Source organism: Bacteroides faecis MAJ27 (assembly GCF_900106755.1).
Classification (GTDB): Bacteria; Bacteroidota; Bacteroidia; order Bacteroidales; family Bacteroidaceae; genus Bacteroides; species Bacteroides faecis.
Window position 1 is genome coordinate 1 of sequence record NZ_FNNN01000012.1, and the last position, 176,906, is coordinate 176,906.

Consider the following 176,906-nt stretch of genomic DNA (forward strand, 5'->3'; position numbering starts at 1 on the left):
CAGTTTAGAGGAGTCAGAGATAAGGCATTTTTTTTATACAGACTTACTAAGTTATATGCATAAAATGAAAATCCCTCAGGTTTTTACATTGATCCAGAGACTTGATTAAAAAATCTGCAGAATACAATGCAAGCCCCAAAGCGGCTTTTGGAATTGATGAACTAACAGGAGAAGTAGGTGAGGTTAGCTTATTTTAGTATCGCCAAATTCCACACATTTTCTACACATTTGACTTTTGGGTGGGAAATGAACGATTTTTTATAGCCTTTCGACTTTTTATAGAAAAAAAGAACTGATTATAACTTTTTTATAATCAGTTCTCAAAGTGATTCCGAAGCGATTCGATTTTTGAAATCTCATAAATAATTGTATAACTTAAAATATTTGATAATCAGTGATTTTATTAAAATATGTGTTGCATGACATTTTATTTCGTTGTACAATTTTGCAAATATGTTGTGCAATATTAGTATATTTGCACAACCAATAATTGATGAGATATGACTACTGTAAAAGCATTTATTCGAACTGGGCGGAAAGATAAAGAGGTTAATGTTAGATTTCGTTTATCTGACGGAAGAGATGTTCAGTTATTCCATAAATCCGAATTTATGGTGCTTCCTACACTTTGGGATGCTAAGAACGAGCAGTATAAAGCCAAAAGCTTGGTGAAACTGGAGGAAAGAACATTATTCAATGCGTCTATAAACGAAAGGAAGAAGCTGATTTTATCTCTGTATGGTGGAGATAAGTCTTTGACAAGTGATAAGCTTGAGAAGTTAATAGATGAACATCTCCATCCTGAAAAATATGATGTAGCAGATCAAAAAGAATCATTATGCGAGATGTTCCAACGTTATGTAAATGGTTGGTTAGATACTGGCGTTATAGGTCTAGGCAGAAAGAAACACTATGATGTAGTAATACGGGAACTAAACCGGTTTTTCATTATTAATGGTATTGATGGAGAACCGGTAGAAGTATTTAATAAAGATATGATCCTCAAATTTCGTGAGTTCCTGCGTATTGAACATACTTTGGTTGATAAATATCCCGGTCTGTATATTGATATGAACAATAGAAACAGACCTTCAAAGGAAAGAAGTCAAAATACCATAGCCGAGAAGCTTTTATTAATTCAGGCTTTTATGGTTGAATTAGAACGAAATGATATTATCCCTGTTTCACCCTTCCGAAAAATAGGAAAGGAAAAGGAGGCTATTATGAAGCAACAATATGATGAACCGATATTTCTTACAAAAACGGAATTTAATACCATTTTAGTAAAGGACTGTCCAGATTCATTGCAGCGAGTGAAAGATCTATTTATTGTGCAATGTTGCTTTGGTTGTCGTGTCGGAGATTTTAGACGTTTCACTTTTGATAACATCGGAATTGAAGAAGGAATACCCTACATTCATTATTTACCTCAAAAAACACATAGGGATGGGCTTATACGAACCGAAATAAGAACACCTATAATTCGGATAGCTTATGACATCATAATGAAGTACAAAGGGGAACTTTCAAAAAATGCATTATTACCGTTTTATCCGGATGGAAATGGAGAGACAGGGTATAATTATCAAATAAAGAAATTGTTGGAATATTATGGGATAGAGCGTAAAATTGCAATATTTAATACATCATTGAGTACAAACGAGTATAAGCCAATTTATGAAATAGCAAGCAGCAAATTAGCTCGAAAAACTCATGTGGATTTGATGAATAAAGTACAAATTGATAAATATGCTGCCGGCCTTCATGCGAAAAATAGTAGTGCAGTAAACCGATACACCAATATGGGGTTAAAAGAGCGTTTTATTCTAATGTGTGCAGCTTTTGGATGTGAGGGTTATAACGTTTAATGAGATTTAAATAATAGACATGAAAACTTATAAAATGATGTAAAAATGGAAGTACTAACAGTGTTTTTCGAGGCTATTGATAATATATTGATAGGATATACTAAAAGGGGAAAATGTGAATTACCGGAATTTCTTGATAAAATTCTCAAAAGAGAAGATATTAGTTCTATTTTAAGCAAGGTGCGTGATAGCAAAGAAATTTCACAGGAAGCAATTCAAGAAGCAATAAATAACTTTACGGATTTAATTAGCCCTGATGAAATACCTGAAGGACTGATGAAGCTTTGGGAAGAAGAGCAGACCCCTTTAGGGCACATGGTTCCTGATGTATCATTAGATGTAGAGTTTCAATGCGTAGAATTACTTCGTAATAAATTATTTTCTTTAGCTGCTAATGATCGTATTCTTTATGCTAGTATGTTTGCAAAAGAATTTGATTCAAAATTATTCAATACAATCGACAACCTAGCAATGATTGATGAAAAAGGATATGATATAACATTTGCAGAAAATAGTGTAATCTCATTTATGAATGTTATGATAGAAACTTTTGCCGATTTCAATATTGATATTGTGGATTATTTGCAAAAAAAGAGTGATTGCGATCCTGATTTTTTTAAATATAAGAATTTTAGAGACAAACGCTTTGTTAAAACAAATGGCAAGGTAGGAGAATCGCTACATGAGCCATCTAATTATCAATATAACATTGATAAATTAACACAAATATATGGTTTCTGTAATGGGGACGCCTTTAAAATAGGTTTTGATGAGTTTATAAAGGCTGTTTCTACGGCAGATTTTTCTAATATATATAATGAAAAGGAAACGAAAAAAGCAAAGACCTCATTCGTTATTAGTATAATTAAAGATTATGTAACCCCTGAAGAGTGGTATAAAAAGGCAGCAAATAGCATAAATTTGACACCCTCAAAATGTAGTGGGGCAAATGTAAAATCTTGGGCAGATGATATTATATTTGCTATTCGGTGACTTAGACCACAATCGAACCACAACAGAATTAATGTTAAAGTATGTAACCCGTTGATATTTAGTAATATTGGCGGGATTTTTTTAGTAAATTCTTTAAATTACCTCACCTTTACCACAACGCCACAACACTAACTTTGCTTTCGTCAAACAACCAATAGCAGTAGCTACCTATTGGGGAAAGACGAATTGAAAGAGCAATAGTTATGAGTATTCAAGAAATTATTCAAAGCGGAGCCAATGTATCTATAACAGTTGGCGCAAATGATTTAGTACAATTTGCGAATCATCTGATTCGTTCTACTAAAGAAGAGCTAGAAACTTCTATTTCAGCAAAGCAAAAAGAGACTTATTTGACACCTGATGAAGTGAAATCATTACTTCATGTAGACCGTTCAACTTTATGGAGATGGGCGAAAACAGGGTATTTAATACCGGCAGAAGTTGGTGGAAAGAGATTCTACAAAAAGTCTGAAATTGATGCAATTCTCAATAAATAAGAAAGGGCATGACTATGGAAGAAAAGAAAAAGGCAGCCTCCACGACTGCCAATCTCCGATGTAGATCCGGCAACAAAGATAGCAAATCATCCCCAATAATCCAACAAGTAAGAGCTATTTTCTTGTCTGGCCGGAAAGTAACAGCTAAAGATATTAACGCTGAAACAAATTCAAATGATGCCAGACGTGTAATCTCTACCCTTCGAAATAATGAAGGCTGGAATATTAAAGACGTTCGTCTTGACGATAATAGGAAACTATATTGGTTAGAGTCGGATAAACGGCAAATGTTCATTGATTAGGAGGATGCGTATGGAAAGTGAAAAACAAAGAGACACGTTTATTTTCTATCGCAGTTTCAAAGAGAGCATGAGCGATTTATCGGACGCTGATAAGTTGATTATGTATGAAGCGATAACAGATTACAGTCTCGACATGAAAGAGCCTGAGTTAACCGGATTTCCCAAAGCCTTATTTTCGTTAATACGTCCTTTTCTTGACGCTAATATACAACGCTGGGAAAATGGTTGTAAAGGTGGTGCTCCCAAAGGGAATAAAAACAACCGCTTTTCAAAAAGTACAACCGAAGTACAACCAAAGTACAACCAAAGTACAACCGAAGTACAAGCTAATAAGGATAAGAATGTAAATAAGGATAAGAATAAGGATATTAATAAAGAAAATACTATCGTATCAAAGAAAGACGAGCTTTCTTTATCATCTCCATCCGAAGAATTTATAAAGTTCAATCAATGGCTAGATGATCACTGCCCTTTCGTATTGAAGGTAAAAACACAAATGACAGAGCCAGAATATCAAAAGCTTCTTGCCAAATACACCAAGAAAGAAATTAGCGATGTTCTTGAAAGCCTGAACAACTGGAAAGACTTTCCAAAGAAACGGACTAATGTATATCGTAGCACATTAGACGAATTGAAGAAGAAATTCGGAGAACGATAATTTTAAACTGTTACAATCATGGCAAAGACAGAGAAAATTTTGATAGACAATATATGCCCGCTGCATGATTTGGAATGTGAGAAGGCAGTGCTAGGCACATTAACTACTCCTGTATTATCCAACGGGGAGATCCCGGAGAATCTGACGGAAGATTGTTTCTATGACGAATTTAACCGCAACATATTCCGGGCTATTCTTGCAATTATATCCCGTGGAGATCATCCCGAACCAATCGCAATAAAAGGGTGTCTTGATAAAATGGGAATATCTTTCAATGTGGCCGAATTATTAAAACGCCTGGATGGTATGACGCTTGATTTCAATCAATACGTAAACCGCTTGTTTGATTTGAGTGTACACCGCAAATTCAGGGAAATAGGTTTGTATCTACTGAAACATTCCGCATCGGAAGAGGAAGATATTGAACAGGTGCAGACAAAAGCCGTCGAATCTTTATCCGGTATGTTCCGGCAATCTTCGGACAACATATACACGTTAAAGGATGGTTTGACGGGAGTACACCAACAAGTGAACCGTAATCTTTCCGGCCAGACAGCATTAACCGGAACGCCTACCGGATTCGATCAGTTTGATAGAAGGTCAGGAGGATTGCAAAAATCCGATTTGATAATCATTGCGGCAGAGCAAAGTATGGGTAAAACGTCACTGTTAATGTCTATTTTGCGGTTTGCGGCACTTTCAGGCACAAAGAGCATAATCTATTCAATGGAAATGAGAAAAGAGCAAATTGCGTCCCGTTTGGCTTCTATCGAAAGCGGAGTTCCGGCAAATCAAATCATGTACTCTCAATTAACAAGCTCCCAGTTAGAAAGCTTTGATAAAGGATTGGCTAGACTACTTCATCTTCCAATATATTTCGACGACAACAGTACCAGCAATATAGACAGCATAATAAACTCTATCCGGTACATGAAACGGAGATATGATATAGACGGTGCAGCTGTTGACTACTTACAAATCCTCAATGTAAACATGAAGGGAGCCAACAAGGAGCAACAGATGGGAGATGTGGCACGGCGACTGAAGAATCTTGCTAAAGAGCTTGACATTTGGATTATCGCATTATCACAACTCAATAGAGACAAAGATAATCCAGTTCCCTCTATAGCCCGGTTGAGAGATAGCGGGCAGATAGCAGAAGCCGCAGATGTGGTTATGTTGATTTATCGTCCAGAGGTGAAAGGCAAACCATACCCGGGAGAGTTTTCCAATGTAGAAACGAAAGGGACAGCAATGATAGATGTTGCTAAAGGACGAAACATTGGGATAATGAAGTTCATATGCAAGTTCGATGCTCCGACCACTCACTTTTACGACTTACAGGATATACCTATTTCGGCAAATGTTGAACCTGATCCCTTCTAGCTATGGAAATAGAAACAATCTACGGGCAAGTGATAGCGAAAGCAAACAACTATCAAGCCGTGCCGGGCAAAGACGGTCAGAAACGAATTATCAAAAATGACCGGATCAGGGAGTATGAGAAATCCTTCTGCCTACAATGCAAGAGATATCGAGGAAAACGCATTTCCGGTCGTTTCAAGCTATTTATTCGTGTTTGGCATGGAAGTATTCGCTTCGATCTGGATAATGCCTTAAAGACGATCCTTGATTGCTTGCAAACGGTTGAGGCAATTACAAACGACAGCCTATGTTTCGAGATTCATGCGGAGAAACGGATAGATCACCGGAATCCGAGAGTAGAGTTTGGTCTGGAAGAGATAAACGAGCAAAAAAATATATTCAGCCCAAATAAAGCGATTTAAGCCATTTTCTTTTGTGGGATGATAAGATATTCATCTTTGCGGAGAAAGTCGTTATTACAAAAGCATTATACCGAATAAAGGCAATTATGAAGAAGATTATAGAACAGAATGAAAGATACGATATAATTCAAATGAATTTTCGTAGTCTACCTATCACTTTCCGATGCTGGAAAGACGATAGCAGAATCATAGAGGCCAGAGTTGATGAAAACTTTGCCAAGGCCAACGGTTATCAATCTGTCGAAGATATGGCGGAAAAGACAATAGGCAAAGCCAAGTTTAAAGAAATGTTTGGCGGTGTACCTGACTGGATCAGAGTAAATCCAAACGGAGATTTCACATTTGTAGGGATTAATAGAGTATTGCTCAACTAAATAAATCATTAACAATTAAAATTTTATAAGTTATGAAACAGAAAGAATTTTATGGAAAAGGAGAAAAACATGTTTATGTAAGAAAAGGTGATAAAGGTGAAATCCTTGTGACCAAAACAAAGGACGAAGAACTCATAACGGAAGAGAACACCATACACCTTGATGCGGAAGAAGCCCGTAAACTTGGGATTCAGTTACTAAAGCTGGGAACCGAACCACTTGAAGGTGAATATGAATTGAAAACCGACATGGAAACTATTTCTGTCTGCCAAAGGATTAATCCAGACGATACACCGTGCAATACCGCTTGCATTGTGATTAACGAAAACGAGGATGCTAGGGAATTTTGGGAGAACAACGGACTGGAACCGAATTTCGACATAGAAGGAGAATCCCTTGAAAAACTGATTGCGTTATTGGCAAAGATTGTATAACTAATACCGGGTAGGTCTGCTTCGGATGATCTACCCGGCATAAATCAAAATGAAATGGAACAAATAGACGAAAAAAAGAATGCCGAGGAATTATTAGAAATTATTAATGAAGGGACAAAGAAGATTCTTGACCTGGCAGGGATTGCTTCACATCTTGGTGAGGATGTAGCTAACCATATGAAAGACAGATTGGAGGAAAAGAAAGATGAAAAAAGAGGAAACTAAAAGAATTTGTATCGGTGTCGGTAGTAATACTTTCCGATCGGACTTTGAAAAAATGCTTAGCAAATTACAAGGTGTCGTTACTCGTCAAAAAATAGAAGAGTTTGGCATCGAGCTAAACACTGAAATATTACAGGATTTGATTGCTGGTGGCGAAAATACAGGGAAAACGGTACTGGAGCGACTTAATAAAGATTTGTTGGATGATGCCAGTCTGCCGATTATACGCAGACAGAAGGAGCAGATGTACAACCAGCTATTACAAGAGTTCGAACAGTTGAAAGTTGACATACATAAGTCTGTGAAAAATTTCCCTTATATTCTTCCGGAAATGTATTTTATCGGTGACGATGGTTGGATTCATGCTCAGGAAGAAGCGTTTGCTCTATGTGATGAACAAGGAAAGATTTACATTGATAAACCGGAACAGATAGAAGTTTACCAACAGGCAATGAAAACCATTGATGAAATAAACAAGCTTCAGGAGATGGCAACTAAGTATGCTTGCAATGCTTTAGGATACAGGGCTGTAATAGGCTTTGAAAAAGACACGGCCCGTCTCTATCCCGGAACTTTGATCGAATGTCACTCCAATGGCATTTTTACGAGAATGTATGGAAATGAAAAACAATAAAATTAAAAAGCTATGAATGAAATTAAGAAAGAAGGACTGAAGAGAGTTCTCAAACGCCACGAAGATAATGTTGATAATATACAGGCTATCGTAAGCCGCATGACTGAAACAGGATTTACTATTTCAACCAAAGAGCTTGATGACTTGGCCGGTGTATGTGCTTTGCTCACTAAACAAGCGGAAGAGATGGCGAAAAAAGATGCTTCCCGAATAAAAATTGCCTTTAAACGTGAAGAGGATTATAAAGAGACTTTAGAACGTTTGCAAACTTGTATATCCGAGAACGCACATGAACTAAGAAAAGCTCTTTTGTACCATACAGCAAAGCCGTTAGATGTGGATGCCTACGAGATGTTGGGCAATAATGTAGTATTTTCCCGGAAATGGGCAGAACGGAAAGCACAGGAGTTTATGATCTCTCCTACAATAGCCCGTACCCATGCAACAAAACTTATCAACGATGTTAAGGAGGCCATTAATAATTTGAACGCTTTTGTTGCCGATAACCCCTGCTTTGGGAAAGGTATTACGACTTCACATGACTCCCGAAGATGTTTGTGCTGGTTGGACGATGAAGGAGAGTTGCATGAGGACAAAGAAGCATACGAATTTATTTAAAGAATTATCATTATGACTACAGAAGAAAGACAAAATTTTGACGCTTTCCAAAGAAAGTTACAGGAAAGCCCAGCGAACCGATTAGGCTTCTTTGCGAGTGTGGAAGGAATAGAAAAGCCTCAACCGGCAAATAATCCGTTTGACAAATGGAAACGGGATGCAGAGTATGAGAATCAGGCGATCTGCAAACATCTTGGTATTGAATACCACAAAGAGGATTTTACAGTATCAGACAAGGAACTGGCCCGTAACTGGGCACAGGGATTGCCAGACGCATAATATTAGATAATTCCGGGCAGGGATACTCTATTGATGCTCTGCCCGGTTTACTAAAGAAAATCAAGATGAAAACGGTGTATTCTCTAACTATTTAGGTTGAATTTAGAAAAATGGCAGCAATTATAGATTACATACCAAGAGTTACGTTATCAAACTTCAAAGAGTTAATAAAACGACAAGCTGAGACAGATAAAACACTGTTTAGCCGTTTCACTCTTAAAAACATACAGTATACCGTTATGATGTCCATAGAAGAGCAGGAACTTATCTTCTTTTGGGAATATCAAGGAACAAGGAACCAAAAAACGATCAAGCTCCATACTGAACCAAGCAATCTTGGAAACGGGTCCGTGCGGTACTTTCTTTGTCCTTATACCAGTCATAAATGCCGCAAACTCTTTTTGGATGGTAAGACAATCGCAAGTCGGTATGCTTTTAGCCATATTTACAGTATTCAGAAAGAGAGCAGATCCGGCCGCTTTTTCTATGGATTCGGACGATTGGAATACCCAGTACGAAGATACGGGAAACAGTTCTATAGAGGAAAAACAACCCCTTATGGACATAAAGTTTGGACATATCATAAGAAACTGGAAAAATACAACCGACAGTTAGATGAATATATCTTGCCTGCATCAAGAGGACGAAAACCATTAGTTATCAAATAATGAATTATGAAAGACAATATCTTAAGCCTGCCTAATGATGTATTAGGCGACATTTTCAGAGAGATTTATTCGGAATATGAAAAGAGTATTCGAAGTATGTTCACCGCTCCGGTCTGTGATCTAGAGATTACCGCTCAACAGGTTGCAAAAGCCTTTGATAAAAGAGGGCTGATAGAATATGCACCACAATTTTACATCTTCGCAACAGGAGTGTTTATAGGCATTAAAAACCGGAAGAATCCCTATCAAGAGATTAATGAGTGGGTAGCTGCCTATCGGATGGCTAAAGAGATGAATGTGAACGTCTCTGACATAGATCCAAGAAAAGCATTTGAGTATTATCTATCAAAAAATAAGAAGTTATGAAAGAAATAATAATTATTAACGGATGTAGTTTCAATCTTAAAGCTATAAAAGTCAAAAACTTTGTTTTAGCTGGAGAGTGTTTAGGGGATTTTACTAATAAAGAAGATGTCAATGAAATGCTAGCAGAAAAAGATAAGAAAACTTTGTGTGATGCGATTTCTCTTCTTTTTGTTGGTGATTGCTCCTTGAGCGATGCCTTATGTGAAGGTACTAAAGATGACGCTATAGAAGCTTTAAAGCAGATAGCATTGTATTATCAATCATTGTTTAAACATGCTAGCCTCATAGCTAAGAATGTATCACTAATGGCAGCAAAACCTAAGATATGAAAGTTACTGTTGATTTATCCGGTTTGGATTCTTTCATCCAAGAAGTCGAAGATGAAATTAACCAAGGTTTGATAGATGCGGCTCATAAGGCTATTGATACCCAAAAAGTAAAAAATGAGAGTAGCAAAAAGACTTATGAGAACCACACTTGGAACTTGCGTAATGCTCCAGGTGCTGCTGTTGTTCGCAATGGGGAAATCATTGATTTGTATGTCCCGGCAGATGGGGAACATTCTGAAGCGAAAGCTAAAACAGAGGACCTTCTAATTTGTGGGAAACGTCCTAGAAATGGAATAGTTGCTGCTGACGGAATGGAATATGCAAGTTTCGTGTCAAGCAAAGGTTTTGATGTTATGGACACAGCTTGTCATGTCTTAGAGAGAGAAGTAAAAGAAAATGTAACTACTAATATTAAAGTAAAATGGCAGGATTGAGGATTAATTTAGATGCTGATCTTACAAGATTCACTCAACTTGTAAAGCAAATACAGAAGGTAAGAGCGGAATTAGGAAAATTGTCTACCGCTTCACCTAGTTATGATAAGTTGTACAAAGAGTTTAAAAGAATAAAAGGCGAGTTGGACGAAATGAAAAAGAAATTCGCTGAAATTCAAACGGCTTTAGCACAAGTAGATATAGCCAGTGGTATAGTAAAACAGTCCGAAACAATCAGACATGAGACAGACGAAACTTCTAAACACTTTGAAGATTACGCGGACTCCTTAAACGCTGTAAAAAAACAAGTAACCGCATTACAAAAGGAATACTATGCACTGGAAGAATCGGAAAGAAATTCATCTGTCGGACAAGCTAAACTAAAACAGTGGGCGGCTTTAAATGCACAGTTGAAGGTTACAGCTGATTCAATGCGTGATGTTGCCAAAGTGGAAGAAAACGCCATTAAAGTTTATAAGTCAGCTGAAGGCTCACTGGTGCAATTAAGAAAGCAGCTAAGTATGTTGAACTTCCAGTATGACAATCTTTCTCGAGATTTACGTAATGGTGCAACTGGAAAGGAGCTATTGATACAAATTCAAGCCGTAACTAATGAGCTAAGTTTAGCGGAACAAGCATCTGGGCGTTTTCAAAGGAGTGTAGGACATTATGCCACTGCATACGACGGACTAAGAACACAAGTTAATATGCTCGCTCGTGAATTACCTAGTTTGGCAGTTTCTATGAACACTTTCTTTTTAGCTATCAGTAACAATCTTCCAATGCTTATTGATGAAATTCAAAGAAGTAGAGCTGAATTAGCTAAACTTAGAGCTGAAGGAAAGGAAGGTACTCCTGTTTGGAAACAACTTACCAAATCTCTATTAAGCTGGAATACTGCTTTAGTCGTTGGGCTAACACTTTTGTCTAATTATGGAAGCGAAATAGGTGAATGGGTAAAAAAGTTGTTTGATAGTAAAGAGAAACTTGATATCCTTAAAGAAGCGTTGAAAAATTATAATGAAGCCACATTAAAAGGGAAGAAGAATGCCCAAGATCAACTCGTCGAATTAAAGTTTTTGTACAAAGCTGCAATAGATGCGGCAGATGGTACAGATACTCGAACTAAAGCTATAAAGAAATTACAAAGTCTATATCCAGATTACTTCGAAGGTATGAATAAAGAAGCGTTTTTAGCAGGTGAAGCAAAAACAGCTTATGATAACTTAACTCAATCTATTTTAGATTATGCCCAGGCGCAAGCTATCAAAAACAAAGTTTCAGAAAACTTTGAGAAAATAATAGATATTGATGCCAAAATAGCAGAAGCTCAAGCGGAATATAATAGATTAGCTATAGAATCAAACAATAGCCTTAATTTTATATCATCAGGACTAGATGCGAAAAAAGCACAAGAACAACTCAAAATTTATAACGAGGCTAAAGAAGAACGAGAAAAGCTTATAGAGTCAAATAAGAAGTTAGAAGAAAGTTTCAATGCAGGTGCATTTCTTTTTACCCCCAATAATCAAAATAATACAGGAAGTAACTATAAAGACTCATACCAACAACAGAAGGCAGTTTTAAAAGCTCAAAATAATATTCAGGATTCCATATTAAAAAGCCAATTAGAAGCTCAAAAGATGACAATCAATATAATGGAAGAAGGTAACGCTAAAGAGCTTGCTCAAATTAATGCCAATTATGATGCAAAGATAGCAGAAATCCAAAAACGTGAAAGGGAGCTTCTGCAAACCTTACAAGACGCAGAATATGAAGCATGGAAAGCGGCAAATCCTGATTACAAGAAAAAAGGATTGCAATTTGTTCCTACCATTGTAGACATTCCCAGTGAACATAGAAATAATTTTGACGCTGAATATTCTTCAGCATATCAAAAGCAGCAAAACGAAATAAACAAACTGTTACAATCAACCCTCAACAAGTATCAGGATTACAATAAGCAGCGTGAGCAGTTGGTTAAGTCTTTCAATAAAGAAATGAAGTTTCTGAACTCACAACGTACCGAACAAAATTCGGAAGATATAGACCGGGCAATAGAAGTTGCAAAGAAACAACTCAAAGAAGGATTGAAAGGAATACGGGATGAAATGGAAAAAGAGTTTGCCGGACAGGAGAATACCTTTTTAAAGATGTTATACGGTGACATTTCTTTGATGGGATTTTCTGATCTATCCAATTTGATTTCCCAAGCCCGCCAGTTGAATGACTATCTTTCTGGAAAAGGTGACAAAGAGGAAATAACATTTATTTCTAAAGAACAACTAGAAGCGATTGAAAAAAGTCCGGCAGACTTAGAAAAGTTGAGAAAAGCACTGGATAAGTTGCTAGGTACAGGTAAAAAAGAAAATAAATGGGAAGAGATATTTGAAACCTTCAAAAAAGGCTTTGCTTCTCTTAAAAGTGCAAAAGATTTCAAAGAAATATCTGGCGCCATAGGTACAATAAGTAATGCCGCTTCATCGGCAGCTGGAGAAGTTGCAAACTTATTTGAAGCGATGGGTAAGACTTCAGCAGCAGATGCCATAAGTGGTGTAGAAAGCGCAATGAATACAATATCCAATATTGGGCAAGGTTTTGCTAAAGGTGGAATTGTAGGCGGTATTGCGTCCGCAGTAGGAGAAGCAGCTAATCTTATAGGAAAGGCTTTTGCGGCTAATTCTCGACATAAAAAAGCTCTTGAGGCTATTATGAACGAAACGATAGATCAGCAAAGAGAATATAACCTTCTTTTGTTGGAGCAAAATCTTTTGTATGAGAAAGCATCTACAATCTTTGGAGTTGATATTTATTCTAAGGCCAAGAGCGCAGTTATTAACATGAAGGACAGCGTAAAAAGCCTTAATAAAGAACTTACAGGCGGAGAATATGGGAACTGGCTCACAAGCATAACAAGAGAGCTTTTAAAAGGAGCTAATTTGTATGAAGGTTCCACCCTAGCTTTAAAGGACCAATATGCAGGGCTTGCCAACATAGAAATCAAAACCGGACACAAAAAAACAGGATTATTTGGATGGGGAAAGGGAAAGGATATTTATTCCTCTGTCCTTGATGTATATCCCCAATTAATAAAAGCTAATGGAGAGTTTGATAAAAGTTTAGCAGAAACAATTATCAATACCCGCACTATGTCAGATGAAAGTAAAGCAGCATTGCAATACATGATTGATTTAGCACAACAAGCAGAAGATGCTTACGATGAGCTTAATGATTATATGACTGATATATTCGGTGATTTGGGTAATTCTATGAGCGATGCATTAGTAGATGCTTTTTCAAATGGAACTGATGCAGCAAAAGCTTTTACTGACTCTGTTTCTAGTATGCTTGAGACACTAGCAAAACAAATGGTTTATTCTGTCACATTAGCTCCCATTATGGAAAAGGCACAATCAAAAATGCTAGATGTAATGAAGGATACCGGGCTTTCTGATGAAGAACGTTTCACTCAATGGACAAATATTTTGAATAACTTAGTTGATGATGCTATAGGTCAGCAGGACTTGGCCAATAGGTTATTAAGCGAATATCAAGATATAGCAGAAAGCAAAGGTTTTGACATATTATCGAATACTTCCACCTCATCCCAAGAATCTTCCAAGAAAGGCTTTGGCACCGAAATGACACATGAGGATGCCGGAGAGTTGAGCGGTCGTTTCACAGCTCTTCAGATCGCCGGAGAGGAGATTAAGAATCAGAGCGTAGAACAGACGAGATTGCTAGACTCTATAAATTCAATATTACTTAATATAGAACCTTCACAGGATTCTTTCAGTATTACCGATCCATCATTAAGCAGAGAAGCATTAAATAGTAGTTTTGCAGCCGATATAGCAATGAAGGCAGAATCTAACGCCCAGTTGCAGGCGGCTATAGTTAATCTAACTGGAGAAGTTCAGGCAATTAAAAACAATGTTGGTGAGATGTTGACTAATAGCGTAGAAGACAGGCTAAACCAACAAACTATCGCTGAAAATTCCAGTAATCTCAACAAGAATCTTCCCAAGATTACCCAGGCATTAGACGGCATAAAACAAAATACGAGTGGTTTGTCACATCGTTAATTTCATTCCATGCTATTATAAAAAATCCCCGGTCGCTTGTGATAAGTAGCCGGGGATTAATATTAGTTATTTCCGGAAAGAATTTTGTCTACTTTATCGAAAGAATCGTATTCCTCGAAATTTAAAGAAAATCCTGTAGGAATCATTCTTTTACTAAAAAAACGAACGATATTTGGATAATTGGATTCCCATATTTCTTTTCTATCTTCTTTTAAAGCTACATTATATTTTTGAGAAATGTTATTGTATAATTCACTTATAGATATAAAGAAAGCCTGTTTGTAACATTTAAAAGCGTTTTCTTTTTCTCCGTCTAGACATAATAGTTGAGCTTCATCTATCAATTCATCCTCTTTAGATGGGGAGTGTTTTAAGCTGATTTTTTTCACATCATTAGTCATTTCCCATAACTTGAAGAACAAAATAATTTGTAATACACCAAATACGATGATTGCAATAGATGCGAATAGTGTGATATTTTCCATAATTCAGTGTGTTTTATGTTATACAATGCGCAAACGTACAAAAAGAAGAAACAAAACACAAGTCTTGCAGATGTTTTCTAATTTTGCGGAGGAAAAAATAAAAAGAGCGTCACCCGAACCACCAGATAAACGCCCTTCCCTAATTCATAGCAGTACAAATATACTATTTACTTTTAAATAATCGTACTATGTTTTCAGAAATCAACGAAAAAATAACGGCAAATACAGGGATGAAAGGCAAGAAACAGATAGACATAATCAAGACGAACAAGCCCTTTTCGATCCGTGTCCTTTATATTAGGTACGGAGTTTATGATATTGTATTCACTTACCAAGAAACAACCGTTTTTCAACCGATTTCAGACGAACAGTATAGGGAGTATAGGAAATTGTGTTATTTGCGCCCTATCAGGGCTAAGAACTATCTTCTTGGCCTTGTAAACTTTGAAGGTACACTATATAACAGGGGAGACTTTCAATTTATAGGTAAAGATAATCCACCAACAAAAGAAATAATAGTACTTTGGCAGGAGATAGAAAAGAGCTTATTTAGTCGAGATAATCAACATATATAGAACGGTGTTGATTGATAATATGGTTTGAGCACATATTTTAAATACCCTAATTTCGGGGATTGCATGTTGAATAATCAAATAATTTTCGGCAAATATGAAGGCAAAACGGTCATGCTATCGGTGATATTGGAAGGCTCAAACAAAGGTACTAAAATCGCACTTTTAAAGGTAATTGTGAGTTACGTTTTAAATACGGTTTGACCCCGTATTTAAAACTAATCCCAAAAGTTTTTGCGAGAGTAGCCGGATTTTCGGACCACTTCCTTAAGTGACACAGAAAAGAGAGCAACACATCAAGCATTGCTCCCTTACCTCATCACATCATCAAAAAAAATTGGTTATTCAGGCTCATAACCTTCGTAATAGTAAGATTGTGTAATGCCTTTAAATATCACCTCTCTATCATCTACTTGGTTGGTTAGTCCCTGATGTAGCAAAGTTCGCAGTTCTAGGTCATTAATTGGACTTCTTTCCATTGCTTGTAAATAGAGAACCTTATCCACATTCTGCCAATCAATCACCATGCCAAGACGTTTCTTTAGAATCATATCAAGCCAAATACGCATAGTACGACCGTTTCCTTCCATGAATGGATGAGCAATGTTCATCTCGACGTATTTGGCTATGATCTCATCGAATGTTGTTTCCGGCATCTTTTCTATGACCGGTAACATTACGTCCAGATACATGCAATTGGCGAAGCGGAAGTTTCCTTTTGATATATTGAGGGTGCGGACCTTTCCAGCAAAGTCATACAATCCCTCAAACAGATAGCGGTGTATGTCGCACAATCCTTTTACGGTTCCTACCTCGATACGGTCTATATCGCCAGTTTCAAACAAAGCATGAGCTTTTACAAGGCTCAACTTATCTATTTCATTTGTATTCATATTCAATCTACCTTGATATTATAAAACAATTTCTCCGCTTTCTATTCTATCCAGTAACCGGGACAAATCCGGCACACTATTGATATTGTAATTGGTATCTCTTATGCGGATCACTCCAATAATACCATCGGAAGATGAAGGTGCAAACAGTTCTGTAATATCAACTCCTAAAGCATTGGCAATCTTTTCCAGTGTTTCGAGAGAAGGTGTAGATTTACCATTAACAATATTACTCATATTTGGCTGGGTTATCCCTATCATTCCTGCAAGTGATACAACGGTCACTTTTTTTTCCTTTAATACATCTTTAATTCTTAGTTCCATATTATATCGTTTTAGATTATAGTACAAACATACTACATTATATCGAACAAAAATATAAACAAAGGTTAAATATACTCTTATACATGATATTTTCATGCTATTTATTTTGGTATTATATTTTAATACGATATATTTGCACCGTATTAATAACGCTAAACGATATAAAGATATGGCACGTTACGATTTAAGCAAGATAATGAAGAGAGCTTGGGCACTATTTGCGAACGCCCGTGCAAAGTACCCGACATTTGCCGATGCACTCCGTAAGTCTTGGAGCATGGCAAAATTTGAGGTTAGAGTAGCGGAAGCACGCCAAGCAATCGAAGCGGAAGAAAAAGCCCGTGAAGCGAAGGAACGTGAAGAGAACGAGCAAGGCGCTATTAGTTCGGTTCTCCTTCAGGCACAAATCGAAGCCGGCCGGATCAGAAGAGAAGCGGAAGCTAAAGCGGAACGCATGAAAGGCGAAATAGCAGCACGCAAAGAGGGTATCTCTTACAATGAGTATCAAAACCGTATTAGTCGTGCAATGGGCTACGGGTGTGGTTCCTATTGTGGTGACTGATTTATTCATATACTTGATTTGTTTTCATGGAAGTACTGGTTCGTGAGAATAGGTGCTTCTCTTTCACTGAATTATTAACCGGATGGGATCGTAAAACGCTACCCCATCATAAAATATACACTATGACAGAAACAAAGGTTTACAAACTCCATGACAGTATTCATGTTGAGGCTTTTACAACGTCTTTAGGGATAGAAGGAATAAAGCATAATGTATTCGAATACGAAGAGTACACAGCAATAGAAGTGACCGGCACGCCATTAGAGATAATAAGAGCCTCCACGATATACCAACAGGCTATAGCCTTTAAACTATAACGAGATGGAGATATTAATAGTATTTGGATGCTTATACACAGGCTATAGGATATTCAGGAATAAGGACGAACACTTCTTTGATATTTAATCAATCATGAACGCTACACTGATTATTTGTATCATCCTTCTTGCTTTTTGCATCTGGGATGAAATGTTTAACGATAACAACAAGAATCAATCAATATAATATAACTTTAATAACAATGGAAACATTTAATTTACAAGAGTTTATCACGGAGAGAAATATAGAATTACAAGAGTTCATCAAAGAACAAATGAGAGTGCACCAGCTTGGTAATTTATCAATAGACCAAAGAGAATTAATGATAGACACTCCCGCAATAAGTACAACACAAATGATTGATGCTTACTATTCCACGATTCAGCGTGTAACAGCCCGGCTGATTGAGTTAGAGGGCAAGAACGAGGCATGGAATAAACATAGAGACATTATCATGAAGAAAGTAGCAAAGAAAGAAAAGAAAGCCCGAAAGCAGGAAAGATATAGCCGGAAACTCATACAGGAATACAATAGAAAATATAACGCTAATATACACTGATATTATGTACGCATCATTAGAAGACGAAATAAGAGCGGCAATAGCCGTCATGAAAAGACAGAATGAAGAAGCACGTAAAATCAATGCGGAAATGAGGAAGCGTAACTCGAATATGATAGGTGATATACTTGACTCAGTGGAAAATATGGCTAGATACAGCCGTACGATGTCACAATCTCGAATGAGGCTAATAAGATGCACAGGGAAATCCAAACGCTCGAGTTTCGACCTAAGAACACTTAATCAACATTTGATGAATTCCCAATAGATAAGTCAGGGGATTTCGGTCCGACACTGGAGTTGACGCCAATCAACAGGCGCCCCGGCAATAATACGGTTGTCGGGGTTGCATTTCTTGCAAATTATTGAAGAATATTCAAAGATTAGCATTATAGTTGCCTTTAGCAAGTCGGCTTAAATGCCGCCATTTCCGGCAAAATACCCTAAGATTACCCTAATGTGAATTGTTAAATAGCGGTAAGGTTTTGGTAAGGGTAAAATGTATTTTTTTTGATAATACACATGATCTATAACTCCCAATAACGGTTATTTGGAACTGATACACTACAAAGATTACGCACGTATAATAATAGATGTATAGGTATGATAAATATTTGAGTTGTGCAAATGTTGTGCAAGTAACATAAAGCAAAAACCGCAAAAGTTTCATAATCAACTACTTGCGGTTTTGCTTTGTGATTCCGAAGCGATTCGAACGCTTGACCCACGCCTTAGAAGGGCGTTGCTCTATCCAGCTGAGCTACGGAACCATCCTTATTTGCGGATGCAAAGGTAGTGCTTTTTACGAAAACTCAAAAGCTTTTCGAAACTTTTTTATTCATATTTTTCTTTATCACTATAAATCAGCAATTTATAAAAGCACCTCTATAGGAGCGGATGATAAGGTATTAGCAAAAAAAAATATGCTATTAGCATAATCTTTTTTGCTAATAGCATATATCTTACTTATCTTTGCACCACGTAAAATGTAAAATCAGAAATTATGTTGAGTCGCATTATTGTATTGGTCATTGCCGGAGTTGCTGTAGTCTATATCGTTCGTTTTATAGATAACTTTTTATCTCAGCACAGAAGAAAATATTGAATAAGATAATTCAAATCGGGAGAAGTCTGTCTAAAACTTCTCCTTACGTTCAAAGTCACCCTCTTCGGTATAATATTTCCATGTACCTTTAGGCTGATTATTCGAATATTTTCCGCGAAGCTTCAACTTACCATTTTCATGATATTCGCGGTAACGTCCATGACGTTTCCCTTCCTTCACTTCCGCTTCACTCTTCAACGCTCCTTCCGGATAAAATTCCCGTAACACGTTTCCTTCAAACTTTTCGACATAGAAACGTTTCAATTCACTCAACTGTTCTTTCTCCGTCACAGCATCTTCATTCATTTCCTCGTCTTCTTCATCGCTGGCTACGACTGTCACTTCTTCCGGCTTGTAAGGACGATAATCCATCACGTACTGTAAAGAAGCCAATTGGTTATCTCCAACCACTTGCATAGTCCAGTAAGGGAACGAATACAAAACATCCTTATTCGATTGTATTTCATTCCATGTAGCAGGATTCATCATAGACTTTAACTGAGAATAGAATTTATGCATATCCGTATATAAAAAGATAGTAGAGCTCGACTTCATATATGAGTAAGCATCTTTAAATCCCGGAGTATCCTCCAGCAAATTCTTTTGCTCATAGTCTTCTACAAAAGAAAGCAAGGAGGCAGCTTTATTACTGAAAACGACATAATCATCCACATAAGTATAGTACGGCTTCTCAAACTTATCAAAGAGCTTTCCAAAAAACAACCGGAAGAAACCTTTCATTTCAACATAGTTGATCTCGAAATCTTTATAAGTGACAGATTTAATCTTAACCGGAGTCCGGCGCTTGATCTTCTTTTCAATGAACTCCATATTTTTGCGGGCATCCTTAATGCTCTTAGCCCTGATAGCTAAAATCAGTTCAGGGTCATGCCCTAACAAGCCCGGTTCGGATTGGGTAATGGCAAACTCTCCGGACATCCAGCTCAAGAAGTTCTCCTCCAATGATATGCCAAACAGACTTTCAATCTTTTTACGGGAACTCTGATAAGAATCATAGAGCTGTTTATCATGAACAGAAAGAGCATTTTCCAGTTCCTTCACAAAGGTAAGCGGATTATCGAAACCTATGTTCGTATAAAGAGCAGTCCGTCCCGACAGGATTTCATGCGCTTTCATTTTATGTTTTCCGGAATTCAACAAAGCAGTGATATAAGGATCAACAGAATCTTTCTTAAATGTATAACCTTTCACTTCCATACGATCCTTATCCATATTAAGATAAAGACCGGCAAAGTTCATAGAGTTGCTGAACAGATCGACATATTCGTTTCTGGTTCCCAGATAAATAGACATAAACTGAGGAATACGGGCATAGTTGATAAAAACCCTGACAAGTCCTTTGCCGGAAACCTTCTTCTCGGCCTCAATAAAAGAATGATCCAAGCCAATTTTAGGTTTGTTGCGCGAATCGATAGCAGATTCCACCAATCCGGAAGTATAAGAACCCACCAGATGATTATCTACAAAAGCCGTATAAAAGACATCGCGCGTATCCGGATCACGCATTTCGAGAATGTTAACTCCATTATGCATCCGGTTAGTTACCGTAAAGCCACTCATTACCAGGACTGTTTCCACCTGATCCTTCAATAAATCCATTTTGGAAGCCTTTTGCATATCCAGAACCAGCAGAAAATCCCAGTCCGTAGCACGAATCTTATGAAGTGAAATAAGCATGTCCCGTTCGCCAACAAGCGACAACAACACCTTATTGCTTCTGACAACCGAATCCAGTTTTTCTACACTTTTCGTTACTTCTTCAAAAGACTTCGCTTTCTTCAGACACTGCCATGTCTCACTTCCGCTAAATTTTCCCCAATCTTCAATCGGAGCTGATGATTGAATGATAAATGCAGCATCCTCCGGTACCAGATAGATTTGCTGGATATTCCGGTCGGGCGAAACAAATAAATAGACTATAGAATAAACCATGTATACAGCCAAGACTAATCCTGCCACCAATATGGTTCTTTTTACAATTTTCCCCCTATTTTTTCTTTTCCCATTCTTCCCAGGTTCAGCATATTGCTCTTGTTCCCCGTTATTCATTCCATCCATTATTTATTTGTTATTGAGTTGATTGGACAAAACTACTAAAAAAAGATGAAAGATGAAATTCGTCAGTTACAATTTAAACAGCTTCCTCCATTTACATAAGCAATAAAGCAAAACCGCCCCTAAAAATAATAGTGCTCCTTTCGTCTTCCAATGACCGGATTTGGAAGAAACGACATTTTCAAAATTCCGGTTGTTAAAACTGGAATTTTGAATCATGAATTATAAGCCCATCGGTATCTTCAACAGATACCAGACAATAAACAGCAATGTCCACGCTCCCAGAATGCATAACGAATATCTCCAAGTATATTTCAGCAATGATCCATAAGTGATCTGTTTGTCATATTGCCGCATATACGTCAACACCAGAGGCATATAAAATAAGAATGGAGTAATGGCATTCGTCGAACTGTCTCCGATACGGAAAGCACACTGCGTAACGTCCGGCGAAATCCCCATCTGCGCAAACATCGGAATGAAGATAAAAGACATAAATGCCCACTTGGAAGTAGCGGATACCATAATCAGGTTGATAAACGCCGTAAACAGGATAAATAAAATAAGTGCGGACAAAGGAGCCGGTTCAAAAGAAGAAAGCAGGTCAGCTCCCATAATCGCAAGGCATTTGTCCAGATGAGAATACTCGAAACAGGCAAACATCTGGGCAGCAAAGAAAGCAATAACAAAATATACGCCCAGCAGTTTTATCGGCTGGGTAAGTCCTTCGATCACGTCATTGTCACTACGATAACGACCGGAACTGAATCCGTAAGCCATCCCTGTAAAACCTGCGCCCAAAGACAACAGAAACAGGATACCGGCAATGAAGGGTGAGTGCATCAAACCTCCGTTCACACCACGCAGAATACCATAAGAAGAGAAAGTAAGCCACAAAATAAGAGCTACGTATATCCCTGCTACTGTGACAGCCACCATCACTGCACGGCGTTCTTTACGTGACAAAGGGCGATAGGCTTCCACCTTTACACTGCCTTCATATTTTCCTAAAGTTGGGAGAAGCCATTTCTGAGTCACCCAATAAACAATTCCCGTAATAACTACCGTCGAAGCACTCATAAAAAAGTAGTTGCACAATGGCTCCGTGTTTCCCTGATATCCCATCAGTGTAAGCGCGGCTTCCTGAGTAGTATGTGCCAGCAACGGGTCCATCGTACTCAATACGATATTGGCGCTGTATCCGCATGCTACGGAAACATAAGCCGTCACAATCCCCGCTATCGGATGAAGACCTACCCATTGAAACAGCATAGCGGCAATGGGAAGCAGAATAATATATCCACCGTCACCAATGACATTCGACAACAATCCGAGAACGATCACCCACAAGATGACCTTTCTTTTTTCCTTACGATTGCCCACTCCCAGACGGATGCACGCATCAATAAACCCGGAATGCTGCGCCACGCCCAGTCCGAACATGGCAATTATCACCATGCCCAACGGAGCAAAGCCGGTAAAGTTCTTGATAGCATTCCGCAACCACCAGCGGATTCCCTCAGGACTCAGCAGGCTTTGTACCCGAATATCCTCTCCTGATTGCGGCAGTGTTACTTTCAGTCCGTAGATATCACATATCCACGAAAGAAAGACCACCGCCATTGTCAGCAGCAGGAACATCGTAGCGGGATGCGGCATTCGCCATTTACTCTTCATCAGCTTCCAGATTATCCAGATCGATAATACGCAACTCCAATGCACGGACAGCCAGACGAGTCGCATTCACCCCTACCCGTTCTCCATTCGGGAAAAGGCGACCGATCAGGTCATTCTGTCGTTTTTCCAATGATTTCACACCGAATGGCATTCCTTTCAGACTGGCAATCATATCTTTGGTATAGCCTAAGGCCAGATGGCGAAGAAAACGCTCGTCATATTCATCAATATCATAGTTGATTACCGCTTCCTGACGTTTGGCGTCATTTGCCACCGACTTTTTGAAACGGTCTACAATCTTCTCCAGAATCGGATAATTGAATACCAGTTTCTTGCCATCCATTACAGCCTGTACATCTGTCTTGGTCAGTAATTCCCCTGTTTTCAGAATAATGCCGTCGGCTCCTGCATTCAGCACATCCACCCACAATTTCTCATTCAGTATTTCCCCTGTAAAGATCAATACACGAACCCCCTTGTAACGTTTGAAAATGTTCCGGCAGATATCAACGCCAATCGTTGTAGAACCTCCCAGTCCTAAATCCAGCAAAACCAGATCGGGAAGCTGTGCTTCCATCAGCGGCCAGAACTCACTTTCTGTCATAGCCGTGCCGATCACTTCTGCGTTGGGTATTTCATGACGAAAAATCTCTTCTGTGCCTTTCAATTCCAGTTTTACGTCCTCTACAATAATAACTTTAAACTTCTGTTCTTCCATTTTTATTTATCTAATAACTTTTATGTGTTTTCTCTTATCTACGCGGGATGGTGAAGTAAACCGTAAATCCTCCTCCTTCTGCCGGTTCGGCATTGATACGGCATCCTCTGCGCCCCGCAAATTCGTCATGGTCACGGATTATCTGTTTGCATATCAGATATTCCGTTCCCCGCAACTCCCCTTTCTCACCGGAAGTCATACGAGCCAGATTCGGATAGAACAACTGATTCAGTTCCGTCACACTCTTCTCGCGTCTTGTATCCGTAAACAAAAAACGGACATACTCATTATCCTTACGGGCCTGCAGACGTATCACTCCTTCTTCATGAACCGCTAATGCTTCATCAATCAGGTTCTCAAACAGGAAACGCAGCTGATTCACATCACCGATTACCTTGGCTTCCATCGGTTCCATGATCAGTTCTATTTTTTCCATCCGGTTTTTCATCACCTTTCTGAAATATTTTCCGGCAGCATCAAACAGTTCCTGTACCGGAATCGTAGTCCGTCGGAAAGTTACTTCCTCCAGCTGTCGGGCAGCACACGAACTCAATATCGTGAATATCCCTTTATAGTATTCTATCAGTTCCGTAATTGTCTCTACAGCTTCCCGTTCTTCTTTTTCCAAAAGGTTCTGTGTATTCAGCCGGCCAATAATCTGTTTTATCTTGTTCGGATAATAAATCGTCTCATGTTTTATAGTCGAAAGGCAATTGTCGAGCACCATATTCTGTACATGGAGCATGCTGTCTTCCCACGAAGCGCGGCGTGTTTCCTCGTGTGCCGATTCGATATCCCGATATTTAGTAGCCAGCTTCACCACTGCATTGAACACCACAATCGACACATAACGCGCCACCAGTTCAAAAAGAAGATGGTCCGTTTCCTGCTGTGTCCCTTCCCTGCGTTCCAGATAGAGTACGCCCACACACTGATGCTCACCACCGGCTTCCACCATCAGCGGAATCGCCTGGAGATTCTGTGCGGAGAGATATTCCCCCCTATCAAAACATTGCTGTACCATCTCCGGCATTTCCTGTCCGGGACAGGAAGCATATTCCAGCCGATGCGTAGTTTCGTTATAAACTGCAATTCCCATCAGGCTGATTGTCAGCAACTCATTTACTGATCCAAAAGCCTCATTCACAATGCGCTGAGGAATCTCTTTAAGTGTATTCTCCTCCCGTTGAAGGGCTTCCTCATTCTCCTGAGTCTGGGGTCTGACCAGAGAAGCTGCAAATACCTTCTGATTAATTTCAAGCACCTGTTCCAGATTCAAACGATTCTGGAGCATCTTCCTCATATACAAGAGATAATAGCCTATCAGGGAAACGACCAGCAAGACGAAACAAAGAATAATTCCCACCGTTTTATTGGTGTTCGACCGCTCCAGCTGCCTGCAATATCCCTCCAAAGTCTGGTCTTCACCCTGCACTTTATATAAATCCGTAAAGGCCGAGTTATTATAACTATATGCATCAATCTGCTTCAAAGCCAGAAAAGCTACTGCCGCTTCATTCCTGATATCGAGAATCACATGATAATCCGAGTCAAAAAGCTCATTCCACCAGAAAAGTTCGGCAGGTATCCCTTTACCGACCAGTTTCATGTACCGGTGCGGTTGTGTGGTACGCGCATATTTCTTATAATGCTCATTCAGCATCATCATTGCCGAATCGATATATTGCAAAGCGATCTCATAATTCTCATCCACATTCGCAAAATAAGCTGCATTGGCATAATCCGATGCCGCATCGAGCAAATCCTCATAAGTGGAATCAGTAGTAATAGCGATGGAATCACTATCCTGCAATATCGACGGAAGAGGGTCGTGCAAACAAGAAGTCATTCCCACCGGGAGCAACAGGCAAAGCAACACGCCAATCACCTTACGTATCCCTGAAGGCAAGCGGAAATAGAAACGGCTTCCCTTTCCCGGCTCACTTTCTATATCGAACACACATACCCGGAACAATTCATTCGTCTTCTTATATTTCTCAATGATTCCTTTACAATTCATCAAGCCGAAACCGCTTCCCTTGTTCTCTTTCAGTTCTTCCGGATCTGTCGCATCTTTCATGCCGATAGCACGCGAATCATATACCTTTTCACCAATGATATGCGCTATATCTTCCGCAGAAATCCCCCTGCCGTTGTCTTCCACAGATATTTCCACATACGCATCGGCAGCATGTGCATATACTTTCACCGTCCCTCCTTCGGGAGTATATTTACGGGCGTTTTCAGCCAGTGTGTTAATCATAAACAAGGTCAGCGCACGGTCAGCCTTCACCATAAGCGTAGTCGGTTCAATCTCCAGCTTCTGCTTTTTCATCTCGAAGGCACGCCGTCCCTTTCCCAACAAATCAAATAATTCATTCAGGCTGAATGTCTCGATATTCAGACTAAGCGTTCCTTGCTTCATCTTGATCCAGAGCGCCAGGATATCATTATATTCGTTAATGGTGGTCACCAGTTCATCAATGTACTGGTACTTCTCTTTCTTTATCTTGTCATCATCAATATATCCTTTTTCCGTCAGCTTATGCACTTCGTTCAGTATTCGGTCAATATAAGGATTGATCCCGTTCACAATTGCCATACAGGCTTTTTTTATCAGATTCTGACGTTTGTTTCCTGCAATATGCTGCTCGTAAATATAGCGTTGTTTCTCCAGCTGAATCCGCTCGTCGCTCAATGCAGCCACCATTTGTTCATTCTCGGCAGCCCACACGATATAAGGTTCCAATACGTGTACCAATGCTTTCTCGTCCCGGTTCAGCCGGTGGGAAGAAGGTACCAATGTCGCTTTTCCTTCTTCCGGTATTTCCAGTGTCAGTCGTCCTTTCCCGAACAACTGGTCGATGCCCTGCTGAATCAAAGGTACATTCATCGGTATGGAAGAAGTAATATCCCGGCAAAGAGATAAAATCCGTTGCAGGCGCTCCACATCCACCCGGTTCCTGATTTTGGAACGTTTGTTGAAAAACCACCAGAGGATAATCACCAGCACCAGTCCGACGATAACCAGAGAAAGAACCACAGTCATCTGTCGCGAACCCGCTTCCAAAGACTGATAACGGCTTTCCAGTTCCTTGTCCTGACGGGTATAATTCAGAATATCCAGATAGATATTCCGGTTATAATCAGAAGCATGCTTCATCCCCAGCCCGGCATATGAAACGCTTAACTGCTCCCTTATCCGTGAAATCCATTCGGGAACGGTTTTCACTTTCTCCTGAGCAATCCACGGAACTCCGGTATAAGTGGTATCTCCTTCGGCAAACGTATATAATTTATCCAGTGTGTCCACTTCATTATGATAATAGAGCATGTGATGGTGGTTTACGCAGTCCAATGCTCTTGATAAAGTATCCAGTGCTTCCTGATAGCATCCGTGCGCATTCAGGTATTTGCCGATGGACACATAAGCTCCGGCAATCTGGTACAAGTCGTTATATTCCCGAAACTTCTCCAGTGCCAGTTGAGCCAGACGCAAAGGAAACAGCGAATCCACCGGAAAATCGAACTGATCCAAAGCATGCACCCGTCTTGTCTTGAAAAACTCGAAGTTGGCCGGGGATGCCATCAGATTGGCAAGTCCCTGCATTCCATTTCCTTCGAAATACGGATGCTTACTCTTTACGGCAGTCCGCCAAGTCAGATAGAGTTCGTCAAATTCACGGAGCTTCCGTTCTTCCGGAGTATTCGTTTCAACTAAAGAAGCCGATCCTTTGAGATAATGATAATAGAGAAGTTGATTGGTATCCCCCAATGCCTCGTCTTCCTGAATATTATCGATAGAAGTTATCGCTTCCTGCCGCTGCTGAAGATAATAATAGTAAATGGAGGAAACGAGGAAAAATTCGGTAAATGCATAATCCAGCCGGAGTGCTTCGTGGCGGTCGGCAAACAAATCGCTCTCCTCGCGGATACGTTTCATCCGGCGAAGGGCACTGTTACGGTAATCATAAAACTCCTTGTTGAGTGCTGTACGCTGGCAGATCTTCATCAGTCCGATATCGGCAATCAGCAGTTCCAGTTCATTTTTAGTCAGTTTGTACACCTCTTTATGATACGCCTCGGCACGGTCGAAATCCATATTCATGAAGGCACAGAAACCCAGATTGTTGGACGCCTCGGCTTTTCCCGACTTGTAAAGGTTTACCTGCCGATATGCTTTGTAGGCATATTTATAGGAAGAATCCAGATTACGGTAACGATAAGCATACGCTTTTCCATTCAGCGAGTCGATAAGCCTCACTTCTTTTGTGGGTACCATATCGGTGCACGAAAAAAGAGAGGAAAGCAACAATATTCCTATTATATATAATGGAGAATGGAAAATGGAGAATGGAGAATAAAAAGACAGGCGATAACTATCTTTCATTCTTCGTCCTTCATTCTCTGTTTTTCGTCCATAATTCTTCATTCTTCATTCTCTGTTCTTCGTTCTTACTTGCAAATCTACAAATATTTCCGATAAGTTGGAGAGAAAATTATTTTTTCTACAATAAGTCCTTCTAAATAATAAGAGAAATTCCTACCTTTGCAGGCAAATTAACAAATAGGTAACATCTATTACAAAATGAGCGAAAAAGCACCCTTTATGGTATTCTCGGGAACTAACTCGAGATATCTTGCAGAGAAAATCTGCGCAAGTCTCAATTGTCCTCTGGGAAACATGAATATCACCCACTTTGCAGATGGTGAATTTGCTGTTTCTTACGAAGAATCAATTCGTGGCGCACATGTATTCCTTGTGCAGTCTACTTTCCCTAACTCAGACAACTTAATGGAACTTCTCCTGATGATCGATGCTGCAAAACGTGCATCTGCAAAGAGCGTTGTTGCCGTTATCCCTTATTTCGGATGGGCACGTCAGGACAGAAAAGACAAACCCCGCGTTTCTATCGGAGCAAAATTGGTAGCCGATCTGCTTTCAGTAGCAGGTATCGACCGACTGATTACCATGGATTTGCACGCAGACCAGATTCAGGGATTCTTCAATATCCCCGTAGACCACCTGTATGCATCAGCCGTATTCCTCCCTTATATCCAGTCACTGAAGCTGGAAGACCTGGTGATTGCTACACCGGATGTGGGTGGTTCAAAACGTGCCAGCACTTTCTCCAAATATCTCGGTGTGCCTCTGGTACTCTGCAACAAGTCACGTGAAAAAGCCAACGAAGTCGCTTCCATGCAAATCATCGGTGACGTGAAAGACAAAAATGTAGTATTGATCGATGATATCGTAGATACAGCAGGAACAATCACCAAAGCTGCCAATATCATGATGGAAGCCGGAGCTAAATCCGTACGTGCTATTGCCAGCCACTGTGTAATGTCTGACCCAGCTTCTTTCCGTGTGCAGGAATCCGGACTGACTGAAATGGTATTTACAGACAGCATCCCATACGCTAAGAAATGCGCGAAAGTGAAACAGCTGAGCATCGCTGATATGTTTGCTGAAACAATCAAGCGAGTTATGAATAACGAATCAATCAGTTCACAATACATCATTTAAATGAAGAATGATGAATAAAGAATGAAAATAAGAAAGCCGGCTAAATTTGAACTTAGCCGGCTTTCTTATTATATTATATCAAACACTAAGAATTGAACTAAAAATGAGTGTGAGTGTGCAACCAATTCTTCATTCCTCATTTTTAAAGAACTCTTCCCATCTTATAGGTTCCTTTTTTGATTACCTTCCCATCCTTATCGGTTTCAACAAAAGGACCATCTTTTTTTCCTTGTTTGAAGAAACCTTCGAAACGGTTACCGTCTTTATCGATCTGTACGCCTTGTCCTTCTTCCAGACCATCTACGAAACCACCTTTATATTGCATACCGGCAACAGTTTTCAGAGAGCCTTGACCGTGAGGGCGATTATCCTTCCAGTCGCCTTCGTACACATCTCCGTTGCTCCATTTGTAAGTACCTTTGCCTTCACGTTTGTTGTTTTTCCAGTCGCCTTCGTACACAGCACCGTTAGCCCACGTAAATGTACCTTTTCCGTCCTGCATGCCGTCCTTGAAATTACCTACATATTTATCACCGTTGGCATGGTAATAAACTCCAGCTCCGGTACGTTCACCTAAAAGATAAGAACCTTCGTAACGATCTCCTGTGTGGAAATAATAAGTACCCTTTCCGTGCTGGATATCATCTGCCCAGTCACCATCGTACTTATCTCCGTTGGTATATTCGAATACGCCTTTTCCATGACGCACATCATCTTTCCAGTCACCGTCATATTTGCAGCCGTCGTCCCAGTTCATGGTGCCTTTGCCGTTCTTCTTGTCATTCTTCCAGTGACCGCTGTATTTAGCACCGTTCGCCCATGTATAAGTACCTTCGCCTTCACGCTTGTCATTCGCCCAGTTGCCTACGTACAAGTCGCCATTATGATAATACATCGTTCCGGCACCATGCTGGTAGTCCTGAAACCACATACCGTCATAACGGTTATTATTCATAAAATAATAGATTCCTTTTCCATGTTGCTGGTCTTGAAACCACTGACCTTCATACTTCTCTCCATCCGGAAAAGAATAGATCCCGTAGCCTTCACGCTTTCCTTTTACATATTCCCCTTCGTAAACATCCCCATTCTTAAAAACCGTTTTCCCTTTTCCGTTCGGCTTGCGTCCTTTCATTTCTCCGGTGTAGACAGCACCATCTTTAAAGGTATAGTTCCCGATTTTTATTTCTGTAGAGAATGTATCTTTCAGCTTCCCGAAGAACCCGCCTTTACTGGTATTGTTATCTTGTGCCATCACTCCTCCCTGTGCAAGAAGAGCCAAAAAAAGTGTAGTATATAGATATTTCCTCATTGGTTTTACTCGTTACTCATTAAAATTACAATTTGGACAAAGATACAACTTCTATCCCAAAAAGTGCCATATCGGAAAGCAAATTATGACAACTTTTTACCAGCAATGACCTCTTTTAATGTCTCTTTGCACAAATAACGTTGTGCCAATTCCTGTATTTCCTGAGGCGTCACCTCATTCACAGCCTGCAGGGAACGGGAGAAATAGAGATCATCCAGCCCGGAAGTAGCAATGAAAATCCATGCATCCGATAGCGAGAAAGCCGATTCATAGCTGCGGCACATTTCTCCCAGCATATAGTTGCGCACCATGGTCAGTTCTTCCATCGGAACAAGTTCCTGATGCAGCTTGTCTATTTCGTGATATACTTCCTGTATCAGTGGTTCAACATATTCGTTATCCGTTTCTGTCGAAATGCCCAGCAAACCACTATCCGGATAAAACATAATTCCGGCAGAAATACCATAAGTATATCCTTTTTCCTCACGGATGTTGGACATCAGACGACTGCCAAAGTATCCTCCGAACAACGTCATCAGTACCCGTAACTTCAGAAAATCGGGATTCTGGCGGGTAATGGTAGTACACCCTAATTTCACCGCACTCTGCAATGCGTCTTCACGCTCTATGAAAATGCGTTTTTCGGCAACGGCGTTAAAAGAGAATTCCAGCTTTATCGCTTTCTGCTGATATTGACCAAAAGGAGTTCCGAAAGTATCGGTCACCCGCCGGATGGTATCTTCCGTCACCTTGCCTGACAGGAAAATAGAACAATTGCCCGAATGATAATGCCGGTCGTAGAAACTACGGAGAACCTCCGGCGTAATGGCATGGTAGTCTTCTTCCACAACGATTTGTCCACACGGGTGCTGTGCTCCGTAAAGAGTCTGCAACAGACCACGATGTGCCAGGAAATCGACTTTAGAAGTATTGACCAGGTATTGCTGGATATTCGTATCCAGAATGGTATGCAGTTCTTTCTCCGGAAACAGGGGTTCTTTCACCATCGATTCCACGACTTCCAGTGTTTTCGCCAGATACTTGTTCAGTGAGTAGACCGTGATATAAGCATACTCCGACGAACTGGACAATTCGAGCCATGAACCATAATAATCCAGTTTCTCCGCGATGATGGCTGCCGTATATTTCCGCGTACCCTCACGCAGCATCCGGTTCGTAAACAGTGCCTGCAACTTCTGTGACTGCTGCCAACGTCCTCCGGCAAAAAGAATATCAATACGGACTACCTCCTGTTCACCGGCATTGACTATAGCCAATGGGATACCATTCGGCAAAGTGGTCCGGACGGGAGGAAGTATATGGAATTTTTTCAGGGCTTGTATTTCAGGTTGTATTGTACGATCCATAAATCAGCTTCTGTTCTTCAAAAATTCTTCCGCATGTTTCAGATCTTGCGGTGTGTCGATTCCTATCGTTTCCACTTCACTGATACCTACCTTTATTTTATATCCATTCTCCAGCCAGCGCAACTGTTCCAATGATTCGGCCAGCTCCAGTGAGGATTGAGGGAGAGCGGTGATTTCCCTCAATACTTCGGTGCGATAGGCATACAGACCGATATGTTTGTAGTAGGTATGTCCTTTCAGCCAGTCTTCCCGGTCGGCATTACGCTGATACGGAATAATGGAACGGCTGAAATAAAGTGCATTCCAGTTCTTGTTGACCACCACTTTCGGCGAATTTACATTCTCCAGTACAGCAAACGGTTCGTCGGCTGTAAAAGGTTTTACTAACGTAGCAATCTGTGTAGTAGAGTCTTCAAAACAAGCCTTTACAGCATTCAGCTGGGAAGGCTGGATAAAAGGTTCGTCTCCCTGTATGTTGACTATCACATCAAAATCGCCACCAATCTTAGTACATGCTTCATAACAACGGTCTGTCCCGCTTTTATGATCGACGGAAGTCATCACCACTTTTCCTCCGAATGCTTTCACGGCAGCTTCAATGCGTTCGTCGTCGGTAGCTACATAGGCATCATCCAATACACCGGTCACTTGTTCGTACACACGTTGTATCACCGTCTTTCCTCCCAGCATAGCCAACGGTTTCGCAGGGAAACGGGTAGATGCATAACGGGCAGGTATAATTCCCAGAAATTTCATATCTGATTGTATTTTAATTCTTCTAATCCTTTCACGATATACTCTCTTTTCAAATCTTCCGGTCTTAAAATCCGGTCATCGTAAGAAAGCAAATCAATATCCAAGCTGACCTTTTCTTCCTTTTTATCTTCGGGACGGCGACCTGCGGACTGCTCAATAGCTTTCAGTTCTTTGCGCACCCTTTCTTCCTCTGCATCCGAAAAGAACATCGCCACCTGATTGGAGAATAATGCCGGACTTCTGAAGAATAAAGGACGTGTTTCCTGTTCGGAGGTAAAGCGGATGGTTGGAAACAAATCCACCAGTCTCCTGCGAGCCAGAAGAAGATTCTCTTTCCGGTTATAGTTACTTCCGATACAAATGACACACTTATGCACAACGGAAAATTTAATTAAACAAATCGTCCAGTCCTGTTTCTTCAAAGACCTCTCCGTCCGGTGTTTCCGAACCGGCACAAGGATCAAATCCTTCGGGAAGTTTGAACGTTTCCGTCTGGCTGTATCCTAAAGACGGATCGCCATAGACTTTCTTCATATAAGTTGCCCAGATAGGCAGCGCAGCGGCAGCTCCCTGTCCATAGGTCATTGTGCCGAAGTGAATATCACGTTCGTCACCTCCTACCCAGCAGCCGGACACCAATGAAGGAGTAAAGCCCATGAACCAGCTATCTGAGTTGTCATTGGTTGTACCGGTCTTACCACCCATATCAGCCGTAATTCCATAGCGACGTACACGTCCACCGGTACCTTCGTTGATAACGGCACGAAGCATTACCAACATCTTATATGCACTCGAAACACTGATCACTTCTTCCATCTGCGGTGCAAATGTAGAGAGCACATTACCGTCACTGTCTTCGATGCGGGTAACGAACAGCGGAGCTACACGAATACCTTTGTTGGCAAAGGCTGTATAAGCACTGACCATTTCTCCGACAGAGATTTCGCAAGGTCCCAGACAAAGTGAAACAACGGGGTCGATCGCTTTGTTACGTACACCAAAACTATGAATCAGTCTCGCCAGGTTATAAGGATTCAGTTTGCCCATCAGATAAGCCGAAATCCAGTTGTCCGAATTAGCCAATCCCCATTTCAGGGTTACCATTTCACCATAGCGTTTATTGTTGGCATTACGGGGAGTCCATGCCTCTCCTGTTTCGGTAATCAGTGTTTGTTCCACATGGCGTACCTGATCACAAGGTGAGAATCCGTTCTCCATTGCCAGCGTATACAGATATGGTTTGATAGTAGAACCTACCTGACGGCGTCCCACCATTGCCATATCATACTGGAAATACGTATAATTCGGTCCGCCTACATACGCCTTCACATATCCGTTCATCGGGTCCATCGACATGAATCCTGTACGCAAGAAGTGTTTGTAATAGCGAATAGAGTCCATCGGAGTCATAATCGTATCCTTTTCGCCCGCCCAAGTGAACACAGACATTTCCTGAGGAGTATCAAATGCTTTGCGAATCTCCTGTTCAGAAGCTCCTCCCGACTTCATAACGTTATACCGTTCAGTCTGTTTCATCGCTCTGGTCAGCAGTTCTTCCACCCGTGCCTGCGGCAAAGATCTTGCATACGGTGCATTCTTGCTTCCTTGTTTCTCCTTAAAAAACAGAGGTTGCAGGAAATCACCCAGATGCTCTTTTATCGCTTCTTCAGCATATTGCTGCATGTGCGAATTGATGGTTGTATAGATTTTCAGACCATCCGTGTAGATATTATAATTCGAACCGTCTTTCTTTTTATTTTTGGCACACCAGCCGTACAGAGGATTTGTTTCCCATGAGAGGGAGTCTTCATAATACTTCTGCATCTGCCAGCCGCGATAATCGCTCTTAACCGGTTTCTTGGCAATCATCACACCACGGAGATATTCGCGGAAATAAGTTGCCAGCCCCTCTTTGTGGTCGACACGGGTATATGCCAGTTTAAGCGGAAGTGCCTGCAGAGAATCACACTCCGCATCCGAAATGTAACCGGCTTTTTCCATTTGACGGAGTACGACATTACGACGTCCCAACGCATTTTCACGGATTTTCGGATTTCGGGATACAGGATTATAGCGGGACGGATTCTGACACATTCCCACAAGCATCGCCGCCTGTTCTATCTTCAAATCTTTGGGTTCGCATCCGAAATAAGTAGATGCAGCCGTTTTTATACCGACAGCATTATTCAGGAAGTCGAACTTATTGAGATACATCGTCAGAATTTCTTCTTTCGTATAGTAGCGTTCCAGTTTCACGGCAATCACCCATTCGATAGGCTTTTGCAGCAAACGCTGGATGGTATTGCTTGCCACTTTTTCCGTAAACAACTGTTTTGCCAGCTGTTGTGAGATCGTACTACCCCCACCCGCGCTTTTCTGCAACAACAAACCACGCTTGACGATAGCACGGAAAAGTGCCTTCGCATCAATACCGGAATGCTCGGCAAAGCGAACATCTTCCGTTGCAATCAGCGCATGGATAATATTCGGAGAAAGATCGGCATAGCTGCTGTACACACGATTGTTTTTTTCCATCGAGAATGTGCCCAGCACTTTCCCGTCTTCCGAGAAGACTTCCGTTGCAAATTTATAGTTGGGATTTTCCAGCTCTTCCACAGGAGGCATATAGCCTATCCAGCCCTTAGAAATAGAAACAAAGATAACCACAATAGCTACCAAAACAACTGCCAATAATATCCAAAGAGCTTTTATTATTTTTCGAACCATGTTTTTTCAGCTTAAAAAAAGATGCTTATAATTAAATTGCAAAGGTAGATAAAATATAGCATACAGCAAACGAGTTTTTGATTTATTTGATATTTTAAAACCAATCGAAAAACTAAGCAAAAGAGAAAAAAAGAAAAACGAGAAAAGGAGAAAAAGAAATCCTGCATAAAAGAAAAAGACGAAAAGATCAGCCACGGATTTTTATGACTTGACCTCCCTTAAAAACTAAACTATTCAGAAAGCAAAGCGGCGGCATTTTTTTCTCTTCTTTCTAAATAATTCTATTTCTTTAGAATAGAATTATATACTCTTCTCTACTGGTTTTGATTGGGTTTTTGCGCCCTATCCATGGGCGTTTCAGAGCTTAGTTTTTTTTATTAAGCCATTTTTTTCACCGGATTTTCGTCAGCTGGAAGGCGGGAGAAATGAAGAATGACGAATGAAAAAATGCACAAAAAAGTACCCGGATAAATATAACTGAGTTTAGCTCGGAGCTTAGCTTCACTCAGCTCGGGGCTTAGTTTAATTTATCCCGGTGCTTAACTTGATTCGCCTCGGTGCTTAACTTGATTCGTCTCGGTGCTTAACTTGATTCGCCCCGGGGCTCCGGTTCATTTATCCCCAAGCTGAAAAACGCAGACTATAAATTCCCGGCAATTCCCCTTAATTTACTAGAAATATTGTCGTCCAAATAGTTTGTATTCTACATTTTCTTCGTACCTTTACACTCCGGTAAAACAAGTTCTATCCACATAAAAGATAACAAAATGGAAAACAGAAGTTTAGTAACCATTGCCGAACATTCTAAAGAAAAAATCCTCTACATGCTCGAAATGGCGAAGCAGTTTGAAATGAACCCCAACCGCCGGTTATTGCAAGGTAAGGTAGTAGCAACCCTGTTCTTTGAACCTTCCACCCGCACCCGTTTGAGTTTCGAAACAGCAGCCAATCGCCTCGGCGCACGCGTTATCGGATTTACTGATCCGAAAGCAACCAGCTCCTCCAAAGGAGAAACACTCAAAGACACGATCATGATGGTAAGCAGCTATGCAGATATCATCGTTATGCGACACTATCTCGAAGGAGCTGCCCGTTATGCCAGCGAAGTAGCACCGGTACCCATCGTCAATGCGGGAGACGGAGCCAATCAGCACCCGTCACAAACGATGCTCGACCTCTACTCCATCTACAAAACGCAGGGAACACTGGAAAACCTGAATATCTTTCTGGTGGGAGACCTGAAATACGGTCGTACTGTCCACTCGCTGCTCATGGCGATGCGCCACTTCAACCCTACTTTCCATTTCATCGCTCCCGATGAACTGAAAATGCCGGAAGAGTATAAACTTTACTGCAAAGAACATCAGATTAAATACATCGAGCACACGGAATTTACCGAAGAAATCATCGCCGATGCCGACATTCTGTACATGACCCGTGTACAACGTGAGCGCTTCACCGACCTGATGGAATACGAACGAGTGAAAAATGTATATATCCTACGCAACAAGATGCTGGAAAACACCCGTCCGAACCTCCGCATCCTGCACCCGCTGCCCCGTGTCAACGAGATTGCTTACGATGTGGACAACAATCCGAAAGCATACTATTTCCAACAGGCACAAAACGGACTGTATGCCCGTGAAGCCATCCTTTGCGACGTGTTAGGTATCACATTAGAAGACGTTAAAAACGATATTTTATTATGAACGAAAATAAACAAGCATTGCAAGTAGCTGCCTTGAAAAACGGGACAGTGATTGACCATATCCCATCAGAAAAACTCTTTACTGTCGTACAACTCCTGGGTGTGGAGCAAATGAAGTGCAACATCACCATCGGCTTCAACCTCGACAGCAAAAAGCTAGGAAAAAAAGGCATCATCAAAATTGCCGACAAATTCTTCTGCGACGAAGAAATCAACCGTATATCGGTAGTAGCACCTTACGTCAAGCTGAACATCATCCGCGACTACGAGGTTGTCGAGAAGAAAGAAGTCAGAATGCCGGACGAACTGTACGGCATCGTAAAATGCGCCAATCCGAAATGTATCACGAACAACGAGCCTATGCCTACGTTATTTCATGTGATAGACAAGGATAACTGCATCGTGAAGTGCCATTATTGCGAAAAAGAACAGAAACGTGAGGAAATTTCTTTAATGGATAATGGAAAATGAAAAATGGATAATGAAGGAAATGTAGCACTAAAAGAAGCCAAGAAGTGAAACAAGACTGGAAACCGGGAACAATGATCTATCCGCTGCCTGCCGTATTGGTGAGTTGCGGAAAAGAAGAAAGTGAATACAACATTATCACAGTAGCATGGACGGGTACGATTTGCACTAACCCGCCCATGTGCTATATATCCGTACGACCGGAACGACATTCCTATGACATCATCAAGAAGAATATGGAGTTCGTTATCAATCTGACAACTAAAGATATGGCATTCCCCACCGACTGGTGCGGAGTACGTTCGGGACGGAATTACCGTAAATTTGAAGAGATGAAACTCACTCCGGGACGCTGTACCGTAGTCAGTGCACCACTGATCGAAGAGTCTCCCCTCTGCATCGAATGTCGTGTCAAGGAAATAGTTTCGCTCGGTTCACATGATATGTTCATTGCCGATGTGGTAAATGTCCGCGCAGACGACCGGAACCTGAATCCCGAAACCGGAAAGTTCGAACTGGCAGAAGCAAACCCGTTAGTATATGTGCACGGAGGATATTATGACCTGGGAGAAAAAATAGGGAAATTCGGCTGGAGTGTAGAAAAGAAGAATAAATAGAACCATGAATATACTGCGTAAACTCATTCTTTTCGGTTGGATGGCGATAGCATGCACAGCTTTCGGCAAGGATCGTAACGCAGATAAAGTGGAACGACCAAACACCAAGAAAGTAAACTTCGGCATCAAAGCCGGATTTAATTCTTCCATGTTCATGGTGTCCGAGCTGAAAATCAAAGACGTAACCATCGACGAAGTACAAAACAATTATAAGATCGGCTACTTCGGCGCACTCTTCATGCGCATCAATATGAAGAAGCATTTCATTCAGCCGGAAGTATCCTATAACGTCAGCAAAGGTGAGATTGTATTCGATAAGCTCGGCTCGCAACATCCTGCCGTCGAGCCCGACTATGCCTCCGTACAATCCGTTCTTCACAGCATTGATTTCCCAGTTCTCTACGGATATAATGTAGTGAAGAAAGGTCCTTACGGGATGTCAATCTTTGCCGGTCCCAAGCTCCGGTATCTATGGGGAAAACGGAATGAAATCACTTTCACAAACTTCGACCAGAAAGGGATTCATGAGAAGTTGTATCCGCTCAATGTGAGCGCCGTGATCGGTGTCGGTGTCAATATTTCCCGTATCTTTTTTGACTTCCGCTACGAGCAAGGGATAAGAAACATCTCCAAGTCGATTGTTTATGATAACATCAACTCCGACGGCAGCACAGGAGTCAGCCATATCATCTTCCGCCGTCGCGACAGTGCATTAAGCTTCTCGTTCGGATTTATCCTTTAACGGGCGGACACTACCGGAGCGGCCAATAAACTTTTGATAGCCGGCAACCGGCAAAAACAGGCATCCCCTATTCATTCTGTACGATAAATTATCCATTATCTATTAATTTCCTCCATTTACTAACATTTTTCTTATAGTTCCTTCGTTCTTTATTTATTTTCACTAACTTTGTGCGCTTAAAATAGGTATCTCGAATTAGAAATTTAATCTTACTTATAAAAAGAATGAAAAGAGACGACTTAATTTTCGATATCATCGAAAAAGAGCACCAACGTCAGCTGAAAGGTATCGAGCTGATTGCATCTGAAAACTTTGTAAGTGACCAGGTAATGCAGGCAATGGGTTCTTGCCTGACTAACAAGTACGCAGAAGGTTATCCGGGCAAACGTTACTACGGAGGTTGCGAAGTAGTTGACCAGAGCGAACAAATCGCTATCGACCGTCTGAAAGAGATCTTCGGCGCCGAATGGGCAAACGTACAACCGCATTCAGGAGCACAAGCCAATGCAGCAGTATTTCTGGCTGTATTGAATCCGGGCGACAAATTCATGGGATTAAACCTCGCACACGGCGGACACCTTTCTCACGGTTCATTAGTAAACACTTCCGGTATCATCTACACTCCTTGCGAATACAATCTGAATCAGGAAACCGGCCGCGTAGACTACGACCAGATGGAAGAAGTTGCTTTACGCGAAAAACCAAAAATGATTATCGGCGGCGGTTCTGCTTATTCCCGCGAATGGGACTACAAACGTATGCGTGAAATCGCAGACAAAGTAGGCGCTATCCTGATGATCGACATGGCTCACCCTGCGGGTCTGATCGCTGCCGGACTGTTGGAAAACCCGGTTAAATATGCACATATCGTCACTTCTACTACACATAAAACACTTCGCGGACCTCGTGGCGGTGTTATCCTGATGGGCAAAGACTTCCCTAATCCATGGGGAAAGAAAACTCCGAAGGGTGAGATCAAAATGATGTCTCAGTTACTGGATTCAGCTGTATTCCCCGGTATACAGGGCGGACCATTGGAACACGTAATCGCTGCCAAAGCTGTAGCTTTCGGCGAAATCCTGCAACCGGAATACAAAGAATATGCAAAACAGGTACAAAAGAATGCTGCCGTACTGGCACAGGCTTTGATAGACCGTGGTTTTACAATCGTTTCCGGTGGTACGGACAATCACTCCATGTTGGTTGACCTGCGCAGCAAATACCCTGACCTGACAGGTAAAGTGGCAGAAAAAGCATTAGTTTCTGCTGATATTACCGTTAATAAGAACATGGTTCCGTTTGACAGCCGTTCTGCTTTCCAGACTTCCGGTATCCGTCTGGGTACTCCTGCTATCACTACTCGTGGTGCAAAAGAGGACCTGATGATCGAAATTGCCGAAATGATCGAAACAGTTCTGTCTAACGTGGAAAACGAAGAGGTTATCGCACAAGTACGTGCACGTGTCAACGAGACAATGAAGAAATATCCTCTTTTTGCTGATTAAGATTTTTTTTGTTGAAGGGTGTCGGTGATGTGAATCAGTAACATCTTTAATTGATAAATAATAATTGAGAATTAAAACCTGCTTTTCGAAAAGAAAAGCAGGTTTTGTTTTTTATTTATTAACAGTGCCGGGCAAACTATCTGCCCGAAAATACGTTTTCTTACTACAAAAAGAGAAATTGAAATACGCACTATACCTTCAGACAGCGGCGACTTCAATCGTACAGTGTATCAGACAAGGTCAATATACCGGTACACTGGACTCTATATACAATCATCCCCGTCTTCCCAAAACATCAGAAGTGGAAAGACGGGGATTTATTTTCGATAACCCTATGCAGGCAGCAGCTTAGCTCAGACCTTCAATTTCTCCATCTACAATGTCGATATGCAACGCCTGTGGTTCTTTTGGCAGTCCCGGCATACGGAGAATTTCTCCTGCAATCGCCACAATCATTTCAGCACCGTTATTGATCACTATATCTTTAATATGGAACTCGAAATTATTTACGGCACCATAAATCTTCGGATCGGCTGAGAAGGAATACTGAGTCTTGGCGATACAAACCGGATAATGAGTGATGCCCATCTTCTCAATCAACTTGATACGGTTACGGGCAATGCTACTGTACGTAATGACGCTTGCCCCGTAAAGATTGGTAGCCACTTTCTCAATCTTCTGTTGGACGGTGTCTTCCTCTTTATACGTATAGCGCAAAGGTTCGGACGGGTTGTTCTCTATCGTATCGACTACGAGGCGTGCCATATCTACTGCTCCTTCACCACCTTCGCTGAACGCATTATTGATGGCGTAGCCTACTCCCAGCTGTTCGCAGTGTTCGCGCAGCATTTCCATTTCCTCGTCCGTGTCGGTAGCAAACTTATTGAAAGCTACCACCACCGTCTGACCGAAGGAACGAAGATTGCGAATGTGTTTATCCAGATTGCGCAAACCCTCTTTCAATCCTTCCATATTCGGTTCTTTGATACGGTCGAGGCTGACACCGCCGTGCATCTTCAAACCTTGTGCCGTAGCAACAATCACTGTCAGTTTGGGCTGGAGTCCGCTCTTGCGGCATTTGATATTATAGAACTTTTCAGCGCCAAGGTCTGCACCGAATCCGGCTTCTGTAATCACATAGTCACCGAATGACATTGCCAGCTTGGTGGCAAGAATGGAGTTACAGCCATGAGCGATATTGGCAAACGGTCCGCCGTGTACGAAAGCGGCAGTACCTTCGGTAGTCTGCACCAGATTCGGGTGGATGGCGTCTTTCAGCAATACCGTGATGGCTCCCGCTACTCCGAGGTCTTTCACTGTAAACGGCTGGTCATCGTATGTAAAGCCCAGAAGAATATTCTCTATGCGGCGACGTAAATCTTCCACGTCCCTGGAAAGACAGAGAATCGCCATAATCTCCGAAGCCGGAGTAATATCGAAACCTGACTCCTGTGTGATACCGTTCGACTTCGGTCCGAGTCCGACTACGATGCTGCGCAATGAACGGTCGTTCACGTCGAGCACCCGACGCCAGAGGATTTCTTTCAGTCCGAAACCTTTCGCCTGATTCTGATAAAGATAATTATCAAGCAAAGCGGAAATCATGTTATGCGCGGAAGTAATCGCATGGAAGTCTCCCGTAAAGTGGAGGTTGATCTTCTCCATCGGAAGCACCTGTGCATATCCTCCGCCCGCTGCTCCTCCCTTCATACCGAAGCAAGGACCGAGAGACGGTTCGCGCAAAGCGACAATCGCCTTCTTTCCGATTTTATTCAGTCCCAGAGCGAGACCGATAGATACGGTAGTTTTGCCGATACCCGCCTTTGTCGCTGTGATGGCAGTTACCAGAACGAGGTTACTTTTCTTCACTTTCTCCTCATCGATCAGTTGTTCGGGAATCTTCGCGATATAACGACCGTAATTTTCGACTTCTTCACGGGGAATTCCGATACCTTCGGCAACCTGCTTAATCTTCTTCAACTCGACACTGCGAGCTATTTCTATGTCTGATTTCATACAGAATATGATTAGTTTTATTTGAAGTGACAAAAGTATAACAAAAAAGCGAAACTGAGAAATTTAAAGCTTTCTCTGATTTCTCTCATTACTTCTGCACGGTTTTCAATTACTCAATTCCTAAAACCGTGTAATCGCATAATCCTACCTAAAATATTTATAAACTATGACGATAACAAACATACTCTTCTAAACTCTTTCCGTACAAGAACTGTTGTTATTGACATAACCTAAACAAGAACAACATATATGGAATGGATTATTAACCAATTAAGGGATCACCCTGAACTCGCCATTTTTCTTACCTTATTCGCCGGCTTCTGGCTGGGCAGATTCAAAATAGGAAAATTTTCATTAGGTACAGTGACGAGCGTCCTTCTGGTCGGAGTGCTGGTGGGACAGTTGAACATTAGTGTAGACGGCCCGATGAAAGCTGTCTTTTTTCTACTGTTTTTATTCGCTGTGGGCTACAAAGTAGGTCCGCAATTCTTTCGCGGATTGAAGAAAGACGGATTGCCACAAGTAGGATTTGCCGTCCTGATGTGTATAGTCAGCCTCATCGCCCCGTGGATACTTGCCAAAATCATGGGCTACCACGTAGGCGAAGCTGCCGGATTGCTGGCAGGCTCACAGACCATCTCCGCAGTTATCGGTGTAGCAAGTGACACGATCAATCAGTTAAGTATCAGCGATGCACAGAAAGCGACATTTATCAATGCCATTCCTGTAGCATACGCTGTGACTTATATTTTCGGCACGGCAGGCTCCGCATGGATTCTCGCTTCACTCGGTCCTAAAATGCTGGGCGGACTGGACAAAGTGAAAGCTGACTGCAAAGAGCTGGAAGCCAAAATGGGTACTTCGGAAGCTGATGAACCGGGATTTTATACTGCTCTCCGCCCCGTCGTATTCCGTGCTTATAAAATTGAGAACAAATGGTTTGGCAAAGGAAAGACTGTCAGCGAACTGGAAAAGTATCTGATAGAAAACGATAAGCGACTGTTTGTAGAACGGGTGCGGCAAAAAGGCGTCATAGAAGAGGTTACTCCGGAGATGCTTCTACAGCCGGGCGATGAAGTGGTACTGAGCGGTCGCCGTGAATACGCCATCGGCGAAGAAGACTGGATCGGTCCGGAAGTGATCGATGCCCAACTGCTCGACTTTCCGGCAGAGACGCTTCCCGTCATGGTTACTCACCGTACGTTCGCCGGAGAAAAAGTCTCTACCGTCCGCGCACAGAAATTCATGCATGGAGTCAGTATCCGCAGCATCAAGCGGGCAGGAATCAACATTCCGGTACTTGCGCAGACAGTGATCGACTCCGGTGATATCCTTGAACTGACCGGAACAAAGTTCGAAGTGGAAACGGCTGCCAAGCAAATGGGTTACATTGACCGCCCTACCAACCAGACAGATATGATCTTTGTCGGCCTGGGTATCCTTATCGGTGGTCTGGTCGGTGCACTGGCCATACATTTGGGAGGTATCCCGATCAGCCTTTCCACCAGTGGAGGTGCCTTGATCGCAGGACTCGTATTTGGTTGGCTGCGCAGCAAACGTCCCACCTTTGGCGGTATTCCCGAACCTTCGTTGTGGGTATTGAATAATGTAGGATTAAACATGTTCATCGCCGTTGTCGGCATCGCCGCAGGACCTAGTTTTGTGACGGGTTTCAAGGAAGTAGGATTCAGCCTGTTTATCGTCGGTGCACTCGCAACTGCCATTCCTCTTCTCAGCGGTTTGCTGATGGGAAGATATCTGTTTAAGTTCCACCCTGCCCTCACACTGGGATGTACAGCCGGAGCACGTACGACTACTGCCGCCCTGGGAGCTATTCAGGATGCACTGGGAAGTGACACTCCCGCCCTGGGATACACCGTGACGTATGCCGTCGGAAATACCCTGCTGATCATCTGGGGAGTAGCTATCGTATTACTCATGTAGATATTAGTATAATGAATGTATCGTAAATCAAAATTAAGTATCAGAAAACAATAAGAACCATGATGGAAAAGAAAACAACTGGCACAGCTATCACCAAGAACTTTGCCAAAAAGATGGAAACGATCAGCCCTTTCGAACTTAAAAACAAGCTCATCGAAATGGCCGACGAAAGTATTAAGAAAATAGCCCATACCATGCTGAATGCAGGGCGGGGCAACCCGAACTGGATTGCCACCGAACCACGTGAAGCCTTCTTCCTGCTGGGAAAATTCGGACTTTGCGAATGTCGCCGTGTCCTGTCGCTGGAAGAAGGAATAGCAGGCATCCCGCAGAAAGATGGAATAGCTGCCCGCTTCGAAGCCTTTCTCAAAGAAAACGAGAAGGAACCCGGAGCCAAGCTGCTGAAAGGGACCTATAATTATATGTTGATGGAACATGCCGCCGACCCGGATACACTGGTTCATGAATGGGCTGAATCGGTCATCGGCGACCAGTATCCCGTCCCCGACCGTATCCTTCACTTCACCGAGCTAATCGTACAGGACTATCTGGCGCAGGAAATGTGCGACCGTCGTCCGCCCAAAGGTACATTCGACCTCTTCGCTACCGAAGGGGGAACGGCTGCCATGTGCTACGTATTCGATTCATTGCAAGAAAACTTCCTGCTGAATCAGGGAGATTCCATCGCTCTGATGATTCCGGTCTTCACGCCTTACATCGAAATTCCCGAACTACGCCGTTATCAGTTCGACGTTACCGAAATATCCGCTGACCAAATGACACCGGACGGACTGCATACCTGGCAATATAAAGATGAAGACATTGACAAGCTGAAGAATCCGCAGATAAAAGCGTTGTTTATCACCAATCCGAGCAATCCGCCCAGTTACGCGCTTAATCCGGAAACAGTGGCACGCATCATCCATATTGTAAAGAATGATAATCCGAACCTGATGATTATCACAGATGATGTGTACGGAACGTTTATTCCTCATTTCCGTTCGTTGATGGCAGAATTGCCACACAATACACTTTGCGTCTATTCCTTCTCCAAATATTTCGGAGCTACAGGATGGAGAAATGCAGTCATTGCTTTACACGAAGACAACATCTACGACAAAATGATTGCCCGCCTGTCGGAGGAGCAAAAAGCAATCTTGAACAAACGCTACTCAAGCCTCGATTTGCACCCGGAGAAGATGAAGTTTATCGACCGCATGGTGGCCGACAGCCGCCAGATTGCATTAAACCATACCGCAGGACTTTCCCTGCCCCAACAAATGCAGATGAGCTTGTTTTCTGCCTTCGCCCTTCTTGACAAAGAAGACCGCTATAAGGCTAAAATGCAGGAAATCATTCACCGCCGCCTGCATGCGCTTTGGGACAATACCGGTTTCACACTGGTAGAGGACCCGCTACGTGCCGGATATTATTCGGAGATCGATATGCTGGTATGGGCGAAGAAATTTTATGGTGATGACTTCGTTGCTTACCTGCAAAAGACATACAATCCGCTGGATGTCGTTTTCCGGCTCGCCAACGAAACTTCATTGGTATTGCTGAACGGAGGCGGTTTTGCCGGACCGAAATGGAGTGTCCGTGTATCACTTGCCAATCTGAATGAGGCTGATTATGTGAAGATAGGAAAAAGCATCAAACGGGTACTGGAAGAGTATGCCAAAGTGTGGAAAGCGTCCATAGGATAAAGCGGCCCGAACATTGATTACAGGGATATCCGAAAGGTGGTTGCAACCAATTTACTGACCGCCGATAATCGGGTATCCCTTCTGATCAAATAATCAAGTACTGCCACAAGACAAGGCATCATTTGAACCGGGAAGTATCCACCTCTTCCCTCTTCTTCTCCTTATATCCTCCGAATTTATAGTTGAAGGAGATACCGAATGCACGGGTCGTTTTCATATAGTGGTTCTTCACATTCTGTAATCCGTAGCGGACATTTGTCGAAATAGTGGAAGTATTGAATATGTCGTCGCACTTCACAGTCAGCTGTGCCTTTCCTTTTGCAAAAGTATAGCGGAGGGCTACATCCAGATTTCCGGAACGGGGAAGGTCGAAAATGCCTTGTATAGCCCTGTTCTGATAAAATCCGCTGAGGGTTAACTTTAAATCCGGTTTGGTGGAGAGAGTGAAGGTATTGTTCATTGTCAGCACAAATGTATATAATTTGCGGTCAAACGGGATATCCCAAAAATCACTGTCTTTCTGACGATAGCGGAAACCAATCGCCGTCACACGTGAATCCAGCCATTTCTTCACTTTAAAGGGGACTACCATCACTAGTCCTGCCTGCTCCGAGAAATCGAAATTGAAGCATTTATAAATCTCGACCAGACGTTCCGGAGATTGGTAAAGAGTTTGCATCTCCTTGTTTTTCGTGCGGCTGTAATAAGCGGATAATACATATTTGCCCTTTAGGATATAGCTGAGGGTCGTCTCATAATTCGTTGCAGGTTTGAGGAAGGGATTTCCCTGAATTTCGGAGTAGGCACCCATATAGGAAGTGGAGTTCTGCATACTCCAGTATTCCGGGTATTCTTTGTCACTGCTCAATGAGAATTGCAGGATATGTCCCGAAGCAGGCAGATACGTCAGGTTGGCAACCGGGTAAAGGTTCCATTCATTCCACATATCCGTGTGATACTGCTCTGCTGCCAACGAAACATCTGCCGAAAGTTTTTCTCCGAAACTCTTGCTGAGTCCGGCATAGAAGTTCACCGTCTGTTCGCGGCGTCGGGATTTCATATTATTGTCCGGTAACGGTGCTTCCGTTTCGGGATCGTAATACATCTGATAACTGTTATCCAATGCCGTCGTATAGGTGACGCCGTAGTTCAGTCCCCAGTCTTTGCCCAATGTATGTTCCTGCCCGGCATAAAATCGCCATTGGTTGATCCGTTGGTTATCTCTGCTCAAAAAGTTCATCGTTTCCTCTCCCAGCGTACTGTGGAGCAACTGACTTCCGGGAGAATGATAATAGGTAAATTCCGCACCGGCTTTCAGTCCGAAAGGAGTCTGATAATCGAGCTTTGCATTATGAAGCTGTCCTTCCGAACGTGAATCGGTCACAGAATTTTGTGCACCGGTAACGGTGGCATAAGGCTTGACATCTGTGAAAGCTGTTGTATAAACCAAACTCAGCAAATGCTTGTCGGCAAATGCATAGTCCATGCCGAGACGCACCTGATGATTGTTGTGACGGGAAGTTGTGATGTCATACATATCCATCTGGTGTACCGAACCGTCGGCGAGCGTGTGAAGCGCTTCTTTATCCGTCTCCCGCCGTTCGCGGCTGTAAGAGTAAGAGTAGAGAAGATCAGCAGAGAATTTGCGTCCGGAGTACAGGAGGCTTCCACGCTCTGCCAAAGATTCGTAATGCAACTGGCTATAAGAGGTATATAGTTCACCTTGAAGGGAAGGTTCCTTTCCTGTGCCCGAAGTCAGTACCAGGTTAATCATCGGTCCGCGTACCTGATAGCGGGCCGGAGCCGAGTACATCACTTCCGCCTTTTCAATCCGGCTGACCGGCATTGATTTCAGCAGGTCATTCAATTGTTCCACAGACAGGGTACTTACCTTTCCGTTGATGACCACTGTTACCGGTTGTCCTCCCAATGTCATTCCATCGTTCATAGCGACAACGCCCGGAAGGTTCTTTACCGCATCGTAAGCATTGTCCACCGGGAGGTTGCTCACCAGTCGCGGAACATCGTACACCAGTTTCCCCTGTTCCGCTTTCACTACCGGACGCTCTCCGGTAATCATCACTTCGGGAAGTTCCCTGAACAGACTGTCTATATATGCTACGTTTTTTACGCTGTCGGCAGGTTCTCGTACCGGCTGTACCTGCTGCGCAGAAGCATACATCCAATATAGGAAAAGTAACAAAAGCAGTAAGTAAGTTCGTTTCATATCGCATTTATTTTTGAGTATGCTGCAAAATACGGGAGAAAAAGTGAAACTTTACGTTATCACCGGCTTATCTAGTGTTATTTAGTCTTATCAAAGAGAAGAAAAATAACAGTTTCATACTATCTTTGTCCGTATGAAACTACCGTTGAAACATATCATTATCCTTGTCATCTGCTCGCTGACAGGCATCTTTGTTTACCAAACCTATTGGTTGACGGGACTTTACCGTACAATGAAACAGGAAATGAACAACCATATCAAGGATGCAATGCGTACGAGCGACTTCAATGAAATCGTGCTTCGTGTCAACGAATTGCAAAAAGACAATGTAGAACACGGATCGGTCACCGTTTCCGCCGGATACAGTGACGACGGAAAAGCGCTGGTAACAAGCCAGACCATCTCTTATACGGACAGTACCTACAAAGACACCCTGCACACGCGAACGGAAACGGCAGTAGATACATTGGCGGTTAACAATACTGACCCCGAAGCCAGAGCCATCGCCTCCAGCGAAAGCGGACTCGATGTATTATTAAAGAAAGAAGACTCGATGAAAGAACTTTTACTCAGCGTCCAACAGGGTATGCATTCGGGTGTGGATACCTATATCGACATCAACCTGCAAAAATATGACAGCCTCCTTACCGATGTATTGAAAGCACACAACATAGACGTTCCTCATCACACCTTATATATATACACCGGAACCGCAATGGATTCATCAAAAATATATATAGATACGCTGGGTATCGCAGGAGACAGCAGTTATATCCCCAGCCCGAAAGCTATCCGCTACGACTACGAATTCAACAGACATCACAGCCAACGCTATCAACTGATAATGGAACCGATCACTTCTCTGGTATGGAAGCAAATGACCGGAATTCTGGTCACTTCATTTGTTATCTTCCTCATCCTGGGATTCTCCTTTTGGTTTCTCATCCGGACACTGCTGAGACAAAAGACACTGGAGGAGATGAAGAGCAACTTTACCAATAACATCACGCATGAATTAAAAACTCCGATCGCCGTAGCTTATGCCGCCAATGATGCGCTGCTGAATTTCAACCAAGCGGAGGAGAAGAGTAAGCGTGACCAGTACCTACGCATCAGTCAGGAGCAGTTGCAACGTTTGAGCGGGCTCGTTGAACAGATTCTTTCCATGAGCATGGAAAGTCGCAAGACATTCAGACTGCATCCCGAAGAGATTCATCTGAAAGAACTGATTACTTCTTTAATAGAGCAGCACCAACTTAAAGCTGATAAAACCGTACACGTAACTCTGGAAATAAATCCCGAATCACTGACCCTTGTTGCAGACCGCACCCACTTCAACAACATCATCAGCAATCTGATTGACAATGCAGTGAAGTACTCCAAAGAGTCTGCCGAAATAACAATCTGCTGCCGCCAGACAGAACAAACGGTATGCATCACTGTTACCGACCGGGGAATAGGCATTCCACCCGATAAACAGAAACATATATTCGACAAATTCTATCGGGTTCCGACAGGCAATCTTCATAATGTGAAAGGATACGGTTTAGGACTTTTCTATGTCAAAAGTATGGTCGAAAAGCATGGAGGTACCATCTCCGTGAAAAGTGAACCGGGCAAAGGAACTACATTTACCATTATCTTATAAAAAAGTGCATTTACTTTATAATAAGTCAACATCATGAGTAAAAACGAAATTACAGTACTATTGGTAGAGGACGAAGTGACACTCGCTATGATCATCAAAGATACACTGGAAGAAAGCGGCTTTACAATTCATACGGCAGGAGACGGAGAAGAAGGATTACATCTTTTCTTTGAACTACGCCCGGATGTATTGGTCGCCGACGTGATGATGCCGAAAATGGATGGATTCGAAATGGTGCGCCGTATCCGGCAAACAGACAAACAAACACCCGTTTTGTTTCTGACTGCCCGTTCGGCCATCAATGATGTGGTAGAAGGTTTTGAACTTGGAGCCAACGACTATTTGAAAAAGCCTTTTGGCATGCAAGAGCTCATTATCCGCATCAAGGCGCTAATGGGGAAAGCGTTCAGCTTCACAGAGCAAAAGCCCTCCAGTCGCTTTGAGATAGGCAGCTACTTGTTCGATCCCGTTGCACAAACTCTATTGCGTGCCGGAGAGAGGCAGGAACTCTCCCACCGGGAATCTGAAATATTAAAACGTCTTTGCGAAAACCGGAATCAGGTAGTCAACACGCAAGATGTACTGCTTGACCTCTGGGGAGATGACAGCTTTTTCAATTCCCGAAGTCTGCATGTGTTCATTACTAAACTACGGCATAAATTATCACAGGATGAGCAAATCCGGATCGTTAATGTGCGGGGAATCGGCTATAAATTAATAGCTACTTGAATCAAAAAAACATGGTGTCACTATACCAGTGATATAGTGTCACTATCCTGCCGGGATACTTACACCATCCTGTCAGGATAGTGACACCATGTTTAAAATGGATTTTTCTCTAAGAAAACATAACGGAAGCAAGCAGTCATACTAATATTTTCTATCTTTGTCATCAATCAACCTTTACGAAGATGAAAAAACTGATTCTATTTCTTTCGCTGGTATTATCGGTCGGTTTTGCATCCGCACAGTCGGAAGTTCCTTCCGATAGTATTCGTCGTACCCCTTCAAGCAATATGAAGGAATTTGGCGGCTTCCTGCTGGACATGGGATTAATGAATGTGGCACCTCCCAAACTTCCGAAACTCAATCTGGACATACCGGATGTAAGTAAAGATTACAATCAGATATTCCGTCTGAATACAGACGCAACCTATACCCAGGGATTCACTGACGCATTTTCTTCTCCTTTCTCCGGTTTCGGATATGGGTATGGATGGGGGTTGTCGTCTTCACCGCAATTCATGCAAATGGGAACCTTCAAACTGAAAAATGGATGGAAAATCAATACATACGGAGACTATGATAAAGACGGATGGAAAGTACCCAACCGCAGTGCTATGCCTTGGGAAAAAAATAACTTCCGGGGAGCATTCGAACTGAAATCTTCAAATGGTAATTTCGGTATCCGGATTGAAGTTCAGCAAGGAAGGAATGGGCTCTATTAATCACCCTATAATAATGAAATATTATAATAGCAAATAATACTTTTACAAGTAATTTCAATTTAGCTATTAGCATAATCTGATTAGCTATTAGCTTATCAGATTATGCTAATAGCTAATCAAATTATCTTCGTCAGGCACTTCCGACTATCAATAACAAATGCAGTTACTACTTCTTTTTTGTTCATTTTGATTCAAAGGCCCTGTCCGCTGCACACATTGCATCCGCTATACGGTCACACCATGAATCGAACTCCGGATCAGGAGTCTGCGTTTCAGGATGCGAAAGCATGTATTGAACTGCCTGCCTTAAACCGTCTGCCATTGAGGTAGTACAGATAAAATCCGGAACAAGACGTTTTATTTTCGAATTATCGAAGACTACAGTAGCTGCTTTGTCTCCCAACAGTTCGCCTCTAAAATCATAGTTTTCTCCATGCCGTGCAAGGAAATCGGAAGCCACATGCAAGGCGTTCAACGGTTTTTCCAGTGCATCGGCAATGGTTTGATAAATCTGGTTCCAAGTCATACTCTCATCAGTAGTTATATGGAAGGCATTTCCGATTGCATGAGGATTTGCCATAAGTCCAACGTATCCTTTGGCAAAATCTCTGGAATGAGTCAATGTCCACAATGAACTGCCATCGCCGGGAATAATCACAGGTTTCCCGTCAAGAATCCGTTTCAGAATCTGCCAGTTGCCGTTATTTCCATGCAGGCTTACAGGAGGTTTCGTTCCATTATAAGTATGACTGGGACGAACAATCGTAACCGGAAAACCGGTTGTCCGGTATGCTGCCATCAACACTTCTTCGGCTGCGATCTTATGCCGTGAATACTGCCAGTAAGGATTCACCAGAGGAGTGCTTTCTGTAATACGGTAATCAGCCAACGGCTTTTGATAGGCGGATGCACTACTGATAAAAATATATTGCTTCGTCTTATCCCGGAACAGACGAATGTCACGTTCTACATCTTCTGCCGTATAAGCAATGAACTGGGCAACCACATCATAACTTTCATCTGTGACAGCCTTCGCTACGGCTTCCTCATCATGAATGTCGGCAATGATACTACGCATGCCTTCGGGCAGTTTCCTTGAACCTCGGTTGAGCAGTGTAATCTCCCACCCTCTCTGTTGTGCCAACTCTACTACATCGGCACTGATGGTACCGGTCCCTCCAATGAATAATGCTTTCATAAAACAAGTCTTTTAAAATTCGCAGGAACAAATATATCAATTCTGTTATTTACATCCTTGCTATTATTCCGTTTTTTTGTTTCTGATACGCTAATCTTGATAGTAAATGTAAGTTTGCATCCGGTCGGCTGCCAACGTTGTATACAAATTACTGAATCTTATACCCAAATTACAGTTTTACAAATCCGGAATGAAAAAGATACATTTAAAAGCTTTATCTTTGTGACAGATCAAAACTGCAAGCCGTATGGAAGAAATTACAAAAATGGAAAGTATTGACCAGTATGACCAACTGTTCGGACTAGAGACTTTACACCCGTTAGTGAATGTAATCGACTTTTCGAAAGCGACAAAGACGGTAGAATACTACCGTATGAATATCGGATTCTACTCTCTGTTTCTGAAAGAAGCAAAATGTGGCGATCTCAGATACGGACGGAAATATTATGATTATCAAGAAGGAACCGTCGTCTGCATGGCTCCGGGGCAGGTAGTCGGGATAGACAATCGTAAACAAACCCCGCCCCGTACCAAATCTATCGGTCTTTTATTTCATCCCGATTTAATTCGGGGAACTTCTTTAGGACAGAACATCAAACACTACAGCTTCTTCTCTTATGAAGTGAATGAAGCATTGCATCTCTCCGAACAGGAAAAGGAAATTGTGACCGACTGTATTCACAAAATACAAATCGAGCTGGAACATGCTATCGATAAACATAGCAAACAGCTCATTGTCCGCAATATAGAGCTATTGCTCGACTATTGCATGCGCTTCTACGAACGGCAATTCATCACACGCAACCAAGCCAATAAAGACATCATCGTTAAGTTTGAACAGTTATTGGACGAGTATTTTCAAAATCAAGTTGCACTTACCGAAGGGCTTCCTTCTGTCAAATACTTTGCGGATAAAGTCTGCCTTTCCCCCAATTATTTCGGTGACCTGATCAAGAAAGAAACAGGAAAAACAGCACAGGAATACATCCAGTACCGAATCATAGAACTTGCCAAAGAACGGATATTGGAAGGTAACCAGACGGTCAGCCAGATTGCCTATGAACTGGGATTCCAGTATCCGCAACATTTCAGCCGGTTGTTCAAGAAGAATGTCGGATGCACACCAAACGAATATAAGCAACAGAGCTAAAACAGCTCCATAAATCAGGATATTATTTACGTCATGGGAGATAAAGTACTTAAATTAGGAAGTGTGCATCAATGCAATTGTTGCTTGGGAGGTAAGACACTGCACCCTCTGGTCAGTGTCATCGACCTCTCAAAAGCCGACCTATCATCCCATACAGATTTTAAATTCGGATTTTATACGATTCTGTTGGGTGAATGCAAATGTGAAGCATGCAGATACGGACATCAGTACTACGACTTCTCAGACGGAACACTTATCTGCCTGACTCCCGGAGAATCAATCAGCATGAAAGATAGTAACAACACGCGTCCTTCCAAGGGATGGATACTGGCGTTTCATCCCGACCTGATCTGTGGCACTGCCCTCGGAGCGAATATCCGTGACTATACTTTCTTCTCTTATCGCCCCGAAGAAGCACTGCATATTTCATTACGTGAGAAGCAGGTTATACTGGAGCTTCTGGATAAAATAAACCAGGAACTGCAACGCTGTATCGATTGCTATAGCCAGAAAATTATTTCTAAATATATCGAACTATTGCTCGATTATTGCGAACGCTTCTACGAACGCCAGTTTATCACCCGCAATGAAGCAAACAAACAGATTATCGGACGGTTCAATCGTCTTTTAGATCATCATTTCCATACGATACAAAGTCAATCCGCCGACCTTCCTACCATTGAAGATTGTGCCGGAAGCCTCCATTTATCTCCTGCATATTTTAATGATTTGCTGGAATATGAAACAGGAAAATCATTTAAAGAATATCTCCAGTTCAAACGTTTCGAAACAGCTAAAGACTGGCTGATAAATACTGATAAGCCGCTTAACCAGATAGCGCAGGAACTCGGCTTCCGAAATGCTCAGTATTTTAGCCGCCTGTTTAAGAAGATGACCGGCTGCCCACCGAATGATTTCAGAATGCCTAACTGATTTATATGCTCTTCTTCCAGATGACTCTAGAACAGAAGAGAACCTTTAATAAAAATATATTTGAGACTTCAAATTCTTAATCAATGTTATAAAACATACGAATTATCTTGGATCATTTGCTAATATCACAGAAGTACGTATCTTTGCACTGTGTTTTTCATAGTATTAGATTTAAGGTTAACAAAGGTTGGAGCAAGGCGTTGCTCCTTTTTTTATGTCTATATGCGAACTATTGGACTTACAGATATAGAGAATTACATTATTTTTCGGTAAATTTGCAGAAACACTTATTAAAAAGATACATCCGGATTACATTTTGATTATATAAATCAAAAAGTATTCTTTTTACGTTATATATCAAGAAGTAATTTTAATTCTGACAAAACAATGAAAACAGAGCGGAAATATTATCATTTGATAAAATCAGTTATCGTCATACTGTTCCTTTCTTTTGGCATGACTTCATGCGAGAAGGAAGATCCTGTTATAGTTCCCACAGAACAGACAGTATTCATGTATCTCCCGTGGTCTACTAACCTTACATCCAATTTTTATCAGAATATCAGCGACTTGGAAAGTGTAGTCGGAAAAAATATACTGAAGAATGAACGGGTGATTGTCTTCATGTGTACTACAGCAACGAAAGCCACTCTTTTCGAACTCACCTATGAAAATGGTAAAAGCGCACGTAAAACTCTAAAGGAATATACAGACCCTGCATATACAACGGCAGAAGGTATCACATCCATCCTCAATGACGTTCAACGCTATTCTCCTACCAAACGTTACGCAATGGTTATCGGCTGCCACGGTATGGGATGGATACCCGTATCAAACTCCAAATCGCGTAGCGGTCTCCGTACCAAGATGCACTGGGAGTACGAAAATGTACCAATGACACGTTATTTCGGAGGACTGGAACCTCAATATCAGACTGATATAACAACACTTGCCAAAGGTATTTCCAATGCAGGACTTAAAATGGAATATATATTATTCGATGACTGCTATATGTCGAGTGTAGAAGTAGCCTATGATCTCAAAGATGTGACTGATTATCTGATAGGGTCTACAAGTGAAGTGATGGCGTACGGCATGCCATACGCCGAAATTGGTCAATATCTGATAGGAAAAGTAGATTATGAGGGTATCTGTGACGGTTTCTACTCCTTTTATTCCAATTATAGCGAAATGCCATGCGGAACAATTGCTGTCACTGATTGCTCCGAACTTGATAATCTGGCAGCTATTATGAAAGAGATTAATCATCAATATACGTTTGATTCTTCATTAACCAGTTCCTTACAAAGATTAGACGGATATAATCCGGTCATCTTCTTTGATTATGGTGACTATGTTTCAAAATTATGCCCCGATAAAACTTTGGTAGCACAATTCAACGAACAGCTCAATCGCACAGTGCCATTCAAAAGAAATACAGAATATTTCTATTCTATGAGCAGAGGTAAAGTGAAAATAAATACATTTTCCGGCATTACAATCTCCGATCCGAGTACTAACAGGCTTGCTTCAGGAAAAAAAGAAACAGCATGGTATGCAGCTACCCATTAATATCTCATATCTCTAATAAGAGTATATTACTTTTGCTTAAAGTTACCGAGATGTATTTCTCATAACATAAAGATATATTTCTTATAGTATAAAAGAGTAAGCCCGAAAATCTCTTAATAAAAATAGAATCGAGATTTCAAATTCTTAATCAATGTTATAAAACATACGAATTTTCTTGGATAATTTGCTAATATCACAGAAGTACGTATCTTTGCATCGTGTTTTTCATAGTATTAGATTTAAGGTTAACAAAGGTTGGAGCAAGGCGTTGCTCCTTTTTTTTATGTCCGTACTTCATCTTCTACCTAAGATCAATGTTATATACTTGAAATTATTTTCTACTTTTGTGAGAATAAATACAGAAAACCATACTTTTAAACCCAAACGTATTCAGATGACTGAAACGAACGATAACATAAAAAATAATCCATGAAGAATATACTGATCATCGGTGCAAACGGATTCACCGGACGCCAGATACTGAATGACTTATCAAATAAGGAACAATATAACGTAACAGGATGCTCCCTGCATCCGGACATCCTTCCAAATGGTGACGGTAAATATCATTTCGTCACAACAGACATACGGGATGAAGCAGCTATCAAGCATCTCTTTAAAGAAGCACAACCCGATGCAGTCATCAATTGCTCTGCCTTATCCGTCCCCGATTATTGTGAAACACATCATGAAGAGGCTTATCTTACAAACGTTACAGCAGTAGAGCAATTGGCATATCTCTGCGAAATATACAAAAGCCGATTCATCCACTTATCTACAGATTTTGTTTTTGACGGAAAGATAGATGAAAATTCCGGGCAACTTTATACAGAAGAGAGCCTCCCCGCTCCGGTCAACTATTACGGTTTCACCAAATGGAAAGGAGAGAATAGGATTGCCGAAATCTGCAGTAACTACGCCATTGTTCGTGTAGAGATTGTCTACGGGAAAGCACTGCCGGGACAACATGGAAATATTGTACAGCTCGTGATGAATCGTTTGAATGCAGGGCAAGAGATCCGTGTGGTGTCCGACCAATGGCGCACCCCTACCTATGTCGGTGACGTATCGGACGGGGTGCAACGTCTGATAGAGAACACTGCCAATGGTATTTTTCATATCTGTGGCGATGAATGTATGACCATTGCGGAAATTGCTTTCCATGTAGCGGACTGCATGAAACTGGACCGCTCACTTATCCATCCTATTACAACCAAAGATATGAAAGAAGCAACTCCCCGCCCCCGCTTTAGTGGGATGAGCATTGCAAAAGCCCGTACAATACTTGGCTACCGGCCACGTATGCTAAAAGAGATTCTCATGGAATGGGATAATTAACCGATACACAACCTTTCCCTTTTTAATTATTGCATATTTATTTTGAAAATATGCAATAACTTCTTATCTTTGCACCCAAATTAAGAAGTATAATAATGAATCAAACATTACAATTACATAACGCCACTATATTCCATGCGGAAATTCCCAATTTCTGCACGTCTTGTTGCGTGCATGTACATTGGTTCAGCGGATTCATCTAAATTCCCCTTCCCCATTTTTACTCAAACGGCCTACTGATTTATTCATTATTCACAGGCAGTACTTTCATCTGATTTTCAATAAGATGTGTATCTTTTTGGGGATTATCCATGCTATTTGTTAATTGTTTAACCTAACCAAATAAAATATATTACAATATGTTCTCTATTATATCTACCATGTTTTTGGGAATCGGCATCGGCTACGGATTGCGTAACTGGACTATTTTGCAAAAGACAGAAAAGACCATTTCTCTTACCATATTCCTGTTACTCTTTATCCTTGGAGTGTCCATCGGTTCCAATAGTCTGATTGTGAACAATCTCGGTAAGTTTGGATGGCAAGCAATCATTCTTGCCGTATCCGGCGTATTAGGGAGCTTGCTTGCTGCCCGACTTGTATTACAACTATTTTTCAAGAAAGGAGGTAAACAATGAAAGGAAGTCTCATCGTTATTGTTTTTTTCTGTGTAGGCTGCATCATGGGAGTTTTTAATAAATTCCAATTTGATACGCACACCGTTTCCATGTACATACTATACGCATTGATGCTGCAAGTAGGAATCAGTATCGGTTCTAACAAAAATCTGAAAGCGATCATCTCACATTTACACCCGAAAATGCTGTTGATCCCACTAGGAACCATCACCGGTACCTTACTGTTTTCTGCCTTAGCAAGTATTTTGCTAAGCCAATGGAGTGTATTCGACTGTATGGCAGTGGGAAGCGGATTCGCATACTATTCACTGTCTTCCATCCTGATTACCCAGTTTAAAGAACCGACCATCGGAATACAGCTGGCTACAGAGCTAGGCACAATTGCCCTGCTCACCAATATCTTCCGTGAAATGATGGCACTTCTGGGCACACCGCTCATCAAGAAGTATTTCGGGAAGCTAGCTCCTATTTCAGCAGCCGGTGTCAATTCAATGGATGTATTATTACCTTCTATCAGCAGATATTCAGGAAAAGAAATGATTCCTATTGCTATTTTACATGGTATTCTGATCGATATCAGTGTGCCTGTATTCGTCTCTTTCTTCTGTAACCTATAACCTGTAACTCACTATACAGGCATCCCCCTCTCTTACTCCTGTCAATTTCAAAACCGGAAATAAGAAAGGGGGATATCTCTTTAAATGATTTTATTAATGTCCCGCAGCCGCCAACACAAAGCGAATATCAGCATAAGAGACTTCATCTCCCAATGCGGCTTTAATAGCTACCACGCCCATAAATTCATGTGTTTCCAGATAATTCCGAACCTTCTTTATCTTATCAGCCGACACTACCTGCTCTAACTTTATTTTATTCTCACGGAGATAATGCTCCAAATGAGTAGCAATCGTCCCGGTCACCAGATCACGGGCTTTGGCTATCTCTTCGATCGTCATCCCCTGACAGAACATTTCGTAGCTCACCAGCTTTGTATCTTTCTTCTTCTCCTTTTGTCTCTCCTTTTTCTCCTGATGTTGCGCTGCCAACTTCTGCTCCCGTGCATTCTCTTCATTCGAAACAGAAGAAAATATCTCCGGTCGTTCCAGGTTATTCTCTTTCATGTATTTACGTACGATACCCAGAATTTCAAGCCCGTACTTCTCCACCCCTTTCGCTCCGAAATAAGGAATCGCTTCCAAAGCTCCCGGTGTATCAGGCAATAGATTTACAATACCCATCAGTGCCTTTTGCTGCATGATCACATAAGCCGGCATACTCACTTCACGTGTCTTTGCCGTCCTCCATTCCGACAGAGCACGATACAGTTCCGGATGCAAAATATCCGTCGGAACCTCCACTTTTACCTTTCCGGAATTGCCTCGGGTACGCTCCTTGCGCTCTCTTTTCTCCTTCGGAGCTTTGGCAGAAGAACCGGAAGAAGCAGTATCTCCTTCAAGACTCAACATCACTTTTGCTTTCCGTTTCAGATAGCCCGTGACAGTAAAAGCCTCTGTCTGCATCGCCTCCAAGAGAGACTCCTTAATCCATAAAGCATCATCCAATGCCTGCAAACGCTCATTTAGTTGCTTCCGCAATTCTTTATTGTCAAGAGGCATGCTCGTCTTATCATACAACTCACGGACAGGCTCTAACTCTTTACGGAAGTAGGCAGCTCCCGAGCAAATCCGCTGCTGCAATTCCTGATTTGTCGCATAATCCTCCCCTTCATTGATCAGACGCGTATACTGATTGCGGAAACGCTGGGAAACCTCCACTACTCTTTCCTTCACGTGAGAAGCCAATGCTTTATATTCGGCAAGCTGCTTCGGATAAAGTTTATAAAGGTCCTCATCCATTAAACGGAGCAATCGCTTGTATGCCTGATCCAATGAATAAAAGTTAAACAAATCACTCAGCAAATCATAAAAATATGCTTTCTGCATATCATTCAGTTGCTTGCTTCCCGGTTTATTCTGTTCCACATTCTTCGTAAAATCATCTACAATACGGTCACTGATTATCGCTTCTCTGCGCAAAGGAGTTTCCAGTACCATTCCTTCCAAGGTCTTGCAACGGCTCAACGCTACATACGTTTGGCCATGTGCAAAAGAGTTACGGGCGTCAATGATGGCCCGTTCAAACGTCAAGCCCTGACTTTTATGAATAGTGATAGCCCATGCCAGACGGATGGGATATTGCCGGAATACTCCTTCTATTTCTTCCGTAATTTCCTTTGTATCTTCGTTCAGCACATATTTATAATTCCCCCATTCTTCGGGCAGCAACTGAAAAACATACGTACTATCTTTTCCGCATACAGTCATCCCCTTTGCATCTACGCTTACCACTTCGCCAATCATACCGTTATAATATCGTTTTTCCGACGAAACATCGTTTTTGAGGAACATAATCTGTGCACCTTCCTTGATGGTCAGCACTTCGTCAGCAGGATACGAGTACTCCGGGAAATTTCCCTCTACCTCAGCCCGAAAGCTATAAGCCCGTCCGGGCAAAGATGCCAGTTCACGGTCATTCACCTGTTGTGCCTGATAGTTATGCGTTGTCAGCCGGATATAGCCTTCCTCCTTCCGGGGATGGAAGCCGGGCTGATAACGGCGGTTCAGTTCATTCAACACTTCATCATCCGCTTTATTCTCGCGTATCTTATTCAGTAAAGAAAGGAAGAAAGTATCACTCTGACGATATACTTTTTTCAGTTCAATCGTCATATATACTGTCTCTCTCAATGCACGGCTGGCAAAGAAGTAAGGTGTCTCATAGTGATTCTTCAGCAACTCCCACTCACTGTCTTTCACCACAGGTGCCAGCTGCTGCAAGTCTCCGATCATCAATAGCTGCACCCCACCAAAGGGCTTTTCACGGTCACGATAACGACGTAAAGCCGCATCCACAGCATCCAGCAAATCTGCACGTACCATACTGATCTCATCGATGACAAGCAGATCCATGCTGCGGATAATATTCCGTTTCTCTTTGCTGAAACGGTAGTGCATCTGGGCAGAATTGAAAGTCGTTTCCGGCACAAACGGCGCAAAAGACAACTGAAAAAAAGAATGAATCGTTACCCCTCCAGCATTGATAGCTGCAATCCCTGTGGGAGCCAATACGACCATACGTTTGGGTGTATGTTCTCTCAGTCGTTTTAGAAATGTAGTTTTTCCAGTTCCGGCTTTTCCGGTAAGAAACAGATGTGTGCCTGTATTTTCAATGAACTGCCAAGCAAGTTGTAGTTCCGGATTATTTTCCATGTCTCCTAAAATTTTCGGTAAAGGTACTGAATAGATTCCAACCACCGAAACTGAACATAAAGAAAACAAAGAGTCAGTAAGAAATATATCCAATTCGCATTCTTAACTATAAAGAATAATTATGTTGGACAGACAAACAAAAAATAGTCCCGGCTTCTTCTCGCTTGAAGAAAACCAGGACCGGATCAAATAAGAACACAAAGTCGTGTCACAGTTATATTAAAGTTATTTTCTTATTTTTGGGGAGACCGATATTCCTTATACCAATTCGTATGTTTCGCACCTCCAGAGTCGGCCCAATCTTTGAAATAAGGGTATTCCGTATCAATATTATGTGTCTCCGTTACCGGAACGAAATCCGACATCGGAATATCAATAGCAAATGGATAAGCTCCTTCACTATCAATGTAATAAGCATCATTACCAGAACCGATAAGCGATGCGTCAGCATAAGCTGTTGCCTCATGCTTGGGCAAATGCACTTCCGTCCGGTTCTTCTGATTTGCAGCATATCCTACGATAATATACGGATTATACACCTTCAGATTCTCTTTATTGAAAGAAGCCTTGTCGAACGTTCTGGTTATCGTATAGGTACCCACTTTCCCTTTAACAGCCTGTTTGACACTCCGGATTCCCTGACCAGTTCCGAGTTATCCGCACTATTTCCAAAGAATTGCATCATACGTTTGGTGAAAACGCCAATATCTTCAGCCCCTACCTTTCCTATGTGAGTAATATAACCGGGATTGGGATTATCATCAATATACTGATGCGATTGATCAACAATGTAAGAAAGCAATCCGCAATTTCCCCACTTACACAATGAGTATAAATTTGCACTGGAATTGATAGTATACGGTACACTACCTTTTGAAAAATTATAGGAGCGGGTTACTGCCTTTGTATTAGCAGATGGAGAGGTGATTTTACTCATATCCAGACTTGCCAAGCCGTCTTTCAAGTCCAGTTTTACGCATCGGGGTACTCCCCAACTTGATGTATACAAACAAATACTTTCTACGGAAGTCGGAATATTCATTTTTCCTTCATACTTTCCGTTTTTGTCTGTGTAGATTTTGAATAAAGCTTCGATTCCTTCTTTTTTAACCGATTCATTATCCACTGTTTCCATCGGATCTTCATCATATACTTCAAGAAGTGCAATGAGTCCCGGTAAGTCATAATTTACGGAAAGCTTCACATCGCCACGTGTTTCAAATCCGAAATATTCGCCAGGGTCCGGTACAGGGTCTTTCCCATAATTAGGATCATATAAATCTTTCTCCATACATCCTGCCAAGAGCCCACTAATAAATGCCGCTGTAGCAATAACACTTGAAATGTTAAACAATCGCTTGTGTGTCATAATCTATATATTTGTTTTGTTAGCTATTAAGACTTGGAACTTCCAAATATATAGATTATTTCACTGCCAGCCTCACAAATATTAAAAACGGAATACTGATTCCGAAAATAGTATTATCATGCAACAGACATTTACTGCATAGAACCACCCACAATATCCAACAATTCGTTTGTAATGGCCTGCTGACGACTCTTATTATATTGCTTCGTCAAATCTTGAATCAGCTCGTTCGCATTGTCCGTAGCCACTTGCATGGCCAATGTACGTGCAGCATGTTCCGAAGCGTTTGAATCTACAGCAGCCGTAAAGAGTTTCTGGCTCAATACCGTCGGAATCAAGTTAGCGATCAGTTCTTCCGCAGAGGGCTCGATGATGTAATCATTCGCTATTTCTCCTCCTTGTACTTCTTCTTCTTTTTCCTTCTCTTCCCCGTCCACTAGGTGTGTCAGGTCGATAGGCAAATAAGTTTCGCGAAGCAGAATCTGTACACCCATTGATTTGAAGTGATGATAAATCAGCTCCACCCGATCTATTTCTCCGGCGATGTACATTTTCATGAGGCGATGTGCCAACTCGGAAGCCTCCTGATACGAAGGTTTGTCAGAAAGCGTCGCAGAAGTTTCCTGTGGTTGGAATCCCAGACGTTTCGCTGCTTCATCCACCTTCTTTCCTACCGGGAATATCAGAATATTGTCCTGTCCCAATGTACGGAACTCACCAACCGTTTGTAGCAACATCTTAATGACATTCGCATTAAAAGCACCACAGAGCGATGTATTCGAAGAAAAGGCAACAATTGCCACCCGCTTCACTTCCCTTGCCTTTATGTAAGGAGATTCAATGGGAAGATCCGCACTCAGGAAGTTGGTCAAAATCTTGTTCAGCTTCCTTTGATAAGGCAACATATTCTCAATGGCTCCTTGTGCCTTATGTAGTTTGGCAGAAGCCACCATCTTCATTGCTGAAGTGATTTTTCGGGTACTCTTTACCGAATTTATTCTGGTTTTTACTTCTTTCAGTGAAGCCATAACTTTTTAAATTAAGAATGAAGAATGAGGAATGAAGAATTTACCGTGCAGTACCCATTTGGGTACTGACCGAAAAGAATAAAGAGGAAGATGGCAACGCTTTGACAGCGCAGCCCATTCTTCATTCTTAATTCTTCATTCTTCATTTCTATAAATATTGTTTGGCAACCATAGCGGCAGTCTCCTCGATAGCCTTGGTCACGTTATCGTCTATCACACCGGTTCTCAAAACATCCAGTACATCTTCCTGATGGTTGAGTTGCAGAGATTCGATGAAGCTGCGTTCGAAGTCCTGTACGTTTTCCAAAGGAACATCGTGGAGCAGACCGTGCGTACCACAATACAGGATAGCAATCTGTTGTTCCACCGGCATCGGGCTGTATTGGGGCTGAATAAGCAACTGAGCGTTCTTACGTCCCTTATCGATGGTCATTGCCGTAATAGGGTCCATATCACTGCTGAATTTGGAGAAAGCTTCCAGTTCACGATACTGCGCCTGATCCATCTTCAATGTTCCGGCCACCTTCTTCATTGCCTTGATCTGGGCGTTACCACCTACACGGGATACAGAGATACCGACGTTGATAGCCGGACGGACACCTTGATTGAACAAGTCCGTTTCGAGGAATATCTGTCCGTCGGTGATCGAAATCACGTTTGTAGGGATATATGCCGAAACGTCTCCTGCCTGTGTCTCGATGATAGGCAGAGCCGTAAGTGAACCACCGCCCTTCACGATGCTTTTCAAACTCTCCGGAAGATCGTTCATCTCGCGCGCCACATCCTCTTCCTTGATAATCTTTGCCGCACGCTCCAACAGACGGGAGTGCAGGTAGAAGATATCACCCGGATACGCTTCACGTCCGGACGGACGGCGAAGAATCAACGAAACTTCCCGATAGGCAACAGCCTGCTTTGAAAGGTCGTCATACACCACCAGCGCATGCCGACCGGTATCACGGAAATATTCACCGATGGCAGCACCTGCAAACGGTGCATAATACTGCAATGCAGCCGGATCACCTGCCGTAGCAGCCACCACAATCGTGTAATCCATCGCACCGTACTCGCGGAGCGTATTGACGATAGAAGCGACCGTAGATCCTTTCTGACCGATAGCCACATAGATACAGTACACCGGATCGCCTGCCAAGAAGTTATTGCGCTGATTGATAATCGTATCAATCGCGATCGAGGTCTTTCCTGTCTGACGGTCACCGATAATCAGCTCACGCTGTCCGCGTCCGATAGGGATCATGGCGTCTACTGCCTTCAAACCGGTTTGTAAAGGCTGGTTCACCGGCTGACGGTAAATCACTCCCGGCGCTTTACGCTCCAACGGCATTTCGTACAGCTCACCACCAATCAGCCCTTTTCCGTCGAGCGGTTCTCCCAACGGGTCGATAACACGTCCCAGCATACCTTCGCCCACACGGATAGAGGCGATGCGCTTGGTACGTTTTACAATAAAGCCTTCCTTGATTCTGTCGGTAGGACCCAGCAAAACGGCACCCACGTTGTCCTCTTCGAGGTTCATCACAATGGCTTTAATGCCGTTGTCAAACTCCAGCAATTCGTTGGCTTCGGCATTCCGCAATCCGTAGATACGTACCACTCCGTCGCTCACCTGGAGCACCGTACCGATCTCGTCAAGCTGCACGTTGGTATTGATTCCTTCGAGCTGCTTGCGCAATATATCGGATACTTCGCTTACTCTTATATTTTCAGACATTATACAATTCTCCTATTCTTATCAATAAACTGTTGTTTCACTCGTTTCAACTGCGTAGCAATGCTTGCATCAAGCCGATAATCGTTGATATCGAAGATGAAGCCCCCTTCTATCGAGGGATCAATCACAGTCTCCAGTTCCATCTGGGCATGCAGAATATGCGCTGCTGCGGAACGGATGCGGTTTTCCGTCTCCTTGTCCACCCGGACAGCCGTAATCAGCTTGCCTACTCCGATGTGTTTCAGTTTCCGGTAGAGGTCCAGGTACATCAGGCTGATAAACTGTAAATAGCCTTCGCGCCTGTTTCGCAGAACCAGCGTAATGAAACGGATAAACTCTCTGCTTGATTTACCGTCACCGTCGGCAGCCGTACATACCAGTACCAACTTATCCTTCATTGAGATGACAGGATTATCAAGCGCCTCACGCAAACCCGGCTGGGTACGAAAGCTGTGAGATAATATGAAGAACTCGTTGTAGAGTCTATCCTCCACACCTTTCTCCTGCGCGTATTCGATCATCGCTTTGGCATATCGCATTGAGAGTACTCCGACTTCCATTTTACTTAGTTCTTATTAGGGGTTAATACTTCATCCAGCATCCGGTCGATCATACCCATCTGGGATTCTTTGTCCTGAAGGTTCTTACGGAGCACCTTCTCGGCGATATCGACAGAAAGCACGGCTACCTGGCGACGGATGTCACGGATAGCTTCGTCTTTCTCTATCTGGATTTGTTGTTTCACTGCGTCAAGCTCCTTTTGCGCAGCTATCTCTGCTTGCTTACGGGCCTCATGAACAATCTTGTCACGTTCTTCCATTGCTTCCTTCAAGATCCGTCCTTGTTCCTTGTTGGCAGCAGCCACAAGCGCCTCGCCCTCCTCCTTCAAATGAGCTAACTGGGCGTTGGCTTCTCTTGCCACCTCCAAGGACTGATCGATATAGGTTTTACGGCCTTCCACCATCTTGATGATGATGGGAAAACCGTATTTTGCCAATATCACGAACACAACCCCGAATGCGACAAACATCCAGAACAACAGGCCACTATCAGGTAATAGTAATGACATAATTTTATTTACAATTTTACAAATTACAATTTACGATTTCGCAGCTGAACATTTCAGCACTGAAATCCATTAGAGGAAGAACACCAACAGACATACCACTACCGCCAACAAAGCCACACCTTCGATCAAGGCGGCGGCGATAATCATATTCATACGGATGTCACCCGAGGCTTCCGGCTGGCGTGCGATAGCTTCCATAGCCGAACCACCAATCTTACCAATACCCAAACCAGCTCCGATTACTGCAAGACCTGCACCGATAGCTGCACCTAATTTACTTACTCCTACTGCTGCTGCAGTGGCTTGTAACAATACTGATAGTAACATAATTTTCAGTTTTAAAATGGTTTATTTTCTCGTTTATTTATTTGCTCTCTATTCGCGTTTGTTCCGTAAATCGTATGTTTTACGTATTCATCGCATTCTATTCTTTTTTATTCAGTTCATTGATCCTCTGCCTTCACCTTTGCGCCTTCCTGTGCCAGTCCGATAAACACTGCCGAAAGCATGGTAAATACGTATGCCTGGATGAAAGCTACCAACAGTTCAAGCGCGTTCATAAAGATGTTGAACAGGACGGAAGCCACCGTCAGCGTACCGTTGAGCGCAGGTCCCATGCTTGCCGATATAAAGATCAGGCAAGTCAGTACCAGCATAGCCATGTGTCCCGCCAGCATATTGGCAAAGAGACGGATCATCAAGGCAAACGGTTTGGTGAAGATGCCGAAGAACTCGATGAAAGGCATCATCGGTACAGGCACTTTCAGCCACCAAGGCACATCCGGCCAGAAGATATCTTTCCAGTAATGCTTGGTTCCGAAGATATTGACTGCAAGGAAGGTACAGATAGCAAGCACCATCGTGATCGCAATGTTTCCCGTCACGTTCGCACCTCCGGGGAAGAACGGAATCAACCCCATGATGTTATTAATGAAAATGAAGAAAAACGCAGTCAGCAGATACGGAGCGAACTTCCGGTAGTTGGGTCCGACACAGCTCTTGATGATATCGTCGTTCACCATCATGATAAACATTTCCATGAATCCGATGAAGCCGCCCGGTGCCAATGCCCCCTGCGGACGTTTCCTGTACCAGTGCGCCACACTCAGCACAATTACCAGCAATAGCACACTGTTGAACAACAGAGCAAACGTCACTTTCGTTATGGAAATATCCCACGGGCGAACCTGCTCTCCGGCTGCATTGTACTCTACCAGCTTGCCTTCATACTTACTTCCTTCGGGAGCAATGGAAAGCCCTTCATACGTGCCGCCATTCTCAGCAAGACGGGAAGAAAGGAACGTGTGCCAACCTGTAGCAGAACTATAAACAATGATAGGTAATGGTATAGTAATGTGCGTTTTACCCCACGTTGTGATATGCCATTCGTATGAGTCGCCAATATGTCCGAACACGATCTCTTTTACATTGACCGTATTCTCCTTCTGCTCCTGCGGGGTCACATCTTCCTGCTGTTCCTGTGCTAAGGCCGGCAGACTGGCTACCGCCATCAGGCAGAGCAGAAATATCGGAGCTACTATGTTACGCAACTGTTTCATTTTTATTCTTATTTTTCTTTTTCCGTTTCAGGTTCACTTCAAAGGAGAAGAAGAACCACGTTTCATATATCAGATACAGCAGATAGAACGAGATAAATGTCAGCAAGAAAGCTCTGGCTTCTTCGCGCACTGCCAGACAATAGATCAGCAGCAGAATCAGCGAAAGAATCATCTTCATCATTTTCATGGCCAGATAGAGCAGCAACATCTTCTGCGGAGCATGCCGCCGACACGCATCGAACATATAAATACTGAACAAACCGAAAATATAGAAATAAACCGGTATAAACGGATATCCTCCGAAATAATGCCCCGGCAGGGCAATATGCAAGATCAGTGCACCCGCCGCTCCGCTCAGTATTGCAAACAGCGTATTCAGCCCGATAAAATTCCGTTTAGTCTTACTAATGTTCACCATGTCATTGTGTTTTTCTGCTGTACGTATAATCTATCTCGTCTTTTCGCTACGAGACGCACACCGAAGCCGCCCCGTCACTCATTTCTACAAAACCACCCTGAATATCCAGTGTATGCTCCTCGTCGTCCATCGTAGTATAAGCCAACGTTCCCGCTTTCAGCGATGAAACGATAGGCGCATGTCCCGGCAGGATAGAAAACGATCCTACCGTTCCCGGCAGTGTGACAATCTTCACTTCTCCGTCGAATACGCTCTTTTCGGGCGATACGATACTCAAATGCAGTTCTTTCATCCTATTCTTTTTTTATTTTTTCGCTTGTTCCAGCAAATTCTTGCCTTTCTCTATCGCTTCTTCAATGGTACCTACATTCAGGAATGCCTGTTCGGGGAGGTAGTCTACTTCACCGTCGAGAATCATTCTGAATCCTTTGATCGTATCTTCGATACCTACCATCACACCCGGAACGCCTGTAAACTGCTCGGCAACGGCAAACGGCTGTGAAAGGAAACGCTGCACACGGCGCGCACGGTTCACTACCAGCTTGTCTTCTTCCGAAAGTTCCTCCATACCGAGAATAGAGATAATATCCTGCAATTCCTTGTTGCGCTGCAAGATCTGTTTCACACGCTGCGCCACATCGTAGTGTTCCTGTCCCACGATGTGCGGGTCGAGGATACGGGAGGTAGAAGCCAACGGGTCGACAGCCGGATAAATACCCAGCTCCGTAATCTTACGGTCGAGCACGGTAGTCGCGTCCAGATGGCTGAAAGTCGTTGCAGGAGCAGGGTCCGTCAAGTCGTCCGCAGGCACGTACACCGCCTGTACGGAGGTGATAGAGCCTTTTCGGGTAGAAGTGATACGTTCCTGCATCGCACCCATTTCCGTGGCAAGCGTCGGCTGATAACCAACGGCGGAAGGCATACGTCCCAACAGAGCCGAAACTTCCGAACCTGCCTGCGTGAAACGGAAAATATTATCAATAAAGAACAGGATATCACGTTTCTCGCCCTCCTTACCGGCATCACGGAAAGACTCCGCCACCGTCAGTCCGGACAATGCCACAGAAGCACGTGCGCCCGGAGGTTCGTTCATCTGACCGAAAATCAAGGATACCTGCGACTTTTCCAGTTCGTTATAGTCTACTTTTGAAAGATCCCAGTCTCCCTTCTCCATACTTTCCTTGAAAGCCTCGCCGTAGCGGATAACGCCCGACTCGATCATTTCACGCAGCAAGTCGTTACCTTCACGGGTACGCTCGCCTACTCCGGCAAATACGGAGAATCCGTTATGTTTCTTGGCAATATTATTGATAAGTTCCTGGATAAGCACTGTCTTTCCTACACCGGCACCGCCAAAGAGTCCGATTTTACCACCTTTGGCATACGGTTCGAGCAGGTCGATTACTTTGATACCAGTGAAGAGTACTTCTTGCACAGTTGTCAAATCTTCAAATTTGGGAGGGTCACGGTGGATGGAATAGGCACCTGTACGATCGAGAGCCTTCATGCCGTCGATAGAGTCACCCACTACGTTCATCAGTCGTCCTTTAATCTGTTCGCCTATCGGCATCGTGATCGGGCCTCCGGTGGGATACACCTTCATGCCGCGCTGTAGTCCGTCGGTACTGTCCATAGCCACGGTACGAACCGTATTTTCGCCGATGTGTTGCTGAACTTCTACAACCAGTATTTTGCCGTTTGGCCTCTTTATCTCCAGTGCGTCGTGAATGCTTGGCAGCATTAACTCTGCATCCGAGCCTTCAAAGTACACGTCAACCACAGGACCGATTACCTGTGAGATATGTCCGATAATCTGTGACATAAGCAATCTTTATTTATATTATTCTTTCTTTTCCTATCGAATTTAGTAGCATGACAAGGAACGTTTCGCGTTTTATCTACTTTAATCTATTATACTAAACAGTTAAATTTAGCTTTTGTTCAATCACGCCCTATTTCTTTTTAACATTTTCTTTTTTACAACTGCTTTCCACGTTTTACAGATGTTTTACAGGCATTCTACAACCGCTTTGCAGGCGTTTCAAAGAAATGGTTAAATAAACAACTGCGCAAATGTAGAAACAAATTGGCATCGTTGTTCTTCCTTTTTCATTATTTGTCGTTCAATAACACTTATTAGACCAACAATGGCTACAAACACACCAATACAGACCTGTTTCAATTACGATTACACAGAAAAACACGACTGTTGCTTATAAAATATCAGAAAACTACATTTTACCCCTTAGTTTTCTTCTTCAACGGTTATATTCAAACACTTATAGAAGAGATAAAATAGTAGCGCAGACAACTAGTTTTGTGTTCGAGCACAAAAGAAAAACAGCCATTCACGAAGCTTTCCTGACAGTAAACGATTTCAGCCTTCCTCTTCCCCTTTTTTCTATTCTTCCTTAACAAAGATAAAAAGTGCATTTGGGGAAAGCTAATTTAAACCATGTGCTGTTGTATGTATGGCAAGCCGGCAAGAGGGTACGTTACTTCAAGAATTTTGCCGCATTGGGAAGAAATGGAAGAAGATAAATAAGCATAAAGTATTCTATGTGATAAAAAAAGAAGAAATTTGCAGCGTTATTAATCCTAAAAATTATGGTAAAAAAAACCTTTTGGCTTTTGCCGAAAAAATCGGCAACTTTACGTTAAACGTAACGATGGTAGATGAAGCAGGTAATCCGTTGACAGCAGATGATATCTCTCAATGTCACCTATCCGGATTCCCCATCTTATTTACTCAAAATGAATTACTTGAAGCACTTGCAAAAGAAATTTTCAAGCAACAGTTTATTTGGAAATCCGTACAGGAGAAAGACATCAAAGAGTGCAACAAAGAAGAACGGATCATCAAACAGATACCGTTGATGCCACGCTGTCCGGACTTGCTGAAACGGCTGTTCCATTGCATCGAAATCCGCGACGAACGCTCTCCGAGGCATGCCATAGCCTACAAGAGCTGTCTGGGAAAACTGGAGGAAATGGTGAAAGACCAATGGGACGATTGGAATAGAGAACAGTCAAAATAGTCGATGTGGTAAGAAAAACGAAAGTTGTATTTTTGCAGCCGGAAGCCCGTGATAACTACACCACCCGCTTCCGGCAACTAAAATATTTGATTTTAAATGAGAAAGTTCATGTACCAAGTGTCACTGTTTACCAACACTTGGAGTAAATCTTCCACAGCTATTTCCATAGAAGATTTTTTCGCAATGGTGCGCAACGGATATTGGAAAGTGCCCGTAGAAGGCCACCGCAATTGTTTGGCAAAAGACCGCAAACACGATGCACAAACCATCAAAGACAGCATGGCATGCGTCATCCCCGCAGGCGTATGCCACAAGGGACACGCAAAAAACAACCTTACCTCCCTATCACTCGCACTCTGCATCGACATCGACCATACGGACGAACAGACAAAGGATATTTTCGTACGTGCCTGCCTCCTCGAATATGTGCTGGGAGCGTTTATCAGCATTTCCGGACGTGGGGTAAAGCTGTTTATTCGTATAGAAATCGACGGAGCAAATGATTATCCTGCCATTTACGAAGCAACGGCAAAGCTCGTTTCCATCGTTCTCGGTGTAGAGACTGACGGAAAATGCAAGGATATCACTCATCCTTGTTTCGGTTCCTACGACCCGGAAGCATACTACAACGGTGACGCGAAGGCCGTCAACGGCTTTCTGCCGAACGGTGCGCTCACTCCACGCATCACCCACACTCCCGACACTTCCAGTTCTGACACCACCTACACTCCCGTCTCTTTCTCCAACGGACATCCGCCTGCAAAGGCGGGCAACCGGATTTCTGCCGTTCCCTTCGTACAGTCATACCTCACCCTCTACCCTGCCGCAACGGGCGACCGGAACGGAACCGTTTTCCGGCTCAGTTGCGCTGCCTGCAAACGCGGCATCGAACGTAACGAACTGACCACCGAATTGGTTCGCACCCTGGAAGAAGACAGCTTCCGCGAATCCGAAATCGCACGTACTGTAAAATCAGCTTACCAGAATGTAATGACTGCGGAAGAGACGGAAAGTTTCGAAAATCCTCCGTCAAATTCCAGTAAAGTCCAAAAGTCTCCTATAGGACTTTCAGAAAACGAGAATCCGGCAGAAAAGGAGGATGAAATCATCGGAGAAGAGCTCAGAGAACATACTCCGACCTTTCCTGGCGAAATTTACGATTTCATTCCCGCCATCTTTAAAGAGTGCGTCTCCATCGCAAGAGACGAGCGTGAAAGGGACGGACTATTGTTGTCATGCATTACCACTATAAGCAGTATGCTCCCCAGCGTAAACATCCGCTACAACCGACGGAATTATCAGCCGAACATCTACTGCATCGTCGTAGCTTCCTCCGGTGCCAACAAGAATCTCATCGGCTACGGAATCCGCCTGCACAAGCACTACTGTGAGTATTGGGAGAAGCAAAGCCTGAAGATCGAAAAGGAATACAAGAAAGCACTCAGAGACTACACCCTCTCCTTGCAGGCGGCACGCAAAAAGAATACTGCCGCCACTAACCTGCCGGACGAACCGGAGGAACCGAAGCTGGCATTTCCGCTTATCCCTGCCGACATCAGCCGGGCGCAGCTCATCACTCACCTCATCAACAACCAAAGTTGTTCTTCCCTGCTCACCAGTACCGAAGCCAGCAGCGTCAGCACAGCCCGCAACCAAGATTACGGGCACTTCGACGACATCCTCTGCAAGGCATTCGAGCACGAGCTGATCAGTTCGTCTTACAAAATCAACGGACGACATCCGCTGAAAGTCGAATATCCCTCCCTGTCGGCTTTTCTCACCGGCACTCCCTCCAGTCTCATTCTATTCATCCCAACCATGGAGACAGGACTGTACAACCGCTTTCTGATCAATACCTTCAGACTTCCGGCGGCATGGCAGGATGTGTTTGCAGAGGAAAAGGTGCGTGCAGACGATCTCTTTAACGAGTTGTCCATGCGCTTCGCACAGATGGCTTTATTCCTGAAAGATTCTCCTACGGAAGTAAAGCTGACAGATACACAGAAAAGAGAGTTCAACCGGGTTTTCACACAACTGCTCAAAGATACGGACCTGCTAGGTAATGATGACCTGCTGGGTGTGGTGAAACGTTATGGAGTGATAACGGCACGCATCTGCTGCATTTTCTCCGCCATCGACAAAGCAACCATGAGAATGGAAGTGCCCGAAATATACTGCTCGGACGAGCATTTCAAAGCGGCGCTCGCCATCGTGCTGTGTTGCTTCGAACATAGCAAACTGGTCAGTACTTCGGTAAAAAGCTCTGCCGAAGATACAAAACCGCTACAATCGCCCGATAATCTCTCGCGACTTCTGGCGAAACTCAAAAAGAGTTTTTCAGCCCAAGAAGCATGTACTTCGGGAGAGGAATTGAACCTCTCAAGAAGCACCGTTTATTACTTATTAAACAAAGGCATTAAAGCAGGGAGAATCAGCAAATTAGCTCACGGTTCGTATATTCTGAAAATCTAATATGGATTTTCCGGACTTTACTGGACTTTGAAATAAGCCCTATCAGCAAATCAGGATTAGCTATTAGCAAAAACAAATTAGCTAATAGCTAATCGAAATATGCTAATAGCTAATTTATTTTCCTCCTTGCAGACGGATGACTCATCGAAAAACAAATTCACGGCTCATCGAGAAACTTCACGATCAGCCTGACCTGCCTGGTACTATAAGCATGATCGTTTTTCCCTTCCCCACCGCTATACATGGCATCATTAAGTTCTTTATTATTCCTGATCCATCCCCGTAGTTTCTGCATGGCATAAATCAATGGCAAATGTGGATTGTATTTATGAGCCAGCTCCGACTTCAAATACGGACGAATAACAAACGGCTTTTCTTCCGCCTCTTCTCTTTCTGTTTTCATATCGTTGTTATTAAGTTCTTTCGTACTCCAAATATACTAAAACATATTCGCGCACACAAGGAAACAAGTAAAATAAAATCAATTGAAAACAAAGTAAATACGATCTGTATAAAAGTAACACAAAGTACGATAAAGTACATACAACTACCCCGGAAAATCAGAGTATCTTTGACACATCGAAAGAAAGAAACAGAGCTCATTCTCTCTCCCGACACTGATTGTCAAAACAACAATCTGTAATCATTAATCTATAAACTTTAATTTATCATCATGGCAATACCATTTAAAAGAGTGGGTCGCAAAGACCCGAGAAAAATTGACGGGGTGCTGAAGTACCACCCCCAACTGGTGACGATGGGGCAAAGTGTAGACCTCGACAGCATCGCCTACATCATGAAAGACAAGAGTTCCCTCTCTCTGGGCGATATCCAAAGCGTGCTGACCAACTATGTGGAAGCAATGCGGGCGGCGCTCTTCGACGGAAAATCAGTTAATATCAGAGACTTCGGCGTATTCAGCCTCTCTGCCCATACGTCGGGAGCAACCACCAAAGAAGACTGTACGGTGAAGAATATCAAGTCTATACAAATCAACTTCCGTCCTTCCAGCAGCGTCCGTCCCAACCTGACGTCCACCCGTGCCGGTGACAAGATCGAGTTTCTCGACCTCGAAGCTCCGAAAAAGAAGAAAGGTGACGGATCAGGCGAAGACAACAAACCCGGCGGCGGTGGAAACGAAGGTGGCGGAGGCGACGAGGAAGCTCCGGACCCAACCGTATAGCGGCAGCAGGTCATGAACCGTACAACAGGCATGAGAAAGATCAGTCTGATCGTGATTCACTGTTCCGCCACCCGTGAAGACAAGGAACTGACAGCCTTTGATCTGGACACGATGCACCGCCGCCGTGGATTCAACGGAACAGGCTATCACTACTATATCCGCAAGGACGGCACAACACTTCTCACCCGCCCTATTGAGCGAATCGGAGCGCATGTACGCGGATTTAATGCGGAGAGTATCGGAATTTGCTACGAAGGCGGGCTGGACTGCCGGGGACGCCCGGCAGATACCCGGACGCCGGAACAGCGGGCAGCACTCCGGCTGCTGGTGCATCAGTTGCAAGCGAAATTTCCCGGTTGCCGGGTGTGCGGTCATCGTGACTTGTCACCGGACCGTAACGGGAATGGAGAGGTCGAACCGGAAGAGTGGATCAAAGCGTGTCCATGCTTTGAGGTAAAGGAGGAAAGTTTTCAGGAGCAACCAAGCATTTAGTAATGATTCACTTAGTAATCAATCATTTTAAGAGTCGGAAAGGAGGTGTGTAAAGTTATGGCAGTCAAGAGATCCCTTTTGGATACCATTTTGAAAGTAGTCATCGCAGTAGCTTCGGCAGTGCTAGGAGCGTTGGGCGGTAATGCGATCAATCTGTAAGACCAGAGAAATAACAATGTTATAAACGTGAGAGAGAGGATGCAGTTTCAGACTTCTGCCCTCTCTCTTTTTTTATATCCAAGTACAGTATAAACGTTGATATTCTTCCTGAAAAAAGGAGTTAGATTCAGAAGTAGTAACGCAACCCGCCCAGCAGATTAAAGCGGGTGATTCCACAACGTTCATCTTCTTTCAGCAGCATCCAGTCCTGCTTGGGCATACTGCCGCTAACCCCGTTCAGGGTCAGACCGAGCCCCCAATTGGCGGAAAGCATATACTCCACTCCCACCATGGCATGAAAACCGAATCCGGCAGCATTGTAGAGGGGATCATGATAAAGGAAAACACCCATTCCAAGCCCCGATTTTAAGATCCATCTGTCGAACTTCGAGCGGCCTACCCACTCCGGAGCTATATAAGAAAGCGTCATATCTCCTCCATCGGAAAAAGACTTTCTGAAACCGGAATATTGCAGTCCGATTCCCATACCGTTGCTCCACGTATATTCGTAGCCGAGCTTCCACTCGATTCCTCCTTTCGAGTCTAAGGCCGCACCGTTGACATCGTACATCTTGCTGGTCACCCAACCATACCCGAAGCTCGCTTCGAACGTGTTGGCGGGTGCTCTCCGCTTTTCCTTTTCTTCTCTCACAGCCACCCGGCCAAGATCGATCATGTCTTGCACAGGATTTCCTTCGGTAGCATTCACCTTCGTATCCGTCAGGTGAAGCATTAAAGCGTTGATTTGATGGCAGGAACTTCCCCAAAAAGAAGGTTTCACATGTTCGGTAATGGCGAGCCCGTTTCCACCGTTCTTTCCGGTGGCTTCTTGTGCCAGACGCAGCACTTGATCGTATCGGCAATTTCTAGATGTACCCCGGTCTACAACAGAAACACTTCCGAGTGTTTCGGCTGTGTTGGGAACTGTATCTCCCGGTTCGATGACATAAACCGAATCTGCCGGAACGGGATTCGGATAGGTTCTTACAATATGAGTGACCACTTTAGGCGAACAGGAAGTCAGTAATAGAATAGCAGTAACTGCTAATAGTTTAGTCTCTTTCATGTTTTTCATTATTAGCTATATAAAGGAATATAATAAGAGAGAGAATCAAAAGCAAAAGGATAGTGAATTTTGCTTTTGACCCACTCTTGTTTGTTTTATTTAGTATACTTCTACCTTCCCCGCAATTCGTTTCGCTTTATCACGCAACGCATCCAGATCGGCGTTCAGCGGCGCATAGCAAAGCACGACTCCCATACGGCGGTTGACACGGGTAAACGGTTTGCCGAAGATGCGCAGATAAGTGTCTTCTTCTTTCGTTACTTCTTCCATGCCACGATATTGGGGACGTTCCTGGCTCGCAATCGGAGAAAGGATGACGGCACTTGCACCGATCCGTTCCTGCTTGATGCCGGGGATAGGCAAACCGAGCACGGCGCGCAGGTGAAGTTCAAACTCATTCAGGTTCTGTGTTCCTGCCAATGTTACCATACCGGTATCATGCGGACGCGGAGAAAGTTCAGAGAAGTAGACCCCGTTTTCGTGACTCAGGAAGAACTCTACTCCCCAAAGTCCGGCACCTGTCAGGGCACGGGTTACTTTTTCAGCCATTTCTTCGGCTTCTTTCAAATGTGCAGGGTCGATGTGTGCCGGTTGGAAGCTCTCGCGGTAGTCTCCCCCTTTCTGTACGTGCCCGATGGGAGGACAAAACAGTGTAGGTCCGTTTTTCTGCGTAACTGTAAGCAGAGTGATTTCGCTGTCGAACTTGATAAATTCTTCGATAATCAATTCGCGGATATCACCACGGCTACCGCTGCATCCGTATTCCCAGGCATGTTCAAGTTCATCGGCACTCTTGACAAGGGACTGTCCTTTGCCGGAAGAAGACATCAACGGTTTAACAACGCAAGGGAAACCGATTTTAGCGGCTGCCGCTTTCAGCTCGTCCAGTGTCTTGGCATAGAAATATCTGGCTGTTTTCAGTCCGAGTTCCTTAGCGGCAAGGTCGCGTATTGCCTTACGGTTCATCGTAAAGTTGACAGCACGGGCACTGGGCACTACCCGAATACCTTCCTTTTCGAAATCATACAAGCGTTCCGTACGGATGGCCTCAATCTCCGGAACGATGATATCCGGATGATGCTTTTCTACAACACGTTCCAATTCTTCACCGTTCAGCATGTCGAATATTTCAAATTCATCGGCAACTTGCATAGCAGGTGCTCCGGCATAAGAGTCACAAGCAATGATATACTGACCTTTGCGCTGTGCAGAGATCACAAATTCCTTTCCTAATTCTCCGGAACCGAGCAACAGTATTTTCTTCATTATTTTGAGTGTTTTATGTTAGTGATGCAAAATTAGTATATTTCTTTTTATTAATGACGCACCTTCGGATATTTATTGTGAAAACGGAAACCGAGTCCGAGCATCAGATAGTTAGGTGTCTGGAAGTCCTGCAAATTATATCCGATGTGAAGGAAGGAGCTGCGGGTGATGTCTATTTTCAATGCAAGAATCTGATAAAAGCCTCTCATATCTCCACGACTGAGCACATTGGCTCCCATGCCGACCCCAATCGTAAAATAAGGCATCACATACTCTGCACGCGCCGAAAGTCCCAAAGCCAATTGGTGCTGAATGCCCGGTTTCAGAAACTCACGGGTAGAGCTGCCGCTCCCATATTCTTCTCTGTATACATTGGCACTGCCATCATAGACACCGTCCAGCGAAGCACCTACACGCAACTTATAACTCAGGTTATACATCGGAGCGAAATTGAATCCGGCAACCGGATATGCATTGGGAGACGCTATCTGCTTCTCGCCTACCCACACGCCTTTCCGACGCCATGACCCGAACAGCACGACATCATAACTGATGTGACGGGGAAAACGGGTAACAACAGGCTGACAAAACGGTTTTGAAAGGTCTTCTTCCGTACGGTTGAAATTGTAAACGACTCCGATCTTAGCTCCGGTAGTATTGATTCCCGCATTCGGATATTTAGTGTTGCCATTGGAGAAATGAGTGAAATCACCTCCGACTATAAGATCGAAATAACGGGAAAACGCCCAATTCACATACACTCCGGCATTGATATAGGCATTCATCCGTGACCCGACAGCACCATTATAGGTGTTATAGTAATTGTCATAAGGCTTCCATCCGGCGGACAGACCGAAATTCCACTCATAATTGAGCGAGACACGGGAGGAGAAACGAGCGATCCGGGCGCCTTGAAATACATAGAAAGAGAAAGGATCGCCCAACTGTTTCTTATCTCCAAAAGTCGAAAAAGATACACCGACGCCTTGATAAGCTCCACCGTAAATACGGTCGGCACAAGTGTTGGGACGAAACTTGAACGAGTACTTCAGATGAGCGGCAAACGATGCCTGAACCGGCTTCCAACGCTCGTTCTCTCCTTGCAGGAAAGGATTGGTAGGAAATACATATTGCGGACGGGCCTCTATCCCCAAACGATGGATGAAACGATGCGGGATGTATACTCCGGCACTTCCCACGTTTTCCGTGAGTTCCGGATATCTTGAATAACTTCCGCTGCGCAAAAGGTTTTCAGCATATCCGGATGGGTGCGGTACACTGTCACAGGAAGTTCCTTGCTCTGCCAGAACAACTTCCGGCAGGCAAAACATAACGGAACAAAGAACGATGGCTTTCCATCTCTCAATCGCGTTTCTCATAGTGTCGACATATTAGTCTCCGGGGCCTCCTGACAGTTTCATAAATCAAGCGTTTCAATAAATTTGGCAACATGATAACCATCCATCAGTCCGTGATGACAAGTGACGGAAATGGGAAGCATCAGTTTCTCGCCTTCCCGAAAGTATTTTCCGGTAGATATTTTGGGGACACTATCACCCGAACGCATATTTGTGGGGTGCTTCATGTCGGTAAAGACCAGCCAGGGAACAGCTGAGTAATGAATGGCATTGGGATGGAAAGTACCTCCTTTATTGAGCCCGGTGGTACCTTGCAGCCTCTCCATTTCGGCTTTTGCCTTGCGAATAAAAGTGAGTTCATCCGGATCATACTCAAAGGCGGCAAAAGAGAACGTGTGATCGGCACGCCCTACCGTCGCTTCGGGAAGCAGACTGTCATAGCAGACCACTTTGTCTCCTTCGATACGGTAACGGAATTCTTCGACTTTGCTTGCGGCAGTGATAATACGATGTAGTAGTAAAAGGGAGAAGGAAACGCCTTTTGCTTTTGCCTCCTCATAAGAACGGGTGCAGTCTACATGGACCGTCACTCCGAAAAAGGGATCATCGAATGCGCTGAAATGCTCAAAATGCTCTTTTCTGTTCCATGTAGCAAGGTCGATGATCTTTTCTATCTGATTCATCCTAAACACTCTTTAAAATTATGTTGCAATTAGATTTAGGCACGGATTACGCGGATTACACGGATTTCTTTTATGATCCTATTTTTATATAGAACCCAACTCTTTATCCGTGTAATCCGCGTAATCCGTGCCTAACTACATATTTCATCAATCAAACGCGGTATCTTCTTACTGATGCTGTTCACGCAACAGGTCGTTCACTGTCTTCACCGGATTGAAAGTGGTCAGAGGGACTTCTACGAATACGGTATTCCAGTCACTCATAGCACCATTCCACAAACCGGGGAGTTCTAGAGCTTTCAGGTCTTTTCCGTTCTTCGATTTATAAGAGATGAAGCCTGTCGCTTTATCTACGTATTTCACCAGATCGAACTTGTGACCTTTATAGTCACGTACGGCACAAACCAAGTCTACCGGATTGAAGTGCGTACCCTTTTCGAACATTTCCTTTTTGGCAGGATCGTTCATATCGATCTGAGAGCTTTCGAGGATTTGCAGGGAGATAGTTCCGTCTCTGTTATAAGCAAGGAACGGACCGCCACCCGGCTCGCCTACATTCTTCACCATACCGCATACACGCATCGGACGGTTCAGTTTGCTCTTCAGGTAGATCACCAGTTCGGCATCTTCGAGGTTCTTCGTTTCGGGATTCTTGCAGAAAAGTTGTTTTTGCAGGAACTGGAGAATTTCCATGATTTGCTCATGTGTATACTTTCCACTGTCGAGCAATTCGAGGTATTCGAATGCCTTCTTCTGCAAGGACACGAGTACGCCGGCAATCAGTTTCTTATAAGTAACGGTGTCGGCTTTCAGTTTATCGGGTACTACGTTGTCGATATTCTTGATGAAGATAATGTCGGCATCGAGATCGTTAAGGTTCTCGATCAGCGCACCGTGACCACCCGGACGGAACAGGAGTTTGCCGTTGTCACGGAACGGTTGGTTATCCATATCGGCGGCGATGGTATCGGTATTCGGTTTCTGCTCGGAGAAGGTAATGTAATAGTCTACTCCATAACGTTTGCCGAATGCCGCGGCTTTCTCTTCCACCAGTTTCTTGAAGAGTTCACGGTGTTCGGTAGAAACGGTGAAGTGTACATTGACTTTGCCACTCTTTCCGGCTGCATACATAGCACCTTCGGCAAGGTGTTCTTCAAGCGGAGTACGTGAACCTTCGGGATATTTATGGAATTTGAGCAGACCTTTCGGAAGTGCTCCGTAGTTGAGTCCGGCAGTTTCGAGAAGGGCAGCTACTACAGCTTTGTAATTACCTTCTTCCATCAATCCCGGAATATCTTTTCCGGCTGTACGCTGACAAGCTACATTCAAGTCGTCATAGAAAGCAAAATCCTTGATTCCGTCGAAGAATGCCTGCTCAAACTTTGTAGTAGGTTTGTCATACTCTGCGGACAGAAACTCGAACAGATTCTTGAACATACGACTGGCAGCGCCCGAAGCAGGAACAAACTTCACGATGATCTTATCCGTATTTTTATAAGCATCCCATGCAGCCAGATATACTTTTTGTTCTTCTGCGTCAGGAGCCAATATGCCTTTTTCTATGGAAGCGGCAGCATCCAGTTTCAAATAAGGAAAACCTGTCTGGAAGCAAGCCAGCTGTTCTGCTATCTGCGCTTCCGTGATGCCTTTCTTGGCAAGCAACTCTTTGTCCTGTGTCGTTATCATAATATCTATTTTTATTAATTGATGCCCAAAAATACAAAATGTTATTTACTTCTTGCCGAATAACCGGGAAAAAAAGTAATTTTACGTCGAATTAACAAGATTGAATATGGACGACTTTTTTACATCAGAGGAAAAGAAGGAGCTTTTTTCACTCTACAGGCATCTGTTGCAATCTGCCGGAGATACGATTTTCTGGAAGGATTGCCAAAAATTAAAGAAACATCTTATCAAAGCTGCCCAATGTAACGGGCTGCAACGCAATAACTTCGGGATGAATCCCGTCATCAGAGATTTACAAACGGCGGTTATCGTAGCCGAAGAAATCGGAATGAAAGGTTCGTGTCTCATCAGCATTATGCTTCACGAAATCGTGAAGGCACATATCCTGTCGATTGAGGATGTGAATGCCGAATATGGCGAAGATGTAGGCAGTATCATCAAAGGACTGGTGAAAACAAACGAACTGTACTCCAAAAGTCCGGCGATTGAATCGGAAAACTTCCGCAATCTCCTGCTCTCTTTTGCCGAAGATATGCGCGTCATTCTGATCATGATTGCAGACCGTGTGAACGTGATGCGCCAGATCAAGGATACAGGCAACGAAGAAGACCGGGTAAAGGTGGCGAACGAAGCAGCTTATCTGTATGCTCCGCTGGCACACAAGCTGGGACTTTACAAGCTGAAATCGGAACTGGAAGACTTGTCGCTGAAATATACACAGCGGGAAACTTACTATTATATAAAGGAGAAGCTCAACGAAACGAAGGCTTCCCGTGATAAGTATATCGCCTCCTTTATCGACCCTATCCAGAAGAAGGTAAAGGAAGCCGGATTGAAGTTCGACATCAAAGGACGTACCAAATCGATTCATTCCATCTGGAACAAGATTCAGAAACAGAAGACTCCGTTCGAAGGAATTTATGACTTGTTCGCTATCCGTATCATTCTGGATTCCGAACCGGACCCGGCTAAAGAGAAGCAGGAATGCTGGCAGGTATATTCTATCGTTACGGATATGTATCAGCCCAACCCGAAACGTTTGCGGGACTGGCTTTCAATTCCGAAAAGCAACGGTTACGAATCGTTGCATATCACTGTGATGGGGCCGGAAGGCAGATGGGTGGAAGTACAGATTCGTACCCGGCGAATGGATGAGATCGCAGAACGGGGACTCGCCGCACACTGGAGATACAAAGGCATCAAAGGTGAAACAGGACTGGACGAATGGCTGACTTCAGTACGCGAAGCTCTTGAAAATGCAGATAACGACTCTTTGAAAGTGATGGACCAGTTTAAAATGGACCTTTACGAAGATGAAGTATTCGTATTCACACCGAAAGGAGACTTGTTCAAGCTTGCCAAAGGGGCTACCGTACTCGATTTCGCTTTCCATATTCATAGTAAACTGGGATGCAAGTGTATCGGAGCAAAAGTAAACGGCAAGAACGTACAGTTAAAGCAGAAACTGAACAGCGGTGATCAGGTGGAAATCATGACGTCGAATACCCAGACTCCGAAGCAGGACTGGCTGAACATCGTGACGACTTCCAAAGCCCGCACCAAGATACGTCAGGCACTTAAGGAGATGGTAGCACGCCAGCACGATTTCGCCAAAGAGACATTGGAACGGAAGTTCAAAAACCGGAAGATGGAATATGACGAAGCTACGATGATGCGTCTTATCAAGCGTCTGGGCTTCAAAAATGTGACAGAGTTTTATCAGAAGATTGCAGATGAGACACTGGATGTCAACGATATTCTGGATAAATACCTCGAACAGCAGAGACGGGACAATGACACGCATGATGAGATCGTTTATCGCAGTGCCGAAGGATATAATTTGCAGACAACACAAGAAGAGGTCACCTCCAAAGAGGATGTGCTTGTCATCGATCAGAATCTGAAAGGACTGGAATTTAAACTTGCCAAATGCTGCAATCCGATTTACGGAGATGATGTATTCGGATTTGTGACAGTAAGCGGAGGTATCAAAATTCATCGGGCGGACTGTCCGAATGCCAATCAGATGCGCGAACGGTTCGGATACCGGATTGTAAAAGCACGTTGGGCAGGAAAATCAGTCGGCACACAGTATCCTATCACACTGCGTGTGGTAGGTCACGATGATATTGGGATTGTTACCAATATTACCTCTATCATTTCTAAAGAGAATGGAATCAGTCTGCGATCCATCGGAATCGATTCCAACGACGGATTATTCTCCGGAACACTAACGGTAATGGTAGGTGATACCGGACGACTGGAAGCACTCATCAAGAAGTTGAGGACAGTGAAAGGAGTAAAACAGGTAAGCAGAAACTAAAAAAATGAAGAATGAGGAATGAAGAATGGGCTGCGCTATTATGCTGCAAAGTAATTCTTCATTCTTCATTTAAATCATCTTACTTTCTTGTTCTTATAATAAGGATAAGTAACCAGTATAAAGAAAATCAAAGCGATCACAGCTACTACTTGTCCGGTATAAAGCATCTTATCTGCTTCCAGATCGAAATAGCACGCAACGGCTATTCCGGATGAGAATCCGACTTCGCTGGCCAACAGATGAGTGGTATTTGCCGTACCTCGCTGACAATGATGGGACAGCTTCACAAACATGACCAGAAACTCCGGCATCACCAGTCCCAAACCTAATCCAAGAAGGATGGAAGGAACACCTACCGGAAAACCGGAAGCCAACAGAGTGATAGCTACAATCTCCAGTATCATTCCTACAAGCACCAGCCGCCATGTCTTATCCTTCAGAACAAACAGACGTGCCAGCAACAAGGAGGCAAGGTATCCGGCTCCTGTACCGACAAAGAATGGGATGGGTATTCCTCTATTCCCCAGTACGAAATCGTTGAGGAAAGGATGTACGAGCGGAATCAACAATCCCGGTACGAAAGTAATCAGAATCATGTTGATAGCAGGTACCCATCCCCGCAACAGCAGGAAGCGGTCGAAGGAATAGAGCTTGGTAACGATCGGGGCACGGAAAGGCACATATACTCCGGCTACCATCAAAACACCTGCTATTCCGGTGATCACCGACACGGACAGCAGGTTTTTAAATGAATAGCTCTGATAGAGCCAGACACCCAGAACAACACCGATAATCATCCCCAGACGTGCCATCCAGGAAAAGCTGACATTTCCGGCACTGCGAAGTGTAGCGTTCGTTATATCAATGGCAAGTGTGATTCCTGCGGTGGTAGCAATTCCAAAAGCCAATCCTTGTACGGTGCTCAACAAGACAAGTTCCGTTACATTGGTCACAAAGGTATATCCTGCCGTTGCCGCTACCATCAGGGCAAAAGAGAACATACACATGTACTTACGCTTGTAGGCATCTACGAGATAAGCATGGAACGGACCGATAAGGAACATTCCCAATGTAAAAAAAAGAAAGATAACCCCTGTCTGTGCTACCGGTACCCCAAGACGGTCGGCCATCTCAACGGAAAGCACCGGAAACAGGATATACAAAGAGATAAACAACAGCAAATTAGCTACGCATATCCGCATAAAATGAACTGTCCACAATTTAACTGCCATATATTGTTTTAATATTGTTCCTTCTCGTTGGGGAAGTCGCAATTCTTCACGTCGGACACATAACGGCTGATCGCATCAGTCATCACTGTGTAAAGGTCTGCATACCGACGTAAGAAGCGGGGACGGAATCCATTGTTCATTCCAAGCATATCCTGGATGACCAACACTTGTCCGTCTACATGACCACCGGCACCAATACCGATAATAGGTATCGTCAATTCCGAAGCTACCCGTTCAGCCAAAGTTGCCGGAATCTTTTCGAGCACGATGGCAAAGCAACCTGCCTCTTCGAGAAGATGGGCATCGCGAATCAGCTTTTCAGCCTCGCTCTCGTCTTTGGCACGCACTGTATAAGTACCATATTTATTAATAGACTGAGGCATCAACCCCAAATGGCCCATCACCGGAATACCTGCGCTGATAATGCGTTTCACCGTACCGATGATTTCTTCTCCACCTTCCAGTTTCAAAGCATCGGCATGACTTTCCTTCATTATGCGGATGGCAGAAGCAAGACCTTCCATTTCGTTTCCCTGATAAGATCCGAAAGGCATATCGACTACGACCATAGCACGTTTTACGCCACGTACGACTGATTTTGCGTGATAAATCATCTGATCAAGAGTAATAGGCAATGTAGTCACGTTACCTGCCATTACATTAGAAGCGGAGTCGCCCACCAGAATCACATCCATTCCCGCACCATCTACGATTTGTGCCATCGTGTAATCATAAGAAGTAAGCATAGATATTCTTTCGCCTCTCTGTTTCATTTCAACCAAGCGATGAGTAGTCACCTTTCTTGTGTCATCTGATATATAACCAGCCATGTCTTTTCAAATTTTAAATTAATAATTAAAAGATAAAGAGCTTCTGACAACGCGAACGTTATCAAAAATTGGGGCAAAGTTATAACATTTCTTCCATAAGTGAGAAAGAAAACGAAAAAGAATCACTCAAGATAAAGACTCCGACAAAAAACAAAAGGAATTTTGAACTGTTTTTTCTCTATATGAATCAGGGGATTCATGATTCAAACCAAATAAAAAAGAGAATTGAAAATGAAAAAGGCATAAGCTGATGAGATAAGGCAGAGGTGCACGCAGATAGCATAAAGCATTACGTGCACTGCTGTATACTGATTTTCATCATTTGCGATGTATGGTCAGTAACCGTTCGAAGGTCATTTCCGAAAAGTCATCTATAATATAGTGTGCTTTTCCGGTAATAGCCTCTCTTGTATTGGTAGTGGCAAGACCGATAACGGTAGCACCGGAAGTCATTCCGGCTTGCAGACCGTGGAAGGAGTCTTCGAACACATAAGAGTTTTCAGGAGTAGCACCGAATATTTCCATACCGAGAAGGAAACAGTCGGGAGCCGGTTTGGAGCGGGCAAACATTTCTCCGGTCAGGATACGGTCTACCATTCCTTTAAATTCGGGATGGGCATTGTAAACGTTTTGCATCTTCTCTTCGTTGGAACTGGTGACTACAGCTATCTTCACCCCGTGATTCCGAAGATTGGCGATAAAGGCTTCCACACCGGAAATGTATTCATAAGACATGCTTTTCTCGAAGACATTGAGCCCGGCTGTAATCTCTTGCTGAGCCTCCGGCTGATCCGAGAAGTATTTGTCGTAAATCTGGGTCAGCGTCTGTCCCTTGATACGGCGTCCGAAGTCTTGTTCATTCAGATATTTACGCCCTTGTTCATCCCAGAAAACAGTGTACTGCGTTTCCGTATCCATGATGACACCATCGAAATCAAACAGTGCCGCAATTGTCTTTGTTGTATCCATACTTACTCTTTCTTTTTACCTAAAACGTTAAACCTTGTGTATTGAATTGTGCAAAGTTCCGAATAATCATCGAATCAGGCAAATAATTCGTACCTTTACCCCACTTAAAAAAACGTAACATTCGTTTTCATCCAACAATCCATACGAGCGCATGAGCAAAAACGATCCGCACATATTAGGAAAAGAAAGCATCGGTAAGCTACTGTTGCAATATTCCATTCCCGCCATCATTGGGATGACGATCACGTCTATTTATAATATTATCGACAGCATCTTCATCGGACACGGTGTGGGACCGATGGCTATTGCCGGATTAGCGGTCAGCTTTCCCCTGATGAATCTGGTAGTCGCTTTCTGTACGCTGGTATCTGCAGGCAGCTCTACCATTGCTTCTATCCGTCTGGGACAGAAGGATATGAAAGGAGCTACGGAAATCTTGTCGCACACACTGATGCTCTGCATCACGAATGCTTTTTTCTTCGGCATACTGTCTTTTATCTTTCTCGACAACATACTGATTTTCTTCGGAGCGAGTCCCGACACGCTCCCATACGCACGCAGCTTTATGCAAGTGATTCTGCTGGGAACTCCGATCACTTATACGATGATCGGTTTGAACAATGTGATGCGTGCTACCGGATATCCGAAGAAGGCGATGCTTACTTCGATGGTAACGGTAGTAGCCAATATCATCCTCGCTCCCATCTTTATATTTCATTTTGAATGGGGAATGCGAGGAGCCGCTACGGCAACGCTCATCTCACAGCTGATCGGTATGGTGTGGGTACTAAGCCACTTTTGCAAGAAGGAGAGCACGGTTCATTTTGAGGGAAAGATCTGGAAGGTAAAACGAAGAATTGTAGAAAGTATTTTCGCTATCGGCATGTCTCCCTTCCTGATGAATGTTTGCGCTTGTGCTATCGTTATCATAGTCAATAACAGCTTACAGGAATACGGAGGCGACATGGCTATCGGTGCTTACGGCATTATCAATCGCCTGTTGACACTCTACGTAATGATTGTGTTGGGACTGACTATGGGAATGCAACCCATTGTAGGCTACAACTTCGGAGCACAGAAGATAGACCGGGTAAAACAGACACTACGATTGGGAATTATCTCCGGTGTAGTGATTACCAGCAGTGGTTTTGTGATCTGCGAATTTTTCCCTCATGCGGTATCGGCACTTTTCACAGATAGTGATGAATTGATAAATCTGGCAGTAGAAGGAATCCGTCTGGCAGTACTTATGTTCCCGTTTGTGGGAGCACAAATTGTGATTGGCAACTTCTTCCAGAGCATCGGCAAGGCAAAAATCAGTATTTTCCTTTCGCTGACACGACAGTTGCTTTATCTGTTGCCTTGCTTGTTACTCTTCCCGCAATGGTGGGGCTTGAAAGGTGTCTGGATCAGTATGCCGGTATCGGATGCACTGGCGTTCGTCACTGCTGTTATCAGTCTGATGATTTATATAAAGAAGGTATCGAAGGAACATCCGATAGCAAATAAGGTAGCGGAATAAATCAAATTAACACTGCATCAGAAGATATATCATAATAAAAAATGTTCAGGCACGAATTAACACGTTTTCTAAAAGATGCATTCATCGCAGAAGCCGTATTAATCCGTGCCTGAAAGATAATAATATTCCTATATTTCTATTCGCTCTTGATACTATTTACCGGATTCTCATTGGCTATGTGCCATGCTTTCAGCACAACACAAACAACAATCAGCAATAAGACAAACAGCGCCGTACCTATAAACAATAACGGGTTCAGATAAATCTGTTCGGCAAACTGGTCAAGCCATGCCTTTCCTACGAAATAGGAAGCAATGATACCAATCAATATGGAGGATGCGGATACATACAGAATCTCGCGTATCAGCAGGCGCAAAATATGAGAGGCTTCGGCTCCATTCACTTTCCGGATAGCTATTTCTTTGCTTCGACGTTGAGTTTCATCATTCACATAGCCGATCAATCCCATAATTACAATCAGCAGAATAAAGCTTGAAGTAATCCAGACTGAATTACGGAAGCGATATACACTTTTATATATATCCTTTATCATACTGTCCACAGAACTGAAATGCATGGCTATATTCGGAAATGTCTTATCGGTAAACTCATTCAGACGTTTCAGATTATCATCATACGGCTCTTTCAAACGGACATCAAATACTTGATTGGCATTTTCTGATCCTATCAAGACAATAGGTGCCTGAGTTGAAAAGAAGCTATAATTGCGAACATCCCGAAAGACACCGACAATCGTACCCTCTATATCATTTAATTTCTTTCCTACTGCCCCATCTGTCCACTTCATCAAACGTACCAACTCTTCATTCACCAATAAATCTTCCTTTTTCTTAAGAGTGCTGCCTTCGATAATCTTTATTCCCATTACTTCGGGATAGTTATAACTGCAATAATTAAAGTTAAGTGTAGCGATTCTTTTACCGTCATTACTCATCAGTCCGCGTGTCCAGTATTGTCCGATTACTCCGTTTGTAGCAACAGCCACTCCTTCTACCATAGGCTGGCGACGCAGTTCATCGGTAACATGTTCTACGCTTTCTTTCGGCAACCATGTTCCTGCCTGAACCAATCCCGGAACGTTTATCCCCATATCACGGCTCATCAGATGGTTGTATTGCAAAAGCGTAACCAGCAGTAATCCCAAAACAAAAGAGACACCCGTGAACTGTATAAACAGTAACGAACGTTTCCAACCTGTCTTACCATCAGAATAACGGCGGAACACCTGTGTGACTGGTATGCGCGAAAACAACCGTCCCGGTATGCCACCCGCCAAAAGGAAAAGGATCACGATCGTAAGCAAAGGCACCCATAGTGTCTCCCATGTAAAAAGTGAAGACAGATGGACGGAAAGCAGGTCTTCGATTATTTCACGTGCATTGACTATCAGCAGAAGGCTGAGAAGTACAGATATGACAACAAGGATTCCTGTTTCCGCCAAAAACATGCCGAAGATATTTCCGGCACTGGCACCACTGCATTTATGCACACCCACCCCTTTGGCACGACGACTTAGGGTAGCGATAGATATCAGCATATAATTCATGATGGCGACAAAAAAGATAGCGAACCCCAAAAATCCATATATGACCAAGCGCTTCTGCACATCGGAAGATTCCACATGATACTTCACTAACGGGATGACATTGAAATCTAATTTCCAGTCGTCAAAACGGGCAGGCGTATATTTTTCGATTACCCGCTGGATCTTGTCATTCACTTTATCAATATCCGCAGCATCACGCAAGCGAAGAAAAGTGTAAAAGATATCATTTCCCTTCCAGCCATTGCCTCCCTGATATCCCCCATCCCGATGGATGGAAACAACAAAGTCATGAGTGAGCATCGTATTCTCCGGCACATCTCTGTACACACCACGAATCGTAAAATCATTTTGCCTGTCTGCTTTAAGAATTTTGCCGATAGGATCTGCATCTCCAAATGTTTCACGGGCAAAGTGTTCTGACACAAACACACTTCCCGGCATAATCATATCTTTCGGATTTCCTTTTAAGACAGGTATACCGAAAGTCTGGAAGAAACAAGTATCAGCGTATATATAGTTGATGTCCGATAATAATTTATCTTCATAATATATACTCATCCATTGTTCTGCGAGGACGCAACTGGCAAACTCAATTTCTTCGGGCATATCCTGCGCCAAAGTCGGTGCAACCACATCAAAAAGTGTATAATCAAAGTTGTCGCCGTCGTCTCCCATTTTCTCCCCCGTGCTAAGGTTAGTCGTCAGGCAACGTGCAATCGCCAGACGTTCCGATTCCGGATAGCAACGTTCATAACTCAATTCAAACACAATCTGCGAGAAGAGCAAAATGCCGATGGTAAGTCCCAGCGAAAGAGAAATTACCCTGATGATATTCGTGCCCCGTTCACGCAATAAAGTCCGGATGCTATAATAGATTTGTCTCATTGTCGTTTCGGTTTATGCTGTTACACTTGCCACTACACTTCCGTCGAACAGATGTATGGTACGGTGTGCGAAGCTCGCATCATGTTGTGAGTGAGTCACCATAATGATGGTGGTACCTTCTTTATTCAGTTCCGTCAGCAGATTCATTACCTCCGCTCCGTTCTTTGAATCCAGATTACCTGTTGGCTCATCGGCAAGGATAAGCTTCGGATTAGTCACTACCGCACGAGCGATAGCAACACGCTGCTGCTGACCACCGGACAGCTGTTGCGGAAAGTGTTTGGCCCGATGGCTGATATTCATCCTTTTCAGAATATCTTCCACCATACGGCGGCGCTCGGAGGATTTAATACCCAGATAAGTAAGCGGAAGCTCTACATTTTCGTAGACATTCAGTTCGTCTATCAAGTTGAAACTCTGGAATACAAAGCCTAATTTGCCTTTACGGACATGGGTACGCTCCTTCTCTTTCAATCCGGCAACTTCCTCTCCCATCAGCTGGTAAGAACCTTCTGTAGGGTTATCCAATAAACCCAGAATATTCAACAAAGTGGATTTTCCACAGCCCGAAGGCCCCATGATAGCAACAAACTCTCCTTGTTTAACTTCAAGGTTCACGTGATTTAATGCAACCGTCTCTACTTCAGTAGTACGAAATACTTTACTAATGTTTTCAATCTGTATCATTTTATTTCTTTATTATGTTGTTTCACTTTCTATTCTTTCTTTATTCGTTCTTTATACTGTTGACCGGATTCTCCGTATCAAACCTCTTTCACACCAAACGGTCACTAAGATAAACAATTACATAATAAATTTGTCTCATGCTTATTCCTATTTTTCATCATAATGCAATGCAGATAGCGTGCCACAATAGCAAGAGTATTCATTCACAACTATTTATATGTTTCGACAGTACTACCCATTGTCTAATAATTAGACACTCCCGTCTAATTATTAGACAGAAATCCTTCCTGTTTACTGTCCAACGGAAAGTATACATTTTCGCCCATTTATTGTTCTATTTTTCCTATTTCCGACTTTAATGTATTTCAATGTCATCGGAAAACTCTATCTTCGCATCAAGTTTTCAATTAAATAAATCATTCTATTTATGGTAAACAAGAATTTGTACACTCTCCTGACCTGCCTGCTTCTGACAGGATGTGACCTGATAGACTATCATCCCTACGATGTACGTATCAGTGGAGAGACAGATGTAAATGCTCATAACATTGAACAAATAGAAGCTAAGTGTAAAGGAAAAACAACCATCCGTTTTATCACTATGGGAGATTCACAGCGATGGTATGACGAGACCGAAGACTTTGTAAAAGAGGTCAATAAGAGAGATGATATCGACTTTGTCATTCACGGAGGAGATATGAGTGACTTCGGACTGACTAAAGAATTTCTTTGGCAGCGGGATATCATGAACGGACTAAAAGTACCTTATGTCGCCCTTATCGGGAATCATGACTGTCTGGGCACCGGAGCAGAAACTTATCAGGCTGTTTTCGGACCTGCCAACTTCTCATTTATCGCAGGCAATGTAAAATTTGTCTGCCTCAATACTAATGCGCTGGAATACGATTATTCGGAACCTATTCCCAATTTCAGTTTTATGGAAGAGGAACTGACAGCCAGGGCTGATGAGTTTGAAAAAACCGTAGTCAGTATGCACGCGCATCCATTTGCAGACGTGTTCAATGATAATGTGGCAAAGCCATTCCAGTACTATGTCACCCAATATCCGGGACTACAGTTCTGCACGGCTGCCCACAATCACGGGTTCGACGACAGAGTCCTTTTCGATGATGATGTGCATTATATTGTCAGTGACTGCATGAAAAGTCGCAGTTATCTGGTATTTACTATAACCCCGGAAAAATACGAATATGAACTGGTTGAATACTAAATATATCATCCGCACAGGAGTGCTGACTACGCTCCTGCTCTTTCCCGGCCTGATATCGGCTACTTGCAAGACAGATACAATTATCAATAACTACAAACCTGACTCACTGAGACTGGTGATCAAGGCAGATTCCATTATAGCCTTTCACGAAGGCGATTCCGCGTTTACAATAGTCAAAGCAGACACAGTACTACCTTATGTACCGCAACCGGTTCTCCGTACCGGTTATGACAGACGTGTCCATCGCTTCCGCAGAAACTGGGAGCGGATTATCCCGACTCACTCTAAAATACAGTATGCGGGAAATATGGGATTAATCTCGTTCGGTACCGGATGGGATTACGGAAAACGAAATCAGTGGGAAACAGATTTACTGCTCGGATTCATCCCGAAGTATTCGTCCAAAAAGGCCAAAGTGACCATGACGCTGAAACAGAACTATATGCCTTGGAGCATCAATCTGGGAAAAGGATTCTCCACAGAACCTCTCGCCTGCGGATTGTATCTGAATACCGTGTTTGGCAACCAGTTCTGGGTAAGTGAGCCTGAACGTTATCCGAAGGGATACTACGGCTTTTCAAGCAAAGTGCGTATTCATGTTTTCCTGGGACAACGGTTGACTTATGATATTGACCCGAACCGCAGGTTTCTGGCAAAGTCCGTGACTTTCTTCTACGAGATAAGCACATGCGACCTTTACCTCATCAGCGCCGTAACGAATAGCTATCTCCGTCCCCGCGATTATCTAAGTTTATCATTCGGATTAAAGTTCCAATGGTTATAAATTCAAATCCGAATTTTGAATTATGAATTACTTTTTCGTAAGTTTGTAGCGTACAAACCAATTCGGACATGAGTAAATCAGGAACAATCATCATTGTAGACGATAACAAAGGAGTGCTGACTGCGGTACAAATTCTTTTAAAAAACTATTTTTCAAAGGTTGTCACGCTGTCATCACCGGTCACATTGACCACCGTGATACGGGAAGAGATGCCGGAAGTGGTACTATTGGATATGAATTTCACTTCGGGCATCAATACCGGCAATGAAGGATTGTTCTGGCTGCACGAAATAAAGAAAGTACGACCGGAACTTCCCGTCGTACTTTTTACCGCTTATGCGGATATTGATCTTGCCATCCGGGGTATAAAAGAAGGAGCTTCGGACTTTGTCGTCAAACCTTGGAACAATCAGAAACTGGTAGAAACATTGCAGGCTGCCGCCTCGTCCGCACAGCATGGACGAAAAACGGGAAACAAAAAGGAGCCTGTCAACACTCCGCCGATCTACTGGGGAGAAAGCAAACCGATGCAGCAGCTCCGAATGCTGATAGAGAAAGTAGCCACCACAGATGCCAATATCCTGATTACAGGTGAAAACGGAACAGGGAAGGAAATGCTTGCCCGCGAAATTCATGCTCTTTCCAACCGCAGACAACAAGAAATGATCGCTGTGGACATGGGAGCGATCACTGAATCTTTATTTGAAAGCGAACTCTTCGGTCATGTAAAAGGCTCTTTCACTGATGCGCATGCCGACCGGACAGGAAAATTTGAGGCTGCCGATCACAGCACTTTGTTTCTGGATGAAATAGGGAACCTGCCCTATCATCTGCAAGCTAAACTGCTGACAGCTATCCAACGAAGAAGCATCGTACGGGTGGGAAGCAACACTCCGATTCCTATCGACATCCGCCTGATATGCGCTACCAACCGTAACCTGCAGGAAATGGTGGACCGGGAAGAATTTCGGGAAGACTTACTCTACCGAATCAACACCATTCATATCGAAATACCTCCTTTGCGGAAACGAAAAGAAGATATTATCCCGCTTGCCGAAAGATTTATCATCCGTTTCTGCAAACAATACGATAAGGAACCGATGAAATTCAGCCCGGCAGCCAAGGAAAAACTCATTGCGTACCCATGGTACGGGAATATCCGAGAGTTGGAACATGCCATCGAAAAGGTGGTCATCATTAACGACGGATTGCAAATTCCGGCGGAATTATTCCAGTTATCCACCCGAAAGACAGAAACTTCCGAAAAGGATATTTCCACACTGGAAGAGATGGAGATACAAATGATACGTAAAGCACTGGATACCTGTGCAGGAAACCTCTCGGCAGTAGCCGCGCAACTGGGAATTACCCGTCAGACTCTCTATAACAAGATGAAAAAGTTCGGATTATGAACCGGATTCTACAACAAGTAGCCAACCAATATTGGTTTAGGGTATCCCTGACGGTCATTTGCTGTCTGGCAACCGTTTGGTTTGGTGTGTATCAGTCTTATATCTGGCTCGGCATCAGTAGCTGTCTGCTGGTTTTAAGTATCATCTGGCAAGTCCGTCTTTATCGCCTGCACATCAAGCAGGTGCTTTTCATGATCGACGCTTTGGAGAATAATGACAGTGCCTTCCGCTTCCCCGAAGAGTCCGGCACTCCCGAAAGCAAACAGATCAACCGGGCACTCAATCGGGTGGGACGCATCTTATATAATGTAAAAGCAGAAACTGCCCAACAGGAAAAATACTACGAACTGATTCTTGATTTTGTCAGCACGGGGTTACTGGTGCTCAATGACAACGGAGCAGTCTATCAGAAGAACAAGGAGGCCCTCCGGCTTTTGGGACTCAATGTATTCACACATGTCCGGCAATTGAGTAAAGTAGACACCACGCTGATGGAGAAAATGGAGAACTGCCATCCCGGAGACAAATTACAGGTGGTGTTTCATAATGAACGGGGAACGGTCAATCTATCCATCCGTGTATCAGAAATCAATGTGCACAAGGAACATTTGCGTATCCTTGCGCTGAATGATATTAATATAGAACTGGACGAGAAAGAAATAGATTCATGGATTCGCCTGACCCGTGTACTGACTCACGAAATCATGAACTCCGTCACTCCTATCACCTCCCTCAGCGACACGCTCCTTTCGATGGTAGAGGACAAAGACGAAGAAATCAGCCACGGATTACAGACCATCAGTACAACGGGAAAAGGACTGCTTGCTTTCGTGGAATCCTACCGCAAATTCACACGGATACCGACTCCGGAGCCTTCATTGTTTTACTTAAAAGCATTCATCGAACGAATGGTAGAACTTGCCCGTCATCAGAATCCCTGTGACCATATCACATTCCATACGAAGATCGATCCAGCCGACCTGATTTTATATGCAGATGAAAATCTGATCTCACAAGTAGTCATTAACCTTCTGAAAAATGCGATTCAGGCAATCGGTAATCAGCCGGACAGACAAATCGATATTCAGGTATATTGCAATGAAACAGAAGAGGTACTGATTGAAATAAAGAATAACGGTCCCGTTATTCCGCCGGAAATTGCGGAACATATTTTTATCCCTTTCTTCACCACCAAAAAAGGAGGCAGCGGAATCGGACTTAGTATTTCACGTCAGATTATGCGGCTTTCCGGTGGAAGCCTCATCTTGCTGCCGGACAATAAGGAAACAAAATTCATATTAAAATTCAAATAACAGATAAGCTTATGACACCTGCACTCATCAATAACCCATTGTTCCGGGGAATTACTCCGGAAAAGTTATCCGCCAATCTGGAAGAGATCAGTTTTCATACCCGTTCTTATAAGAAAGGAGAAATTCTGGCACGACAGGGAGATGTGTGCAACCGTCTCATGATACTGACCAAAGGGAGTGTACGCGGCGAAATGATAGACTATTCCGGAAGACTCATCAAAGTAGAAGACATTGCCGCACCAAGAGCCCTTGCTCCTCTCTTCCTCTTCGGAGAAGAGAACCGTTTTCCGGTAGAAGTGACCGCTAACGAACTGACGGAAGTAATCGAAATCCCCAAATCGAGCGTACTGGAACTCTTCCGCAAGAACGAGCAGTTTCTGGAGAACTATATGAATCTATCTGCCAATTATGCCCGTACCTTGTCGGATAAACTTTTCTTTATGTCTTTCAAGACCATCCGGCAAAAGATAGCATCCTATCTGCTCCGGCTGCACAAACAACAGCAACAGCTGCAGATCACCTTCGACCGTTCGCAACAGGAGTTGAGCGATTACTTCGGTGTCTCCCGTCCCTCTCTGGCACGTGAACTGTCACACATGCAGGATGACGGCCTGATCACAGCCGACCGCAAACAGATCACTATTTTACAGAAAGAACAGCTGATCCGGCTGATTCAATAACCAAGAATTTACTCCGGTTTCATTATAGCTAATCTAGTTTTCATTATAGCTAATCGGAATATGATTATAGCTAAAATAATTTAGCTCATAGCATCTGATTTTTTTTCGGCCAATGTAACATTGGTTACAAACTTACCTCAAACTTTCCCCCTACTTTTGCGTTCATATTCAAGAAGACTAATTAAAAACGTAAAAGTTATGAGTATGTTCTGTTATCAATGTCAAGAGACCGCAATGGGTACAGGTTGTACCTTAAAAGGAGTATGCGGAAAAACATCCGAAGTGGCTAACCTGCAAGATCTTTTGCTCTTTGTAGTACGGGGAATTGCTGTGTACAACGAACATCTGCGTCAGGAAGGACAACCTTCCGAACAGGCAGACAAATTTATCTACGATGCCCTGTTTATCACTATCACCAACGCCAATTTTGATAAAACGGCTATCATCAGGAAAATAAAAGAAGGATTGCAGCTGAAAAAAGAACTTGGCAGCAAAGTAACCATTGCCAATGCTCCCGACGAATGCCTATGGGATGGAAGTGAAAATGAGTTCGAAGAAAAAGCCAAGACAGTAGGAGTACTTCGCACACCCAACGAAGATATCCGCTCTCTGAAAGAACTTGTACATTACGGACTGAAAGGAATGGCAGCTTACGTTGAGCATGCGCATAATCTGGGACACGAATCATCAGAAATCTTTGCCTTTATGCAACACGCATTAGCCGAACTCACCCGCAATGATATTACGATGGAAGAACTGGTTCAACTTACACTGACCACAGGTAAACACGGAGTTTCCGCAATGGCTCTGCTGGATGCAGCCAACACAAGCAGCTACGGAAATCCGGAAATATCAGAAGTTAATCTCGGTGTGCGCAACAATCCGGGTATCCTTATCAGCGGCCATGACCTGAAGGATCTTGAAGAATTGCTGGAACAGACCGAGGGAACAGGGATAGACATCTATACCCACAGTGAAATGCTTCCGGCGCATTATTACCCTCAACTAAAAAAATACAAACATCTGGCAGGAAACTACGGAAACGCGTGGTGGAAACAGAAAGAAGAATTTGAAAGCTTCAACGGACCGATTTTGTTTACCAGTAACTGTATTGTTCCTCCACGTGCCAACGCTACTTACAAAGACCGTATCTATGTCACCGGAGCCTGCGGACTGGATGGTGCACACTATATCCCCGAACGTAAAGACGGAAAACCGAAAGATTTCTCCGCACTGATCGCACACGCCAAGCAATGTCAGCCGCCAACAGCGATTGAGAACGGAACACTGATCGGAGGATTTGCCCATGCACAAGTAGTAGCTCTGGCAGATAAGGTGGTAGAAGCCGTCAAAAGTGGAGCAATCCGCAAATTCTTCGTAATGGCAGGATGCGACGGACGCATGAAGAGCCGTGAATATTACACCGAATTTGCAGAGAAACTTCCGAAAGATACAGTGATCCTGACTGCCGGTTGCGCCAAATACAGATATAACAAACTGGCTTTAGGTGACATCAACGGCATCCCCCGTGTACTGGATGCAGGACAATGTAATGATAGCTATTCGTTGGCTGTCATCGCCTTGAAACTGAAAGAAATATTCGGATTGGACGACGTTAACAAACTTCCTATCGTATATAACATCGCTTGGTACGAGCAGAAAGCAGTAATCGTTTTATTGGCATTGCTGGCACTGGGAGTGAAGAATATTCATCTGGGCCCTACTCTTCCGGCCTTCCTTTCACCGAACGTGAAAAATGTATTGATCGAACAATTCGGAATCGGTGGTATCAGTACTGTGGACGAAGATATCATGAAGTTCTTGTCATAAATGCAAGATTTACCAGCTAAACCTTAACTATTAAATATAAAAAGGCGCGAATTGCATCATCTGTGTAATCCGCGCCTAATAATTATTAATTAAAAGGCAGCATCAATCATCTTTCGGCAATATCAAATTGAGAAGAACTCCGACCAAAGCAGCCAGTCCGATACCGGACAATGAAAAGTCTCCCCAAGTGAGGACAGCCCCACCGATACCGACGGTCAGCGTCAGAGAAACAATGATAATATTCCTTGTACGACTCAAATCAATGCAGTTATTGACCAGATTACCAATTCCGGCACAGGCGATTGTTCCGAAAAGCAAAAGCATTATTCCTCCCAATACTGCACTCGGAATTGATTTCAGCAACGCACTGATTTTGCCGATGACGGAGAACAAGATAGCGGATATGGCTGCAATCCGGATAACTTGCGGATTCGTAATTTTCGTTAATGACATGGCTCCCGTTACTTCCGAATAAGTCGTCACCGGAGGACCACCCACCAATCCGGCAAAAAGGCAAGCCAGCCCATCCCCCAATAAAGTACGATGCAGACCGGGGTCTTTCACAAAATCCTTTCCCGTAACCGTATTTACCACATATACATCTCCAATATGTTCTATCACCGGAGCAATGGCTACCGGAATCATAAACAAGATCGGCTCCCATGAGAACTTGGGAAATACAAACTGCGGTAACCCGATCCAGGCCGCATCCCTGACACCGGACAAATCCAGATCATAGAAAAGCCATGCCGCCAGATAGCCGACAATAATACCGCAAAAGATAGGAATCAACTTCAAAAGCCCTTTTGCCTTCATCGAAACGACAACCGCAGTAACCAGCGACAACAAAGCCAGCACCCAGTTTTCCTTCGCCATCTCCACTCCCGTACCGGCAAGCGACAAACCGATCAGAATAATAACCGGCCCAATGACTACCGGAGGAAACAAACGTTCAACCACCCTCACCCCTTGCCATTTGACCAGCGCACTCATTGCGAAATAAACCAGTGCGACACCCAGCATTCCGGATAAAGTACCCGCCAGACCATAAAGTTCTGTCGCCTTTATTATCGGGGCAATAAATGCGAAACTACTTCCCAAAAAGATGGGGACTTTCCCCCGCGTGACCGCATGAAAGATAAGTGTACCAATACCGGCTGTAAACAAAGCGGTGGAAGGGTCGAGCCCCACTAATAACGGTACAAGCACCGTAGCTCCGAAAGCTACAAACAAGAATTGTACCCCTACCACCCCTTTCCGTAAAGGAGTAAGATTGTTTGAATCCATAAGTATGATGTAGATTAATTGAGTACAAAATTAATCTTTTTAGACAATTTAACTACCTTTTTCCATCAAAAAACATCCAAAAAGACTCTTTATTTGTTTTAAATAATGTGTAACTTCGCACAGTGAGAGCTCATACGACATTTTTTATAACTTAACAATAGATTGCCTATGATATTTACAGCAGAAAACACCCTACTTATTGGTTCTATCTTACTTTTCGTTAGTATCGTTGTCGGAAAAACCGGATATCGCTTCGGAGTCCCCACCTTATTACTGTTCCTCGTCGTGGGAATGTTGTTCGGAAGTGACGGACTCGGACTCCAGTTTCATGACGCCAAAGATGCACAATTCATCGGTATGGTCGCCCTGAGCATCATTCTGTTTTCGGGAGGTATGGATACAAAATTCAGAGAAATCAAACCCATTTTAGGTCCAGGTATCGTGCTTTCTACCGTCGGAGTGCTACTAACCGCTCTTTTTACCGGATTATTTATCTGGTGGTTGTCCGGAATGAGCTGGACGAATATCTATCTGCCTATCACTACTTCATTGTTACTGGCAGCCACCATGTCATCTACGGACTCTGCTTCGGTATTTGCCATCCTGCGTTCACAGAAAATGAATCTGAAACATAACCTCCGCCCCATGCTGGAATTGGAAAGTGGAAGTAATGACCCGATGGCTTACATGCTTACCATTGTCCTGATACAGTTTATCCAATCGGCAGGTATGGGAGTCGGGGCTATCGCCGCTTCTTTCATTATTCAGTTTATAGTCGGCGCGGCTGCCGGATATGTGCTCGGAAAGTTGGCTATCCGCATGCTGAACAAGCTCAACATTGACAATCAGGCATTGTACCCTATCCTGTTGCTGGCTTTTGTTTTCTTCACCTTTTCCATCACTGATTTGCTAAAAGGTAACGGTTACCTTGCCGTATACATCGCAGGTATCATGGTGGGAAACAATAAGATCATGCACCGCAAAGACATTTATACGTTTATGGATGGACTTACCTGGTTGTTTCAGATCATCATGTTCCTTTGCCTCGGTCTTCTCGTCAACCCTCACGAAATGCTGGAGGTTGCAGCAGTAGCTTTATTGATCGGTGTCTTTATGATTGTGATCGGTCGTCCGCTAAGTGTATTCCTTTGTTTGCTTCCCTTCCGGAAAATAACCATGAAATCACGGCTGTTCGTATCTTGGGTAGGATTGCGTGGAGCAGTTCCCATCATCTTCGCTACTTATCCGGTAGTTGCGGGAGTCGAAGGTTCGAATATAATCTTTAATATCGTATTCTTTATCACAATCGTCTCACTGGTTGTGCAGGGAACGACCGTTTCTTTCGTTGCCCGCCTGCTGAATTTATCCAAACCGCTGGAGAAAACGGGCAATGACTTCGGAGTGGAACTTCCGGAAGAGATTGATACAGACCTCAGGGATATGACTATCACACAGGAAATGCTGGAAGAAGCAGATACACTGAAAGATATGAATCTCCCCAAAGGCACATTGGTGATGATTGTGAAACGCGGAGATGAATTTCTGATTCCTAACGGAACACTGAAACTGCATGTGAATGATAAATTGCTGCTTATTTCCGAAAAGTCTAAAGAAGAGGAAGAAAATAGCAGTGAATCCTGATATTTATTATGGTGACACTATCGTATCCGGATAGTATCACTATATGCAACAGATGGTGTCACTATACTGACGGTATAGTGACACCATAATTTTGTATATCAGCCCCTTCCGGAAAAGAGAACTCGCCTCCTCCATTGCCTCCAACCGGAATCTCCATCCATAACGGGAAAATAATTGAAAAAAGAAGTTCAACCCTCCCCCGTTAATTAACCGTAAAACTTGATTGTAAACTTCGGTTTTCGTTAATGAAGTGTTATTTTTGCGCAATTTTAAATCAAATGTGCAAAATTCGAATGGAACAAGAACATCAGTTCATTGATTATATTGAACAAAGCATCATCAAAAACTGGGATAAAGATGCATTGACAGACTACAAAGGAATCACGCTTCAATATAAGGATGTAGCGCGTAAGATAGCCAAGTTTCACATTGTTCTGGAAAGTGCCGGTATTCAGCCGGGTGATAAAATAGCTGTCTGTGGACGAAACAGTGCCCATTGGGCGGTTACCTTCTTAGCTACCATTACGTATGGAGCCGTCATTGTTCCTATTCTACATGAGTTCAAAGCGGATAATATTCATAATATCGTCAACCACTCCGAGGCTAAGCTACTCTTTGTCGGCGACCAGGCATGGGAAAATCTGAATGAAGATGCAATGCCGTTGCTGGAAGGGATCGCTTCCCTCACCGATTTCTCCGCATTGGTATCACGCAACGAAAAGCTGACTTATGCCTTCGAACACCGAAACGCTATTTACGGCCAACGTTATCCAAAGAATTTCCGTCCCGAACATATCTGTTATCGGAAAGACCGTCCGGAGGAACTGGCTATCATCAATTATACTTCCGGCACTACCGGATATTCTAAAGGCGTCATGCTCCCCTATCGCAGCATCTGGTCGAACGTAGCATACTGTTTCGAAATGCTCCCTGTGAAACCGGGAGATCACATCGTCTCCATGCTTCCGATGGGGCATGTTTTCGGCATGGTATACGACTTTTTATATGGTTTCTCTGCCGGTGCACACATCTATTTCCTGACGCGCATGCCGTCTCCGAAGATCATTGCGCAATCTTTTTCGGAAATAAGACCCAGAGTAATCTCCTGTGTACCCCTGATTGTAGAAAAGATTATCAAAAAGGATATTCTTCCGAAGGTAGACAGCAAAATCGGAAAACTATTGCTCAAAGTACCCATTGTAAACGATAAAATCAAATCATTGGCCCGACAGGCTGCTATGGAAATTTTCGGTGGGAACTTCGATGAAATCATCATTGGCGGTGCTCCTTTTAATGCCGAGGTAGAAGCCTTCCTCAAAAAGATAGGTTTCCCCTACACCATCGCTTATGGTATGACTGAATGTGGTCCGATTATTTGTTCCAGCCGTTGGGAAACACTGAAACTGGCTTCCTGTGGAAAAGCGACTACCCGGATGGAAGTCCGCATCGACTCACCGGACCCTAAAACACACGCCGGAGAAATCGTATGCAGAGGAACGAATATGATGCTGGGATATTATAAAAATCCGGAAGCTACATCACAGATTATCGATGCAAACGGATGGCTTCACACAGGCGATTTAGGAACAATCGACGACGAAGGCTATGTGACTGTCCGGGGCCGCAGCAAAAATCTGCTCCTGACTTCCAGTGGACAGAACATTTATCCGGAAGAGATAGAAAGTAAACTGAACAATATGCCTTATGTAGCGGAGTCACTGATCGTTTTACAGCATGATAAACTGGTAGCGCTGATTTATCCGGACTTTGACGACGCTTTTGCTCATGGCCTGCAACAGACTGATATCGTAAAAGTAATGGAAGCCAACCGTATTGAACTGAATCAGCAGCTGCCCAATTACTCTCAGATAAGCAAAGTAAAAATCCACTTCGAAGAATTTGAAAAGACTGCGAAGAAATCAATCAAACGCTTTATGTATCAGGAAGCGAAAGGATAACATCTCCTTTGAACAAGACAAATTGCATTTGAACATACAACAAGAATCAAAAACGGTGAACAGGCCCAAAGCTCTGTCCACCGTTTTCTCTTTCTAACCTAACCAACTTTATTTTCAACCTGCTATCCTTCAACAATCTTCACCTCGTTTTCTCTAAAGCGGTATAAACGAAACAGCCTTTTCGCCATCGGTATAGATAATACAGTTCAGAAAGAAGAAACACTTAAATGTATGCCGTTTTTCTTTCTTCAGATGCAAAGAAAAAGTATCTTTGCATCTAAACAATGTAGATTTATGGCAAAGATACTATTAGCAGAAGATGAAGTCAATATCGCCTCCTTTATCGAACGGGGACTAAAAGAATTCGGACATTCGGTAACTGTCTGTCACAATGGAAATACGGGGTGGAAAGTCCTTCAGGAAGAACCTTTCGATCTCGTTATTCTGGATATTATCATGCCGAAAATAAACGGACTCGAACTTTGCCATCTTTACCGCCAGAGGTTCGGTTATCAGACACCGGTCATTATGCTGACAGCTTTGGGAACGACGGAAGATATTGTAAAGGGACTGGATGCAGGAGCAGATGATTATCTTGTCAAGCCTTTCAGCTTTCAAGAACTGGAGGCACGTATCAAAGCTTTGTTGCGACGAAATAAAGAGACGGCAGCCAATCAGCTGACTTGTGACAATCTGGTATTGGACTGTAACATTAGGCGAGCAAAAAGAGGAGACGTGGATATCGATCTCACTGTAAAAGAATACCGCCTGCTCGAATATTTCATGACGCATCAGGGAGTAGCGCTATCACGCATTACACTGCTCAAAGACGTATGGGACAAGAACTTTGATACGAATACCAACATTGTAGACGTATACGTCAATTATCTACGGGTGAAGATAGATCGCGACTTCGATAAAAAGCTGATTCATACAGTAGTAGGATTAGGATATATCATGAACGCCTGAACATTATCCACTCTATCAATCCGGACATGAAAATAGGTTCTAAAATAGCTCTCTTCTATACGTTGCTCAGTGTACTGACGACTATCATCATTATTGCCGTATTCTATCTTTTCAGTACGCAGTTTATCAATAAGCTCTACGCCTCCTATCTCCGCGAGAAAGCATATCTGACTGCACAAAAGCATTGGGAAAAAGATGAAGTAGACGAACAGAGCTATCAGATTATCCAACGCAAATATGACGAACTCCTGCCCGAAGCCCATGAGATTCTTTTAAACATGGACAGCCTCTCCGAAGTGCGGGACACGCTGAATAAATATCTTACTCAACATCAGCAGGCACTCCTCATAGCCGGTGAAGACAGCATACCTTTTTCTTTTAAATACAAAGATCAGTTGGGAGCTGCCCTTTATTATCCCGATAATGAGGGAAATTTCATCGTTCTCGTTATGTCTCGAAATGTATACGGAGCGGAAATTAAAGAACACTTGCTGCTCCTTTCCATCTTTCTGGTCTTATTCAGTTCCATCTTGATTTATCTAGTCGGAAAAATCTATTCCGGTCGTATCCTTGTTCCCTTGCAGCATATACTGAAAGAATTGAAGAGGATACGGGCTAACAGCCTGAACCACCGGTTAAGAACAACCGGTAATAACGATGAACTGGAAGACATGATAAAAACCCTGAATAGCATGCTCGACCGTCTGGATAGCGCTTTCAAAGCCGAGAAGTCCTTTGTCAGCCATGCCTCCCATGAACTGAACAATCCGATAACCGCCATACAGGGAGAATGCGAAATCAGCCTGCTGAAAGAAAGAAGTACCGGAGAATATATGGAAGCTCTGCAACGAATTTCGTCAGAAAGCAAGCGGCTCTCCAACTTGATCCGCCATCTTTTTTTCCTTTCACGTCAGGACGAGGAACTTCTAAAAAGCAATATAGAAGAACTGTCTCTGCCGGATATGTTGAAAGGCCTGACAGGAACTAACGAAAGAATCCGGCTCCATGACGGAGAAATGAATAAAGCTGCCACTGTAAAAGCAAATCCCTATCTGCTAAAGATAGCTTTGAAAAATATCATTGATAACGCCTGCAAATATTCTGAAAAAGAAGTAGACATCACTCTCCGACAGGAAGACCGGCACCTCGTTCTTGAAGTAAAAGATCAGGGTATCGGCATTCCCCCGGAAGAAATAGAACATATATTCCAGTCTTTCTATCGGGGCAGCAATACCCATGACTACGCAGGTCAGGGCATCGGCCTTAGTCTGACTCAGAAAATAATATCAGCTTACAATGCCAGGCTGGAAATATCTTCGGAAATAGAAAAAGGAACAAAAGTACGGGTGATCTTCTGATTCAACCTACTTTTGTCCCTTCCTCACTTCTACCTACTGAAAACAAAATTAAAATTTAATTTATGACCGTTTTTCTCATAGAAAGAATAGAAAATGAATTAGATACGTCTTTGCAATAATTTTCCATTCTTATCATACAGCATTCGTTCGTATACCACTTCCACAATCAGCGGAAAGATAAACAAGGCGAAGAAGGTCGCTCCTATCAATCCTCCGATAATGACAATCGCCAGCGGACGCTGTGATTCCGAACCGATGCCATGGCTCATAGCCGCCGGCATCAGGCCGATAGCTGCCATAGCCGCCGTCATAATCACGGGACGGATGCGTGAACGGACTCCTTCTTTGGTAGCATCGGGCAAGGGGGAACCTAATTTCAGATTTGCCTTGATATCGGAAATCATGATAACTCCATTCTGTATACAGATACCGAACAGGGCAATAAAACCGATACCTGCCGATATAGAAAAATTGAACCCTGTTATCAGAAGGGCTACGATACCTCCCACAGCAGCAAACGGCACATTGAGCAATACCAGTCCCGCATCCCTCGCATTAGAGAAGAAAATAAACAGGATAATAAAAATAATGGCGATACTGATAGGGACTACTTGTGCCAAACGTTTCGTTGCACGCTGCTGATTCTCAAAGTCACCCGTCCATTTCAACGAATATCCTGCCGGCAAATGTACGGAGGCATTTACTTTTTTCTGCGCTTCGGCAACCGCCGTACCCATGTCACGTCCTCTCACCGAGAACTTGACGGCACAGAAACGGGCATGATTATCACGGAAAATCAACAACGGCCCTGTAATCGTCGTGATATCTGCCAGCTCTTTGATAGGCACCATCGTTCCGTCCATCGCAGGCACCAGTATTTTACCGATTTCCTCTTCATTCTGACGAAACTCTTCGCTATATCTTACCATGATATTAAATTTCCGTTCATCCTCATACAACAGCGAAGCTGACTTTCCGCCAATAGCCATTTCAATGATGGACTGAACATCTTCCTTAGCGACTCCATAACGTGCCAACTGTCGTTCATTCAACTCAATACGAAGTTCCGGCTGACCGATATTCCGGATCACTCCGAGATCTTCTATTCCCTGAACCGTAGCCAGAATCTTATCAATCTGAACAGCAAGCTTCTCCGATTCGTAAAGGTCTTTACCAAACACTTTCACCGCAATAGAACCTTTCACACCGGAGGCCGCTTCTTCCACATTATCTGTAATCGGCTGTGAGAAGTTAAAGTCAATTCCCGGATAAATGGATAAGTCATCCTGCATTTTATCAATCAGTTCCAACTTGGTGAGTTTACTCTCCCAGTCTTTTTCGGGATAAATATCGACGTGGAATTCTATATTATAGAATCCGGTTGCATCCGTACCATCATTCGGGCGTCCGGTTTGCGACAATACCTGTCTGACTTCGGGAAAAGTCAGTAATTTATGTCTCATCTTATTCGCAAGAGTGACAGATTCATCCAGTGATATGCTCTGCGGAAGAGTGGCACGGATATAAATAGAACCTTCGTTCAACTGCGGCAGGAACTCCGTTCCAAGAAAGGAAAAAAGCCACAGACCTACCCCTGCTATGACAGTTGCCAGCCCGATTGTTAGTTTCCGATGGGCATAAAAAGTGTCGAAAAGGGCTGTACACCTGGTATTGATAAAATGGACAAAACGATTGTTTTTTTCCCGTACATTCTTCTTCAGCAACATGGAGGACATGACCGGCACCAATGTCAACGTGAAAATAAGCGCTCCCAGCAAAGCAAAACCCAACGTATATGCCAAAGGTGAAAACATTTTTCCTTCTACTTTCTGAAAAGAAAAAATAGGAATCAAGGCGGTAATAATAATCAGTTTGGAGAAGAATACCGCTTTTGCCTTATCTTTGGCGGTATGCCGGATCAATCCCATTTTGGACATTACGTTAAAAGCCGGCATTCCTACTTGTCGGGCTTTCTTGTCCAAGGCGACAAATACCCCTTCTACCATCACTACTGCCCCGTCAATGATTATACCAAAGTCAATGGCACCCATAGAAAGCAGATTGGCGGACATTCCCATTACACGCAAGCAGATAAACGCGAATAACAGGGCTAATGGGATAATCACCGCAACAATCACGGTCGTCCGCCAATCTGCCATGAAAATTAAAACAATAAACGTAACCAGTAATATACCTTCAATCAAGTTATGTGTTACTGTTTTCACAGCCAGGTTTACCAAGTCCTCACGATCGTAAAACGGTACGATCTGTACATCTTTCGGCAGTACGTTCTGATTCAAATCAGCTATCTTATCTTTCAGATTCGCAATCACTTCTCCCGGATTCTCTCCCTTTCTCATCACCACAATGCCTTGAACAACATCATTCTCATCCATTCGCCCCACTTGTCCGAGACGGGGCAGGCAGGATTCATGAACTTCCGCCAGGTTCTTTACCAGAATCGGAGTTCCATTGATATTCTTAACCACGATATTTCTCAGCTCATCCAAGTCATTAATCAGACCGATGCCACGAACCACATAGGCTTGCGAGCTTTTCGTGATCACATCTCCGCCAACATTAATATTACTTTTGGCTATCGCATCATACAGTTCAAGGGAAGTAATTCCATAATTAATCAACTGGTGAGGATTTACACTTACCTCAAAGGTCTTCACCTCGCCACCGAAGCTCACAATATCGGCAACACCCGATACCGAACGGAGATTCCTTTCAATCACCCAGTCCTGAATCGTTTTTAATTCACGGACACTGCGTTTATCGCTGCGCAATGTATAACGGTAAATTTCTCCCGTAGGCCCGTACAAAGGTTGCACTTCCGGAGTTACTCCTTCGGGCAGATCAGCATCGTTCAGTAAGTTATAGACTTGCTGACGGGCAGTAAAGTCGTCCACACGGTCTTCGAACATCACATTGATTACAGAAAGCCCGAAAAGGGTGGTCGAACGAATATCCGTTTTCTTCTGTACGGGATTCATGGCGATCTCAATGGGAATTGTGATAAACTTCTCCACTTCTTCCGCGCTGCGTCCCGCCCATTGAGTAATGATTGTGACTTTCGTATTTGTCACGTCCGGAAAAGCGTCTATCGGAGTATGTTTGAAAGAGACAGCTCCGGCTATCACGGCTATTACTGTACAGAAGAAAATAAAAAACTTATTCTTCAGCGAGAAAGCTACTATATTATCGATGAATTTATGCATACTTTTCTCTTGTTTTAATCTACATTCAAGGCATTATATACCAACAATACATTCTTATTCAACACCTTGTCGCCTTCGGAAAGACCGGAGCGGATATAACATTCCTTACTTAGTTGCTTATAGACATCTACTTCTTTTATTTGCAGATGCTGGTCCGGTTCTACCACCACTACATAGTTCTTTCCTCCCTCAAACACCAGTGCATGAGAGTCAATGCGCGGCATGGAAGTATCTTCCGCTTTACATTTTACTGTTACATTTGTAAACATACCCGGCTTCAGCAAATAACCTTCATTTTTTAGTTTGATACGTACCCCCATCGTTTTGCTTTCACTGTCCAGCAGGTGATAAACTTTATCAATGCTACCCGTAAAGGTCTTTTCAGGATAAGCCAGTGTAGAGATACGCACTGAAGCTCCTTCGGACACTTTACTGATATCACTCTCATACACATCCGCCATAACCCATACATCCGACAGACCGGAAATCGTAAACAACGCGTCGCCTTGATCGGGGCGCAACTGCATATCCCTGCTGATCTGCTTCTCAACAATAAAGCCCGACACGGGAGACTTAAGCTGATAAAAAGCATCTCCGGAGAAGTGATAAATGGAGAATATTTCCTTGATTCGCCTCTCTTCCGCTTCGGCACTCGTCAGTTCCTGTTTTGCCTGAAGCACATCTTTATCTGATGCCATGCCGGACGTGTACATATCCTGTGTAGCATTCATATTTCTGCGGGCCAGCAAAAGCTGCTGTTCCGCTTCTTTCAACTGTTTCTCATAATCTGCCACTTCCCCGCTACGGATGACCGCTAATACTTCTCCTTTATGCACAAAGTCTCCTATTTCAGCATGCAGCTCCGTCACGGTTCCTCCGAACATCGGATACACATTTGCCACCTGATCCTGATTAAAAGTAACCCGTCCATTCAATGTCAGTTCATCAATCACATCCCGCACATGTACGGTGTCGACGGATACGATTCTCAGTAAACTATCCGTCAGGCAGAGTGTGATCGGTTCTACATTCGGTTGTTCTCCTTTTCCGGAGCATGCTCCCAGGAGACTGCTAAGCAATATGCAAGGAAGGAATTTATTCCAGTTCATAGTCTTTGATAATTTATGGATTATAATCTTTAATCGTCTATTAGTAGTTTAATATATTTTGTCCGACAACTGTATTCAGGTTTTCCATAGCAAGAAATACGTTTTTCCTGATCTCATACAGTTGGATACAAGTTTCTTTATAGCTGTCATAATAGTCTATAAATTCAAGCAGGCTGATATTCTTTTTAGTAAAATTCTCATTGACTCCTGTTATCAGCTTCTCGAAGTTACGTTCCAAGTCCATATTAGTGGACTGATAGAGCTGAATGGCTTTTTCCAGTGAGGTATAAGCAGTAAAAAGTTCCATATCGGCACGATTGGCAGCGTGTTCCTGCTCTACTCCCGCCTGCTGGATACTGAAACGTGCAGCTTTGATATTTCCCTGATTACGGTTGAAGATAGGTACGGACAGACTGACCCCTATTGCGAAATAGTCATTGATAAAGTTTCCGGCACGATCATAATTTCCTTTCACTGAGAACTCCGGAAAAGCCATTGACTTTTGCAGTTTCAGATTTGCCCGGGAGGCATTTACGGTGCTGCGGGCTATCTTCTGGTCAGGGCGTTCATTGATTATAGCTTTCAGATCTGCAAATGACAATTGAGACAGATCCAGCTGTTGCAGTACTTCTTCATCCAACAAGAGTTGAACCTGTGTATCCCCCGGAAGGTTCAGCAGCAAATTCAGTTCGCCCCTGGTAGTCAGTAAATCATTCTCCTGCTCATTCTTCTCTTTCTTTAAGGAGAAGAGCATGGATTCCAAACGGGAAATCTCCATCAAGGAGATGTTACCCTTTTCCTGCTGAATTTTCATTCCGGCCAGAAGGGTTTGCAGGGAGTTTACTTCCCTTTCATAAATGCCAATGGATTTGGAGAGAAAATAGACTTCTACAAACTTTTCATTGAGTTCCTGACGGAGCGTACGCATTACTTCCTCAAACTGGTATTCGGCTATTTCTTTATTGATTTTTTCCAGCCTGACCTGCTTGTTCCGTTGTCCCGCAAGATGAATCACTTGTTCTATTTCGACAACAGCTTCCCCTTCTTTTCCAAAGTCAAAATACTTTCCGTTCAATCGGTTATAGACATTCTGTTCCAACGAAATGACCGGATTATCAAATAATTTGGCTTGTAATACCTGCGCCTGTGCCATGTCGATATTATACCGCTCGGCTATCAGCGATAAATTGCGTTCTAAAAAACGTTGCTCTGCTTCTTTCAGTGTCAATGTGCCTGCCACTTGTTGCGCACACATTCTCCCTGACAAGAGAAGAAAGAGTAAAATAAAAAATGCTCTGTTCATCACAATCTCTTTGTTACCTTAATTTTGTTTCGCGACAAAAGTACAATTCTGCAACGGGAGAGCCGGATAAAAGCGATTATAAGGCTCTCATTTCAGATTAGAAATTGATTAGAAAATATCAGGAAAGGAAAAATTGTAAACACAACAGGAAGAATAGCTATCCCCCTTTCTCTACAATCCCCCTATCTTTGCAAAGTAGAAAGAATAAATGAATCATTAAAAACAGAAAATATGAAAATTATAAATTTAACCAAAGAAAGTTTTGTTGAAAAAGTTGCTGATTATCAATCTTATCCGGATAATTGGGAATTCAAAGGGGATAAACCTTGTTTAGTCGATTTTCATGCTCCGTGGTGTGGTTATTGCAAGTCATTATCGCCCATATTAGACCAATTAGCAGAAGAATATAAAGACAAACTGGATATTTATAAGGTAGACGTAGATCAGGAGGAAGAACTGGAAAGCGCATTCAAGATTCGAACAATTCCCAACCTTTTACTTTGTCCGGTGAATGGCAAACCGATAATGAAACTCGGCACAATGAATAAGGTTCAATTGAAAGAACTGATAGAAGCAACTCTATTTTCATGATAAAATAGAATATAGAGTACTCACATAACTACTTTTCTTACTGAAAAAGTCCGAATCCCAATTGCTTTTTGCAATTTAAAGATTCGGACTTTCTTTTTTTAAATAGGACATCAGGTACAATTAATACAAAATAAAGCCCTGGAACAGTTAGAAGGTATGATATTTCAATTCCATGCGATGTCCTATAATCAAAATATCATACAGATAACACTTGTCATTTATGCAGCAGCTTATCAGTCCCCGGAACAACTTTTCCCATCGACCAGACACACCGCACATTCAATTCCTTATCAAGTATCACAATATCAGCATCCTTACCTTTAGACAATGCCCCTTTCCGGTCATTTACCCCAATCAGACGAGCAGGAGTTTCGGAAGCCATACGCACGGCATCTTCCAAAGGAATACTCGCCTTCTTCACCATGGTGCGAACCAGCACATCCATAGTCGCCAAACTACCAGCTAATGCAGAATGATCCGCCATCTTGCATACTCCGTCCTCAATGATATAACGCGGATCAATCGGCTCATTCCCTTCATCAGCAGCATAGGCCAACGCATCAGTCACCAGACAGGTATTCTCTACTCCTTTCAGTTTATAAACCAGTTTCAGAATAGTAGCAGGCAGATGAATACCGTCTGCAATAACTTCTACCGTCATTCCATCTGTCAGATATACACTCTCTACCGTACCTTCATATTTGTATTCACGACGCTTGTGAAAACCGGGCATCGCATTATAGAAATGAGCAGCATGCGAGAATCCTACCGCATACGCCGCCTTAATCTCATCATATTCAGCTTCCGTATGAGTAACAGCTGTCATAATCCCTTTTGAACGAGTATATTTCGCAAAATCATGCGCACCATGCAGTTCGGGACTGATATCCCAACGCTTGATACAAGAAGTATGCTCCAACAACGGAATATATTCATTCTCATCAGGAGTTTTCAGAAAGCCGTCATACTGGCTTCCTGCCATCTTCGGATTCAGATAAGGGCCTTCGATATGCAGGCCGAGAATCGGTGACTCCGGTTCCTTCATCAGTTTTTCGCAAACGTCGACCGCCTGATATATCTTCTCAAACGAGGTAGATGACAAAGTAGGAAATATACCGGTAGCCCCATGTTTTAAATGAGCAGTTGCTGCAATACGAGAAGCTTCTTCCGTCACTTCGGTAAAATCATGACCACCGCCACCGTGCGCATGCATACTGACAAATCCCGGTACAATCGTCATACCTCTGGCATCAATCACCGTTGCACCGATAACTGCCAGATCACTATTGGTTACTTCCAATATTTTTCCATCACAAATCAAAACAGAGCCGTCTTTCAGCCAGCCTTGCGGAGTAAGTATTCTTCCGTTGATTATTTGAGTTAACATCGTTTTCTTTTTTTAGTCGTTAAAACAGCTTGTTTGTACCTTCTACCAATTGTCCCATCGCCCAGACTGCCCTTACATTCAGATCTCTGTCCAGGGCAATAATATCTGCGTCTTTGCCACGCTCCAGCGTACCTTTGCGGTCGAGTACCCCCATGATACGAGCCGGAGTTTCTGAAGCCATCCTCACAGCATCCGCCAGAGGAATCTCAGCTTTCTGTACCATCGTACGGATCAGACGGTCCATTGTCGCTACACTTCCTGCCAGGGCAGAACGGTCGGCCAGTTTACACACACCGTCTTCGATAATTACACGCGGATCAAAAGCCGTCTGACTGTCACTTGCCGCACAAGCCAGCGCATCAGTAATCAGACACGTACGCTCTACTCCTTTTATCTTATAGACCAGACGAAGAATGGTAGGAGGCACATGAATGCCATCAGCTACGACTTCCACTGTCATATCATCAATCAAATAAATACTTTCTACTGTACCTTCATACTTATATTCCTTCCGTTTGTGAAAGCCCGGCATCGCATTGTAGAAATGGGTAGCATGCGTATATCCTGCCTCATACGCAGTCTGGATATCTTCAAACTCAGCCTGCGTATGTCCCACAGATGCCAATACACCTTTTGCAGTGATATACTTTCCGAACTGCATGGCACCCGGAAGTTCCGGTGCCGCATCCCAACGCCTGATACAATGAGTTTCTTCCAGTAAAGGGATATATTCTTCCGGATCGGGATCTTTGATATTCTCCGGAATCTGTCCGCCGGCCATTTCCATATTGAAGTAATGCCCTTCCAGATGTAGTCCGAGTACGGGACTGTCCGGTTCTGCCATCATTTTCCCGGTAGTCTCTGCAGCTGCGCGGATCATAGGAATAGTAGAAGAAGAGAGAGTTGGAAAAATACTGGTAGTTCCGTGTTGCATGTGAGCTTTAATTGCTGTCCGGAAAGCCTCTTCGGTCCCTTCCATAAAGTCCCTTCCACCACCTCCATGAACATGAATTTCCACTCCTCCCGGAACGATATACATGCCCTTGGCATCAATCAGTTTTGCTCCGATAACTGCCAGATCGCAGTTGGTCACTTCCAGAATTTTATTATCACGAATAAGTACCGACCCATCCTTTAACCAACCTTGAGGGGTCAGGATGCGTGCATTAATGATTTGTGTTAACATATCACAAGTTCTTAAATTAATTATAGGTCTGTGTGAGTCGATGACACTCTTTTTGGGGGAAGTACGTCGACTTTTGTGATTGCAAAATTACGCTTTTCTATCCAAACTATTGATAAAATAGTCCGGTAAACTTCCAATAAAATTCAAAAGATACCGGTCGGACAACAACGGGAGTTTATCCCTGGAATTTCCTCAAGAACAGGGATCAGAAAGAAAGTGCAGAAACAAAAAAAAGGTTGCCAGTCTTATCGACCGACAACCTCTTTATCTTGAGCGGAAAACGAGACTCGAACTCGCGACCCTAACCTTGGCAAGGTTATGCTCTACCAACTGAGCTATTTCCGCAAACTAAATTTTCTCCATTCAGAAATCTGAAAGATTGGTGCCCAGAACAGGACTCGAACCTGCATGCCTCTCGACACACGCACCTGAAACGTGCGCGTCTACCAATTCCGCCACCTGGGCAAAACTTAGTTCCATTACTTCAAAGAAACAAGAGCGGAAAACGAGACTCGAACTCGCGACCCTAACCTTGGCAAGGTTATGCTCTACCAACTGAGCTATTTCCGCAAATAACTTTAATGACTGTGAAGAGAAGGAGACTCGAACTCCCACGACATAACTGTCACTACCCCCTCAAAGTAGCGCGTCTACCAATTCCGCCACCTCTCCAGAACTTTAAAGTTAATCTCTGTGCCCAGAACAGGACTCGAACCTGCATGCCTCTCGACACACGCACCTGAAACGTGCGCGTCTACCAATTCCGCCACCTGGGCAAAGATTATATTTCCAACATTTCAAAGAAACATGAGCGGAAAACGAGACTCGAACTCGCGACCCTAACCTTGGCAAGGTTATGCTCTACCAACTGAGCTATTTCCGCATTTTTTCGTTTGCGGTTGCAAAGGTAGGGATTTTCCGTAATTCTGCAAACATTCTGCCTGTTTTTTTCACAAGAATCTGCACACTTTGCTTCCGCAAACAAACAATCGTTTTGATAATCAACTCATTCGGTCTCGATAGTCTTCGTAAGAAAATTGCCTGTATATTTCAGCTTTACCTTCTTTTGTCCACAAAGCGATGGCCGGATGGTGTATTCCGTTAAACATATTTGTCTTGACCATGGTATAATGAATCATATCTTCGAACACAATCCTTTCTCCGATTTGCAATTCATGATCGAAGCTCCACCATCCCATATAGTCACCACTCAAACAGGAGTTTCCTCCCAAACGATAAATGAACTCACCTTCGTTCCCCATTTCCGCACCACGAACAGCAGGCTGATAAGGCATTTCCAGACAGTCGGGCATGTGACAAGTGAAACTGACGTTCAGAATGGCTGTCTTGATGCCGCGGCTTTCAACGATATCGACTACTTCCGAAGTCAGGACGCCTGTCTGCCATGTAAATGCCGAACCGGGTTCAAGAATGATCTGCAAATGGGGATATCGCACTTTCAAGTCCTGCAACAGTTTAATCAGATGCTCCGTATCATAATCCTTTCGGGTCATCAGGTGTCCGCCTCCCAGGTTCAGCCATTTTATTTGTGGAAACCAGCGGGAGAATTTCTCTTCCAGATGCTGCAAAGTACGTTCCAATTCGTAAGAAGATGATTCGCAGTGGCAATGACAATGGAAACCTTCGATTCCCTGTGGCAATGTATCCGGCAATAAGTCTGCAGTAATACCGAAACGGGTACCGGGGGCACACGGATTATAAAGTTCTGTTTCTACTTCCGAATATTCGGGATTCACACGGATACCGCAGGAGATTCCGCTTCCTTCGGCTACTGTCATCGGATAGAAACGATGGAACTGTGCCATCGAATTAAAGGTGATATGGCTGCTGCAACGCATGATCTCCGGAAAATCCTGCTCGGTATATGCAGGCGAATAAGTATGCGCCTTACTGCCGAATTCTTCCAATGCCAGACGTGCCTCATACACGGAACTTGCCGTAGAATGGTCTATATATTCGCGGAATATCGGGAAAGAGCGCCACATGGCGAATGACTTGAAAGCGAGAATAATCTCCACTCCTGCCCTGTCGGCCACACTTTTTATCAAACACAGGTTCTTTCGCAAGAGCTCTTCTTCCATGATGTAGCAAGGAGAAGGAAATTGGGTAAAATCTATCATATACAAATTTATTATCTAAAGTCACGCCTTACGGACGCGACTGCAAAAATACAAATTCAAAAGCAAAGAGAGATTCTTTTATTTTTAATTAAGACATTGAATTTCGAGAACTTTTTCTTATTTTTAGACCTTTATTTCATATAAGTAGTTATTTCATCCTAAATACCCGATTGATTATGAATAAAGATTTAAGAAAAGTAGTGATTCTCCTGGCGCATCCCAACATGAAAGAATCACAAGCAAACAAAGCATTGATTGAGGCAGTGAGTGACATCGAAGGTGTAGCGGTATTCAATCTTTACGACCAGCAAGATGCTGCTTTTGATGTCGATGAGTGGAGCAAAATCATTTCCGACGCTTCCGCACTTATTTATCAATTTCCTTTTCATTGGATGGCTGCACCGTCACTACTCAAAAGATGGCAGGACGAAGTCTTTACTTTTCTCTCCAAAACCCCGGCAGTAGCAGGAAAGCCATTGACTATAGTGACCACCACAGGTTCCGAATACGAAGCATATCGCAGTGGAGGCAGGAACCGCTTCACAACAGACGAGCTTCTACGCCCTTATCAAGTGAGCGCCATTCATTCGGGGATGTCCTGGCAAACACCTATTGTTGTTTATGGAATGGGAACCGCAGATGCGGGAAAGAATATCGCCGAAGGAGCTAATCAGTACAAACAACGGATAGAAATGCTTATCGGCAGCAGTAATGCAGGAAATAACTGGTAAATGAGATCTCCCCTATAGCTTATTTCAATTAGCTATTAGCAAAAACAAATTAGCTAATAGCTAATTTGTTTTTGCTAATAGGATATATTATCCTCTATATGTTATTGCAGTAACTTATCCAAACTGGCTTTTACCTCCTCGGCTGTTGGCTGGATAAGCAGAATTTTCCCTTCTTTATCAACCAGGAAAGTTCCTCCTCCGGCATTGCCGATTCCATATTTTTCCCATATCTTTCCTGCATCATTCAATTCTATAAGATTCAGCCAGGGATATTTATCTTTGGCTACAGCTTTTCTCATATCGTCTGCCTGACGTTCACGGGCAACACCGACAACAGTAAAACCTTTATCTTTATAAGCTTCATAAACAGGAATCATGCTGATAGACGACCGCCGACAAGGGCCACACCAGGAAGCCCATAAATCAATCAACGCTACTTTTCCTTCTATTTCCTTGGATAATGTATGAGGAAGTCCTTCTGCATCAGGAGCTGTAAAGTCGATATACTTGCCACCCAGCTTTATTTCCCGGCTTGCAATCCAAAGTTTCATATAGTCCGTCATAGGATTATCAGCAAACTTGCCTGCATATCCTGTCTTATATATATGCATGATATCAGAGGCTTCTTCAGTGTCATGCATCCTTCTGATTTGTTGCTTCAACAGATACAACCCTACGATTGTAGGGTTCGACCGGATATATTCCTTTTCATAATTTTTGTATTTGCCATTAACTTCCTGACTCTTTTTTTCCAATGCCTTATAATCTTCTGTATAAGCCTTACCGTCATCATCTAACTGGCGCATCTTTTGAAAGATTTCCTTCCTTTCCTCTTCACTCTGAGCTTTTTCTACCTCTGCCTGCAAAGCAAGCGCTGCAGGAGTCAATATTTTATTCTCTTTTTCTAATTTTTCCCTTTCTTCCCGAAGTGAGTCAAAGAATAGCTTACCAGTTTCCTGTTTGAAACGGAGCAATTCTTTGGTCAATGGTGCGTCCGAGTAAACTTCAGGTGCCTGGGACGAATGCAGGATAATTTCAATTTTCCCGTTCTCTGAAAAGAAAGAAGTCGGATACCAAGCCCCCTGCAGGTTATCGCTCCAGGCATACAGTTCATAGGGTTCTTCCCTATCAGTATACAAGTCATACGAAAATTTCCCGTCACGTACCGGAATGGAAATCCATCCCTGCACACGTGGATCGGTTCCTTCCGGCATTAACATCAAGCGGCTGTATGCCGGACAGTTGGCTACCGTCCCTTCAATACGACAATGAATTTTCTTATTTATCTGCTTATTTTCCAAGCAAATATCATTTACCCGAAAACCATTCCCTTCCGGAATCATTTCATCATAATCAACCATTCTGTCCCGTTTATCTACCGGCTCGAACTGCAACGAAAACGAGCGATTCCAAGACTCGGGCATATACTCTTCGTGATCCAGTTTAATCCCCGTAGCACGTATCAAACGGTAGACTTTTCCCGTTTCTTTCCCTTTCAATACAGAAGAAGAAGCTATCCGGACCCAATAGTTAGGGCGGCTATACATATCTCCTCTAAGGATAACTGCCGTATCCGAAACTTCCGCCTGATAAAACTCCAATGCATCAGTAGTACGTTGTCCCATTACCGGATAATCAATGACTCTCGTCTGTGCTGTGGCATACATGCCTATGAAGGCAAGCCCAACCGTTAATAATATGCTTTTCATCTTTCAATAGTTTTATCAGATCTTACAATTTTGTGAGTTTTTTTAAAGTCAGCACCGGCAAGAAAACAAACACTCCGATCACGGACATCACCAATCCTCCGATAGTACCTGCTGCCAAAGGAAACCAGAAGCCTTCTTTTTCTGCTCCCACCATGAAAGGGATAAAACCTAAAATAGTAGAAACGACTGTCAGGAAAATAGGAATCACTTTCGTATTCCATGCCTTCACATAAGCACGGAGAGGTGAAAGGCGGGTAAAACGTTTACGAATCGCATTATACTCGTTCAGAATATAAATACTGGCATTCACAGTAATACCGCAAAGCAAGATGAACGAAGCGAAACCGCCCTGGTCAAAATTCAGTTTGAACCAGTAGAACGTCAGAAATACGCCGATATAAGATATCGGAATGACGAAAATAATCGCTAACGGCTGCTTCAACGAATTGAACAGAATACTTGTAATAAAGAAAATGATAGCAATCACAATCAGGAGCAAACGATACTGTTTGTTGGCACCCCCGCCCCATGACCAGTTATCACTTTCCGCTTCCGCCTTATATCCCAGCGGGAGAAGTTTATTAAAACCTTCCAAGTCTTTTTTCAGCAACTTATGTCCCTGTTCCGACGCACCGATATACTCATATTGCAGGCACAGACGATATTGCTGATTCTCCTTTGCCACTTCCTGTGGCATCTGTCCCTTCTCCACTTTAGCCAGTTCTGCCAGTTTATACTCTTTTTCGCCTACACTGAAAGGATCATACTGCATAGCCCATATATCCCGTTGCCCCGATTGCCGGGAAGAGAGTTTGATTCTTTCCGTGCCGTCTTCAGTGACCACAGAACCAATCTCCTGATTCCGTCCATATATCGGTCGGATGGCTGCAAAGAGTTCTCCGGCTCCGACCCCTGCTCCAATCATCCGTCGTTTATCCAAATCAAAATAAAATTCCTGATAATCATCCTTCCACCACGAGAAATTGGAGCCGATCGTCACCTCCCTGATACGACGATGAGACAACAATACCTCTTTCAGTTTGGTAGCCCAGCTATAAAGTTCATCATAATTATATCCGTACATTTTCACCCGGAATGATCCCGCATTCTCGCGCACATTGTTACTGAATCCCTGATCCTGCAATCCATAGATACTCCAGTCTCCTCCTCCCAGTTGGAGTGCCTTGCTGATCATGTTAGCTTTCAGCGTATACGGAAACCCGCTTTTCTGATTTTCCTTGGTGAAATGGATGCTGATAGATGCCCGGCGGGCACTTTCCACCGATGTCTGAAACTGCTTGATCTCTTTGAACCCGCTCAGATAAGTTTCCATCCGTTTAATTAGCGTGTTCATCTGTTCAAGCGTACTGCCGTTCGGCAAGTTGGCGTTGGCATAAAGCACTACCTCCTCATTCCGGGTAAAGTAGCTGCCCTCATATACCTTTTGCACAAACAATCTCAGGCTTCCTCCCAACGCTTTATCCACTATCGGTTTCACCTTTTCCTTATAGGTGGGAGTGCCCAGTGTCTTATTGTAAATCTCCACCCACTTATCATCCCCTTCCATCTTCTCCGGCAATAGAAACACGGGCAATCCGAATGCCAGCAACAGCAATACACAAACCGCCACTCTCCAACGACAAAGCCGCAGTATCAGCCATCTGTATGAACGGCTGAAGTAAACCGGCATCCGCCGCATCTTCGGACGTATCCACGCAAAGAAACGGGTATTCCCCATCCTCCACCTTCTTTTAGCTACGGCCAAAGAGGATTTCTTACGCCGCTTGAGTCCGATTTTATCAATCATAGAAGGCACAAAAAACAAAGCGACCAACAGGGATACTCCCAGATTAATCATCACCACCGCAGCAAAATCCTGCAAATTCAGACGAATCCTTTCGTCCAGAAAGAAAATGATGACCAATGCCCCCATTGTTGTCAGCGTAGCTGCCAATACAGACATAAATGCCTTCCGGTTTCTACACCGGAGATAATGGTCACTCATCACAATCGTATTGTCAATCACCAGATTTAGCGAAACCGTAATACCCGCCAGAGAGTATAGCTGCATTTCCAGCCCGAAGACATAGTAAAAGATTACGGCTATCGCCATATTCACAGTCAGGCTGGTAACAATCAGAAACAGATATTTAGGACTGAAAGTAATCAGTAATACAAACAGGAGCAAAATAGCCACTGTCACTCCTGTACGCAAATAAATCTTGTTCAGTTCATCATGTATAAACTCTGTGGTATCGTAACTCGTATGTATCTCATATCCTGCCGGAAGTGACAGCCTGATATCATTCATACATGCCTGTACCGCCCGGCTCAATTCCAGCTGATTGGCTGTCTCCTCCGCGACAACAGACAAATAAATCGAATTCAATCCGTTGATCCGGTAATAACTCTGGGGCTGCTCCTCCATGCGGACAACCTTCACCAGTTCATCCAGACAAATGATTCTCCCGTCCTTGACTTTTACCTGTATCTGCGCGGCATCAAATTCGCGGTTATCATGTTCAGGCATCAGTACCAGCCGAATCCACTCTTTACCCGAAACCGCCTGTTCCACATCATAAGTTCCCAAGAACTCTTTCTGATAATGCAAACCAACTGCCTGACTAATCTCATCCGTGCTCACCCCCAATGCACGCAATTGCTCATAATCATACTCCAGCCGCCATTCCATCGGAGTAGCTCCGCTGATATTTATCTTATAGATACCCGGAAGCTGTGCCAAACGTGTCTTTATGTGTTCTTCCGCATACTGCTGAATCAGACTGGGAGTAGCAGGCGCATTAATTGTAAATGCGACAAAAGGCCCCTGACTTGCCTGCCCGGGACTTGCCATCTGAATATACGGGTAGCTAACTCCGGCAGGCAGTTCCGGCCATGTCTGACGGATGATAGTAGAAGCCTCAAAACGTGCAACAGCCGCATCAGCATGTTTGTCCAGACTCACATTGATGCTTCCCCAACCATTGCCGGAAGTCGAAGATATACTTTGTATTCCCTTGACGCGGGCAAGCATCGCCTCCAGTTTGCTGGTAGCCGTCATCTCTACAACACGTGCCGAAGTCCCTCCCATGCTAAACCACACCGAAAATCCGGGTAAGGTCCGTGACGGATTCAGTTTTACCGGCAACAATGGGACAAGTGCCAGCCCGACTAACGCCACACTGATAAAAGCGACAATGAGCGTAAAAGCAGAAGCCTTTGATGACTTTTTAATTTCAGAACCTATATCTTGCATGATTCATTTTTCTATATCCCAAAAGAAATTACTATCTGATCAGTCTCCCTCCATTAAAGTCGAAACGATCCGAAAGAGAAAGCTTCGTAGCAAAATCGAATAAAGTCAGACGACGTATTTTATAATAATTCAGCCAGTAGTTCTGCAAGGCAGAAATGTAGTTGCGCTGCGCCTCCTGCTGCCTGTTGAGCGAAAGCGTCAGACTATTAATATCCGCTTTACCGATAATAAAACGTTGCCTTGTCTCATTATAAGCCAGTATCGCCAGGTCCAGCGCTTCTTCCGCACTGGCAATCAACTGCTGCTGGATATTAAAATCACTCACCGTCATGATGACTTCCTCCTCAATACTGATCTCATCCTGACGTGCCGAAATCTTCACTACATTCAGATTATTCCGTGCCATGTTGTATTTGCCCTTACGAACGCCCCAGTCCAGCAGCGGAATAGATACGCTGACCGCTACCAAGTCCTGCTGCATCGGTTTATGATACACATCTCCGAAATTATCCGCCACCTGATTGAAGCCGATACTGGCATTCACACTGGCATTGAAACGGGATTCCTTTTTAGTCTTGTCCACACTCCGTTCCGCTTCCAGCACATTCTGCTTTAACTCCAATAACTGCGGATTATTGCTCCTTCCCCATCTCAAAGCCTCATCTACCGGAATCTCCATCATACTCGGTCGTGCAGGAAGTTCCAGTTCAATCTGCGTGTTCTTGTCCAGATTCAGAAAAGATGCCAACGAAAACATTGCCCGTTTCAAGTCACTCGCCCGATTCTGCAATGTATTCTGTGCGTTCACCTTGTCCAGTTTTAAAGTGAGCAGATCTGCCTGTGAAATGGCAGCGATCCGATGCCGTTGTTGCCCAATGCGATATAAGGTATCGGTAGAAGCGAGATTCTCTTTTGCCAGTTTATATTCCGCCTGCGCCATCGCCAGAGAAAAGAAATAACTCGTTGCCGTCTCCGAAACCTTCTCTACATTATAAAGGAATTCCTTCTTCACACGTTCATATTTCAGCGGCTCAATCTTCCGGTCCCATTTGAAAGGATTATAACCAACCAGACTCTGCGAATAACCGATTCGTATCGGGACACTAGTCAACTGTGTCGCACTATTATCTCCGAAATTACGCATATAGGCAAGGTTTGATTCCAGATAAAATGTACCTCCGGTCAGGTCGAGATTTTGCCGTACACTCAACCCGCCATAAGCATAGTATGACTGTTGTGTACGATATACATCCAGATCCTGTCCCGAATCATAACGTTTCGTAATGTCCCGGTTATATTGTGCCGGGGTAAGATCCATTGTCAGACTCGGCAGACGGTTTGCACGATACGTCCGGTATTCCCAATAGCCGGACAGATACATATTCTGTGTACGGAATGACTCCAGCGAACTGTCATTGGCTAAAGCGATAGTCTGATTCAAATCCAGCACCAGACATTTCTGAGCATATGCCGAAGAGAAATATATCCCTAATACAGTCATCAAGACCAAAAGAACAGATGATTTCTTCATAATTCAACTTATTTTTCATTTTGTGTGTTATTTCCGCTTTTTCCCCGGTAGATAAACCAATAAAGCAGCGGTATGATGAAGAGGCTGACAGCTGTACCGATAGACATCGTACCTATCATGGCGATAGACAGCGGCTTTTGCAGTTCCGATCCCATATCCGAAGAAAACAGTAATGGCACCATCGCAAAAATAGTAGTCAGCGAAGTCATGATAATCGGGCGCAGGCGTCTACGCCCAGCTTCATGAATAGCTTCCAGCAAAGGAACGCCTGCCTTACGCAGTTCATTGATCGCATCCAGTTTCAGGATGGAGTCATTGATTACGATACCACAGGTTACAATCAAGCCGATGGCAGACATCAGATTCAGCGTGTGCCCGCAAATCCATAGCAAGAGTAAGGCAAATGCCACGTCAATCGGAATCTCCGCCAATACCAGCAACGGTTGAAGGAAACTCTCAAACTGTGCAGCAAGAATGAAATACATCAGCAGTAATGAGATCATCAGAATCACAACCAGCTCATCCAACATCTCTTTGTTGGAGAAGAAGCTGCCGGAAAAGCCCGTATCCCAATCCCCTGTCTCATCCGCCACCTGTTTCACTTCACGCATCAACCTATCCGCATTCCGCACACCGTAAAAGTCGAACGGGACATATTCACCGTTACGTCCGGAAGTAATACTTTTCAAGTCTTCGGCGGGAGCTACGTTGATCAATTCCCGAAGCGGGATAAAATCGACATTCCCACGGTTGTCCGGTTGCGTCTGCACCAGTGTTTCCTGCAACACCTCGTTCACAGTCTTTTCATCCCCGGCAATGTTGATCGGCAAATACTGCTGATAAGAGTGCAGCATCGTCACACTGTTTTCCCGGAAAGCCGTTTTCAGTACCCGATACAGTTCGTTGTAGGAAACACGGTAGAGCAAGAGTTTCTCTTTACTGATACTCAGATTCAACTGGTTTTCGAAGGCGATACCTGTCGGATTGATTCCGGTTTTTCGTCCCAGTTCCTGTTCTACGCTGCGGATTGCTTCCGCTTTGGGGGCTTCCGCTTTATTACGGGTGTAAAATTCCGCCACCACATCCGGTTCACCCGTCACAAAGAGTTTCTCAAAGACCGTTTCCGGCGGAGAGAAAGAGATGACAGAGAGTGGATAACGTTCCTTCAGTTTCCGGTATACCGTCTGTGCCAAAGGAGCAATAGCGTCGGAAGTCTCCGTACGGAAATAAAGTTCCGCTTCGGAAGAAGACAGTTCCCGTTCCCGATTGAGGATGAAGTCCTGTCTACCGATAGAGGCTGTTTGCTCCAGTACTTCATCTTTCAGTTCCTTGAAAAGTTCATCCACCCGTCGTTTGTTTTCATCCACATGGATATTCTCATTCCATTCTATCCGGGCGATCAGTTCATTTTCCTCGATATCGGGCATCCGTTCTTTGTCTATAAAGAAAAAGAAGAATATGCAAAGCGGAATGGAAATCACACAGAACAGTACACTGAACGTTTTATGGCGGAATACCCAGTCGACACCCGCATCATAGAATCGGTCTAGCGTGTGGTCCTTGATCGGGTTATTAATTTTGAAAGAAAGCCACTTCCATTTCCGGGTGCGGACACCTGTCCGGTAAACCAGCAGATAAAGCACGGGAAGCAGCATGATTCCGGTCAGATAAGACACCATCAGCCCTACAGTGACAGAGAAAGCCTGATCGTAGAAGATAGCTCCTGCAATACCACTCATAAAAATCAGCGGGGCAAATACGGCAATAGTAGTCAGAGATGAACTCAACATAGGCGTTACCACTTCACTGGTTCCCGTCACGCAGGCACGGCGCAATGAATATCCCCGTTCGCGGTATTGCGATATATTCTCGGTCACAATAATCGAACTGTCAATCATCATTCCCAATGCCAAAATCAATCCGGCAAGCGATATGATATTCAGTGACATATGGCAAAGGTAGAAAAACACAAAGCTGATAACGATGGACACCACCATACTAAGTCCGATGACTAGCGGAGACTTTACATCCCCCAGAAACAGGACCGCTACCAGACAGATAAAAAGGAAGCCCAGAGAGAGATTCTGTCTGAGATTAGAGATCGTATAGTCCAGCAGTTCCGTCTGGTTGCGGCTGATGCTGAAATCAATCCCCGGATATACTGACTGGAAGTAAGTCATGGTGCCTACCAGCGCCCGCTTCATCTTATCTATATTCTCATCCGATTGTTTGATAACGGCAAGACTCACGGCACGTTTGCCATTGGACAGAGACACCCCTTTTTCCTTTGCGGGCACAACGCTTACTTTACAGAACTCTTTTAACTGTACAATGCGGTCGCCCTTACGCAGATAGATATTTTCTACATCTTCTGCTGTCCGCAGCAGTGTTGAGAACTTTATATTATATTCATAATACCCGTCGCGCACAGTCATGCTACCCGGTTCCACATTATTAGAGGACAAAGCCGATTCGACATCTCCAATCGAAAGTCCCATCACAGCAAGTTTATCCTTGTCGGGTACAATCTGCACCTGCCGTTGCAAAATTCCGGTCACATCTACCATGGCGACTTCCTCTAGCTGCTCTATCCTGCGCTTGATGACGGATTCGGCAAATTCGCACAACTCCAGAAAGGACTGTTGTTCTGTGTCACCGTATGCACTGTCATTCTTCAATGTCAGATTCAGATAGAATACGGGAATATCCGTTGCACTCGCTTTGATAACCTTCGGACGTTCCGCCTCTTTCGGAAGAAAATTCATGGCGGCATCTATCTTCTCATTCACCTCGATAAAGGCAAGGTCCGTATTCGTACCATACTCAAAAGACAGACGGATAATGCCCGCTCCGTCCCGCGACTCACTATGAATATCCTTCAGGGTAGAAACTTGAATCAATTGCCCCCTCAAAGGTTTGACAATCGTATTTTCCAATTCCCGGGCAGAGGTATTGGCAGAAGATACCTGTACCGTAATTTCAGGAATAGCGATATCGGGAAGCAGCGATATAGGCAGCGTAGAGTACGTCACTACCCCGATAATGAAACAGGCGGTAAAGGCCATCAATACGGCAATAGGACGCTGTATTAAGAATTTTATCATAGATTCATTATTTAATTCTTAATTATTCATTTTACATCAACTTCCGCTTCATGCGCCAAATTCAAGTTTCCGGTGACGATAACCGTATCTCCTTCCAGCAGACCATCCTCAATACCTTTCTGCGACCTATCGGAGACCACACACTCCGTTGCATTCTCCAATCCTGTATTTACATAATTCCACATAGCCTTGCCCTCTTTCAGGGTAAATACCACTTGTTTGCCGGAACGCAATACGACGGCTGTTTTGGGAATAACCAATTGCTCTCCCAATGAACGGCGGACACTTACCTTTACATTCATACCGCTAAACAGCTTTCCTCCCGCATTTACCGCAGCCTTGACTTTCACCATACCATTGGCATCCACCAACGGATTAATCTCAGAGACACTTCCTTCAAATGCTCCCCCACCGGCATAAGGAGTAATTACCACTTTATCTCCTACCTTGATAAAAGCAAGTTCATTTTCCAGCACCGTGAAATCAGCTTCCATTCCTTTGGAATCAATAATAGTACAGAATGCTTCAGAAGTATTTGCCGGATTATAGGGCTTTGAAAATAAATTGGCTACCACGCCGTCAAAAGGAGCAATCAATGTAGCATGTTCCATCTCTCTTTTCGCCAGTTCATATTGGGATTTAGATTGCTCATAACCACTTTTTACTTTGGCTATTTTCATCGTTTCGACAGGAACTTTATTAAAATCGTCAGGAGAATACCCCTGTCCGATCAGTACGTCTTTCAATTCCAGTTCGGCTTTCAATAAAGCATCTTCAGACTGAGACAATTTCTGCTCCAGACGGAATTTATCCAAATCAGCCAGCTTCTGCCCTTTCTGTACACGATCGCCATTCTTCACATAGATATGGGCGATGACTTCACTGGTTTCAAAGCGTAGATCGGCTTTGCCACGGGCACTGATCTTGCCGTTACTCATTAGTTCGTGATTAAATGCCTTTCTTTTCAGTATTTCTACAGTCACCTCATTTTTAGACATAGGAAGAACGGTGGAAACACCCTTTTCCGATTCATCCTCCATATTTTTCTTGCCGCTACAAGCTGTCATCATAATCAATGCAGAAGACAGACAGATCCATGCTAACTTGTGTTTGTTCATTTTTTATTTTGTTAGTTACACACTCAAAAATACATATTTCTTTCTAAATAAAAAGAGATACAGGATGATTATTTAAATAATACTGCGAAAACAGTAAATCACTCCACAAAATCAAATTCTGATATTTAGAAAACATTATCATTATCAAATTATTTCTTTATAAGTTTCTTCACTTCTTCTCTCATCTCCTTTATTGCAGTAGATTGCACTTTCGGTTCCTTCGTCAATACAATCTGAACCGCCTGTTTTAATTTCTCCAGATGTCGATATTCCGGTTCCACATAAAGTTTCGCTAACAAGTAATACGGATAAATCCGTCCCGGAAGCCGATGAGTAGATCGTATGAAATATTCTTCGGCTTTCTCATATTCTCCTGTAGCCTGATAATTCTTTCCTATTATATTCAGAATCATAGGATCACAACTATGCATCATTGCTTCTTTCAGAACTTCCGTAGAATGATCATATTCTTTCAACTTATGTAAAGAATGACCATACTCAAACAAAAAATCTCCCCGGTCATTCAATTCCGGATAAATTTTCTCATACCCCTCTTTGGCTAAACGAAATGCACCTATATTATAATACATTTTACATCTAAGCCATTCTTCACAGGCATTATACTGATTATATTTCCAATAGTAACTTCCCAACAGAGCAATCATTACAGTAAAAAGATAAATATGTATTCGTGACTTTCCTACCACACAAGCAGCCAGCAAAAAATAAAATGCTATCGCAAATCCGGGTATTTGCATCGGATAAGACGAAAATGCAAAAACTAAAACAGAAATCAAACCTGCACACGCACTTATTTTTTTTTCAGTTATCCCTTTCCAAAGGCAAAAGCTAATGATCAACAACACAACCAATAGAAATAAAACTCCATATTCTACAGCTATTTGCAGATATTCATTAAAAGCATATTCAGGACTTCCGGCTACCTGTTCCTCTGTAGCTGTAAACTCTGTTCTAGCAAAATAATTTTCCTGAGCCATTCCATAAGCCGATGCAAAGTTTCCAATACCATGTCCTAAAAATGGCTTTTCCGCAACAGTCATAGCGCTCACTTTCCAAATTAACAGACGGCCATTAGCCGAACCTACTTTTAATTGAAAAAGAGCATAACTAATTATTATCAGCACTATTCCTGCTGTTATCATAGCCAGAAATACCCTTTTCTTATACCTCTTACCTATCTTTCTTAAACGAGTTCCCCATGAACAGTGTATACCATATACCCATATTCCAGAAACCGCAACGGCTATCCATGCCGAACGGCTCATACCTGCCGGTAAAACACAAAGAATTAACAACAATACTCCTAAGGCCATATAATATTTACCCCGCTCTACCCAAGTATGTTTCTCTACTTTTCTCAAATTCAACCATTCACTCAAACAAATCGGAAATACCATCGCTAAATATCCAGAATAAGGTCCCGGATTGTAAAAGGAGCCTGTAAGCGCATATAATGAATGATTGGAAACAGCTAAACCGTATATCTGCCATAATCCCCAAACAGCCTCAACTCCACCTAATAGAATAAGAGACCAAACGACTGATAAATAAAATGTATTTCCTCCTCTTTTGTCTAAACATAAAGAAATAAGACTACATATTACAAACACAATAGCCATACGCCCCAAATATAGCTTCTGATAAGCCATATCTCCGACCGCAATAGTATAAGACGAAACAGTTACCACGCTCAAAATCGCAATGACTCCGAACAGCATCAATAAATGAACGTTATATTTATTCTGTAATAACATTTTCTGTTATCTCCTATTTTATTTGATCTTCATTAAAATCCGCTCCCAACGTACCTGATCAGTATACTTTTCTTTTGAATTCCAAATACGGGTAGCTTTGCCTACAATATATTCTTCCGGCAACATTCCCCAATATCTGGAATCTTGCGAATTAGCCATATTGTCCCCCGATACAAAATAATAGTTCTTTTTAAAGCAATACTGATGAATAAGACTATCTCCCATAAATACCTGCTCTTCTTTTAAGTGTATTTTTTTCTTTTGCTCCCAAGCAATCAACTGCCTGTATAATAAATAATTAGTACGGTTCATTACTACTATCTGCTCTTTTTGCGGGATAGGTAATGGTCCGAACTCCCGAATATTCCACCCTAAGCTTCCATCATAAGGAAATGTTCCCACTACGATTCCTTGTTTTTCCGGTTGCTGTAGTTTGGCAAGATATTGCTGAGCTTTATAATTTCCCAACTGTTCGTGACATCCACGCACTTTATAAAATCCTCCTCTGATTTCCAATGTATCCCCAGGCAAAGCTATACAACGCTTCACATAATACTGCATTACGTTCATCCGGATGCTATCCCACCGATTCATCTGATAAGGGAAATTAAAAACCAGTACATCATTTCTCTTAAAACTACCTAACCCCGGTATCCGGAAAATAGTAACGTCTTTGTTATCCAAAGCAGCGAACACGTTAAATAATCTGGCCCCCTTTATCATTTTATTAACTAATATTCTATCTCCATCTTTTAATGCAGGTTCCATAGAATCCGATGGAATTTTAAACGAGGTAAAACAGAATAGCTGTATCAAAAATAGAATTACTATAATACAGAATAGTAAGAATAGTAAATTCTCTATTATCGCTAGAATTTTCTTCACCCTACTCATACGCATCTTTTAGTTGAATCAATTTACGATAAGCCATCAATCCCAGTACACACTTTACGTGTTCGTCATTTCCATCCAATAATTCAATAGAAGGAGAAGCATTTTCTGCCATCCTCTCTTTCAGATAATTTGCCCATAAACACAAGTGTTCCCAATGCAATTCAGCATAACTGAAATTTTGTTCTGCCTCTACAATGGCTAACATCATCATTAACATATTAGCAGCAGCTTCCTCTGCACAATTATCTGTTTTTACTTGTTTACTTGCAACCGGATATAAGCCTATATCATAAGGTGGATATTTCCTTTTCCAACGCTCATCTTCACAATATTCGAATATCGGATTTAATAAACTTTTCATCCAATCAACACGATTAAAAAATAACAAGACAGGAAAATTCTTATATATTTCTCTGACATTACCCAAAGTATCTCCAAAACAGAATGACTTATGATCCGAAGATAACACAAACCTATGGGAAGATATAAAATTACGGTAAGAAGGAAGAATCTGTTCAGCAAATGTCTTATCACTCACTTGAAATGCCTTATTATTCCACAGTTTATCCAATTTATCACATTCTTCCCTTAGTTTCTGATACTTGTTTCCAACAGCCATCATTAATTCTTTAACCTCTCCAGTTCTATTGCTATTCCAAAGAGGTTGTAAACGCTCACCAACATATTGTATCCTCTGTCCTTCTCCACATCCTATTAACAATATGCCTTTATTTCCATTTTCTGCACACAGTTTTTGAAACAAAACAACATGACTATCATCGCATGAAAACGTTGTTTCATCCGCCGTCATACCTAAATATAAACTATCAGACTTGACAAACCGCCACTCTTGTTCAACCCAACTGTCAATCTTCCTCTTGCCAAACATCCATTCCATATCCACATCGAACAAAATTTCTACCGTATGCTCCTTTTTATCTTCTGCACGAACTTGATAGGAAAGGAAACCGACAGGCCACCCTGTCATATTCCACATCTCCGACAAAGAAGGTGAAACAAAATCAATCTGAAGTTCTACATCCCCGCATTGAAATACATAGTGAGTTTGAGTAGCTTGTATATCTATTTGTTTCAATAGGACCGTATCTGCTTCACTGTAAGTTTTATTTTCAATATACAGACCAAAATCCAACAATGCGGGGCCTCCTGTGTTACGTCCATAAGCTGCCAAAACATTTGTTCCATTACAAATATGAGCAATAGCTTCATCTGTTAAACGTTCACATTGTGTTTGATATGTTATTCCTTTTTCAGAGAAAAAATCTCCATTCCAAAAAAGTTTTATCTGATCATCGCAAATATAACAGACATAAATTTTATGCCCTTCTAAAGTATCTTTATTGTCAATCTTAATATGCCTGCGGACATATATATTTTCCGCTCCCCATGCGGTACGAATATTTGAATTACCTTTTACAGGTCCAAAAGCACCATTTCCTTCTTTCCAAAAAGAATCATCATATTCCTTTTGCTCCCACCCTTTTCCAGGAAACAAATAAGAATATTTCCCCGACCATCCGACACTGTCATTTGCAAGAGGAGCTATAGGAGATATACGTAAAGAATCTCCTCCCATAAAACGATAAGTCCTACCATCTATCCGTAAAATTCCTATCACTGGAAATAGCTTTCCAGACTTCAATCGCAGATAATGTTTATTCAATGCATCTCCCGCCATTTTTATAGAGAAATCAGGAGTAATAGCCAGCAACATATGTTCATCAGGAACAATACCAATAGAAGGTACAGCCTCCTTCTCCGAATGGAAACAAGCAGATAGCAAGACAATTATTCCTAATAAAATGATTGTTTTCCACAATATAACAAGTTTAATTGTAAGTCTTATTTCCATAGTTGCTCTCCCTTTTCATAAACAAAAACTCTTTCATCTACGCCACGCGTATGATTACGTAAGAACAAAAGTGCATTTCGAGGAATTCCTCTATATACTAATGAATCAACTGTAGCCTTGATTCTTCCGGCGGATTTCCAGTATCGGTCACAATAATACAACTCGTAGATATCACCAGGACGAATATAATTATCCCTGTTGCGGGGAGTATAGACAATACGGTCTATCTGCACCTTCCTACCCAAATCAAGTCCTGCCCATCCTCCGGTAAATTTGAAATAATCAAAAGAAGTCCACGTTTTTCCATCAAACACATTTGTATATTCATGCGTTCCATCATGCTGATAGCATCCGGGAGTCCCTATTATTTTTCCAAACAAGGCTGCAGAATCATTTTTTTCATAAAATGCGACTTCAGCCACATTACATAATCCTCCGGGAGGACCTACATATCTGATATAACGATATTCTTTATTTGTCGAACTTCTTACTGTCGTATTCAAACGATCAGGCTTACTTTGTATGATAAATAAAGTATCCCTTATTGCAAAATTCGATTGATTACTGCCTTCAAAAACACCCCCTATCATTCGATCACGAAATATATTTTCTCCATCTATATTACATTTAGCATACAATACCACATCTTGTGTATCTCCTTCGACAGAGAAATAATGCTGTTCATTCTTCTGCTTATCCACATAAAAAGGATCAGTCAAAAAGTTCAAAGTACCATTCTCATAAGTAGCCACCCTCATTAGCGTACCTTTTCGTACATTTCGGAAAACCAGATGTCCCGCATCGTATTCAGTCCAATCAATCGGTATCCAGTTATTTCTATTAGTAACACATAGATAAGCTATTCTCCCACTACTCTTATTCCTATAAAGTTTTTCCAATGGAATGACTAATTCTTTTTCAAAAGAATAAGCATATTCATAAGTAACATCCCTAAATTTCGGTAAACTCCAAAATGGATATACCTTTTCATTATATTTCGCCATTTGCTCATATAATTCTTTGTTTATATCAAAAGTATATCGATACACTTTTGGACTATCATCCCAACGATACCACCAGTTTTTGCGAACCATTCCCAGATTCTCCGGGAAATTAGCCATATATGCTTCACCTGTTTTATCCCAGGCTACCAACCAAAAATGCCCGGCATTAACATAGCTACGTACAGGAACAAAATCAATTGTACAAGGAATTCCCAAGGCTCGAAATAAATATACAGTAAAATCAGTCACTTCCCGACAGGTTCCTGACAGGCATTGTACATATTCAGGTCCGATATGCCCGAAAGAGTAAGGAGTAGTTGAAGTATAATAATGCCACTTATCAGGTAATGTATTTATTAAGTAATTTGCAGCTACTACCGGATCTTCCATATCTAACGAATCAGACGTCTTTAATGAATCCAACAGCTGATTATATTTATCATAATACATTTCACGCCAATAGGCTAATACCTCATCATCAATACGATAAGGCAACAAATACTCACAAAACATTTCGAAAGATATATTCTTTCCCCACGGTTGTTCACGCCAAACTTTAAAAGCCCACTCAATATTATTGCACAAATAAGCTGAATCGACTTCCAGCAAATCATATTTTTTATCTAACTGTCCAATTGGACCAAATGTTTTTTTCACAGAGTCCGCTACTTCTTCAGGAGTTTTTCCATGACTATCCTTCAGCCACGCATAATACTTTTTGTATTTTTCCAATTGTTCTCCATGTGTATAGGAGTGATATGGCATATTTTCTATCAAAAAACATGCAGCCTTATATTTCAGGCTATCAGTAGCATCCTGCTGATAATAATAAAGTACTTTCTCAAGTTCTGTGCGATTACCTTTTGCTATACGCAAAGCAAGTTCCAAAGAAGATATAGACTCTTCCTTGGAAAACACTTTGCCTACAATAAAGCATCCTAGTTCTATAATCAATACTACTATAACAACATGTTGAATATATTTCCAAAATTTGGCCATATCTCTTCAATACTATTTATTCAGCATTTCCACTTATCTTCAATCGAAGCGGTGCATCCTTTATATTACAATATATAGTGATTGTCTTATCAAAATGTTCAGGATGTTCAGCTTTATATTTTATTTTCATACTTAAAACCTTATTAGACTGAATCGGTTCCTTAGAATATTCTACCGAAATACAACCACAAGAAGTTATCACATCATTCATCACTAATGTATTTTTCCCCACATTAGAAATCTGTATCTCGACTTCTTGTGCATCATTCCAAGAAAAAGTACCTAAGTCTATTTTTGTTTTTGATATGGATACATCAGTTAAAAGCTGCTTATCATAAGATGATAATACCGTTTTTCCCGAAATAATATCTAAATACATTTTCTTTACATTATAGTTAAGTATTGGATTTCCAATTGCTATAATTTTATCATTTTTATCGAGAAGAAATGTACATAAATGCTCTTCATGTAAGAAATTATTCATTCTGTTTAAAGAATCCATTTCATCTATAAACACAAAGCGATCAAAATGGTTATCTCTTAAATGTTTAATAAACTTTCTTTTCCCCTTTGGATAGAATACCATTAAACAGTTCACCTTATTGGGGTAAACAGAATCTATTTCTTCTAACATCTCTTTCCATCTTGGTAATTGCAACTTACAGCTCATACAACCAATTGTATCCACATAATTCAATATAGTATAAGGGAGTTTTTCTCTTTCATATTTCATTATAACTGTATCATTAGCATAAGACGTTAGGCACATATTATCAGGAAATCGAATCGTCTTTCCACTCCACTCATTAACTAAACGTGTTATTTTATCTACCCTCGACTCCTTGCATGAAGTTAGTAATATAGTTACAAACAACAAACTTATTAAACGTATCATTTTTTTAAATAATATTTTACTATTACAGGATTATCATCTTCTGTCAATTGCTCCATCTTTTGTATTTCGTCAGGTGCCATTAATTTACGAACTACAACTTCAGATATCCTATCAGGCTGACAAATAGAAAGTAATACATTATCAACTATCCCAAAACAAGGATACATTATGAAAGGCTTGCCATCTTTTACTAGAAAACCTTCTTTTATTTTTCTGTTATAAATAAAATGACTTCCGTATCCTCTATCGGTCGTTGTTAAATAAACATACACATAATCATTGTTGAAAAATTTAAGTACCGGCAAAAGATTCTGTGAAGAATATTTCAAAAATAAATATCTCTCTGTAGCCTCTTTTGTAATTTCTCTTTTTTCTTCATCAGAACTATTTCTCTTTCCTACTGCCCGTCCAGGTAAACCATCAGCCTTGACTTCAGCATCTCCCATATCAAGATATATAATCGGGGTAAGTTTCTTTTCTTTCGCATCTATTTGATAAAAATAATAATTTACTCCAAACGGTACAAAATAAAAATGCTCACCTATACGATAAAAACAATCATTACTCATTGTGTTTCCAGAAATAGTTCCTTCATAATTAGCATTGACTGATTGCTGCGTTTTTAAGTCAATAAACGATACTTCTTGATTTGTCCATACAAAAGGATGATTGAAAATATAATTATCTGAATCTAGAGCCATCAGATAATCTACAGGAAACTCTGGTTTAAATTGTCTCTTAGATAAAAGTCCAAATGTCGGACTATAAGTATATACTGTTCCATATGGATTGAGCATATCAATCCCTTTTAAATAAGGATTAAAATTAATGTCTAATACCATATTGTATTCTTTAGGACCCTGACCATTCATTCTCTTCGAATTATCAATGTATTTTCCATTACCAGAAAAAGTAAAAACAATTTGATCACTAGTATAAAGAGCATACATATCCATACTTTTATTATAAATGATTTTATTACATTTATGAAAGATAGATGAGTCGTTGGTCTCTAGAGGGACAATCTCTATTTTTTCTAAAAAAGATGAAGCATCTTTAGAAGCTTTATGCACATCTACGGGTACTATTTCAACTCCGTCTAGTACGTTTTTATTACTTGAAGCACACGCAACAATAACAATTGCCAAGATTATTACACTTATTTTTTTCATTGTATCATATTTTTACATAGGAACTAACTAGAAAGTCCAACAATTCTGATTTACAGACAAAAGTAAAAAGTATAATTATCAAAAGCTCTTCTTTCTAGTCAGTCTCACAAAATCTATACTTCTACTCGCAAGGAGTAAGACAAGTATCACTCATACTACCAGAAAATCTGCAATCTTCAGGATGATGAAACCACCCCAAATCACAATCAGCATACTGATGCCAGCATCTACCAGGAGGAGTATTTTTTGTCCCATTACAAGTAATTTCAACATCAGGAGATTCATATTCAGCTAACGCTTCCACATTAGCTAAGACCAGATCAGACAACTTCACATTATTCTGTGAAGAATAAACTGTATATCCTCCAATTAAAATAATAACAAACAATGAGATTACAGCTACTAATTTCTTTTCTAAAATAAAGTTACTACAAAAAAGTGAAATGCGGAAAGATATAGTGATAGAATTGAGTTACAAGGGTTTTAGTTGAAGTGGCGATAATTCGTGAAGCCATTACAATCCCTGCCGAAGCCAAATCTTGACGCCGCAACGTTACTTGTTCGTAACCATGCCCGAAAATGCGACAAACGGGCACGAATGGCGAAACAAGGCACTATGTTATAGTGAGTTACTCACAACTCACGCGAAAAATCCGGTTACGGAAAAAGATTGCTCCGTTCCTCCCCGTTTTGCGTACCGATACCGGACTCTTCACCAACTAATTTTGAAACCAAAAAAAATTAAGGACGATGAAGAGTACATTTTCAGTAATCTACTACCTCAAACGTCAGGTAGTGAAGAAAGACGGGACAGTTCCCGTCATGGGACGCATCACGGTGGACGGCAGCCAGACGCAGTTCAGTTGCAAGCTGACCGTCGATCCGAAACTGTGGGACACCAAAGGGGGACGTGTCACGGGCAGAAGCACGGCGGCTCTCGAAGCGAACCGTATGCTTGACAAAATGCGGGTACGCATCAACAGACACTATCAGGAAATCATGGAGCGTGACAACTTCGTCACGGCGGAAAAGGTGAAAAATGCCTTTCTCGGACTGGAACACCGCTACCACACGCTGATGCAGGTGTTCCGCCAGCACAACGAGGACTATGAGAAACAGGTGGAGGCAGGCATGAAAGCCAAAGGTACACTGGAAAAGTACCGTATCGTTTACAAGCACCTGCAAGAGTTCCTTGACATCCGCTACCATGTGAAGGACATCGCCCTGAAAGAGCTTACCCCGGCTTTCATCTCCGACTTCGAGATGTTCCTTCGCACGGACAAGCACTGCTGCACCAATACCGTGTGGCTGTACGTCTGCCCGTTACGGACGATGGTGTTCATCGCCATCAACAACGAGTGGCTGACACGCGACCCGTTCCGCGAGTATGAAATCAAGAAGGAGGAAACGACACGCAGTTTCCTGACCAAAGAGGAAATACGCCTGCTGATGGACGGGAAACTGAAAAACGCCAAACAGGAACTGTACCGCGACCTCTACCTGTTCTGCGCGTTCACCGGGCTGTCGTTCTCGGATATGCGCAACCTCACGGAAGAGAATATCCGCACCTACTTCGACGAACACGAGTGGATAAACATCAACCGCCAGAAAACGGGCGTGGTGTCCAACATCCGCCTGCTTGACATCGCCAACCGCATAATCGGCAAATACCGTGGGCTGTGCGAGAACGGCAAGATATTCCCCGTTCCGCATTATAACACGTGCCTTGCCGGTATCCGTGCCGTCGCCAAGCGTTGCGGCATCACCAAGCATATCACGTGGCATCAGAGCCGCCACACGGCAGCCACGACGATATTCCTCTCCAACGGTGTTCCCATCGAAACCGTCAGCTCCATGCTCGGACACAAGAGCATAAAGACGACGCAGATTTACGCAAAGATAACCAAAGAGAAGCTCAATCAGGACATGGAGAACCTTGCCGCAAGATTGAACGGCGTCGAGGAATTTGCAGGTTGCACCATCTAAAAAGAAAAGCCATGAAACGTGACACAATCATCATCGAGGACAAGGCAGTCAGCGTAACCGGTAACGACGTGTGGATGACCGCCACAGAAATAGCCGGATTGTTCCATACGACCGTCCCGGCAGTGAACGCCGCCATCAGAGCCGTCCGCAAGTCGGACGTGCTGAACGACTACGAGGTGTGCCGCTACATGCAGCTTGAAAACGGGCTGTACGCGGACGTGTACGCGCTTGAAATCATCATCCCGGTCGCTTTCCGGCTGAACACCTACAACACCCACCTGTTCCGCACATGGCTGGTGGGAAAGGCACTCTCACAAAAGAAACGGCAGACATACGTGATGTTCATACAGAACGGAAAAGCCGGGTATTGCTGATTGCACATACCCCATAAGACAAGTAAACGGGTAGCACCACAAAAGGTGTCACCCGTTTACTTTTTCATGAAACCGCCTCACTCCAGCGGCTTGCGGTAGTTCGCTTCCAGCACCTCACGCAGCCCTGTTTCCGGGTAAAGCACCTTCCCTCCCAAAAGTATGAAGGGCAACACGCGGTTGTTGCGGTATTCCTGCAAGGTGCGCCGGCTCACGCGGAGCAGTTCCGACACCTCGCCGTCCGTCAGGTAACGCTCCCCGTCCAGCGGAGGACGGTAACTTTCCAGAAAGGCGGACAGCCATTTCGAACCTTTGCGCATATCCTGCATCACAGAGGCTATCGGCTCGTCTTCCATCGTAAAAACATCGTTGTTCTCGTTCATCATAACTTCGGATTCAGTGGGTGAATAAATCAAATCATCTGCCATGCGGATAGAGCGTGCCGACAAGCGGTATCAGCCGCTTCACCTCCTCCGGCTTGTAATAGAACCTGCGGTTTATCTGCGAGTAGCCGATAAGCCGCCTGTCACGCAGCGTCTGCAACGTGCGTGGGCTTATTCTCAACTGCCCGCAGACCTCCTCGCCCGTGAGCCATCTTTCCATGCGCCCCGTGTCGCTTTTGCGCCTCAGGGCGGCGACCTTCTCCGAGAGTGCGCCGAATGCCGCCACCATCATCTCGAAAGTCTTTTTCTCGATAGATACTATTTCCATATTCATGCAATTATCGGTTTGCCCGCAAAGGTAACGGTACGGTTCCGAACATGTGCCGTTTTCCGCTGAAAGGCTGCCTGTTGCGCCGTTTGACCGGGTTACGGAGCCATCTTCCGTAAAAATCTTACGTGAGTCACGTAGTGAGTTGTTAAAGCCCCTTTTGTTTATTGCCGATTTTTGCCGCAGAAACATAGAGCAAGCCGAGTGCAGAGCGTCAAGCTTGCTTGAACGATATGCCGAGGAGCAGCTTATGTTCATGAAAATAAACAAAAAGAAAGGACTGAATATGAAAGTGATAACGATGGAAAGTTCCGTCTTCCGGTCATTGACGGAACAGATAGCAGAGATTGCGGCACACGTCCGTGCCGTCTCCGGCGACAAGAAAGCGGCATCGCCCGACAGGTTGCTCACCACACGCGAAGCGGCGCACCTGCTTAACGTAAGTACCCGCACCCTCCAGCGTATGCGCAGCGAGCAACGCATCGGCTATGTCGTGCTTCGCGGCAAATGCCGCTACCGACAGTCTGAAATAGACCGCCTGCTTGATGAGTGTACCGTCAACGAGGACGCCGCGACACCGCAGGAGCTGAAACGCAACCACACGCTGCGCACTGGAGGCAGCCCCAAAGGAAGGAGGACATAGGTCATGGAACTGCTCACACGAAACAACTTCGAGGGCTGGATGCAGAAGCTGATGGAACGGCTCGACCGTCAGGACGAACTGCTGCTGGCGATGAAGGTGGAGGAACGACAGCCCTCCATCACGGAAAGCATCCGCCTTTTCGACAATCAGGACTTGTGTATGCTGCTCCAGATAAGCAAGCGCACCCTGCAACGCTACCGCAGTGTCGGCGCATTGCCCTACAAGACACTGGGCAAGAAAACCTATTACAGCGAGGAAGACGTGCTGACATTCCTTTCCAACCATATCAAGGACTTCAAAAAGGAAGATATAGCCTTCTACAAGGCGCGTATCCATAATTTCTTTCATAAATAACCCATTAAAACATTTTTCAGATGGCAAAGAAAAAAGACGAAAAGGACGTGCTGGTAGTCCGTGACGAAAAGACGGGCGAGATCAGCGTGGTAGCCGGGCTGAACGCGGACGGCACACCCAAGCGCACCCCCGCGAAAGCGGAGAACGCGCAGAGTTTCCTGCAATTCGACAGACATGGCGACGTGCTGGACAACTTCTTCAAGAACTTCTTCCGACAGTGCAAGGAACCCAGCCGCTTCGGTTTCTACCGCATCGCGGCGGACCAAGTGGATTCCATGCTGGGCGTGATGAAAGACCTGCTCCAGCATCCGTACCAGAACAAACAAATCCTCGCACCGCACAAAATCGACACCTTCCCCTATCAACAGCAGGTGATGGAAGAGCAAGCTGCGCAACAGACAGAGAAACAAGAACCTCAAAAACAGGAGAACATGAAACAACAGAAAGAACAGCAACAGGACACTTCCGAACAGACGCAGGGGAAACGGGGCTACCGGCCCATCGACGAGGGTAAAATCAACTGGCAGGAACTGGAGGACAGATGGGGCGTGAAGCGCGACGACCTTGAAAAGTCCGGCGACCTTACGAAAATGCTCCACTACGGCAAGTCCGACTTGGTGAAGGTCAAGCCCACCTTCGGTGGTGAATCATTCGAGCTGGACGCCCGCCTTTCCTTCAAGAAGGACGGCGAGGGGAATGTCAGCCTCGTGCCGCACTTCATCCGCAAGGAGCAGAAACTGGACGAGTACAAAGAACACAAATTCTCCGACGACGACCGGAAGAACCTGTGCGAGACGGGCAACCTCGGCAGGGTCGTGGACATCGTGGACAAGGAAACGAGCGAGATCATCCCCTCCTACATCAGCATCGACCGCAAGACGAATGAAATCACGGACATTCCGGCGAGCAAGGTGCGCATCCCGGAGCGCATCGGCAAGACGGAAATCACCGCGCAGGAGCGGGACATGCTCCGCGCCGGACTGCCCGTGCGCGACAAGCTCATCGAGCGCAACGACGGCAGGAAGTTCGTCACCACCCTGCAAGTGAACGTGGAGCAGCGCGGCGTGGAGTTCGTGCCGGGAACCGGCAAGTCGCCCCGTACCGCACAGACACAGGAAGCCAAAGGCGACACCTCTAAAAGTCAGGCGCAGGGCGGGGAAAATGCCGACCGGACCAAGAAGGAGCAACGCCGCAACACGTGGACGAACGAGGACGGCAGCATCCGCCCCATCAGCAAATGGAGCGACGTGAACTTCACCGACCAGCAGAAAGCCGACTACGTGGCGGGCAAAGCCGTGAAACTGGAGAACGTGACCGACAAGCAGGGCTTCCATGCCACGATGTATATCAAGTTCAACCCGGAGAAGGGTCGCCCGTACCGCTACGAAACAAATCCCGACATCGGGCAGCAGGTCGCCCCGTCCAACGAGAGCCGCACGCAGGTGGCGGTGAACAACGAGGGCAAGACCAACGAGGCGACAAAGAACCTGAAAGAGCCTTTGCAGAAAGGTCAGACAGCCCCGAAGACCGCCCGCCAGCAACAGCAGCAGGACAAACCGAAGAAAAACAACAAAGGCATGAAAATGTAATCCCGTGTCCACCACTGAATCCAAAATAAAATCCAAAGTATCAACAACAAAAGCAAGAAAACATGAAGACAATCATTGCAGAAAAGCCCTCCGTGGCACGTGAAATCGCCCGCATCGTGGGCGCGACAAAAAGAGAGGAAGGATATTTCGAAGGAGGCGGCTATGCCGTGACATGGGCATTCGGACACCTCGTCCAGCTTGCCATGCCCGACGGCTACGGCGTGCGCGGCTTTGTCCGTGACAACCTCCCGATTATCCCCGACACCTTCACGCTCGTCCCCCGTCAGGTCAGGACAGAGAAGGGCTACAAGCCCGACAGCGGCGTGGTGTCGCAGATAAAAGTCATCAAAAGACTGTTCGATGCAAGCGAACAAATCATCGTGGCGACCGATGCCGGACGCGAGGGAGAGCTTATCTTCCGCTACCTCTACCACTACACGGGCAGCACCACTCCTTTCGTGCGCCTGTGGATCAGCTCTCTCACCGACAAGGCTATCCGCGAGGGACTGCGGAAACTCGAAGACGGCAGCAAGTATGACAACCTATACCTCACCGCCAAAGCGCGGAGCGAATCCGACTGGCTCGTGGGCATCAACGGCACGCAGGCACTCTCCATCGCCGCCGGACACGGCACGTATTCCGTCGGACGGGTGCAGACACCCACGCTGGCGATGGTGTGTGAACGCTACTGGGAGAACCGCCGTTTCACGCCCGAAGCCTTCTGGCAGCTCCATATCGCAACGGACGGTTGCGACGGCGAGATCGTGAAATTCTCATCCTCCGAGAAATGGAAGGAGAAAGAGTCGGCGATGGAACTATATAACAAGGTAAAGGAGGCAGGCTGCGCAACAGTAACGAAAGCCGAACGCAAGGAGAAGACGGAGGACACTCCGTTGCTGTACGACCTGACCACCCTCCAGAAGGAAGCCAACACCAAGCACGGTTTCACGGCGGAACAGACGCTTGAAACTGCGCAAAAACTCTACGAGAAGAAACTGATAACCTATCCGAGAACGGGTAGCCGCTACATCCCCGAAGACGTGTACGCCGAAATCCCCAAGCTGCTCGCCTTCATCGGCACGCAGCCAGAATGGAAAGACAAGGTGCGGGCGAAAGCTACACCGACACGCCGCAGCGTGGACGACGGAAAGGTGACGGACCACCATGCCCTGCTCGTCACGGGCGAGAAGCCGCTCTTCCTCTCCAAAGAGGACGGCATCCTCTACCACATGATTGCCGGACGCATGGTCGAGGCATTCTCCGAAAAATGTGTCAAAGACGTGACCATTATCACGACGGAATGTGCCGGAGTGGAGTTCACCGTGAAAGGTAGCGTTGTCAAACAAGCCGGATGGCGTGCCGTCTATGGCGAGGAGAAGGAAGATGTGATATTGCCTGATTTGCATGAAGGCGATTATCTGACGATTAAGGGCGTATCCGTCACAGAAGGAAGAACCAAGCCCAAACCGCTGCATACCGAAGCCACCCTGCTTTCAGCGATGGAAACGGCTGGCAAGGAAATTGAGGACGACGCGCTGCGTCAGGCAATGAAGGACTGCGGCATCGGCACTCCCGCCACACGCGCCTCCATCATCGAAACGCTCTTCAAGCGCGGTTACATGGAACGTTGCAAGAAATCGCTTGTGCCTACCGAAAAAGGTCTTGCCCTCAACTCCGTCGTCAAGACGATGCGCATAGCCGACGTAGCCATGACGGGCGAATGGGAACGGGAGCTTGCCCGCATCGAGCGCGGCGAGGTGTCCGCCGACGCTTTCCACAGGGAGATAGAGGCGTACACACGGGAAATCACTTCCGAACTGCTCTCGTGCGACAAGCTCTTCGGCAGCCGTGATTCCGGCTGTGCCTGTCCCAAGTGTGGCACGGGCAGGATGCGGTTCTACGGGAAGGTCGTCAGATGCGACAACGCCGAGTGCGGTCTGCCCGTGTTCCGGCTGAAAGCGGGACGCACCCTGTCCGACGACGAAATCAAAGACCTGCTCACCGAAGGACATACCAAGTTGCTCAAAGGCTTCAAGAGCAAACAAGGCAAGAGTTTCGATGCCGTCGTAGCCTTTGACGGGGAATATAACATGACTTTCGTGTTCCCGGAGGCTAAAAAGGGCAAGAAATTTTCAGGACGGAAGAAATAGTATTAACTTTGCCACTTGTTCAGAGTAATGAATTGTTCTTCGATACCGGATTACACTCATACTTTGGATTTAGTGGTGGCACTCGGAGGGATACCGAGTGCCTTTTTCTTCCTTTTTCCAACCGATTATCCCGTTAATTATCAATCCGCTAAATCCAAAGTAATGAACAACAAGAAGAAAAACGAGGGTCAGACCGACTTTTCCTATTACGGTCTGTACCTGCTGGACTATCTCCGCACGAACAAGTTTGAACAGGCTGACGACACCGCTTTCATACGGGAACGGGCCGACCGTGCCGCCGAAACGTATGAGAGGGCACGGCTTGAAGGCTATCCCGCCGATGGTGCGCAGGAACTGGCGATGGACACGCTGCTGCGCGGGCTGCATTATTCCCGTTACGCCATCCTCCGCGAAGTCGTGGAAAACGAGTTTGCCGATGAAGTGCCGGAAGAGAAGCGTGAAGCCTTTGTCCTGAAACTGCTGCCGCTTGTCGGCAACGTGTTCTCCGTCTATGACCTCTCGGATGACAATTTCGCCCTGTCTTCCGATTACGACCTGCTCTACACGGAGCTGACGGGGGCAACCGTCCTTTATATCGGGGAATATGGCGTTTAACCGCAAACAGAAACTGCGGGACAACATCGAGGCGATACGGACGGCATTCATCCTTGACAGGGAAAACAGGACAGCGACAACCGAAGAGCGTGCCATACTTCAAAGGTACTGCGGTTTCGGCGGTCTGAAATGTATCCTCAACCCTGCAAAGGAACTGACGGATGCCGTCCGGTGGGCGAAATCCGACCTCGAACTGTTCGCCCCGACGGTGGAGTTGCACAGGCTTATCCGTGAGAACAGCAAGGACGAAACAGAGTACAAGCGGTTTGTGGATTCGCTGAAAGCGTCCGTGCTGACCGCTTTCTACACCCCCAAAGAGATAACCGACACCATCGCGGACGTGCTGGCAGATTACAGCATCCGCCCCGCCCGTATGCTCGAACCGTCGGCGGGTGTTGGCGTGTTCGTGGATTCCATGCTGCGGCACAACCCCAATGCGGATGTGATGGCTTTCGAGAAGGATCTGCTCACGGGTACAATCCTGAGGCATCTCTATCCCGGCAAGAAAACGCGCACCTGCGGTTTTGAGAAAATCGAAAGACCGTTCAACAATTATTTCGACTTGGCGGTGTCCAACATTCCGTTCGGAGACATAACCGTGTTCGACCCTGAGTTTCAGCGGAGCGACTCATTCGGCAGACGCTCCGCCCAGAAAGCCATCCACAACTATTTCTTTCTCAAAGGACTGGATGCCGTGCGTGACGGCGGTATCGTGGCGTTCATCACCTCGCAAGGGGTATTGAACAGCACCAAGACCTCCGTGCGTAACGAGCTGTTCAGTAAGGCTGATCTGGTATCCGCGATACGCCTGCCCAACAACCTGTTCACGGACAACGCGGGGACAGAAGTGGGCAGTGACCTGATTGTCCTGCAAAAGAACCTCAGCAAGAAGGAAATGTCGCAGGACGAGCGGCTGATGACCGTAATACAGACGGACACGAAAACCGACCTGACCGACAACGCCTATTTCATCCACCACCCGGAACGCATCGTGCATACGACGTCGAAACTTGACACCGACCCATACGGGAAGCCCGCTATGGTCTATCTGCACGAGGGCAAGGCAGCAGGCATCGCCGGGGATTTGCACCGTATGCTCGACGAGGATTTCCATTACAGGCTCGCCATGCGTCTGTATTCGGGTTCAATCCGGCAGTCGGGAACGGAAGAAAAAGTTACCGTTCAAAAGGAGGTGGAGCGTACTGCCATAAAGATGGAAACAACATCTTCGATGCAGGCGGTGGAAACTCCGACGGAGAAACCGCAACCCACAGAGGAAAAGCCGGAGATAGAGCCACGTCCGAAATATTTTGACGGTGTGCAGCTATCCTTGCTCGACCTCTGGGGGATGACGGAAGAAGTCAGCCAACAACCGAAAACCGCCAAAAAGAAAAAGGAGGCGAAAAAGGAAAGCCCGGCAAGGCGCGTTCTACCCAAGCCACAGGTGCATGTCACACAAAATGTTACGGCTGTGCCGACGGCTACCACCCCTAAGACTGTAACAGAGAACAAGGAGGCTAAAACGGAGAACACCGCCAAGCCTGCCGACCCGGACGACATCTATGCCACGTTGGACTGGGATACCAATCCTCCCATCAACGGCTTCTATGAAATGATGATGGGTTTGACACCGGAACGCAGGAAAGAACTTCGGGAGCTGGCGAGACAGCATAACGAGAAACAAGCGGCGGCGGAAAAGACGGAAGTGAAAGCTATGTCGGAAACGCCCCGTGAGCAACCTCGACAGGAGGAAACACAGCCGGAGGCAGTCGCAGCACCTGCCGTTACAGATACCCCATCGGAAGCGGTGGCAACCTCCCTTTTCCCCGACATCGAAGCGGAAAAGCCGAAGGAGGAAATCGTGGACCTTTCTCCGCGTGCCTACCACCGCACGCCGGAGATGCACCTGCGCGAAGGGTCGCTGGTGGCTGACCGGGGGCGTCATAACATCGGCTACCTGAAAGACATCACGCCATACGGGGCGACATTCCAGCCGCTCAACCTGAAAGGATACCAGAAGGAAAAGGCGTTGTTGTATGTGTCACTGCGTGACGCCTACGAGCGTCTGTATCGTTATGAATCGCTCCGGCGCGAGGCAAATGTTCCGTGGCGAGAGCATCTGAATACCTGTTACGATGAGTTTGTCATGCGCTACGGCAACCTCAACGCCAAGCAGAACGTGAAGTTAGTGATGATGGATGCGGGCGGGCGCGACATCCTTTCGCTGGAACGGGTGGAGAACGGAAAGTTCGTCAAGGCGGACATCTTCGAGCATCCTGTTTCCTTCGCGGTGGAGAGCCATGCCAACGTAGGCACACCCGAAGAAGCCCTGTCCGCGTCGCTCAACAAGTTCGGCACTGTCGATATTGACTATATGAGAACGATAACCGACAGCACGGCGGAGGAATTGCTCACAGCCCTGCAAGGGCGCATCTATTATAATCCGCTCGTGACCGGTTACGAGATCAAAGACCGCTTCATTGCCGGGAACGTGATAGAGAAGGCGGAACGCATAGAGGCTTGGATGGGCGACAATCCCGAAAATGAGCGTATGCCGGAGGTGAAGCAGGCGTTGGAAGCTCTGAAAGAAGCCGAACCGCCGCGCATCGCCTTCGAGGATCTGGACTTCAATTTCGGGGAACGATGGATTCCGACGGGTGTCTATGCCGCCTACATGAGCCGGCTGTTCGACACGGAGGTGAAAATCGCCTATTCCGCAAGCATGGACGAGTTTTCGGTGGCGTGCGGCTACCGCACCATGAAAATCACGGACGAGTTTCTGGTGAAGGGGTATTACCGGAACTATGACGGTATGCACCTCCTGAAACACGCCCTGCACAACACCTGCCCTGACATGATGAAGTCCATCGGCAAGGACGAGCATGGCAACGACATCAAGGTGCGCGACAGCGAGGGAATACAGCTCGCCAACGCCAAGATTGACGAGATACGAAACGGTTTTTCCGAATGGCTGGAAGAGCAGTCGCCGCAGTTCAAGGAGCGGCTTGTGACGATGTATAACCGCAAGTTCAACTGTTTCGTGCGCCCGAAGTATGACGGCTCGCACCAGACTTTTCCCGACCTCAACCTGAAAGGGCTGGCAAGCCGGGGTATCAAGAGCGTCTATCCCTCACAGATGGATTGCGTCTGGATGTTGAAACAGAACGGCGGCGGAATTTGCGACCACGAGGTGGGAACCGGTAAGACGCTGATAATGTGCATCGCCGCGCATGAGATGAAGCGTCTGAATTTGGCACACAAGCCGATGATTATCGGGCTGAAAGCCAACGTTGCGGAGATTGCAGCCACCTATCAGGCGGCATATCCCAACGCACGTATTCTGTACGCTTCGGAGAAGGACTTTTCGACCGCCAACCGTGTGCGCTTCTTCAATAATATAAAGAACAACGACTACGATTGCGTCATCATGTCGCACGACCAGTTCGGCAAGATACCGCAGTCGCCGGAGTTGCAGCAGCGCATCCTGCAAGCGGAGCTTGACACGGTGGAGGAAAACCTCGAAGTGCTACGGCAGCAGGGAAAGAACGTGTCGCGGGCGATGCTGAAAGGATTGGAGAAGCGCAAGCACAACCTTGAAGCGAAGCTGGAGAAGGTGGAACACGCCATAAAGTCACGCACGGACGACGTGGTGGATTTCAAGCAGATGGGCATCGACCACATCTTCATAGATGAGAGCCACCAGTTCAAAAATCTGACGTTCAACACGCGCCATGACCGTGTGGCGGGACTGGGCAACAGCGAGGGAAGCCAGAAGGCACTGAACATGCTCTTTGCCATACGCACCATACAGGAGCGCACGGGCAGAGACTTGGGAGCGACCTTCCTTTCGGGTACTACCATCAGCAACTCGCTGACGGAGTTGTATCTGCTGTTCAAGTATTTGCGTCCGAAGGAGCTGGAACGGCAGGACATCCGATGTTTCGACGCTTGGGCGGCGATATTCGCCAAGAAGACGACGGATTTTGAATTTAACGTGACGAACAACGTGGTTCAAAAGGAGCGTTTCCGCTACTTCATCAAGGTGCCGGAACTTGCCGCCTTCTATAATGAAATCACGGACTACCGCACGGCAGAGGACGTGGGCGTAGATCGTCCCAACAAGAATGAGATACTGCACCACATACCGCCCACGCCGGAGCAGGAGGACTTCATACAGAAGCTGATGCAGTTCGCCAAGACTGGCGATGCCACACTTCTGGGCAGGCTGCCGCTTTCGGAAACGGAGGAAAAGGCGAAGATGCTTATCGCCACCGACTACGCCCGCAAGATGGCACTCGACATGCGCATGATAGACCCGCATTATGAAGACCACCCCGATAACAAGGCGAGCCACTGTGCCAAGATGATCGCGGAGTATTACCAAAAATACGACGCGCAGAAAGGCACGCAGTTCGTTTTCTCGGACTTGGGGACATATCAGCCGGGCGACGGGTGGAACGTCTATTCGGAAATCAAGCGCAAGCTGACGGAGGATTACGGCATACCGCCAAGCGAGGTGCGCTTCATTCAGGAGTGCAAGACCGACAAGGCTCGGAAGGCGGTGATAGACGCCATGAATGCCGGAACGGTGCGTGTTCTGTTCGGCTCCACCTCCATGCTCGGAACGGGTGTGAACGCACAGAAAAGGTGTGTGGCAATTCATCATCTCGATACGCCGTGGGTGCGACATGAAGTCGCATAGATAATTGTTGGAATGATACTTACGGGTATCAGCTTTAACCCGCTGTTCCGTCAGCGGTAGCCTACCGACCGATGCACCTTAATGTTGTATTAAGCGGTCGGGACGAAGTACACTTTCGCAAGACAAGACAGAACCGTGAGGGGAAGTCAAGTACGGTTAGTATCATACCGTAGAGTGGCGAGGCTGGATAGTATGGTTAGCGCAAGCGAACTGTTAGTAAACTTCGTAATGTCACGAAAGAGTGTAAGATACTGGCACACTCTACCCAAAAGGGAAGCGGTCGGTTAATCCTCTCCATGGTAGGATTACACGGATATAAGCACCGCCGGAGGATGAGACAGAACCTAACCTATCCGTTAGTTATCTATGTGGAACATGGTAAGCCTGTATATCTCCTGTCATGTAAAAATGACAGGTAAGCTGACAGCAATGAAAGCCGAATGGTGTGCAGGTATAAGATAACAGAAAAAGCGAATGCCGTTCTGTAATGGAGCGGATACGGATTGAACCGACATCACGGGCTGATGTGGGCGACATCATCCGACACGAAAGTGGGCAGACTTCTGTGACGACATTAGGTAGGCAATCAAACCGAATGTTGTCAAATGGTGATTCTTTACAATTAACTTTTAGAACTTTCAAAAGGAGGAAAGCAAATGAACGAAAACAAGACATCGTGTGCGCCTGCTGACAATCAGCAAACACTTTGGGACAGAATAGACTGGACTAAAGCGGAGTTGGCTGTCAGAAAGCTACAAGCACGAATTGTAAAGGCTCAGAAGGAAGGCAGATACAACAAGGTGAAAGCCTTGCAGTGGACGCTGACCCACTCTTTTTACGCAAAAGCCTTAGCCGTAAAGAGAGTTACTTCTAACGGAGGTGGCAACACCCCCGGAGTGGACATGGAAACATGGGAGAAACCCGAAGCAAAAACACAAGCGATAAGCGAACTCAAACGCAGAGGCTACCAGCCGAAGCCATTGAGAAGAGTCCACATCAAAAAGAGTAATGGCAAACTGCGACCGTTGGGAATACCGACAATGAAAGACAGAGCCATGCAAGCACTCTACCTTATGGCATTAGAACCAGTGTCGGAAACAACAGCCGACTCACGTTCATACGGTTTCCGCAAGGAACGCCGCTGTATGGACGCGGTAATGCAATGCCATAACATTCTCCGAAAAGGCTATTCTCCCGAATGGATTCTGGAGGGTGACATAAAGGGGTGCTTCGACCATATCAGCCATGAATGGCTGCTTGCCAACATCCCTATGGACAAGGCAATACTCCGAAAATGGTTGAAATGCGGCTATATCTTCAACAAACAGATGTTCCCGACAGAGGAGGGAACGCCACAAGGTGGCATTATCTCTCCCACGCTTGCCAATATGACATTGGACGGATTGCAGAAAGTCCTTGCAGAGAAATATAAACGAGTTAGAATCAAAGGTAAGTTATATTCGCCAATGGTGAATCTTGTCCGTTACGCTGATGACTTTATAATTACCTGCGAGAACCGTGAAACACTTGAAAAGGAAATCAAGCCATTGGTAGCCGACTTTATGTCTGAAAGAGGTCTGACCTTATCAGAAGAAAAGACGGTGATAACCAATATCCGTGACGGTTTCGATTTTCTCGGTTTCAACATCCGCAAATTCGGCAATGAAATATTGACCAAGCCGACCAAGAAAGCCGAAAAACGCTTTATGGAGAATATCCGTAAGGTGACAAAAGGTCATAAGGGTTGCAAGCAGGAATCATTAATCAGGATGTTGAATGCTAAAATTCGAGGATGGGGAGCATATTATCAGCATGGGGCGACACGTGATTCTTTTCACAGAATCGACCATCAGATATTTCTCGCCTTGTGGCAATGGGCTAAACGCCGTCATTCCAAGAAAGGGAAACAGTGGATAAAAGACCGCTATTGGCACAATATCCGAGGGAACAGCTGGACTTTTGCGGCTAAGTTCAAGAAATCAAACGGCAAAGAAGACCAACTTACCTTGTTGAAACTGGCATCTTCGTTTCCTTTTCTGCAATATACGCAGATAAAGGGGGACATGAATCCGTTTGACGCAGACTGCCGCCTGTACTTCAATAAAAGAATGAAGTCAAAGATGCTTGTGACGCTGAAAGGACGTAAATCCCTGCTTTACCTATGGGAAAAGCAAGGTCGGAAATGTCCGATATGTGGTGAACCGATTGACACGCATAAGGCATGGAATGTAATGCCGACCGTACAAGACGGACGGAAATGCAATCTGTTGGTTCATGATGAATGTTTCAAATTATCCCGTAAAAACAATGGAAACAAGAAGTAGGATGAGCCGGTCTCTGCACACGAACAGAGACTTTGAAAAGCTTGAGCCGTATGAGGGGAAACCCTCACGTACGGTTCTGAGGGGGGAAGAGGGCAGTAATGCCCTTGACCTACCCGATCGACCGTCCGACCTGCAACAGCGTGACGGACGCGGAGTTAGAGCCGGAAACGAAATTGCCAAGCATTTCGCCGGGAACAACGTGGACGTAATCATCTACGCGGTGGAGAAGTCACTGGACAGCTACAAGTTCAACCTCCTGCACTGCAAGCAGACTTTCATCAGCCAGCTCAAAAGCGGTGCTATGGGGGCGCGTACCATCGACGAGGGGGCAGTGGACGAGAAATCGGGCATGAACTTTTCGGAATATATGGCGTTGCTATCCGGCAACACCGACCTGCTGGACAAGGCGAAACTTGAAAAGCGCATCGCCTCGCTCGAAGGGGAACGCAAGTCGTTTAACAAGGGCAAGCGTGATTCGGAGTTCAAGTTAGAGTCGAAGACGGGCGAGTTGCGTAACAACACGGCTTTCATAGATGCCATGACGGAGGACTGGAACCGCTTCCTTTCGGTGGCGCAGACCGACAGGGAGGGCAACCGCCTTAATATAATAAAGGTGGACGGTGTGGATTCCGCCGATGAGAAGGTTATCGGAAAGCGTTTGCAGGAGATAGCGAAAAACGCCACTACGGGCGGGCTTTACACACAGGTCGGAGAACTGTACGGTTTTCCGATAAAGGTGGTGAGCGAGAGGATACTCAAAGAGGGATTGGAGTTTACCGACAACCGCTTCGTGGTAGAGGGGAACTACAAGTACACCTATAACAACGGACATCTGGCAATGGCTGATCCGATGGCTGCCGCCCGAAACTTCCTGAACGCGATGGAGAGGATACCCTCCATTATCGACCAGTACAAGGCGAAGAACGAGGTGCTGGAGAGGGAGATACCGCAGTTGCAGGAGATAGCGGGCAAGGTGTGGAAGAAGGAGGACGAGCTGAAGCAGCTGAAATCCGAACTTGCCGCCCTTGACCGAAAAATACAGCTGGAACTTGCGCCGCCCACGCCCGAAGTCGCCGAAAAGGAGAAAGAAGGGCAACAGGTCAAGCCGGAAGCGGAAGATGTGAGGAACAGGCAGGCGCAATATCCCGAAAATGCACCGCCGCAGATACGCAGTCCGGCGGATAGTATCGTTGCCAACCATGTCATAATCGGGCGTCCGGGACTGTATGCCAAGGAGGAAACCCGGTTCAAAGGATTGAAAATATAACCTTAGGAATTTTATCTGAAGTATTAATAAGGGCTATCCCAAAAGGTCTAAAAGTAAATTTTATCCTTTCTGCAAGTATCTGTAGGATGGCAACTGCATTTTTTTCTTTTTGGGCAGCCCTTATTAAAATTTATTCTTATTTTAGGTTATATACATTCATGTCCATTTATGTAAAAAATCCTGCTGACCTTGTTTATGTCTTGTCAGTCACCATTTGCAAAACCATATTTGACCCTCAAAGAGGCTGAATTTGATAAGCAACTTGCTACATACTCATAATAAGGAGCTAAATAGAACACGAATGGGAAATACTCAAATGCCAAACTAAAGAAGATATTGGCCAAAATAAACGCTATACCGAGAGAGAAACTTGATTTTTCAACTTCCTAAAACAGTGTTGTTCAAACATTTCTACTTATTTGTACTTACCAGTTGAACCTACGTTTCCCTAATAAAATGTCTATGGTAAAAAGTTAAAAAATCCTCCTACTTTTGTTAGATATATTTTTTTGTGTAATTTTGTAATCGTTATGCGGCAGTAATAATATACATATTAATACGAGTTAGGAATCCTGTAGTTCTCATATGCTACGAGGAGGTATTAAAAGGTGCGTTTCGACAATGCATCTATTGTAGTATATTATTGCTTAATCCAAATGAATATTATAAATTTAGGAATTCTTGCTCACATTGATGCAGGAAAAACTTCCGTAACCGAGAATCTGCTGTTTGCCAGTGGAGCAACGGAAAAGTGCGGCTGTGTGGATAATGGTGACACCATAACGGACTCTATGGATATAGAGAAACGTAGAGGAATTACTGTTCGGGCTTCTACGACATCTATTATCTGGAATGGTGTGAAATGCAATATCATTGACACTCCGGGACACATGGATTTTATTGCGGAAGTGGAGCGGACATTCAAAATGCTTGATGGAGCAGTCCTCATCTTATCCGCAAAGGAAGGCATACAAGCGCAGACAAAGTTGCTGTTCAATACTTTACAGAAGCTGCAAATCCCGACAATTATATTTATCAATAAGATTGACCGAGCCGGTGTGAATTTGGAGCGTTTGTATCTGGATATAAAAGCAAATCTGTCTCAAGATGTCCTGTTTATGCAAAATGTTGTCGATGGATCGGTTTATCCGGTTTGCTCCCAAACATATATAAAGGAAGAATACAAAGAATTTGTATGCAACCATGACGACAATATATTAGAACGATATTTGGCGGATAGCGAAATTTCACCGGCTGATTATTGGAATACGATAATCGCTCTTGTGGCAAAAGCCAAAGTCTATCCGGTGCTACATGGATCAGCAATGTTCAATATCGGTATCAATGAGTTGTTGGACGCCATCACTTCTTTTATACTTCCTCCGGCATCGGTCTCAAACAGACTTTCATCTTATCTTTATAAGATAGAGCATGACCCCAAAGGACATAAAAGAAGTTTTCTAAAAATAATTGACGGAAGTCTGAGACTTCGAGACGTTGTAAGAATCAACGATTCGGAAAAATTCATCAAGATTAAAAATCTAAAAACTATCAATCAGGGCAGAGAGATAAATGTTGATGAAGTGGGCGCCAATGATATCGCGATTGTAGAGGATATGGATGATTTTCGAATCGGAAATTATTTAGGTGCTGAACCTTGTTTGATTCAAGGATTATCGCATCAGCATCCCGCTCTCAAATCCTCCGTCCGGCCAGACAGGCCCGAAGAGAGAAGCAAGGTGATATCCGCTCTGAATACATTGTGGATTGAAGACCCGTCTTTGTCCTTTTCCATAAACTCATATAGTGATGAATTGGAAATCTCGTTATATGGTTTAACCCAAAAGGAAATCATACAGACATTGCTGGAAGAACGATTTTCCGTAAAGGTCCATTTTGATGAGATCAAGACTATATACAAAGAACGACCTGTAAAAAAGGTCAATAAGATTATTCAGATCGAAGTGCCGCCCAACCCTTATTGGGCCACAATAGGGCTGACTCTTGAACCCTTACCGTTAGGGACAGGGTTGCAAATCGAAAGTGACATCTCCTATGGTTATCTGAACCATTCTTTTCAAAATGCCGTTTTTGAAGGGATTCGTATGTCTTGCCAATCCGGGTTACATGGATGGGAAGTGACTGATCTGAAAGTAACTTTTACTCAAGCCGAGTATTATAGCCCGGTAAGTACACCTGCTGATTTCAGACAGCTGACCCCTTATGTCTTCAGGCTGGCCTTGCAACAGTCAGGTGTGGACATTCTCGAACCGATGCTCTATTTTGAGTTGCAGATACCCCAAGCGGCAAGTTCCAAAGCTATTACAGATTTGCAAAAAATGATGTCTGAGATTGAAGACATCAGTTGCAATAATGAGTGGTGTCATATTAAAGGGAAAGTTCCATTAAATACAAGTAAAGACTATGCATCAGAAGTAAGTTCATACACTAAGGGCTTAGGCATTTTTATGGTTAAGCCATGCGGGTATCAAATAACAAAAGGCGGTTATTCTGATAATATCCGCATGAACGAAAAAGATAAACTTTTATTCATGTTCCAAAAATCAATGTCATCAAAATAATGGAGCGGTCAGGAAATTTCTATAAGGCAATACAGTTGGGATATATACTTATCTCCATTCTTATCGGATGTATGGCATATAATAGCCTCTATGAATGGCAGGAGATAGAAGCATTAGAACTTGGCAATAAAAAAATAGACGAGCTCCGAAAAGAAATAAACAATATCAATATTCAAATGATAAAATTTTCTCTATTGGGTGAAACAATACTGGAATGGAACGATAAAGATATCGAGCATTACCATGCACGGCGTATGGCAATGGACAGTATGCTTTGCCGTTTCAAGGCCACCTATCCAGCAGAGCGCATCGATAGTGTGCGCAGTCTTTTAGAGGATAAGGAACGACAGATGTTCCAGATAGTCCGGTTAATGGATGAACAACAATCTATTAACAAGAAGATAGCCAATCAAATTCCGGTTATTGTGCAGAAAAGTGTGCAGGAACAGTCCAAAAAGCCAAAACGAAAAGGTTTCTTGAGCATCTTCGGCAAAAAAGAGGGAACGAAGCCAACGACAACAACGACTACGCTCCGTTCATCCAATAGAAACATGGTCAACGAACAGAATGCGCAGAGCCGTCGATTGTCAGAACAAGCCGATAGTCTTGCTGCCCGTAATGCAGAACTTAACAGACAACTGCAAGGATTGATTTGCCAAATCGAAAAGAAGGTGCAATCTGATTTACAAAATAGAGAAAGCGAGATAACAGCCATGCGTAAAAAATCATTTATGCAGATAGGCGGCTTGATGGGATTTGTTCTTTTGCTGTTGGTCATTTCCTATATCATCATACACCGTGATGCAAAGAACATTAAACGATACAAACGCAAGACAACGGATTTGATCGAGCAATTGGAACAGTCCGTGCAACAAAATGAGGTACTCATAACCTCCCGAAAGAAAGCGGTATATACTATTACCCATGAGTTGCGTACACCACTGACGGCAATAACCGGCTATACCGAACTTTTGCGGAAAGAATGCAATAGCGGTAATAATGGGCAATATATCCAAAATATACTGCAATCCTCCGACCGTATGCGGGATATGCTCAACACTTTGCTTGACTTCTTCCGCCTGGACAACGGCAAGGAACAGCCCCGTCTGTCACCCTGCCGGATTTCAGCAATCACGCACACACTTGAAACGGAGTTCATGCCTGTTGCCGTGAACAAAGGGCTGTCCTTGTCCGTGAAGACTGGACACGATGCCATTGTATTGACCGACAAAGAGCGAATAATACAAATCGGGAATAACCTGCTGTCAAACGCTGTCAAGTTCACAGAAGAAGGCGGTGTTTCTTTGATTACTGAATATGATAATGGAGTTCTGACACTGGTCGTTGAAGATACAGGTACAGGCATGACAGAAGAGGAACAGAAACAAGCGTTCGGTGCGTTTGAACGTCTATCAAATGCCGCCGCAAAGGAGGGTTTCGGGCTTGGGCTTGCCATAATGCGTAATATTGTGTCGATGCTTGGCGGAACAATCCGTTTAGACAGCAAGAAAGGGAAAGGCAGTCGTTTCACAGTTGAAATTTCTATGCAGGAAGCTGAAGAACAGCTTGGATATACAAGCAATACACCTGTTTATCATAACAATAAATTCCATGATGTTGTCGCCATTGACAATGATGAGGTATTACTTCTGATGCTGAAAGAGATGTATTCCCAAGAAGGAATACACTGCGACACTTGCACCGATGCTGCGGCACTGATGGAAATGATACGCCAGAAAGAATACAGCCTGTTGCTGACAGACTTGAATATGCCCGATATAAACGGTTTCGAATTGCTGGAACTGTTGCGTTCGTCCAACGTGGGCAATTCACCAACAATCCCGGTGGTTGTGGCAACCGCTTCGGGCAGTTGTAACAAAGGGGAACTATTGGCAAAAGGCTTTGCCGGATGCCTGTTCAAGCCGTTCTCCATATCGGAACTGATGGAGGTTTCCGACAGGTGTGCCATAAAAGCGACACCGGACGGGAAACCGGACTTTTCCGCCTTATTGTCCTATGGCAATGAAGCCGTCATGCTGGAAAAGTTGATAACTGAAACAGAAAAGGAAATGCAGGCGGTACGGAATGCAGCAAAAGAAAAAGACCTGCAAAAGCTGGATTCCCTGATCCACCACCTGCGCAGTTCGTGGGAGGTGCTCCGTGCCGACCAACCGCTGAATGTACTTTACGGATTGCTTCGTGGCGATGCTCTCCCGGATGGTGAAGCGTTAAGCCATGCCGTGACTGCCGTGCTGGATAAGGGAGTGGAAATAATACGGTTGGCAGAAGAGGAAAGGAGAAAATACGAAGATGGATAAGACAAAAATAATTGTGGTGGAAGACAACATCGTGTATTGCGAATATGTCTGCAATATGCTGTCACGGGAGGGCTACCGCAATATGAAGGCTTACCACCTCTCAACCGCGAAGAAACATCTGCAACAGGCAACAGATAATGATATCGTGGTTGCCGACCTGCGTCTGCCTGACGGCAGTGGCATAGACCTTTTGTGCTGGATGCGAAAGGAGGGAAAGATGCAGCCCTTCATCATTATGACCGACTACGCCGAAGTTAATACCGCCGTGGAAAGCATGAAACTCGGCTCGATAGACTATATTCCCAAACAGCTTGTGGAGGATAAACTTGTCCCCCTGATCCGTTCCATACTGAAAGAACGTCAGGCAGGACAACGCCGTATGCCTGTATTCGCCCGTGAAGGTTCCGCTTTTCAGAAAATCATGCACCGGATAAGGCTGGTAGCCGCCACCGACATGAGCGTGATGATATTTGGTGAGAACGGCACGGGCAAGGAGCATATTGCCCATCTGTTGCATGACAAGAGCAAACGTGCAGGCAAGCCATTTGTGGCGGTGGACTGCGGTTCACTCTCCAAAGAGCTTGCACCGTCGGCTTTCTTCGGACACGTCAAGGGAGCGTTTACAGGTGCGGACAATGCCAAGAAAGGATATTTCCATGAGGCGGAAGGCGGCACGCTGTTTCTGGACGAGGTAGGAAACCTCGCGTTGGAAACCCAACAGATGTTGCTCCGCGCCATACAGGAGAGGCGGTATCGCCCGGTCGGAGACAAGGCAGACCGGAATTTCAATGTCCGCATCATCGCTGCTACCAATGAAGATTTGGAAGTAGCGGTGAATGAAAAGCGTTTTCGGCAGGATCTTCTGTACCGCCTGCACGACTTCGGGATAACCGTTCCTCCGTTGCGTGACTGTCAGGAAGACATCATGCCGCTGGCAGAGTTCTTCCGTGATATGGCAAACAGAGAGCTGGAGTGTAGCGTGAGCGGGTTCAGTTCCGAAGCACGTAAAGCGTTGCTGACACACGCATGGCCGGGCAACGTGCGGGAACTTCGGCAGAAAGTTATGGGTGCTGTATTGCAGGCGCAGGAAGGTGTTGTCATGAAAGAGCATCTGGAACTTGCCGTGACGAAACCGACCTCTACTGTCAGCTTCGCCTTGCGCAATGACGCGGAGGATAAGGAGCGGATATTGCGTGCGTTGAAACAGGCAAACGGCAACCGGAGTGTCGCCGCAGAACTGCTCGGCATAGGCAGGACAACACTATACAACAAACTTGAAGAGTATGGACTTAAATATAAATTCAAGCAATCATAGCCCGTAATTCACTGAATTTGGCTATCTTTGCATAACATTTGAGAAAAACGGCGATTGGCAGGAGCTTTTCGCCGCCAACATATAGGATAAGACCGCAAGGCGTTTCAAGCGAAAATCTGGTAAATTGGAACTACGGAGACGATTGCGTGATGCTTATGCTATGCTTACGCATAGCGTGCATTCACGTACTCTCCGTAAAGGCTTTACCAGAGCCATCGCTTGAAGGTAGTGTGAATTGCACGCTACTTTTTTACCCTTGCCTAACGAAAGGAAACGATTATGGGTAAAGTTCAGATTCTCGCCGTACTGACGATGGACGGATGTCTTTCTTCAGAGTTATATGATAAAGCACATCAGGATTTGTGCCTTGACCGTTGCGGTCTTGATGAAATCAGGAAGAAAGCCTTTTACCGTGTGACACCGGACTATTCCATTTCAATGCTGCACGAATGGAGAAAAGACTGCACAAACATCCGTTACCTCGCGGAAGCCACACCGGACACGGCAGACTATATAAACGGACTGCTGCGGATGCACGCTGTGGATGAAATCATACTATACACCGTTCCTTTCATATCCGGAAGCGGACGACATTTTTTTAAGTCGGCTCTGCCAGAGCAACACTGGACGCTTTCCTCTTTGAAAAGCTATCCCAACGGTGTATGTCGCATTATCTATATCCTTGATAAAAAAGCAAGATAGCCAAAATGTGCGGCAAGCATACATTTCTATTTTCAGGAATAGAATAAATGTTCTGATTACAAACAATTTAAGTCGGAGATTATTTGTCCTTGTGAAAAAATACTGAATTTTACACCTCTGAAATCCAGCACTTTGTAAAATTGAGTGTTGGATTTTTTATTTTCTGCCGCGTTTTTTGCCAATTATATTCATGTGCGCACGCAGAAAACAAAGTGTAATTTTCAAAATTGACAGAACCATGAATTATTTCTTGCTGGCGGAAACCGATTTTTTCCGCCTGATAAACGAAGCCGGCGACTGCAATATGGAAACGGCATACACGGCTTTCGCCACCCAAGTGATCGAACTGTGCAACGGCGGCATGGACATGAACCTTACCGTCATCGCGCTTGCCTACATCGAAATCGAGTTGCAGCACCATCCCGTACGTAATCTGTCAGAAGAAAAAAGAGAGATTGCCGCCTACGTCAGCAAGGCTCTGTCTTTCGTAAGAAAGATGCAGAAATTCCTTGCCACGCCCCAAGTGCCGCCACTGATATCCGCCAACAACACAACAGAAACCGCCACCAGCCTCCTGCAATGGACGGGCAATGCCATCGACCTCGTGGAACTTATCTACGGCATCGACGAGATGGGCTGCATCAACAACGGCAACATGCCGCTCAAACAGCTTGCCCCGCTCCTTTACAAGATATTCGGGGTTGAGTCGAAGGACTGCTACCGTTTCTACACCGATATCAAACGCCGGAAGAACGAAAGCCGCACCTACTTCCTTGACAGAATGCAGGAGAAATTGAACGAGAGGATGCTGCGCGATGATGAGTTGGATCGTATGAGGAGATAAAAAACAAATTCATTAGAATAAATCACATCAATTCAATTCATTATTTTGTTATATTAGAAAAAGATATTAACTTTGCATTGAAATTGATATAGTCATAATTCAGATGAACTCAATACACGATATAACAGACTACATTATCTTACGAGTAAAATCGGAAGATAGATTTGCGTCTTTAATAAATTTAAAGTTGCAGAAGTTATTGTATTATGTTCAAGCATGGTCTTATGGTATCAATAAAAAACCTATGTTTGACGGCGAGTTTGAAGCATGGATTCATGGTCCGGTAAATCGAGAAATCTACAATCGATTTAATTCTACAAAATATCTCTATTCAGAAATCAATATTGATGATTGCATGAATCACAATGTGAGTTTATCATCAGAAGACGCTGAATTCATTGACTTTATATTGGAGAATTATCTTAAATATAGCGGTGCTGAATTAGAACGATTGTCCCACAATGAGATGCCTTGGATTAAAACACGTGGAGATTTAAATGTAAATGAGCGTTGTGACAAGGTTATTACTCCAGAACTAATGATTGAGTATTATGGGAAAAAATGGGAAACTATTAAATCTTAATTCAGATTCTCCTAAATACGGAAACAAATCATTAGTTACCAAAGAACAAGAAAATGAGTTAAAGAGAAGGAAGATAACTTTTTCCTTCTCTTACTTTAAGCAGATACCTAATTTTCAGATTGGAGAGTGTTCTAAGGGATGGCATATTGGGCTTCTTGAAAGATTAGGTGCTTTGGGTACTATGACACCGCAAGAAGTATTAGAAGAAAATAGAGGTAGTATTGCATTAAGATGTCATCCAATAGATTGGAGTGCTAAAAACATTCCTATTCAACGAAAAGATTTAGATTGGCTACCAAAAGAAATATTGGACAATGAGACAGATTTTCCAATAATGCAATTTTCGATAACAAAAAGTACGGGGCGTATTGTAGGTTATTTTGATCGGGATTCTTCTATATTTCACATAGTATTATTAGATCCTGAACATAATATACAACCGGCAAAGAAAACTAATTATCAAATACAACCAACTACAAAAGGGTTATCTCTGTAAATACTCACGAGAAATTCCCCCATATAGTCATTAAAAAAGGGACCACATTTTGTGTAGTTCAAATATAAGCGAGTGTATTTATTCATGCAATTTTTCAGCCATTTTTTGTGTTTCTCTAACCCTGAAGGATTGTCCAGTCATGTTCAACAGGAAAGCCTTGTGGCAAAGTCTGTCCACGAGCGCCGAGCACAGGACTTTATCCTTGATGATTTCCTCCCATCTTGTAAAAGGCAAGTTCGTCGTGATAATGGTGGAGCGGGATCCAGCTCTAAGAGACAAGTGATTGAACAATAGTTCAGCTCCTTCCTTGTCAAAACTGACATATCCCATCTCGTCACATATAACCAGGTCGAACTTCTTGAAACGCGTTTCAAGAAGTTGTAAAGTTTTGTTATTCTTAGCCTCTCTAACCCGAGTCAACAGGTGGGGTACGGTAGTGAAGAACACGTCGAAGCCTTCCATGCAGGCTTTTATCCCTAGTCCTATCGCAGTATGTGTCTTTCCGGTTCCGGGATTCCCGTACATCACGATATTGCGTCCTTGCTTGACGAAGTTCATGGACTCGAGTTCGGGGAGTAAGTTCCTGGTATCACTTGGCAGATCTTCCAGTACAAGTTCCTGCAGGTATTTCATTTGCGGGAACCCGGCTTTTCGTATTCTCTGGTACTTGCGGTTTTCCACCCGGTGTTCAATTTCCCGTTGTAACAGGTCCCGGAGAAAACGCCTGTATCCCCATTGATTTTGTTCCGCTTCCGCGACCGTGTCGTCCAGAACATTTTTTATAACACCGAGTTTCAATTCTTTCGCGTAACGCGTGATTAATTCATTATCATTTGTTTCCATGTATAATAACATTTAGTCTATAGTCAGCTTAGTGTATTTGCCCGGGGAACCTTTCCCATCACGTTTTCCAGTTGCGCGAGGATATCTTCCGAACCGGCTTCTATCTCTATAAAGGCGTCCGTTTTTTGGTCCTCCCTGAACGCTTCCTCTCCTGCAGTAATGGCATGTATCGCGACCTTAAAATGGTCAGCCGTGAATACTTTTAATCCCCTTTGTCGCAGGATGTCTGCCGCCTCGAGAACCGTTTCATAAGCCACGTCGTGGTCTCTCACGTGCTTGACGAGCCCGAGAAACTCTTTGCCGTTTTTCTTGAAATAGCGGTTATATATCACCTGCATGCTCGTCGGCATCTGGTGGAAGGCCTCGGAATATTCCAGGGCCGATGTTTTTTTCATCAAGGTGTCTATATAGTGATTGATATCAATGATCCATTCCCTTTGAGCGTGAGCGCGCTGGTGTGTTGCCACTTTCTGGTGTCGCTGGTTGTAGATGATGATTTTCTCGCTGTATATCCTGACGAGGACACTTTCTCCCGCCAGGTATTCTGGCACGGAATAATGGTTGTTCTTGAGGCATATCGTTGCCTGCTTGTCCACTTTATACTCCGCCACTTCAAAACATCCAAACTCCCCGGGATAGGGCTGCAGGGCCTCCAGTTCCTCGTTGACCCGGCTGGTTCCACCCGTGGTTAGCGTGGCGGTCTGTTCATCATTTAGCTGTACACAAGTCTTTGTCAACCATTGCTGGGCCTCCTCCACGCTATTAAAATCCACGCGAGTGGTAAAGGCCCTGCCCCGGACGTAATCCACGCTACGTTCAACATCCCCCTTTTCCCAACCGGCCCTGGCGTTGCAGTACCGGAAATTGAAACGATAAAAGGTACTTAGCCGTGTTAAGGCTTCAGTGGGACGTTTTTCCCTGTTATCAAACACGACGGCCACGCGCATGTTGTCATAGACCATGACACGGGGAACCCCGTTCACCTCCTTGAAGAAGTTCCGGTGCGATTCCATGAAAGCTAAACTATCTTGACGGTGAAAGAGATAAGCAAAGCGTCCCTTGCTAAACGGGAACGCGAACACGGCCATCATCAGGGCTTCCTGTTTCCCGTCAATGAACAGTTTGACCTCACCCCAGTCAAACTGGCATTCTTCCCCCGGCTCGTGACGGATGCGCAAGTACACCTCCTTCCTTCTAGAAGACTTTAATTCTTTCTTCTCGCGAATATAACGGCACACCGTGGGATAGCTGATATTGATCCCCTTGGACACGAGCTCCCTGTGAATATCCTTTTTCTTCAGGCATTGCTTACGCATGCCGTTGTTTCGCCGGCGATCGTTTTCTTTTAACCAATATTCTATCTCTTTGATTACTTCTCCCGTTAAAACCCGGGGAGAACGGCTCGAACCCGTGTAACGAGGTACCGTGGACAAATAATCCTCGATTCCCGTTTCTGGATCCCGAGACAAGGCCGCCTCGTAACCTCGAACCACTCGACGTACCGTTTTCCGGTCTAACGACACCCTGCGGGATATCTCGCGTAAACTCAATCCATCCACGCGATAATAATGTAAAATCTGTTGTTTCTTGTCCATACTTATCATTGTTTACTCGCTTTTTTTCAAAGCTACATTTTATGACTTGTATGGTCCCTTTTTTAATGATTACCGTGGGGGATTTTTCAATGACTATTTACAGTTATCTCAATATGATGATTTATTAAATAAGTTGGAACGAATTAAAAGTATCGTATCAGATTGTTCTGATAAAAAGTGCAAATTGCATTCACATATTAGTGTTATAGAAGAATTACATGACAATATTGTTTATATAGGACTTGATAATGACTTCTATAGCACTTATCAAGAAATCTTAAAGAAAATTCCATTGCAAAAAATTTTGGAAAACGGAATCTTAGTAAGTATGGATAATGCTTAAGTTCTAAAAAAATGAAGAAAGGTTTATGGTAAGCCTTTCTTCATTTTTTTATTTACTTCTGCTGCAACAGATATTTCAGGTTATCATCGCCCGCGATGCGCTCCAGTTCCTCCTGCACAATCTGCTTCACCTCTTCCTTGATACGCCGGTAGTTCGCCTGCACCGTTTCTTTCATGCGGTCGTTGCCGTCCTCGTCCGTGAAATCGGTAATGACCGGAATTTTCTTGTAGGCACGTTCCTCCCGCTTCACCTTCTCGGCATCCACCACAATCTCGCAGTGAAAAATTTTCTGTTCGATACGTTCGTTGAAGTTGTCGGACACCGAACCGACAAACATTCCCTGCGTCAGACCGGAAATCTTGCTCGGCGGAATGAGCGCATCCATCTGCGTGTTGATGGAGGTGGAAACATCCTGCCGGTTGATGGAGATAGACTGCCGTTTCTGCAACACCTTACCGAACCGTTCCGATAGTGTCTTTGCCGTTTCACCTACCACCTGCCCGGAGAAAATGTTACCGACCGTATTCATCACCACTTTCGCCTCCTTATCACCGTAGTCGCGCACCAGCTGGCTGAAATCCTGAAATCCCAGACACACGGCAACCTTGTTGCTTCGGGCGGTGGCTATAAGGTTGTCCAACCCCTTGAAGTATATCGTGGGCAGCTCGTCGATGATGACCGATGACTTCAGCATTCCCTTCTTGTTGATGAGCTTCACGATGCGGGAGTTATACAATCCGAGAGCCGCCCCGTAGATGTTCTGACGGTCGGGATTGTTGCCCACGCATAGGATTTTCGGCTCTTCGGGATTGTTGATGTCCAGCGTAAACTCGCTGTCCGACATCACCCAGTAGAGCTGCGGTGAAATCATCCTCGACAGCGGAATTTTTGCCGACGCTATCTGCCCCATGAGCTGCTCCGCAGCCCCTCCGAGCCAAGCATCCATGAACGGGGAAAGGTAATTCTCCAGTTCGGGATAGGAAGTCAGTATCGGAAAAATATCCTCGTAGCGGCGGTTCAAAAACTCGATGGCATGGGGAAACGTGCAATACTTCCCGTTCTGATAGATTTTAAGATACCATATAATACTGGCGAACAAAATGATAGGTGACTCCACGAAGAAGTCGCCCTGCTTTTGCACCCACGTTTTATTGAGGTTGAGCATTATTGTATAGGCACTCTCGTAAGCGTCTGTAATATCCTCCATGAAATCCGGGTGAATGGGATTGCAACGGTGTGAGCGTCGCGGGTCGTCGAAGTTGATTACATAGAATTTCGGCTTCACCTTGTAGCCCTCCGGATTATTCATCAGATGGTTATATGCGATGGTCGAAAGGTCGGGATACTTGAAATCGTAGATGTATTGGCTAAAGCCCTTCTCAATCTGTTGCTTGATAAAATTGTTTACAACGGCGTATGACTTTCCGCTGCCCGGCGTACCCAACACGATGGACGCACGGAAGGGATTAACTACATTGATCCAACCGTTGTTCCAGCGTTTCCTGTAATAGAAACGTGTCGGCAGATTGACCGAATACTCGCTTTCGATGAGCCTTGTTTCCTGCATGAAACTCTCGTTCTCGTTGTTGAAAACATCCTCCATCAGATTGTGTTTCAACAGACGGCTCATCCACAGACCGCCCATCAAAAGGCAGACATAGCCCGTACCGATGGTAAGGATATACAGCCCCGTCACCGCTTCAACCGGCAGCGGCAGAGCCAGTATCCACCAGTTCAGGAAAAACAGCACGAACCCGGCGGCGAGTGTCGTCCAGATTTTACGCCATGTGATTTTCTCGCCCTTGACACCTTTCGTTCCTAAGCACGACAGCGCAAGCAACAGGACGGCGAACAGCTTCGTGTACAGAATGGAACGGAACAGCCCCGCCGTGCGGTCGAAGTTCATCAGGATTTTATCCACCACACCGATGTTCACGCCCCACAGCCGGATGGCTTCGTAACAAAACCAGTACACGTTCATGACCACCAAAATGATACTCACGGCACGCAGAAAATCCATGATTTTCGCCAATGCCCTCAAATCGTCTTCTTGTTGTGACATACATTGATTTTTAATTGTTGATACTCTGATTACATACCCAAGCCCTTGCGCTTTTTCTTCTTTTTGCGCTTCATCGCCCGGATGAAAGCCTCTTCCTCGGCATCGGTCGCCGGACCTTCGGGAGTGAGCAAGCCCATTCCGCCCGATACGTCTGCACCGTTGTATGCGGTCTGCCCGTGTGCCTTGTCCACGGCATCCACCGGGATGGAGAGCGGTATCGGCGGTTGTCCGGCGTATGGCAGGGTGAAGTGTTCCTGCAAGGTATTCGCCGAAAGTTCCTTGCCCATACGCGAACCGTTCAGCACGCATCCTGTGCGGTGGTCGATGAAGGTAGCCCCGTAGATGCGCCCTTCCTCCGTGTAGCGCAACACGGTGTCGATGCCCTTCTCTTTGAGTTGGGACACAAATTTGTCCTTGTCATAAGTGCCTTGCAGCACGGAAAGAACGGTGCGTTTCGTCATGTCGGCGAGTTTCCTGTCCTTGATCTCCAGCTTGGAACGGGCAAACTTATTCTGTACGGCTTCATAGCCGACGTACTTCCTGAAAAGCGAGGACTTGAACGGGTTGCCCACCTTGTCGCCCTTGTCGTCCGTGACGGAATAGACCAGCCCGTGATACTCCCGTCCGCGCACGTTGCCCCTCGCTTCCTCCACCGTCAGGTTATAGATGGAAAGGAGCGCACGGTATTCGCCCATCGTCTGGAAACGGTACTGCCCGTTCAGAGCTTTTAGGGTGTTACCTACCTGCTTCTTCACCTCACCTGCCGATGCGTCCACCTTGCTTAGCGGCGTGTCAAGGCGTCGGTTCCTGCGCTCCGCATCGTGCAGACCATATTTCTTTTCCAGCTCACGGGTAATCTGCTTGCTACGATAGTAGTTGTTCCGGTCACTGATACATTGCCCGTTCTCGTCCACCCGCACCGTCACTATGTGCAGGTGGTGGCGGTCGATGTCCTCGTGCTTAAAAACAAGATAAGGCTGGTTGCCGAAACCGAGTTTTTCCAGATACTCGCGGGCTATATCCTGCAATTCCGCATCGGTCAACACATCCTCCGGATGCGGGTTGAGCGAAATATGCACCACCGGCTTCTCCACCTTCATCTGTGGCGGCATGAAGGTGAGAAAACCCTCCATCGCCTTGTTGATGTCCACCTTTCCCGAACCGTCATTGTAGATGCGGTTGGTCGTAAGCAACCGCCCCTGCGCCTCGTTAATCTTCTCCCCGTTATAGGCAATCGCGCCGTACAACGAGTTTCCTACACTGATTTTTGCGACCATTTCGCCTCCATTTCCCTTGAAAGTTCCACAATCCGACGGCTCAGTTTCACGAGTTCGACGGTGTATTGCTCCAGTTTATAGAGCAACGCCATCGCCTTTTTCTCGGAAAAATGCAGTCTCAGTTCCTTCACTACCTGGTTGTAATTCGTACCCACGGCGCGGAACTGCGCATGAAAATCCGACAGCTTGGTGTAATAGTCCACCAGCGTCTTGTCCACCTTCAGCACCTTGAACGGTTGCCCGAAGAAGTGCGCCTTGAGGAAAACCGACCGTGCATAGACACCCGATTTTCCGAACATGGCGAGGAAACGGTTGTGTTCCTCCTCGTTGAAACGGACGGTGTACCGGTACACCGCCGGATCAAGTTTGGGATTTCTCCCTGCTTTGCTTTTCCTTTTCTCTTTCATATTACTTTGGATTTAGCGGATTGACGGCATAAGCCGCCGCTTCGGGTCACAGCACCGCAGTTCTGAAAGGCTTCCCGACTTCGGAGGGAAAGCCCGCCCCCTGCAAAGGCAAGGCGTTTTCCGGGATGCTCAAAATATTTTGAGCGGCTGAAAACATACCTTGCTATGTTCAGGTGAACATAAAAATCCGTCAGGGGACGGATTAGGAAAATACCTTTCAGGACTCCGGGCCGCGCACCATCGGCGAACCCTGCTGTCCGGGGGCAAAGTTACGCCCTTAAAACGGTATCGTACAGATGCTTGACCCGGTCAATGACTGCCAACCGGCGCAACGTGCTGCCACTTGCCGGAGAAGTGATACAGGTTCCAAAATATACTTGTTTATTTGCAGCATGATTCAAGAAACGAACGATTTGAAAATATGAGAAAAGGAACATTCAAATACCCGGACAACCGCTTCGGCGGATACTTGCCGAAGCGGATACCCGAACCGTCGGAACCCCGGTTATCCGACAATCCGGTGAAGTACAGATTCAATGACTTCATGACGCAGTGTCGTCATTCATCACTTGTTCGCCGCACCGCTTCACCACAGAACCGGATACGCGATGACCCGCCCGTGTGTCTGTTCACTGAAGCGGATAATGTAGCAACCAAATCCGCATATAAATAGAAAAAGAAATCTTCAACAATTAAAATAAATGGAACTATGAGTAAGGAAATCTTCGTTGCATTCGCAACACAGAAAGGTGGCATCGGCAAATCCACTGTCACGGCACTTGCCGCCAGCTACCTGCACAACGTGAAAGGCTACAATGTCGCCGTCGTGGACTGCGACGACCCGCAGCACAGCATCCACGGGCTGCGCGAACACGAAATGGGGCTTATCGACAGCAGCACCTACTTCAAGGCTCTCGCCTGCGACCATTTCCGCCGGATCAAAAAGAACTCCTACACCATCGTCAAGAGCAATGCGGTGAACGCCCTCGACGATGCCGAGAGGATGATTGCCACTGAGGACGTGAAACCCGACGTGGTGTTCTTCGACATGCCCGGCACACTCCGTAGTAACGGCGTGATAAAGACGCTCTCGCAGATGGACTACATTTTCACTCCGCTGAGTGCCGACCGCTTTGTCGTGGAGAGTACCCTGAAATTCGTCACGATGTTCCGCGACAGGCTGATGACTACCGGACAGGCGAAAACAAAGGGGCTGCATCTGTTCTGGACAATGGTGGACGGCAGGGAGAGGAACGACTTGTACGGCATCTACGAGGAAGTGATAGCCGAAATGGGCTTTCCGGTACTTTCCACCCGCTTGCCCGACAGCAAGAAGTTCCGCCGTGACCTTTCGGAAGAGCGCAAGAGCGTTTTCCGCTCCACCATCTTCCCGATGGACACGGCACTGCTGAAAGGGAGTGGCATCCGGGAGTTTTCCGAAGAGATAAGCGACATCATCAGACCGCAGTGAGCATGGGCAGCAGGAAAGTGAACACGGAAGGCATCGACGAGGAACTGCTGTTAGCCTCCATCGGGCGGCGCACACAGGACGGGACACTGCGCCCCGCACAGGAAGTACCCGCAGCTGCACCGACCGAAGAGGACACCGCCGCACCGGAACCATCTCCTGTGCAACCCGTAACACGGGAAAAAGCGCAGAGAGAAAGTGGACGCCGGAAAAGGCAGGACGAGGACTACAACGAGCTGTTCCTGCGCCGCAACGAGATAAAGACCCGCCAATGTGTCTATATCAGCCGTGACGTCCACGGCAAGATCCTCAGAATCGTGAACGACATCGCCGGAGGGGAAATCTCAGTAGGCGGATATGTGGATACCGTGCTGCGCCAGCATCTGGAACAGCACAAGGAGAGAATCAACGAACTGTACAAGAAACAACGTGAAGATCTGATTTGAAAATGGAAAAAGAAATGACACCGAATGAAAAAAGACCACAGCAAGACTGCGGAGGTATGTTTGCCCAAGTGCAGGCGAGTGTGGAAATCCTGTCGCCTGTCCCGGTAAGCGGCAAATGCAGTGAGAAGGACTATGAACGCCTGTTCATCCGCGACCCGGAAGTAAAGGCACGTGAGGGGAAGATGGCGTATGTGCGCCCGGAGTACCACGAGCGTATCATGCGTATCACCCGTGTAATCGGGCATGACCGGCTTACGCTGTCCGCTTACATCGACCATGTGCTGACGCACCACTTCAACCAGTGCGAGGATGCGATAAAGAGCCTTTATGCCCGAAATTATAATACAGTATTCTAACCAAAAGCGGAAGGATATGAATTACACAATCAGCATGACAGACATTCTGCTGGCGGTATCGGTCGGCTGCAACCTCTGGTTCCTGTTCCTGCTCCTTTACGAGCGCATCATGGACACGCGGATTGTCCGCTTCTTCAAGGGCATTGTCGGATTATGGCGGTCACTGGACGGGAATGAGACTAAACGCATAGCGGCACGCGAGGAAGTCCCTGCGGAAAAGGCGGACATCATCGGCAAGAGCCGTTTCAGGATGGCATCCACCCGGACAACCGCTGCCATACCGACGCAAGAAGCCGCCACTATGGAAAAAGGCATTGAGCTGTCGGAGGAAGAGGCTACTTTTGACGACGGAAAAACGGGAAACGCATCCCGCCCGGCACAAGTCCCGGAGGAAAAACTCGATGAGACCTTCACGAGCATACCGCCGGAGGAACTGGGATACGGGGACGACGAACCGGAAGAGGACGCCTCGGACACGCCACGGGCTTCGGGCAGCAGCTTTGACGAGATCGACGACGCCTGCAAGACCGCCAAGAACCCGGACGCGACACAGGCGGAACGTGAAAAGGCGGCGAAGGTGTTCACCGACATGGAAGGCACGGAGCTGTACGAGAAAATGATGGAAGGCTCTTCGGAGATAGGCATCCGCATCAAGGGGCTTATCGAGATTCGGCTGAAGAAATCTGAAAAGGAGTTCGTCGTGCCGGACAACATCGAGGAGTTCGACATTCGCAACTATGTATGACAACAATAAAAGAAATGAACATGAAAGAATGACATCAACCCACGCGGCGAGGAAACGCAAGGCGCATCCCCATCCGCAACGGACACGCCCACGTCCGTGGAAACAAACGGGCATCCACTAAAACCAAAGTAAAGTAACAGAGTACCAACCGCCCGACAAAGGACTATCCACCCTTTCGACGGCAAAAAACAAGGACAATTCATGAACAAGAACATCTTGAAAAACAGAAAAGCAATCCTATCCGCGGCACTTTTCATCGCCGCAACCGCCTCCGCTTTCGCGCAAGGAAACGGCATCGCGGGCATCAACGAAGCCACCTCTATGGTGAGTTCGTATTTCGACCCCGGAACTAAACTGATATACGCCATCGGCGCGGTCGTCGGGCTTATCGGGGGCGTGAAAGTGTACGGAAAATTCTCATCGGGTGACCCCGACACCTCAAAAACAGCAGCAAGCTGGTTCGGCGCGTGTATCTTCCTGATTGTAGCCGCCACCATCCTGCGCTCATTCTTCCTTTAATGTAATAATGTATGGCTGAATACCCGGTAAACAAGGGTATCGGCCGTCCGGTAGAGTTCAAGGGCTTGAAGGCACAGTACCTCTTCATCTTCTGCGGAGGTCTGCTGGCTCTCTTCGTCCTGTTCGTCATCCTCTACATGGTCGGTATCGACCAGTGGGTATGTATCGGCTTCGGCGCGGCATCGTCCTCCCTCCTTGTGTGGCAGACCTTCGCGCTGAACGCCCGGTACGGTGAACACGGGCTGATGAAATTAGGCGCGGCACGGAGCCATCCCCGATACCTTATCAACCGGCGGCGGATAACCCGGCTGTTCAAACGGCAACGAAAGGAAGAAAGACAATGAGGAATACATCGAAAATGACAACACTGGAAAACAAGTTTCCCCTGCTTGCGGTGGAGCATGGCTGCATCATCTCAAAGGACGCCGACATCACGGTGGCTTTTGAGGTGGAGCTGCCGGAGCTTTACACCGTGACGGGCGCGGAGTACGAGGCAATACACAGCTGCTGGTGCAAGGCGATCAAGGTGCTGCCGGACTACTCCGTCGTTCACAAGCAGGATTGGTTTATCAAGGAACGCTACAAGCCGGAGCTTCAGAAGGACGACATGAGTTTCCTCTCACGGAGCTTCGAGCGTCACTTCAACGAGCGTCCGTACCTGAAACACACCTGCTACCTCTACCTGACCAAGACGACGAAGGAGCGTAGCCGGATGCAGAGCAACTTCAGCACGCTGTGCCGAGGGCACATCATCCCGAAAGAGCTGGACAGGGAAACCACGACCAAGTTCATGGAAGCCTGCGAACAGTTCGAGCGTATCATGAACGACAGCGGGCTTGTCAGGTTGCGCCGCCTCTCCACCGACGAGATTGTGGGGACGGAGGGTAAGGCGGGGCTGGTAGAACGCTACTTCTCGCTCATGCCGGAAGGTGACATCACCTTGCAGGACATCGAACTTTCGGCAAGGGAGATGCGCATCGGCGACAACCGCCTGTGTCTGCACACCCTCTCCGACGCGGAAGACCTGCCGGGCAAGGTGGCTACCGAAACCCGTTACGAGAAGCTCTCCACCGACCGGAGCGACTGCCGCCTCTCCTTCGCCTCCCCGGTGGGGCTGCTGCTCTCCTGCAACCATATCTACAACCAGTATGTGCTGATAAATAACAGCGAGGAAGCCTTGCAGAAGTTCGAGAAGTCCGCCCGTAACATGCAGTCGCTCTCACGCTATTCAAGGAGCAACAGCATCAACCGCGAGTGGATAGACCAATACCTGAACGAAGCCCGGTCCTACGGGCTGACCTCGGTACGGGCGCACTTCAACGTCATGGCGTGGAGCGACGACGCGGAGGAACTGAAGCACATAAGGAACGACGTGGGCAGCCAGCTGGCAAGCATGGAGTGCGTGCCGCGCCACAACACCATCGACTGCCCTACACTCTACTGGGCGGCGATACCCGGCAATGCGGCGGACTTTCCGGCGGAAGAGAGTTTCCACACTTTCATCGAACAGGCGGTGTGCCTGTTCACGGAGGAAACTAACTACCGCAGCTCGCTCTCGCCCTTCGGCATCAAGATGGTGGACAGGCTCACAGGGAAACCGCTGCACCTCGACATCAGCGACCTTCCGATGAAGCGGGGTATCACCACGAACCGCAACAAGTTCGTGCTGGGTCCTTCGGGCAGCGGCAAGTCGTTCTTCATGAACCACCTCGTGCGCCAATATTATGAGCAAGGCGCACATGTGGTATTGGTGGACACGGGAAACTCCTATCAGGGCTTGTGCGGCATGATCCGGCGCAAGACAGGCGGAGTGGACGGCGTGTATTTCACCTACACGGAAGAGAAGCCCATATCATTCAACCCGTTCTACACCGATGATTACATCTTCGATGTGGAGAAGAAGGACAGCATCAAGACCCTGCTTCTTACGCTCTGGAAATCGGAGGACGACAAGGTGACGAAGACGGAGAGCGGCGAACTGGGCAGTGCCGTGAGTGCCTACATCGAGCGTATCCAATCCGACCGTAGCATCGTGCCGTCGTTCAACACTTTCTACGAGTATATGCGCGACGACTACCGCACGGAACTGGCGCAGCGCGACATCAAGGTGGAGAAGTCCGACTTCAACATCGACAACATGCTCACCACCATGCGGCAGTATTACCGGGGCGGACGTTACGACTTCCTGCTCAACTCTACGGAGAACATCGATCTGCTCGGCAAGCGGTTCATCGTCTTCGAGATTGACAGTATAAAAGAGAACCGCGAACTGTTCCCCGTCGTGACTATCATCATCATGGAAGCCTTCATCAACAAGATGCGGCGGCTGAAAGGGGTGCGGAAACAGCTTATCGTGGAGGAGGCTTGGAAGGCCCTCTCTTCGGCAAACATGGCTGAATACCTACGTTATATGTACAAGACGGTCAGAAAATATTACGGCGAGGCAATCGTGGTGACGCAGGAGGTGGACGACATCATCAGTTCTCCGGTGGTCAAGGAGAGCATCATCAACAACTCCGACTGCAAGATACTTCTCGACCAGCGCAAGTACATGAACAAGTTCGACCAGATACAGGCGTTGCTCGGACTGACGGAAAAGGAGAAGGGACAGATACTCTCCATCAACATGGCGAACAACCCTTCACGGCTCTACAAGGAGGTGTGGATAGGCTTGGGAGGCACACAGTCGGCGGTCTATGCCACCGAGGTCAGTGCAGAAGAGTATCTGGCGTACACCACCGAGGAAACGGAGAAAGTGGAGGTTTACTGTCTGGCGGATAAGTTGGGCGGCGACATCGAAGCCGCCATCCGGCAACTTGCCGAGAAGCGGAGAACCAAAAGTTAATCATTTAATCATCAGCTAAAAACAAGAAATGCGTATGAATTTATCAAAAGTTAAAATGCTGCAAGTCAGCAAGTGCCTGATCGGATTGGCGGTCATGATGCTGCAATCCTGCGATGTGGTCGATAACCGCCGTGATATGCTGTGCGGGAACTGGGAGAGCGTGGAGGGGAAGCCCGATGTGCTTATCTACAAGGAGGGCGAAGCCTACAAGGTGACGGTGTTCCGCCGGAGCGGTCTGCGCCGCAAGCTGAAACCGGAAACCTATCTCTTGCAGGAGGAAAACGACAACCTGTTCATGAACACCGGCTTCCGCATCGACGTGTCCTACAACGAGGCAACGGACGTGCTGACCTTCTCGCCGGGCGGCGACTATGTGCGGGTGAAACCGCAGCCGGGACACCCGACAGAAGAATAACAACCACTAAAATCCAAAGTAACATGAGAACAAGAATAACAATGATTATCTGCCTGTGCCTGCTTTTCGCAGGCAGGGCAAGCGCACAGTGGGTCGTAAGCGATCCGGGCAATCTGGCGCAGGGTATCATCAATGCCTCCAAAAACATCATTCATACCTCCAAGACTGCCACGAACATGGTGAGCAACTTTCAGGAAACGGTGAAAATCTATCAGCAGGGCAAAAAGTATTACGATGGTGCGCCCGTATAGGCGATATAATAAATGTAGCATTGGCAAGCTATTAGGTAAGTGTTCCAATATTTACCTATCATCACCAGCTT

147 protein-coding genes, 7 tRNA genes and 4 pseudogenes are annotated in these 176,906 nt (G+C 44.4%); 86 read left to right on the plus strand and 72 right to left on the minus strand.

Annotation, left to right across the window (positions count from 1 at the left end):
* The first annotated feature begins 500 nt into the window (after nucleotides 1–500).
* The 18 genes from BLW31_RS11575 (at nucleotide 501) to BLW31_RS11655 (ending at nucleotide 14,548) form a co-directional block, all read left to right on the plus strand.
* Nucleotides 501–1,868, plus strand: coding sequence for a site-specific integrase (locus tag BLW31_RS11575; protein WP_010538128.1), 1,368 nt, complete (start codon nucleotides 501–503; stop codon nucleotides 1,866–1,868).
* Nucleotides 1,869–1,913: 45 nt separating this feature from the next.
* Nucleotides 1,914–2,861 (plus strand): hypothetical protein, encoded by a 948-nt coding sequence (locus BLW31_RS11580; RefSeq protein ID WP_010538129.1) that lies wholly within the window; start codon nucleotides 1,914–1,916, stop codon nucleotides 2,859–2,861.
* Nucleotides 2,862–3,064: 203 nt separating this feature from the next.
* Nucleotides 3,065–3,358 (plus strand): helix-turn-helix domain-containing protein, encoded by a 294-nt coding sequence (locus BLW31_RS11585; protein WP_010538130.1) that lies wholly within the window; start codon nucleotides 3,065–3,067, stop codon nucleotides 3,356–3,358.
* Between the two features lie 14 nt (nucleotides 3,359–3,372).
* On the plus strand, nucleotides 3,373–3,660 hold the full coding sequence (locus tag BLW31_RS11590) for a hypothetical protein (RefSeq protein ID WP_050544928.1): 288 nt from the start codon (nucleotides 3,373–3,375) through the stop codon (nucleotides 3,658–3,660).
* 10 nt (nucleotides 3,661–3,670) lie between these two features.
* Nucleotides 3,671–4,318, plus strand: coding sequence for a DUF6291 domain-containing protein (locus tag BLW31_RS11595; RefSeq protein ID WP_221661787.1), 648 nt, complete (start codon nucleotides 3,671–3,673; stop codon nucleotides 4,316–4,318).
* Between the two features lie 18 nt (nucleotides 4,319–4,336).
* Nucleotides 4,337–5,704, plus strand: a complete 1,368-nt coding sequence (locus BLW31_RS11600; RefSeq protein ID WP_010538133.1) for a replicative DNA helicase — start codon at nucleotides 4,337–4,339, stop codon at nucleotides 5,702–5,704.
* A 2-nt stretch (nucleotides 5,705–5,706) separates the two neighbouring features.
* Nucleotides 5,707–6,105 carry a RusA family crossover junction endodeoxyribonuclease gene (locus BLW31_RS11605; RefSeq protein ID WP_010538134.1) on the plus strand — a complete coding sequence of 133 codons (399 nt, stop codon included), beginning with the start codon at nucleotides 5,707–5,709 and terminating at the stop codon, nucleotides 6,103–6,105.
* Nucleotides 6,106–6,191: 86 nt separating this feature from the next.
* Nucleotides 6,192–6,479 carry a hypothetical protein gene (locus tag BLW31_RS11610; protein ID WP_032837079.1) on the plus strand — a complete coding sequence of 96 codons (288 nt, stop codon included), beginning with the start codon at nucleotides 6,192–6,194 and terminating at the stop codon, nucleotides 6,477–6,479.
* Nucleotides 6,480–6,511: 32 nt separating this feature from the next.
* Nucleotides 6,512–6,913: a hypothetical protein gene (locus BLW31_RS11615; RefSeq protein ID WP_010538136.1), complete on the plus strand. Its 402-nt coding sequence runs from the start codon at nucleotides 6,512–6,514 to the stop codon at nucleotides 6,911–6,913.
* Between the two features lie 54 nt (nucleotides 6,914–6,967).
* On the plus strand, nucleotides 6,968–7,138 hold the full coding sequence (locus tag BLW31_RS24460; protein ID WP_153880769.1) for a hypothetical protein: 171 nt from the start codon (nucleotides 6,968–6,970) through the stop codon (nucleotides 7,136–7,138).
* Entirely contained in the window at nucleotides 7,119–7,769 is a 651-nt protein-coding gene (locus BLW31_RS11620; RefSeq protein ID WP_010538137.1) for a hypothetical protein, read from the plus strand. Before BLW31_RS24460 ends, BLW31_RS11620 begins: the two co-directional genes overlap by 20 nt.
* A 12-nt stretch (nucleotides 7,770–7,781) precedes the next feature.
* Nucleotides 7,782–8,387, plus strand: coding sequence for a hypothetical protein (locus tag BLW31_RS11625; protein ID WP_010538138.1), 606 nt, complete (start codon nucleotides 7,782–7,784; stop codon nucleotides 8,385–8,387).
* Nucleotides 8,388–8,399: 12 nt separating this feature from the next.
* The gene (locus tag BLW31_RS11630) at nucleotides 8,400–8,666 is read left to right on the plus strand and encodes a hypothetical protein (RefSeq protein WP_010538139.1); all 267 of its coding nucleotides are present in this window, start codon (nucleotides 8,400–8,402) and stop codon (nucleotides 8,664–8,666) included.
* A 110-nt stretch (nucleotides 8,667–8,776) separates the two neighbouring features.
* Nucleotides 8,777–9,334: a hypothetical protein gene (locus BLW31_RS11635; protein WP_074759562.1), complete on the plus strand. Its 558-nt coding sequence runs from the start codon at nucleotides 8,777–8,779 to the stop codon at nucleotides 9,332–9,334.
* 6 nt (nucleotides 9,335–9,340) lie between these two features.
* A complete protein-coding gene (locus tag BLW31_RS11640; protein WP_010538140.1) occupies nucleotides 9,341–9,700 on the plus strand; it encodes a hypothetical protein in 360 nt (119 codons plus the stop codon).
* Complete coding sequence (locus tag BLW31_RS11645; RefSeq protein ID WP_010538141.1) at nucleotides 9,697–10,029, plus strand: hypothetical protein; 333 nt, start codon at nucleotides 9,697–9,699, stop codon at nucleotides 10,027–10,029. Before BLW31_RS11640 ends, BLW31_RS11645 begins: the two co-directional genes overlap by 4 nt.
* The gene (locus tag BLW31_RS11650; protein WP_010538142.1) at nucleotides 10,026–10,463 is read left to right on the plus strand and encodes a hypothetical protein; all 438 of its coding nucleotides are present in this window, start codon (nucleotides 10,026–10,028) and stop codon (nucleotides 10,461–10,463) included. The genes BLW31_RS11645 and BLW31_RS11650 overlap by 4 nt, the downstream gene beginning before the upstream one ends.
* Nucleotides 10,451–14,548, plus strand: coding sequence for a coiled-coil domain-containing protein (locus tag BLW31_RS11655; protein ID WP_010538143.1), 4,098 nt, complete (start codon nucleotides 10,451–10,453; stop codon nucleotides 14,546–14,548). The genes BLW31_RS11650 and BLW31_RS11655 overlap by 13 nt, the downstream gene beginning before the upstream one ends.
* A gap of 62 nt (nucleotides 14,549–14,610) precedes the next feature.
* Here BLW31_RS11655 and BLW31_RS11660 read toward each other — a convergent pair whose 3' ends face one another.
* Nucleotides 14,611–15,033 carry a hypothetical protein gene (locus BLW31_RS11660; RefSeq protein WP_010538144.1) on the minus strand — a complete coding sequence of 141 codons (423 nt, stop codon included), beginning with the start codon at nucleotides 15,031–15,033 and terminating at the stop codon, nucleotides 14,611–14,613.
* A gap of 188 nt (nucleotides 15,034–15,221) precedes the next feature.
* Between BLW31_RS11660 and BLW31_RS11665 the strand changes: the two genes are divergently transcribed.
* Nucleotides 15,222–15,608, plus strand: coding sequence for a hypothetical protein (locus BLW31_RS11665; protein ID WP_010538145.1), 387 nt, complete (start codon nucleotides 15,222–15,224; stop codon nucleotides 15,606–15,608).
* 338 nt (nucleotides 15,609–15,946) lie between these two features.
* Here the strand turns inward: BLW31_RS11665 and fic are convergent, their stop codons facing one another.
* Both fic and BLW31_RS11675 read right to left on the minus strand, forming a co-directional pair.
* Nucleotides 15,947–16,498: a protein adenylyltransferase Fic gene (gene fic / locus BLW31_RS11670; RefSeq protein ID WP_010538146.1), complete on the minus strand. Its 552-nt coding sequence runs from the start codon at nucleotides 16,496–16,498 to the stop codon at nucleotides 15,947–15,949.
* A gap of 18 nt (nucleotides 16,499–16,516) precedes the next feature.
* The gene (locus tag BLW31_RS11675) at nucleotides 16,517–16,822 is read right to left on the minus strand and encodes a helix-turn-helix domain-containing protein (protein ID WP_010538147.1); all 306 of its coding nucleotides are present in this window, start codon (nucleotides 16,820–16,822) and stop codon (nucleotides 16,517–16,519) included.
* Nucleotides 16,823–16,991: 169 nt separating this feature from the next.
* Between BLW31_RS11675 and BLW31_RS11680 the strand changes: the two genes are divergently transcribed.
* The 3 genes from BLW31_RS11680 (at nucleotide 16,992) to BLW31_RS11690 (ending at nucleotide 18,261) form a co-directional block, all read left to right on the plus strand.
* Nucleotides 16,992–17,384: a hypothetical protein gene (locus BLW31_RS11680; protein ID WP_032837061.1), complete on the plus strand. Its 393-nt coding sequence runs from the start codon at nucleotides 16,992–16,994 to the stop codon at nucleotides 17,382–17,384.
* A 122-nt stretch (nucleotides 17,385–17,506) separates the two neighbouring features.
* Nucleotides 17,507–17,701 (plus strand): hypothetical protein, encoded by a 195-nt coding sequence (locus tag BLW31_RS11685; protein ID WP_010538149.1) that lies wholly within the window; start codon nucleotides 17,507–17,509, stop codon nucleotides 17,699–17,701.
* Nucleotides 17,702–17,904: 203 nt separating this feature from the next.
* Nucleotides 17,905–18,261, plus strand: a complete 357-nt coding sequence (locus tag BLW31_RS11690) for a hypothetical protein (protein WP_010538150.1) — start codon at nucleotides 17,905–17,907, stop codon at nucleotides 18,259–18,261.
* Nucleotides 18,262–18,957: 696 nt separating this feature from the next.
* Here the strand turns inward: BLW31_RS11690 and BLW31_RS11700 are convergent.
* The 5 genes from BLW31_RS11700 to BLW31_RS11720 all read right to left on the minus strand — a co-directional run bounded on the left by BLW31_RS11700 (nucleotide 18,958) and on the right by BLW31_RS11720 (nucleotide 28,119).
* Nucleotides 18,958–19,031, minus strand: a tRNA-Arg gene (locus BLW31_RS11700).
* A 365-nt stretch (nucleotides 19,032–19,396) separates the two neighbouring features.
* Nucleotides 19,397–21,445, minus strand: a complete 2,049-nt coding sequence (locus BLW31_RS11705) for a toxin-antitoxin system YwqK family antitoxin (RefSeq protein ID WP_010538152.1) — start codon at nucleotides 21,443–21,445, stop codon at nucleotides 19,397–19,399.
* Between the two features lie 219 nt (nucleotides 21,446–21,664).
* Complete coding sequence (locus BLW31_RS11710; RefSeq protein ID WP_029425566.1) at nucleotides 21,665–23,119, minus strand: AbgT family transporter; 1,455 nt, start codon at nucleotides 23,117–23,119, stop codon at nucleotides 21,665–21,667.
* Nucleotides 23,109–23,837 carry a DUF5932 domain-containing protein gene (locus BLW31_RS11715; RefSeq protein ID WP_010538154.1) on the minus strand — a complete coding sequence of 243 codons (729 nt, stop codon included), beginning with the start codon at nucleotides 23,835–23,837 and terminating at the stop codon, nucleotides 23,109–23,111. Before BLW31_RS11715 ends, BLW31_RS11710 begins: the two co-directional genes overlap by 11 nt.
* A gap of 34 nt (nucleotides 23,838–23,871) precedes the next feature.
* A complete protein-coding gene (locus BLW31_RS11720) occupies nucleotides 23,872–28,119 on the minus strand; it encodes a DUF5113 domain-containing protein (protein ID WP_029425567.1) in 4,248 nt (1,415 codons plus the stop codon).
* A gap of 306 nt (nucleotides 28,120–28,425) precedes the next feature.
* Between BLW31_RS11720 and BLW31_RS11725 the strand changes: the two genes are divergently transcribed.
* Complete coding sequence (locus tag BLW31_RS11725) at nucleotides 28,426–29,364, plus strand: ribose-phosphate pyrophosphokinase (RefSeq protein ID WP_008761422.1); 939 nt, start codon at nucleotides 28,426–28,428, stop codon at nucleotides 29,362–29,364.
* Between the two features lie 142 nt (nucleotides 29,365–29,506).
* Here the strand turns inward: BLW31_RS11725 and BLW31_RS11730 are convergent, their stop codons facing one another.
* The 5 genes from BLW31_RS11730 to BLW31_RS11750 all read right to left on the minus strand — a co-directional run bounded on the left by BLW31_RS11730 (nucleotide 29,507) and on the right by BLW31_RS11750 (nucleotide 35,526).
* The gene (locus tag BLW31_RS11730) at nucleotides 29,507–30,676 is read right to left on the minus strand and encodes an MORN repeat-containing protein (protein ID WP_010538157.1); all 1,170 of its coding nucleotides are present in this window, start codon (nucleotides 30,674–30,676) and stop codon (nucleotides 29,507–29,509) included.
* Between the two features lie 83 nt (nucleotides 30,677–30,759).
* Nucleotides 30,760–32,043, minus strand: a complete 1,284-nt coding sequence (locus tag BLW31_RS11735; protein ID WP_010538158.1) for a M16 family metallopeptidase — start codon at nucleotides 32,041–32,043, stop codon at nucleotides 30,760–30,762.
* A 3-nt stretch (nucleotides 32,044–32,046) separates the two neighbouring features.
* A complete protein-coding gene (gene kdsB / locus BLW31_RS11740) occupies nucleotides 32,047–32,799 on the minus strand; it encodes a 3-deoxy-manno-octulosonate cytidylyltransferase (protein ID WP_010538159.1) in 753 nt (250 codons plus the stop codon).
* On the minus strand, nucleotides 32,796–33,176 hold the full coding sequence (locus BLW31_RS11745) for a 2-amino-4-hydroxy-6-hydroxymethyldihydropteridine diphosphokinase (protein WP_022301509.1): 381 nt from the start codon (nucleotides 33,174–33,176) through the stop codon (nucleotides 32,796–32,798). Before BLW31_RS11745 ends, kdsB begins: the two co-directional genes overlap by 4 nt.
* Before the next feature lie 10 nt (nucleotides 33,177–33,186).
* Nucleotides 33,187–35,526, minus strand: coding sequence for a transglycosylase domain-containing protein (locus tag BLW31_RS11750; RefSeq protein WP_010538161.1), 2,340 nt, complete (start codon nucleotides 35,524–35,526; stop codon nucleotides 33,187–33,189).
* Between the two features lie 767 nt (nucleotides 35,527–36,293).
* Between BLW31_RS11750 and pyrB the strand changes: the two genes are divergently transcribed.
* From pyrB to BLW31_RS24465, 6 genes are all read left to right on the plus strand, one after another.
* Nucleotides 36,294–37,235: an aspartate carbamoyltransferase gene (pyrB, locus tag BLW31_RS11755; RefSeq protein WP_008761416.1), complete on the plus strand. Its 942-nt coding sequence runs from the start codon at nucleotides 36,294–36,296 to the stop codon at nucleotides 37,233–37,235.
* Nucleotides 37,232–37,705, plus strand: coding sequence for an aspartate carbamoyltransferase regulatory subunit (gene pyrI, locus BLW31_RS11760; RefSeq protein WP_010538162.1), 474 nt, complete (start codon nucleotides 37,232–37,234; stop codon nucleotides 37,703–37,705). The genes pyrB and pyrI overlap by 4 nt, the downstream gene beginning before the upstream one ends.
* Nucleotides 37,706–37,749: 44 nt before the next feature.
* Nucleotides 37,750–38,319 (plus strand): flavin reductase family protein, encoded by a 570-nt coding sequence (locus BLW31_RS11765; RefSeq protein WP_010538163.1) that lies wholly within the window; start codon nucleotides 37,750–37,752, stop codon nucleotides 38,317–38,319.
* 4 nt (nucleotides 38,320–38,323) lie between these two features.
* The gene (locus BLW31_RS11770; RefSeq protein WP_010538164.1) at nucleotides 38,324–39,061 is read left to right on the plus strand and encodes a porin family protein; all 738 of its coding nucleotides are present in this window, start codon (nucleotides 38,324–38,326) and stop codon (nucleotides 39,059–39,061) included.
* A 224-nt stretch (nucleotides 39,062–39,285) separates the two neighbouring features.
* A complete protein-coding gene (glyA, locus tag BLW31_RS11775; RefSeq protein WP_010538165.1) occupies nucleotides 39,286–40,566 on the plus strand; it encodes a serine hydroxymethyltransferase in 1,281 nt (426 codons plus the stop codon).
* 178 nt (nucleotides 40,567–40,744) lie between these two features.
* Nucleotides 40,745–40,918 carry a hypothetical protein gene (locus BLW31_RS24465; protein WP_153880783.1) on the plus strand — a complete coding sequence of 58 codons (174 nt, stop codon included), beginning with the start codon at nucleotides 40,745–40,747 and terminating at the stop codon, nucleotides 40,916–40,918.
* On the opposite strand, the gene BLW31_RS11785 is transcribed toward BLW31_RS24465, so the two are convergent.
* Nucleotides 40,915–42,582, minus strand: a complete 1,668-nt coding sequence (locus tag BLW31_RS11785; protein WP_010538167.1) for a formate--tetrahydrofolate ligase — start codon at nucleotides 42,580–42,582, stop codon at nucleotides 40,915–40,917. The two genes, BLW31_RS24465 and BLW31_RS11785, sit on opposite strands and share 4 nt — an antisense overlap.
* 249 nt (nucleotides 42,583–42,831) lie before the next feature.
* Between BLW31_RS11785 and aspT the strand changes: the two genes are divergently transcribed.
* Entirely contained in the window at nucleotides 42,832–44,526 is a 1,695-nt protein-coding gene (gene aspT / locus BLW31_RS11790; RefSeq protein WP_010538168.1) for an aspartate-alanine antiporter, read from the plus strand.
* 62 nt (nucleotides 44,527–44,588) lie between these two features.
* Nucleotides 44,589–46,232, plus strand: a complete 1,644-nt coding sequence (gene aspD / locus BLW31_RS11795; RefSeq protein ID WP_029425569.1) for an aspartate 4-decarboxylase — start codon at nucleotides 44,589–44,591, stop codon at nucleotides 46,230–46,232.
* Nucleotides 46,233–46,350: 118 nt separating this feature from the next.
* Here aspD and BLW31_RS11800 read toward each other — a convergent pair whose 3' ends face one another.
* Nucleotides 46,351–48,459 carry an outer membrane beta-barrel protein gene (locus BLW31_RS11800; RefSeq protein ID WP_010538170.1) on the minus strand — a complete coding sequence of 703 codons (2,109 nt, stop codon included), beginning with the start codon at nucleotides 48,457–48,459 and terminating at the stop codon, nucleotides 46,351–46,353.
* A 133-nt stretch (nucleotides 48,460–48,592) separates the two neighbouring features.
* Here BLW31_RS11800 and BLW31_RS11805 point away from each other — a divergent pair, with 133 nt between their 5' ends.
* From BLW31_RS11805 to BLW31_RS11815, 3 genes are all read left to right on the plus strand, one after another.
* The gene (locus BLW31_RS11805; RefSeq protein WP_010538171.1) at nucleotides 48,593–50,107 is read left to right on the plus strand and encodes a sensor histidine kinase; all 1,515 of its coding nucleotides are present in this window, start codon (nucleotides 48,593–48,595) and stop codon (nucleotides 50,105–50,107) included.
* A gap of 33 nt (nucleotides 50,108–50,140) precedes the next feature.
* Complete coding sequence (locus BLW31_RS11810) at nucleotides 50,141–50,836, plus strand: response regulator transcription factor (protein WP_010538172.1); 696 nt, start codon at nucleotides 50,141–50,143, stop codon at nucleotides 50,834–50,836.
* A gap of 182 nt (nucleotides 50,837–51,018) precedes the next feature.
* On the plus strand, nucleotides 51,019–51,555 hold the full coding sequence (locus BLW31_RS11815) for a hypothetical protein (RefSeq protein ID WP_010538173.1): 537 nt from the start codon (nucleotides 51,019–51,021) through the stop codon (nucleotides 51,553–51,555).
* A gap of 181 nt (nucleotides 51,556–51,736) precedes the next feature.
* Here BLW31_RS11815 and BLW31_RS11820 read toward each other — a convergent pair whose 3' ends face one another.
* Nucleotides 51,737–52,753, minus strand: coding sequence for an SDR family oxidoreductase (locus BLW31_RS11820; RefSeq protein ID WP_010538174.1), 1,017 nt, complete (start codon nucleotides 52,751–52,753; stop codon nucleotides 51,737–51,739).
* 247 nt (nucleotides 52,754–53,000) lie between these two features.
* Here BLW31_RS11820 and BLW31_RS11825 point away from each other — a divergent pair, with 247 nt between their 5' ends.
* The 6 genes from BLW31_RS11825 to BLW31_RS11865 all read left to right on the plus strand — a co-directional run bounded on the left by BLW31_RS11825 (nucleotide 53,001) and on the right by BLW31_RS11865 (nucleotide 59,001).
* Nucleotides 53,001–53,903, plus strand: coding sequence for a helix-turn-helix domain-containing protein (locus BLW31_RS11825; protein WP_010538175.1), 903 nt, complete (start codon nucleotides 53,001–53,003; stop codon nucleotides 53,901–53,903).
* Between the two features lie 33 nt (nucleotides 53,904–53,936).
* Nucleotides 53,937–54,836, plus strand: coding sequence for a helix-turn-helix domain-containing protein (locus BLW31_RS11830; protein ID WP_010538176.1), 900 nt, complete (start codon nucleotides 53,937–53,939; stop codon nucleotides 54,834–54,836).
* Nucleotides 54,837–55,223: 387 nt separating this feature from the next.
* Nucleotides 55,224–56,408, plus strand: a complete 1,185-nt coding sequence (locus tag BLW31_RS11840; RefSeq protein ID WP_010538177.1) for a clostripain-related cysteine peptidase — start codon at nucleotides 55,224–55,226, stop codon at nucleotides 56,406–56,408.
* 429 nt (nucleotides 56,409–56,837) lie between these two features.
* The gene (locus BLW31_RS11850) at nucleotides 56,838–57,746 is read left to right on the plus strand and encodes an SDR family oxidoreductase (protein WP_010538179.1); all 909 of its coding nucleotides are present in this window, start codon (nucleotides 56,838–56,840) and stop codon (nucleotides 57,744–57,746) included.
* A gap of 359 nt (nucleotides 57,747–58,105) precedes the next feature.
* Nucleotides 58,106–58,384, plus strand: a complete 279-nt coding sequence (locus BLW31_RS11860) for a LysO family transporter (protein WP_010538180.1) — start codon at nucleotides 58,106–58,108, stop codon at nucleotides 58,382–58,384.
* Nucleotides 58,381–59,001: a LysO family transporter gene (locus tag BLW31_RS11865; protein WP_008761396.1), complete on the plus strand. Its 621-nt coding sequence runs from the start codon at nucleotides 58,381–58,383 to the stop codon at nucleotides 58,999–59,001. Before BLW31_RS11860 ends, BLW31_RS11865 begins: the two co-directional genes overlap by 4 nt.
* Before the next feature lie 93 nt (nucleotides 59,002–59,094).
* Here the strand turns inward: BLW31_RS11865 and BLW31_RS11870 are convergent, their stop codons facing one another.
* From BLW31_RS11870 to atpD, 12 genes are all read right to left on the minus strand, one after another.
* A complete protein-coding gene (locus BLW31_RS11870; RefSeq protein ID WP_010538181.1) occupies nucleotides 59,095–61,653 on the minus strand; it encodes a helix-turn-helix domain-containing protein in 2,559 nt (852 codons plus the stop codon).
* Nucleotides 61,654–61,886: 233 nt separating this feature from the next.
* Nucleotides 61,887–62,255: an LruC domain-containing protein gene (locus BLW31_RS25160; RefSeq protein WP_022300873.1), complete on the minus strand. Its 369-nt coding sequence runs from the start codon at nucleotides 62,253–62,255 to the stop codon at nucleotides 61,887–61,889.
* A complete protein-coding gene (locus tag BLW31_RS11875; protein ID WP_373169312.1) occupies nucleotides 62,237–63,022 on the minus strand; it encodes a DUF8469 domain-containing protein in 786 nt (261 codons plus the stop codon). Before BLW31_RS11875 ends, BLW31_RS25160 begins: the two co-directional genes overlap by 19 nt.
* A gap of 131 nt (nucleotides 63,023–63,153) precedes the next feature.
* Nucleotides 63,154–64,050 (minus strand): F0F1 ATP synthase subunit gamma, encoded by an 897-nt coding sequence (locus BLW31_RS11880; RefSeq protein ID WP_010538182.1) that lies wholly within the window; start codon nucleotides 64,048–64,050, stop codon nucleotides 63,154–63,156.
* A 148-nt stretch (nucleotides 64,051–64,198) separates the two neighbouring features.
* Nucleotides 64,199–65,782, minus strand: coding sequence for a F0F1 ATP synthase subunit alpha (atpA, locus tag BLW31_RS11885; RefSeq protein WP_010538183.1), 1,584 nt, complete (start codon nucleotides 65,780–65,782; stop codon nucleotides 64,199–64,201).
* Nucleotides 65,782–66,342, minus strand: a complete 561-nt coding sequence (locus tag BLW31_RS11890) for a F0F1 ATP synthase subunit delta (protein WP_010538184.1) — start codon at nucleotides 66,340–66,342, stop codon at nucleotides 65,782–65,784. The genes atpA and BLW31_RS11890 overlap by 1 nt, the downstream gene beginning before the upstream one ends.
* Before the next feature lie 5 nt (nucleotides 66,343–66,347).
* Nucleotides 66,348–66,851, minus strand: coding sequence for a F0F1 ATP synthase subunit B (gene atpF / locus BLW31_RS11895; protein WP_008761391.1), 504 nt, complete (start codon nucleotides 66,849–66,851; stop codon nucleotides 66,348–66,350).
* Nucleotides 66,852–66,920: 69 nt separating this feature from the next.
* Nucleotides 66,921–67,178, minus strand: coding sequence for an ATP synthase F0 subunit C (gene atpE, locus BLW31_RS11900; protein ID WP_004295758.1), 258 nt, complete (start codon nucleotides 67,176–67,178; stop codon nucleotides 66,921–66,923).
* Nucleotides 67,179–67,294: 116 nt separating this feature from the next.
* Entirely contained in the window at nucleotides 67,295–68,410 is a 1,116-nt protein-coding gene (atpB, locus tag BLW31_RS11905) for a F0F1 ATP synthase subunit A (RefSeq protein ID WP_010538185.1), read from the minus strand.
* Nucleotides 68,394–68,828, minus strand: coding sequence for a hypothetical protein (locus BLW31_RS11910; RefSeq protein ID WP_010538186.1), 435 nt, complete (start codon nucleotides 68,826–68,828; stop codon nucleotides 68,394–68,396). Before BLW31_RS11910 ends, atpB begins: the two co-directional genes overlap by 17 nt.
* Nucleotides 68,829–68,874: 46 nt before the next feature.
* A complete protein-coding gene (gene atpC, locus BLW31_RS11915; protein ID WP_010538187.1) occupies nucleotides 68,875–69,120 on the minus strand; it encodes an ATP synthase F1 subunit epsilon in 246 nt (81 codons plus the stop codon).
* A gap of 12 nt (nucleotides 69,121–69,132) precedes the next feature.
* Nucleotides 69,133–70,650: a F0F1 ATP synthase subunit beta gene (gene atpD, locus BLW31_RS11920; RefSeq protein ID WP_010538188.1), complete on the minus strand. Its 1,518-nt coding sequence runs from the start codon at nucleotides 70,648–70,650 to the stop codon at nucleotides 69,133–69,135.
* A 739-nt stretch (nucleotides 70,651–71,389) separates the two neighbouring features.
* Between atpD and BLW31_RS11925 the strand changes: the two genes are divergently transcribed.
* Both BLW31_RS11925 and BLW31_RS11930 read left to right on the plus strand, forming a co-directional pair.
* A complete protein-coding gene (locus tag BLW31_RS11925) occupies nucleotides 71,390–71,866 on the plus strand; it encodes a hypothetical protein (RefSeq protein WP_231945965.1) in 477 nt (158 codons plus the stop codon).
* Nucleotides 71,867–71,962: 96 nt separating this feature from the next.
* A complete protein-coding gene (locus BLW31_RS11930; protein WP_074759565.1) occupies nucleotides 71,963–74,338 on the plus strand; it encodes a DUF3987 domain-containing protein in 2,376 nt (791 codons plus the stop codon).
* 157 nt (nucleotides 74,339–74,495) lie between these two features.
* Here BLW31_RS11930 and BLW31_RS11935 read toward each other — a convergent pair whose 3' ends face one another.
* Nucleotides 74,496–74,741, minus strand: a complete 246-nt coding sequence (locus BLW31_RS11935) for a DUF4248 domain-containing protein (RefSeq protein WP_010538191.1) — start codon at nucleotides 74,739–74,741, stop codon at nucleotides 74,496–74,498.
* 270 nt (nucleotides 74,742–75,011) lie between these two features.
* On the opposite strand from BLW31_RS11935, the gene BLW31_RS11940 reads away from it, so the two are divergent.
* Genes BLW31_RS11940 through BLW31_RS24470 form a run of 3 tightly spaced genes read left to right on the plus strand, consistent with a single transcriptional unit; the run spans nucleotide 75,012 to nucleotide 76,172 of the window.
* Nucleotides 75,012–75,521, plus strand: coding sequence for an HU family DNA-binding protein (locus BLW31_RS11940; protein ID WP_022302198.1), 510 nt, complete (start codon nucleotides 75,012–75,014; stop codon nucleotides 75,519–75,521).
* Between the two features lie 30 nt (nucleotides 75,522–75,551).
* The gene (locus tag BLW31_RS11945; RefSeq protein ID WP_029425572.1) at nucleotides 75,552–76,013 is read left to right on the plus strand and encodes an N-acetylmuramoyl-L-alanine amidase; all 462 of its coding nucleotides are present in this window, start codon (nucleotides 75,552–75,554) and stop codon (nucleotides 76,011–76,013) included.
* 57 nt (nucleotides 76,014–76,070) lie between these two features.
* The gene (locus tag BLW31_RS24470) at nucleotides 76,071–76,172 is read left to right on the plus strand and encodes a smalltalk protein (RefSeq protein ID WP_157998590.1); all 102 of its coding nucleotides are present in this window, start codon (nucleotides 76,071–76,073) and stop codon (nucleotides 76,170–76,172) included.
* A gap of 127 nt (nucleotides 76,173–76,299) precedes the next feature.
* Here the strand turns inward: BLW31_RS24470 and BLW31_RS11950 are convergent, their stop codons facing one another.
* The 5 genes from BLW31_RS11950 to BLW31_RS11970 form a co-directional block, all read right to left on the minus strand.
* Nucleotides 76,300–77,238, minus strand: coding sequence for an outer membrane beta-barrel protein (locus BLW31_RS11950; protein WP_010538194.1), 939 nt, complete (start codon nucleotides 77,236–77,238; stop codon nucleotides 76,300–76,302).
* 99 nt (nucleotides 77,239–77,337) lie between these two features.
* Nucleotides 77,338–78,504, minus strand: coding sequence for a formate-dependent phosphoribosylglycinamide formyltransferase (gene purT / locus BLW31_RS11955; RefSeq protein ID WP_010538195.1), 1,167 nt, complete (start codon nucleotides 78,502–78,504; stop codon nucleotides 77,338–77,340).
* Between the two features lie 50 nt (nucleotides 78,505–78,554).
* Nucleotides 78,555–79,883 (minus strand): acyloxyacyl hydrolase, encoded by a 1,329-nt coding sequence (locus BLW31_RS11960; protein ID WP_022302202.1) that lies wholly within the window; start codon nucleotides 79,881–79,883, stop codon nucleotides 78,555–78,557.
* A 38-nt stretch (nucleotides 79,884–79,921) separates the two neighbouring features.
* On the minus strand, nucleotides 79,922–80,545 hold the full coding sequence (locus BLW31_RS11965) for a chloramphenicol acetyltransferase (protein WP_010538197.1): 624 nt from the start codon (nucleotides 80,543–80,545) through the stop codon (nucleotides 79,922–79,924).
* A gap of 168 nt (nucleotides 80,546–80,713) precedes the next feature.
* Nucleotides 80,714–82,231, minus strand: a complete 1,518-nt coding sequence (locus BLW31_RS11970) for a DUF4301 family protein (protein ID WP_010538198.1) — start codon at nucleotides 82,229–82,231, stop codon at nucleotides 80,714–80,716.
* Nucleotides 82,232–82,337: 106 nt separating this feature from the next.
* On the opposite strand from BLW31_RS11970, the gene BLW31_RS11975 reads away from it, so the two are divergent.
* Nucleotides 82,338–84,554: a RelA/SpoT family protein gene (locus BLW31_RS11975; protein ID WP_010538199.1), complete on the plus strand. Its 2,217-nt coding sequence runs from the start codon at nucleotides 82,338–82,340 to the stop codon at nucleotides 84,552–84,554.
* Between the two features lie 74 nt (nucleotides 84,555–84,628).
* On the opposite strand, the gene BLW31_RS11980 is transcribed toward BLW31_RS11975, so the two are convergent.
* The 3 genes from BLW31_RS11980 to BLW31_RS11995 form a co-directional block, all read right to left on the minus strand.
* On the minus strand, nucleotides 84,629–85,786 hold the full coding sequence (locus BLW31_RS11980; RefSeq protein ID WP_010538200.1) for an MFS transporter: 1,158 nt from the start codon (nucleotides 85,784–85,786) through the stop codon (nucleotides 84,629–84,631).
* An 8-nt stretch (nucleotides 85,787–85,794) separates the two neighbouring features.
* Nucleotides 85,795–86,616, minus strand: a complete 822-nt coding sequence (panB, locus tag BLW31_RS11985) for a 3-methyl-2-oxobutanoate hydroxymethyltransferase (RefSeq protein ID WP_010538201.1) — start codon at nucleotides 86,614–86,616, stop codon at nucleotides 85,795–85,797.
* A gap of 318 nt (nucleotides 86,617–86,934) precedes the next feature.
* A complete protein-coding gene (locus tag BLW31_RS11995; RefSeq protein ID WP_010538203.1) occupies nucleotides 86,935–87,585 on the minus strand; it encodes an HAD family hydrolase in 651 nt (216 codons plus the stop codon).
* 151 nt (nucleotides 87,586–87,736) lie between these two features.
* Here BLW31_RS11995 and BLW31_RS12000 point away from each other — a divergent pair, with 151 nt between their 5' ends.
* Nucleotides 87,737–89,107: an MATE family efflux transporter gene (locus tag BLW31_RS12000; RefSeq protein WP_010538204.1), complete on the plus strand. Its 1,371-nt coding sequence runs from the start codon at nucleotides 87,737–87,739 to the stop codon at nucleotides 89,105–89,107.
* Between the two features lie 136 nt (nucleotides 89,108–89,243).
* Here the strand turns inward: BLW31_RS12000 and BLW31_RS12005 are convergent, their stop codons facing one another.
* The gene (locus BLW31_RS12005) at nucleotides 89,244–91,559 is read right to left on the minus strand and encodes an ABC transporter permease (RefSeq protein WP_010538205.1); all 2,316 of its coding nucleotides are present in this window, start codon (nucleotides 91,557–91,559) and stop codon (nucleotides 89,244–89,246) included.
* 12 nt (nucleotides 91,560–91,571) lie between these two features.
* Entirely contained in the window at nucleotides 91,572–92,246 is a 675-nt protein-coding gene (locus tag BLW31_RS12010; protein ID WP_010538206.1) for an ABC transporter ATP-binding protein, read from the minus strand.
* 427 nt (nucleotides 92,247–92,673) lie between these two features.
* On the opposite strand from BLW31_RS12010, the gene BLW31_RS12015 reads away from it, so the two are divergent.
* From BLW31_RS12015 to hcp, 6 genes are all read left to right on the plus strand, one after another.
* Nucleotides 92,674–93,477, plus strand: coding sequence for a metallophosphoesterase family protein (locus tag BLW31_RS12015; RefSeq protein WP_010538207.1), 804 nt, complete (start codon nucleotides 92,674–92,676; stop codon nucleotides 93,475–93,477).
* A complete protein-coding gene (locus BLW31_RS12020; protein ID WP_010538208.1) occupies nucleotides 93,458–94,261 on the plus strand; it encodes a hypothetical protein in 804 nt (267 codons plus the stop codon). The genes BLW31_RS12015 and BLW31_RS12020 overlap by 20 nt, the downstream gene beginning before the upstream one ends.
* Nucleotides 94,262–94,329: 68 nt before the next feature.
* Nucleotides 94,330–95,673: a sigma-54-dependent transcriptional regulator gene (locus tag BLW31_RS12025; RefSeq protein ID WP_010538209.1), complete on the plus strand. Its 1,344-nt coding sequence runs from the start codon at nucleotides 94,330–94,332 to the stop codon at nucleotides 95,671–95,673.
* A complete protein-coding gene (locus BLW31_RS12030; protein ID WP_010538210.1) occupies nucleotides 95,670–96,986 on the plus strand; it encodes a sensor histidine kinase in 1,317 nt (438 codons plus the stop codon). The genes BLW31_RS12025 and BLW31_RS12030 overlap by 4 nt, the downstream gene beginning before the upstream one ends.
* Nucleotides 96,987–96,997: 11 nt before the next feature.
* Complete coding sequence (locus tag BLW31_RS12035) at nucleotides 96,998–97,666, plus strand: Crp/Fnr family transcriptional regulator (protein WP_010538211.1); 669 nt, start codon at nucleotides 96,998–97,000, stop codon at nucleotides 97,664–97,666.
* A gap of 204 nt (nucleotides 97,667–97,870) precedes the next feature.
* Nucleotides 97,871–99,496 (plus strand): hydroxylamine reductase, encoded by a 1,626-nt coding sequence (hcp, locus tag BLW31_RS12040; RefSeq protein WP_032837066.1) that lies wholly within the window; start codon nucleotides 97,871–97,873, stop codon nucleotides 99,494–99,496.
* A 102-nt stretch (nucleotides 99,497–99,598) separates the two neighbouring features.
* Here hcp and BLW31_RS12045 read toward each other — a convergent pair whose 3' ends face one another.
* The gene (locus BLW31_RS12045) at nucleotides 99,599–100,783 is read right to left on the minus strand and encodes a uracil-xanthine permease family protein (protein ID WP_010538213.1); all 1,185 of its coding nucleotides are present in this window, start codon (nucleotides 100,781–100,783) and stop codon (nucleotides 99,599–99,601) included.
* A gap of 168 nt (nucleotides 100,784–100,951) precedes the next feature.
* Here BLW31_RS12045 and BLW31_RS12050 point away from each other — a divergent pair, with 168 nt between their 5' ends.
* The 4 genes from BLW31_RS12050 to BLW31_RS12065 all read left to right on the plus strand — a co-directional run bounded on the left by BLW31_RS12050 (nucleotide 100,952) and on the right by BLW31_RS12065 (nucleotide 106,709).
* Nucleotides 100,952–102,424 carry a potassium/proton antiporter gene (locus tag BLW31_RS12050; protein WP_010538214.1) on the plus strand — a complete coding sequence of 491 codons (1,473 nt, stop codon included), beginning with the start codon at nucleotides 100,952–100,954 and terminating at the stop codon, nucleotides 102,422–102,424.
* A 293-nt stretch (nucleotides 102,425–102,717) separates the two neighbouring features.
* Nucleotides 102,718–104,382, plus strand: a complete 1,665-nt coding sequence (locus BLW31_RS12055; protein WP_010538215.1) for a long-chain fatty acid--CoA ligase — start codon at nucleotides 102,718–102,720, stop codon at nucleotides 104,380–104,382.
* Nucleotides 104,383–104,676: 294 nt separating this feature from the next.
* Nucleotides 104,677–105,351: a response regulator transcription factor gene (locus BLW31_RS12060; RefSeq protein ID WP_022300966.1), complete on the plus strand. Its 675-nt coding sequence runs from the start codon at nucleotides 104,677–104,679 to the stop codon at nucleotides 105,349–105,351.
* A gap of 26 nt (nucleotides 105,352–105,377) precedes the next feature.
* A complete protein-coding gene (locus BLW31_RS12065; RefSeq protein ID WP_010538217.1) occupies nucleotides 105,378–106,709 on the plus strand; it encodes a sensor histidine kinase in 1,332 nt (443 codons plus the stop codon).
* Nucleotides 106,710–106,807: 98 nt separating this feature from the next.
* On the opposite strand, the gene BLW31_RS12070 is transcribed toward BLW31_RS12065, so the two are convergent.
* From BLW31_RS12070 to BLW31_RS12080, 3 genes are read right to left on the minus strand one after another with little or no spacing between them, the layout of a single operon-like run.
* Nucleotides 106,808–109,933, minus strand: a complete 3,126-nt coding sequence (locus tag BLW31_RS12070) for an efflux RND transporter permease subunit (RefSeq protein ID WP_010538218.1) — start codon at nucleotides 109,931–109,933, stop codon at nucleotides 106,808–106,810.
* A gap of 14 nt (nucleotides 109,934–109,947) precedes the next feature.
* Entirely contained in the window at nucleotides 109,948–111,042 is a 1,095-nt protein-coding gene (locus BLW31_RS12075) for an efflux RND transporter periplasmic adaptor subunit (RefSeq protein ID WP_010538219.1), read from the minus strand.
* Between the two features lie 40 nt (nucleotides 111,043–111,082).
* Nucleotides 111,083–112,345, minus strand: a complete 1,263-nt coding sequence (locus BLW31_RS12080) for a TolC family protein (protein ID WP_022300962.1) — start codon at nucleotides 112,343–112,345, stop codon at nucleotides 111,083–111,085.
* A gap of 231 nt (nucleotides 112,346–112,576) precedes the next feature.
* On the opposite strand from BLW31_RS12080, the gene BLW31_RS12085 reads away from it, so the two are divergent.
* Nucleotides 112,577–112,936, plus strand: a complete 360-nt coding sequence (locus BLW31_RS12085) for a thioredoxin family protein (RefSeq protein WP_010538221.1) — start codon at nucleotides 112,577–112,579, stop codon at nucleotides 112,934–112,936.
* A gap of 214 nt (nucleotides 112,937–113,150) precedes the next feature.
* Here BLW31_RS12085 and nagA (BLW31_RS12090) read toward each other — a convergent pair whose 3' ends face one another.
* The 9 genes from nagA (BLW31_RS12090) to nspC all read right to left on the minus strand — a co-directional run bounded on the left by nagA (BLW31_RS12090) (nucleotide 113,151) and on the right by nspC (nucleotide 117,650).
* On the minus strand, nucleotides 113,151–114,323 hold the full coding sequence (gene nagA, locus BLW31_RS12090; RefSeq protein ID WP_010538222.1) for an N-acetylglucosamine-6-phosphate deacetylase: 1,173 nt from the start codon (nucleotides 114,321–114,323) through the stop codon (nucleotides 113,151–113,153).
* 19 nt (nucleotides 114,324–114,342) lie between these two features.
* Nucleotides 114,343–115,509, minus strand: coding sequence for an N-acetylglucosamine-6-phosphate deacetylase (nagA, locus tag BLW31_RS12095; RefSeq protein ID WP_010538223.1), 1,167 nt, complete (start codon nucleotides 115,507–115,509; stop codon nucleotides 114,343–114,345).
* 272 nt (nucleotides 115,510–115,781) lie between these two features.
* Nucleotides 115,782–115,854: transfer RNA gene (locus BLW31_RS12100), tRNA-Gly, on the minus strand.
* A gap of 35 nt (nucleotides 115,855–115,889) precedes the next feature.
* Nucleotides 115,890–115,974 (minus strand) — tRNA-Leu (locus tag BLW31_RS12105).
* A 32-nt stretch (nucleotides 115,975–116,006) separates the two neighbouring features.
* A tRNA-Gly gene (locus BLW31_RS12110) sits at nucleotides 116,007–116,079 on the minus strand.
* Nucleotides 116,080–116,097: 18 nt separating this feature from the next.
* Nucleotides 116,098–116,181: transfer RNA gene (locus BLW31_RS12115), tRNA-Leu, on the minus strand.
* A gap of 22 nt (nucleotides 116,182–116,203) precedes the next feature.
* Nucleotides 116,204–116,285, minus strand: a tRNA-Leu gene (locus tag BLW31_RS12120).
* Between the two features lie 34 nt (nucleotides 116,286–116,319).
* Nucleotides 116,320–116,392: transfer RNA gene (locus tag BLW31_RS12125), tRNA-Gly, on the minus strand.
* 118 nt (nucleotides 116,393–116,510) lie between these two features.
* A complete protein-coding gene (gene nspC / locus BLW31_RS12130) occupies nucleotides 116,511–117,650 on the minus strand; it encodes a carboxynorspermidine decarboxylase (protein WP_010538224.1) in 1,140 nt (379 codons plus the stop codon).
* Nucleotides 117,651–117,826: 176 nt separating this feature from the next.
* Between nspC and BLW31_RS12135 the strand changes: the two genes are divergently transcribed.
* Nucleotides 117,827–118,381 carry an NAD(P)H-dependent oxidoreductase gene (locus tag BLW31_RS12135; RefSeq protein ID WP_010538225.1) on the plus strand — a complete coding sequence of 185 codons (555 nt, stop codon included), beginning with the start codon at nucleotides 117,827–117,829 and terminating at the stop codon, nucleotides 118,379–118,381.
* Between the two features lie 101 nt (nucleotides 118,382–118,482).
* On the opposite strand, the gene BLW31_RS12140 is transcribed toward BLW31_RS12135, so the two are convergent.
* The 13 genes and pseudogenes from BLW31_RS12140 to BLW31_RS24790 form a co-directional block, all read right to left on the minus strand.
* Complete coding sequence (locus BLW31_RS12140; protein ID WP_010538226.1) at nucleotides 118,483–120,090, minus strand: peroxiredoxin family protein; 1,608 nt, start codon at nucleotides 120,088–120,090, stop codon at nucleotides 118,483–118,485.
* 22 nt (nucleotides 120,091–120,112) lie between these two features.
* Nucleotides 120,113–123,346 carry an efflux RND transporter permease subunit gene (locus BLW31_RS12145; RefSeq protein WP_010538227.1) on the minus strand — a complete coding sequence of 1,078 codons (3,234 nt, stop codon included), beginning with the start codon at nucleotides 123,344–123,346 and terminating at the stop codon, nucleotides 120,113–120,115.
* 31 nt (nucleotides 123,347–123,377) lie between these two features.
* Complete coding sequence (locus BLW31_RS12150) at nucleotides 123,378–124,877, minus strand: TolC family protein (protein ID WP_010538228.1); 1,500 nt, start codon at nucleotides 124,875–124,877, stop codon at nucleotides 123,378–123,380.
* An 8-nt stretch (nucleotides 124,878–124,885) separates the two neighbouring features.
* Nucleotides 124,886–127,981, minus strand: coding sequence for an efflux RND transporter permease subunit (locus tag BLW31_RS12155; protein ID WP_010538229.1), 3,096 nt, complete (start codon nucleotides 127,979–127,981; stop codon nucleotides 124,886–124,888).
* A gap of 26 nt (nucleotides 127,982–128,007) precedes the next feature.
* The gene (locus BLW31_RS12160; RefSeq protein ID WP_010538230.1) at nucleotides 128,008–129,099 is read right to left on the minus strand and encodes an efflux RND transporter periplasmic adaptor subunit; all 1,092 of its coding nucleotides are present in this window, start codon (nucleotides 129,097–129,099) and stop codon (nucleotides 128,008–128,010) included.
* Between the two features lie 149 nt (nucleotides 129,100–129,248).
* Complete coding sequence (locus BLW31_RS12165) at nucleotides 129,249–130,874, minus strand: O-antigen ligase family protein (RefSeq protein ID WP_010538231.1); 1,626 nt, start codon at nucleotides 130,872–130,874, stop codon at nucleotides 129,249–129,251.
* 18 nt (nucleotides 130,875–130,892) lie between these two features.
* Complete coding sequence (lepB, locus tag BLW31_RS12170) at nucleotides 130,893–131,768, minus strand: signal peptidase I (protein WP_010538232.1); 876 nt, start codon at nucleotides 131,766–131,768, stop codon at nucleotides 130,893–130,895.
* Nucleotides 131,761–133,641 (minus strand): glutaminase domain-containing protein, encoded by a 1,881-nt coding sequence (locus tag BLW31_RS12175; RefSeq protein ID WP_010538233.1) that lies wholly within the window; start codon nucleotides 133,639–133,641, stop codon nucleotides 131,761–131,763. The genes lepB and BLW31_RS12175 overlap by 8 nt, the downstream gene beginning before the upstream one ends.
* Nucleotides 133,632–135,644, minus strand: a complete 2,013-nt coding sequence (locus BLW31_RS12180) for a hypothetical protein (RefSeq protein WP_010538234.1) — start codon at nucleotides 135,642–135,644, stop codon at nucleotides 133,632–133,634. The genes BLW31_RS12175 and BLW31_RS12180 overlap by 10 nt, the downstream gene beginning before the upstream one ends.
* Nucleotides 135,645–135,660: 16 nt before the next feature.
* Entirely contained in the window at nucleotides 135,661–136,539 is an 879-nt protein-coding gene (locus BLW31_RS12185; protein ID WP_010538235.1) for a DUF1573 domain-containing protein, read from the minus strand.
* Nucleotides 136,536–137,711, minus strand: a complete 1,176-nt coding sequence (locus tag BLW31_RS12190) for a DUF4934 domain-containing protein (RefSeq protein ID WP_010538236.1) — start codon at nucleotides 137,709–137,711, stop codon at nucleotides 136,536–136,538. Before BLW31_RS12190 ends, BLW31_RS12185 begins: the two co-directional genes overlap by 4 nt.
* Nucleotides 137,712–137,861: 150 nt before the next feature.
* Complete coding sequence (locus tag BLW31_RS24785; RefSeq protein ID WP_256207917.1) at nucleotides 137,862–137,984, minus strand: hypothetical protein; 123 nt, start codon at nucleotides 137,982–137,984, stop codon at nucleotides 137,862–137,864.
* Nucleotides 137,985–138,033: 49 nt separating this feature from the next.
* Nucleotides 138,034–138,099: pseudogene (locus BLW31_RS24790) on the minus strand (hypothetical protein); the annotation flags it as partial.
* Nucleotides 138,100–138,461: 362 nt separating this feature from the next.
* On the opposite strand from BLW31_RS24790, the gene BLW31_RS12200 reads away from it, so the two are divergent.
* Nucleotides 138,462–139,697 (plus strand): site-specific integrase, encoded by a 1,236-nt coding sequence (locus BLW31_RS12200; protein ID WP_010538237.1) that lies wholly within the window; start codon nucleotides 138,462–138,464, stop codon nucleotides 139,695–139,697.
* 11 nt (nucleotides 139,698–139,708) lie between these two features.
* Nucleotides 139,709–140,071 (plus strand): hypothetical protein, encoded by a 363-nt coding sequence (locus BLW31_RS12205; protein WP_004293860.1) that lies wholly within the window; start codon nucleotides 139,709–139,711, stop codon nucleotides 140,069–140,071.
* Between the two features lie 77 nt (nucleotides 140,072–140,148).
* Here the strand turns inward: BLW31_RS12205 and BLW31_RS12210 are convergent, their stop codons facing one another.
* On the minus strand, nucleotides 140,149–140,454 hold the full coding sequence (locus BLW31_RS12210; RefSeq protein ID WP_004293861.1) for a helix-turn-helix domain-containing protein: 306 nt from the start codon (nucleotides 140,452–140,454) through the stop codon (nucleotides 140,149–140,151).
* 31 nt (nucleotides 140,455–140,485) lie between these two features.
* Entirely contained in the window at nucleotides 140,486–140,785 is a 300-nt protein-coding gene (locus BLW31_RS12215) for a helix-turn-helix domain-containing protein (protein ID WP_004291426.1), read from the minus strand.
* Nucleotides 140,786–141,065: 280 nt separating this feature from the next.
* Here BLW31_RS12215 and BLW31_RS12220 point away from each other — a divergent pair, with 280 nt between their 5' ends.
* The 15 genes and pseudogenes from BLW31_RS12220 (at nucleotide 141,066) to BLW31_RS12290 (ending at nucleotide 163,263) form a co-directional block, all read left to right on the plus strand.
* Nucleotides 141,066–141,422 (plus strand): helix-turn-helix domain-containing protein, encoded by a 357-nt coding sequence (locus tag BLW31_RS12220; RefSeq protein ID WP_029425573.1) that lies wholly within the window; start codon nucleotides 141,066–141,068, stop codon nucleotides 141,420–141,422.
* Nucleotides 141,423–141,425: 3 nt separating this feature from the next.
* The gene (locus BLW31_RS12225; protein WP_010538241.1) at nucleotides 141,426–141,776 is read left to right on the plus strand and encodes a helix-turn-helix domain-containing protein; all 351 of its coding nucleotides are present in this window, start codon (nucleotides 141,426–141,428) and stop codon (nucleotides 141,774–141,776) included.
* Between the two features lie 20 nt (nucleotides 141,777–141,796).
* Nucleotides 141,797–143,365, plus strand: coding sequence for a DUF3945 domain-containing protein (locus BLW31_RS12230; RefSeq protein ID WP_010538242.1), 1,569 nt, complete (start codon nucleotides 141,797–141,799; stop codon nucleotides 143,363–143,365).
* A gap of 62 nt (nucleotides 143,366–143,427) precedes the next feature.
* Complete coding sequence (locus BLW31_RS12235; protein ID WP_010538243.1) at nucleotides 143,428–145,515, plus strand: type IA DNA topoisomerase; 2,088 nt, start codon at nucleotides 143,428–143,430, stop codon at nucleotides 145,513–145,515.
* Between the two features lie 162 nt (nucleotides 145,516–145,677).
* Nucleotides 145,678–146,130, plus strand: a complete 453-nt coding sequence (locus tag BLW31_RS12240; RefSeq protein WP_029425574.1) for a DUF1896 domain-containing protein — start codon at nucleotides 145,678–145,680, stop codon at nucleotides 146,128–146,130.
* Nucleotides 146,120–150,811 (plus strand): annotated as a pseudogene (locus tag BLW31_RS12245) (helicase-like domain-containing protein); the annotation flags it as partial. The gene BLW31_RS12240 and the pseudogene BLW31_RS12245, both read left to right, overlap by 11 nt.
* A 677-nt stretch (nucleotides 150,812–151,488) precedes the next feature.
* Entirely contained in the window at nucleotides 151,489–153,156 is a 1,668-nt protein-coding gene (ltrA, locus tag BLW31_RS12250) for a group II intron reverse transcriptase/maturase (RefSeq protein WP_004323414.1), read from the plus strand.
* A 103-nt stretch (nucleotides 153,157–153,259) separates the two neighbouring features.
* Nucleotides 153,260–154,423 (plus strand): annotated as a pseudogene (locus BLW31_RS12255) (DNA methylase); the annotation flags it as partial.
* Between the two features lie 656 nt (nucleotides 154,424–155,079).
* On the plus strand, nucleotides 155,080–157,005 hold the full coding sequence (gene tet(Q) / locus BLW31_RS12260; protein WP_004293868.1) for a tetracycline resistance ribosomal protection protein Tet(Q): 1,926 nt from the start codon (nucleotides 155,080–155,082) through the stop codon (nucleotides 157,003–157,005).
* Nucleotides 157,005–159,323, plus strand: a complete 2,319-nt coding sequence (locus tag BLW31_RS12265; protein ID WP_010538247.1) for a hybrid sensor histidine kinase/response regulator — start codon at nucleotides 157,005–157,007, stop codon at nucleotides 159,321–159,323. Before tet(Q) ends, BLW31_RS12265 begins: the two co-directional genes overlap by 1 nt.
* Nucleotides 159,316–160,638, plus strand: a complete 1,323-nt coding sequence (locus BLW31_RS12270) for a sigma-54-dependent transcriptional regulator (RefSeq protein ID WP_010538248.1) — start codon at nucleotides 159,316–159,318, stop codon at nucleotides 160,636–160,638. The genes BLW31_RS12265 and BLW31_RS12270 overlap by 8 nt, the downstream gene beginning before the upstream one ends.
* 279 nt (nucleotides 160,639–160,917) lie before the next feature.
* Complete coding sequence (locus BLW31_RS12275; protein ID WP_004291474.1) at nucleotides 160,918–161,340, plus strand: dihydrofolate reductase family protein; 423 nt, start codon at nucleotides 160,918–160,920, stop codon at nucleotides 161,338–161,340.
* A gap of 238 nt (nucleotides 161,341–161,578) precedes the next feature.
* Complete coding sequence (locus BLW31_RS12280; protein WP_010538249.1) at nucleotides 161,579–162,184, plus strand: RteC domain-containing protein; 606 nt, start codon at nucleotides 161,579–161,581, stop codon at nucleotides 162,182–162,184.
* A 103-nt stretch (nucleotides 162,185–162,287) separates the two neighbouring features.
* A complete protein-coding gene (locus BLW31_RS12285) occupies nucleotides 162,288–162,767 on the plus strand; it encodes a Panacea domain-containing protein (protein ID WP_010538250.1) in 480 nt (159 codons plus the stop codon).
* A complete protein-coding gene (locus tag BLW31_RS12290) occupies nucleotides 162,736–163,263 on the plus strand; it encodes a UU032 domain-containing protein (protein ID WP_010538251.1) in 528 nt (175 codons plus the stop codon). Before BLW31_RS12285 ends, BLW31_RS12290 begins: the two co-directional genes overlap by 32 nt.
* Nucleotides 163,264–163,341: 78 nt before the next feature.
* Here the strand turns inward: BLW31_RS12290 and istB are convergent, their stop codons facing one another.
* From istB to mobA, 5 genes are all read right to left on the minus strand, one after another.
* Complete coding sequence (istB, locus tag BLW31_RS12295) at nucleotides 163,342–164,118, minus strand: IS21-like element helper ATPase IstB (RefSeq protein ID WP_010538252.1); 777 nt, start codon at nucleotides 164,116–164,118, stop codon at nucleotides 163,342–163,344.
* Nucleotides 164,119–164,129: 11 nt separating this feature from the next.
* The gene (gene istA / locus BLW31_RS24795) at nucleotides 164,130–165,701 is read right to left on the minus strand and encodes an IS21 family transposase (RefSeq protein WP_050544929.1); all 1,572 of its coding nucleotides are present in this window, start codon (nucleotides 165,699–165,701) and stop codon (nucleotides 164,130–164,132) included.
* A gap of 395 nt (nucleotides 165,702–166,096) precedes the next feature.
* Nucleotides 166,097–168,106, minus strand: coding sequence for a conjugal transfer protein MobC (mobC, locus tag BLW31_RS12310; protein WP_010538255.1), 2,010 nt, complete (start codon nucleotides 168,104–168,106; stop codon nucleotides 166,097–166,099).
* A 29-nt stretch (nucleotides 168,107–168,135) separates the two neighbouring features.
* Nucleotides 168,136–169,383: a conjugal transfer protein MobB gene (mobB, locus tag BLW31_RS12315; protein ID WP_010538256.1), complete on the minus strand. Its 1,248-nt coding sequence runs from the start codon at nucleotides 169,381–169,383 to the stop codon at nucleotides 168,136–168,138.
* A complete protein-coding gene (gene mobA, locus BLW31_RS12320) occupies nucleotides 169,362–169,790 on the minus strand; it encodes a conjugal transfer protein MobA (protein WP_010538257.1) in 429 nt (142 codons plus the stop codon). The genes mobB and mobA overlap by 22 nt, the downstream gene beginning before the upstream one ends.
* A 421-nt stretch (nucleotides 169,791–170,211) precedes the next feature.
* Here mobA and BLW31_RS12325 point away from each other — a divergent pair, with 421 nt between their 5' ends.
* From BLW31_RS12325 to BLW31_RS12370, 10 genes and pseudogenes are all read left to right on the plus strand, one after another.
* On the plus strand, nucleotides 170,212–170,463 hold the full coding sequence (locus BLW31_RS12325) for a hypothetical protein (RefSeq protein WP_010538258.1): 252 nt from the start codon (nucleotides 170,212–170,214) through the stop codon (nucleotides 170,461–170,463).
* 36 nt (nucleotides 170,464–170,499) lie between these two features.
* Nucleotides 170,500–171,261 (plus strand): ParA family protein, encoded by a 762-nt coding sequence (locus tag BLW31_RS12330; protein WP_010538259.1) that lies wholly within the window; start codon nucleotides 170,500–170,502, stop codon nucleotides 171,259–171,261.
* A gap of 2 nt (nucleotides 171,262–171,263) precedes the next feature.
* Entirely contained in the window at nucleotides 171,264–171,704 is a 441-nt protein-coding gene (locus BLW31_RS12335; protein ID WP_004291503.1) for a DUF3408 domain-containing protein, read from the plus strand.
* Between the two features lie 2 nt (nucleotides 171,705–171,706).
* Nucleotides 171,707–172,060: a DUF3408 domain-containing protein gene (locus BLW31_RS12340; protein WP_010538260.1), complete on the plus strand. Its 354-nt coding sequence runs from the start codon at nucleotides 171,707–171,709 to the stop codon at nucleotides 172,058–172,060.
* Between the two features lie 16 nt (nucleotides 172,061–172,076).
* The gene (locus tag BLW31_RS12345; protein ID WP_010538261.1) at nucleotides 172,077–172,805 is read left to right on the plus strand and encodes a hypothetical protein; all 729 of its coding nucleotides are present in this window, start codon (nucleotides 172,077–172,079) and stop codon (nucleotides 172,803–172,805) included.
* Nucleotides 172,806–173,006: 201 nt separating this feature from the next.
* Complete coding sequence (locus BLW31_RS12350; protein ID WP_004371721.1) at nucleotides 173,007–173,324, plus strand: DUF4134 domain-containing protein; 318 nt, start codon at nucleotides 173,007–173,009, stop codon at nucleotides 173,322–173,324.
* Nucleotides 173,325–173,335: 11 nt separating this feature from the next.
* Nucleotides 173,336–173,668: a DUF4133 domain-containing protein gene (locus BLW31_RS12355; protein WP_007653962.1), complete on the plus strand. Its 333-nt coding sequence runs from the start codon at nucleotides 173,336–173,338 to the stop codon at nucleotides 173,666–173,668.
* Nucleotides 173,665–176,169, plus strand: a complete 2,505-nt coding sequence (locus BLW31_RS12360; RefSeq protein ID WP_010538262.1) for a TraG family conjugative transposon ATPase — start codon at nucleotides 173,665–173,667, stop codon at nucleotides 176,167–176,169. Before BLW31_RS12355 ends, BLW31_RS12360 begins: the two co-directional genes overlap by 4 nt.
* Nucleotides 176,170–176,203: 34 nt before the next feature.
* Nucleotides 176,204–176,584 carry a DUF3876 domain-containing protein gene (locus tag BLW31_RS12365; protein WP_002560979.1) on the plus strand — a complete coding sequence of 127 codons (381 nt, stop codon included), beginning with the start codon at nucleotides 176,204–176,206 and terminating at the stop codon, nucleotides 176,582–176,584.
* A gap of 23 nt (nucleotides 176,585–176,607) precedes the next feature.
* Nucleotides 176,608–176,820, plus strand: a pseudogene (locus tag BLW31_RS12370) (DUF4141 domain-containing protein); the annotation flags it as partial.
* Between the last annotated feature and the right edge of the window lie 86 nt (nucleotides 176,821–176,906).

Coding starts and splice junctions, on each gene's coding strand:
- BLW31_RS12325 (WP_010538258.1), top strand. CDS start 170,212: ATGAGAAAAGGAACATTCAAATACCCGGACAACCGCTTCGGCGGATAC.
- nagA (WP_010538223.1), bottom strand. CDS start 115,509: ATGTTAACACAAATCATTAATGCACGCATCCTGACCCCTCAAGGTTGG.
- BLW31_RS11645 (WP_010538141.1), top strand. CDS start 9,697: ATGAAAGAAATAATAATTATTAACGGATGTAGTTTCAATCTTAAAGCT.
- BLW31_RS11770 (WP_010538164.1), top strand. CDS start 38,324: ATGAATATACTGCGTAAACTCATTCTTTTCGGTTGGATGGCGATAGCA.
- BLW31_RS11575 (WP_010538128.1), top strand. CDS start 501: ATGACTACTGTAAAAGCATTTATTCGAACTGGGCGGAAAGATAAAGAG.
- BLW31_RS12290 (WP_010538251.1), top strand. CDS start 162,736: ATGGGAAAAAATGGGAAACTATTAAATCTTAATTCAGATTCTCCTAAA.
- BLW31_RS12345 (WP_010538261.1), top strand. CDS start 172,077: ATGAATTACACAATCAGCATGACAGACATTCTGCTGGCGGTATCGGTC.
- BLW31_RS12060 (WP_022300966.1), top strand. CDS start 104,677: ATGGCAAAGATACTATTAGCAGAAGATGAAGTCAATATCGCCTCCTTT.
- mobC (WP_010538255.1), bottom strand. CDS start 168,106: ATGTCACAACAAGAAGACGATTTGAGGGCATTGGCGAAAATCATGGAT.
- BLW31_RS11605 (WP_010538134.1), top strand. CDS start 5,707: ATGGAAATAGAAACAATCTACGGGCAAGTGATAGCGAAAGCAAACAAC.
- BLW31_RS12180 (WP_010538234.1), bottom strand. CDS start 135,644: ATGGCCAAATTTTGGAAATATATTCAACATGTTGTTATAGTAGTATTG.
- BLW31_RS11890 (WP_010538184.1), bottom strand. CDS start 66,342: ATGGAAGTCGGAGTACTCTCAATGCGATATGCCAAAGCGATGATCGAA.
- BLW31_RS12225 (WP_010538241.1), top strand. CDS start 141,426: ATGGAACTGCTCACACGAAACAACTTCGAGGGCTGGATGCAGAAGCTG.
- BLW31_RS12165 (WP_010538231.1), bottom strand. CDS start 130,874: ATGTTATTACAGAATAAATATAACGTTCATTTATTGATGCTGTTCGGA.
- BLW31_RS12080 (WP_022300962.1), bottom strand. CDS start 112,345: ATGAACAGAGCATTTTTTATTTTACTCTTTCTTCTCTTGTCAGGGAGA.
- nspC (WP_010538224.1), bottom strand. CDS start 117,650: ATGATAGATTTTACCCAATTTCCTTCTCCTTGCTACATCATGGAAGAA.
- BLW31_RS11975 (WP_010538199.1), top strand. CDS start 82,338: ATGGACGACTTTTTTACATCAGAGGAAAAGAAGGAGCTTTTTTCACTC.
- BLW31_RS12045 (WP_010538213.1), bottom strand. CDS start 100,783: ATGGATTCAAACAATCTTACTCCTTTACGGAAAGGGGTGGTAGGGGTA.
- BLW31_RS12020 (WP_010538208.1), top strand. CDS start 93,458: ATGAACTGGTTGAATACTAAATATATCATCCGCACAGGAGTGCTGACT.
- BLW31_RS11595 (WP_221661787.1), top strand. CDS start 3,671: ATGGAAAGTGAAAAACAAAGAGACACGTTTATTTTCTATCGCAGTTTC.
- BLW31_RS12240 (WP_029425574.1), top strand. CDS start 145,678: ATGAACAACAAGAAGAAAAACGAGGGTCAGACCGACTTTTCCTATTAC.
- istB (WP_010538252.1), bottom strand. CDS start 164,118: ATGTTATTATACATGGAAACAAATGATAATGAATTAATCACGCGTTAC.
- BLW31_RS12175 (WP_010538233.1), bottom strand. CDS start 133,641: ATGGAAATAAGACTTACAATTAAACTTGTTATATTGTGGAAAACAATC.
- BLW31_RS12070 (WP_010538218.1), bottom strand. CDS start 109,933: ATGCATAAATTCATCGATAATATAGTAGCTTTCTCGCTGAAGAATAAG.
- BLW31_RS12055 (WP_010538215.1), top strand. CDS start 102,718: ATGGAACAAGAACATCAGTTCATTGATTATATTGAACAAAGCATCATC.
- purT (WP_010538195.1), bottom strand. CDS start 78,504: ATGAAGAAAATACTGTTGCTCGGTTCCGGAGAATTAGGAAAGGAATTT.
- BLW31_RS12015 (WP_010538207.1), top strand. CDS start 92,674: ATGGTAAACAAGAATTTGTACACTCTCCTGACCTGCCTGCTTCTGACA.
- BLW31_RS11910 (WP_010538186.1), bottom strand. CDS start 68,828: ATGGTGAACATTAGTAAGACTAAACGGAATTTTATCGGGCTGAATACG.
- BLW31_RS11665 (WP_010538145.1), top strand. CDS start 15,222: ATGTTTTCAGAAATCAACGAAAAAATAACGGCAAATACAGGGATGAAA.
- BLW31_RS11875 (WP_373169312.1), bottom strand. CDS start 63,022: ATGACACACAAGCGATTGTTTAACATTTCAAGTGTTATTGCTACAGCG.
- atpB (WP_010538185.1), bottom strand. CDS start 68,410: ATGAAACAGTTGCGTAACATAGTAGCTCCGATATTTCTGCTCTGCCTG.
- BLW31_RS12005 (WP_010538205.1), bottom strand. CDS start 91,559: ATGAGACAAATCTATTATAGCATCCGGACTTTATTGCGTGAACGGGGC.
- BLW31_RS11930 (WP_074759565.1), top strand. CDS start 71,963: ATGAGAAAGTTCATGTACCAAGTGTCACTGTTTACCAACACTTGGAGT.
- BLW31_RS11800 (WP_010538170.1), bottom strand. CDS start 48,459: ATGAAACGAACTTACTTACTGCTTTTGTTACTTTTCCTATATTGGATG.
- BLW31_RS11635 (WP_074759562.1), top strand. CDS start 8,777: ATGGCAGCAATTATAGATTACATACCAAGAGTTACGTTATCAAACTTC.
- BLW31_RS12000 (WP_010538204.1), top strand. CDS start 87,737: ATGAGCAAAAACGATCCGCACATATTAGGAAAAGAAAGCATCGGTAAG.
- fic (WP_010538146.1), bottom strand. CDS start 16,498: ATGAATACAAATGAAATAGATAAGTTGAGCCTTGTAAAAGCTCATGCT.
- BLW31_RS12205 (WP_004293860.1), top strand. CDS start 139,709: ATGAAACGTGACACAATCATCATCGAGGACAAGGCAGTCAGCGTAACC.
- glyA (WP_010538165.1), top strand. CDS start 39,286: ATGAAAAGAGACGACTTAATTTTCGATATCATCGAAAAAGAGCACCAA.
- BLW31_RS12075 (WP_010538219.1), bottom strand. CDS start 111,042: ATGAACTGGAATAAATTCCTTCCTTGCATATTGCTTAGCAGTCTCCTG.
- BLW31_RS11675 (WP_010538147.1), bottom strand. CDS start 16,822: ATGGAACTAAGAATTAAAGATGTATTAAAGGAAAAAAAAGTGACCGTT.
- lepB (WP_010538232.1), bottom strand. CDS start 131,768: ATGAGTAGGGTGAAGAAAATTCTAGCGATAATAGAGAATTTACTATTC.
- BLW31_RS24470 (WP_157998590.1), top strand. CDS start 76,071: ATGGCAGTCAAGAGATCCCTTTTGGATACCATTTTGAAAGTAGTCATC.
- BLW31_RS11600 (WP_010538133.1), top strand. CDS start 4,337: ATGGCAAAGACAGAGAAAATTTTGATAGACAATATATGCCCGCTGCAT.
- mobA (WP_010538257.1), bottom strand. CDS start 169,790: ATGAAAGAGAAAAGGAAAAGCAAAGCAGGGAGAAATCCCAAACTTGAT.
- BLW31_RS12030 (WP_010538210.1), top strand. CDS start 95,670: ATGAACCGGATTCTACAACAAGTAGCCAACCAATATTGGTTTAGGGTA.
- panB (WP_010538201.1), bottom strand. CDS start 86,616: ATGGCTGGTTATATATCAGATGACACAAGAAAGGTGACTACTCATCGC.
- BLW31_RS11830 (WP_010538176.1), top strand. CDS start 53,937: ATGGGAGATAAAGTACTTAAATTAGGAAGTGTGCATCAATGCAATTGT.
- BLW31_RS11750 (WP_010538161.1), bottom strand. CDS start 35,526: ATGGTTCGAAAAATAATAAAAGCTCTTTGGATATTATTGGCAGTTGTT.
- BLW31_RS11715 (WP_010538154.1), bottom strand. CDS start 23,837: ATGGAAGAACAGAAGTTTAAAGTTATTATTGTAGAGGACGTAAAACTG.
- BLW31_RS11880 (WP_010538182.1), bottom strand. CDS start 64,050: ATGGCTTCACTGAAAGAAGTAAAAACCAGAATAAATTCGGTAAAGAGT.
- BLW31_RS11730 (WP_010538157.1), bottom strand. CDS start 30,676: ATGAGGAAATATCTATATACTACACTTTTTTTGGCTCTTCTTGCACAG.
- BLW31_RS11870 (WP_010538181.1), bottom strand. CDS start 61,653: ATGGAAAATAATCCGGAACTACAACTTGCTTGGCAGTTCATTGAAAAT.
- atpE (WP_004295758.1), bottom strand. CDS start 67,178: ATGTTACTATCAGTATTGTTACAAGCCACTGCAGCAGCAGTAGGAGTA.
- BLW31_RS11610 (WP_032837079.1), top strand. CDS start 6,192: ATGAAGAAGATTATAGAACAGAATGAAAGATACGATATAATTCAAATG.
- BLW31_RS11840 (WP_010538177.1), top strand. CDS start 55,224: ATGAAAACAGAGCGGAAATATTATCATTTGATAAAATCAGTTATCGTC.
- aspT (WP_010538168.1), top strand. CDS start 42,832: ATGGAATGGATTATTAACCAATTAAGGGATCACCCTGAACTCGCCATT.
- BLW31_RS12135 (WP_010538225.1), top strand. CDS start 117,827: ATGAATAAAGATTTAAGAAAAGTAGTGATTCTCCTGGCGCATCCCAAC.
- BLW31_RS11590 (WP_050544928.1), top strand. CDS start 3,373: ATGGAAGAAAAGAAAAAGGCAGCCTCCACGACTGCCAATCTCCGATGT.
- BLW31_RS12355 (WP_007653962.1), top strand. CDS start 173,336: ATGGCTGAATACCCGGTAAACAAGGGTATCGGCCGTCCGGTAGAGTTC.
- BLW31_RS12050 (WP_010538214.1), top strand. CDS start 100,952: ATGATATTTACAGCAGAAAACACCCTACTTATTGGTTCTATCTTACTT.
- BLW31_RS11805 (WP_010538171.1), top strand. CDS start 48,593: ATGAAACTACCGTTGAAACATATCATTATCCTTGTCATCTGCTCGCTG.
- BLW31_RS11935 (WP_010538191.1), bottom strand. CDS start 74,741: ATGAAAACAGAAAGAGAAGAGGCGGAAGAAAAGCCGTTTGTTATTCGT.
- pyrI (WP_010538162.1), top strand. CDS start 37,232: ATGAACGAAAATAAACAAGCATTGCAAGTAGCTGCCTTGAAAAACGGG.
- BLW31_RS12270 (WP_010538248.1), top strand. CDS start 159,316: ATGGATAAGACAAAAATAATTGTGGTGGAAGACAACATCGTGTATTGC.
- BLW31_RS12145 (WP_010538227.1), bottom strand. CDS start 123,346: ATGCAAGATATAGGTTCTGAAATTAAAAAGTCATCAAAGGCTTCTGCT.
- BLW31_RS11615 (WP_010538136.1), top strand. CDS start 6,512: ATGAAACAGAAAGAATTTTATGGAAAAGGAGAAAAACATGTTTATGTA.
- BLW31_RS11580 (WP_010538129.1), top strand. CDS start 1,914: ATGGAAGTACTAACAGTGTTTTTCGAGGCTATTGATAATATATTGATA.
- BLW31_RS11995 (WP_010538203.1), bottom strand. CDS start 87,585: ATGGATACAACAAAGACAATTGCGGCACTGTTTGATTTCGATGGTGTC.
- BLW31_RS12280 (WP_010538249.1), top strand. CDS start 161,579: ATGAATTATTTCTTGCTGGCGGAAACCGATTTTTTCCGCCTGATAAAC.
- BLW31_RS11685 (WP_010538149.1), top strand. CDS start 17,507: ATGACAGAAACAAAGGTTTACAAACTCCATGACAGTATTCATGTTGAG.
- BLW31_RS12200 (WP_010538237.1), top strand. CDS start 138,462: ATGAAGAGTACATTTTCAGTAATCTACTACCTCAAACGTCAGGTAGTG.
- BLW31_RS11940 (WP_022302198.1), top strand. CDS start 75,012: ATGGCAATACCATTTAAAAGAGTGGGTCGCAAAGACCCGAGAAAAATT.
- nagA (WP_010538222.1), bottom strand. CDS start 114,323: ATGTTAACTCAAATAATCAACGGAAGAATACTTACTCCGCAAGGCTGG.
- BLW31_RS11850 (WP_010538179.1), top strand. CDS start 56,838: ATGAAGAATATACTGATCATCGGTGCAAACGGATTCACCGGACGCCAG.
- pyrB (WP_008761416.1), top strand. CDS start 36,294: ATGGAAAACAGAAGTTTAGTAACCATTGCCGAACATTCTAAAGAAAAA.
- BLW31_RS12360 (WP_010538262.1), top strand. CDS start 173,665: ATGAGGAATACATCGAAAATGACAACACTGGAAAACAAGTTTCCCCTG.
- BLW31_RS11945 (WP_029425572.1), top strand. CDS start 75,552: ATGAGAAAGATCAGTCTGATCGTGATTCACTGTTCCGCCACCCGTGAA.
- kdsB (WP_010538159.1), bottom strand. CDS start 32,799: ATGAAATTTCTGGGAATTATACCTGCCCGTTATGCATCTACCCGTTTC.
- BLW31_RS12155 (WP_010538229.1), bottom strand. CDS start 127,981: ATGATAAAATTCTTAATACAGCGTCCTATTGCCGTATTGATGGCCTTT.
- BLW31_RS11980 (WP_010538200.1), bottom strand. CDS start 85,786: ATGGCAGTTAAATTGTGGACAGTTCATTTTATGCGGATATGCGTAGCT.
- BLW31_RS11710 (WP_029425566.1), bottom strand. CDS start 23,119: ATGAAGAGTAAATGGCGAATGCCGCATCCCGCTACGATGTTCCTGCTG.
- BLW31_RS12010 (WP_010538206.1), bottom strand. CDS start 92,246: ATGATACAGATTGAAAACATTAGTAAAGTATTTCGTACTACTGAAGTA.
- atpF (WP_008761391.1), bottom strand. CDS start 66,851: ATGTCATTACTATTACCTGATAGTGGCCTGTTGTTCTGGATGTTTGTC.
- BLW31_RS11950 (WP_010538194.1), bottom strand. CDS start 77,238: ATGAAAGAGACTAAACTATTAGCAGTTACTGCTATTCTATTACTGACT.
- BLW31_RS11705 (WP_010538152.1), bottom strand. CDS start 21,445: ATGGATGGAATGAATAACGGGGAACAAGAGCAATATGCTGAACCTGGG.
- BLW31_RS12085 (WP_010538221.1), top strand. CDS start 112,577: ATGAAAATTATAAATTTAACCAAAGAAAGTTTTGTTGAAAAAGTTGCT.
- BLW31_RS12215 (WP_004291426.1), bottom strand. CDS start 140,785: ATGAATATGGAAATAGTATCTATCGAGAAAAAGACTTTCGAGATGATG.
- BLW31_RS12185 (WP_010538235.1), bottom strand. CDS start 136,539: ATGATACGTTTAATAAGTTTGTTGTTTGTAACTATATTACTAACTTCA.
- BLW31_RS11625 (WP_010538138.1), top strand. CDS start 7,782: ATGAATGAAATTAAGAAAGAAGGACTGAAGAGAGTTCTCAAACGCCAC.
- BLW31_RS12340 (WP_010538260.1), top strand. CDS start 171,707: ATGGAAAAAGAAATGACACCGAATGAAAAAAGACCACAGCAAGACTGC.
- hcp (WP_032837066.1), top strand. CDS start 97,871: ATGTTCTGTTATCAATGTCAAGAGACCGCAATGGGTACAGGTTGTACC.
- BLW31_RS12035 (WP_010538211.1), top strand. CDS start 96,998: ATGACACCTGCACTCATCAATAACCCATTGTTCCGGGGAATTACTCCG.
- BLW31_RS11820 (WP_010538174.1), bottom strand. CDS start 52,753: ATGAAAGCATTATTCATTGGAGGGACCGGTACCATCAGTGCCGATGTA.
- BLW31_RS11860 (WP_010538180.1), top strand. CDS start 58,106: ATGTTCTCTATTATATCTACCATGTTTTTGGGAATCGGCATCGGCTAC.
- atpD (WP_010538188.1), bottom strand. CDS start 70,650: ATGTCACAGATTATCGGACATATCTCACAGGTAATCGGTCCTGTGGTT.
- BLW31_RS11650 (WP_010538142.1), top strand. CDS start 10,026: ATGAAAGTTACTGTTGATTTATCCGGTTTGGATTCTTTCATCCAAGAA.
- BLW31_RS12265 (WP_010538247.1), top strand. CDS start 157,005: ATGGAGCGGTCAGGAAATTTCTATAAGGCAATACAGTTGGGATATATA.
- BLW31_RS12235 (WP_010538243.1), top strand. CDS start 143,428: ATGAAGACAATCATTGCAGAAAAGCCCTCCGTGGCACGTGAAATCGCC.
- BLW31_RS11725 (WP_008761422.1), top strand. CDS start 28,426: ATGAGCGAAAAAGCACCCTTTATGGTATTCTCGGGAACTAACTCGAGA.
- BLW31_RS12150 (WP_010538228.1), bottom strand. CDS start 124,877: ATGAAGAAATCATCTGTTCTTTTGGTCTTGATGACTGTATTAGGGATA.
- BLW31_RS11965 (WP_010538197.1), bottom strand. CDS start 80,545: ATGAATCAGATAGAAAAGATCATCGACCTTGCTACATGGAACAGAAAA.
- BLW31_RS11640 (WP_010538140.1), top strand. CDS start 9,341: ATGAAAGACAATATCTTAAGCCTGCCTAATGATGTATTAGGCGACATT.
- BLW31_RS11825 (WP_010538175.1), top strand. CDS start 53,001: ATGGAAGAAATTACAAAAATGGAAAGTATTGACCAGTATGACCAACTG.
- BLW31_RS11720 (WP_029425567.1), bottom strand. CDS start 28,119: ATGGTACCCACAAAAGAAGTGAGGCTTATCGACTCGCTGAATGGAAAA.
- BLW31_RS12190 (WP_010538236.1), bottom strand. CDS start 137,711: ATGAAAAAAATAAGTGTAATAATCTTGGCAATTGTTATTGTTGCGTGT.
- istA (WP_050544929.1), bottom strand. CDS start 165,701: ATGGACAAGAAACAACAGATTTTACATTATTATCGCGTGGATGGATTG.
- BLW31_RS12210 (WP_004293861.1), bottom strand. CDS start 140,454: ATGATGAACGAGAACAACGATGTTTTTACGATGGAAGACGAGCCGATA.
- BLW31_RS11810 (WP_010538172.1), top strand. CDS start 50,141: ATGAGTAAAAACGAAATTACAGTACTATTGGTAGAGGACGAAGTGACA.
- BLW31_RS12065 (WP_010538217.1), top strand. CDS start 105,378: ATGAAAATAGGTTCTAAAATAGCTCTCTTCTATACGTTGCTCAGTGTA.
- BLW31_RS11735 (WP_010538158.1), bottom strand. CDS start 32,043: ATGGATCGTACAATACAACCTGAAATACAAGCCCTGAAAAAATTCCAT.
- BLW31_RS11970 (WP_010538198.1), bottom strand. CDS start 82,231: ATGATAACGACACAGGACAAAGAGTTGCTTGCCAAGAAAGGCATCACG.
- aspD (WP_029425569.1), top strand. CDS start 44,589: ATGGAAAAGAAAACAACTGGCACAGCTATCACCAAGAACTTTGCCAAA.
- BLW31_RS12285 (WP_010538250.1), top strand. CDS start 162,288: ATGAACTCAATACACGATATAACAGACTACATTATCTTACGAGTAAAA.
- BLW31_RS12330 (WP_010538259.1), top strand. CDS start 170,500: ATGAGTAAGGAAATCTTCGTTGCATTCGCAACACAGAAAGGTGGCATC.
- BLW31_RS11630 (WP_010538139.1), top strand. CDS start 8,400: ATGACTACAGAAGAAAGACAAAATTTTGACGCTTTCCAAAGAAAGTTA.
- BLW31_RS11785 (WP_010538167.1), bottom strand. CDS start 42,582: ATGAAATCAGACATAGAAATAGCTCGCAGTGTCGAGTTGAAGAAGATT.
- BLW31_RS12140 (WP_010538226.1), bottom strand. CDS start 120,090: ATGAAAAGCATATTATTAACGGTTGGGCTTGCCTTCATAGGCATGTAT.
- BLW31_RS11680 (WP_032837061.1), top strand. CDS start 16,992: ATGGCACGTTACGATTTAAGCAAGATAATGAAGAGAGCTTGGGCACTA.
- atpA (WP_010538183.1), bottom strand. CDS start 65,782: ATGTCTGAAAATATAAGAGTAAGCGAAGTATCCGATATATTGCGCAAG.
- BLW31_RS11660 (WP_010538144.1), bottom strand. CDS start 15,033: ATGGAAAATATCACACTATTCGCATCTATTGCAATCATCGTATTTGGT.
- BLW31_RS12365 (WP_002560979.1), top strand. CDS start 176,204: ATGAATTTATCAAAAGTTAAAATGCTGCAAGTCAGCAAGTGCCTGATC.
- BLW31_RS12350 (WP_004371721.1), top strand. CDS start 173,007: ATGAACAAGAACATCTTGAAAAACAGAAAAGCAATCCTATCCGCGGCA.
- ltrA (WP_004323414.1), top strand. CDS start 151,489: ATGAACGAAAACAAGACATCGTGTGCGCCTGCTGACAATCAGCAAACA.
- BLW31_RS12275 (WP_004291474.1), top strand. CDS start 160,918: ATGGGTAAAGTTCAGATTCTCGCCGTACTGACGATGGACGGATGTCTT.
- atpC (WP_010538187.1), bottom strand. CDS start 69,120: ATGAAAGAACTGCATTTGAGTATCGTATCGCCCGAAAAGAGCGTATTC.
- BLW31_RS24785 (WP_256207917.1), bottom strand. CDS start 137,984: ATGTTGAAATTACTTGTAATGGGACAAAAAATACTCCTCCTGGTAGAT.
- BLW31_RS11865 (WP_008761396.1), top strand. CDS start 58,381: ATGAAAGGAAGTCTCATCGTTATTGTTTTTTTCTGTGTAGGCTGCATC.
- BLW31_RS11690 (WP_010538150.1), top strand. CDS start 17,905: ATGGAAACATTTAATTTACAAGAGTTTATCACGGAGAGAAATATAGAA.
- BLW31_RS12160 (WP_010538230.1), bottom strand. CDS start 129,099: ATGAACAAACACAAGTTAGCATGGATCTGTCTGTCTTCTGCATTGATT.
- BLW31_RS12220 (WP_029425573.1), top strand. CDS start 141,066: ATGAAAGTGATAACGATGGAAAGTTCCGTCTTCCGGTCATTGACGGAA.
- BLW31_RS12025 (WP_010538209.1), top strand. CDS start 94,330: ATGAGTAAATCAGGAACAATCATCATTGTAGACGATAACAAAGGAGTG.
- BLW31_RS11815 (WP_010538173.1), top strand. CDS start 51,019: ATGAAAAAACTGATTCTATTTCTTTCGCTGGTATTATCGGTCGGTTTT.
- BLW31_RS12230 (WP_010538242.1), top strand. CDS start 141,797: ATGGCAAAGAAAAAAGACGAAAAGGACGTGCTGGTAGTCCGTGACGAA.
- BLW31_RS11655 (WP_010538143.1), top strand. CDS start 10,451: ATGGCAGGATTGAGGATTAATTTAGATGCTGATCTTACAAGATTCACT.
- BLW31_RS11620 (WP_010538137.1), top strand. CDS start 7,119: ATGAAAAAAGAGGAAACTAAAAGAATTTGTATCGGTGTCGGTAGTAAT.
- BLW31_RS11585 (WP_010538130.1), top strand. CDS start 3,065: ATGAGTATTCAAGAAATTATTCAAAGCGGAGCCAATGTATCTATAACA.
- BLW31_RS12335 (WP_004291503.1), top strand. CDS start 171,264: ATGGGCAGCAGGAAAGTGAACACGGAAGGCATCGACGAGGAACTGCTG.
- BLW31_RS24460 (WP_153880769.1), top strand. CDS start 6,968: ATGGAACAAATAGACGAAAAAAAGAATGCCGAGGAATTATTAGAAATT.
- BLW31_RS11960 (WP_022302202.1), bottom strand. CDS start 79,883: ATGAGAAACGCGATTGAGAGATGGAAAGCCATCGTTCTTTGTTCCGTT.
- mobB (WP_010538256.1), bottom strand. CDS start 169,383: ATGGTCGCAAAAATCAGTGTAGGAAACTCGTTGTACGGCGCGATTGCC.